The 224,867-nt window shown below is 64.5% G+C and carries 211 protein-coding genes, 6 tRNA genes and 2 pseudogenes (2 of these 219 cut by a window edge); 100 read left to right on the plus strand and 119 right to left on the minus strand.

Annotated features, from left to right (window positions below):
• Both ACJJVR_RS14115 and ACJJVR_RS14120 read left to right on the plus strand, forming a co-directional pair.
• Window positions 1–222 carry the 3' portion of an acyl carrier protein gene (locus tag ACJJVR_RS14115; protein WP_405405504.1) on the plus strand. 45 nt of this gene lie to the left of the window's left edge, so the window shows 222 of its 267 coding nt (coding positions 46–267); the start codon falls outside the window, past its left edge; it ends in the stop codon at window positions 220–222.
• 86 nt (window positions 223–308) lie between these two features.
• The gene (locus ACJJVR_RS14120; RefSeq protein ID WP_405406455.1) at window positions 309–1,517 is read left to right on the plus strand and encodes a beta-ketoacyl-[acyl-carrier-protein] synthase family protein; all 1,209 of its coding nucleotides are present in this window, start codon (window positions 309–311) and stop codon (window positions 1,515–1,517) included.
• A gap of 75 nt (window positions 1,518–1,592) precedes the next feature.
• Here ACJJVR_RS14120 and ACJJVR_RS14125 read toward each other — a convergent pair whose 3' ends face one another.
• Complete coding sequence (locus tag ACJJVR_RS14125; protein ID WP_405405505.1) at window positions 1,593–2,357, minus strand: invasion associated locus B family protein; 765 nt, start codon at window positions 2,355–2,357, stop codon at window positions 1,593–1,595.
• A gap of 495 nt (window positions 2,358–2,852) precedes the next feature.
• Here ACJJVR_RS14125 and ACJJVR_RS14130 point away from each other — a divergent pair, with 495 nt between their 5' ends.
• Window positions 2,853–4,403, plus strand: coding sequence for a helicase HerA-like domain-containing protein (locus ACJJVR_RS14130; protein ID WP_405405506.1), 1,551 nt, complete (start codon window positions 2,853–2,855; stop codon window positions 4,401–4,403).
• Between the two features lie 3 nt (window positions 4,404–4,406).
• Here the strand turns inward: ACJJVR_RS14130 and ACJJVR_RS14135 are convergent, their stop codons facing one another.
• The gene (locus tag ACJJVR_RS14135; RefSeq protein ID WP_405405509.1) at window positions 4,407–4,742 is read right to left on the minus strand and encodes a DUF6477 family protein; all 336 of its coding nucleotides are present in this window, start codon (window positions 4,740–4,742) and stop codon (window positions 4,407–4,409) included.
• Between the two features lie 216 nt (window positions 4,743–4,958).
• On the opposite strand from ACJJVR_RS14135, the gene ACJJVR_RS14140 reads away from it, so the two are divergent.
• The 4 genes from ACJJVR_RS14140 (at window position 4,959) to ACJJVR_RS14155 (ending at window position 8,332) form a co-directional block, all read left to right on the plus strand.
• Window positions 4,959–6,104, plus strand: a complete 1,146-nt coding sequence (locus tag ACJJVR_RS14140) for a DUF6456 domain-containing protein (RefSeq protein WP_405405510.1) — start codon at window positions 4,959–4,961, stop codon at window positions 6,102–6,104.
• A 74-nt stretch (window positions 6,105–6,178) separates the two neighbouring features.
• On the plus strand, window positions 6,179–7,087 hold the full coding sequence (locus tag ACJJVR_RS14145; protein WP_405405511.1) for a LysR substrate-binding domain-containing protein: 909 nt from the start codon (window positions 6,179–6,181) through the stop codon (window positions 7,085–7,087).
• 93 nt (window positions 7,088–7,180) lie between these two features.
• A complete protein-coding gene (gene lipA, locus ACJJVR_RS14150) occupies window positions 7,181–8,137 on the plus strand; it encodes a lipoyl synthase (protein ID WP_405405513.1) in 957 nt (318 codons plus the stop codon).
• 111 nt (window positions 8,138–8,248) lie between these two features.
• Window positions 8,249–8,332, plus strand: a tRNA-Leu gene (locus tag ACJJVR_RS14155).
• 49 nt (window positions 8,333–8,381) lie between these two features.
• Here the strand turns inward: ACJJVR_RS14155 and ACJJVR_RS14160 are convergent.
• Both ACJJVR_RS14160 and ACJJVR_RS14165 read right to left on the minus strand, forming a co-directional pair.
• On the minus strand, window positions 8,382–8,522 hold the full coding sequence (locus ACJJVR_RS14160) for a hypothetical protein (RefSeq protein WP_405405514.1): 141 nt from the start codon (window positions 8,520–8,522) through the stop codon (window positions 8,382–8,384).
• Between the two features lie 361 nt (window positions 8,523–8,883).
• Window positions 8,884–9,057 (minus strand): annotated as a pseudogene (locus ACJJVR_RS14165) (transposase); the annotation flags it as partial.
• A gap of 403 nt (window positions 9,058–9,460) precedes the next feature.
• Here ACJJVR_RS14165 and ACJJVR_RS14170 point away from each other — a divergent pair.
• The gene (locus ACJJVR_RS14170) at window positions 9,461–9,892 is read left to right on the plus strand and encodes a YqjD family protein (protein ID WP_405405516.1); all 432 of its coding nucleotides are present in this window, start codon (window positions 9,461–9,463) and stop codon (window positions 9,890–9,892) included.
• Window positions 9,893–9,902: 10 nt separating this feature from the next.
• Complete coding sequence (locus ACJJVR_RS14175; RefSeq protein ID WP_405405517.1) at window positions 9,903–10,565, plus strand: hypothetical protein; 663 nt, start codon at window positions 9,903–9,905, stop codon at window positions 10,563–10,565.
• Window positions 10,566–10,602: 37 nt separating this feature from the next.
• On the opposite strand, the gene grxD is transcribed toward ACJJVR_RS14175, so the two are convergent.
• From grxD to tnpA, 5 genes and pseudogenes are all read right to left on the minus strand, one after another.
• Complete coding sequence (grxD, locus tag ACJJVR_RS14180) at window positions 10,603–10,965, minus strand: Grx4 family monothiol glutaredoxin (RefSeq protein WP_405405519.1); 363 nt, start codon at window positions 10,963–10,965, stop codon at window positions 10,603–10,605.
• 32 nt (window positions 10,966–10,997) lie between these two features.
• Window positions 10,998–11,240 (minus strand): BolA/IbaG family iron-sulfur metabolism protein, encoded by a 243-nt coding sequence (locus ACJJVR_RS14185; protein WP_405406456.1) that lies wholly within the window; start codon window positions 11,238–11,240, stop codon window positions 10,998–11,000.
• Between the two features lie 1,213 nt (window positions 11,241–12,453).
• Window positions 12,454–13,882, minus strand: a pseudogene (tnpC, locus tag ACJJVR_RS14190) (IS66 family transposase); the annotation flags it as partial.
• Between the two features lie 152 nt (window positions 13,883–14,034).
• A complete protein-coding gene (gene tnpB, locus ACJJVR_RS14195) occupies window positions 14,035–14,382 on the minus strand; it encodes an IS66 family insertion sequence element accessory protein TnpB (protein WP_405406458.1) in 348 nt (115 codons plus the stop codon).
• On the minus strand, window positions 14,382–14,783 hold the full coding sequence (gene tnpA, locus ACJJVR_RS14200; RefSeq protein ID WP_405405521.1) for an IS66-like element accessory protein TnpA: 402 nt from the start codon (window positions 14,781–14,783) through the stop codon (window positions 14,382–14,384). The genes tnpB and tnpA overlap by 1 nt, the downstream gene beginning before the upstream one ends.
• 568 nt (window positions 14,784–15,351) lie before the next feature.
• Here tnpA and ACJJVR_RS14205 point away from each other — a divergent pair.
• On the plus strand, window positions 15,352–16,392 hold the full coding sequence (locus tag ACJJVR_RS14205) for a tyrosine-type recombinase/integrase (protein ID WP_405405524.1): 1,041 nt from the start codon (window positions 15,352–15,354) through the stop codon (window positions 16,390–16,392).
• On the opposite strand, the gene ACJJVR_RS14210 is transcribed toward ACJJVR_RS14205, so the two are convergent.
• A protein-coding gene (locus ACJJVR_RS14210; protein WP_405405526.1) for an IS5 family transposase occupies window positions 16,323–17,080 on the minus strand; the annotation gives its coding sequence in 2 pieces (ribosomal slippage) (window positions 16,323–16,762 and window positions 16,762–17,080; 759 coding nt in all). The two genes, ACJJVR_RS14205 and ACJJVR_RS14210, sit on opposite strands and share 70 nt — an antisense overlap.
• 385 nt (window positions 17,081–17,465) lie before the next feature.
• On the opposite strand from ACJJVR_RS14210, the gene ACJJVR_RS14215 reads away from it, so the two are divergent.
• Window positions 17,466–17,786, plus strand: a complete 321-nt coding sequence (locus tag ACJJVR_RS14215) for a GNAT family N-acetyltransferase (RefSeq protein ID WP_405405528.1) — start codon at window positions 17,466–17,468, stop codon at window positions 17,784–17,786.
• 134 nt (window positions 17,787–17,920) lie between these two features.
• On the opposite strand, the gene ACJJVR_RS14220 is transcribed toward ACJJVR_RS14215, so the two are convergent.
• Window positions 17,921–18,835: a LysR family transcriptional regulator gene (locus ACJJVR_RS14220; RefSeq protein WP_405405529.1), complete on the minus strand. Its 915-nt coding sequence runs from the start codon at window positions 18,833–18,835 to the stop codon at window positions 17,921–17,923.
• On the opposite strand from ACJJVR_RS14220, the gene ACJJVR_RS14225 reads away from it, so the two are divergent.
• The 3 genes from ACJJVR_RS14225 to ACJJVR_RS14235 are packed head-to-tail and all read left to right on the plus strand — an operon-like array spanning window position 18,836 to window position 23,154.
• Window positions 18,836–20,029 (plus strand): 4-oxalomesaconate tautomerase, encoded by a 1,194-nt coding sequence (locus ACJJVR_RS14225; RefSeq protein ID WP_405405531.1) that lies wholly within the window; start codon window positions 18,836–18,838, stop codon window positions 20,027–20,029.
• A 37-nt stretch (window positions 20,030–20,066) separates the two neighbouring features.
• Window positions 20,067–21,152 (plus strand): Bug family tripartite tricarboxylate transporter substrate binding protein, encoded by a 1,086-nt coding sequence (locus tag ACJJVR_RS14230; RefSeq protein WP_405405532.1) that lies wholly within the window; start codon window positions 20,067–20,069, stop codon window positions 21,150–21,152.
• A gap of 55 nt (window positions 21,153–21,207) precedes the next feature.
• On the plus strand, window positions 21,208–23,154 hold the full coding sequence (locus ACJJVR_RS14235; RefSeq protein WP_405405533.1) for a tripartite tricarboxylate transporter permease: 1,947 nt from the start codon (window positions 21,208–21,210) through the stop codon (window positions 23,152–23,154).
• A gap of 261 nt (window positions 23,155–23,415) precedes the next feature.
• Here ACJJVR_RS14235 and ACJJVR_RS14240 read toward each other — a convergent pair whose 3' ends face one another.
• Entirely contained in the window at window positions 23,416–23,781 is a 366-nt protein-coding gene (locus ACJJVR_RS14240; RefSeq protein WP_405405534.1) for a hypothetical protein, read from the minus strand.
• A gap of 793 nt (window positions 23,782–24,574) precedes the next feature.
• Window positions 24,575–24,664 (minus strand) — tRNA-Ser (locus ACJJVR_RS14245).
• 108 nt (window positions 24,665–24,772) lie between these two features.
• Between ACJJVR_RS14245 and ACJJVR_RS14250 the strand changes: the two genes are divergently transcribed.
• The 4 genes from ACJJVR_RS14250 to ACJJVR_RS14265 are packed head-to-tail and all read left to right on the plus strand — an operon-like array spanning window position 24,773 to window position 30,275.
• Window positions 24,773–25,630 (plus strand): hypothetical protein, encoded by an 858-nt coding sequence (locus ACJJVR_RS14250; RefSeq protein WP_405405535.1) that lies wholly within the window; start codon window positions 24,773–24,775, stop codon window positions 25,628–25,630.
• Window positions 25,627–26,733 (plus strand): NUDIX domain-containing protein, encoded by a 1,107-nt coding sequence (locus tag ACJJVR_RS14255; RefSeq protein WP_405405536.1) that lies wholly within the window; start codon window positions 25,627–25,629, stop codon window positions 26,731–26,733. The genes ACJJVR_RS14250 and ACJJVR_RS14255 overlap by 4 nt, the downstream gene beginning before the upstream one ends.
• A 39-nt stretch (window positions 26,734–26,772) precedes the next feature.
• Window positions 26,773–27,804, plus strand: a complete 1,032-nt coding sequence (locus tag ACJJVR_RS14260) for a cysteine synthase A (protein ID WP_405405538.1) — start codon at window positions 26,773–26,775, stop codon at window positions 27,802–27,804.
• Window positions 27,805–27,812: 8 nt separating this feature from the next.
• Window positions 27,813–30,275 carry a DUF3772 domain-containing protein gene (locus ACJJVR_RS14265; protein WP_405405539.1) on the plus strand — a complete coding sequence of 821 codons (2,463 nt, stop codon included), beginning with the start codon at window positions 27,813–27,815 and terminating at the stop codon, window positions 30,273–30,275.
• 42 nt (window positions 30,276–30,317) lie between these two features.
• Here ACJJVR_RS14265 and ACJJVR_RS14270 read toward each other — a convergent pair whose 3' ends face one another.
• The 4 genes from ACJJVR_RS14270 to ACJJVR_RS14285 form a co-directional block, all read right to left on the minus strand.
• Complete coding sequence (locus tag ACJJVR_RS14270; RefSeq protein WP_405405540.1) at window positions 30,318–31,406, minus strand: AI-2E family transporter; 1,089 nt, start codon at window positions 31,404–31,406, stop codon at window positions 30,318–30,320.
• Window positions 31,407–31,465: 59 nt separating this feature from the next.
• Window positions 31,466–34,243, minus strand: coding sequence for a DNA gyrase subunit A (gyrA, locus tag ACJJVR_RS14275; RefSeq protein ID WP_405405541.1), 2,778 nt, complete (start codon window positions 34,241–34,243; stop codon window positions 31,466–31,468).
• Window positions 34,244–34,346: 103 nt separating this feature from the next.
• On the minus strand, window positions 34,347–34,814 hold the full coding sequence (locus ACJJVR_RS14280) for a disulfide bond formation protein B (protein WP_405405542.1): 468 nt from the start codon (window positions 34,812–34,814) through the stop codon (window positions 34,347–34,349).
• The gene (locus ACJJVR_RS14285; RefSeq protein ID WP_405405545.1) at window positions 34,811–35,389 is read right to left on the minus strand and encodes a YqaA family protein; all 579 of its coding nucleotides are present in this window, start codon (window positions 35,387–35,389) and stop codon (window positions 34,811–34,813) included. The genes ACJJVR_RS14280 and ACJJVR_RS14285 overlap by 4 nt, the downstream gene beginning before the upstream one ends.
• A 149-nt stretch (window positions 35,390–35,538) precedes the next feature.
• Between ACJJVR_RS14285 and ACJJVR_RS14290 the strand changes: the two genes are divergently transcribed.
• The gene (locus ACJJVR_RS14290; RefSeq protein WP_405405547.1) at window positions 35,539–36,375 is read left to right on the plus strand and encodes a neutral zinc metallopeptidase; all 837 of its coding nucleotides are present in this window, start codon (window positions 35,539–35,541) and stop codon (window positions 36,373–36,375) included.
• 135 nt (window positions 36,376–36,510) lie between these two features.
• On the opposite strand, the gene ACJJVR_RS14295 is transcribed toward ACJJVR_RS14290, so the two are convergent.
• Window positions 36,511–36,690 (minus strand): hypothetical protein, encoded by a 180-nt coding sequence (locus ACJJVR_RS14295; protein WP_405405549.1) that lies wholly within the window; start codon window positions 36,688–36,690, stop codon window positions 36,511–36,513.
• Window positions 36,691–36,761: 71 nt separating this feature from the next.
• On the opposite strand from ACJJVR_RS14295, the gene ACJJVR_RS14300 reads away from it, so the two are divergent.
• Complete coding sequence (locus tag ACJJVR_RS14300; protein ID WP_405405550.1) at window positions 36,762–37,220, plus strand: type II toxin-antitoxin system RatA family toxin; 459 nt, start codon at window positions 36,762–36,764, stop codon at window positions 37,218–37,220.
• Window positions 37,221–37,257: 37 nt separating this feature from the next.
• Here ACJJVR_RS14300 and metK read toward each other — a convergent pair whose 3' ends face one another.
• The 6 genes from metK to ACJJVR_RS14330 form a co-directional block, all read right to left on the minus strand.
• The gene (metK, locus tag ACJJVR_RS14305; protein ID WP_405405552.1) at window positions 37,258–38,436 is read right to left on the minus strand and encodes a methionine adenosyltransferase; all 1,179 of its coding nucleotides are present in this window, start codon (window positions 38,434–38,436) and stop codon (window positions 37,258–37,260) included.
• Between the two features lie 4 nt (window positions 38,437–38,440).
• Window positions 38,441–39,826 carry an adenosylhomocysteinase gene (gene ahcY / locus ACJJVR_RS14310; protein WP_405405554.1) on the minus strand — a complete coding sequence of 462 codons (1,386 nt, stop codon included), beginning with the start codon at window positions 39,824–39,826 and terminating at the stop codon, window positions 38,441–38,443.
• A 75-nt stretch (window positions 39,827–39,901) separates the two neighbouring features.
• Window positions 39,902–40,546, minus strand: coding sequence for a TetR-like C-terminal domain-containing protein (locus ACJJVR_RS14315; RefSeq protein WP_405406459.1), 645 nt, complete (start codon window positions 40,544–40,546; stop codon window positions 39,902–39,904).
• 254 nt (window positions 40,547–40,800) lie between these two features.
• Window positions 40,801–42,621, minus strand: coding sequence for a translational GTPase TypA (gene typA / locus ACJJVR_RS14320; RefSeq protein ID WP_405405556.1), 1,821 nt, complete (start codon window positions 42,619–42,621; stop codon window positions 40,801–40,803).
• 668 nt (window positions 42,622–43,289) lie between these two features.
• The gene (locus tag ACJJVR_RS14325) at window positions 43,290–44,048 is read right to left on the minus strand and encodes a hydroxypyruvate isomerase family protein (RefSeq protein ID WP_405405557.1); all 759 of its coding nucleotides are present in this window, start codon (window positions 44,046–44,048) and stop codon (window positions 43,290–43,292) included.
• Window positions 44,049–44,594 carry a DUF1285 domain-containing protein gene (locus tag ACJJVR_RS14330; RefSeq protein ID WP_405405558.1) on the minus strand — a complete coding sequence of 182 codons (546 nt, stop codon included), beginning with the start codon at window positions 44,592–44,594 and terminating at the stop codon, window positions 44,049–44,051. It abuts the gene before it with no gap.
• A gap of 63 nt (window positions 44,595–44,657) precedes the next feature.
• On the opposite strand from ACJJVR_RS14330, the gene ACJJVR_RS14335 reads away from it, so the two are divergent.
• From ACJJVR_RS14335 to lpxB, 8 genes are all read left to right on the plus strand, one after another.
• Complete coding sequence (locus ACJJVR_RS14335; protein WP_405405560.1) at window positions 44,658–45,665, plus strand: AAA family ATPase; 1,008 nt, start codon at window positions 44,658–44,660, stop codon at window positions 45,663–45,665.
• Window positions 45,662–46,519 carry a DUF58 domain-containing protein gene (locus ACJJVR_RS14340; protein ID WP_405405562.1) on the plus strand — a complete coding sequence of 286 codons (858 nt, stop codon included), beginning with the start codon at window positions 45,662–45,664 and terminating at the stop codon, window positions 46,517–46,519. Before ACJJVR_RS14335 ends, ACJJVR_RS14340 begins: the two co-directional genes overlap by 4 nt.
• The gene (locus ACJJVR_RS14345) at window positions 46,519–49,266 is read left to right on the plus strand and encodes a DUF4159 domain-containing protein (RefSeq protein ID WP_405405563.1); all 2,748 of its coding nucleotides are present in this window, start codon (window positions 46,519–46,521) and stop codon (window positions 49,264–49,266) included. The genes ACJJVR_RS14340 and ACJJVR_RS14345 overlap by 1 nt, the downstream gene beginning before the upstream one ends.
• Window positions 49,263–51,353 (plus strand): hypothetical protein, encoded by a 2,091-nt coding sequence (locus ACJJVR_RS14350; protein ID WP_405405565.1) that lies wholly within the window; start codon window positions 49,263–49,265, stop codon window positions 51,351–51,353. Before ACJJVR_RS14345 ends, ACJJVR_RS14350 begins: the two co-directional genes overlap by 4 nt.
• Before the next feature lie 60 nt (window positions 51,354–51,413).
• Window positions 51,414–51,890 (plus strand): 3-hydroxyacyl-ACP dehydratase FabZ, encoded by a 477-nt coding sequence (gene fabZ / locus ACJJVR_RS14355; protein ID WP_042244878.1) that lies wholly within the window; start codon window positions 51,414–51,416, stop codon window positions 51,888–51,890.
• On the plus strand, window positions 51,883–52,671 hold the full coding sequence (lpxA, locus tag ACJJVR_RS14360; RefSeq protein ID WP_405405566.1) for an acyl-ACP--UDP-N-acetylglucosamine O-acyltransferase: 789 nt from the start codon (window positions 51,883–51,885) through the stop codon (window positions 52,669–52,671). Before fabZ ends, lpxA begins: the two co-directional genes overlap by 8 nt.
• Complete coding sequence (locus ACJJVR_RS14365; RefSeq protein ID WP_405405568.1) at window positions 52,668–53,477, plus strand: LpxI family protein; 810 nt, start codon at window positions 52,668–52,670, stop codon at window positions 53,475–53,477. The genes lpxA and ACJJVR_RS14365 overlap by 4 nt, the downstream gene beginning before the upstream one ends.
• Window positions 53,478–53,541: 64 nt before the next feature.
• Window positions 53,542–54,696: a lipid-A-disaccharide synthase gene (gene lpxB / locus ACJJVR_RS14370; RefSeq protein ID WP_405405569.1), complete on the plus strand. Its 1,155-nt coding sequence runs from the start codon at window positions 53,542–53,544 to the stop codon at window positions 54,694–54,696.
• Here lpxB and ACJJVR_RS14375 read toward each other — a convergent pair.
• Window positions 54,680–55,027 carry a RidA family protein gene (locus tag ACJJVR_RS14375; protein ID WP_405405571.1) on the minus strand — a complete coding sequence of 116 codons (348 nt, stop codon included), beginning with the start codon at window positions 55,025–55,027 and terminating at the stop codon, window positions 54,680–54,682. The genes lpxB and ACJJVR_RS14375 overlap by 17 nt on opposite strands.
• A gap of 99 nt (window positions 55,028–55,126) precedes the next feature.
• Between ACJJVR_RS14375 and ACJJVR_RS14380 the strand changes: the two genes are divergently transcribed.
• Window positions 55,127–55,588, plus strand: coding sequence for an MmcB family DNA repair protein (locus tag ACJJVR_RS14380; RefSeq protein WP_405405572.1), 462 nt, complete (start codon window positions 55,127–55,129; stop codon window positions 55,586–55,588).
• Here the strand turns inward: ACJJVR_RS14380 and ACJJVR_RS14385 are convergent.
• Window positions 55,569–55,784, minus strand: coding sequence for a DUF6324 family protein (locus ACJJVR_RS14385; protein ID WP_405405573.1), 216 nt, complete (start codon window positions 55,782–55,784; stop codon window positions 55,569–55,571). The genes ACJJVR_RS14380 and ACJJVR_RS14385 overlap by 20 nt on opposite strands.
• Window positions 55,785–55,884: 100 nt before the next feature.
• Between ACJJVR_RS14385 and ACJJVR_RS14390 the strand changes: the two genes are divergently transcribed.
• Both ACJJVR_RS14390 and ACJJVR_RS14395 read left to right on the plus strand, forming a co-directional pair.
• A tRNA-His gene (locus tag ACJJVR_RS14390) sits at window positions 55,885–55,961 on the plus strand.
• Window positions 55,962–56,063: 102 nt separating this feature from the next.
• Window positions 56,064–57,440: a GntP family permease gene (locus ACJJVR_RS14395; RefSeq protein ID WP_405405574.1), complete on the plus strand. Its 1,377-nt coding sequence runs from the start codon at window positions 56,064–56,066 to the stop codon at window positions 57,438–57,440.
• Here ACJJVR_RS14395 and ACJJVR_RS14400 read toward each other — a convergent pair.
• The 6 genes from ACJJVR_RS14400 to ACJJVR_RS14425 all read right to left on the minus strand — a co-directional run bounded on the left by ACJJVR_RS14400 (window position 57,437) and on the right by ACJJVR_RS14425 (window position 64,963).
• A complete protein-coding gene (locus tag ACJJVR_RS14400; protein ID WP_405405575.1) occupies window positions 57,437–59,287 on the minus strand; it encodes an ABC transporter ATP-binding protein in 1,851 nt (616 codons plus the stop codon). The genes ACJJVR_RS14395 and ACJJVR_RS14400 overlap by 4 nt on opposite strands.
• A 1-nt stretch (window position 59,288) precedes the next feature.
• Window positions 59,289–60,311 (minus strand): oligopeptide/dipeptide ABC transporter ATP-binding protein, encoded by a 1,023-nt coding sequence (locus ACJJVR_RS14405; protein ID WP_405405576.1) that lies wholly within the window; start codon window positions 60,309–60,311, stop codon window positions 59,289–59,291.
• Window positions 60,308–61,420 (minus strand): oligopeptide/dipeptide ABC transporter ATP-binding protein, encoded by a 1,113-nt coding sequence (locus tag ACJJVR_RS14410; RefSeq protein ID WP_405405578.1) that lies wholly within the window; start codon window positions 61,418–61,420, stop codon window positions 60,308–60,310. Before ACJJVR_RS14410 ends, ACJJVR_RS14405 begins: the two co-directional genes overlap by 4 nt.
• Before the next feature lie 2 nt (window positions 61,421–61,422).
• The gene (locus tag ACJJVR_RS14415) at window positions 61,423–62,349 is read right to left on the minus strand and encodes an ABC transporter permease subunit (protein ID WP_405405579.1); all 927 of its coding nucleotides are present in this window, start codon (window positions 62,347–62,349) and stop codon (window positions 61,423–61,425) included.
• 3 nt (window positions 62,350–62,352) lie between these two features.
• Window positions 62,353–63,276 carry an oligopeptide ABC transporter permease OppB gene (gene oppB / locus ACJJVR_RS14420; RefSeq protein WP_405405582.1) on the minus strand — a complete coding sequence of 308 codons (924 nt, stop codon included), beginning with the start codon at window positions 63,274–63,276 and terminating at the stop codon, window positions 62,353–62,355.
• Window positions 63,277–63,361: 85 nt separating this feature from the next.
• Entirely contained in the window at window positions 63,362–64,963 is a 1,602-nt protein-coding gene (locus tag ACJJVR_RS14425) for a peptide ABC transporter substrate-binding protein (protein WP_405405583.1), read from the minus strand.
• A 130-nt stretch (window positions 64,964–65,093) separates the two neighbouring features.
• Here ACJJVR_RS14425 and cobU point away from each other — a divergent pair, with 130 nt between their 5' ends.
• From cobU to ACJJVR_RS14450, 5 genes are all read left to right on the plus strand, one after another.
• Window positions 65,094–65,624 (plus strand): bifunctional adenosylcobinamide kinase/adenosylcobinamide-phosphate guanylyltransferase, encoded by a 531-nt coding sequence (gene cobU, locus ACJJVR_RS14430; protein WP_405405585.1) that lies wholly within the window; start codon window positions 65,094–65,096, stop codon window positions 65,622–65,624.
• Entirely contained in the window at window positions 65,611–66,564 is a 954-nt protein-coding gene (gene cobT, locus ACJJVR_RS14435) for a nicotinate-nucleotide--dimethylbenzimidazole phosphoribosyltransferase (protein WP_405405586.1), read from the plus strand. Before cobU ends, cobT begins: the two co-directional genes overlap by 14 nt.
• Window positions 66,557–67,279 carry an adenosylcobinamide-GDP ribazoletransferase gene (cobS, locus tag ACJJVR_RS14440; RefSeq protein WP_405405587.1) on the plus strand — a complete coding sequence of 241 codons (723 nt, stop codon included), beginning with the start codon at window positions 66,557–66,559 and terminating at the stop codon, window positions 67,277–67,279. The genes cobT and cobS overlap by 8 nt, the downstream gene beginning before the upstream one ends.
• Window positions 67,280–67,396: 117 nt before the next feature.
• Window positions 67,397–68,008, plus strand: coding sequence for a TRAP transporter small permease subunit (locus tag ACJJVR_RS14445; RefSeq protein WP_405405589.1), 612 nt, complete (start codon window positions 67,397–67,399; stop codon window positions 68,006–68,008).
• Complete coding sequence (locus ACJJVR_RS14450) at window positions 68,005–69,804, plus strand: TRAP transporter large permease subunit (RefSeq protein WP_405405591.1); 1,800 nt, start codon at window positions 68,005–68,007, stop codon at window positions 69,802–69,804. The genes ACJJVR_RS14445 and ACJJVR_RS14450 overlap by 4 nt, the downstream gene beginning before the upstream one ends.
• Window positions 69,805–69,886: 82 nt before the next feature.
• On the opposite strand, the gene ACJJVR_RS14455 is transcribed toward ACJJVR_RS14450, so the two are convergent.
• Window positions 69,887–71,005: a TRAP transporter substrate-binding protein gene (locus tag ACJJVR_RS14455; RefSeq protein ID WP_405406460.1), complete on the minus strand. Its 1,119-nt coding sequence runs from the start codon at window positions 71,003–71,005 to the stop codon at window positions 69,887–69,889.
• 238 nt (window positions 71,006–71,243) lie between these two features.
• Here ACJJVR_RS14455 and ACJJVR_RS14460 point away from each other — a divergent pair, with 238 nt between their 5' ends.
• Complete coding sequence (locus ACJJVR_RS14460) at window positions 71,244–72,659, plus strand: PLP-dependent aminotransferase family protein (protein ID WP_405405593.1); 1,416 nt, start codon at window positions 71,244–71,246, stop codon at window positions 72,657–72,659.
• Between the two features lie 4 nt (window positions 72,660–72,663).
• On the opposite strand, the gene eno is transcribed toward ACJJVR_RS14460, so the two are convergent.
• From eno to ACJJVR_RS14475, 3 genes are all read right to left on the minus strand, one after another.
• A complete protein-coding gene (gene eno / locus ACJJVR_RS14465) occupies window positions 72,664–73,938 on the minus strand; it encodes a phosphopyruvate hydratase (RefSeq protein WP_405405595.1) in 1,275 nt (424 codons plus the stop codon).
• A 60-nt stretch (window positions 73,939–73,998) separates the two neighbouring features.
• Window positions 73,999–74,679 (minus strand): endonuclease/exonuclease/phosphatase family protein, encoded by a 681-nt coding sequence (locus ACJJVR_RS14470; RefSeq protein ID WP_405405597.1) that lies wholly within the window; start codon window positions 74,677–74,679, stop codon window positions 73,999–74,001.
• Window positions 74,680–74,757: 78 nt separating this feature from the next.
• Window positions 74,758–76,146, minus strand: coding sequence for a protein adenylyltransferase SelO (locus ACJJVR_RS14475; protein ID WP_405405599.1), 1,389 nt, complete (start codon window positions 76,144–76,146; stop codon window positions 74,758–74,760).
• A gap of 110 nt (window positions 76,147–76,256) precedes the next feature.
• On the opposite strand from ACJJVR_RS14475, the gene obgE reads away from it, so the two are divergent.
• Together obgE and proB are read left to right on the plus strand one after the other, a co-directional pair.
• Window positions 76,257–77,291 (plus strand): GTPase ObgE, encoded by a 1,035-nt coding sequence (obgE, locus tag ACJJVR_RS14480; protein WP_405405600.1) that lies wholly within the window; start codon window positions 76,257–76,259, stop codon window positions 77,289–77,291.
• Window positions 77,279–78,394 carry a glutamate 5-kinase gene (gene proB / locus ACJJVR_RS14485; protein ID WP_405405602.1) on the plus strand — a complete coding sequence of 372 codons (1,116 nt, stop codon included), beginning with the start codon at window positions 77,279–77,281 and terminating at the stop codon, window positions 78,392–78,394. The genes obgE and proB overlap by 13 nt, the downstream gene beginning before the upstream one ends.
• A gap of 89 nt (window positions 78,395–78,483) precedes the next feature.
• On the opposite strand, the gene ACJJVR_RS14490 is transcribed toward proB, so the two are convergent.
• Together ACJJVR_RS14490 and pepN are read right to left on the minus strand one after the other, a co-directional pair.
• A complete protein-coding gene (locus ACJJVR_RS14490; protein WP_405405603.1) occupies window positions 78,484–79,395 on the minus strand; it encodes a 1-acyl-sn-glycerol-3-phosphate acyltransferase in 912 nt (303 codons plus the stop codon).
• A 10-nt stretch (window positions 79,396–79,405) separates the two neighbouring features.
• Window positions 79,406–81,979 (minus strand): aminopeptidase N, encoded by a 2,574-nt coding sequence (pepN, locus tag ACJJVR_RS14495; protein ID WP_405405605.1) that lies wholly within the window; start codon window positions 81,977–81,979, stop codon window positions 79,406–79,408.
• Window positions 81,980–82,161: 182 nt separating this feature from the next.
• Between pepN and ACJJVR_RS14500 the strand changes: the two genes are divergently transcribed.
• From ACJJVR_RS14500 to ACJJVR_RS14520, 5 genes are all read left to right on the plus strand, one after another.
• Window positions 82,162–82,818 carry a hypothetical protein gene (locus ACJJVR_RS14500; RefSeq protein ID WP_405405606.1) on the plus strand — a complete coding sequence of 219 codons (657 nt, stop codon included), beginning with the start codon at window positions 82,162–82,164 and terminating at the stop codon, window positions 82,816–82,818.
• A gap of 197 nt (window positions 82,819–83,015) precedes the next feature.
• The gene (locus tag ACJJVR_RS14505; protein WP_405405608.1) at window positions 83,016–84,590 is read left to right on the plus strand and encodes a Re/Si-specific NAD(P)(+) transhydrogenase subunit alpha; all 1,575 of its coding nucleotides are present in this window, start codon (window positions 83,016–83,018) and stop codon (window positions 84,588–84,590) included.
• 12 nt (window positions 84,591–84,602) lie between these two features.
• A complete protein-coding gene (locus tag ACJJVR_RS14510) occupies window positions 84,603–86,045 on the plus strand; it encodes an NAD(P)(+) transhydrogenase (Re/Si-specific) subunit beta (RefSeq protein WP_405405610.1) in 1,443 nt (480 codons plus the stop codon).
• Window positions 86,046–86,167: 122 nt separating this feature from the next.
• Window positions 86,168–87,472: a DUF3422 family protein gene (locus ACJJVR_RS14515; protein ID WP_405405611.1), complete on the plus strand. Its 1,305-nt coding sequence runs from the start codon at window positions 86,168–86,170 to the stop codon at window positions 87,470–87,472.
• A gap of 147 nt (window positions 87,473–87,619) precedes the next feature.
• Window positions 87,620–87,964: an arsenate reductase family protein gene (locus ACJJVR_RS14520; protein ID WP_405405613.1), complete on the plus strand. Its 345-nt coding sequence runs from the start codon at window positions 87,620–87,622 to the stop codon at window positions 87,962–87,964.
• A 37-nt stretch (window positions 87,965–88,001) separates the two neighbouring features.
• Here the strand turns inward: ACJJVR_RS14520 and ACJJVR_RS14525 are convergent, their stop codons facing one another.
• The 7 genes from ACJJVR_RS14525 to tig all read right to left on the minus strand — a co-directional run bounded on the left by ACJJVR_RS14525 (window position 88,002) and on the right by tig (window position 92,398).
• Window positions 88,002–88,433 carry a TIGR01244 family sulfur transferase gene (locus ACJJVR_RS14525; protein WP_405405614.1) on the minus strand — a complete coding sequence of 144 codons (432 nt, stop codon included), beginning with the start codon at window positions 88,431–88,433 and terminating at the stop codon, window positions 88,002–88,004.
• Window positions 88,434–88,498: 65 nt separating this feature from the next.
• Window positions 88,499–89,170 carry a phosphoglycolate phosphatase gene (gph, locus tag ACJJVR_RS14530; protein WP_405405616.1) on the minus strand — a complete coding sequence of 224 codons (672 nt, stop codon included), beginning with the start codon at window positions 89,168–89,170 and terminating at the stop codon, window positions 88,499–88,501.
• Between the two features lie 577 nt (window positions 89,171–89,747).
• Window positions 89,748–89,822 (minus strand) — tRNA-Val (locus ACJJVR_RS14535).
• Window positions 89,823–89,869: 47 nt separating this feature from the next.
• On the minus strand, window positions 89,870–90,412 hold the full coding sequence (locus ACJJVR_RS14540; RefSeq protein WP_405405617.1) for a histidine phosphatase family protein: 543 nt from the start codon (window positions 90,410–90,412) through the stop codon (window positions 89,870–89,872).
• 18 nt (window positions 90,413–90,430) lie between these two features.
• A tRNA-Gly gene (locus tag ACJJVR_RS14545) sits at window positions 90,431–90,504 on the minus strand.
• A 42-nt stretch (window positions 90,505–90,546) separates the two neighbouring features.
• Window positions 90,547–90,966 carry a DUF1489 family protein gene (locus ACJJVR_RS14550; protein WP_405405619.1) on the minus strand — a complete coding sequence of 140 codons (420 nt, stop codon included), beginning with the start codon at window positions 90,964–90,966 and terminating at the stop codon, window positions 90,547–90,549.
• Window positions 90,967–91,063: 97 nt separating this feature from the next.
• Window positions 91,064–92,398 carry a trigger factor gene (gene tig / locus ACJJVR_RS14555; RefSeq protein ID WP_405406462.1) on the minus strand — a complete coding sequence of 445 codons (1,335 nt, stop codon included), beginning with the start codon at window positions 92,396–92,398 and terminating at the stop codon, window positions 91,064–91,066.
• Window positions 92,399–92,554: 156 nt separating this feature from the next.
• Between tig and selD the strand changes: the two genes are divergently transcribed.
• On the plus strand, window positions 92,555–93,616 hold the full coding sequence (gene selD, locus ACJJVR_RS14560; RefSeq protein WP_405405620.1) for a selenide, water dikinase SelD: 1,062 nt from the start codon (window positions 92,555–92,557) through the stop codon (window positions 93,614–93,616).
• Here selD and ACJJVR_RS14565 read toward each other — a convergent pair.
• From ACJJVR_RS14565 to ACJJVR_RS14580, 4 genes are all read right to left on the minus strand, one after another.
• Complete coding sequence (locus ACJJVR_RS14565; RefSeq protein WP_405405621.1) at window positions 93,613–94,110, minus strand: phosphatase PAP2 family protein; 498 nt, start codon at window positions 94,108–94,110, stop codon at window positions 93,613–93,615. The two genes, selD and ACJJVR_RS14565, sit on opposite strands and share 4 nt — an antisense overlap.
• Window positions 94,111–94,113: 3 nt before the next feature.
• Window positions 94,114–94,512, minus strand: coding sequence for a c-type cytochrome (locus ACJJVR_RS14570; protein ID WP_405405622.1), 399 nt, complete (start codon window positions 94,510–94,512; stop codon window positions 94,114–94,116).
• Between the two features lie 73 nt (window positions 94,513–94,585).
• Entirely contained in the window at window positions 94,586–95,251 is a 666-nt protein-coding gene (locus ACJJVR_RS14575; RefSeq protein WP_405405624.1) for an ABC transporter ATP-binding protein, read from the minus strand.
• On the minus strand, window positions 95,244–96,539 hold the full coding sequence (locus tag ACJJVR_RS14580) for a lipoprotein-releasing ABC transporter permease subunit (RefSeq protein ID WP_405405625.1): 1,296 nt from the start codon (window positions 96,537–96,539) through the stop codon (window positions 95,244–95,246). The genes ACJJVR_RS14575 and ACJJVR_RS14580 overlap by 8 nt, the downstream gene beginning before the upstream one ends.
• A 134-nt stretch (window positions 96,540–96,673) precedes the next feature.
• Here ACJJVR_RS14580 and radA point away from each other — a divergent pair, with 134 nt between their 5' ends.
• The 3 genes from radA (at window position 96,674) to purF (ending at window position 100,295) form a co-directional block, all read left to right on the plus strand.
• The gene (gene radA / locus ACJJVR_RS14585) at window positions 96,674–98,038 is read left to right on the plus strand and encodes a DNA repair protein RadA (protein WP_405405626.1); all 1,365 of its coding nucleotides are present in this window, start codon (window positions 96,674–96,676) and stop codon (window positions 98,036–98,038) included.
• Window positions 98,039–98,080: 42 nt separating this feature from the next.
• Window positions 98,081–98,674, plus strand: coding sequence for a CvpA family protein (locus tag ACJJVR_RS14590; protein WP_405405627.1), 594 nt, complete (start codon window positions 98,081–98,083; stop codon window positions 98,672–98,674).
• A gap of 130 nt (window positions 98,675–98,804) precedes the next feature.
• Entirely contained in the window at window positions 98,805–100,295 is a 1,491-nt protein-coding gene (purF, locus tag ACJJVR_RS14595; protein ID WP_405405628.1) for an amidophosphoribosyltransferase, read from the plus strand.
• 57 nt (window positions 100,296–100,352) lie between these two features.
• On the opposite strand, the gene ACJJVR_RS14600 is transcribed toward purF, so the two are convergent.
• The 4 genes from ACJJVR_RS14600 to ACJJVR_RS14615 are packed head-to-tail and all read right to left on the minus strand — an operon-like array spanning window position 100,353 to window position 102,569.
• Window positions 100,353–100,787, minus strand: coding sequence for an NUDIX domain-containing protein (locus tag ACJJVR_RS14600; RefSeq protein WP_405405630.1), 435 nt, complete (start codon window positions 100,785–100,787; stop codon window positions 100,353–100,355).
• A complete protein-coding gene (locus ACJJVR_RS14605; RefSeq protein WP_405405631.1) occupies window positions 100,784–101,818 on the minus strand; it encodes a 5-(carboxyamino)imidazole ribonucleotide synthase in 1,035 nt (344 codons plus the stop codon). Before ACJJVR_RS14605 ends, ACJJVR_RS14600 begins: the two co-directional genes overlap by 4 nt.
• Window positions 101,811–102,296 (minus strand): 5-(carboxyamino)imidazole ribonucleotide mutase, encoded by a 486-nt coding sequence (gene purE / locus ACJJVR_RS14610; protein WP_405405633.1) that lies wholly within the window; start codon window positions 102,294–102,296, stop codon window positions 101,811–101,813. The genes ACJJVR_RS14605 and purE overlap by 8 nt, the downstream gene beginning before the upstream one ends.
• A 57-nt stretch (window positions 102,297–102,353) precedes the next feature.
• Window positions 102,354–102,569, minus strand: coding sequence for a YdcH family protein (locus tag ACJJVR_RS14615; protein ID WP_405405635.1), 216 nt, complete (start codon window positions 102,567–102,569; stop codon window positions 102,354–102,356).
• A gap of 125 nt (window positions 102,570–102,694) precedes the next feature.
• Here ACJJVR_RS14615 and ACJJVR_RS14620 point away from each other — a divergent pair, with 125 nt between their 5' ends.
• The 3 genes from ACJJVR_RS14620 (at window position 102,695) to ACJJVR_RS14630 (ending at window position 103,882) form a co-directional block, all read left to right on the plus strand.
• Window positions 102,695–103,126 carry a hypothetical protein gene (locus ACJJVR_RS14620; RefSeq protein WP_405405636.1) on the plus strand — a complete coding sequence of 144 codons (432 nt, stop codon included), beginning with the start codon at window positions 102,695–102,697 and terminating at the stop codon, window positions 103,124–103,126.
• Between the two features lie 107 nt (window positions 103,127–103,233).
• Entirely contained in the window at window positions 103,234–103,662 is a 429-nt protein-coding gene (locus tag ACJJVR_RS14625; protein WP_405405637.1) for an Hsp20 family protein, read from the plus strand.
• Window positions 103,655–103,882 carry a DUF1150 family protein gene (locus ACJJVR_RS14630; protein ID WP_405405639.1) on the plus strand — a complete coding sequence of 76 codons (228 nt, stop codon included), beginning with the start codon at window positions 103,655–103,657 and terminating at the stop codon, window positions 103,880–103,882. Before ACJJVR_RS14625 ends, ACJJVR_RS14630 begins: the two co-directional genes overlap by 8 nt.
• Here ACJJVR_RS14630 and ACJJVR_RS14635 read toward each other — a convergent pair.
• The 3 genes from ACJJVR_RS14635 to ACJJVR_RS14645 form a co-directional block, all read right to left on the minus strand.
• On the minus strand, window positions 103,879–104,679 hold the full coding sequence (locus ACJJVR_RS14635) for a TolB family protein (RefSeq protein ID WP_405405640.1): 801 nt from the start codon (window positions 104,677–104,679) through the stop codon (window positions 103,879–103,881). The genes ACJJVR_RS14630 and ACJJVR_RS14635 overlap by 4 nt on opposite strands.
• Window positions 104,676–106,103, minus strand: coding sequence for an MFS transporter (locus ACJJVR_RS14640; RefSeq protein ID WP_405405641.1), 1,428 nt, complete (start codon window positions 106,101–106,103; stop codon window positions 104,676–104,678). Before ACJJVR_RS14640 ends, ACJJVR_RS14635 begins: the two co-directional genes overlap by 4 nt.
• 110 nt (window positions 106,104–106,213) lie before the next feature.
• Window positions 106,214–107,923, minus strand: coding sequence for a bifunctional sulfate adenylyltransferase/adenylylsulfate kinase (locus ACJJVR_RS14645; RefSeq protein ID WP_405405642.1), 1,710 nt, complete (start codon window positions 107,921–107,923; stop codon window positions 106,214–106,216).
• Window positions 107,924–108,118: 195 nt separating this feature from the next.
• On the opposite strand from ACJJVR_RS14645, the gene ACJJVR_RS14650 reads away from it, so the two are divergent.
• Complete coding sequence (locus tag ACJJVR_RS14650) at window positions 108,119–108,445, plus strand: hypothetical protein (RefSeq protein WP_405405645.1); 327 nt, start codon at window positions 108,119–108,121, stop codon at window positions 108,443–108,445.
• On the opposite strand, the gene trxB is transcribed toward ACJJVR_RS14650, so the two are convergent.
• Entirely contained in the window at window positions 108,442–109,425 is a 984-nt protein-coding gene (gene trxB / locus ACJJVR_RS14655; RefSeq protein WP_405405646.1) for a thioredoxin-disulfide reductase, read from the minus strand. The genes ACJJVR_RS14650 and trxB overlap by 4 nt on opposite strands.
• A 156-nt stretch (window positions 109,426–109,581) precedes the next feature.
• Here trxB and ACJJVR_RS14660 point away from each other — a divergent pair, with 156 nt between their 5' ends.
• On the plus strand, window positions 109,582–110,082 hold the full coding sequence (locus ACJJVR_RS14660; protein ID WP_405405647.1) for an Lrp/AsnC family transcriptional regulator: 501 nt from the start codon (window positions 109,582–109,584) through the stop codon (window positions 110,080–110,082).
• Between the two features lie 3 nt (window positions 110,083–110,085).
• Entirely contained in the window at window positions 110,086–111,102 is a 1,017-nt protein-coding gene (locus tag ACJJVR_RS14665) for a hypothetical protein (protein ID WP_405405648.1), read from the plus strand.
• A gap of 48 nt (window positions 111,103–111,150) precedes the next feature.
• Here ACJJVR_RS14665 and pgeF read toward each other — a convergent pair whose 3' ends face one another.
• The 3 genes from pgeF to lgt are packed head-to-tail and all read right to left on the minus strand — an operon-like array spanning window position 111,151 to window position 113,826.
• Window positions 111,151–111,906, minus strand: a complete 756-nt coding sequence (gene pgeF, locus ACJJVR_RS14670) for a peptidoglycan editing factor PgeF (RefSeq protein ID WP_405405649.1) — start codon at window positions 111,904–111,906, stop codon at window positions 111,151–111,153.
• A complete protein-coding gene (locus tag ACJJVR_RS14675; RefSeq protein ID WP_405405651.1) occupies window positions 111,890–112,948 on the minus strand; it encodes a class I SAM-dependent methyltransferase in 1,059 nt (352 codons plus the stop codon). The genes pgeF and ACJJVR_RS14675 overlap by 17 nt, the downstream gene beginning before the upstream one ends.
• Window positions 112,945–113,826, minus strand: a complete 882-nt coding sequence (gene lgt / locus ACJJVR_RS14680) for a prolipoprotein diacylglyceryl transferase (RefSeq protein WP_405405652.1) — start codon at window positions 113,824–113,826, stop codon at window positions 112,945–112,947. The genes ACJJVR_RS14675 and lgt overlap by 4 nt, the downstream gene beginning before the upstream one ends.
• A 119-nt stretch (window positions 113,827–113,945) precedes the next feature.
• Between lgt and ACJJVR_RS14685 the strand changes: the two genes are divergently transcribed.
• Window positions 113,946–114,203 carry an accessory factor UbiK family protein gene (locus ACJJVR_RS14685; protein ID WP_405405654.1) on the plus strand — a complete coding sequence of 86 codons (258 nt, stop codon included), beginning with the start codon at window positions 113,946–113,948 and terminating at the stop codon, window positions 114,201–114,203.
• Here the strand turns inward: ACJJVR_RS14685 and ACJJVR_RS14690 are convergent.
• Window positions 114,194–114,505 carry a DUF6476 family protein gene (locus tag ACJJVR_RS14690; protein WP_405405655.1) on the minus strand — a complete coding sequence of 104 codons (312 nt, stop codon included), beginning with the start codon at window positions 114,503–114,505 and terminating at the stop codon, window positions 114,194–114,196. The two genes, ACJJVR_RS14685 and ACJJVR_RS14690, sit on opposite strands and share 10 nt — an antisense overlap.
• Between ACJJVR_RS14690 and ACJJVR_RS14695 the strand changes: the two genes are divergently transcribed.
• From ACJJVR_RS14695 to ACJJVR_RS14705, 3 genes are all read left to right on the plus strand, one after another.
• Entirely contained in the window at window positions 114,504–115,526 is a 1,023-nt protein-coding gene (locus ACJJVR_RS14695; protein ID WP_405405657.1) for an RluA family pseudouridine synthase, read from the plus strand. The genes ACJJVR_RS14690 and ACJJVR_RS14695 overlap by 2 nt on opposite strands.
• A 109-nt stretch (window positions 115,527–115,635) precedes the next feature.
• Window positions 115,636–116,544, plus strand: a complete 909-nt coding sequence (gene rpoH / locus ACJJVR_RS14700) for an RNA polymerase sigma factor RpoH (protein WP_405405658.1) — start codon at window positions 115,636–115,638, stop codon at window positions 116,542–116,544.
• Between the two features lie 188 nt (window positions 116,545–116,732).
• Window positions 116,733–117,647 carry a hypothetical protein gene (locus tag ACJJVR_RS14705; protein WP_405405659.1) on the plus strand — a complete coding sequence of 305 codons (915 nt, stop codon included), beginning with the start codon at window positions 116,733–116,735 and terminating at the stop codon, window positions 117,645–117,647.
• A 5-nt stretch (window positions 117,648–117,652) separates the two neighbouring features.
• Here the strand turns inward: ACJJVR_RS14705 and ACJJVR_RS14710 are convergent, their stop codons facing one another.
• A complete protein-coding gene (locus tag ACJJVR_RS14710) occupies window positions 117,653–118,477 on the minus strand; it encodes an NAD kinase (protein ID WP_405405661.1) in 825 nt (274 codons plus the stop codon).
• Window positions 118,478–118,593: 116 nt separating this feature from the next.
• On the opposite strand from ACJJVR_RS14710, the gene glyA reads away from it, so the two are divergent.
• Both glyA and ACJJVR_RS14720 read left to right on the plus strand, forming a co-directional pair.
• The gene (gene glyA / locus ACJJVR_RS14715) at window positions 118,594–119,889 is read left to right on the plus strand and encodes a serine hydroxymethyltransferase (protein ID WP_405405663.1); all 1,296 of its coding nucleotides are present in this window, start codon (window positions 118,594–118,596) and stop codon (window positions 119,887–119,889) included.
• A 125-nt stretch (window positions 119,890–120,014) separates the two neighbouring features.
• Complete coding sequence (locus ACJJVR_RS14720) at window positions 120,015–121,271, plus strand: Nramp family divalent metal transporter (protein WP_405405665.1); 1,257 nt, start codon at window positions 120,015–120,017, stop codon at window positions 121,269–121,271.
• Here the strand turns inward: ACJJVR_RS14720 and ACJJVR_RS14725 are convergent.
• The 7 genes from ACJJVR_RS14725 to ACJJVR_RS14755 are packed head-to-tail and all read right to left on the minus strand — an operon-like array spanning window position 121,268 to window position 128,859.
• Entirely contained in the window at window positions 121,268–122,050 is a 783-nt protein-coding gene (locus tag ACJJVR_RS14725) for a crotonase/enoyl-CoA hydratase family protein (RefSeq protein ID WP_405405667.1), read from the minus strand. The genes ACJJVR_RS14720 and ACJJVR_RS14725 overlap by 4 nt on opposite strands.
• Complete coding sequence (locus ACJJVR_RS14730; RefSeq protein WP_405405669.1) at window positions 122,043–122,906, minus strand: hydroxymethylglutaryl-CoA lyase; 864 nt, start codon at window positions 122,904–122,906, stop codon at window positions 122,043–122,045. Before ACJJVR_RS14730 ends, ACJJVR_RS14725 begins: the two co-directional genes overlap by 8 nt.
• Window positions 122,899–124,824, minus strand: coding sequence for an acetyl/propionyl/methylcrotonyl-CoA carboxylase subunit alpha (locus tag ACJJVR_RS14735; protein ID WP_405405671.1), 1,926 nt, complete (start codon window positions 124,822–124,824; stop codon window positions 122,899–122,901). Before ACJJVR_RS14735 ends, ACJJVR_RS14730 begins: the two co-directional genes overlap by 8 nt.
• Window positions 124,825–124,834: 10 nt before the next feature.
• On the minus strand, window positions 124,835–126,439 hold the full coding sequence (locus tag ACJJVR_RS14740) for a carboxyl transferase domain-containing protein (RefSeq protein ID WP_405405672.1): 1,605 nt from the start codon (window positions 126,437–126,439) through the stop codon (window positions 124,835–124,837).
• Window positions 126,436–127,218: a hypothetical protein gene (locus tag ACJJVR_RS14745; protein WP_405405673.1), complete on the minus strand. Its 783-nt coding sequence runs from the start codon at window positions 127,216–127,218 to the stop codon at window positions 126,436–126,438. Before ACJJVR_RS14745 ends, ACJJVR_RS14740 begins: the two co-directional genes overlap by 4 nt.
• Window position 127,219: 1 nt before the next feature.
• Complete coding sequence (locus ACJJVR_RS14750; protein ID WP_405405674.1) at window positions 127,220–127,699, minus strand: lysozyme inhibitor LprI family protein; 480 nt, start codon at window positions 127,697–127,699, stop codon at window positions 127,220–127,222.
• Window positions 127,699–128,859, minus strand: a complete 1,161-nt coding sequence (locus tag ACJJVR_RS14755; RefSeq protein ID WP_405405675.1) for an isovaleryl-CoA dehydrogenase — start codon at window positions 128,857–128,859, stop codon at window positions 127,699–127,701. The genes ACJJVR_RS14750 and ACJJVR_RS14755 overlap by 1 nt, the downstream gene beginning before the upstream one ends.
• 144 nt (window positions 128,860–129,003) lie before the next feature.
• Between ACJJVR_RS14755 and ACJJVR_RS14760 the strand changes: the two genes are divergently transcribed.
• Together ACJJVR_RS14760 and cbiB are read left to right on the plus strand one after the other, a co-directional pair.
• A complete protein-coding gene (locus tag ACJJVR_RS14760) occupies window positions 129,004–129,543 on the plus strand; it encodes a histidine phosphatase family protein (RefSeq protein ID WP_405405677.1) in 540 nt (179 codons plus the stop codon).
• Between the two features lie 3 nt (window positions 129,544–129,546).
• Window positions 129,547–130,458, plus strand: coding sequence for an adenosylcobinamide-phosphate synthase CbiB (gene cbiB, locus ACJJVR_RS14765; protein ID WP_405405679.1), 912 nt, complete (start codon window positions 129,547–129,549; stop codon window positions 130,456–130,458).
• A gap of 4 nt (window positions 130,459–130,462) precedes the next feature.
• On the opposite strand, the gene ACJJVR_RS14770 is transcribed toward cbiB, so the two are convergent.
• The 5 genes from ACJJVR_RS14770 to ACJJVR_RS14790 form a co-directional block, all read right to left on the minus strand.
• Window positions 130,463–131,239, minus strand: coding sequence for a transglutaminase family protein (locus ACJJVR_RS14770; RefSeq protein ID WP_405405680.1), 777 nt, complete (start codon window positions 131,237–131,239; stop codon window positions 130,463–130,465).
• Window positions 131,240–131,251: 12 nt separating this feature from the next.
• A complete protein-coding gene (locus ACJJVR_RS14775) occupies window positions 131,252–131,476 on the minus strand; it encodes a hypothetical protein (protein WP_405405682.1) in 225 nt (74 codons plus the stop codon).
• A gap of 1,878 nt (window positions 131,477–133,354) precedes the next feature.
• Window positions 133,355–134,593: an AGE family epimerase/isomerase gene (locus tag ACJJVR_RS14780; protein ID WP_405405683.1), complete on the minus strand. Its 1,239-nt coding sequence runs from the start codon at window positions 134,591–134,593 to the stop codon at window positions 133,355–133,357.
• A 10-nt stretch (window positions 134,594–134,603) separates the two neighbouring features.
• Window positions 134,604–136,895, minus strand: a complete 2,292-nt coding sequence (locus tag ACJJVR_RS14785; RefSeq protein WP_405405685.1) for a Tex family protein — start codon at window positions 136,893–136,895, stop codon at window positions 134,604–134,606.
• A 39-nt stretch (window positions 136,896–136,934) separates the two neighbouring features.
• Window positions 136,935–139,484, minus strand: coding sequence for a cation:proton antiporter (locus tag ACJJVR_RS14790; protein WP_405405686.1), 2,550 nt, complete (start codon window positions 139,482–139,484; stop codon window positions 136,935–136,937).
• Between the two features lie 216 nt (window positions 139,485–139,700).
• On the opposite strand from ACJJVR_RS14790, the gene ACJJVR_RS14795 reads away from it, so the two are divergent.
• Window positions 139,701–140,768 carry an alkene reductase gene (locus ACJJVR_RS14795; protein WP_405405687.1) on the plus strand — a complete coding sequence of 356 codons (1,068 nt, stop codon included), beginning with the start codon at window positions 139,701–139,703 and terminating at the stop codon, window positions 140,766–140,768.
• Between the two features lie 68 nt (window positions 140,769–140,836).
• Here ACJJVR_RS14795 and ACJJVR_RS14800 read toward each other — a convergent pair whose 3' ends face one another.
• From ACJJVR_RS14800 to ACJJVR_RS14810, 3 genes are all read right to left on the minus strand, one after another.
• Window positions 140,837–141,100 carry a hypothetical protein gene (locus ACJJVR_RS14800; RefSeq protein ID WP_405405688.1) on the minus strand — a complete coding sequence of 88 codons (264 nt, stop codon included), beginning with the start codon at window positions 141,098–141,100 and terminating at the stop codon, window positions 140,837–140,839.
• Window positions 141,101–141,274: 174 nt separating this feature from the next.
• Window positions 141,275–142,681 (minus strand): type I glutamate--ammonia ligase, encoded by a 1,407-nt coding sequence (glnA, locus tag ACJJVR_RS14805; protein ID WP_405405690.1) that lies wholly within the window; start codon window positions 142,679–142,681, stop codon window positions 141,275–141,277.
• A 74-nt stretch (window positions 142,682–142,755) separates the two neighbouring features.
• On the minus strand, window positions 142,756–143,094 hold the full coding sequence (locus ACJJVR_RS14810; protein WP_042248864.1) for a P-II family nitrogen regulator: 339 nt from the start codon (window positions 143,092–143,094) through the stop codon (window positions 142,756–142,758).
• A 155-nt stretch (window positions 143,095–143,249) separates the two neighbouring features.
• Between ACJJVR_RS14810 and ACJJVR_RS14815 the strand changes: the two genes are divergently transcribed.
• Both ACJJVR_RS14815 and ACJJVR_RS14820 read left to right on the plus strand, forming a co-directional pair.
• The gene (locus ACJJVR_RS14815) at window positions 143,250–144,788 is read left to right on the plus strand and encodes an NAD(P)H-hydrate dehydratase (RefSeq protein WP_405405691.1); all 1,539 of its coding nucleotides are present in this window, start codon (window positions 143,250–143,252) and stop codon (window positions 144,786–144,788) included.
• Window positions 144,789–147,052: 2,264 nt separating this feature from the next.
• Window positions 147,053–147,137, plus strand: a tRNA-Leu gene (locus ACJJVR_RS14820).
• A gap of 15 nt (window positions 147,138–147,152) precedes the next feature.
• Here the strand turns inward: ACJJVR_RS14820 and ACJJVR_RS14825 are convergent.
• The 6 genes from ACJJVR_RS14825 to ACJJVR_RS14850 all read right to left on the minus strand — a co-directional run bounded on the left by ACJJVR_RS14825 (window position 147,153) and on the right by ACJJVR_RS14850 (window position 152,282).
• A complete protein-coding gene (locus tag ACJJVR_RS14825; RefSeq protein WP_405405692.1) occupies window positions 147,153–147,887 on the minus strand; it encodes a hypothetical protein in 735 nt (244 codons plus the stop codon).
• Window positions 147,888–147,890: 3 nt separating this feature from the next.
• Window positions 147,891–149,171: a hypothetical protein gene (locus ACJJVR_RS14830; protein ID WP_405405694.1), complete on the minus strand. Its 1,281-nt coding sequence runs from the start codon at window positions 149,169–149,171 to the stop codon at window positions 147,891–147,893.
• Window positions 149,172–149,262: 91 nt separating this feature from the next.
• Entirely contained in the window at window positions 149,263–150,069 is an 807-nt protein-coding gene (locus ACJJVR_RS14835; protein WP_405405696.1) for a Crp/Fnr family transcriptional regulator, read from the minus strand.
• 300 nt (window positions 150,070–150,369) lie between these two features.
• A complete protein-coding gene (locus tag ACJJVR_RS14840; RefSeq protein WP_405405698.1) occupies window positions 150,370–151,137 on the minus strand; it encodes a GGDEF domain-containing protein in 768 nt (255 codons plus the stop codon).
• Between the two features lie 215 nt (window positions 151,138–151,352).
• On the minus strand, window positions 151,353–151,922 hold the full coding sequence (locus tag ACJJVR_RS14845; protein WP_405405700.1) for a heme NO-binding domain-containing protein: 570 nt from the start codon (window positions 151,920–151,922) through the stop codon (window positions 151,353–151,355).
• Between the two features lie 69 nt (window positions 151,923–151,991).
• Complete coding sequence (locus ACJJVR_RS14850) at window positions 151,992–152,282, minus strand: DUF3572 family protein (protein ID WP_405405701.1); 291 nt, start codon at window positions 152,280–152,282, stop codon at window positions 151,992–151,994.
• A 106-nt stretch (window positions 152,283–152,388) separates the two neighbouring features.
• Between ACJJVR_RS14850 and ACJJVR_RS14855 the strand changes: the two genes are divergently transcribed.
• The 3 genes from ACJJVR_RS14855 (at window position 152,389) to ACJJVR_RS14865 (ending at window position 154,904) form a co-directional block, all read left to right on the plus strand.
• On the plus strand, window positions 152,389–153,774 hold the full coding sequence (locus ACJJVR_RS14855) for a diguanylate cyclase (RefSeq protein WP_405405703.1): 1,386 nt from the start codon (window positions 152,389–152,391) through the stop codon (window positions 153,772–153,774).
• Between the two features lie 63 nt (window positions 153,775–153,837).
• Window positions 153,838–154,236 (plus strand): DUF983 domain-containing protein, encoded by a 399-nt coding sequence (locus ACJJVR_RS14860; protein WP_405405705.1) that lies wholly within the window; start codon window positions 153,838–153,840, stop codon window positions 154,234–154,236.
• Entirely contained in the window at window positions 154,233–154,904 is a 672-nt protein-coding gene (locus ACJJVR_RS14865; RefSeq protein ID WP_405405706.1) for an NUDIX domain-containing protein, read from the plus strand. The genes ACJJVR_RS14860 and ACJJVR_RS14865 overlap by 4 nt, the downstream gene beginning before the upstream one ends.
• Here ACJJVR_RS14865 and ACJJVR_RS14870 read toward each other — a convergent pair.
• From ACJJVR_RS14870 to ACJJVR_RS14905, 8 genes are all read right to left on the minus strand, one after another.
• Complete coding sequence (locus ACJJVR_RS14870) at window positions 154,901–155,671, minus strand: enoyl-CoA hydratase-related protein (RefSeq protein ID WP_405405708.1); 771 nt, start codon at window positions 155,669–155,671, stop codon at window positions 154,901–154,903. The genes ACJJVR_RS14865 and ACJJVR_RS14870 overlap by 4 nt on opposite strands.
• A 62-nt stretch (window positions 155,672–155,733) precedes the next feature.
• Window positions 155,734–156,192, minus strand: a complete 459-nt coding sequence (locus tag ACJJVR_RS14875; protein ID WP_405405710.1) for a cytochrome c-type biogenesis protein — start codon at window positions 156,190–156,192, stop codon at window positions 155,734–155,736.
• On the minus strand, window positions 156,189–158,153 hold the full coding sequence (locus ACJJVR_RS14880; RefSeq protein ID WP_405405712.1) for a heme lyase CcmF/NrfE family subunit: 1,965 nt from the start codon (window positions 158,151–158,153) through the stop codon (window positions 156,189–156,191). Before ACJJVR_RS14880 ends, ACJJVR_RS14875 begins: the two co-directional genes overlap by 4 nt.
• A 102-nt stretch (window positions 158,154–158,255) precedes the next feature.
• Window positions 158,256–158,783, minus strand: coding sequence for a holin family protein (locus ACJJVR_RS14885; RefSeq protein ID WP_405405713.1), 528 nt, complete (start codon window positions 158,781–158,783; stop codon window positions 158,256–158,258).
• Entirely contained in the window at window positions 158,774–159,385 is a 612-nt protein-coding gene (locus ACJJVR_RS14890) for a holin-associated N-acetylmuramidase (protein WP_405405715.1), read from the minus strand. Before ACJJVR_RS14890 ends, ACJJVR_RS14885 begins: the two co-directional genes overlap by 10 nt.
• A gap of 94 nt (window positions 159,386–159,479) precedes the next feature.
• Complete coding sequence (gene ccmE, locus ACJJVR_RS14895) at window positions 159,480–159,929, minus strand: cytochrome c maturation protein CcmE (protein ID WP_405406464.1); 450 nt, start codon at window positions 159,927–159,929, stop codon at window positions 159,480–159,482.
• Between the two features lie 19 nt (window positions 159,930–159,948).
• Window positions 159,949–160,761, minus strand: coding sequence for a glutamate racemase (locus ACJJVR_RS14900; protein WP_405405716.1), 813 nt, complete (start codon window positions 160,759–160,761; stop codon window positions 159,949–159,951).
• A gap of 67 nt (window positions 160,762–160,828) precedes the next feature.
• A complete protein-coding gene (locus tag ACJJVR_RS14905; protein WP_405405717.1) occupies window positions 160,829–164,218 on the minus strand; it encodes an indolepyruvate ferredoxin oxidoreductase family protein in 3,390 nt (1,129 codons plus the stop codon).
• A 161-nt stretch (window positions 164,219–164,379) separates the two neighbouring features.
• Here ACJJVR_RS14905 and ACJJVR_RS14910 point away from each other — a divergent pair, with 161 nt between their 5' ends.
• The 5 genes from ACJJVR_RS14910 (at window position 164,380) to ACJJVR_RS14930 (ending at window position 169,869) form a co-directional block, all read left to right on the plus strand.
• Window positions 164,380–165,285, plus strand: a complete 906-nt coding sequence (locus ACJJVR_RS14910; protein WP_405405719.1) for a LysR family transcriptional regulator — start codon at window positions 164,380–164,382, stop codon at window positions 165,283–165,285.
• Between the two features lie 303 nt (window positions 165,286–165,588).
• Window positions 165,589–167,769, plus strand: a complete 2,181-nt coding sequence (gene purL / locus ACJJVR_RS14915) for a phosphoribosylformylglycinamidine synthase subunit PurL (protein ID WP_405405720.1) — start codon at window positions 165,589–165,591, stop codon at window positions 167,767–167,769.
• Window positions 167,766–168,908 carry a bifunctional 2-C-methyl-D-erythritol 4-phosphate cytidylyltransferase/2-C-methyl-D-erythritol 2,4-cyclodiphosphate synthase gene (locus ACJJVR_RS14920; RefSeq protein ID WP_405405721.1) on the plus strand — a complete coding sequence of 381 codons (1,143 nt, stop codon included), beginning with the start codon at window positions 167,766–167,768 and terminating at the stop codon, window positions 168,906–168,908. The genes purL and ACJJVR_RS14920 overlap by 4 nt, the downstream gene beginning before the upstream one ends.
• On the plus strand, window positions 168,905–169,402 hold the full coding sequence (locus tag ACJJVR_RS14925; protein WP_405405722.1) for a phosphatidylglycerophosphatase A: 498 nt from the start codon (window positions 168,905–168,907) through the stop codon (window positions 169,400–169,402). The genes ACJJVR_RS14920 and ACJJVR_RS14925 overlap by 4 nt, the downstream gene beginning before the upstream one ends.
• On the plus strand, window positions 169,399–169,869 hold the full coding sequence (locus ACJJVR_RS14930; protein WP_405405724.1) for a CinA family protein: 471 nt from the start codon (window positions 169,399–169,401) through the stop codon (window positions 169,867–169,869). Before ACJJVR_RS14925 ends, ACJJVR_RS14930 begins: the two co-directional genes overlap by 4 nt.
• Here the strand turns inward: ACJJVR_RS14930 and ACJJVR_RS14935 are convergent.
• The 11 genes from ACJJVR_RS14935 to ACJJVR_RS14985 form a co-directional block, all read right to left on the minus strand.
• Window positions 169,866–170,906, minus strand: a complete 1,041-nt coding sequence (locus ACJJVR_RS14935; RefSeq protein WP_405405725.1) for a threonine aldolase family protein — start codon at window positions 170,904–170,906, stop codon at window positions 169,866–169,868. The genes ACJJVR_RS14930 and ACJJVR_RS14935 overlap by 4 nt on opposite strands.
• Entirely contained in the window at window positions 170,903–171,343 is a 441-nt protein-coding gene (locus ACJJVR_RS14940) for a YcgN family cysteine cluster protein (protein WP_405405727.1), read from the minus strand. Before ACJJVR_RS14940 ends, ACJJVR_RS14935 begins: the two co-directional genes overlap by 4 nt.
• Window positions 171,343–172,272, minus strand: coding sequence for a bifunctional riboflavin kinase/FAD synthetase (locus ACJJVR_RS14945; RefSeq protein ID WP_405405728.1), 930 nt, complete (start codon window positions 172,270–172,272; stop codon window positions 171,343–171,345). Before ACJJVR_RS14945 ends, ACJJVR_RS14940 begins: the two co-directional genes overlap by 1 nt.
• A 29-nt stretch (window positions 172,273–172,301) precedes the next feature.
• Entirely contained in the window at window positions 172,302–172,745 is a 444-nt protein-coding gene (locus tag ACJJVR_RS14950; protein WP_405406465.1) for a MaoC family dehydratase, read from the minus strand.
• 139 nt (window positions 172,746–172,884) lie between these two features.
• Complete coding sequence (locus ACJJVR_RS14955) at window positions 172,885–173,754, minus strand: TIGR01459 family HAD-type hydrolase (protein WP_405405729.1); 870 nt, start codon at window positions 173,752–173,754, stop codon at window positions 172,885–172,887.
• Window positions 173,754–174,671 carry a manganese-dependent inorganic pyrophosphatase gene (locus tag ACJJVR_RS14960; RefSeq protein ID WP_405405731.1) on the minus strand — a complete coding sequence of 306 codons (918 nt, stop codon included), beginning with the start codon at window positions 174,669–174,671 and terminating at the stop codon, window positions 173,754–173,756. Before ACJJVR_RS14960 ends, ACJJVR_RS14955 begins: the two co-directional genes overlap by 1 nt.
• A gap of 138 nt (window positions 174,672–174,809) precedes the next feature.
• On the minus strand, window positions 174,810–175,319 hold the full coding sequence (locus ACJJVR_RS14965; RefSeq protein WP_405405733.1) for a CarD family transcriptional regulator: 510 nt from the start codon (window positions 175,317–175,319) through the stop codon (window positions 174,810–174,812).
• A 289-nt stretch (window positions 175,320–175,608) separates the two neighbouring features.
• Window positions 175,609–175,947, minus strand: coding sequence for a ferredoxin FdxA (fdxA, locus tag ACJJVR_RS14970; RefSeq protein ID WP_405405734.1), 339 nt, complete (start codon window positions 175,945–175,947; stop codon window positions 175,609–175,611).
• Between the two features lie 31 nt (window positions 175,948–175,978).
• The gene (locus ACJJVR_RS14975) at window positions 175,979–176,272 is read right to left on the minus strand and encodes an RNA-binding S4 domain-containing protein (protein ID WP_405405736.1); all 294 of its coding nucleotides are present in this window, start codon (window positions 176,270–176,272) and stop codon (window positions 175,979–175,981) included.
• Window position 176,273: 1 nt separating this feature from the next.
• Complete coding sequence (locus ACJJVR_RS14980; protein WP_405406466.1) at window positions 176,274–179,234, minus strand: helicase-related protein; 2,961 nt, start codon at window positions 179,232–179,234, stop codon at window positions 176,274–176,276.
• Window positions 179,235–179,243: 9 nt separating this feature from the next.
• On the minus strand, window positions 179,244–179,738 hold the full coding sequence (locus ACJJVR_RS14985; protein WP_405405738.1) for a tetratricopeptide repeat protein: 495 nt from the start codon (window positions 179,736–179,738) through the stop codon (window positions 179,244–179,246).
• A 148-nt stretch (window positions 179,739–179,886) separates the two neighbouring features.
• Between ACJJVR_RS14985 and ACJJVR_RS14990 the strand changes: the two genes are divergently transcribed.
• Window positions 179,887–180,171: an SCP2 sterol-binding domain-containing protein gene (locus ACJJVR_RS14990; protein ID WP_405405739.1), complete on the plus strand. Its 285-nt coding sequence runs from the start codon at window positions 179,887–179,889 to the stop codon at window positions 180,169–180,171.
• A gap of 8 nt (window positions 180,172–180,179) precedes the next feature.
• Window positions 180,180–181,118 carry an alpha/beta fold hydrolase gene (locus ACJJVR_RS14995; protein ID WP_405405740.1) on the plus strand — a complete coding sequence of 313 codons (939 nt, stop codon included), beginning with the start codon at window positions 180,180–180,182 and terminating at the stop codon, window positions 181,116–181,118.
• A 26-nt stretch (window positions 181,119–181,144) separates the two neighbouring features.
• Here the strand turns inward: ACJJVR_RS14995 and ACJJVR_RS15000 are convergent, their stop codons facing one another.
• The 6 genes from ACJJVR_RS15000 to alr form a co-directional block, all read right to left on the minus strand.
• Window positions 181,145–182,074 carry a hemolysin family protein gene (locus tag ACJJVR_RS15000; RefSeq protein ID WP_405405742.1) on the minus strand — a complete coding sequence of 310 codons (930 nt, stop codon included), beginning with the start codon at window positions 182,072–182,074 and terminating at the stop codon, window positions 181,145–181,147.
• The gene (gene ybeY, locus ACJJVR_RS15005; RefSeq protein WP_405405744.1) at window positions 182,071–182,568 is read right to left on the minus strand and encodes an rRNA maturation RNase YbeY; all 498 of its coding nucleotides are present in this window, start codon (window positions 182,566–182,568) and stop codon (window positions 182,071–182,073) included. The genes ACJJVR_RS15000 and ybeY overlap by 4 nt, the downstream gene beginning before the upstream one ends.
• On the minus strand, window positions 182,561–183,637 hold the full coding sequence (locus ACJJVR_RS15010; RefSeq protein ID WP_405405746.1) for a PhoH family protein: 1,077 nt from the start codon (window positions 183,635–183,637) through the stop codon (window positions 182,561–182,563). The genes ybeY and ACJJVR_RS15010 overlap by 8 nt, the downstream gene beginning before the upstream one ends.
• A 135-nt stretch (window positions 183,638–183,772) precedes the next feature.
• Entirely contained in the window at window positions 183,773–184,495 is a 723-nt protein-coding gene (locus ACJJVR_RS15015) for an ABC transporter ATP-binding protein (RefSeq protein ID WP_405405748.1), read from the minus strand.
• Entirely contained in the window at window positions 184,492–185,250 is a 759-nt protein-coding gene (locus ACJJVR_RS15020; RefSeq protein WP_405405749.1) for an MlaE family ABC transporter permease, read from the minus strand. Before ACJJVR_RS15020 ends, ACJJVR_RS15015 begins: the two co-directional genes overlap by 4 nt.
• The gene (gene alr, locus ACJJVR_RS15025) at window positions 185,247–186,263 is read right to left on the minus strand and encodes an alanine racemase (protein ID WP_405405750.1); all 1,017 of its coding nucleotides are present in this window, start codon (window positions 186,261–186,263) and stop codon (window positions 185,247–185,249) included. Before alr ends, ACJJVR_RS15020 begins: the two co-directional genes overlap by 4 nt.
• 170 nt (window positions 186,264–186,433) lie before the next feature.
• Between alr and ACJJVR_RS15030 the strand changes: the two genes are divergently transcribed.
• The 7 genes from ACJJVR_RS15030 (at window position 186,434) to ACJJVR_RS15060 (ending at window position 191,998) form a co-directional block, all read left to right on the plus strand.
• Window positions 186,434–187,966 (plus strand): acyl-CoA carboxylase subunit beta, encoded by a 1,533-nt coding sequence (locus tag ACJJVR_RS15030; RefSeq protein WP_405405752.1) that lies wholly within the window; start codon window positions 186,434–186,436, stop codon window positions 187,964–187,966.
• A 205-nt stretch (window positions 187,967–188,171) separates the two neighbouring features.
• Complete coding sequence (locus tag ACJJVR_RS15035; protein WP_405405753.1) at window positions 188,172–188,330, plus strand: hypothetical protein; 159 nt, start codon at window positions 188,172–188,174, stop codon at window positions 188,328–188,330.
• An 87-nt stretch (window positions 188,331–188,417) separates the two neighbouring features.
• Window positions 188,418–188,831 carry a hypothetical protein gene (locus ACJJVR_RS15040; RefSeq protein ID WP_405405754.1) on the plus strand — a complete coding sequence of 138 codons (414 nt, stop codon included), beginning with the start codon at window positions 188,418–188,420 and terminating at the stop codon, window positions 188,829–188,831.
• 127 nt (window positions 188,832–188,958) lie between these two features.
• A complete protein-coding gene (locus ACJJVR_RS15045; RefSeq protein WP_405405756.1) occupies window positions 188,959–189,201 on the plus strand; it encodes a hypothetical protein in 243 nt (80 codons plus the stop codon).
• Between the two features lie 75 nt (window positions 189,202–189,276).
• Window positions 189,277–189,489 carry a YMGG-like glycine zipper-containing protein gene (locus ACJJVR_RS15050; protein ID WP_103173704.1) on the plus strand — a complete coding sequence of 71 codons (213 nt, stop codon included), beginning with the start codon at window positions 189,277–189,279 and terminating at the stop codon, window positions 189,487–189,489.
• 98 nt (window positions 189,490–189,587) lie between these two features.
• On the plus strand, window positions 189,588–191,633 hold the full coding sequence (locus ACJJVR_RS15055; protein WP_405405759.1) for a biotin carboxylase N-terminal domain-containing protein: 2,046 nt from the start codon (window positions 189,588–189,590) through the stop codon (window positions 191,631–191,633).
• The gene (locus ACJJVR_RS15060) at window positions 191,630–191,998 is read left to right on the plus strand and encodes a hypothetical protein (RefSeq protein WP_405405760.1); all 369 of its coding nucleotides are present in this window, start codon (window positions 191,630–191,632) and stop codon (window positions 191,996–191,998) included. Before ACJJVR_RS15055 ends, ACJJVR_RS15060 begins: the two co-directional genes overlap by 4 nt.
• Before the next feature lie 10 nt (window positions 191,999–192,008).
• Here the strand turns inward: ACJJVR_RS15060 and ACJJVR_RS15065 are convergent, their stop codons facing one another.
• Complete coding sequence (locus ACJJVR_RS15065; RefSeq protein WP_405405762.1) at window positions 192,009–192,395, minus strand: DUF4174 domain-containing protein; 387 nt, start codon at window positions 192,393–192,395, stop codon at window positions 192,009–192,011.
• 47 nt (window positions 192,396–192,442) lie between these two features.
• Between ACJJVR_RS15065 and ACJJVR_RS15070 the strand changes: the two genes are divergently transcribed.
• Window positions 192,443–193,120, plus strand: coding sequence for a hypothetical protein (locus ACJJVR_RS15070; protein ID WP_405405764.1), 678 nt, complete (start codon window positions 192,443–192,445; stop codon window positions 193,118–193,120).
• On the opposite strand, the gene ACJJVR_RS15075 is transcribed toward ACJJVR_RS15070, so the two are convergent.
• Window positions 193,086–193,283 carry a hypothetical protein gene (locus ACJJVR_RS15075; protein ID WP_405405765.1) on the minus strand — a complete coding sequence of 66 codons (198 nt, stop codon included), beginning with the start codon at window positions 193,281–193,283 and terminating at the stop codon, window positions 193,086–193,088. The two genes, ACJJVR_RS15070 and ACJJVR_RS15075, sit on opposite strands and share 35 nt — an antisense overlap.
• 93 nt (window positions 193,284–193,376) lie before the next feature.
• Window positions 193,377–193,976 (minus strand): DUF4174 domain-containing protein, encoded by a 600-nt coding sequence (locus ACJJVR_RS15080; protein WP_405405766.1) that lies wholly within the window; start codon window positions 193,974–193,976, stop codon window positions 193,377–193,379.
• A 57-nt stretch (window positions 193,977–194,033) separates the two neighbouring features.
• Between ACJJVR_RS15080 and scpA the strand changes: the two genes are divergently transcribed.
• The 4 genes from scpA (at window position 194,034) to ACJJVR_RS15100 (ending at window position 199,045) form a co-directional block, all read left to right on the plus strand.
• Window positions 194,034–196,166, plus strand: coding sequence for a methylmalonyl-CoA mutase (gene scpA / locus ACJJVR_RS15085; protein ID WP_405405768.1), 2,133 nt, complete (start codon window positions 194,034–194,036; stop codon window positions 196,164–196,166).
• A 127-nt stretch (window positions 196,167–196,293) separates the two neighbouring features.
• Window positions 196,294–197,118, plus strand: a complete 825-nt coding sequence (locus ACJJVR_RS15090) for a glycosyl transferase (protein ID WP_405405771.1) — start codon at window positions 196,294–196,296, stop codon at window positions 197,116–197,118.
• The gene (locus tag ACJJVR_RS15095; protein ID WP_405405773.1) at window positions 197,115–197,648 is read left to right on the plus strand and encodes a hypothetical protein; all 534 of its coding nucleotides are present in this window, start codon (window positions 197,115–197,117) and stop codon (window positions 197,646–197,648) included. Before ACJJVR_RS15090 ends, ACJJVR_RS15095 begins: the two co-directional genes overlap by 4 nt.
• Before the next feature lie 107 nt (window positions 197,649–197,755).
• Entirely contained in the window at window positions 197,756–199,045 is a 1,290-nt protein-coding gene (locus tag ACJJVR_RS15100) for a homoserine dehydrogenase (protein ID WP_405405774.1), read from the plus strand.
• Between the two features lie 81 nt (window positions 199,046–199,126).
• On the opposite strand, the gene ACJJVR_RS15105 is transcribed toward ACJJVR_RS15100, so the two are convergent.
• The gene (locus ACJJVR_RS15105; protein ID WP_405405777.1) at window positions 199,127–200,059 is read right to left on the minus strand and encodes a class I fructose-bisphosphate aldolase; all 933 of its coding nucleotides are present in this window, start codon (window positions 200,057–200,059) and stop codon (window positions 199,127–199,129) included.
• A gap of 201 nt (window positions 200,060–200,260) precedes the next feature.
• On the opposite strand from ACJJVR_RS15105, the gene ACJJVR_RS15110 reads away from it, so the two are divergent.
• On the plus strand, window positions 200,261–200,521 hold the full coding sequence (locus ACJJVR_RS15110) for a hypothetical protein (protein WP_405405778.1): 261 nt from the start codon (window positions 200,261–200,263) through the stop codon (window positions 200,519–200,521).
• 28 nt (window positions 200,522–200,549) lie between these two features.
• Here ACJJVR_RS15110 and ACJJVR_RS15115 read toward each other — a convergent pair whose 3' ends face one another.
• Entirely contained in the window at window positions 200,550–201,752 is a 1,203-nt protein-coding gene (locus tag ACJJVR_RS15115; RefSeq protein WP_405405780.1) for a phosphoglycerate kinase, read from the minus strand.
• A gap of 176 nt (window positions 201,753–201,928) precedes the next feature.
• On the opposite strand from ACJJVR_RS15115, the gene ACJJVR_RS15120 reads away from it, so the two are divergent.
• The 7 genes from ACJJVR_RS15120 to glmM all read left to right on the plus strand — a co-directional run bounded on the left by ACJJVR_RS15120 (window position 201,929) and on the right by glmM (window position 209,932).
• A complete protein-coding gene (locus tag ACJJVR_RS15120; protein WP_405405781.1) occupies window positions 201,929–202,435 on the plus strand; it encodes a peptidylprolyl isomerase in 507 nt (168 codons plus the stop codon).
• A complete protein-coding gene (locus ACJJVR_RS15125; RefSeq protein WP_405405782.1) occupies window positions 202,428–203,111 on the plus strand; it encodes a peptidylprolyl isomerase in 684 nt (227 codons plus the stop codon). Before ACJJVR_RS15120 ends, ACJJVR_RS15125 begins: the two co-directional genes overlap by 8 nt.
• Window positions 203,112–203,290: 179 nt before the next feature.
• On the plus strand, window positions 203,291–205,834 hold the full coding sequence (locus ACJJVR_RS15130; RefSeq protein WP_405405784.1) for a putative PEP-binding protein: 2,544 nt from the start codon (window positions 203,291–203,293) through the stop codon (window positions 205,832–205,834).
• A 269-nt stretch (window positions 205,835–206,103) separates the two neighbouring features.
• Window positions 206,104–206,754, plus strand: a complete 651-nt coding sequence (locus ACJJVR_RS15135; RefSeq protein ID WP_405405785.1) for a cell wall hydrolase — start codon at window positions 206,104–206,106, stop codon at window positions 206,752–206,754.
• 41 nt (window positions 206,755–206,795) lie between these two features.
• Window positions 206,796–207,593, plus strand: a complete 798-nt coding sequence (locus tag ACJJVR_RS15140; RefSeq protein ID WP_405405786.1) for a dihydroneopterin aldolase — start codon at window positions 206,796–206,798, stop codon at window positions 207,591–207,593.
• A gap of 6 nt (window positions 207,594–207,599) precedes the next feature.
• Window positions 207,600–208,592 (plus strand): dihydropteroate synthase, encoded by a 993-nt coding sequence (gene folP / locus ACJJVR_RS15145; RefSeq protein WP_405405787.1) that lies wholly within the window; start codon window positions 207,600–207,602, stop codon window positions 208,590–208,592.
• The gene (gene glmM / locus ACJJVR_RS15150; protein WP_405405789.1) at window positions 208,589–209,932 is read left to right on the plus strand and encodes a phosphoglucosamine mutase; all 1,344 of its coding nucleotides are present in this window, start codon (window positions 208,589–208,591) and stop codon (window positions 209,930–209,932) included. The genes folP and glmM overlap by 4 nt, the downstream gene beginning before the upstream one ends.
• Before the next feature lie 59 nt (window positions 209,933–209,991).
• Here glmM and ACJJVR_RS15155 read toward each other — a convergent pair whose 3' ends face one another.
• Complete coding sequence (locus ACJJVR_RS15155) at window positions 209,992–211,113, minus strand: FAD-dependent oxidoreductase (protein ID WP_405405791.1); 1,122 nt, start codon at window positions 211,111–211,113, stop codon at window positions 209,992–209,994.
• A 67-nt stretch (window positions 211,114–211,180) separates the two neighbouring features.
• The gene (gene dksA / locus ACJJVR_RS15160) at window positions 211,181–211,603 is read right to left on the minus strand and encodes an RNA polymerase-binding protein DksA (RefSeq protein ID WP_405405792.1); all 423 of its coding nucleotides are present in this window, start codon (window positions 211,601–211,603) and stop codon (window positions 211,181–211,183) included.
• Window positions 211,604–211,777: 174 nt separating this feature from the next.
• Between dksA and ACJJVR_RS15165 the strand changes: the two genes are divergently transcribed.
• Together ACJJVR_RS15165 and ACJJVR_RS15170 are read left to right on the plus strand one after the other, a co-directional pair.
• The gene (locus ACJJVR_RS15165; protein WP_405405794.1) at window positions 211,778–212,620 is read left to right on the plus strand and encodes an AAA family ATPase; all 843 of its coding nucleotides are present in this window, start codon (window positions 211,778–211,780) and stop codon (window positions 212,618–212,620) included.
• 81 nt (window positions 212,621–212,701) lie between these two features.
• Window positions 212,702–213,988 carry an O-acetylhomoserine aminocarboxypropyltransferase/cysteine synthase family protein gene (locus ACJJVR_RS15170; protein ID WP_405405796.1) on the plus strand — a complete coding sequence of 429 codons (1,287 nt, stop codon included), beginning with the start codon at window positions 212,702–212,704 and terminating at the stop codon, window positions 213,986–213,988.
• A gap of 42 nt (window positions 213,989–214,030) precedes the next feature.
• On the opposite strand, the gene ACJJVR_RS15175 is transcribed toward ACJJVR_RS15170, so the two are convergent.
• The gene (locus tag ACJJVR_RS15175) at window positions 214,031–214,969 is read right to left on the minus strand and encodes an SIMPL domain-containing protein (RefSeq protein ID WP_405405797.1); all 939 of its coding nucleotides are present in this window, start codon (window positions 214,967–214,969) and stop codon (window positions 214,031–214,033) included.
• Between the two features lie 201 nt (window positions 214,970–215,170).
• Here ACJJVR_RS15175 and ACJJVR_RS15180 point away from each other — a divergent pair, with 201 nt between their 5' ends.
• Window positions 215,171–218,053, plus strand: coding sequence for a hypothetical protein (locus ACJJVR_RS15180; protein ID WP_405405799.1), 2,883 nt, complete (start codon window positions 215,171–215,173; stop codon window positions 218,051–218,053).
• 6 nt (window positions 218,054–218,059) lie between these two features.
• On the opposite strand, the gene ACJJVR_RS15185 is transcribed toward ACJJVR_RS15180, so the two are convergent.
• Entirely contained in the window at window positions 218,060–219,067 is a 1,008-nt protein-coding gene (locus ACJJVR_RS15185; protein WP_405405800.1) for a TraB/GumN family protein, read from the minus strand.
• A 182-nt stretch (window positions 219,068–219,249) separates the two neighbouring features.
• On the opposite strand from ACJJVR_RS15185, the gene ACJJVR_RS15190 reads away from it, so the two are divergent.
• Window positions 219,250–219,537, plus strand: a complete 288-nt coding sequence (locus tag ACJJVR_RS15190; RefSeq protein ID WP_405405801.1) for a co-chaperone GroES — start codon at window positions 219,250–219,252, stop codon at window positions 219,535–219,537.
• A gap of 45 nt (window positions 219,538–219,582) precedes the next feature.
• Window positions 219,583–221,229 (plus strand): chaperonin GroEL, encoded by a 1,647-nt coding sequence (groL, locus tag ACJJVR_RS15195; RefSeq protein WP_405405803.1) that lies wholly within the window; start codon window positions 219,583–219,585, stop codon window positions 221,227–221,229.
• Between the two features lie 78 nt (window positions 221,230–221,307).
• Here the strand turns inward: groL and ACJJVR_RS15200 are convergent, their stop codons facing one another.
• Both ACJJVR_RS15200 and ACJJVR_RS15205 read right to left on the minus strand, forming a co-directional pair.
• On the minus strand, window positions 221,308–222,831 hold the full coding sequence (locus ACJJVR_RS15200) for a Ppx/GppA family phosphatase (RefSeq protein ID WP_405405804.1): 1,524 nt from the start codon (window positions 222,829–222,831) through the stop codon (window positions 221,308–221,310).
• 54 nt (window positions 222,832–222,885) lie between these two features.
• On the minus strand, window positions 222,886–224,867 hold the 3' portion of the coding sequence (locus tag ACJJVR_RS15205; RefSeq protein WP_405405806.1) for an RNA degradosome polyphosphate kinase. It continues 184 nt past the right edge of the window; only the last 1,982 of its 2,166 coding nucleotides appear in the window; the start codon falls outside the window, past its right edge; it ends in the stop codon at window positions 222,886–222,888.

Raw genomic sequence — 224,867 nt, forward strand, 5'->3', positions numbered from 1 at the left:
CAGGCGATGCTGGACCCCGACCAGATTACCGATCAGGCCACACCGGCGGACCTGGGCATCGACAGCCTGGGTCTGGTCGAATCGATCTTTGCGATCGAGGAGGAGTTCGACATCTCGATTCCGTTCAACGCGAACGAACCCGAGAAGTCCGAATTCGACATCTCGAACATGGGCACGATCATCGCCGCCGTGCAGCGCCTGGTCGCGGAAAGGGACGCATGAGCGTTCCCGTTGACGAGGCGCTGATCGACGCCGGCCGCGCGGCACCCGCGATCAGGCCCGCGACCGAGATGACCTGCCGCGGCGGGTTGCGTCGCGTGGTGATCACGGGCGCGGGCACGATCAATGCGCTTGGCCATGATGTCGCCACCACCCTGGAGGCGTTCCGCGAAGGGCGTTGCGGGATCACGCAACTGGATTTCCGCGATGTTGACCGCCTGTCGATCCAGATCGGCGGGCAGGTCCACAACTGGACACCCGAAACCTATTTCAACCGCCAGCAGATTTTGCTGTACGACAAGTTCACCCAGTTCACGTTGCTTGCGGCCAAGCAGGCGGTAGAACAGTCGGGGCTGCATTTCCAGGGTGCGCTCGGGTTGCGGTCCGGGGTCATTCTGGGCACGGCGGGCGGCGGCCTGAACACATGGGACGAAAATTATCGCGCCGTCTATGAAGAGGGCAAGAACCGCGTCCATCCCTTTGTCGTACCCAAACTGATGAACAACGCCGCGGCCAGCCATGTCAGCATGGAATTCGGCCTGCGCGGCCCCGCCTTCACGGTCGCCACCGCCTGTGCCAGCAGCAACCATGCGATGGGGCTGGCGTTCCAGATGGTCCGGTCAGGCGCCGCAGACGTGATGCTGTCGGGCGGTTCCGAGGCAATGCTGTGCTTTGGCGGCGTCAAGGCGTGGGAAGGTCTGCGCGTGATGTCCAAGGACGCCTGCCGTCCCTTCAGTGCCAACCGCAACGGCATGGTCCAGGGTGAGGGTGCGGGCGTATTCGTCTTCGAGGATTATGAACATGCCCGCGCCCGCGGCGCCGAGATTCTGGCCGAAGTCGTGGGGTTTGCCATGTCGTCGGATGCCCAGGACATCGTCATGCCGTCGGCCCAGGGGGCGGAACGCGCGATCACCGGGGCAATGGTCGATGCGGGCCTGAACCGCGAGGATATCGGCTATATCAATGCCCACGGAACGGGCACTGCGGCCAATGACAAGACGGAATGCGCGGCTGTGGCCCATGCGTTCGGCCATCATGCGGACCGTTTGATGATGTCGTCGACAAAATCGATGCACGGCCACCTGATTGGCGGCACCGGCGCGGTCGAGTTGTTGGCATGCATCATGGCGCTGCGCGATGGGGTGATCGCGCCCACCATCGGCTATCAGGAACCCGACCCGGAATGCGCGCTGGACGTGGTTCCAAACGAGGCGCGCGAGGCACGGGTTGATGCGGTGCTGTCGAATGCCTTCGCCTTTGGCGGGCTGAACGCCGTGATCGCCCTGCGCCGCGTGTGATCCTCATCTCCGACGCATAAGGAAGGCCGCGATCCCAAAGGACGCGGCCTTTTTTTCAGATGACGCGGTGGTCAATCACTCTGCCGGGGCGTCCTCGGCGGGCTCGTCCTCGGCCGCAGGCGCGTCTGCGGCCGGAGCCGGTGCGGGTTCTGCCGCATAGGCCGCCAACTCGTCAAAGGCTGCAGTAAAGCCGGCCAGCGACATGCTCAGCTGGACCGGCGAGTCCGGGTCCCCACCGAAGGGAAGCAGTTGCACGGTCGCGTTGCTGCCAGCCTTCATGCCCGTCAGTTCCTGGGCGGTAAAGCCAAGGCGCGCGATGCAGCCGACCGGTGCACAAAAGCTGAACGGATAGCCTCGCATCTCTCCGGTGCCGACCTGAAAACCCAGGCCGTCGATCAGGTCGGTTTCCAGTGGCGCAACCAACGTTGCGCCGGCCGCCACATCGCCATTTGAGAGCGGCACCATGGTCAGTTCTGCGACCGGATTCTCATCCTCGTCGGTCAGCAGCTTGTACATCTCGCACGGGTCCTTGCCCTGATCGGCGCGGATGCAGCGGATCGTCCAGTCGCCATGTTCGGACTTGGCGTAATAGCTGCCCGGTCCATTCGGATCGCGCGCGGGCTGACCCGTCGGTGCAGCCTCGGCGGCTGGGGCATCGGCGGGGGCGGCTTGGGCATCTGCGGGGGTTGCAGGCGCATCTGCGGCGGGAGCCTCAGGTGTGGCGGTGGCTTCCGGGGCGGTTGCCTCGGATGTGGTGGGGGCAGGGGTGTCCTGGGCGAACGCAGGGCCGGTGATCAGGGCCAATGCGGCCAGCAGCGCGTGCGAAGGTCTGATGAACATGGATCTTTCTTTCTTTTGCTCAACGCATTGCAGATGATTTAGCATGGCGTCCAGACCTTGTCAGTCCCTCGCTCGGACACCAATCGTCACCAAGCCTTGAGGTCCGTCAAGGTACCCTTGAATTGCCGGGTGCCTGCCACTGCGGTGATGTTGGGGGCAAAAGCCTGGGGGCCGGTCACGTGCAACCTATCCATGCAAAAGGCCGTGGCTTTCACCACGGCCATCGACGCGTTGCGTAATTCTCCCTGCCGGACTGGCCGGTCATCATTGTCAGCCAAGTTAGTCGCGCGGGCGTGATCCGTCAACACGCAATGGGTTTTCTCTGGCCGGCATAAATCCGGCAGACAAAAAAAGGCCGCGCCCTGAGGCGCGGCAGTCCAACAGGGAGGAAGGTCCGGGCCACGGCTGTGCTCCGGATAACTTCACCTTGCCATGAAAGCGTTAAAATTGTCTTTTCAGCGCGTGCGCTGCGCAGAGTTTTTCATGGGGGATGCGATGGTTTCGGTTCTGGATGCGGATAAGGGCACGATCTTTGTCGGCGGTGCGGGCGCTGCCTACGCGACACATGAAACGTTGTTGTTGAGGTTGGCCAACCGCCATGGCCTGGTGGCAGGCGCAACGGGCACCGGCAAGACGGTCACATTGCAGACATTGGCCGAAAGCCTGTCCGCTGCGGGCGTTCCGGTGTTCCTGGCCGATGTAAAGGGTGATCTGGCCGGCTTGGCCAAGGCCGGGTCCGACCAAGGCAAGCTGCATGAGCCGTTTGCGGCGCGCGCCCGCCAGATCGGGATCGACCTGACATACGCATCCTATCCCGTCACGTTCTGGGACGTGTGGGGCCAGCAAGGCCATCCGGTCCGCACCACCCCCGCCGAGATGGGTCCGCTGTTGCTGTCGCGACTGTTGGACCTGACCCCTGCCCAGGAGGGGGTCATGGCCATCGCCTTTCGCGTCGCCGACGAGGAGGGATTGCCGCTGCTGGATCTCAAGGACCTGCAGTCGATGCTGGTCTGGGTCGGTCAGAATGCGACCGAGCTTTCGGCCCGATATGGCAATGTCAGCGCCGCAAGCGTGGGCGCAATTCAACGGGCGCTGCTTGTGCTGGAGACCGAAGGCGGCGCGAACCTGTTCGGGGAACCGGCCCTGGCGCTGAGCGACATCATCCGTCAGGACGCGGATGGCCGTGGGGTCATCAACATTCTGTCGGCAGAACGCCTGATGAATGCGCCACGTCTGTACGGCACGTTCCTGCTGTGGCTGCTGTCGGAATTGTTCGAGCAACTTCCCGAGGTGGGGGACCCGGACAAGCCCTGCGTCGCGTTTTTTTTCGACGAGGCGCATCTGATGTTCGACGATGCGCCCAAGGCGCTGATCGACAAGGTCGAGCGCGTCGCCCGCCTGATCCGGTCCAAGGGCGTCAGCATCTGGTTTGTGACCCAAAGCCCCGCAGACATTCCCGAATCGGTTCTGGGCCAACTGGGCAATCGCGTTCAGCATGCCCTGCGGGCATTTACCGCAAAGGATCAAAAGGCGCTGCGCGACGCGGCGCAGAATTACCGCACCAATCCCGATTTCGATATTGCCGAGACCATTCAGCAGGTTGGCACCGGAGAGGCTGTGACATCGTTTTTGCAGCCCAAGGGCGTGCCGGGGATCGCTCAACGGACGCTGATCCGACCACCTTATAGTCAGGTGGGGCCGATCACGGATCAGGAACGGGCGGCCATCCGGGACGCATCCCCGATGGGGGCAAAGTACGACACGCCGCTGGATCGCGACTCTGCGCATGAAATGCTGGCCCGCAAGACCCAGGCCGCAGCCCGGGAAACCGGCGCGGCGAACCAGGATGACGGGTTGTTCGACATGCCCGCGGGTGCGGGGCGGGGGCGGCCCTATCAGGCACCGGCGCGCGAAAAGGCTGCTCCGCGTGGGCGGTCCGACAGCATCGTCCAGACCTTTGGCAAAAGTCTGGCGCGGCAATTGGGGACCCGGACCGGGCAGGCGCTGGTCCGGGGTGTTCTGGGTTCCCTGATCAAGAATCGCTGAGCGCTAGAGGGCGATGGCCGTGGCGGGCATCGGCGCGGCGTCGATCGCGGCACGCATTTCCGCCAGGATGGCAATGACCAGCAGCACATGTCGGCGCAGGTCGTATTCGGCGGCCTGGGTCACGCGCAGGTCGTTCTGGATCTGCTCCTCCGCCCGAAGGCGGGACAGGACCGCGCCAGGCGCCGGGCAGCGGTCGCTGCGCAGCAGGCGGGGAAGGTCGCGGTCGCGTTTCCAGGTCTTCTGACCTTCGCGGGCGGCCCGGATCAGCGTTCCTGGACGACGCAGGCCCTGATTCGCGGGGCGGGGACGAAAAACGATCACGTTCGAGACTGCGGTCATGGGGCTGATCCTCTGCATTTGCCACGTGATCACCTTCACACAACCTAAAGGTGTGTTGCCAAAACCCCTGTCGCATCGCGCGGTCGGTCAAGATTTCTTTAGGAATTGTTAGGGAATGTTGCCGCTATGTGCAGAAACACCCTGTTAACCACAGGGAAAGAATTCAACCCAGGGTAGTCTGCTGCCGGGCTGCCCGAGGACGACAAGGGACCTGACATGACCATATTGACCGGTGATTTCGCAATCCACTCGGGCATCGCGGAGCACCGTGTGCAGGTGCAGGGGCAGGCCTGCGCGCAAGACGACATGACCGAAGATGCGCGCCTGTATCTGCGCCACGTCGATCACGGTGTGACGATCCGCGCTTTGGCGCGCGAGGCCGGGGTTCATGCCTCGACGATCCTGCGCCGCATCCGCCGGTTCGAGGCGCGCCGTGATGATCCGTTGGTGGACGCCGCCCTGGCACCCCGCCCGGAAGGGGCCGTGGCACCCGAGGAACGTCAGGCGCTGCGCGTGCTGCGCCGGTTGGCGGAACCTGGCGCCTGCATGGCCTCGGCGCCCGGCATGGACAAGGCGATCGTCACCCGCGACGACATTCGCACCGCGGTTCTGGAGCGTGCCCTGGCCGAGATGATGGCGCTGAAGGGATGGGTGGTGCAGACCCGCGGCGGCGGACGCATCCAGCGCTATGTGATCGCGCCTGCCGGGCGCGAGGCCCTGCGTCAGATGTTGCGGTCTCCGCGCCAGCGCGGCGCTGTGCCGGGACCATCGTCCTTTGCCGACGCCAAGCCTGTGCAAGGCGACGCACAGCCCGGCCACGGCATGGCCGAGGCGCAAGCCACCTTTGACCACGGCGACCGCCACCGGGTGTGGGAGGACCGCGTGATTGAAGACCCCGAGGACGGCCGCCGCCGCCAAACCCGCGTGAACATCGCCGAAAGCCCGCTGCTGGTGCTGGCACGCAGGCGCGACCACGATGGTCAGGCGTTCCTGACGCCGGGAATGGTGACTGCCGGCGAACGCCTGCGCGAAGATTTTGAGCTGGCGCAGATGGGTCCACGTGTCACCCAGAACTGGGATGGCTTCATGACGTCGGGGATCGATGTGTCGCATGGTGGCGGCGGCTATCGCGGGGGGTCCGAATCGGCGCGTGACCGGGTTGCCGTCGCGCTGCGCGACCTTGGGCCGGGCATGGGAGACATCGTGCTGAGGGTCTGTTGTTTTCTGGAGGGGATCGAGATGACAGAGCGACGCCTTGGTTGGTCGGCCCGGTCCGGCAAGATTGTTCTGCGGTTGGCCCTGATGCGACTGGAGCGTCACTATGCTGACACGTATGGCAAGGGATCTCGCCTTATCGGTTGAAGCCCATTGCCGCGCGGGGGGCGCAGTCGATAAGATGGCGAATACATCGTATCCATTTTCGATCAGGCCCCCTTATGAACATCACGCTGCGCCAGCTTCGCTATTTCCTGTCGTTGGCGCAGCATACCCATTTCACGCGCGCCGCCGAATCAATCAACGTCACTCAGCCCGCTCTGTCGATGCAGATCCGGGCGTTGGAGGACGAAGTCGGTGCCAAGCTTGTCGAACGCACGCCGCAGGGGGTCGTTCTGACGCCAAAGGGCCGGGCATTGCAGGACCACGCCCGCCGGGTGATGGCTGCGATGACCGACCTTCAGCAGGATCTGCGGCAGCCGGGGCAGGGCGGGCGGCTGATGTTGGGAATGATCCCGACGGTTGCACCCTATTTGCTGCCAGAGGCACTGCCGATCCTGCGCGCCCGTGACATCGGTCGCGACCTGCACCTGCGCGAGGCGCAGACGGATCATCTGCTGGATGAGTTGCAGGCGGGGCGCCTTGACGCGATCGTCGTGGCCAGCCCGCCCGAGGGGATGGGCCTGCGCGCCGTTCCCCTGTTCACCGACCGGTTTCTGCTGGCGGGCAGCGCGGCACGCATCGCCGAATTGCGCACCCGACCACTGTCTCCGGATGCCCTGGACCCGGGCCAGCTGTTGCTGTTGGACGAGGGGCATTGTCTGGGCGACCAGGCGCTTGAGGTGTGCGGATTGAACCGACGCTCGGCCCGCCTTGACTTGGGAGCGGCATCGCTTTCCACGCTGTGCAGGCTGGCCGCGCAGGGCATGGGCCTGACCTTTCTGCCTGAAATCGCCCGTCGGCAGGAACTGGCCGCGGCACCCGGTCTGACAGCCATTCGGTTCCCTGGTACGCAACCGGCCCGGCAGGTCGTGCTGATGCGCCGTGCTTCGACCCCGGCGCAGGGTTGGTTCGATGATCTGGCGCGCCTTTTGACCGCCGCAGCACGCCCGTTGCTGGATGCGGGATGAGCGCAAGACAGTCATGCGTATGCAAGGTCTGTCGGTGCGTTGCCAAATCATTGCAAACCCCCTATTTCTGCACGAACCGCGATTGAAAGGACCATGACCTTGCGCGACCTCAGGATCCCGGATCAGCGTCACCCGGAAAAAGCGCACCGACCCGATCAGGCCCAGCCCAAAAAGCCGGACTGGATACGCGTCAAGGCGCCCACTTCGGCTGGCTACAAGCAGACGCGCGACTTGCTACGCGAGCATCGCCTGTCGACAGTCTGCGAAGAGGCGGGCTGTCCCAATGTCGGCGAATGCTGGAGCCAGGGGCACGCCACGATGATGATCATGGGTGAGATATGCACCCGTGGGTGCACGTTCTGCAACGTCGCAACCGGCAAGCCGCAGGCCCTCGACACGTTTGAACCCGGTCGCGTCGCCCATGCCGTGCAAAAGCTGGGCCTGAACCACGTCGTTGTCACCAGCGTCGACCGCGATGACCTTGACGATGGCGGGGCAGACCACTTTGCACAGACCATCCGCGCGATCCGTCACCGGTCTCCGACGTCGACGATCGAAGTTCTTGTGCCCGATTTCCTGAAATCAAAACCCGGCGCGCTGGAAACCGTTGTCGAGGCGCGTCCCGACGTCTTCAACCACAACCTGGAAACCGTGCCGGGCCTGTACCCGGAGGTCCGTCCCGGCGCGCGTTACTTCCATTCGCTGCGCCTGTTGCAGCGGGTCAAGGAAATGGACCCGACGATGTTCACCAAGTCCGGCATCATGGTCGGCCTTGGAGAGGATCGCCAAAGCGTCCTGCAGGTCATGGACGACATGCGTGCGGCTGATATTGATTTCATCACGATTGGCCAGTATCTGCAGCCCAGCCCAAAGCACCACCGCGTGGATCGCTTTGTCACCCCCGAAGAGTTTGCCGGATACGAAAAGACCGCGTACGGCAAGGGCTTCCTGATGGTGTCGGCGACACCGCTGACGCGGTCATCCTATCATGCAGGCGATGATTTCGCGCAATTGCGTGACGCACGTCTGGCAAAACTGGGGCGCGCCTGAACTCATCGGGCAGGTAGGCGCACGCCGCCTCTTGCAAATCGTCGCGCCTGGAATTACGCCAAGCGCATCGGTCCAACGGGACCGCCGTCGAAGGGGCGCCTGGACCAGTCCGGGGGCGTGGCGGAATGGTAGACGCGACGGATTCAAAATCCGTTTCAGCAATGAGTGCCGGTTCGAGTCCGGCCGCCCCTACCACGCCCTTTCTACTGCTTGCTTTCGACAGGTGACTGTATAGCGACCTGTCTCAATCGCCCTTCTCAACATGCCATGCCATGTTCGTTCCGCGCCGCTCTCGGGCATCAGTAGCCCAAGCGCGCTGGCGGGCGGGATCGGCATATTTCACGATCATCGCCATAGTCTTATGGCCGGTGATCGCGCCGATCATCTCGTCGCTACAACCTACGGCCGCCAGCCCGGCCGCGGCCGCTTATCGCAGGCCGTCGATGTCACGGGACCTTTCGTACCTGAGGCCGGCCGAGGCGGAGGAACAGCTCAGCTGCTTGAAATGCGGCCTATATTGGCAGATCGTTCGGCCAATGTGCGGTTTGCAATTAATGAGCGCACGAAGAGGTGCCGTGACCGAAACGCACTACGCTGCCTTGGTCTTGCCTCGTGGGGGCAAGACCCCGTCGCCGTCAATGTTTGACCAGCGCATGCGCAGCACATACCCGATACGCGGCCCCGTGCCGTGGCGCTGCCGACACCCCCACAGGCTCATGGCCCAACTAATGGCACGACGCCGCGCATCAGGCCTCCGTTCCCAGTATCTGCTCGACCAGCAGCGTCTTCACCTTGGCGTTCTTGGCCCTCAGAGGATTCAGCTTTTCCGCGTCGGATACCTTTATGCCGCCGAACCTGGCGCGCCATTTGGAGAAGGTCGCATCGCTGACACCCTGCTTGCAGCACAGATCCTCCGCTCCAAGTCCGGCCTCTTACGGGGTCAGAATGCCGATGATCTGTGCCCCGGTGAACCCTAATCGCTTCCTTCTCGGTCGCTCTTGCAAGGAACAGACTAACCCCAAATCGTGCACCGTACGGCGGGGCAAGACAGCCGAAGTTCAAATCCGCATCGCATTGATGAACCATTTCAACGCACTCGGCACTGCCAAGATCGACCGGCTGGCCCAACATTAGCGCAGCAGGTGGAAATCACGCCATCACACGAAGTGTTGCAACAATGCCCTGTCGCAGTGTCTGGCGGCGGGCAATCTCATGGCTCTACAGCCTTTCTAAATCAAAGAATTTTTGCCACCTTGGGAACAATCCAGACCTGTGACGGTTTGTCCATCGACGGTGAAAAGACACCGATGAAAGGATTTTATCATGGCACAGAACCCGACCGCAGATGACATCAAGCGTGACGCCCGTTCGGCTGCGAACGAAGCACACGGAGATCTCAAGGACGGTGCGCGTAAGATCGGCGACGATATCCGTGATACCGCGCGCGAGCTTTCAGAGAACTCTGGTGCCGCACGTCTTAAGGATCGTGGCACGGCATTGGCTGATGACGCTGTGGAAACCGGACGATACTACGCAGAGCGTGCCAAGGAAACCGGACAGGACTATGCTGACCGTGCGCGGCTCGAGGCCGAGCGTCTCTATGATGCTGGCCAGCAGAAAGCGACCGAAGTCGCCCATTACGCCGAAGAGCGTTATGACGAAGTTTCAGAAATGGTGCGTCGCAACCCCGCTCAGGCGCTGGGCATCGCGGCAGGCGTCGGCTTTCTGGTCGGTCTTCTGATCTCGCGTCGTTGAGGTCGGGTTGATGTTTGATTTCGCCCGACGTGTCCAAGAAGCGGCCGGCGATACAGTTCGGCGCACGGCCATCAAGGCCGTCGCCGGCGTCACCGGATTGGTTGCCGCTGGATTTCTGACCGCTGCATTGTGGTCGTGGCTTGCCACTGAAATGGAATGGGGATCTGCGCTGGCGTCGCTGACGATCGGCGGAGGCCTGATTGTCCTCATGATCATCCTTTTGGCTGCATCGTCCAAGCGCCGGCATCAGATGCCGACAACGGACGATCTGAAACGAGAGGTCGAAGCCCGTGTCTCGCTTGCCACGGAAGCTGCCATTGTCCGCGCCAAGTCTGAGGCCAACCGTGTAATCGGAATGGCCGAATCCAAGGCGCATTCGCTGATGGATGAAGCCGGGTCGCGGGCCACAAAGCTGGCATCTGGCGCTGAGCAGAAGCTGTTTGGAAGCGTTCGTGAAACCGCTCGTGCTGCTGGCCTGACATCGTCAAATGTCGCTGCGGCACGTGACAGGGTGCGCGATGAAGGACACCAATTGCAGCAAGCGGTTGACAGTAACGCGGGATCTATAACCAAACTGGTTGGCGCATTTGCTGTCGGTGTTACACTTGCCGCAGCACTGCGGGAGCGAGGACGAACAAACCACCCGGACTACGACGTCGATGATCTGCTGTAATTAAAAAGGGCGCCCCGGCGCCCTTTTTCAGTGGTCGTTACGAGTTTGCTTCGCGAATTTTCGCGGCGGCGTCCTTGTCGAACGCGACACTTTTCTTGTCCAGCAACTGATCCAATTCGCCCGACAGCGTCATTTCAGTAATGATATCGCAACCGCCGACAAATTCGCCTTTGACATAAAGCTGCGGGATTGTGGGCCAATCAGAGAAGTCCTTGATGCCCTGACGGATTTCCGCGTCCGAAAGCACATTTACGCCCTGATAAGGCACGCCCATGTAATTCAGAACGCCTGCAACCCTGCTGGAAAATCCGCATTGCGGCATCTCTGGGGTGCCCTTCATGAACAAAACAACATCGTTTCCATCAATCAGTTCTTGTATGCGAGTATTTGCGTCGCTCATTTCAGCAATCCTTGTATAGGGCAGGGCGCGCGTCAGTCAGGCGCTTTGGTGGTAAGGGCCAGCGCATGCAGCTCTCCGGCTGGTCCGTCCATTTTCCCCTGCAATGCAGCATAAACCGACCGTTGTTGTTGCACACGATTCAGTCCGCGAAAACTTTCGTCGACAACCTCTGCGGCGTAGTGATTACCGTCACCCGCCAAATCTGTGATCGTAATTTTTGCGTCGGGGAAAGAGACACGCAAAAGGGCCTCTATGTCGTGCGCTTCCATGGCCATGGGCGGATCCTTGTCTTTGTCACTACAGATGTAGGGGATGCCGACATGCGCCGCAAGGCCAGCACCAAAACGGCCGCTGCCCGGTAGGGCGCGGCCGTCTGTTTCGTTGATGGTGGTGTTATTGCGTGGCGCTGACGGCACCGACGGTACCGCCGACGACTGCGCCTGCCGGACCTGCGACAGCGGCGCCAGACAGACCACCGGTTGCCGCACGCTCACCCACGGTGGTGCCACATGCCGACAGCAGCAGAATTGCACCAAGCAGTCCCATAGTTGCGATTTTCATATCAAATATCCTCTGATGTTCGTTCTGTCAGACAGACGCGAGCCAGCAGCCGGTGGTTCCGGGAATGAGCCTGAATGGGTTAAGAAATGAACGGCAGAGCATGATGTTTTCTCAATATACTATGCGGCAGGTCGCCATACCGGTCGTTTCATCGGTTGAAGGTCGGTGGCCGGTTGCAACCGGCTTTGCGCAGGAACCGCACCCAAACCACCATCCCCCTACCAATGACGCTGCGGCTACGAGCGTGGCAGCGGATGTCGGTTCATGGACGTGGGCGCCAAATTTGAGACATTGGTAATCATAGGCATTGCCGTCGGTGGGGCGCTATGTAGGCACTCTGATGATACGCGACGTCTGGAATGGGTTGGCTTCTTTCGGCATATCAATCCGTTGGACGTGTCTTCTGAGCTGTCATGTTCTTCTGCAGTTTCCACCCCGTAATATCTGGAAGCTGAGGCCAATCGCGCCAAAGCATGAGCCGTACTCGGTCGGTTCAGCTTGCTGGCGTGAGATAGCAAGTCGTCCGCTGGCGTAGATAAAGACACGGTTCGGCCTACCACAATGCGGTCGCGACGTCTGAGGCAGCACCCGTCGTATTTCACGGTCTTATTGCGTTTTCCGAATGGCGGTTCCAACGTTTACCCCTTAGCCGTGCAACGCTTTTCGCGGCCACTCGGCGCTATTTCTTCGGTCCGCCAAAAACTCATTAGCCTATGAAAGGCTGCTCATAGTGCGCCCCTTATAATCGCAGAACTGCCCTGCCGACTTAAATAACCGGATGGATCGGCCTTCCGCGTTGTTGACGGAATGCAGCGCAATATGCGCTCTTCAGACAAAGTTGCCCCCAAGCATTTTCCTTTGGCCTCGAACCATTCGGTGTAAGCGGCGGCGCCGCCTCACCTGCTTTCAGCTTCACGGTTTGAAGTTCTAAGGCAGCAGATCGTCGATCCTTGCTTGTGGATGACCGGCGGCCACGCCTTCCAAGGTTGCCTTCAGGTAGGCAAAGGGTTCGACGCTGTTTATCTTTGCGTTGGCGATCAGAGAGGCGATGCGCGCCCAGGACCGACCGCGCTCGTCATGGCCGGCGAAGAGCGCATTCTTGCGATTCAGGGCAGTCGGTCGGATCAGGTTCTCGACATTATTGGAGTCGATCTCGACACGGCCATCGCGCAGGAAGGTCTGCAGCCCGTCCCAGTGGCGGTGGATATAGGCCAGCTTTTCACCGAGACGCGATTTCATCGATACGCGCCGGCATTGCGCCTGCAGCCATTCGCCGAAGGCCGCGACCAGCGCCGCAGTGCGCGCATGGCCGTCCGAGATTCGTTGGCCGGGGCCAATGCCGCGGATCTCGGCCTCGATCCGGTAAAGCTCGGCGATCCGGCGCAGACCTTCGGCTGCGATCTCGGATCCGTCGCGATCGAAGATCTCCTTCAGCGTGCGCCGGGCATGCGCCCAGCAATGGGCGACGGTGATCGGCGTGCCACCTGTCCGGGACTGGCGCGTCAGGCGATTGTATCCGGTACAGCCATTCAGCTGCAGAATGCCGTCAAAGCCCTGCATGATGCGCTCTGCGTTTTCGCCCAAGCGGTCGGGCGCATAGGTGAAGACCACGCCGGGGGGATCCTTACCGCCCCATGAGCGGTCATCGCGCGCCATGGCCCAGATGTAGCCCGTCTTCGTCCGGCCTCGGCCAGGATCGAGCACGGGTGCAGTGGTCTTGTCCTTGAACAGCTTGCTCGACGTCTTCAGGTGCTCTGTCAGCCGATCAACCACCGGGCGAGGTGGAAGGCGGCGGTGCCGACCCAATCGGCCAGCGTGCGGCGGTGAAGCTCGATGCCTGCGCGGCCGAGGATCTGGCTTTGGCGATACAATGGCAGGTGATCGGCATACTTGGCTCGCCAGCAGATGCGCCAAGGCGCCCTCAGTGGGTAGGCGGCCCTCGCTCAGGTGTGCGGGTGCCGGTGCCTGGGTCACGCCCTCGGCACACCTGCGGCACGCATGTTTGGGGCGCACGGTCACGATGATCCGCAGCTGTGCCGGCACGATATCCAGCCGCACGGTCCGGTCTTCGCCAATGCGGTGCATCTCGCCACAACCACAAGTGTAGAGCAGACTGCTCGGATCGATCACCCGCTCAACGCGGGGCAGGCTCCGGAAGGTGCCCGCGATTGCGGCGAGCAGCTCGGCGTGGGGGCGTGCGGGGCGCGGCCTCCGCATCCTGCCGGGTCTCGGCCTCGGCCGCGGCAGTTTCGAAATCCTCGAAAGCCAGCTGACGCCCGTCGTTGTTCAGCTTCTCGGAGCGTTTGCCATGCAAGACCTGATCCAGCTCGGCGATCAGATGCTCCAGCCGCCGGTTGGTTCTTTCAGCGCATCCCGGTCACGCAGCGCGGCTAGAACAGCGGGGCGCTGGCTTTCGGGGATGGCGGACAGGACGATGGATGGAGACGCGGACATAAAGTCATCATACCATGATCCGACTGTAGTTGAATGTTTTTTATTGCATTCAGGTCATTCTGCAACGGCTGGCTTCGGGGTTTCCAGAGGCCGGACCCGGCGCCTGTCGAGACCGGCAAAAAGCGCCTCGAACTGCGTTCGGCTCAAGGTCATGGCCCCGTCCCGGATAGCCGGCCAGGTGAAGCTGTCGGCCTCGAGGCGCTTGTAAGCCATCACCAACCCGCTGCCGTCCCAGAACAGGATCTTCAGCCTGTCGGCGCGCTGCGCGCGGAACACAAAGGCCGTGCCTGTAAAGGGATCCTCTGCCAACATCGACTGCGCAAGCGCCGCCAATCCATCGTGCCCCTTACTGGAGTCCACCGGCTTGGTCGCCACCAGGACCCGCATGCCCTGCGACGGCATCAGCACGGCACTGCTCCGAGGGCCCGAACGATCTCGGCCAGCCGAACGGCGGGCGTGTTCGCAGCCAGTTCGAGCCTCACCTCGCCAATCACGATCCGGATCTGCTCAGCAACCGGCAGCCTTCCGCAAGAGGATAGCGCTGGCCCCGGGTCGCAGATCACCAGCGGGGCGAAAACTGGCTCGTCGGTCGGTGCAGATGGCAGTACCAGCTTCCATTGCTTCGCCAGCCGCCGCCACGCCGACAACTGGTTCGGCTGCACACCATACCGATCTGCAACAGCATTCACCTTGGCACCGGGCTCAAGTGTATCGGCGACCACCAGAGCCTTCACGTCGTTCGGCCATCGGCGATGCCCCGACGCATAGATCTCGACGCCCAGAAAAGTGAAAAACGAATTCATGGCACCTATTGCGAAACGCACTCCTCATCAGCCGATGAAAGGACTTCGCAGCACCGCGTCAGCCAAGCGATGCGGGGTTCAGACGCCGGTTACCATTCGGTTCGAGCGATCAGCGACCGCTTCGGCTTATTTGCGCAGGCTGCGACCCATGCGTTGCGCATTCAAAGAGGTCGCATCGATCATGATCGTGGTAGGAACGCGAACCTCGGCCCATCGCATCATCGCAAACCGTTGCGCAAAATTCATGAGGATGACATTTGTCACGGCGCACCAAAAAACCCATCACATCCGTTGGACAATTGTGGCCGTGGAAAAAATCGGTCGGTGATGGGGCGTGCGACGGGTCAATGAATTACATTGATTGCGATTGATCACACGTGATTGTGGCGGAGAGGGTGTCCGCAAAGGACACTTCCCGAGGGTTCCCAATCCTTCCTAAATATGCAGCAATTGCAGGGTAATGCGCGGACTTACGTTCTTGCGCGTTCTCAATTCGTCCCTTACCATCGCGAATGTCCTGGGGGGACGTTTGGGGGGTCGATTGCAGGAAACCAGAACCCGGAAATCGGTGAAGCTGACCGCTGTGCAGATCCGTGCGCCACTGGCGCCGGGCAAGTACCACGACGGCGGGGGCTTAGGGCTCTACCTACTGGTGAAGCCCAGCGGCGCGCGATCGTGGATGCAGCGCATCATAGTGCAGGGGCGCAGGCGAGAGCTTGGGCTTGGAAGCCCGCCAGTGGTGACGCTGGCTCGTGCCCGCGAGGTGGCACTGGAGAACAAGCGACTGGTACGGGATGGCGTGGATCCACTGCAGGCCCGAAAAGAGGCCGAGGCTGTCCCGACATTCGAGGAGGCTGCCCGGACAGTGCACAAGCTGCACAAGCCGAGTTGGCGCAACGAGAAGCATGCGGCGCAGTTCATCAGCACCTTGGAAAGCTACGCGTTCCCGCGGATCGGCAAGACGAGGGTCGGGGATGTCTCGACCAGCGACGTGCTGGCTGTGCTGGCCCCGATCTGGAACGAAAAGCGCGAGACAGCGCGGCGGGTCAAGCAGCGTATCGGCATGGTCATGAAGTGGGCTGTGGCGAAGGGCTGGCGGCAGGACGACCCATCTGTGGCGATCGCCCAGGCGCTACCGAAAGACAAGCAGGCGAAGGCCCACCGAAAGGCCTTGGCCTATTCCGACGTGGCCGATTGCTTGGCCGCTGTCGAACGCAGCGGGGCAGGGGTGTCAACCAAGCTGGCCTTCCGGCTGCTTGTGCTGACCGCCAGCAGGTCCGGCGAGGTCAGGCTAGCCCGGTGGGGGCAGATCGACTGGAAGGCCGAGGGTGGGCCTGTCTGGACGCGGCCGGCGTCGGTCATGAAGGCGAAGAAAGCCCACAGCGTGCCCTTGTCAAAGGCAGCGGTGTCGATCCTGCACGCGGCACAGGAGGTATCCGACAGCGAAGACGTGGATGCGCTGATCTTCCCCGGCACGGTTACGGGCAAGCCCGTTTCGGACGCCACGCTGCTGAAGCTAGGTTCAGGACTCGTTCTTGATCACAGCCAGAACAGGACGGTTGCGGCCAAAGCGATAGCAGAGAGGTATGTCTCCGGACACCTGTCGTAGCAGGTGGCGACACGTCTCCAGTCCTTCAGACGACCGAACATGATCTCGATGCGATTGCGCCTTTTGTAGCGGCGCTTGTCGTATTTCACGGTTTTCTTGCGCGACGTCCTGCCGGGGATGCAGGCTTTTATCCCTCTGTCCTGCAACGCTTTTCGCAGCCAGTCAGCGTCATAGCCCCGGTCTGCCAGAAACCAGTCGGCCTGCGGCAGGCTGTCCAGAAGCGCCGCTGCGCCGGTATAGTCACTGACCTGTCCTGCCGACATGAAGAGGCGAATGGGCCGACCTTTCGCATCGGTGACGGCGTGCAGCTTTGTGTTCATGCCGCCTTTCGTTCGACCGATCTGGCGACCGCGCCCCCCTTTTTCGCACGCAGGCTACACGCCGTGCGGTGCGCCTTCAGATACGTCGCGCAGGTCATGATCGTCCTGGGATCGGTGTCCTTTGCGGCCAGGCCGACCATGATCCGAGCAAAGACCCCGTTATCGCTCCAACGCTTCCAGCGATTATAAAGCGTCTTGGCCGGTCCATATTCCCTCGGTGCGTCGCACCACCGTAAGCCATTGCGATTGATGAAGATAATGCCGCTCAGAACCCGCAGATCGTCCACGCGTGGGCGGCCATGGCTCTTGGGAAAGAACGTGCGAAGGCGCGCCATCTGCGCTTCGGTCAGCCAGAACAAGTTGCTCATCGATCAGGTCTCCTTGCGGCGGCCTGAATCACGCAAAGGGCGTAAAATCAATGGGTCTGGAGCCTAGGGGCCGAGTGCGCGGGTGGGGGCCTCCCGCGCCCGTTCCGCCGTCAGGGGCGGTTGATCGACGCGAATGAACCCATAGTGGACGTTGGAGGCCTTGCGTCCTTGGCTGCCATCCTTGAAGTTGTCTCTCACAAGATAGGGGGAAGCCGTGGGTGGCAGGCGAGTAGTGAAATTGGAAGCTGAAGATCTACCAATCTTCAAAGCGATCCGGTTGGAATCGTTGAAGATGGCTCCGTCAGCATTTGCCAACACATTCGCAGATTGGTCGTCCCTCTCAGACGAAGAGTGGCTTGAAAGAATGTAGATCCCTGTCTTCGCGATGCTGAAGGGTCAAGATCCTGTCGGAATCATTGGCCTGATGCTCCAGCGCGGGGAAAAACGGTCTCACCGCGCAACAATTGTCATGGTCTACATGCGCGAAAGCGAACGCGGGTCGGGCTTGGCGGATGAGCTTCTCCAGGCAGTTATGGGCTTTGCGAAGGAAGTGGGAGTGCACCAACTCGAACTGAACGTTAACCACACCAACGACAGGGCCATTCGTTTCTATGAGCTGCACGGCTTTGATAGGGTAGGGAAAATCCCAGCGGCACTGATTGACGATGGCCGCGAAGTGGACGAGCTGATCATGGTTCATCGCTGAGGTAGCCAACGTGCGCTTCGTCCCGCAGAGCGGACCGTGGCTAGTCATTCGCGCCGCGCCATGCACGAACGTCCGGTTTGAAGAAGCGGCACAGAGCATCCGTCGAGCGACCAACGACCGGATAGGGCCGATGGTTACAATTGCCGTCTTGAATCATCCCCCAACCGCCAGCGACTGAGCAGCATGTCATAGAACTGCTCCGCTGCTGGTGAGCGTCGCGATCCCGGCACGCGCACGACGCCGACGGTCCGCGTAACGTCGGGCAGGATCAGGGGGACTGTCGCGATCGTGTGATGCGGGCCTGCGGGCAGCGCCATGCGAGGCAAGGCAGCCACTCCCAATCCGGCCTCGACCAGACCAAGCGAGGTAGACAGGTGCTGCACCTCGAAAAACGGGCGCGGCCTGACATTGGCTTTGGCATGTGCCAGATCCATGATCAGGCGGTTGCCGCTGGACCGCCCTACAGTGACGAACCGGTGATCGGCCAGTTCTTCCCAGCTGACTGAAGACCGGCCGGCCAGGGGATGATCGCGTCGGCAGGCCAGCAGGAACGGTTCTTCGATCAAAGGATCGAACGCGACGTCAGGATCGTCCGCGCCCAGCAGGGTGATCCCGAAATCCACCTCGCGGTTCAGGACGCTTTGCAGCACCTCATTTGCGCCTGCGTCCAAAATGCGAAAACGGATGGCGGGAAACTCAGCGGTGAAGGCGCTGATCACGTCCGGCAGGAAGTAATAGGCTGCCGTGGGGATGCAGGCGATGCTGACCAGCCCCGAGCGCCGCTCCGCTATCTCGCGGACCGACATCAATGAGGTTTCTAGATCGTCCAGCAGCCTGCGCGCACGGGGCAGGAAATCTCGGCCCACGGCAGTCAGGGACACGCGGCGGGTCGTCCGCTCCAGCAGCGGCACACCAAGCGTCGCTTCCAGCTTCTGGATGCGCCGGGTCAGAGCTGGCTGCGACAGGTGGATGCTGTCGGCAGCAGCGCGAAAGCTTTGCATTTCCGCGGTGGCCACAAAAGCGCGCAAGTCTTCCAGATCGATATTCATGTGCCTGACGCAATAAACGTTCCAATCATTGCATTTCACACAATCCTACAACTCTGGCAAGTCTGTGCCAATCCAAAGGGCAGCTGCCCGAGGCAGTTCGAGAAGGCCCAAATCATGCAAAAAATCCCTTGTGTTCTGATGCGAGGCGGCTCCTCGCGCGGTCCGTTCTTCCTGTCCAGCGACTTGCCTTCCGACCTCACCTCGCGTGATGCGGTGCTGATCTCGGCGATGGGGTCGGGGCATCCGCTGCAGATCGACGGGATCGGCGGCGGCAATCCCCTGACCAGCAAGGTCGCCATCGTCGGACGCAGCGCGCGGCCGGATGCAGATGTCGATTACTTGTTCGCGCAGGTCAACGTCGAGCGGGCTTCGGTGGATACGGCGCCTAATTGCGGCAACATGCTGGCGGCTGTCGGCCCCTTCGCCATTGAGCAAGGACTTGTTGCGGCGGCGGATCCCGAAACGCGGCTGACGATCTTCAACGTCAATACGGGCAAGCGGATCGAGGCCATTGTCCAGACCCCCGGCAGCGTGGTCGATTACGAAGGTGATACCGTGATCGCAGGCGTGCCTGGCACTGCAGCCCCGGTGCGCTTGGCGTTTCTGGATGCGGCGGGGTCCAAGACCGGCAAGCTGCTGCCGACGGATGCCGGCAGCGATCTGATCGACGGGACCGAAGTCAGCCTGTTCGACATGGCCGTCGCGGCGATGCTGGTGGATGCAGGCAGTTTTGGAAAGACGGGGCAGGAAATGCCTGCAGATTTGGATGCGGACCGGGCCTTCATGCAGCGGCTTGAGACGCTGCGGGTCGAGGCGGGACGTCTCATGGGCTTGGGGGATGTCTCGCAAATGGTCATTCCCAAGCCGATCCTGCTTGCCCCGCCCTCGGGCGACGCGACGATCACCGCGCGCTATTTCATGCCGCATTCCTGTCACACGGCGGTCGCCATTACCGGTGCGGTCTGTATCGCATCAGCCTGCTGCACGCCCGGCACGATCGCCCATCGTCTGGCCCGATTGCCCGAACCCGAGGCCGATGGCCGCCGGCGGTTGATAATCGAGCATCCTTCCGGGCAGACCCCGGTCGAGATTGAACAGGACCCGGTCACCGGTATCGTCACCCGCGCCATGGTCATCCGCACGGCCCGGCGCCTGTTCGATGGCTTTGTCCATGTGCGCGATCAGGTCGCCTGATCGCCAAGACTTTCATATCATCGAGGAGGAGACCCAGATGAAACTGTTCACCACCCCCCTGCGGCCCGCATTGCTGTGCGCCGCAACGGCACTGACGCTTCCGCACACCGTTCTGGCGCAGGATTTTTCCGGCGAGACCATCGAATGGACTATTCCCTTCGGCGTGGGCGGCGGAACGGATGTGTGGGCGCGCTTCTTTGCCCCGCAGCTGTCGCAGACCCTGCCGGGACAGCCGAATGTCGTGGTGTTGAACGTGCCCGGCGGAGGGTCGATCACCGGCGCGAACCAGTTTGCTAACCGCGCGACCAGCGATGGCCTGTCGATCCTGGGCACGTCCGCCTCGACGCAATATCCGGCCATTCTGGGCGATCCGCGCGTCCGCTATGACTACGCCGACTGGACGGCGATCCTGGCATCGCCCACCGGTGGAGTTGTTTACGCCGATCCAAAATACGGCGTGACCGGCCCTGAGGGACTGGACGCCCTGAAGGCGGAAGAGATCCGGTTCGCCAGCCAGGGTGCGACTGCGCTAGAAATGCCGGTTCTGCTGGCTCTGAAGATGATGGGCCTGAACATCCGCCCGGTCTTCGGGATGGAAAGCCGCGGCGCCGGTCGTCTTGCGTTCGAGCGCGGCGAGGCAGGAATCGATTTCCAGACCAGCTCGGCCTATCTCAACAGTGTGGCGCCGCTGGTCGACAGCGGCAAGGCCGTGCCCCTGTTCGCGATGGGCGTTGTCGATGCCGAAGGCAGTGTCAGCCGCGATCCCTCGTTCCCGGACATGCCGACTTTCGTCGAGTTTTATACTGAGGCCATGGGTTCGGCACCCGAGGGCGAGGCATTCGAGGCGTGGAAGGCTCTGATGATCGCAGGCTATTCGCTGCAGAAGATGGTGGTTCTGCCCAAGGACGCCCCGGCCGAGGTGATCGCAAGCTATACCGAAGCCGCCCGCCAGATCATCGAGGCCCCCGATTTCCGCGAGCGCGCCGGCGAAGAAATTGGTGTCTATGACCAGCTGGTCGGGGACGAGGCCGATGCTGCCCTGCAGGTCGCACTGACCGTTGATCCGGCCATCCGGGAATTTCTGACGACCTGGCTCTCTGAGGATTACGGCGTCCGGTTCTGAGCCATTGGCGGGGCCTGCCGGCCCCGCCGCACCGCATGTGGGGGAGGAAACCACGATGTTCGATATTGCCCTTTCGGCACTGGGTCAGGTCATGTCCGCCGGACACCTGACATTTTTGGTCGTTGGCGTCCTGGTCGGCCTGATCGTGGGCATCCTGCCCGGTCTGGGCGGCATTGCCGGGATGTCGATCCTGCTGCCCTTTCTTTATGGAATGGAACCCACCGCAGCCCTGGGCATGCTGATTGGCATGGTCGCGGTCATCCCCACCGGGGACACATTCACCTCGGTCATGATGGGGATCCCGGGATCCAGCGCCAGTCAGGCGACAGTGCTGGACGGCTTTCCCATGGCCAAGCGCGGCGAGGCAGCGCGTGCGCTGTCGGCGGCTTTCACCAGTTCGCTGATCGGTGGCCTGATCGGCGCGCTGGTTCTGTCAGTGGCCATCGTGATGGCCCGTCCCCTGGTGCTGTCCTTCTCGTCGGCCGAACTGTTCATGCTGACGCTGTTCGGCCTGTCCATGGTGGCCGTCCTGTCGGGGCGCAGTCTGACCAAGGGCGTCGCCGCGGCAGGCCTGGGCCTTGTCATCGGCACGATCGGCACCGCACCCGCGACTGGCGAAGCGCGCATGACTCTTGGGATTGACTACCTTTATGATGGGGTGCCGCTGGTCGTGGTGGCGATGGGCCTATTTGCCATTCCCGAAATCATCGACTTGCTGAAGCGCGGCACCGCCATCTCCAACAGCACACCTTTGGGCGGTGGCTGGATGCGTGGCGTGCGCGATGTCTTGGCTCACCCTTGGCTGGTTGCGCGTTGCGCGAGCTTGGGCTGCGTGATCGGCGCATTGCCGGGACTGGGCGGGGCGGTCGTGGACTGGATTGCCTACAGCCATGTGGTTCAGACCAGCAAGGATCGCAGCCAGTTCGGCAAAGGTGATGTGCGCGGCGTCATCGCACCTGAAAGCGCCAACAATGCTTGTCAGGGCGGAGCCCTGATCCCGACCCTTCTGTTTGGCGTGCCCGGCTCGGGATCCATGGCGGTGTTTCTGGGCGGCATGGTGCTGCTGGGTATCCAGCCCGGTGTGACCATGGTCGAGACGCGTCTGGACCTGACCTACACGATCATCTGGTCGCTGGCTCTCGCCAACGTCGTCGGCGCCGGGCTCTGCGTGCTGATGGCCCGTCAGGTCGCGCGCCTGACGCAGGTGCCGTTCGTCTATCTCGCCCCGTTCATGGTGATGATCGCCATGTTCGCGGCCTTCCAGGCCTCGCGGTCGATGGCCGATCTGGTTGCGCTGATCCTCATGGGCGCGGTCGGCATCTACATGCGTCGCTTTGGTTGGCCCCGTCCCGCGTTGCTGATTGGGTTCGTCCTGGCGCCAGGAGCCGAGGGCTATCTGTATCAGGCCGTGCAGTTCTATGGCATGGAATGGCTGATGCGGCCCGGTGTCATCATCATCGGCATCATCACCGTCGTCTCGGTCTTCCTGGGCCTGCGGTATGGTGCCGAGGTCTCCAGTGAAGGGGCGAGTGACGTCGCGGATCAGAAGACACGGGGTCGGCAGATGGCGTTTGCCGGAGTGCTGGTCGCCGCAGCGGCGTTCTGTCTAGTGGAAAGCATCGGCCTTAGCTTCCTCGGCATGGTGTTCCCGCTAACCATCGGCATCCTCGCGCTGCTTGGGGCCCTGGGCGTGGTGTTCAGCATCCGTCGTGGCCGCGTTGCGGAGATCCACGACGACGACGCAAGCGCCGCCGTGGCAGGTGTCTGGTCGGGGCGCGAAATGTATCTGGCGGTCTTTGCGGCATTGGTCGGGCTGGTCTGGCTGATCGGGTTTGTGCCTGCCATGGCTATTTTCTTTCCGGCCTTCCTTGTCGTCGCCGGAAAGGCGCGTCCCATGCAGGCAGCGCTCCTAACGATCGGCGCCGTAGGGTTCATCAGCGGGATTACCTGGGCGATGACGCTGCGCCTACCCGAGGGTGTGATTCCGCCGCTGCTTTTCTAACTCTACGTCTCAACCCTACGGCTGGCGCCCATCATCTATGGTGGCCGTCATCGCTTTTTGAAGTGTTGGCTGACGATATGCTCGATGAGTAAGCTTAGGCAACGTTTCCTCCGTCCTGCATAGCAGAGGCCGCTCCGGCGATCTCGCTGCAGGAAACACCAACGTCCGGTCTGGGAAGACTGCACGATGGCGTCTGGCGGGGGTCACCGGCCACTAAGGGCCGAGTGTGCAAATCTCTGGATGGATCACACCGGTCCAAACTCAACTGGCGATGCGCCGACCGAGGCGGATCGTGACGCCGCCCTTCGTGTCGATCTCGTGCGATAGGATCTCGTAGATCGCAATTAGCTTGCCAGTGCCGAACATTTTGCCGGCCTCATCCCGGCCGCCTTGGCGGACCAAGACATGCTCTCTCAAGCGCAGCGCCTCAATGAACTGCTCGTATTTCGCCGAGAAGCCGTGGCGGGGTCCCTTAAATGGATCCTTATAGACCTGGTCCTCACCGATCCGCGCGCTGTGCAGTATCGGCGCGTTCGAGATATCGAGCCCTCTGCCCTTCGCAAAGCCGGTCCAAGCAGACCGGTAGGTGAAGCCTGTCCGGAGGTCACGCACCCTGATCATATTCATGGCTGGTCTTCGCACTGTCACCCGCTTCCGGGCTAATCCTACAACCCGTGGCCGGCGAAGGACCAGCCACGCAACGCAAACGGGGGCTCGATGGACATAGGGTGTATTGTGAAAAGATCGACTTCGCGTAGGGCACCGAAAGTCCGGTATGAGGAAACTGCACGATGGCATCTGCGGGGAGTCGACTGGCAGCTAAGGGCCGATAACTCACATTCTAGGTTGACCAGGCGCGACCCGCGCCACCGCCGATTAAGGCTCAGCGCTTCTGGTCAGTCGTTTCAACCAAGGGCCGGGGACAACGGATGACGCCGCAAAATGCGAGTCCGCGCGCCGATGACAGAAACACTGAAAGGCTCTATAAAATGGTTGTATGGCCGGTAAACGGGGACGCTCCTGCTTCTGTGGGCATCTGCATCCCCCAAGGTGTCGTTACCCCGGGAACCTGGCGGCATTGAGAAATCATTAGTCATGTCGACCAAAGCAACCTCTCTCAACGTGAATGACGCGATCGCGTTGGTGGTATTTACATGAGATGGGGAAAGCTACTTGACCTGAGGCCGCCGAGCACTTGAAAGGGCAGCGTGGTGGCAAGATGAGGAACTTAGTTATTCGGTTGAGAAGCTCTCTTCCGCCTCTGGATAGCTAGAAGACTGATTTCACTCCCGTCCCTAATTTGAGCACCTCGAGCATCTACCCAGCGAGGCAAATGTGGAGCAAAATTTCCAACTATTTCCAAATGAAAAATTTTTAGAGATAATTATCAATAACTTAGGATCAAATCTTACTAATCAAATGGCGGAGAGGGTGGGATTCGAACCCACGGAACCCTCGCAGGCTCAACGGTTTTCGAGACCGCCCCGTTCGACCACTCCGGCACCTCTCCGCGCTTTTTGGTGTGGTGACGCGGAATTAGAGGGGTGGGGGTTGAAGCGCAAGAGGGTTTGAACGAAAAATTCCGCAGCGTCGAATATTTTCGCGAAAGGTTCGGGACATGCTGACCATTCTGGGATTGCTTGCTGCTCTGGCACCATCCGTTCCTGCGTCGATGCAGCCATCCGACATCAGGCTGGTGCAGGTGCAGGCGGATGCGTCCGACCGTATATGGCAGATCCTAGATCTGGCTGCACTGATGCCGATCCTGCAGGAGGAGGCCTTGACCGAGGCCGCGCGGATGGAGGGTGAGGGGCTGATCGCCGGGGGAGGCCTGCCTTGGGCCCGCGTCGTCGGGCGCATCCACGATGTCTCTCGGATGGAGGCGCTTTTTCGGTCCGGCGTGCGCGACGCTGCGGCCCGCATGGACCCGCTGTTGGTGGACCGGGCACTGTCCTTTCATGGATCGGGGTTGGGTCGGCGGGTCATCAGACTGGAGGGGTCGGCCCGGCGCGCCCTGCTGGAAGACGGGGTCGAGGATCAGGCCAGGGCGGATTTTGCACGCGCGCTGCGGGACCACGATCCGCGCGCGGAGAAAATTGTGCAATTGATCGATGGCGCCGACCTGATTGCACCCAACGTTGCGGGCGGGCTGAACGCGGCCATCGCGTTTTCGCGCGGCTATGCCGAAGGCGGCGGATTCGACATGGCTCCGGATTCGCAGCAGTTGATGGCCGAGGCATGGGCACAGCGCGATCAGATCGAGGCGGAGGCGACCGCATGGTTGCAGGGGTTTCTGATGCTGGCCTATGGCCCGCTGAGCGATGATGAACTGTCCGATTACTCGCTGCACGCGGCATCGCCAGAGGGGCAGGCGCTGTCTCAGTTGCTATTCGCGGGGTTCGACAGGGTATTCGGCCAGACATCGTATGACATGGGCATGGCAGCGGCGCTGCGCGGTCAGGGCCAGCAGTTATGATCGTCATCGTCGGCGCACTGGCGCAGCCGCAGCTGAGGCAGGCACTGTGTCTGATGGGGACGCCGGTCCGCGTCCCCGGCGCCCTGACCGGCGGCGCCCGCGCGGGGATTGTGCGGGACGGCTGGCCACAGCTTACTGCCGCGCGCGGCTATGTCACGGGCTTGGCGGTGCCGCAGACGCCGCAGTTGGACCGCTATGCTGCGGTGATGGGCCTTGTTGCGCAGACGGTGGGCGGCATGCAGGTGATGGGTATCGCCAGTGGATCTTCCGGCGACCATGCGCCGGTCGACGATCACGATGGCATCGCCGCCGAGATCGCGCTGCAGATCCTGCAGGCGCCGGTCGAAACGGACGCGGCGCTTCTGGCATGGCGGCTGCCGATGATGGGGACCTGGGCGGCCAGCCGGGTGCGGGCACGGGCAATGGCACCGTCGGGGCAGGGGATCGTTCCACTGCGCCCGGCCGACTCGCTGCGGACACTCCAGCGCAGCCAGCCGTTTCTGGGGTTCTTTGGTGTCGAACGACAGGTTCTGACGCATGCCCTGCATCAGGGCGGGCAAACGGCGGACATCACCCGTGAGGCGTTTCTGTCGGGTGATGCGGCGGTGATGCTGCCATGGGACCCGGTCCGCGACCGCGTTCTGGTCATTGAACAGTTTCGCATGGCACCGGCCCTGCGCGGCGATCCGCAGCCCTGGCTGCTGGAGCCGATCGCGGGGCGCATCGACGCCGGAGAGACACCCGAAGCGGCGATCCTGCGTGAGGCGCAGGAGGAGGCGGGCCTGACCGTGAAGCGTCTGTTTGCGGCATTCCATGCCTATCCCAGCCCCGGCGCGTTATGCGAGTTCCTGTATCACTATGTCGGTATCGCGGACCTGCCGGACGGCTGTGCGGGCATCCACGGGCTGGATGCCGAGGCCGAGGATATTCGTGGTCACCTGCTGGACCGCGCCAGGCTGTCCGCGCTGGTCGATGCGGGGCAGGTTGCCAACGGCCCGCTGGCCACGCTGTCGCTGTGGCTGGACGCCCGCGCGGATCGCATGTTGGCGCAATTGCAGGCGGCAGGGCGGGGTTGCCCCTCCAACCCCGGGGCGTATAGGTAAAAGGGACGTCTTGCACATGTGAACAAAGGTTCGATCGCCATGCGTATCCATTCTGACCTGGCCGACGCGATCGGCAATACTCCGTTGATCCGCCTGAACCGTGTCAGCGATGAAACCGGCTGCGAGATCCTGGGCAAGGCCGAGTTCATGAACCCCGGCCAGTCGGTCAAGGACCGCGCAGCGCTGTATATCATCAAGGATGCCGTGGCGCGTGGCACGCTGCGCCCGGGGGGCACCATCGTCGAGGGTACGGCAGGCAATACCGGCATCGGGTTGGCGCTGGTGGGCGCGTCCATGGGGTTCAAGTCGGTGATCGTCATCCCCGAGACGCAAAGCCAGGAGAAAAAGGACATGCTGCGGCTGGCGGGTGCCATCCTGGTCGAGGTTCCTGCAGCCCCATACAAGAATCCGAACAACTATGTGCGCTATTCGGGCCGCCTTGCGGAGGCACTGGCCCTCACCGAGCCTAACGGCGCAATCTGGGCAAACCAGTTCGACAATGTGGCCAACCGTCAGGCGCATGTGGAAACCACTGGACCCGAAATCTGGGATCAGACCGGCGGCAAGGTCGACGGGTTCATCTGCGCGGTCGGTTCTGGTGGCACGCTGGCCGGGGTGGCCGACGCTTTGCAGCACAAAGGCGTCCGGATCGGTCTTGCCGATCCCGAAGGTGCGGCGTTGCATTCGTTCTATACGACCGGCGAATTCGACAGCCCCGGCAGCTCCATCACCGAAGGTATCGGCCAAGGGCGCATCACCGCAAACCTTGAGGGGTTCACCCCGGATTTCAGCTGGCGGATTTCGGATCAGGAGGCGCTGCCCATCGTCTTTGACCTGTTGCGCGACGAAGGGCTGTGCCTTGGTGGATCGTCCGGCATCAACGTCGCGGGTGCTGTCCGGATGGCCCGGGAGATGGGGCCCGGCCATACCATCGTCACCATCCTGTGCGATTATGGAACCCGCTATCAGACAAAGCTGTTCAACCCTGATTTTCTGCGCGCCAAGGGATTGCCGGTTCCGGAATGGCTAAGCCGCCCGACGCCCGATCTGCCGCAGGTATACGAAGACTGAAAGGTTTCATGCGACATCTGATTGCAACATTGTTGGTGGCGTTGCTGGCCCTGACCGCCGCGCCTGCCATCGCCCAATCCGTCAACTATGACACGTGGAACCAGGTCGCCGAAAGCGCCGAGGCGCTGACCGCTGACCCCCAGGCCACGAACGAGGAACTGGTACGTTCGCGCGCCCGCATCGACGACTGGCGCGACCAGTTGCAAGAGGGCCAGACCGCCAACGGCGACCGCATCGCGACCTTGCGCAACCAGATCGAGGCCCTTGGCGCCGCGCCCGCCGAAGGCGAGTCCGAAGATGAAGAGGTCGCCGGCCGCCGGGCAGAGCTGAACCAGCAGCTGTCCACCGCCCAAGCCCCCCGCATCGCTGCGACCGAGGCGACCAGCCGCGCAAACTCCATCATCGGCCAGATTGATGAAATCATCCGCCAGCGCCAGGCGGTCGAACTGGCAAAGCAGACGCAGTCCCCGCTGTTGCCCGCATCCTGGGCCGCAGCCGCCAAGGACGGCCTGGCCCTGCTGGAAGGGGTCGGCGGAGAGGTCTCTGGCCGCGATGCGACGCCCGAAATCTGGGCCGATCTTCGTCCCCGGCTGCCCTATGTCGCAGCATATCTGGTCGCGGCGCTGTTGATCCTGACCTATGGTCGCGCCTGGATCGTGGGCCTGCCCACACGCCTGTCCAGCCGCGCATCGGAATATTCCAGGGCCGTGCTGGCGTTCGTCGTGTCCCTGGGTCAGATCGCCGTACCGATGGCCGGTGTCTATCTGGGCATCAGCGCCGTTCAGGCAACCGGCCTGCCCGGTCCCTGGACGACACCGTTCCTGAATGCCCTGCCCGTGGCGGCGATCATCCTGTTTGGTGGTATCTGGATGGCCCGTGCGCTGTTCCCACGCACCGCCATCGCCTATACGTCGCTGCAGATGAGCGAGAATGCCCGCGTGTCCGCAGGCCGCATGGTAAAGACGCTGGCTCTGTTGATGGCGATCCATCACATCCTGGCCCGCGCCGTCCTGCCGTTATCGGGCCTTTACGAACAGGGAGAGGCGCAGGTCGGCCGTGTCCCGGTCCAGTTCGATGATGCTGCTGCCGGCGTCTGGCATCTGGTTCTGGTCGTTCTGGCCGCGTTGGCAATGTTCCGGTTGGGAAACATCCTTCGTCGGTTGACGCGTGACGCGGTCACCCAGGACCTGTCCTATCGGCACTGGATCGCGGCGTGGGCGGGGCGACTGACGCGTATTCTGGCGCCCATCGCGGTCGTGCTGACTGCGGCTGGCTTTGTCAATTTCGGCAACCTTATCGTCTGGCCGTGGCTTTTCTCGCTTGCTTTGGTCGGGGCGCTGATCCTGCTGCAGGATTTCACCGCGGACCTTTTCGACATGATGCAGCGCGGCGCCGAGGGCGCCCGCGAGGGTCTGGCACCGTTGTTGACCGGGTTTGGCCTGATCCTGGCCTCGGTCCCGCTCTTTCTGATCATCTGGGGGTCTTCGGGGGCAGAGCTGGCGGAATACTGGGTCCGATTCCGGCAGGGTGTCAGCCTTGGCGGTGTGAACCTGTCCCCGGGTGCCATCCTGACGTTCCTGATCATCTTCGCAATCGGCTATGGTTTGACGCGCGGGGTTCAGGGAATGCTGCGCACCTCGATCCTGCCCAAGACGCGGCTGGATGCGGGCGGTCAGAACGCCGTGGTATCCGGGCTGGGATATGTCGGGATCTTTCTGGCGGCATTGCTGGCGATCACCTCTGCCGGAATCGACATGTCGTCCTTTGCCATCGTCGCAGGTGCGCTGTCGGTCGGCATTGGCTTCGGCTTGCAGAACATCGTGTCGAACTTCGTCAGCGGCATCATCCTGCTGATCGAACGGCCTGTCAGCGTCGGCGACTGGATCAGCGCGGGCGGCCAACAGGGCATCGTCAAAAAGATCTCGGTTCGCGCCACGTTGGTCGAGACCTTTGACAAGACCGAGGTGATTGTCCCGAACAGCGACCTGATCAGTCAGCCGGTGACCAACTGGACGCGCCACAACAAGGTCGGCCGGATCATCATTCCGGTAGGCGTCGGTTATGGCAGTGACACGCGGCATGTCGAACGCATTCTGCGGGAGATTGTCGAGGATCATCCACTGGTATCCATCGATCCCGCGCCGGCAGTTCTGTTCCGCGGGCTGGGTGCAGACGCGCTGGATTTCGAAATCAGGGCGATCCTGGCCGATGTCGGCACCGGGCTGGGGGTAACCTCAGATCTGCTGCACGCGATCGTCCAGCGTTTCTCCAAGGAGGGGATCGAGATCCCGTTTGCCCAACGTGACATCTGGCTGCGCAACCCCGAGGCGCTGCCCGGTCAGTCGCGGGGGTCGGACCCGACCAGCAATCCAGTGACGTCTCCGATCGTGCCGAATACCGCCAGCCCGGAACTCGTCAGCGATGACGGCCATGGTTCCGCTGGCTTGCCTGACGATGGCGACGGACGCTGATTGTTTCTTTGGGGCACAGGGCATGGCGCCTTGTGCCCCGGTTCAGGCGGCCATTCGTCCGGACTGAACGTCGCCGTCACCGTCATCCGGCAACCCTTCGCGCGACAACATGACGGCGACGCCGCGCAACCACGGGATATGCGCGCAGATGATCATCAACGCGACCATGATCGGCACGGCCAGGAACATTCCCGGTACGCCCCAGATCGCGCCCCAGAAGGCCAGCGACAGAATGATCCCAAAGCTGGACAGACGCAGCGTCTGACCCAGCAGCATCGGGTCCAGGATGTTGCCGATCAGGAACTGCGTGGTCGCGCACAGCACGCCCACGATCACCGTGGCCGTGGTGTCGCCTGTCAACACAAAGGCCAGGATCACCGCGATCACCGTCGCGATGATTGACCCGACCGATGGGATGAAGTTCAGAACGAACGTCAACAGCGCCACCGCCGTCGCCAGTTCCAGCCCCATCGTCCAGAACACCAGCCAGACGATGGCGGCGGTTACCGCGCTGACGCCGGTCTTGACGACCAGATAGCGGTTTACCCGGTGCATGATCGACGTGATGATCCGACGGATCTGACGCGCCTGATCTGCGTCATTGGCAAGACGTTCGATCTTGAGCGGGAACCACACCTGTTCGGCGAACATGAACCCCACGAACAGGATCACCAGTACGCTGCCCGACAGGATGCCCGATGCCTGGCCCGCCAATGACCGGATCCATCCGGTGATGTTGAAATTGGTCAATGCCGTGATGATGCGTTCCTGTGCCTCGGGGCCAAGGCGTTCGGTCAGGGCGGGCAGGGCGGCCTGCGCACGTTCGGCATAGCTGGTCGCCAGGAACACGACCTCGTTGACCTGTGCCACGATGGTGGTGGACACCCACAACAGCCCAAGCGCGATGCCGATCAGCGCCAGCGTCGTCGCCAGCCAGTTCGGAACCCTCAGGCGGGTCGAAATGGCGTGGATCGCGTCCGACGTCAGTGAAAACAGAATGATTGCGATCGCCAGAGAGATCAGGATGAACTTGGCCTGCACCAGCATGAACATCAGCAGGGAAAACGCGATCAGCCCTAGAAACCCGGTCTGCAGACGTTCTCTCAGCACGGTCTCGTTCGAATGGTCCAAATGACGCCCCTGCGGATCGGAAAAACCCGACCCCGTCGGCCGGGGTCGGGTCGATGATATCAGTCCTGCGCGCGTGCGGGCTGGTCGGGATCGCCCACATCCAGATCGACCGCGTCGCCCTGTTCGGCGATGCGCGCGACAGAGCCGACGACCTCGGCCGCGGCGGTGTTGAAGACCCGCACCCCACCTGCGCTGCGCGAGCGGAAACTGATGCCCTGCACCGGCACGCGGATCGACTGTCCGGTCGATGTGGCCAGCATGATCTGGTCAAAACTCTCGACAGGGAAGCTGGCGACCAGCGGCCCGCCGCGCATGGCACGGTCCATGGCCATCACGCCTTGGCCCCCGCGACCGCGGACCGGATAATCGTGGCTGCTGCTGATCTTGCCCGATCCTTTGGCGGTGATGGTCAGGATCAGATCCTCGGCCGCGGACATCTCGATATAGCGTTCCTGGGTGACGGTGCCCTCGGGGGTATCGTCATCCTCGTCCGCCTCGGCACCGTCGTCCAGTGCACCGGCGACCGCACGGCGCATCTTCAGATAGGCGACGCGTTCGGACGGATCGGCCTCAAAGTGGCGGATGACCGACATGCTGACGACCTTATCGCCATCGGCCAGGCGGATGCCGCGAACGCCGGTCGAATCGCGACCCTTGAAGACCCGCACGGCCGTCGTCGGGAACCGGATCGCGCGGCCCTGCGCAGTCACCAGCATCACGTCGTCCTGTTCGGTCGCCAAACGCACGTTCACCAGCGTGACGCCATCGGGCAGCTTCATCGCGATCTTGCCGTTCGACCGGACGCTGCCGAAATCGGACAGCGCGTTTCGGCGCACGTCGCCGTCATCGGTGGCAAAGACGACCTGATAGTTCTCCCACTCCGTCTCGGGCGCATCCATCGGCAGCAGCGCCGCGATGCTGACACCCGCGCCGATGGGCAGGATGTTGACCATCGCCTTGCCCTTGGACGTGCGGCCCGCCAGTGGCAGACGCCAGGTCTTCATGCGATAGACCATGCCATCGGTGGTAAAGAAAAGCAGTTCTGTGTGCGTATTGGCCACGAACAGCGTCGTGACGATGTCGTCTTCCTTGGTGGCCATGCTGGACAGGCCCTTGCCGCCACGACGCTGCGACCGGAATTCGGCCAGCGCGGTCCGCTTGATGTACCCGCCCGAGGTGATGGTCACCACCATGTCCTCACGCTCGATCAGGTCCTCGTCCATCATGTCGCCGGACCAGTCGACGATTTCCGTACGACGCGGCACAGCGAACAGCGCGCGAACCTCGCGCAGTTCGTCCGCGATGATCGCCATGATCCGTTCGCGCGACGCCAGGATCGCCAGATAATCGCGGATGCTGTCGGCCAGCGATTGCAGCTCGTCGGTGACTTCCTTGACGCCCAGCTGGGTCAGTCGCTGCAGGCGCAGCTCCAGAATGGCGCGGGCCTGGGTTTCCGACAGGTTGTAGGTGCCGTCCTCGTTCACCGGGTGCAGCGGGTCGTCGATCAGGCGCAGATATTCGACGATGTCATGGGCGGGCCAACGGCGTTCCATCAGGCGTTCGCGGGCCTGCGGGGCATCCGCACTGCTGCGGATCGTTGCCACGACCTCGTCGACATTGCTGACCGCCACGGCCAGGCCGCACAGCACGTGGCTGCGTTCGCGGGCCTTGCGCAGCTCGTACGCGGTGCGCCGCGCGACGACCTCCTCGCGGAAGCTGATGAAGTAGGTCAGGAAGTCACGCAGGGCCAGCTGTTCGGGTTTGCCGCCGTTCAGCGCCAGCATGTTGCAGCCGAACGTCGTCTGCAGCTGCGTGAACCGGAACAGCTGGTTCAGCACCACCTCTGGCGTGGCGTCACGCTTCAGCTCGACCACGACGCGGACGCCGTGGCGGTCGGATTCGTCCTGGACGGTGGCGATGCCCTCGACCTTCTTTTCCTTGGCCAGTTCGGCGATCCGCTCGATCAGGGTGGACTTGTTCACCTGATAGGGGATTTCGTCGACGACGATGGCAAAGCGATCCTTGCGCGGTTCCTCGATATGGGTCTTGGCCCGGATCAGAACGCTGCCGCGCCCTTCCAGATACGCCTTACGCGCCCCGGACCGGCCCAGGATCGTGGCACCGGTCGGAAAATCAGGACCGGGAATGATCTCCAGCAGGCGTTCCGTGGGCAGGTCCGGGTCCGCGATCAGTTCCAGCGTGGCGTCGATGACCTCGCCAAGGTTATGGGGCGGAATGTTTGTCGCCATGCCGACGGCGATGCCGCCTGCACCGTTGACCAGCATGTTCGGAAACCGGGCCGGCAGGACGGTCGGTTCGCGGTCCTTGCCGTCATAGTTGTCCTGAAAATCGACAGTATCCTTGTCGATATCCATCAGCAGAAAGTTGGCGGCCTTGTCCATGCGCACTTCAGTATAGCGCATGGCCGCGGCCGGATCGCCGTCCATCGAACCAAAGTTGCCCTGACCATCCAGCAGCGGCAGCGACATCGAAAACGTCTGCGCCATCCGCACCAGCGCGTCATAGATCGCGCTGTCGCCATGCGGGTGGTACTTGCCCATCACGTCGCCGACCGATCGGGCCGATTTGCGATAGGACTTGTCGGCGGTGTTGCCGGACTCGTCCATCGCATACAGGATGCGGCGGTGAACCGGCTTCAGACCGTCGCGCAGATCGGGGATCGCCCGGCTGACGATCACCGACATCGCATAGTCCAGATACGAGGTCCGCATCTCGGCGCTGATGTCGATCACGGGTCCGTCGTGATGCATCACCACGCGTGCCGCGGCACCGTCTACGGGGGTTTCGGGCAGATCGTCTTCTGGGGTGTCGGCCACGGGTATTCCTCAACATCTAGTTGGGGTTCGGTATAGCCGAGCCAGCCGCAGGGGGCAATCGCGCCCCGCCCCCAAGGTCGGGAAAACACGCCGCCTAACACCCTTATACGCTCTTGCGCGCAGCGATTGCCCACAGGCCGGCCAGACCCGCCGACAGGATCGCGTTCCAGCCCGCCATCGACATGCCGATGAACTGCCACGCGACCTCGTCACAGCGCACGACGGGGGCGGATTGCAGGCGGGTCATCAGGTCCTGTGTCGTCATGCGCGACAGATCGCCGATGCCGCCGGAACAATGTGTGGGCCCGGCCCACCATGTCATCTCGACCCCGACATGATAGATCGCCAAACCCATCGCCGCGCCCGCGGCGATCATGCCCAACACAGCCAGCGCCCGCACCCGGCCGGTCAGCCAGATCAGACCCGCGATGCCCGCCGCCGCGACGTGTGGCCAGCGTTGCAGGATGCACAGCTCGCACGGGGCATAGCCTGCCGCCTGAAACCCAAGCGCGGCGATCAGCAGCAATGCGGACCCCGCGCCGGCAATCAGGGACAGACGCAGACCCGTCACAGGAACCTCAACGCGGCAAACCCGCCAATCAGACAGGCCATGAAGATGGTGAACATCAATCCAAGGCGCCGTTCGATAAATTCGCGAATCGGCGGCCCGAACCGCCACAGCAACCCGGCCACGACATAAAACCGGCCCGCGCGCCCCACGATGCTGGTCAGCACGAACAGGGGCAGTGAAAAGCCCACCGCTCCAGAGAAAATGGTGATGACCTTGAACGGGAACGGCGTCAGCGCCGCGACCAGCACCGCCCATCCGCCATATTCGGCGAACCGCGCAGCCAGGTCGTCAAATGCGGCCTCTTTGCCGTACATCGTCAGGACCCACACGCCGACGCTGTCCATCAGCACGGCGCCGATCCAGTAGCCCAGCAAGGCGCCCAGCACCGATCCCGCCGTGGCGATGCCCGCGATGGCCCAGGCCCGTGCCCGCTGCGCCAGCACCATGGGGATCATCAGGACATCGGGTGGAATCGGAAAGACGGAGCTTTCGATAAAGCTGACGCTGAACAGCGATGCGTTCGCGTGGCGATGGGACGCCAGCCCCATGGTCCAGTCGTAGAGCCTGCGCAGCATACCCGCCCCTTTTTCATGTGCCCCCGTGCATCCCCCCTGAAAGCCGCAACGTCAAGCATCTTGCGCGCACGTCGCGCCGCTGTGATGGTGCCGGGGAACCCCCGGCGGGGCGGGGCGTTCGGGGCAACAGCCAGCAGGGGGACTAAGGCATGCAATGGCGCGGACGACGGACTAGCAGCAATGTCGACGATCGGCGCGGCATGGGCCGGGCCGGGGTCGGCGGGCTTGGCGTGGCCGGAACCCTTGTGGTTCTGGCGGTCGGATATTTCTTTGGGATCGACGTGACACCGTTGGTGCAGGGCATGGATCAGGGCGGCGGCCAGTCCACCGAACTGAGCCAGCGCGACGAGGAATGGGGTCAGTTCGTCGGCGTCGTGCTGGCCGACACCGAAGAGGTCTGGCAGCCCGTCCTGCAGGATCAGGCGGGCATTGCCTATCGCGATCCGACCCTGGTGCTGTTCCGGGGGGCCGTGCAATCGGCGTGCGGCGGCGCGTCGTCGGCCATGGGACCGTTCTATTGCCCCGGTGACCAGCGCGTCTATCTGGACACGGATTTCTTTGACATGATGGCGGACCGTATGGGTGCAGAGGGCGATTTCGCCGCCGCTTATGTCATTGCACACGAAATCGGCCACCATGTCCAGAACCTGACCGGCACGCTTGGCGCAGCCCAGCAACCGGGATTGTCTGAAACGCAGGCCAACCAGCTGTCAGTGGCGACGGAATTGCAGGCGGACTGCTATGCCGGCATATGGGCGCGTCAGGCGCAGGAACGTTTCGGCACGTTGGACGTTGGCGATCTGGACGAGGCGATGCGTGCAGCAGAAGCCGTCGGCGACGATGTGATTCAGGCCAGTGCGGGCCGGACACCGATGCCCGACAGCTTTACCCACGGCAGTGCGGCGCAGCGTCAGGAGTGGTTGCAGCGCGGGTTCGACTCGGGCGATATGAGACAGTGTGATACGTTCGGTGCCGGTGGTCTGTGACCTCCATAGCCTGACAGACCGGAGAAGATGATGACCCTGATCCTGACTTTCGCGGGCCTTTTGACCGCATTTGCCATCACTTTGGCATTGGGCGCTCCAAAGCAGCGTCCAGTTCCGATCCGCGAGCGGGATTGATCATAAGCGCGGCATGCGCCGGGCTTGGTCCTGTGTGGCCCATTCCGGCCACCAACCCAGCTTTTCCAACGCCAGCATCGCGCAGCCGATCGCAATGATTGCTATCACCAGTTTCACTGATCGGGAGCTTGGAGGGTTGCGGGCCCATTTTGCCGCACGCAACAGCCAGATCATGTTCATCGCGCGCCCTGCCTGTTAAATCGGTGCCGAATCGAAACAGACGCAGCGACGAAACTCAAGAGCGATACCCCGTGCCGAACCACCGCGACAGCCGTAACCTACCCCATCGTGCTCTTCAGATGTATGATCTGGTGGCCGATGTCGAAAATTATCCGCAATTCCTGCCCTGGAACAGCGCTGCGCGCATCCGCACGCGCACGACCCGTCCCGACGGGGCAGAGGAGATCACCGCGGATCTGGTGATCAGCTTCAAGGTGTTTCGCGAACGTTTTGGCAGCCGCGTCGTGCTGTGGCCCGAACAGGACGGCATCTGGAAGATAGACACGGAATACCTCGACGGCCCGTTCAGGTACATGCGTAGCGGCTGGTCTTTCAAGGATCTGCCCGAAGGCGGATGTCATGTGGAATTCTTCGTCGATTTCGAATTCAAGAACGCGATTCTACAGCGGTTGATCGGCGTCGTGTTCCACGAGGCAATGTCCCGCATCGTCCGGGCATTCGAAGACCGGGCCCGCGAGCTCTATGGCTGACAGACAAAAGGCCGCCCCGTAGGGCGGCCTTTTCAGATCAGAGCAACGCCGCTTTCAGTGCATCTGCCCTATCCGTACGCTCCCAGCTGAACGCGGTCGCACCGTTCAGCGCATAGGGTTCACGGCCAAAATGGCCATAGCTGGCGGTCGGACGATAGATGGGGTGCAGCAGGTCCAGCTCGCGGATGATCGCAAAGGGACGCAGGTCGAACACTTCGCGTACGGCTGCAACGATCTTATCCACCGGCACGGTTTCCGTGCCGAAACAGTTCAGGCTGATCGAGGTGGGTTCGGCCACGCCGATGGCATAGCTGACCTGAATCTCGCAACGCTTGGCCAGGCCTGCTGCCACGATGTTCTTGGCGACCCAACGACCGGCATAGGCCGCAGAGCGGTCGACCTTGGACGGGTCCTTGCCGGAAAACGCGCCGCCGCCGTGGCGGGCCATGCCGCCATAGCTGTCGACGATGATCTTGCGCCCGGTCAGGCCGCAATCGCCGACGGGACCGCCGATGACGAACTTGCCCGTGGGGTTGATAAAGAACTTGGTCGCGTCCGTCAGCCATTCGGCGGGCAGGACCGGGCGGATGATCTCTTCGATCACCGCCTCGCGCAGATCGGCCAGGCTGATTTCCGGGTTGTGCTGGGTGGACAGCACAACCGCATCGATCCCCTCAGGACGGCCATCGACGTCATAGCGCAGGGTCAGCTGCGACTTCGCGTCCGGGCGCAGCCACGGCAGTGTGCCGTCGCGCCGCACCGTCGCCTGTCGTTCGACCAGCCGATGCGCATAGGTGATCGCGGCGGGCATTAGCACGTCGGTCTCGTCGCTGGCATAACCGAACATCAGGCCCTGATCGCCTGCGCCCTGTTCCTCAAGGCTGGCGCGGTCGACGCCCTGATTGATCTCGGGCGACTGCTTGCCGATAATGTTGATGACCGAACAGGTCGCCCCGTCAAAACCAACATCCGATGAATTGTAGCCAATATCGGTGATGACGCCGCGCACGATAGATTCCAGATCCACCCATGCGCTGGTCGTGATCTCTCCGGAAATGATGGCGACGCCGGTCTTGACCATGGTCTCGCACGCCACGCGGGCGCGGGCGTCCTCGGCCAGGATGGCATCCAGAATCGCGTCCGAGATTTGGTCGGCGATCTTGTCGGGATGACCCTCGGAGACGGATTCCGAGGTAAAGGTCGAATATTCTGTCATGACATCAGTACCGGTAATGGTCGGATTTGAAGGGGCCTTCCGGCGTCACGCCGATATAGGCGGCCTGTTCGGACGACAGCACCGAGAGTTTCGCACCGATCTTGTCCAGATGCAGGCGCGCAACCTTCTCGTCCAACGCCTTGGGCAGGATATAGACGCCGGGCTTGTAGTCCTCGCCCTTGGTCCACAGCTCGATCTGCGCCAGCACCTGGTTGGTAAAGCTGGCCGACATCACAAAGGACGGATGGCCCGTGGCGTTGCCCAGGTTCAGCAGACGGCCCTGCGACAGCAGGATGATGCGGCTGCCCGAAGGCATCTCGATCATGTCCACCTGGTCCTTGATGTTGGTCCATTTGTGGTTGCGCAGGCTGGCCACCTGAATCTCGTTGTCGAAATGGCCGATGTTGCCGACGATCGCCATGTCCTTCATGGCACGCATGTGCTCCAGCCGGATCACGTCGCGGTTGCCGGTCGTGGTGATGAAGATGTCGGCGCTGTCGGCCACATCCTCCAGCGTCACGACCTCGAACCCGTCCATGGCCGCCTGCAGCGCGCAGATCGGGTCGACCTCGGTGACCTTGACCCGGGCACCGGCGCCCTGCAGCGATGCCGCCGACCCCTTGCCCACATCGCCATAACCGCAGACGACGGCGACCTTGCCGGCCATCATCACGTCGGTGGCGCGGCGGATGCCGTCGACCAGCGATTCCTTGCAGCCGTACTTATTGTCGAATTTCGACTTGGTGACGCTGTCGTTGACGTTGATCGCCGGGAAGGGCAACTGGCCGTTCTTCTGCAGATCGTACAGGCGATGCACGCCTGTGGTCGTCTCTTCGGACACGCCGACGATCTGGTCACGCATCTTCGTGAACCATCCGGGCGATTGTGCCAGACGCTTGGCGATCTGCGCCTTGATGACGGTTTCCTCGTCCGATTCCGGGACGGGGATCACATCTTCTCCGGCCTCGGCGCGAGCGCCCAGCAGGATGTACAGCGTCGCGTCCCCACCATCGTCCAGAATCAGGTTCGGCCCCTCGGGGAACTGGAACGACCGGTCAAGATAGTCCCAGTGCTCGGCCAGGCTCTGCCCCTTGATGGCAAAGACCGGCACGCCCGCCGCGGCAATGGCGGCGGCGGCATGATCCTGGGTCGAGTAAATATTGCATGACGCCCAACGAACATCGGCGCCCAGATCAGTCAGCGTCTCGATCAGGACGGCGGTCTGGATGGTCATGTGCAGGCTGCCGACAATACGGCCCCCCGCCAAAGGCTTGGCTGCGCCATATTCGGAACGCAGCGCCATCAGACCGGGCATTTCCGTTTCGGCGATGTCCAGTTCCTTGCGGCCATATTCGGCCAGCGCGATGTCCTTGATGATGTAATCGGTCACAGCTGTTCTCTTCGGTCATTCACAGGTTGCAACCGGAATATCCGATGCACCAGTGGTCCGAAAGGGGCTAATCCGTCACATGCTTACGACTGAAGGCTGACTGCTGCGCGCCATGCGAATCACAAAGTCATGCGTCAACAGCTTTGCCGTCGTCAGAGAATCGCCATCCGGCGAATATTCGACCAGACGACCATCCAGAACCAGACGCGCCAATCCGATGACATAGCAACGCGCCGACAGGGCCAGCATCGCAATATCCTCTCGCGGGTGCAGACGACCGCTGTCCCGGGCACGGGCCAGCATCCGCACCGTCAGATCGGTGATGCTGTCGGTGTAGCGCCGCAAGGCCGGCTCGTTTCTGGCGTTCGTCATTTGGCAGTCCTGCAGCAGTCGAAACTGCGCCGGATGTTGATATGCCCAATCCAGATAGGTGTTCCCCAGGCTGAGGAACTGCGCCAGCGGATCGTCAGGATCGACCTGTACAACCGCCCGGGTACAACTGTCGATCAGCACGATCAGTGCCTGTTCGACGCTGGCGACCAACAAAGCCCTGTCATCGTGAAACAGCGCGCGCACTTTTTCAACGGGCTCATCAACGGCTAGCGCGATCGAGGCAAGCGACGGGGGGTACCTTCGTTGGTCTTGGACCAGCGTGATCACGGCGCTTATGGCGCGGTCGTGCAGACCCCTTGGGGCGCGGCGTTCAGCTAGATATTTCATCACGATGCAATCCGATCCGTTGCAGTGTTGGCAAAACGAAAACAGATGACTTGAATGTGCTTCAGGAACCAAAATTCCGTGAAAAGCAGCCGATAAATCTGTGGCGATAACCCGGCTGTACATCTTTAGCGGATGCACGGTCCGGTTGAGACAATCATAGCACGATGTGTCGCCTATGCGACATATCTAAATGGACAGGTCCACGTGCCGGGGCACATGGACCTGTTTTAGCGTGGTTTGGCAGGCTAACGGTTTCAGGCGCCGGAACGGGCGACGCGCTTGCGTTCGTTCGGATCCAGGTGCCGCTTGCGCAGACGGATGTTCTTGGGCGTGACCTCGACAAGTTCGTCGTCGTTGATATAGGCAATGGCCTCTTCCAGCGACTGGCGGACGGGCGGCGTCAGGCGAACGGCCTCGTCGGTGCCCGATGCGCGGACGTTGGTCAGCTGTTTGCCCTTCAGCGGGTTCACCTCAAGGTCGTTGTCACGGCTGTGTTCGCCGATGATCATGCCCTGGTACAGCTGTTCCTGCGCACCGATAAAGAACTTGCCGCGATCTTCCAGCTTCCACAGCGCATAGGAGACGGACACGCCGTTCTCCATGCTGATCAGGACGCCCTGACGGCGACCCTGGATCGCGCCCTTATAAGGTGCCCAGGAATGAAAGATCCGGTTCAGCACGCCGTTGCCGCGCGTGTCGGTCATGAACTCGCCCTGATAGCCGATCAGACCACGCGACGGCACATGGGCCACGATGCGGGTCTTGCCAACGCCTGCAGGGCGCATCTCGACCAGATCGCCCTTGCGATCGCCGGTCAGTTTTTCGATCACGACGCCGGTGTACTCGTCGTCGACGTCGATGATGGCCTCTTCGATCGGCTCCATCCGGACGCCGTCTTCGTCACGATAGATGACGCGCGGACGGCTGATCGACAGTTCGAACCCTTCGCGGCGCATGTTCTCGATCAGGACGCCCATCTGCAATTCGCCACGGCCCGACACGATGAAGGCGTCGCCGCCTGCCGTGTCTTCGACCTTGATGGCGACGTTGACCTCGGCCTCGCGCATCAGGCGCTCGCGGATGACGCGGCTCTGGACCTTCTTGCCATCCTGTCCGGCCAGCGGGCTGTCGTTGATGCCAAAGGTCACGCTGATGGTGGGCGGATCGATCGGCTGCGAGGGCAGGGCGGTTTCCACCTCGGGGGCGCACAGCGTATCGGCCACGGTCGCCTTGGCCATGCCCGCGATGGTGACGATGTCACCTGCCTCGGCCAATTCGATGGGGGTCTGGGTCAGACCACGGAACGCCATGATCTTGCTGATGCGGAACTGCTCGATCCGCTCGCCATCGCGCGACAGCGCCTTCAGCGTGTCACCGGCCTTGGCCGTCCCGGCTTCGACCCGGCCCGTCAGCAGGCGGCCCAGAAACGCGTCGGCGCCAAGCGTGGTCGCCAGCATCTGGAACGGCTCGGTTGCGCGGGTGATCTGTTTGGGCGGCTGCACGTGCTTCAGGATCAGGTCGAACAGCGCGTCCATGTTCTTGCGGTCGCCGTCCAGCGTTTCGTCGGCCCAACCGCCGATGCCCGAGGCATAGACATGCGGAAAGTCCAGCTGTTCGTCGCTGGCGCCCAAGTTGGCGAACAGGTCGAACACATCGTTCAGCGTCTCATCGGGTTCAGCTGCAGGCTTGTCGACCTTGTTCAGCACGACAATTGGGCGCAGGCCCAGCGCCAACGCCTTGGACGTCACGAATTTCGTCTGGGGCATCGGGCCCTCAGCGGCGTCGACCAGCAGGCACACGCCATCGACCATCGACAGGATACGCTCCACCTCGCCACCGAAATCGGCGTGACCGGGCGTGTCAACGATATTGATGCGCGTGCCCTTCCACTCGACCGATGTCGCTTTGGCCAGAATGGTGATGCCGCGTTCGCGTTCGATGTCGTTGCTGTCCATCGCGCGTTCCGCGACGGCCTGGTTGTCGCGGAAGGACCCCGACTGACGCAGCAGCTGGTCCACCAAGGTGGTTTTGCCGTGGTCGACGTGAGCGATGATGGCGATGTTGCGGATATCCATGACGGCCTTAATCTTTAGGTTTCGCGGTTGCCCTAGCCGATAAGGGCCGCGAATGCCAGCCCGCAAATGCGAAACACCCCCAACACGACGATTGGAGGTCCCAGTTGTTACAGTACCGTCGTGTTCGTTGCGATTCTGAGGCCAAGCTATCGATTAAACCGCGCCGAATGCAACAGAAGCATCTCTCGCTCAGCGCATGACATCGTTCTCTGCCGAAGCTAACGGATCAACGCCCATTCTTGGAGGCGCAAACGCAGGAGTGACGTGGCCAGTGCGACCAGTATACAAATATGAATCTGCTCTGGTTATTTGGCTCTTTTCTACCGACCAATTGATCTATCAAGACTGACGCACACGCGGCGCATAACGTCGTACGCGGATGGCCATATCAATCGAGCCACTATTCTTGCAGAGCGGGATAAGTCGAAAATCCGGCGGCCTTCGCCCCGGATTTTCGATCATGGCAGACCGTTTAGCGAAGGCCCAGAAACGACAGGACGAACAGAACGACAACAACCAGGCCAACAATGTAGATAATCGAGTTCATAGCATATTCCTTTTGCTGTGCGCGTCTGCCGCGACAAAGGGCGCGACGCGGCGACGCATCTGTCAGCAAACGGGGCAGCGTACGCGTAAGTTCCCTGCCGGACACGAAAATTGCTATCGCTCTATTGCGCGCGGTGCAGCCACCCCATTCCTGATTGCGTCGTGCGGACAGGGGTGTATTCGGCCGACACCCACCCGCGATACCCCCATTCGTCCAGTTCTGCGAACAGCGCGGGATAGTCCAGAGAGCCCACGTCAGGTTCGTTCCGGCCGGGATGTCCTGCGATCTGGATGTGGCGCACGACCGGTGCGACCTTGCGCCAGCACGCGCCCATGTCACCGGTGATCACCTGGGCGTGATAGGTGTCAAGTTGCAGCCCAAGGTTCGGCGCGGCGATGCGGTCGATGATGTCGATGGCCATTCCATAATCGTTCAGAAAACAGCCAGGCATATCGGTGTCATTCACAGGTTCGATTGTCAGGCTGGCATGGGGCGCGCGGGCCGTGGCCCATGCCAGGTTCGCCACAAAGGTCTCCAGCGCCTGCGGACCCTCGGCGCGTCCGGCCATGATATGGATATGTCGTGCATGCAGGACCTGCGCGACACGCAGGCTTCGTTCGAAATCGCGGCGAAATCGGTCCTCCAGCCCCGGCACGGCGGCAAATCCGCGGGGCCCGCCTGCCCAGTTCGGGGGAGGCGCATTGATCAGCACGATCGGCACCCCTGCCTTGACCGACGCGCGGTACAGGTCCGGCGCGGCGATGTCATAGGGAAACAGGATCTCGACCCCCTCGAAACCGGCCTCTGCCGCGGCGGCAAAGCGGTCGGTCATCTGCAGTTCGGTAAACAGCGTCGTCAGATTGGCTGCGAACTGCGGCATTCAGGTCTCCAGTGCAAATGACTGTCCGCCCGACCGGACCGCCGCCCGACCATCGGGCCCGGGATCGGCGGCAGCGGCCAGACGATAGAATGTCTTGCGGTCGATCAGCGCCTCCAGTCCACCACGAATATGGACATAGGGGCGCGGCACGTCGGTCGTGCCGCGCATGACGATCGCATGATCCGGACCTGCCGTCACCCGGTCACCGACATTCGTGGTGAATGTGATCGCGTCGTCGGCGATGTCTGCATCGATGACCAGAAACGGCGCGTCTTCAACCCGGATACCGATCTTTTCGACCGGAGACACCAGATAGAACCTGTCACCCTCTCGCTTCAGGATGCTGGCGAACAGGCGCACCATCGCGGGGCGTCCGATGGGCGACCCCTCGTGTATCCAGGTGCCGTCGGCGCGGATCAACAGGTCCATCTCTCCGCAATAGGGCGGGTTCCACAGGTGGACGGGCGCAGGTCCGTTCTTGCCCGCTATGGCCGCGGCCTGGACCAACCCATCGGAGTTCACGCTTTTGTCACCGTTTTCCGCCATTCGATCTGGTCGCCTGTGTCTGGACTGCCTATGCTTTCCTTAAACCAGCGCGGGGGCAATGTCATGACGTCGGACGAATTTCTGGTGCAAGAGGTCCAGGCCCTGACCGCCCGCCTCGCGGATGCCCGCGCCAGCGTCGAACGCCGTTTCGTGGGCCAGCACGCGGTGGTCGAACAGGTCCTGGCATCGATTCTGGCCGGGGGGCACGCGCTGTTGATCGGCCAACCGGGTCTGGGCAAGACGATGCTGGTCGACACGCTGTCCACCGTCTTGGGACTGGACGGCGCCCGCATCCAGTTCACGCCCGACCTGATGCCCGCCGATATTCTGGGCTCCGAAGTGCTGGACGCGCTGCCCGACGGCACCCGGGCGTTCCGTTTCATCGAAGGGCCGGTCTTTACCCAGCTGTTGATGGCCGATGAGATCAACCGCGCCAGCCCCCGCACCCAATCCGCCCTGCTGCAGGCCATGCAGGAGCGCGAGGTCACCGTCAGCGGCCAGCACCGCCCGCTTGGCCGTCCGTTCCACGTGCTGGCCACCCAGAACCCGATCGAGCAGGAGGGCACCTATCCGCTGCCAGAGGCGCAGTTGGACCGGTTTCTGTTGCAGATCGACGTCGGCTACCCCGACCGCGACACCGAACGCCAGATCCTGATCGCGACCACGGGCCTTGAGGATGACACACCGCATGCGGCCTTTACCCCCGACCAGCTGATCGCGGCACAGCGCCTGATCCGCCAGATGCCCGTTGGGGAAACCGTGGTCGAGGCTATCCTGGACCTGGTCCGCGCCGCCCGCCCCGGCGCGCCCGAGGCCGCGCCGTTCGTCACCGATGCGCTGACCTGGGGGCCGGGGCCACGCGCCGCGCAGGCGCTGATGCTGGTCAGCCGGGCGCGTGCGGTGCTGAACGGCCGCTATGCGCCGACGCTGGACGACGTGGTGGCGATGGCGGCCCCCGTGCTGCGGCACCGCATGGCGCTGTCCTTCGCTGCCCGCGCGCGGGGCGAGACGGTCGATGCGGTGATCGGCCGCCTGCTGGATGACCGCATCGGCACCCGTCGCGCCGCATGAGCGTCACACCCACCGATCTGCGCGCCCGTGCCGAAGGGGTGGCGGGGCATCTGCCCGGCCTGATCCTGTCGGCCGAACGGCTGGCCGCGATGGTGGCACCCGGCGCACACGGCCTGCGCCGCGCCGGTCCCGGAGAGGACTTTTGGCAATACCGCCCCGCGGGCACCGGTGACGCGGCGCGCAGCATCGACTGGCGCCGATCGGGCCGGTCCGACACCCAGTTCGTGCGCGACCGTGAGGCGCAGACGGCGCAATCCGCCGCCCTGTGGCTGTCGCGCGGGCCGGGGATGGATTTCACCGGCGGTCCCGACCGTCCCACCAAGGCCGACCGTGGTCAGGTTCTGACGCTGGCGCTTGGCATGCTGATGCTGCGCGGCGGCGAAAAGGTCGGCCTGCTGGGCCACCCGGCACGCGCCGGCCGCCTACAGGCCGACCGGCTGGCACAGGAGCTGGTCGCGGGCACGGACCACGATGCGCCGATCCATGCGATGCGACCTAACCTGCGGGTTGTGATCCTGTCCGATTTCCTGACCGATCCGGCCTGGGTCGCTGACCTGCTGGGGCAGGCGGCGGGTTTGGGCGTGTCCGGCCTACTGTTCCAGATTCTGGACCCGGACGAGGCGCATTTTCCCTATGACGGCGCGGTGGAATTCCGGTCCGGCACCCTGCGCCATGACAGCCGCGATGCGGGCGGGCTGCGGGCGGCCTATCTGGCGCGGCTGGCCGAACGGCAGGCATGGCTGGCCGGTCAGGCGCAGCGTGCGGGCTGGCAGTTCGGCACGCACCTGACCGACGCTGACCCCGCGCAGGCGCTGAACTGGCTGTGGCAGGCCCTGGGGCAGGGGGCGCGCTGATGCTGCTGCTGGGACCCCTGGGCTTTGCCGCGCCTTGGCTGCTGGGTGCGCTGATCACGTTGCCGGTGCTGTGGGTCATCTTACGGGCCATGCCTCCGGCGCCGCGGCGGGTGGACTTTCCGGGCGTGGCGCTGTTGGCGGGGCTGGTCGATCGCGCACCCATCGCCAGCCGCACGCCGTGGTGGCTGTTGCTGATCCGGCTGGCGGCGGTGGCCGCCGCAATCCTGGCCTTTGCCGGCCCGGTCTGGCGACCGGTGGTGCAGGCCCCGGCGGACGGGCCGCTGCTGGTGGTCATGGATGCGGGCTTTGCCGCCGCCCCCGATTGGGCGACCCGTCAGATGCGTGCGGAAACCGCACTGACACAGGCCGCCGCTGCGGGACGTCCGACGGCGGTGATCATGGCGGATGGCCGGGGACAGGGCGCGCTGGCGTTCCAGCCCGCCGATGCGTGGCTTTCCGGCCTGCGGGCCGCGCAGCCCCAGCCGTGGTCGACGCGCCTGCCCGACGATCCGGGCGCGGCACTGGCCGATGCGCCGGAGGGTACGCTGTCGACGCTGTGGATCACGGACGGAACCGACCATCCGAACCGCACGGCGTGGCTGGCGGCGCTGGCGGAACGGGGGCCGGTGACGGTCGCGCCGCCCGCGCGCCCGCTGCGCACATTGGCGCTGGCGGCGGGCGACACGCCGTCGCTGACGCTGACGGCTGTTGATGACGCCGCCCCTGCGATTCAGGCCATCGGTCCCGACCCGCAGGGGATCGAACGTGCGCTGGCCAGCCTGACACCCGGCGATGCGTCAGACGTCGATGGCCTGACCGTCCGCCCCGTGGCCATCGACCTGCCTCCCGAATTGCGCAACCGCATCACCCGGTTCCAGATCGAGGCCGAGATCCATGCCGGTGCCGTGGTGTTGGCCGATGATCGCGTCCGCCGTCGCAAGGTGGCACTGGTCGGCGACCCGCTGGCCGAAGGGCAACAGCTGCTGGCCCAGACTCATTACCTGCGTCAGGCGCTGGCCCCCACGACCGACCTGGTCGAGGGCGCGCTTGGCGACGCGCTGGACACCGCCCCCGATGTGATCGTGCTGGCCGATCAGGTGCAGTTGGCCGAAACCCCGGACCTGATGCAATGGGTGGCCGAAGGCGGGCTGCTGATCCGCTTTGCCGGGCCGCGCATGGCGGGATACGACCGCCTGTCGGACGAACCGCTGCTGCCCGTGGCGCTGCGCCAGGGCGGGCGTGACATCGGCGGTGCGCTGTCCTGGGGCGATCCGCGCGGCCTGGCCCCATTTTCGGATGACGGGCCCTTTGCGGGCCTGCCCATCCCCGACGACGTGACCGTGCGCGCACAGCTGATGGCCCAGCCTGCGCCCGATCTGGCGGGGCGCACCATCGCGTCGCTGTCGGACAACACGCCGCTGATCACCCGCGACCGGCTTGGTCAGGGGCAGGTGGTGCTGGTCCATGTGACCGCCAATGCCGAATGGTCGAACCTGCCGCTGTCGGGTCTGTTCCTGCAGATGATGGACCGGCTGGTCGCCACCGCCCGCCTGTCCCCGACCGAGGCCGCGACCGAGGATAGGGGCCAACCCTTCTGGACCCCTGAAACCGTTCTGGACGGGTTCGGGCGCCCGGCTGATGCCCTGGGTCTGTCCCCGGTCCCCGCCGCCGATCTGGCACAGGGGCCTGGTCCCGACCGCCCGGCGGGCATCTATGCGGTGGGCGAGCGGCGTCAGGCCCTGAACGCGGGCGGCCCCTTCGTGCAGGCGACCTGGCCCGGCGCAACGGTCGAGGCTGTCGCCACGACATCGGGTCGCGACCTCAAGGGCGTGCTGTTGGCGGCAGCGGCGCTGTTGCTGGCGCTGGACGCGATCGGGTCGGCCTGGCTTGGGCGCGGACGCCGGCGGGGCGCGTTGGCCGCGGCCGCGTTGGTCATGGCGCTGCTGCCGGGGCCGCGGGCGCAGGCGCAGGAACTGGACCCTGACCTGATGCGGGCCGCGGCGGACGTGGCACTGGCCTGGGTCGTGACGGGCGATGCGCGCATTGACCAGGCGTCCGAACAGGGGCTGGCCGGTCTGTCCCAAGCCATGCGCAGCCGCACCTCGGTCGAGCCGGGTCAGCCCATCGGGATCGACCTGGATCAGGACGACCTGTCCCTGCTGACGTTCCTGTACTGGCCGATCACCGACACCCAGCCCGCGCCGGGACCGCAGGCCTATCTGCGGCTGAACGCGTTCCTGCGGTCGGGCGGGATGATCCTGTTCGACACCCGCGACGGCGACATCGCGGGCGTCGGCGGGCCGGACATGTCGCAGGCGCTGCGCCGTCTGGCCGCGCCGCTGGACATCCCGCCGCTGGCACCGGTCCCTGACGATCACGTCCTGACGCGGACCTTTTATCTGCTGGAGGACTTTCCGGGCCGCTGGCAGGGCAACCCGGTCTGGGTCGAGGCACCGACCACGGCAACCGAGGCCGAGGCCGGTGTTCCCTTTCGCCAGCTGAACGACGGGGTCAGCCCGGTCATCATCGGCGGCAATTCCTGGGCCGAGGCCTGGGCCATCAATGATGACGGCTATGCCGCCTATCCCATCGGCCAAGGCTGGGAGGGTGACCGCCAAAGGGAAATGGTGGCCCGTTTCGGTGTGAACCTGGTGATGTACGTGCTGACCGGAAACTACAAATCCGATCAGGTGCATGTGCCCGCCCTGCTGGACCGCCTGCGGACCGAGGAGATCCTGGCCCCATGACATCGCTGACACAGCTGCGGTTCGACCCGGCCCTGCCGTGGTGGGCCATCGGCACGCTGGCCCTGCTGGCCGTGCTGATCGCGGGCTTTGCGCTGTGGCGCGGGCTGCGGGGCTGGGCATGGCGTGGGCTGGCGGGGCTGGCCGCGGCGCTGGCGCTGGCCGGGCCTGCGCTGGAGTTGGGCACCCGCGCGGGCCTGTCCGACATCGTGATTTTGCTGGACGACCGGTCGGCCAGCCAGGCCCTGCCGGGGCGGGGCGCGCAGGTGAATCAGGCGGTGGACGACCTGTCTGCGGGCATCGCGGCGCTGCCTGGTACCGACCTGCGCCGCGTGACGGTGGGTGACGGCGATGACGGAACGGCGCTGGCCACCGCCCTGTCACGCGCCATCGCTGCCGAGCCCGAGGCGCGGCTGGCAGGTGTCATCGCCGTCACCGACGGCCGTCTGCATGACGCGCAGATGTTGCCCCAGGGACTGGCGGCGCCGCTGCACGTGCTGCTGACCGGGCAACCGCAGGACTGGGACCGCCGTCTGGTCATCGAAGAGGCCCCGGCCTTTGGCCTGATCGGACAGGAGGTCACCATCCGCCTGCGCGTCGAGGATCAGGGCACCGTGCCTGACGCCAGCCGCACCGGCAGCGTGACCCTGCGCCTGTCAGTGGACGGAGAGAACGCACAGACCGTCGCCGTGCCGCTGAACACCAGCCTGTCGCTGCCGGTGACGCCCGGCCATGCGGGTCAGAACGTCGTGCAGATCGCGCTGGACGACGCGCCGGGAGAGCTGACCGACCGCAACAACGCCGCCGCCATCAGCATCAACGGCGTCCGCGACCGGCTGCGCGTGCTGTTGGTGTCGGGCGAACCACATGCGGGCGAACGGACCTGGCGCAACCTGCTGAAATCGGATGCGGCGGTCGATCTGATCCACTTTACCATCCTGCGTCCGCCCGACAAGTTCGACGGTGTGCCGGTGGACGAGCTGTCGTTGATCGCATTCCCGACGCGCGAACTGTTTCTGGACCGGATCGATGATTTCGACCTGATCATCTTTGACCGCTACAGCGTCCGGGGCATCTTGCCGCCCGAATATTACACGAACATTGCGCGCTACGTTAATGACGGCGGCGCGATTCTGGTGTCGGCGGGCCCCGAGATGGCGTCGGTCGAAAGCCTGCACCTGTCGCCCCTGGGGCCCATCCTGCCCGTCCAGCCCACGGGCCGGGTGATCGAACAGCCGTTTCTGCCGCGTCTGACGGATGACGGACGGCGCCATCCGGTGACCGCCGGCCTTGGTGGTCCCGACCCCGACGCGCCCGATTGGGGCCGCTGGCTGCGCATGTCCGAGGTGACGCCCACCGGCGATGCCCAGGTCGCGATGACCGGGGCCGAGGACAAGCCCCTGTTGATTTTGGACAGGGTCGGAGAGGGGCGCGTGGCGTTGCTGACCTCCGATCAGGTCTGGCTGTGGGGACGCGGCTTTGAAGGGGGCGGGCCGCAACTGGAACTGCTGCGCCGCATCGCCCACTGGTCGATGAAAGAACCCGAGTTGGAGGAGGAGGCACTGCTGGCCGATACAAGCGGTGGGCTGGCCGTGCGGTTCACCCGCCGCACGATGCAGGACAGTGCCGGGCCGCTGCAGGTCACTGCCCCCGACGGCAGCGTGACCGCCGTTCCGCTGGCCGCCGACGGGCCAGGTCGCTTTGTCGCCGACTGGACCGCGCCTGAACCGGGGCTGTATCGTCTGGCGGATGGCGATATGCGTCGCGTGCTGGCCCTCGGCCCCGCTGCCCCGCGCGAGTTCGAGGAGACGGTGGCCGACGCGCCCCTGCTGGCACCGTTGGTCGAGGCCAGTGGCGGATCCGTCCAGCGGCTGTCGGACGGCGTGCCGGATCTGCGCCAGACGCGCGCGGGCAGGGCTGCCAGCGGCACTGGTCTGGGCGGTCCGTGGATCGGCGTGACGCCACGCGATGCGGCGACCGTCACGGGTCTGGACCGCCGGCCGCTGTTGCCCGGTTGGGCATGGCTGACGCTGATTGCAGGGCTGATCCTGACGGGCTGGCTGGCCGAGGGGCGGCGTCGTCCCGCCTGATCCGCTTGCCATCCGGCCCCTCGGTTGGTAACCCCGATGAAACCGTCTCAAGGAACGCAAATGGCTGACGATACGCGCAATCCCGCCCCCTATACCGAGGCCGACCTGTCGCTGATCAAGCGGATCATCCCGCACCGCTATCCTTTTCTGTTCATCGACAAGGTGCGCGACATCGTTCCGTTCGAGGGTGCGGTGGGCATCAAGAACGTTACTGCGAACGAACCGCATTTCCAAGGCCATTTCCCCAACCACCCGATCATGCCCGGCGTGACCATCATCGAAGCGATGGCTCAGACCGCGGCCGTCGTCGTCGGCATCAGCATGAACGTCATCGACGAGGAAATGCAGACCTATTTCATGGGCATCGACAACTGCAAGTTCCGCCGCATGGTCGTTCCCGGAGACGTGCTGGAACTGCACTGCCGCGCGATCCGCGGCGGCGGCAAGATCTGGAAGTTCGAAGGCAAGGCCATGGTCGACGGCCAGCTGTGCGCGTCGGCGGAATACACCGCCATGATGGCCCGCAAGGATGGCTGATGCGCTGATCCACCCTTCGGCCGTGATCGAACCCGGCGCCCGGATCGGCGCGGGCGTCCGCATCGGCCCGTTCTGCGTGGTCGGACCCAAGGTCCAGTTGGCGGATGGGGTGGAGTTGAAATCGCATGTCGTCGTCACCGGCGACACGTCGGTGGGCGAGGGGACGGTCATCTTTCCTTTCGCCAGCATCGGCGAGGTGCCCCAGGACCTGAAATTTGACGGAGAGGACGTGCGCCTGAAGATCGGTGCCCGGAACCGCATTCGTGAATACGTGACGATGAATCCCGGCACGGCCGGGGGCGGCAGTGAGACCGTGGTGGGCGACGACGGGCTGTTCATGGCATCCAGCCATGTCGGTCACGACTGCCGCATCGGGAACCGGGTCATTCTGGCAAACAGCGTCGCCATAGCCGGGCACTGCACGCTTGAAGACGATGTGATCGTCGGCGGTCTGTCGGGAGTGCATCAATGGGTGCGCATCGGTCGTGGCGCAATGATCGGCGCGGTGACGATGGTGACCGCGGACGTGATCCCATATGGCCTTGTACAAGGGCCGCGCGGTTACCTGGATGGCCTCAATCTGGTCGGGCTAAAGCGCGGGGGCGCGGCGCGCGCCGATATCGCGGCACTGCGCGCCTTGCTGTCGCAACTGGGCGGTGGAGCGTTTCGCGACACTGCCCGCACCCGGGCAGAGGCACAGGTGAAGGGAATGGAGCGTGACGTTCTGGACTTTATTCTCGGCCCATCGGACCGTGGTTTTCTGGCCCCCAGATCCGAATGAGCAGAATTGCCATCATTGCCGGGCAGGGCACCCTGGCGCCCGCTGTCGCCGCCTGCCTGGACGACCCGCTCATCTTTTCATTGCAGGGCTTTGCCCCTGATGGACTGGCTGCGACGCCGTTCCAGCTGGAACGTCTGGTGCCCTTTCTGGACGACCTGCACGCCCAGCATGTGACCAAGGTGGTGTTTGCCGGTGCCATCCGTCGCCCGCCGCTGGATCCAGAGGCTTTTGATCCGCGCACGGCCCAGCTGGTGCCGCGTATCCTGACCGCCATGCATTCCGGTGATGACGCAGCACTGCGCACTGTCCTCGACATCTTCGAGGAGAATGATCTTTCTATCTGTTCCATAATGGAAATCGCGCCTGATCTTATACCAGCCGAAGGTGTTCTGTCAGGCAATCCTTCAGCGGCCGACCGCAAGGACGCGGCACGCGCGGCGCAGATCATGTCGCAGACCGGCTCGTTGGACCTTGGGCAAGGGACCGTTGTTTCGCAGGGATTGTGTCTGGCGCTGGAAACGCTGCCCGGCACTGCCGCGATGCTGGATTTTGCGGCGCGCCACACCACCCTTCGTCCCAATCCCAACGGTGCGCGTGGGGTGCTGTACAAGGCACCAAAGCCCGGTCAGGACATGCGGATCGACCTGCCCACGCTTGGCCCTGATACGGTCGATCAGGCAGCATCCGCAGGGCTGGCGGGCATTGCATGGGCTGCGGGACAGGTGATCCTGCTGGACCGCCACGAAATGATACGGCGGGCACAGGATGCGGGCCTGTTTCTGTGGGCGGCGGGTCGGCTGGACTGAAAAGGCTGGTCCTTTCGATGTGACCCCAATACCCATGGTCGGGGCAGCAAAAAGGCGGCACGGCATGCGTTATTTCATGATCGCGGGTGAGGCTTCGGGCGACCAGCTGGGTGCGGCGTTGATGGACGGCCTGCGCCAGCTGGACCCGCAGGCGGAGTTTTCGGGCATCGGCGGCCCCGCAATGACGCCCCTTGGACTGACCAGCCTGTTTCCGATGGACGAACTGTCGATCATGGGCATCTGGGAGGTTCTGCCGAAATATCGCCACCTGAAACGCCGCATCGCGCAGACCGCTCGGGCGGTGATCGATGCCGAACCGGACGTGCTGATCACAATCGACAGCCCCGATTTCGGCCTGCGTGTGGCGCGGCTGGTACGCGCACAGCGGCCCGACCTGCGGACGGTGCATTACGTCGCGCCATCGGTCTGGGCATGGCGGCCGGGCCGGGCCCTGAAGATGGCGCAGGTCATCGATCACGTGCTCGCAATCCTGCCGTTCGAACCGCCGCTAATGCGGACTGCGGGGATGACATGCGATTTCGTGGGGCATCCGGTCGCGACCGCCGATGTCGCCGGGCCGGACGACGCCCAGCTGTTCCGCAACGCCCATGGCATCGGCGCCGACGCACCGGTGGTGTTGTGTCTGCCCGGATCGCGGCGCGGAGAGGTCACGCGCCTTGGACCCCGCTTTGACGAGGCGCTGATCCGCCTGCGTGATCGCGTGCCAGAGATCCGCGTTGTTCTGCCGACCGTGCCGGGCGTGTCGGGGATGATCCGCGACATGACCCGCCGCTGGCCCACGGCCCCGATCGTCATCGAAGAGCCGGACGAAAAGCGAGCCGCCTTTGCCGCGGCCGACTTGGCGCTGGCCGCATCTGGGACCGTCAGCCTGGAACTGGCGGCGAATCGCATCCCGATGGTCATCGGCTATGACATGGCGCCTCTGTCGCGGCTGATCGTGGGCGCGTTGCTGCGCACCGACACGGTGACGCTGGTCAATCTGGTCAGCGACACCCGCGCGGTGCCGGAATTTCTGGGCAGCCGCTGCCAGCCCGGACCCCTGGCACAGGCGCTGCAGGACTCACTGGAGAACCGCGTGCAGCGGGGGGGGCAGCTGGACGCCATGGACCTGACCATGGACCGTTTGGGCAAGGGAGGAGAGGCGCCGGGCCTGCGCGCGGCGCGCTCTGTTCTTCAGGCGATCACAGAACCGCGGTGACGATGATCTCGACCGCGTAATCAGGGGTCGCCAGCGCGGATTCGCCAGTGGCACGGGCAGGCGTGTGGCCTTGGGGCACCCACGCATCCCAGACCGCGTTCATTTCCGCGAATTTCGCCATGTCTGCCATCCAGATCTGGGCCGACACGATGCGGGTCTTGTCGGTGCCGGCTTTTGCCAGCAGCGCGTCGATCTGGCCCAGAATCGTGGTGGTCTGATCCGTCACCGAGGTGCCCGGCTCTCCGACCTGGCCTGCCAGAAAGACAAAGCCGTTGGCGATGACGGCGTGGCTCATCCGCGGGCCGGTTTCCAGACGCTTGATATCGGTCATGATGCTCTCCTTTGGTGATATGCGCGCGGACGCTATACGGGGGGCGCGGGGGCGGCAAGGCGGCTTGCGGGCGTTCCGGTTGCGTTCTATCCTGCGCCCATGTCCGACCTGTCCCCCTTGCCCGCCATGCCCGGCCAGCGCCTTGCGCGCGGCACCGGGCGCCTGCTGCGCAGTCTTGACCACGCGGTGCTGACCGAATTCACCCCCGTCCGCGGCCTGCGCGTCGACCTGATCAGCCTCGGCCCCAAGGGAGAGCTGTGGGTGGTCGAATGCAAAAGCTGTCGTGCCGATTTTCAGGCCGATCGCAAATGGCAGGGCTATCTGGATTGGTGCGACCGCTATTTCTGGTCCGTCGACTGTGATTTCCCGACCGACCTGCTGCCGGACGGGACGGGCCTGATCCACGCCGATGCCTATGGCGCGGAGATCACCCGCATGGCGCCCGAACATCGCCTGTCTGGCCCGCGCCGCACCAAGGTGCAGCGCGATTTCGCGCGGGCTGCGGCTCTGCGGCTGCAGGTGCTGTGCGACCCGGGCGCGCTTACCGCCGGGGCTTCATAGGCTTGCCGCCCTGCGCCATGGCGCGGGCGGCCTCGGCGGCGGCCATCAGTTCCTCGGCGATCTCTGTCGCTTCTTCGGGATCGAAATCCATCGGCAGGTCGACGCCCTCTCCCTGCACATAGATCCGCACCATGCCCAGGTCGGTCGGCCCGATCTGGATGTTGGCGGTGATGTCGCTTTCGCTGTTGATACCCATGGCCTGTCCTTTCGCGGTAGAACTTTCTGTATCGCGGACGCAATTTCACGGCAAGCGGGGCTTGCAACCATACGGCCACAGGTCTAAAGAACCGCCCTGTGCCGCCTTAGCTCAGTTGGTTAGAGCGCTAGATTGTGGATCTAGAGGTCACCCGTTCGAGACGGGTAGGCGGTACCATCTCCCCCCCCCCATCATTTGTCTTTCTGCAATGCAGCATCTTGCGGAATGCCCTGCATGCTGAGACCATGTGTTTCAAGACAACTTGGGGAGGGACGCCTGATGGGGCTGCTGGGCATATTCCTGTCGCTGATACTGCTGATGTATCTGGCCTATCGCGGTATCAATGTTGTGATCCTGGCGCCGCTGCTGGCGTTGCTGGCGGTGGTGATGTCGGGAGGGCTGCCAGTGCTGGCAACCTATACCCAGGTTTTCATGGCGTCGCTTGGCGGCTATGTCATCACATATTTCCCCCTGTTCCTGCTGGGCGCGATCTTTGGCAAGGTCATGGCCGACAGCGGCGCGGCCCGGTCCATCGCGGAATGGATCGTCGACAGGCTGGGCGCGCAGCGCGCGGTTCTGGCCGTGGTGCTGTCCTGCGGGGTGCTGACGTTCGGCGGGGTGTCGCTGTTCGTGGTGGCCTTTGCGGTCTATCCCATCGCCAACGCGCTGTTCCGCCGCGCCGATATCCCCAAACGCTTGCTGCCCGCGGCGATCGCGCTTGGGTCGTTCACCTTCACCATGACCGCGTTTCCGGGCACGCCCGCGATCCAGAACGCCATTCCCATGCCGTTCTTCGGCACCAACGTCTTTGCAGCACCCCTGCTGGGCACGCTGGCCGGGGTCATCATGCTGGCGGGCGGCACGACGTGGCTGAACCGCCGCGCCCGCATGGCTGGCGCCGAGGGCTATGGCGATCACCCCACCACCAATGCGGACGCCACTCTGCCCGAAGGCGCGGACCTGCCGCCCTTTGCGCTGGCCATCCTGCCGGTCGTATCGGTGATCGTGCTGAACGCTGTCCTGACCTGGTTCGTCTTTCCCGGCATCACCGCCGATTACCTGGCAGAACCGCAATACGGGGAAACGACCCTGTCGGCCGTGGCGGGCATCTGGGCCATCATCGTGTCGCTGGTGGTCTCGATCCTGCTGGTCGTGGTCCTGAACCTGCGCCGCTTTGCCGACCTGCGCGAAAGCGTCAATGCCGGCACGATGGGGTCGCTGCTGCCGATCTTCAACACTGCATCCGAGGTTGGCTATGGCGCGGTCATCGCGTCGCTGCCGGCCTTCGCGCTGATCCGCGACGCGGTGCTGGGGCTGTTCCCGAACAATCCGGTGGCATCGCTGTCGGTGGCCGTGAATGTGCTGGCCGGTATTACCGGGTCGGCGTCGGGCGGCATGTCCATTGCGCTGAACACGCTTGGCGAACAGTTCGCGACCATGGGCCGCGATCAGGGGATCAGCATGGAGCTGATGCACCGCGTCACGGCCCTGTCGTCGGGCGGGTTCGATGCGTTGCCCCATAACGGGGCCGTCATCACCCTGTTGGCGATCACCGGGCTGACCCACAGGAAAAGCTATCCCGACATCTTTGTTGTGGCGGTGCTGATCCCACTGGTCGCGCTGATCACCGTGGTCGTGCTGGGGACAGTGCTCTAGCGATAGCCCTGGGCCTGCAGTTCGAACAGTTCCTTGTAGCGGCCAGGCCGGGCGACCAGTTCGGCGTGGCTGCCTTGATCCTGCACGCGGCCGCCCTCCAGCACGATGATCCGGTCGGCCATCCGCACCGACGAAAAGCGGTGAGAGATCAGCAGCGCCGTTCGCCCTGCCGTCAGGTCGCGAAAGCGCAGAAAAACCTCGTATTCCGCCCGCGCATCCAGCGCGGCGGTCGGTTCGTCCAGCACCAGCAGCTGCGCGTCGCGCATGTATGCGCGCGCGATGGCCAGTTTCTGCCATTCACCGCCTGACAGGTCTAACCCACGCGCAAACCGCTTGCCCACCATCTGGTCATATCCGTTAGGCAGCTTGGCAATCACCTGATCGGCCAGCGACCGTTCGGCGGCGGTCACGATGCGCGGGCGGTCGTCGCGCGCGTCGATGCGGCCGATGGCGATGTTTTCGGCCGCCGTCACTGCATAACGCACAAAGTCCTGAAAGATCACCCCCACCGTACCGCGCAGCTGGTCCAGATCGTAGTCGCGCAGGTCGCGCCCATCCAGCGTGATGCGGCCTTCGTCCGGGTCGTACAGGCGCGCCAGCAGCTTGACGATGGTGGTCTTGCCCGCGCCGTTTTCGCCCACCAATGCCACAGTTTCTCCCACCTGCAGGTCCAGCGTCATGCCGCGGATCGCCCAATCGTCGCGGCCCGGATAGCGGAAACCCACGTTTTCGAACCGGAACCCCTGCGCGATGGGCACCGGCACCGGCAGCGGGTTCGCGGGGCTGGCAATGGCAGGTACGGCAGTAAAGAAATCGAACAGGTCGTCCAAATACATCGCCTGTCCCGCCATGCTGGAGAACCCTGACAGCAACCCCTCCAGCAGCCCCCGCAGGCGCAGAAAGCTGCCCGACAAAAACGTCAGGTCGCCGATGGACAGCTGTCCCGTCAGGGTGCGCGCGATGATCCACAGGAAGGCCGCGTAATAAGCCAGCGTGCCAAGCGCGGTCAGCACCGCCATGACCGACAGCTGACGCCGCTGAATGACCCGGTTCTCCAGATAAAACCGCCGGGCAAGCGTCAGGTATCTGTCGCGCAGCCAAGGGCTTAGGCTGAATATCTTGACCTCTTTCGCGGTTTCCGCAGTGGCCGCGATCATGCGCAGGTAGTCGCGTTCGCGCCGATCCGCCGCCCGCGCGTGGTTCAGCGCATAGGTGCGGGCGTTGAAATGCATCTCTCCCATCAGGGAGGGGATCAGCGCCAGCGCCAGCAGCACGACCAGCCAGGGGTTGTAGACCACCAGTCCGACGCCAAAGCTGAGGACCGTCACCGTATCCTGCATCTGCTGCATCAGCTGGTTCAGCAGGGGGATGCGACCCATTGTCTGACGCCGCGCGCGATCCAGTCGGTCCTGAAAGCTGGCATCCTCGAACGAGGCCAGGTCAAGGTCCGCCGCGTGGTCCATCAGCCGGATCGAGATGTCGATCACCAGCTTTTCCTGCAGCAGCGCATCGACATAGGCGACCAGCCGCCCCAGCACGTCCTGCGCGACCGCTAGCCCCAGCTCCAGTGCCACCAGTGCAACCAGCCCATCCGCCAGGCCGCTGTCCCACCAGCCTGCCAGCGTGTTGGGACCGCCGGACGACGACAGCGCGACGACCTGATCGATGATCAGCTTGCCGACCCACAGCATCGCGACCGGCACCAGCGCCCGGATCAGGCGCAGCACGACCATCGCCAGCGTCAACGCGGGGCTGGCCCGCCAGACCATGGCCAGGAACGGCGGGATGTTTTTCAGCGCCGCCCAACGCGCCGCATAGTCGGGCGATGCGGGGGCGTCCGGCGGCATCTCAGGCGGCCTCGGTGCGGCGGGCGTGGGCGATTTCCGCGTCCGTCAGGGGACCGGGGAAATGACAGGCGACCTGATGATCGCCCACCGTTAGCTTTGGCACCGATGTCGCGCATTCCGCCTGTGCGCGAGGACAGCGCGTGCGGAACACGCACCCCGAGGGCGGGTTCATGGGCGAGGGCAGGTCGCCCGCCAGTGGCACGATGGTCTTGGCGGTCTCGATCGTCGGGTCGGGGACGGGCACTGCCGACAGCAGCGCCTGCGTATAGGGGTGCTGGGGGTTGGCATACAGCGCCTGCACCGGTCCCATCTCCATCACCTTGCCCAGATACAGGACCATCACGCGGTCGCTGATATGTTTCACCACCGACAGGTCATGCGCGATGAACACCAATGCAAGGCCCAGATCCTTTTGCAGGCGGATCAGCAGGTTGATGACCTGCGCCTGGATCGATACGTCCAGCGCCGATACCGGCTCGTCGCAGATGATCAGCTTGGGCTCCACGATCAGGGCGCGGGCGATGCCGATGCGCTGACACTGGCCGCCGCTGAACTCATGGGGATAGCGGTTGATCTGGTTGGACAGCAGGCCGACCTTGTCCATCATCGCCTTGACGCGCTCGCGCACCTGGGCGCGGGGCAGGTCGGGGCGGTGGGTGGTCAGGGGTTCGGCAATGATCTGGCCAACGGTCATGCGCGGGTTCAGGCTGGCCAGCGGGTCCTGGAACACCATCTGGATGTCCTGACGATAGGCCATCATCTGCCGCGGGGTCAGCGCCAGCAGGTCCTTGCCGTCGATCCATTCCGCCTGACCCGTCGCCGGAACCAGCCCGATCAGCGCGCGGGCCAGCGTCGATTTTCCACAGCCCGATTCACCCACGACGCCCAACGTCTCTCCGGGGGCCAGGCTGAAATCGACGCCGTTCACCGCGCGCAGCGGGTTCGGGCGGGTCCAGGGCATCGCGCCCTCGGGGCGGATCTGAAAGGTCACGCGCAGGTCGCGCACGCTGAGAAGATCGCTCATGGCTTGGCCTCCGATCCGGGGGTCTGGGTGGCACCGGCCGCGCCGGCACCGGCGACGGCGCCTTGGGGCAGGTGGTCGTCCGGCGTGGAATCGTCGCCCGCCGCGATCAGGTCGGGATGCGGATCGTCGATCATGTGCCGGGCCTGAACTTCGGACACGGGGGCGTGACAGGCACGGGCACGACCGGGGGCGAATTCCTCCAGCGGCGGGTCGATGCTGGCACAACCCTCGCGGCGATAGGGGCAGCGCGGCTCGAACGCGCAGCCCGATGGCGGGCGGCTCATGTTCGGGGGCTGGCCGGGGATGGCGCGCAATTCGTCGTCATCCTGATCGACCCGCGGAATCGCGTCCAACAACCCCTGGGTATAGGGATGGGTCGGATCGGCAAAGATCGGGCGGACCGGCCCGGTTTCCCGGATGCGGCCGCCATACATGACCGCAACGCGTTCGCACGACCCCGCGACCACGCCCAGATCGTGGGTGATCAGGATCATCGCCATACCGAAATCGCGCTGCAGGTCGGACAGCAGCGCCATGATCTGCGCCTGTACGGTCACGTCCAGCGCCGTCGTGGGTTCGTCCGCGATCAGCAGTTTTGGCCTGCACAACAGCGCCATGGCGATCATCACCCGCTGGCGCATGCCGCCCGAAAATTCGTGCGGATACAGACGAATACGACCCTTTGCGTCGGGGATCTTGACGGCGTCCAGCATCTGGACGGCCTGCGTGACGGCATCGCGTTTGGACAGGCCCTTGTGCAGGGTCAGCACCTCGGCCATCTGGTCGGCAACCCGCATATAGGGGTTCAGCGAGGTCATCGGGTCCTGAAAGATCATCGCGATCTGTTCGGCGCGGATGCGGTTCAGCACCTTGGGGGCTGCGTTCAGGATCTCCTGCCCGTCGAAACGGACGCTGCCCGAGGCCGCGCCGTTGCGCGCCAGCAGGCCCATGATGGCAAAGGACAGCTGCGACTTGCCGCTGCCGGATTCGCCGACGACGCCCAATGTCTGACCCGCGTCGATGGACAAGTTCACGTCGTTGACGGCACGAACCTCGGCATCGTTGGTCTGGAAGCGGACCGAAAGGTCGCGCAGTTCGAGAAGGGCCATGATTACCGCTCCTTGGGGTCGAGGGCGTCGCGCAGGCCGTCGCCCACAAAGAAGAAGCCGAACAGCGTGATCACGAAGAAGAACAGCGGAAATGCCAGTTGCCACAGTGTGCCATAGTTCATCGTGCCGGCCCCTTCGGAGATCAACGCCCCCCAGCTGGTCAGGGGTTCCTGAACGCCCAGGCCCAGAAAGCTGATGAAGCTTTCCGTCAGGATCATCAGCGGCACCAGCAGCGTCGCATAGACCGCGACCACGCCCAGCAGGTTCGGGACGATGTGGCGGATGATGATGCGGAACGACGACACGCCGGTGGCGCGCGCAGCCTCGATGAATTCTCGGTTCTTGAGGCTAAGGGTCTGGCCCCGAACGATTCTGCTCATATCCAGCCAGCTGATCAGGCCGATGCCCAGAAACAGCATGGACATGGACCGCCCGAACATGACCAACAGCAGGATCAGCACGAACATGTAGGGAATCGACATCAGGATATCGACCGTCCGCATCATGATCTGGTCGGTGCGGCCGCCGACATAGCCCGCCGTTGCGCCATAGAGCGTGCCGACGATGACCGCGATGGCGGCGCCCACGACGCCGACCATAAGGCTGATCCGCGTGCCCTGGACGACACGCGCGTACAGGTCGCGGCCCAGGTTGTCGGTGCCGAAGAAGTGGCCGTTTTCCAGTGAGGGTTGGCCCATCTGGGCAACCTGGCCCATGACGCTGAAGTCCAGCTCTTCGTTGGACCATTGCGCGATATAGCCGCCAAGGATCGCGAACAGCGACACCAGTATAAGGATCGTCAGGCCCAGCATCGCTGCCTTGTTGCGAAAGAAACGCTTGCGCGCGTCGGCCCAAGGGCTGCGTCCGCGGACCTCGGTCTCGACAAGGCGTTCGGACAGGGACTGCATCTTGGATTGATCGATGACCATGACCTAGTACCTGATCTTGGGGTCGATCCATGCGTAAAGCACGTCGACGATGAGGTTGAAGAGGATGGTCAGCGCGCCTACCAGAATGGTGACGCCCATCATCACGGCATAATCGCGGTTCAACGCGCTGTCGACAAAGGCCTTACCGATGCCCCCGGTCGAGAAATAGATGTCGATCACAACCGACCCGGTGATCATCGACACAAAGACCGGCCCCAGATAGCTGATCACCGGCAGCATCGCGGGTTTCAGCGCGTGGCGAATAATGACGCGGTATTCAGGCATCCCCTTGGCGCGGGCGGTGCGGATGTGGTTCGAGCCCAGCACCTCCAGCATCGACGACCGGGTGATGCGCGCGATGGAGGCCATGTAGCTGGTCGACAGCGCGATCACCGGCATGATCCAGAAACTGGGATTGCTGAATGACCAACCGCCGCCCGGCAACAGGCCGTACCACAGCGTAAAGACCAGCACCAACAGCGGCGCCATCACGAAATTGGGCAGCACCTGCGCCCCGATCGACACGCCCACGGCCAGATAGTCGACCCAGCTGTTGTGCCAGATCGCAGCCACCACGCCCAATGCCACGCCCAGGATGACAGCGGTCACAAACGACAGCCCCCCATAGGTCAACGTCACAGGAAATCCGTTTGCGATCAATTGGTTCACAGTCCTGTCAGGATAGACGAAACTGGGGCCGAAATCGAAATGGACAACCACGTTGACCACATAATTCCAGATCTGCAGCCATAACGGGTCGTTCAGCCCGTACTGCGCCTCGAGATTGGCAAGGACGGCCGGGGGCAGGGCGCGTTCGCCCGTGAAGGGTCCGCCCGGTGCCATTTGCATCAGGACGAACGAAAAGACGATCAGCAGCAGCAGCGTGGGTATCGCCACCGCCAAGCGTCGCAGGATGAATGCGAACATCGCGTGGGGCCTTCCCTGCGGGATGGATGAAAAACGACAAGGCCGGGGCGGTTGCGCCGCCCCGGCCACAGGTCAGGATCGCAGATTATTCGGCGACGCGATACAGGTCCTTGGCGTACCAAGTGTTCAGCAGGTTCTCACGCGGGAGGCCCTTGATCGACGGGTTGATCATGTCGACATCGGCATAGTGATAGACGAAGACCGCCGGATGCTCAGCCGCCAGGATTTCCTCGGCGCGGCTGTACAGGGGCGCGGTGTCCTCGGCGGTGCGTGCGTCGACCAGCAGCTTGTCGTATTCCTCGTTCGACCACTTGCCGCTGTTGTAGCCGGTGGTGCGGAACCAGTCCAGGAAGGTCGTCGCCTCGTCATAGTCGGCGCACCATGCGTAACGCGCCATCTCGAAATCCTGGTTCTGCAGGCGGTCGGTGTGCACGGCCCATTCGACGTTGTTCAGCTCGATCTCGATGCCCAGGGGGCGCCAGAACTGCTGGGCGGCGATGGCCAGCAGGCGGTGGCTGTCATCCGTGTTGTACTGCAGCTGGACGCGGACCGGGTTGTCGGGACCGTACCCGGCCTCGGCCAACAATTCGCGCGCGCGTTCCATGCGCGCCTCCATCGGCATGTCCTGCATGCCGCCCTCGGGCGCCGAGAAACCGTCGATTGCCCAGTGCGTCCAACTGTAGGCAGGACGCTGGCCACCCTGCAGGACCTGGTCCACGATGACCTCGCGGTTCAGCGACAGGGCCATCGCCTCGCGGACGCGGGCGTCCTTGAGAACGTCGGGGCCCTTTTCCGACAGGTTGAAGACATAGGCATAGGAACAACCGTTCGGCACCGACACTGCGGCGTCCGGGAACTGTTCCGACAGGCGCGGGAACTGACCGGCGGGGATCTGAACGCGGTCAAGCTCTCCGGCCTGATAGCGGGTCAGGGCGACGTTGTTGTCGTTGACGGTCACGCCGCGGACGGTTTCCATCAGAACGTTCTCGGCGTCCCAGTATTCCGGGTTCTTCTGGAAAACGATCTCGACGCCCAGGTTGTGGCTGGCCAGCGTATAGGCGCCGTTGCCCACGATGTTGTCGGGCTGGACCCAGGCATCGCCCAGTTCCTCGACCACGGCGCGCGGGACCGGATAGGTCGTGGTGTGCGACAGGGTCTTGATGAAATAGGGGGTCGGCGTCGTCAGGTTCACCTGCAGGGTGCGGTCGTCCAGCGCCGTCACGCCCAACTGGTCGGGCTCCATTTCTCCGGCGATGATCTGGGTGGCGTTCTGGATGTTCATCAGTTCCAGGTACCATGCGTATTCCGATGCTGTGTCCGGCGTCGCCACACGCTGCCACGCATAGACGAAATCGTCGGCGGTGACAGGATCGCCGTTGGACCAGTTCGCCTCGCGCAGGTTGAACGTATAGGTCAGACCGTCTTCGGACATCTCATGGCTTTCGGCCATGCCGGGGATCATCTCGCCCTGTGCGTCCTGAATCATCAGGCCCTCGAACAGCGAGCGCAGCGCGTCCGACCCTTCGACGTCGGTGTTCTTGGCCGGGTCAAGCGACTTGATCGCGTCCAGCAGCCAATAGGTATAGGTCTGATTTTCGGCCAGGGTCTCGCCCTCGGCGGGTTGCACGGCCCATGCGGGCATCGCCAATGCGGTCAACAGGGCGGTCGTCGCGAAAAGTTTGGTCATACCAACTCCTCCAAGTTGTGTGTCGGTGTCGTGTCGCACCGGAATGGCGCGAGGTTTAGTGAAAGCGCGGTTATGGGCAAGCGGCGTTTCGCGCTTTCCAAGCCGCCCGCCCTGTGGAAAACAGTGCCGCATGACGCAACGGGGACATATCACGCTGGTAACGGGCGGCGCGCGGTCGGGCAAGTCGGCCATGGCCGAACGGCTGGTCATGCGGCATGCGATGCCGCGTATCTACATTGCCACCGCCCAGCCGCGCGATGCCGAGATGGACGAAAGAATCAAGGCGCATCAATATGATCGCGGCGACGGTTGGCGAACCATCGAAGAGCCGTTGGACCTTGTCGGCACGTTGCGCGCGACTGATGGACAGGGGGTGCGGTTGGTGGACTGCCTGACGCTGTGGATGTCCAACTGCATGGGATCGGCGGATATCAGCGCACTTTCCGTGACGTTACGTCAGCAATCCTGTCCTGTTGTTCTCGTCAGCAATGAACTTGGGCAGGGGATCGTCCCCGACAATGCGCTGGCGCGGCGGTTTCGCGATGATCACGGGCGGATGAACCAGACGGTGGCGGCTTTGGCCGATCAGGTCTGGATGGCCGTCAGCGGCATGCCCCTGCGCCTGAAACCCGTGACCGAGAGCCCCGATGACCCGATTTGACCAGACCGCCGCCAACCGTGCCGCCGACCGTCAGGCGGTTCTGACCAAACCCGCCGGATCGCTTGGTCGGCTGGAGGATCTGGCGGTGTTCATGGCAGGGTGGCAGGGGACCGACCGGCCCAGGCTGGACCGCGCGCAGGCACTGGTCTTTGCGGGCAATCACGGCATCACGGCACAGGGCGTCACGCCCTTTCCACCGTCGGTGACGGCTGCGATGGTCGCGAACTTTCGCGCAGGCGGGGCGGCGATCAATCAGCTGTGCCGCGTTGCGGGCGCAGATCTGGGCATCGTCGCGCTGGACCTGGACCGACCCACGGCCGATTTTACCCAAGGCCCCGCCATGACGCAGGCCGAGGTTGCCGACGCGATGGCGCAGGGTGCCGCCGCCGTGGACCCCACCGCGCAGGTCCTGCTGCTGGGAGAGATGGGGATCGGCAACTCCACCACTGCGGCTGCGCTGGCGGCGGCGACATTCGGCCGGCGGGCCGAGGATTGGGTCGGCCCCGGCACCGGCGCACAGGGCGCGATGCTGGCGGCCAAGGTCCGCGTCGTGACCGAGGGGCTGGCGCGGCACGCTGTCACCGGCACCCACGCGACGCTGGCCGCGTTCGGCGGTCGTGAACAGGCGGCGATCTGCGGCGCGGTGCGGCGCGCGCGCGCATTGCGCATTCCGGTCATTCTGGACGGGTTCATCTGCACCGCCTCCGCCGCCGTGCTGACCCGCGACGACCCCGACGCGCTGGCGCATTGCCTGATCGGCCATGAAAGCGCCGAGCCGGGGCACCGTCGCCTGATCGCCGCGCTGGCGATGCCGCCGGTCCTGTCGCTGGACATGCGTCTGGGCGAGGGGTCGGGCGCGGCCGTGGCCCTGATGGTGGTGCGCGCCGCGCTGGAATGCCATAACGGCATGGCGACATTCGCCGAGGCCAGGATTGTCTAGGCCCCGCCAGATCATCCTGGCGCTGGTCTTTCTGACGCGGCTGCCGCTTGGACGCCTGTTGCCGCCAGAAATCCTGCCCTTGTCGCGCGCGGCCTGGGCCTTTCCGCTGGCGGGGGTGGTGCTGGGCGCGCTGGCGGGGGTGCCCCTGTGGGTCATGGGACCGGGACTGCTGCCCGCAGCCCTGTCGGTCGCATTGGCGGTCTGGTTGACCGGGGCGTTGCACGAGGATGCGCTGGCTGATTTCGCCGATGCAGGCGGCGGGCGTGACCGGGCCGACCGGCTGCGCATCATGCGCGATTCTACCATCGGCAGCTATGGCGCGGCGGCGCTGATGGCCACGGGCCTGGTGCGGGTCGCGGCGCTGGCGGTGCTTGGCCCGCTGGCGTTGATCGCGGCGGTCGCGGCGGGGCGCGTGGCCCCGGTCATGCTGATGCGCACGCTGCCGCCCGCACGCGCCGACGGGCTGGGTCAGGGTGCGGGGCAACCGTCGCGCAGGGCGGTGGTGGCGGCCACGCTGACGGGGGTGCTGGCGCTGTTCCTGGGTGCGCCCGGGCCGGGGGGCGCGTTCCTGGCGATGGCGCTGGTCGGGCTGTCGGTGGTGGCCGTATCGCGCCGGGCCTGCCGATTGCTGGGGGGACAGACGGGCGATGTGCTGGGCGCATCGGCCCTTGTGGCGGAATGTGCGGCGCTGGTCGGGATGGCCGCACTGACATAAGTGCCGCACGGCGGAAAACCTTGACCCGCATGGGCGGTTTGCCGCATATCTGCCAGCCAGAATGACCGGGTCAACCGGACCGCGGCCCCACGCCGCACCTTGAGGGAGGAGCATATCATGAGCGGCCTGTTGGCCCTTTCGCGCGGGATCGACCGCGTCAACACGCTGGTCGGGCGCAGCGTCGCCTGGCTGATCCTGCTGGCCGTCGTCATCAGTGCCGTCAACGCGATCATCCGCAAGGCGTTCAGCATGTCCTCGAACGCGTGGCTGGAGGCGCAGTGGTACCTGTTTGGCGCGGCCTTCATGCTGGCCTCTGCCTGGACGCTGCTGGAGAACGAACACATCCGCATCGACGTGATCTACGGCCGCTGGTCGCGCAAGGTTCAGCACTGGATCGACCTGCTGGGCACGGTTCTGTTCCTGATGCCGTTCACCACCGTCATGCTGTGGCTGACCTGGCCCAAGCTGATAGAAAGTATCGAAGACGGAGAAATCTCGATGAACGCGGGCGGCCTGCCGCTATGGCCTGCGCGCGCCGTCCTGGTCGTGGGTTTCGGCATGCTGTTCGCGCAGGGTCTGTCCGAAATCGTGAAAAAGATCGCCGTCATGCGCGGCATCATTCCCGATCCCCACCGCAACACCGGCCCGAACGAGGCCGCCAACCACGAGGCCAGCCTGATGCTGACAGGCCGCACCGACCTGACCAATGAATCGGAGCGTCGCCCGTGATCGACCTTATCGCCCACAACCTTGCCCCCATCATGTTCTTCTCGATGGTGGTGTTCTTGCTGTTCGGCTATCCCATCGCCTTCGCGCTGGCGGCCAACGGCCTGTTGTTCTTTTTCTTCGGGGTGTTCCTGACGCCGCTGTCAGATCAGGTGAACGTGGGCTGGAACCTGCTGGGTGCGCTTGGCGACCGGGTCTTTGGCGTGATGCGCAACGACACGCTGCTGGCCATCCCATTCTTTACGCTGATGGGGATCGTGCTGGAACGGTCCCGCATGGCCGAGGAACTGCTGGACACCATTGGCCAGCTGTTCGGCCCGGTGCGTGGCGGCCTGGCCTATGCGGTCATCCTGGTGGGTGCGCTGCTGGCGGCGACGACCGGCGTTGTCGCGGCGTCGGTGATCTCGATGGGATTGATCTCATTGCCGATCATGATGCGCTATGGCTATGACAAAAGCCTGTCGACCGGGGTGATCGTGGCGTCGGGCACGCTGGCGCAGATCATTCCGCCGTCGCTGGTGCTGATCGTGCTGGCCGATCAGCTGGGTCGGTCGGTCGGCGACATGTACAGGGCGGCAATGGTCCCTGCGCTGGCGCTGGTCTCGGTGTATATCCTCTATGTTCTGGTCCTGTCGATCGTCCGCCCCAAGGCCATGCCCGCCCTGCCGATAGAGGCGCGCAGCCTGGGCGGCGGCGGCTGGTCGCTGGCCATTGTGATCGCCCTGGCGGTCGCGATCTTTCAGTTGGCCAGCTGGTGGATGGATGCCAACGGCATCACCAATGCACCGATCTGGGCGGCGACACTGGCGGTTGCGGTGCTGGTGGTTCTGGCCATCGGGGACCGCGCAACCGGCGGGCGCTGGCTGTCGCCGATGACGCAGCAGGTCATCATCGTGATGATTCCGCCGCTGGCGCTCGTCTTTCTGGTGCTGGGCACAATCTTTCTGGGCATCGCCACGCCGACCGAGGGCGGCGCGATGGGCGCCATGGGCGCGCTGATCCTGTCCGCAATCAAGCGCCGCCTCAGCTATGACGTGCTGAATCAGGCGCTGTTGTCGACGGTCAAGCTGTCGGCCTTTGTCATGTTCATTTTGATCGGGGCGACGGTGTTCTCGCTGACCTACTATTCGGTGAACGGCCATATCTGGGTGCGTGACCTGCTGACCGCGCTGCCGGGTGGGGTGATCGGGTTCCTGCTGGTGTCGTGCCTGATCATTTTCATCCTGGGCTTTTTTCTGGACTTTTTCGAACTGGCATTCGTCATCGTTCCCCTGCTGATCCCGGCGGCGAACGCGCTTGGCGTCGATCTGGTCTGGTTTGGGGTCATTCTGGCGGTGACGATGCAGACGTCGTTCCTGACGCCGCCGGTCGGCTTTGCCCTGTTCTATCTGCGATCCGTCGCGCCGCGCGAATCCTATCGCGACAAGATCACCGGGCTGGTGATGGACCCGATCACCACCCTGAACATCTATCGCGGGGCGGTGCCGTTTGTGGGTCTTCAGGTGCTGATGATCGCGGCCGTGATCGCGTTTCCGGGCATGGTCATGCACTACAAGGGACCGGTCGTCGACACGTCGAACATGCGGATCGAGATCCCCATGGGTGGCGGACTGGGTGGCGGCCTTGGCGGCGGTCTGGGTGGCACGGACGCCCCTGCGCAGAGCGGCGGTTTCGGGTCGCTTGGCGGGTTGGGCGGATCGCCCTTCGGCCAGCAACAGCCCGCCCCGACGCCTGCACCGGCGGCACCATCGGGTGGCCTGGGCCTTGGCGGACCACCGCCGGGCCTGTCCGGAAACTGATCCCCGATCGGGGCCCCACGCGGACATGAAAAAGCCGCCGCGCAGATCCTGCGCGGCGGCTGTTCGTTTCAACGTTGGTGGATCAGCCGCCGACGGCCAGGGCGCCGTTGCGCTGCTGGATCATCATGAACGTGTCGAACGTGTATTCGGCGGTCTGCTGGTACAGGTACCAGTCGTCGCGGAACTGCAGCATCGCCTCGTACTGGGTCTTGAAGGACTCGTTCTCGGTGGACAGTTCGGCATAGACCTCGTTCGCGGCGGCAAAGGACGCGGCCAGAACATCCTCGCTGAAGGATCGCAGCTGCGCGCCCGAACCCACCAGCTCCTTGAGCGCGGTCGGGTTCTTCATGTCGTATTTCGCCAACATGTTCTGATCGGTGGCCTGCGCGCAGGTGCGGAACAGCGACTTGTAGCTGTCCGGCAGCGATTCCCACTGACCCTTGTTCACGAAAAAGCTGACCGTCGGCCCGCCTTCCCAGAAGCCGGGATAGTAGTAGTACGGCGCGACCTTCTGGAAGCCCAGCTTGCTGTCGTCATAGGGACCGACCCATTCGGCCGCATCAATCGTGCCGCGTTCCAGCGACGGATAGATGTCGCCGCCGGCGATCTGCTGCGGCACGACGCCCAGCTTTTCGACGACCCGGCCCGCAAGACCGGATATGCGCATCTTCAGGCCCTGCATGTCGGCCAGCGTGTTGATTTCCTTGCGATACCAACCGCCAAACTGAACGCCGGTGTTGCCGCCCGGATAGCTGACCAGATCGTATTTTTCCAGGAAAGTATTATAGTTCTCGATGCCGCCGCCCTGATAGTTGTAGGCGTTCTTGGCGCGGGCCGAAAAGGTGAACGGCAGGTCGGCACCGCAGGCAAATGCCGGATCCTTGCCCCAGTTGTAATAGCCCACCGAATGCGAACACTCGACCGTGCCGTCGGTGGTGGCGTTGATCGCGTCCAGACCGGGCACGATCTCTCCGGCCGAGAACACCTGGATCTGAAAGCGACCGTCGGTCGCCTCGGACAGGCGCTGAGCGATTTCCTCGGCTCCGCCATAGATGGTGTCCAGCGACTTCGGAAAGCTGGATGCCAGGCGCCAGTTGATCTGGGGTGCCTCTTGCGCGATGGCGGGCGCGGCCAGCACGCTGCCGGCTGCTGCGGCTGCACCGCCGATGGACGCACGCGCGATAAAGGACCGCCGGTCCAACGCTTTGGAATCTTTCATTCTGTCTCCTCCGCTTGGGTCGGTGGGCCCCCTCGGCCCGCGACTTCCCACCCTGCATGGCGAACAGTTTAGCCCCGGTTTCGGGCCTGTCGAGTGCTCTGCGACCGATCCCCCAAGTTATTTTACGCCCGCAGGCGGGGCGGGGGTGCGCAACCGCATGCGGGCGATTGTGCCTGCAAAAACGGCGCACTATCAGTGACGTTGCGGCAAGGAGGCCCAGATGCGCATCGAGGATTGGCAGCCCGACCTGATCAGCCAGCCCGGACCCAAGTTCCGCGCCCTGGCCAATGCCCTGCGCGAGGCTGCGCGGTCGGGTCAGCTGGCGCCCGGCACGCGCCTGCCACCGATGCGCGACCTGGCCTGGCGGCTGAGGGTCACGACCGGCACCGTCGCCCGCGCCTATCAGGTCGCCGCTGCCGAGGGCGTCGTCGAAAGCCATGTCGGGCGCGGCAGTTTCATCGCCGCGCCGCGTCCCCGCCGCCCGGTGCCGCAGCCGTTGCTGTACGAAAGCCTGGATGATCCCGCGTCGCTGCAGGGTCCGGCGGACCTGCGCATCCCGCAGCTGCCTGATTGCGGTCAGGCGCGTGTTCTGGCCACGCATCTGGGCGCGTTCGCCGCGGATATGGACGTGTCCATGCTGGATTACACGCCGCTCAGCCGCGACCGCGACTGTCGGGCCGCAGCCGTGGAGTGGATGGCGGTGCGGCCCCTGGGGACGGTGGCCGACGACGACATGGTGCTGACCCATGGCGGTCAGCATGCGATCACGCTGGTCATGGCGCTGTGTCTGGCCGATCAGCCTGCACAGGTCATGGTCGAGGCACTGACCTATCCCGGCATCACCCACGCCGCCCGCCTGATGCGCGCGCAGACCCAGCCCGTCGCGATGGATGGCCAGGGCATGATCCCCGAGGAACTGGACCGCGTCGCGCGCGCGACGGGCGCGCGGTTGGTCTGCCTGACGCCTTCGGCGCAGAACCCCACGCTGGCGTCGATGGATGCCATGCGCCGCGCCCGCATCGTCGAGGTCGCGCGGCGCCACGACCTGCAGATCATCGAGGACGAATGCTATGCGCCCAGCCCGCGCAGCGACGCCCCCCCCAGCCTGCGCGCACTGGCGCCGGAACGGGTGTGGCATGTCAGCAGCCTGTCCAAGATCATTGCCGCGGGTCTGCGTTTCGGCGTTCTGATCTGCCCCGAGGGGATGGGTCAGGCGGGGCGCGTCGCCGCCCAGCACAGCCACATGGGCCTGTCACAACCGATCACCGGGCTGGTCACGCGCCTTTTGAGGTCTGGTGATGCCGTCCGGATCGCACTGGAGGTACAAGCCATGGTCGGTGACCGACTGGCGCTGGCAAAGGACGCGCTTGTGGGACTGGACGCACGGGGGCAGGCGGGGGTTCCGATGATCTGGCTGCCTTTGCCCGCGCCATGGACGGCCACCGATTTTGCGGCACGGGCGGCGGCGGCGGGCGTGATCGTGCGGCCATCGTCGGATTTCTGCGGGCCGGGACAGACGCCGGTGGAGGGCGTGCGCATTGCGCTGAACTGCCGGATGCCGCGCGACAGGCTGGCCGCCGCGCTGCAGACCCTGGGCCAGATGGCCAGGTCCGGCCCCGGGGTGGGGCCGGACTGAGGCGTCAGCGCAGGATGCTGCGGCCGGCGTATTCGGCGGTGGCGCCCAGCATTTCCTCGATACGGATCAACTGGTTGTATTTCGCCAACCGGTCCGACCGGGCCAGCGATCCGGTCTTGATCTGACCACAGTTCGTGGCGACTGCCAGATCGGCGATGGTCGCGTCCTCGGTTTCGCCCGAACGGTGCGACATGACGCTGGTGTAACCCGCGCGGTCGGCCATGCGCACGGCGTCCAGCGTTTCCGACAGGGTGCCGATCTGGTTGACCTTGACCAGCAGGCTGTTGGCGCAACCCTGCTGGATGCCCTGAGCCAGACGCACGGGGTTGGTCACGAACAGGTCGTCGCCGACCAGCTGCACCCGGTCGCCAAGGCGGTCGGTCAGCTGCTTCCAGCCGTCCCAGTCATCCTCGGCGCAGCCATCCTCGATCGACAGGATCGGATAGGCGTCGCACAGCGCGGCCAGATAGTCGACGTTCTCGCCGGGGGTCAGGGACTTGCCCTCGCCCTTCATCTCGTACCTGCCGCCCTTGAAGTATTCGGTCGACGCGCAATCCAGCGCTAGCATGATGTCGTCGCCGGGGCGATAGCCCGCCTTTTCGATGGCCTTTAGGATGAAATCCAGCGCGTCGCGGGTGGACGACAGGTTGGGGGCAAAGCCGCCCTCGTCGCCGATGCCGGTGGACAGTCCCGCCGCCGACAGCTCCTTCTTCAGGGTGTGGAAGATTTCCGACCCCATGCGCACGGCCTCGCGGATGTTCTCCGCGGCGACGGGCATGATCATGAATTCCTGAATGTCGATCGGGTTGTCGGCATGTTCGCCGCCGTTGATGATGTTCATCATCGGCACCGGCAGGATGCGCGCGCTGGTGCCGCCGACATAGCGGTACAGCGGCTGGTTCGTGGCGTCCGCCGCGGCCTTGGCGATCGCCATCGACACGCCTAGGATCGCGTTGGCGCCAAGACGGCCCTTGTTCGGCGTCCCGTCCAGGTCGCACATCATCATGTCGATGGCGCGCTGTTCGGTCGAATCCTCGCCCACCAGATTTTCGGCAATCTCGCCGTTGACGGCAGCCACGGCGTCCAGAACGCCCTTGCCCATGTAACGGGACATGTCGCCGTCGCGCTTTTCGACCGCTTCGTGCGCGCCGGTCGACGCCCCCGAGGGAACGGCCGCGCGGCCCATTGTGCCGTCTTCCAGGGTCACGTCGACCTCGACGGTCGGGTTGCCGCGGCTGTCCAGGATTTCACGGGCGAAGATGTCGATGATGGCGGTCATAAGCGCACTCCGGTTGATGCTTTGCGCCTTGTTAGCGCCGCAAGCCCGGTTTCGCAATCTTCACGGAAAGCGGATGCGCGCCCAGATCGGCAGGTGATCGGATGCGTCACGCGCCCCCGCCTGATTGAAGACGCCGGTTTCCACGATGTCCAGGTTCGTGGACATCGCCATGCGGTCCAACCGCAGTCTGGGCAGGGGCGCGGGCCAGGACGGGCCAGGCGCGACGACCCGGAACCCCGCCAGTGATTCAAGGCCCCGGTCATCGCGCCATTCGTTGAAATCGCCCATCATCACGATATGGTCGTCGGCGATCCGCGCAGCCTGCGCGGTGATCCGTGCCAACTGCGCGCGCCGCGACGACCGCACCAGCCCCAGATGCGCGCCGATCAGGGTCAGGCCGGGCAGGCGCAGTGCGACCGCGCCGCGCGGCTCCAGCCCTGGCAGGGGCAAGCGGCGCAGGATGGCCTGTTCGGCCAGATGTGGGCGCATCAGGATGGTCTGACCGTGCCAGCCCAGACTGCTTTCGGTCGTGCCATAGATGTCGGCGGGCACAAGCCCGGTTTCCGCCTGTATCAGGTTGCGAGGCAACGCTTCGGGGCGGGCGCCCAGTCGGAAATCGACCTCCTGCAAGGCGATGATATCAGGGTCGAGCGCCCGGATCACCGCCAGGTTGCGCAGCGGGGCGTGCGGGCCGGTCAGCCCGCGGCATTTGTGGAGGTTATAGCTTGCGATCTTGAGCATCGATGCATCCGGACTGGGGTTGCGCATGATCCTGCCGGGGTTCGCGCCCGGCGCAAGGGGCAGGCGCGCACAACCCTGTCAGGTTCCGCAGAAAGTCTGGCGAACCGCCTGCGCTACGGTCGGTGCATGGGCAAGATCTGCCCAATCGTCACGCATGTCACGCGGATGAGTGATCGCGTCGAACAGCCGTTCGAACGGCACCATGTCCCCCGCCACGGCGGATGCGATGGCCTCTTCGACCCTGTGGTTGCGCGGAATACGCCGCGGATTGGCCTGCGCCATCGCGGCCCTGTCCGGCGACAGGGCCCGCCAGTCATGCGCCCAGACGTCAAAGGCAGCGCGATCTGTGAATTCGTCGCCCGCCGTGCCGTCCGACAAGCCCGCGAACACGCGGGTAAAGTCGGCCTGCTGTTCGGCCATCATCTGCAGCAGGCTCTCGATCAGCGGCTGATGCGCGGCACCGTCAATGCCCAGCTTGGCGCCGAACCGGCGCAGCCAGGCGGCCTGATACAGCGGTGCAAAGCGGTGGACGGCGGTGGTGGCGGCCTCGACCGCGGCCTCCTCGTCGCCCATCAGGGGGATCAGGCAGGTCGCGAACTGTGCCAGGTTCCAGACCGCGATCTGTGGTTGGTTCGCCCAGGCATAGCGGCCCTGACGGTCGATCGACGAAAACACCGTGTTCGGGTGATAGATGTCCATGAACGCGCAGGGGCCGTAATCGATCGTCTCGCCCGAGATCGCCATGTTGTCAGTATTCATCACCCCGTGGATAAAACCCAGCGCCATCCACTGTGCGATCGTTTCCGCCTGTGCGGCCACGACCCGGTCCAACAGCGCCAACGGACCGTCCGCGTCCGGGTAATGGCGCGCGATCACGTGGTCGGTCAGGGCCGCCAACCCGTCCTTTCGGTCGCGTACGGCGAAATACTGGAACGTCCCGACGCGGATATGGCTGGCCGCCACGCGGGTCAGCACCGCGCCGGGCAGGCCGCCCTGTTCGCGCCAGACCTGATCGCCCGTGGCCACCGCGGCCAGCGCGCGGGTCGTGGGCACGCCCATCGCGGCCATGAATTCGCTGACCAGATATTCGCGCAGCACCGGGCCCATCCACGCCCGTCCGTCGCCCCTGCGGGAGAAGGGCGTGGGCCCCGATCCCTTCAGCTGCAGATCAAAGCGCGCACCGTCGGGGGCCACGATCTCTCCCAGCAGGACGGCGCGGCCGTCGCCCAGTTGTGGCACAAAGCCACCGAACTGATGCCCCGCATAGGCCTGTGCCAAGGGCGAGGCACCCTGCGGGATGGCGTTGCCGGCCAGCATGTCGACCGTCAGCGCATCGCGGTCCAGCCCCAGCCGGTCCGCCAGCGGCCCGTTCAGGGCCAGCAGGCTGGGGGCGGTCACCGGGGTCGGGTCCACGCGGGCAAAGAACCCCTGCGGCATCCGGGCATAGCTGTTGTCGAAACGGATCATCGCGGTCTCCTTTGATCATTACATAGGAGTGCATCCCGGCATTGCCAGCCCGGAACCCTTGCGCCACAGGCGTCAAGGGCGTATCGGCATCCGGCAAAAGGAGCTGTCCCATGAAATTTCTCGACCTCGCCAAAGTCTATATCCGCTCGGGCGGGGGTGGCGCGGGCTGCGTGTCGTTCCGCCGCGAGAAGTTCATCGAATACGGTGGTCCCGACGGCGGTGACGGGGGCCGGGGCGGCGATGTCTGGGCCGTCGCGGTCGAGGGGCTGAACACCCTGATCGATTTCCGCTATCAGCAGCATTTTTTTGCCAAGTCGGGCCAGCACGGCATGGGCAGCCAGATGACCGGCAAATCCGCCGACGACGTCGAGCTGCGCGTGCCCGTCGGCACCGAGATCCTGGACGAGGACGAAGAGACCGTGATCGCCGACATGACCGAGGTCGGACAGCGCGTGCTGTTGGCCAAGGGTGGCAACGGGGGCTGGGGCAACCTGCATTTCAAATCCTCGACCAACCGCAGCCCACGCACCGCCAATCCGGGGCTTGAGGGGGTCGAGCGGACCATCTGGTTGCGGCTCAAGCTGATCGCGGATGCGGGTCTGGTGGGCCTGCCCAATGCGGGCAAGTCGACCTTTCTGGCGGCCGTGTCGAATGCGCGTCCCAAGATCGCCGATTACCCCTTTACCACGCTGCATCCGAACCTGGGCGTCGTGGGCGTCGATACGTATGAATTCGTGATGGCCGACATTCCGGGCCTGATCGAGGGCGCGTCAGAGGGGCGTGGGCTGGGCGACCAGTTCCTTGGCCATGTCGAACGCTCGAACGTGCTGCTGCACCTGGTTGACGGCACATCCGAGACCGTGGCCGAGGATGCGCGCACCATTCTGACCGAGCTGGCGGCCTATTCGCCGGTGCTGATGCAAAAGCCCCGCGTGACTGCGCTGAACAAGATCGACGCATTGGACGATGACGAGATTGCCGAACGCCGCGCCGCTCTGGAGGCGGAACTGGGTCACCCGGTCATGCTGATGTCCGGCGTGGCCCGCACCGGCGTGACCGATGTTCTACGCGCGCTGTGGACCCAGATCGAGCCGTCGCGTGCCCCTGTGACACCGGAAACGCCTGATGGGACATGGCAGCCGTGACCGTGCCGCAGCTTGGCGCGGCCCGCAGGCTGGTCGTCAAGATCGGGTCGGCATTGCTGGTCGGCCCCGAGGGCCTGCGCGGGGACTGGCTGCGCGGGCTGTGCGATGACGTGGCCGCATGGCGGGCGCAGGGCTGCGACGTGGTGCTGGTCAGTTCGGGGTCGATCGCGCTTGGGCGGCGGGTGCTGGGCCTGGCTGGTGGCGCGCTGCCGCTGGAACAGGCACAGGCTGCAGCAGCCGTGGGCCAGATCCGCTTGGCCCGCGCCTATGAGGAGGCGCTGGCACCACACGGCGTTGTCACAGCGCAGGTTCTGCTGACGCTGGAGGACAGTGCCGACCGCCGCCGCTATCTGAACAGCCGCGCCACGATGCAGACCCTCTTGGGTCTGGGCGTGGTGCCCATCGTGAACGAGAACGACACCGTCGCCACTGATGAGATTCGGTTCGGTGACAACGACCGGCTTGCCGCCCAGATCGCCGTGACCTGCGGCGCGGACCAACTGCTGCTGCTGTCCGATGTCGACGGGTTGTACACGGCGAACCCCAAGACTGACCCGACCGCCCGCCACCTGCCGGTGATCGACGCGATCACCCCCGAAATCGAGGCGATGGGTGGCGACCCGGTGTCGGGCCTGTCCAAGGGCGGAATGAAGACCAAGCTGATGGCGGCACGGACCGCGGTGGCGGGCGGATGTGCGATGGCGATTGCCGAGGGGTCGGTCCTCCGCCCGCTGTCAGCCGTCGCACAGGGCGCCCGGACCACGTGGTTCCTGCCCGAAGCCGATCCGCAGCAGGCGCGCAAACGCTGGATCGCCGCGATGAAGCCAAAGGGGACCGTCATTGTGGATGATGGCGCGCGCATCGCGCTTGGACGGGGGAAATCGCTGTTGCCCGCAGGTGTGGTGCAGGTGCAGGGCGATTTTGGACGCGGCGATCCGGTTGCGATCACCGACAATGCAGGTCAGCGCCTGGCGACCGGGCTGATCCGCTATACCGCGACCGAGGCCCGCGCCATTGCCGGTCACAAATCGGCGCAGATAGAATCGATCCTCGGGTATCCGGGCCGGGCGGCTCTGGTGCACCGCGATGACATGGTGACGTGAGAACTGCTTTTTGAGATTACCGAACCTCGACACAAGCACCGCACACGGGGGGTCCGGGGGGCTGGCCCCCCGGCCGTCGCGGGACGCAATCAGCCACCCACAGGGCGCCGCGCACCGGTGAGGCGGGCGACGCCCCTGCTGCGGGTCAGGCGGATCGCACCGGTGCCGGGCGACGGCAGCGACAGTACCGCATGACGCAGAGCCAAAATCGCCTCGTCGCTGCTGCGTGGCAAATCTGCGGGCATGATCGGTGCACCGATCGTCACGCGATAAGGCTGGGACGTCTTGTTCAGCACCTCATTGAACAGGGTCACGTCGCGCAATGTCGGGTGTATCTTGTCGAACAGATAGAACAGCGCCGAATTGCGTGCCCTGATACGCAGCGGAATGACCGGCAGGTCGAATTTGCGCGCGATCATTGCCGCACTGGCCATCCATGGCCGTTCGTTCAGGGTCAGCCCGGTCCGTTTGGCCAGACGGCCCGAAGGAAAGATCAGTCCGATGCGCCCCGCTGATATCGCGTCACGGGTGTAATCCATCGTCGCGCGGGTTTTGGCGTGACTGCGTTTCTCGACCCGCCATTCGACCGGCGCGATCATGTCGATCATCTGTGGCAGCACGCGGATCATGTCGTGGTTGGCATAGATGAAGACATCGTCACGCAACTGCGAAATCACCGCGTTCAGAAAGATCCCGTCCGCAATTCCGGTCGGATGATTGGCGACGATCAGTGCAGGGCCCGTCGCCGGAATATGCTCCAACCCATCGACCTGCAGGTCGCGGACGATCAGATCGCTCATCCGGCGAAAGATCTCTGTCGGGGGAAGGTCGCGGAACTCGGCACCTAGATCCACGGTGCGCGGATAGCGCAGCAAGTGCATCATCGCCCACCGCGCCACACGGTCACGCGGACGACCCGAGAACAGCCATGGCGCCCGCTCCGCAATCAGCGGGTCCAGGCGCGCCTGCATCTCGGCACGAGCCTCCTCATGCTTGCCCATCGCGTCCCCCTCAGTGTCCCGCAGCGATCATGCGCGAGACCATCTCGCGTGTATTGCGGCTCAAACCCGCCAGAGATGCGATCCGTTCCAATGCATTGCGCGCGTGGACGCCGCGGGCGGCGTCGTATCGGGGCCATGTCTCGAACGCCGTGGACATGCGCGCGGCGATCTGCGGGTTGGCCGCATCCATGCGGATCAGCCAATCCGCCGTAAATGCGTATCCCGATCCATCGGCCGCATGAAAGCCCGCATGGTTCGCAGCCAGGCCGCCCAGCAGCGCGCGGAAGCGGTTGGGGTTCTTCCAGTCGAAATCGGCGCGCGCGGCCAGACGTTCGGCGATGCCCACCGCATCCGACGGGGGGGCGGCCATGACCTGAATGCCAAACCACTTGTCCATGACCAGCCGGTTTCCGGCGAATTCGTCATGCAGCATCCGCAGCGCGTTTTCCCCGCGGCCGATGCGCAGCAGCACGGCCAGCGCGGCCATGCGTTCCGTCATGTTCCCGGCAATGCCGAACAGCACCTCGGCCCGGTCACCACCGTCGATCCGGCCCAACAGCCCAAGCGCCGCAATGCGCAGCGACCGGCGCGCCGCCGCATTCGCATCGGGCGAATAGGGGCCCTGCACGGTCATCGTGTCGTACAGGTCGGCAAGCAGGCCCTGATGCTCCAGCGCGATGCGGCGGGTCAGTCCGGCGCGCGCCTGATGGATCGCGTCCGGGTCGGGCGTGGTGCCGGTGGCGGCCAGGCGGGTGGCGATCTCTTCCTCGCCGGGCAGGTTCAGACATAGCGCGCGGAACGCCGGATCAGCATCCGCATCGGCTGCCAGTGCGCCGATGGCCACGATATAGTCCTCGCCCGCGTCCTGCCCTTGCGCCAGTTGCGTCAGCGCGGACAGTGCCAGTTCGCGCCCCGCCTCCCATCGGGCAAAGGGGTCAGTGTCATGCGCCAGCAAAAAGGCCCGCGTGGCGTCGTCCATCTGCCGCCGCAGCATCACCGGGGCGGAAAACCCGCGCAGGACCGAGGCGACAGGACGTGCCCCCAGACCCTCGAACGTGAAACTTTGCCGATCCCCGGTCATCTCCAGCACGCGGGTCGGGGCGACCTCGTCGCCGTTGGGGCCGATCAGCCCGACCGCAATCGGAATCACGCGGGCGGGCTTGTCCGGCTGACCCGGTGTGGCCGGGGTCGATTGCGCGAAATTCAGCGTCAGCGTGCCGTCCTGCCATGTTTCCTCCATGGTCAGGACCGGGGTGCCAGCGTCGGTGTACCAGCGCTTGAACTGGGACAGGTCACGGCCCGTGGCATCCTCGAACACCTGCAGCCAATCCTCGATGGTGGCGGCATCGCCGTCGTGGCGGTCGAAATACAGGTCCAGCGCACGGGCATAGCCCTCGTCTCCGACCAGCCGTTTCAGCATGCCGATGACCTCGGCGCCTTTTTCATAGACCGTCGCGGTATAAAAGTTGTTGATCTCTTCGTACCGGTCGGGGCGCGGGGGATGCGCCAACGGGCCTTGATCCTCACGGAACTGACGGGCGCGCAGGGTCTGCACATCCTCGATCCGCTTGACCGCCGCAGATCGCAGGTCGCTGGTGAATTGCTGGTCCCGAAAGACGGTCAGCCCTTCCTTGAGGCACAGCTGGAACCAGTCGCGACAGGTGATGCGGTTACCCGTCCAGTTGTGGAAATATTCATGCGCGATCACCGCCTCGATGCGTTCGTAATCGCCATCGGTCGCCGTGTCCGGCGAGGCCAGTACCAGTTTCGAGTTGAAGATGTTCAACCCCTTGTTCTCCATGGCACCCATGTTGAAATCATCAACCGCGACGATGTTGAACACATCCAGATCGTATTCACGACCGTAAACGTCCTCGTCCCACCGCATCGACTTGATCAGGCTCTCCATCGCAAAGCCTGCGCGGTCCTGATCACCGGGACGGACCCAGACGTTCAGATCAACCGCTCGCCCGGACCGGGTGGTGAAATTGTCGCTGACCGCCACCAGATCGCCCGCGACCAGCGCAAACAGATAGGCCGGCTTGGGCCACGGGTCGTTCCATTCAGCCACGCCGTTCTCGGCATGCACCGGGTTGCCGTTCGACAACAGCACCGGCAGATCGCTGCGCAGGGTTACGCGGAACGTGGTCATCACATCCGGACGGTCGGGATAAAAGGTGATGTGCCGGAACCCTTCGGCCTCGCATTGGGTGCAAAAGATGCCGCCGGAAAGATAGAGCCCCTCAAATGCGGTGTTGTCCTGCGGGTCGATGCGGACATCTGTCGCCAGCGTGAAAGGCACGCGGGGCAGGGCGGCGGCGCGGATGGTCAGCGTTTCATCGTCGCGCAGGATGTGATCGGGACCGACTGCCTGTCCGTCAATGACCAACGATTGCAGCCGCAGGCCAGCGCCTCCGTCAAGGACCAGATCAATGGGATCGTCCGATGGTTCCAGGTCCAGTTCTGTCAGAACGATGGTGTCGCGTGGTGCCAATGTCACGTCCAGACGGGTCTGCGACAGGGTGAACGGCCACGGCAGGTAATCGGCAAGGTGCTGGACTGGCTGCGGTTTATCAGCGGACATTGGCAGCGGCCTTTCGTAAAAATACAGCCGCAAGAGGAACCCCGGCCTTTGCTTTGTGTTAATGGGCTGAACGCCGGCTCGCAAGGCGTGGCATGGGGCGTTGGCGATTGACAGCCGAAGGGCCACACGTCACAGGTTTGCGACGTAAACCGGTCAAAATACAGTCTGAATCGGAGACCTGCATGAGCTATGATCCCAACGATCCGAACCGCGTGAAACCCGGCACCACCCCCAAGGAAACCTATGTCGAGCCCGTGGAGCGCAAGTCCTCCGCGCTGCCGTTGATCATCGGTGTCCTGCTGGCACTGGCGCTGGCGTATTTCGTGCTGCAGCGGTTCATGGCTGATGACACGACTGTTGTCGAAGGCGACACGACCTCGGTCACGACCACCGAAACGGCGCCTGAGACGACCACGGCCCCCGCCGTCGTTGAAGAGCCCGAAGTCAATGACGCCGCATCCGAGGCAGAGGCTGCTGCAGACAACGCTGCTGCCGAGGCCGAAGCTGCCGCCGAAAGCGCGTCCGAGGCTGCTGACGACGCCGCCGCTGGTGCCGCCGATGCGACCGACGAGGCCGTTGATGCTGCTGGCGCCGCAGCCGACAGTGCCGTTGACGCAGCAGGCAATGCTGCAGACGCTGCCGGCACTGCGCTTGATAACGCATCCGATGATGCCGGCGAAGCCGCATCGAACGCTGCCGAAGCTGCTGCCGAAGCTGCGGACAGCGCGGCGGATGCCGTTGACGATGCCATCAGCGTCGAAGAGCCCGCACCAGCGCCGATGACCACCGAGCCGGTTCCGACCGAACCGACGACCACGACGCCGGCACCGGCCAACTGATCGAATTGATGCTGAATGATGAAGACGGCCCGGGTGCACACGCGCCCGGGCCGTTTTCGTATTGAGACGATCAGATTGGAATAACCACCGTACCTGGCCGCATGAACGCCGTCGGTTGAGCACGGACTTGTGAAACAATCTTTCGCGATGCTATGACAGCTGCAACGCAGGATCACCACACCAGGGGGCATCAAGCCATGAAGATTGGCGCGACGAGGGAAAGTTTTGATGGCGAGGCGCGGGTGGCGATTACGCCATCAACCGCCGGACATCTTGGCAAACTGGGACATGACGTGTTCGTGGAAAGCGGCGCAGGCGCACGCGCCGGTTTCTCTGACGACGACTATCGTAAGGCGGGCGTGACCGTTTCCCAGACCAGCGCCGAGCTGGTCGGGGCAGTGGACGTGCTGACAAAGGTTCGCCAGCCGACGACGGCCGAACTTGGCCAGATGCGGGCCGGGCAGACGCTGATCTCTTTCTTTCAACCGGCGCAGAATGCCGAATTGCTGGCGCAGGCCAAGGATCAGGGCATCACCGCCATCGCGATGGACATGGTGCCCCGCATCAGCCGCGCGCAAAAGATGGACGCGCTGTCGTCCATGGCCAACATTGCCGGCTATCGCGCGGTGATCGAGGCCGCGAACAATTTCGGCCGCTTTTTCACCGGACAGGTGACGGCGGCGGGCAAGGTTCCGCCAGCCAAGGTGCTGGTCGTGGGCGCAGGGGTCGCGGGTCTTGCGGCCATCGGCACGGCAACCAGTCTTGGCGCGCAGGTCTATGCGTTTGACGTGCGCCCCGAAGTGGCAGAGCAGATCGAATCGATGGGCGCCGAGTTCGTCTATCTGGAATTCGACGCGCCCGCGCAGGACGGTGCCGCGACGGGCGGCTATGCCGCGCCCTCCAGCCCCGAATTCCGGGAAAAGCAGTTGGCGCGGTTCCGTGAACTGGCGCCGCAGATGGACATCGTCATCACCACGGCGCTGATCCCCGGTCGCGACGCGCCCAAGCTGTGGACCGCCGACATGGTGGCCATGATGAAGCAGGGCAGCGTCATCATCGATCTTGCGGCCGAGAAGGGCGGCAACTGCGACCTGACCGTTCCTGACGAGCGCATCGTGACCGACAACGGCGTGGTCATTGTCGGGTACACCGACTTTCCGTCGCGCATGGGCGCGCAGGCGTCCGAGCTGTACGGCAACAACATTCGCCATTTCGTGGCCGACCTGACGCCCAAGAAAGATGGCGTCATCGTTCACAATATGGACGATGACGTGATCCGGGGCGCGACCGTCGTGCATGATCACGACGTGACCTGGCCGCCCCCGCCGCCCAAGGTCGCGGCCATCGCGGCGCAAAAGCCCAAGGAAAAGAAAAAGACGCTGACCCCCGACGAACGTCGCGCCGCAGAGGCCGCCGGGTTCAAGGCGGACACCACCAGCCAGATCAAGCTGCTGGTCGGCGGCGGTCTGGTTGTGCTGCTGATCGGGCTGATCGCGCCCGCCAGCTTCATGTCGCATTTCATCGTCTTTGTGCTGGCCTGTTTCGTCGGCTTCCGGGTGATCTGGAACGTGGCGCATTCGCTGCACACGCCGCTGATGGCCATCACGAACGCGATCAGTTCGATCATCATTCTGGGCGCGCTGATGCAGATCGGGTCGGGATCGGCCTGGGTCGTGATCCTGGGCGCGCTGGCCGTGCTGATGGCATCGGTCAACATCTTTGGTGGCTTCATGGTCACCCGGCGCATGCTTGCCATGTTCCAGAAGTCGTAAGGGGTCGGGACAATGGAATACGGATTCACCACTGCGGCCTATGTGGTCGCCTCGGTCCTGTTCATCCTGTCGCTAGGCGGGTTGTCGGGACAGGAAAGCGCAAAACGCGCGATCTGGTACGGCATCGTCGGCATGGGCCTTGCGGTCGTGGCGACGCTGTTCGGGCCGGGTTCGGGCAACTGGCTGCTGTCGCTGATCATGATCGCCATCGGCGGGACCGGCGGCTGGCTGGTCGCCAAGCGCGTCCAGATGACCGAAATGCCGCAACTGGTCGCGGCGATGCATTCGCTGGTCGGTCTGGCGGCGGTCTTTGTTGGCTTCAACGCCCAGATCGAGCTGTCGCGCGTCCTGCGCCTGCGTGCGGAGGGGTTCGAGGCTGAACTGACCGGGTTTGCCGCCCTGCTGGCGCACAAGACCGCCCCTGAGATCGCCATGCTGAAGATCGAGGTCTTTCTTGGCATCTTTATCGGCGCGGTGACATTCACCGGGTCGATCGTAGCATTCGGAAAGCTGGCAGGCCGCGTCGACGGCAAGCCAAAGAAACTGCCGGGCGGTCACATGCTGAACGCAGGTGCGCTGGCACTGTCGCTGCTGATCGGCGTGCTGTATTTCACCGGTGTCGGTCCGGCGGTGTTCTGGCTGATCCTGGTGACGCTGCTGGCGTTCTTTATCGGCTATCACCTGATCATGGGGATCGGCGGCGCGGATATGCCGGTCGTCGTGTCGATGCTGAACAGCTATTCCGGTTGGGCGGCGGCGATGATCGGTTTCACCCTGTCGAACGACCTGCTGATCGTGACGGGTGCGCTGGTCGGGTCGTCGGGCGCGATCCTGTCATATATCATGTGCAAGGCGATGAACCGCAATTTCGTCAGTGTGATCCTGGGCGGTTTCGGCGGAGAGACGGGCCCCGCAGCCGCGATCGAAGGCGAACAGATCGCCATCGATGCGGACGGCGTGGCGTCCGCCCTGAACGAGGCCGACAGCGTGGTGATCGTGCCGGGTTACGGCATGGCGGTCGCGCAGGCGCAGGGTGCCGTCAGCGAACTGACGCGCAAGCTGCGCGCGGCGGGCAAGACGGTGCGTTTCGCCATCCACCCCGTGGCGGGACGTCTGCCCGGCCACATGAACGTTTTGCTGGCAGAGGCCAAGGTGCCCTATGACATCGTGCTGGAGATGGACGAGATCAACGATGATTTCCCCGCCACCGACGTCGTCATCATCATCGGGTCGAATGACATCGTGAACCCCGCGGCCCAGGACGATCCGAACAGCCCCATCGCCGGCATGCCAGTGCTGGAGGTGTGGCGCGCCAAGCAGGTGTTTGTGTCCAAACGCGGGCAGGGCACCGGTTATAGCGGCATTGAGAACCCGCTGTTCTTTAAGGAGAACACCCGGATGTTCTATGGCGATGCCAAGGACAGCATCAACAAGCTGCTGCCCATGATCGACTGATCCGGCGCAATCGCGTCACGAACGCCCGCCGGTTCACAGCCGGCGGGCGTTCTGCCTTGTGCCGCAGGTCGCGGTGGTCTTGAAATGGGGCAGGGGCCACGGCCCCCCATGAGGAGCGGCAGATGAACCCGACCACCGAACATCCCCTGCGCTATGCGTTGGTCAATGAGTTGCACGCCCGGCCCTCGCCGCGGATCACGGCGCCTGCGACGGCAGTCTTTGTCGCGTTCAAGGAGCCCAGGGACGCCGCCAACCGCGACAGGGCAAAGGATCTGACCCACCTTGGCCAGTTGGTCGCCCGTCATGGAGGACCGCGTCCCGATCCAGAAGACAGCCACTATCAAGGTCAACTGGGTCGACACGAGCTGAAATGGGAAAGCCATACCGAGTTCGTGACCTATATGGCGATGACGCCGGGCCTGCCGATCCGGCCGTTCGATCCTTCATCGGCGGCGATTTTTTCAGATGCTTGGCAACACGCGGCCCCGGGCAAACGTGTTGCGGCGGTGATGATCCAGATCGACCTGCTGCCGGACGACCCCGCAGAGGCGTTGACGCATCTGGACGGCTGGTTCGCGCGTGACAGCCTTGCCGCAATCTGGGTTCTGGACAAGACTGCGATGGTCGCCGGTGATTTTCGCATCGATGCGGACGGTTGGATGCGTTTCGCCATATTCGTGCGGCCTGGTACGTCCGATGGGCGGGTCGGTCGCCTGGTGCATCGTCTGGTCGAACTGGAGACCTATCGGTCGATGTCCATGCTTGGCCTTGGACGTGCGCGTGGATTGGGCAATCGGCTGAACGAATTGGAACCGCGCCTGACCGCGATCCTGGAGTCGATGACCGACGACGCGCAGCCGGCAGAACAGCTTCTGCACGACTTGTTGGCAGTCTCTACGCAACTGGAGGCGCAGGCCGTTCTTCATTCCTTTCGGTTCGGCGCAACCAGTGCCTATGAGGCGATCGTTCACGACCGCATCGCGGCGCTGCGCGAGACGCGATTTTTGGATCGCCAGATGCTGACCGAATTCATGAGCAGGCGATATGAGCCTGCCATGCGAACAACGAAATCAGCCGAACGACGGTTGGCAACGATGCTGGAACGAACCGCCCGCGCGGCAGAGTTGCTGCGGACGCGCGTCGATGTCGAACGAAGCGCGCAGAACACCAGGATCATGCACCGCATGGATCGTCGCGCAGACATGCAATTGCGCCTGCAGCACACGGTCGAGGGGCTGTCGGTCGTGGCGATCAGCTATTATGCGGTCGGCCTGCTCAGCTATGCACTGGCGCCGGTGGCTGCGCGCGCGGGACTGGACAAGACGCTGCTTGTGGCGGTGCTGACGCCGTTGACGGTTCTGGGCGTATGGTTTGCCATGCGGCGCGTACATGCCCAGTTCCATGATCCCGGCAGCGACGATTTGTGACTTGTAGGAACTGGTGCGGGGCGCGATACATCGGCCCATAGCCCACAAAGGACCACGACACATGCGCCTGACCCTTGCCCTGCTGGCAATTCTGACTCTGACCGCCTGCGGCGTTCCGTTCGTTCCCCTGATCTGAAGAGGTTTCCCATGTCCAAGACGCTGACGATGTACGGCCTTGCCCATTGCTCGACCTGCCAGAAGGCGCAAGCAGACCTTCAGCAACATGGCTGGACGGTCGCATTCCGCGACGTTCAGAAAGAGCCGCTGACGCAGGACGAACGCGCGGCCTTGGTCGCAGAATTCGGCGAAAAGATCATCAACAGAGCCAGCCTGACATGGCGCGGAATGTCCGAGGACGAGCGTGCCGCCAACCCAATCACGATGATGGAAAACAAACCAAGCGTGATGAAGCGTCCGGCGATTCGATCTGATGATCTTTCAGGATTGGGTTGGACGGCAAATGTCAAGCGGTCATTTGGTGTTCCGGCCTGACCAAGCGGGGTAGGGCAGGGGCCAAGCCCTCATCCTCCTACCCCTTGCGACTGGCAAGCGAAGCGATAAGAGGCCGCACGCCGCTGAGGTCATATCCGGCGTTGTCGGCCGCATTCAGGATTTCGTCTTCGGGAATGCGCCCGGCCTGGGTCAACGCCCACAGAACAGTCGAGCGGTTTCCAGAGCGGCAATAGGCGATCACCGGTCCCTGACCCGCCGTCGCAGCGCCGAAATCGGCAATCAACTGCGGCGTGATCTGACCAGGGTGGAACGGCAGATAGTGATAGCGCATTCCGGATTGGGCTGCCGCTTGAGCCATCGCATCGTGGTCGATATCGGCACCGACCTCGTCGTCGGGACGATTGTTGATCAGTACCTTGAAGCCCGCATCAGCCAATGCGGGCACATCCTCGGGCAGGATCTGCGGTGAAACGGCAAGGTCAGGGCTGATTTGGCGCAAATCCATCATAAGGCCTTTCGTACAAGAGTCGCACCGAAGTGGCGTCTTTCGCTGTTGATTGTCAAGGCAGGCGCCTATGCCGCCAGTGATTGTGCCACAAGTCCCGGCAAATTTTCGAAATGATCAAAGGCTGCCCGATGCGGCAGGTCGGCAATTGGGGTCATGCGGTAACCGCCCGAATAGATCAGGAACGGCACCGGGACTGCCGCCGCACAGTGCGCGTCAAATTCACTGTCACCGACATAGAGGGCGCGCGGCGCATCACCCTCGATCCCCAGCAGTTGCAGCGCCAGGCGCAGCGGGGCCGGGTCCGGCTTGCGCTGTGGCAGGCTGTCGCCTCCGACCACGACCGGAAAAAGGCTGGCCAGTCCGAAATGCTCCAACACGACACGTGTCGGGCCCATCGGCTTGTTCGTACAGATGCCAAGCGGATGCCCGGCGTCCGCCAATTTGCCCAATGCCTCCACGACGCCGGGAAACAGCCGTGTCAGCGCTGTCGCATCGTGATAGCGCGCCATGAACGCGGCAATCAGCGCCGGCCTGTGGGCAGGTTCGATTCCACATGCGGCGATGATACGGGTCCACAGCAGTTCGACGCCACCGCCGATGAAGCTCCGTACGCGCGCCAAAGGAAGCGGTGGAACCTGATGCTGTCGCAGGACGGCATTTACGCAGGCATGAATATCAGGCGCGCTGTCGATCAGCGTTCCGTCCAAGTCGAAGATGATTGGGCATGGTGTATCCATGGTCGTGGAGTCTTTCGTGATCGCGCATCCCGACGATGCGGTCTGGTGGCGTCCAGTTTGCACAGTTTAACCGCGCGGCACCACTGCACCGTACAAATTTTCTGAAGGATCGATCAGTCGTGCGACTAGTTCTATCTTACTAACGGCTCAAACACAGGATGCAGAAAAGAAGGAATGTTACATAATTCAGATTATACACGAAAACAGGCATCAATCGGCCCGTGCTCCTTGCAGGTGCTTATCAGCCTCGCGGACCGCAAGGTGCGCGAGCAAGGGTTCATATCAGGGACAGTCCCTTTGGCGATGTAGATCGCGATTGCTCACTGAAACGATCCTGCAGTTCTTGCGCGCAGACACCTGGCCTCGTTTCCACGGCGCGGACTGGGTCTCAATCGCAAGTTAGGACAATACGATCGTTTCTTTGACTGGGCGTGCAATGCAAGACGCCGCGCGCCGGTGGTTGCGCCACCTTGCGAGCCTGGCCATCTGCCTTGCTGGATTAAAATAGCCAAACCGCCACCGTTTCCTATTGAAAACAGCGTAGTAACGCAACGCGCTTGTAATCAGATTTCTGCAATGGTGGCCCGTGAGAGATTCGAACTCCCGACCGGCCCGGTGTAAACGGGACGCTCTACCACTGAGCTAACGGGCCATGCGCGATGTATAAAACCCGACTACGCCGTGCTTTGCAAGTCCGCATCAGGTGTCTTCGGCATGACGCATCACTGATTCAGCACCATGCCGGATCACGTGCACGCCACCTTGACGAACGACCCCGTCGGAAATCGATTCAACACCACGTTGCAACGCCAAACAGCGCAGCATGCGCAGCGTTACGCCATGGGTCACGACCAATGTTGGACCGTCAATGTCGTTCAGGAATGCGCGACATCGGATCTCTAACGCGTGAAACCCCTCCCCTGCCGGACAGCGGTCGTACCAAGCCATCTCGTCGCCATTGAACAGATCAGGATGAGTGCCACGCAGATCTCGTTCCAGCCGACCTGTAAACGCGCCGACGCAGATCTCGGAGAGACGCTGATCATGGCCGAAATCAGAGCCGAAGACGATGCGCGCCGTCTGGTCTGCCCGGCCAAGTGGGCTGGATACACGCACCCCATCAATGGCTTGCGTAAGTTCCGCAAGCCAGCCAGCCTGCCGAATGCCTCGTTGCGTAAGCGGTGAATCATCGCGCCCCTGCAAACGTCCCTGAACGTTCCAGACAGTCTGGCCGTGCCTCATCAAATACAGATCGGGAATTGGAGCGGGTGAAGGGAATCGAACCCTCGTCGTAAGCTTGGGAAGCTTCTGCTCTACCATTGAGCTACACCCGCGTCAAAAGTTCGGATATCCGCTGACCTCAGCCCCGTCAACCCTCAGCGCAGCCCCATATCGGCCAGTGCAGCGGCGATCGCCGGTGGCAGCGCCTCTTCCAGGGCACGGCCAGCAGGCAGGTCTGGTGGCGCGTCAGCCGCTGCCAGATAGCGCCAGCCCTGAAACGGACGGCGCGGGACCGCCGCAACGCGAACCAGAGTGCGGTCAAGGACGATACCACAGCGCTGGATGCCATCGTCGCCCTCGACCCGCTCCAGCGACAGGATGCGCTGACGTGCCATCATGACACCCTTGAAGACCCAGAAAATCGATCCGCCACCCAGCAATTCGGCGTCGCGCTTGGGCCACATCCGGGTGACATGACGCGCGGGACCTGTGCCGAACCGGGTCTGCCACGCGGCCAACTCGTCGGGGCCTTCGGCACCAACGCATAGTTTCATCAGGTTAAGGTTCGTCGTCATGGCGATCACCTAGTCTCGCGCGGCCTGTCCATCAAGCCCAGAACGCAAAAGGGCGGCACCCGAAGATGCGGCCCCCTGCCCGTTCAGTGGACCTAAATCACAGCTCGTCGAGCGCCTCGACAGCAGCTTCCAGTTCTGCCTTGGTCACGGTCTTTTCCGAAACGTTGGCTTTCTCGGCGATCAGATCGACGACCTTGTCCTCGAAGATCGGCGCGCGCAGCTGCTGCTGGGCGGCTTGGTTCGACTGGATGAACTCAAAGAACTGGCGCTCCTGGCCCGGATACTGACGGGCGGCACGCAACACGGCCTGGGTCATCTCCTGGTCGGTGACGGTCACCTCTGCCTTCTGGCCGATCTCGGCCAGCAGCAGGCCAAGACGAACGCGACGCTCGGCCAGGCTCTTGTGCTCTTCGGTCGGCTCGATGGCGTCGTGGTTATGACCCTCGACGTCCGGGTTTTCCTCATGCCACAGCTGGTGCGCGATCTGGTCGGCTTCGGCCTCGACCAGCGACTTGGGCAGCTCGAACTTGACGGCGGCATCCAGCTGATCCAGCAGCGACCGCTTCATGATCGCGCGCGCGGCACCGGCATACTCGGCCTCAAGACGCTCGGTGATCTGCTTCTTCAGACCGTCCAGATCGTCGGCGCCGAACTTTTTGGCCAGCTCATCGTCGATCTCGGCCTCTTTCGGGGCCTTGACCGCCTTGATCGTGCATTCAAAAGTCGCGTCCTTGCCTGCCAGATGGGGCGCGCCGTATTCCTCGGGGAATTTGACCTCGACCTTCATCTCGTCGCCGGCCTTCACGCCGACCAGCTGATCCTCGAACCCGGGGATGAAGCTGTTCGAACCCAGGACCAGCGGATAGTCCTCTGCCGCACCGCCCTCGAACGCCTCGCCATCGACGAAACCCTTGAAGTCGATGGTGACCTGGTCGCCATCCTTGGCTTTGGTGCCCTTCTTGCGGTCCTCAAAGGACTGCGACGACTTGGCCAGGTTCTCCAGCGCCTCGGTGACGGCGGCCTCTTCGGCGGGCACGGTCAGCTTTTCCAGCGACAATGCGGTCATGTCGACCTCGGGGATCGCGGGCAGCGTCTCGTAGGTCACATTGACCACGACGTCGTTACCCTCTTTCCAGGTTTCGCCGTTCTCCATCTCGACCTTGGGCTGGGCTGCGGGGCGGTCGCCCGACTGCTCCAGGTGGTCCTTCAGCGCGCCGTCGATGGCGTCCTGCATCGCCTCACCCAGAATGCGCGGGCCGAACTGCTTCTTGAGCATCGCCATGGGCACCTTGCCCTTGCGAAAGCCCTTCATCTCGACTTCCGGCTGAGCTTCTTTCAGCTTGGCGTCGACGGCTTTGGCCAGGTCTGCTGCGGGCAGCGTGAACTGATACCCGCGCTGAAGACCGTCGTTCTGCGTTTCCTTGACCTGCATCATCGTCCTCATAGAAAGAAGGGCCACCGATCCGGCGGCCTGAAAATTTGAGCCGTTCTAGTCGTCGTGCCGCTGACCTGCAAGCAGATTGCGGTCACCGCGCGCTGGAACATCCCCACGGCCACGCTATGCTGCGCCCAACCGACAGGAGTTCCCATGACCGCTACCGACACTCACGAACCGCGTCTGACATCCTTGGCCCATGGCGGCGGCTGCGGCTGCAAGATCGCGCCGGGGGTCCTGTCGAACCTGTTGCGGGGCAGTGCCGCCCTGCCCGTTCCGCCCGAACTGCTGGTGGGGATCGAAACTTCGGACGATGCTGCGGTCTATCGGCTGAACGACCGTCAGGCGCTGGTCGCGACGACCGACTTTTTCATGCCCGTGGTCGACGACCCCCATGATTTCGGTCGCATCGCCGCGACCAACGCGATCAGCGACGTCTATGCGATGGGTGCGACGCCCATATTGGCGTTGGCGGTGGTGGGCATGCCCATCAATGCCATCTCTCATGCGACGATCGCGGCGATCCTGGACGGCGGCGCCTCCATCTGCCGCGAGGCGGGTATTCCCATCGCCGGCGGCCACACCATCGATTCGGTCGAACCGATCTATGGGCTGGTGGCCCTGGGCCTGATCGACCCGGCTCTGCTGAAACGCAACGCCGACGCACAGCCCGGCGACCTTCTGGTGCTGGGCAAGCCATTGGGCGTTGGCGTCATGTCGGCGGCGTTGAAAAAGGGTGAACTGGACGCCGACGGCTATGCCCGCATGATCGAGGTCACGACCCGCCTGAACCGCCCGGGCCCCGACCTTGCGGCCATCGACGGCGTGCATGCGATGACCGATGTCACCGGCTTTGGCCTTGGCGGCCACGGGTTGGAGATGGCGCGCGGGTCGGGGTGCGATCTGATGATCGACTGGGCGTCGGTCCCGCGTCTGCCGGGCATCGACGCGCTGATCGCCGCAGGGCATGTGACTGGCGCATCGGGCCGGAACTGGACCAGCTATGGCGACGGCGTGGCCCTGCCCCATGGCTTCGGCGATGCCGACCGCGCGCTGCTGACCGACCCGCAGACCAGCGGCGGCCTGATGGTCGCATGCGCGCCGGATGCGCTGAACGCAGTGCATGCGGCCTTTGCGCGCCATGGGTTTGCGGATGCCGCCGTCATCGGCGAGGTCGGCCCCCGCACCGCCGATCCACGCGTGGTGCTGCGCTAGAACCGCAGGCCAAGGCTGAACGCAGCCCCATTGGGGCTCATGCCGAAACTGGCCGCGCCAAAACTGATCCCGATCAGCGCGCCGGCCAGCGCCTGGTCGGTCGTGTGTTCGCCGACCTGAACGCGGCTGTACGCCGTCAGCCCCGCCGCGCCATAGGCGGCGGCACCCAAGACGGGTTCATCCTCCCAGCATTTGCCAGCCAGATCCGCCGCCCCGAAACCGGCGGCGGCGGAATGACCGGACGGAAAGCCTCGCCCCTCACCCGTGGGACGGGCGCCCAGTGCCGATCCGTCGAACACAGCCTTGAGGCCCAGTACCACGGCGGCCTGCAGCACACCGCGTATGGCGAAATCCTCCAGCCGGTCCTGATCGGCGGCGCAGACGGCCGCCGCCAGCGGCAGCGTGTATTTCATCGTGGTGCCGAACCGTTCCAGCCCGTCCGCCCCCGCGGGCATGGCCAGCACGCAGACCAGCCCGGCGACTGCAACGCGCACAGTTTACCGCTGCAGGGTCTGAAGATAGTCGGCCAGCGCCACCAGCCGCGCGGGCGTGGCGACGCGCTGGCCCGATCCGTCGTCATACATGACCACCGGCCCCTCGCGCAGGATATCAAAGACAGGCATGTGCGATTCGCTGCGCCCCATCGTATAGCCGACCAACTGTCCCATCACGCGGGTCTTGGGGAATACGCCATCGTCCTGTGCGGCCAGCATGGTCAGGTCTGCGGGTGCGGGCATCATGCCCACGGCAGCAGGCCCGTTTCCCCGACCGCCAGGCCCGTGGCAGCTTGCGCAGTAATCAACGTAATCGCGTGCCGCGCCCGTGGGTTGCGCCTCGGGTGCGCAGGCCGCAACCAGCCCCGCCAGCGCCAATCCGGTCGCCCCTGCCATCATCATCGCTCGCATCGCCCGTGCCCCCGTCTGTTGTCATTTCGCCCAACATGCACCCACACGCGGGGCTGCGCAACGATCAGACCGCAGTCAGGCGCACCACGCGGTCCATCCGCGCGGCCAGAGCGTGGTTGTGCGTGGCGATCAGCGCCGACAGACCCGTGTCGCGGACCAGCCCCATCAGCACGTCGAACACCCGGTCCGATGTTTCGGGGTCCAGGTTCCCCGTGGGTTCGTCCGCCAACAGCAATGCCGGCTGGTTCGCCAGCGCCCGGCAGAACGCGACCCGCTGTTGTTCGCCGCCCGACATCTGCGCGGGACGGTGATCCGCGCGATGCGCCAGACCCACGCGGTCCAGCAGGTCCGCCGCCCGCGCCTCCGCGTCGCGGGCTGCCACGCCATTGGCCAGTTGTGGCAGGACGATGTTCTCGGCCGCGGTGAATTCGGGCAGCAGGTGGTGGAACTGATAGACAAAGCCCAACTGCTGCCGCCGCGCCTCGGTCCGGGCGCGGTCCGGCAGGCCGGTCATGTCGCGACCCGCCAACCAGACACGTCCTGCATCAGGCGTGTCCAGCAGCCCCGCAATATGCAGCAGCGTCGATTTTCCCGCGCCCGACGGGGCCACAAGCGCCACGACCTCTCCACGCGCAACGCTCAGGTCCAGACCATCCAGCACCGTCACCGGCGCGGGGCCGTCCTTGGCATAGGTCTTGCCCACGCCTTCCAGCCGCAACACGTCACTCATAGCGCAGCGCCTCCACCGGGTTCATCCGCGCGGCGCGGCGCGCGGGGAAAATGGTCACGACAAAGGACAGCGTCAACGACAGCGCAACCGCACGGAAAATGTCCCAGGCCCGCAGGTCGGCGGGCAGACGATAGATGCCGCGCACCTCGGGCTGCCACGCGCCACCCCCGGTCAGCGCGTTCAGGGCCGCCATGATGTTGTCCACGTTCAGCGCCAAGAGGACGCCCAACAAAACCCCGGCGATCGTTCCGATAATCCCGGTGAACGCCCCACACAGAAAAAAGACGCGCAGGATCGACCCCTCGGTCAGGCCCATGGTGCGCAGGATGCCGATATCGCGGCCCTTGTTCTTGACCAGCATGATCAGACCGCTGGTGATGTTCATCGACGCGATCAGGACCAGCACCGACAGGATGACGAACATCACGTCGTCCTCCATGTCCAGCGCGGACAGGAACGACCCTGAACTGTCGCGCCATGACCAGGTCTGCGCACCCTCTCCGGCGGCCCGCATCAGCGGCAGGGTCCATTCGTCCACGCGTTCAGGGTCGTCGACAAAGACCTCGATCTCATCCGCGACACCCTCGCGGTTGAAATAGGACTGCGCCTCGGCCAGTGGCATGTAGACGCGCGTGCGGTCGATGTCGTACCGACCCGCGCTGAAGATATAGGTCACCTCATAGGCGTTCACGCGGGGTGTCGTGCCCATGGCGGTGCGCGCGCCCTCGGGGGCGATCAGGCGGATGCGGTCGCCCACGCCCACACCCAATTCGCGCGCGATGCCGGACCCGATGGCGATGCCCTGGTCGAACCGCGCCAGTTCGCCTTCGGACGTGGCAGGGTCCACGATCCGCGGCATCGCCTCAAGGTCCGCCTGGGTCACGCCGAACACCTCGGCCACATTGGACGAATCGTTGGCGCTGGCCATGACCTGGCCTTTGATGATCGCGGCGGTGCGGGTGACGCCCGGAACCTCGGCCAGTCGCGCGGCCATCGCATCGTAATCGGTGATCCTGCCCGGCACGACATAGATATCGTCGGTGAATTCGTTCGTGATCTGCTGCGGCGACATGTACACCGTCGTGTGCGCATTGGCGCCTAGGATCGTGTCCACGAACTCTGCCCGAAAGCCTGCGCGGACCGCCAGCGTGGCGATCAGCGCCATCACGCCCAAAGCGATGCCGATCAGACTGATCCAAGTCATCACGCTGACGCCACCCTCGGCACGTCGCGCCCGCAGGTATCGCCAGGCAATCATGAATTCGAAACGCGAAAATCCTATCGCCATGGTGCAAGCCCCTGAAATTCCGCCCGGACCGTGCCCCCGCCACCCTTGAAATTCAAGCCGACAAAGGCGTGAGGGCGTCTTCTTTGCCGAAATACCCATCTTGCGACGCCCGCCCCCCGGTGCGACATTGGGGAATGGCAAAATCGACGACAGCGTTCACCTGCACCGCCTGCGGCGCCGCCCACAAGAAATGGGCCGGGCGCTGTGACGCATGTGGCGCATGGAACACCATCATCGAGGAGGCGCCCCTGTCCCAGGGCCCGGGCCGCGGACTGGGTGCGGCCAAGGGGCAGGCGGTGCCCTTGTCTGGCCTGTCGACCAGCGAACCGCCGCCACCCCGGTTCCTGTCTGGCATAGACGAACTGGACCGCGTGCTGGGCGGTGGCCTCGTGCCCGGTTCGGCGCTGCTGGTCGGCGGCGATCCGGGCATCGGCAAATCCACGATCCTGCTGCAGGCCGCCGCCGCCTTTTCGCGCGCCAACTATCAGGCGATCTATTTTTCGGGCGAGGAAGCCAGCGCACAGGTCCGCATGCGCGCCGTGCGTCTGGGGCTGGCCGATGCACCGATGCGGCTTGGGGCGGAAACGAACCTTAGGAATATCCTGACCACACTGGACGCCGAACGCCCCGACGTGGCGGTGATCGATTCGATCCAGACGCTATGGTCCGACACCGTCGAGGCCGCGCCCGGCAGCGTGGCGCAGGTCCGCGCCGCCGCGCACGAGTTGGTGACATTCGCCAAGAAACGCGGCGTCGCTGTGATCCTGGTCGGCCATGTCACCAAGGACGGCCAGATTGCCGGCCCCCGCGTGGTCGAGCACATGGTCGACTGCGTCCTGTATTTCGAAGGCGAGCGCGGCCATCAGTTCCGCATCCTGCGCAGCGTCAAGAACCGTTTCGGCCCGTCAGGGGAGATCGGCGTCTTTGAGATGACAGGCAGCGGCCTTGCCGAGGTCACCAACCCTTCAGCGCTGTTTCTATCCGAACGCGGCCAGCCCATCGCCGGCAGCGCCGTTTTTGCAGGCATCGAGGGCACCCGCCCGGTCCTGACCGAAGTTCAGGCCCTGGTCGCCCCGTCCACCCTGGCCAGCCCCCGCCGCACGGTTGTCGGTCTGGACAGCGGTCGTGTCAGCACCATCCTGGCGGTCCTTGAGGCGCGCTGCGGCATTCCGTTCGCGGGGCTGGACGTGTTTCTGAACGTCGCGGGCGGCATGAAGGTCGCGGAACCTGCCGCCGACCTGGCCATCGCCGGTGCCCTTCTGTCGGCGCGCGAGGACAATCCCCTGCCGCCCGAGGCCGTGCTTTTCGGTGAAATCAGCCTGTCCGGTGCGCTGCGGCCCGTGTCCCAGACCGAAAACAGGTTGAAAGAGGCGCAGAAACTTGGTTTTTCACAGGCTATCCTGCCCGACGCCTCCAAGGTAGAGGGCCAGTCGGGAATGGCGCTGCGGCGCATCACCGATCTGACCGCATTTGTGGGCGAGGTCTTCGGCGCCGGCTGAACCGCCTGATACTGAACGACAACCGGCGCAAGGGGCGGTTTTATGGACGGATTTACGATCATTGATGCGGTGGTGGCGGCTGTCATCATCCTGTCGGCCATTTTGGCCTGGTCGCGCGGCTTTGTGCGCGAATCGCTGGCGATCCTGGGCTGGATCGGAGCGGCCGTGCTGGCCTTTCTGTTCGCACCGGCGGTGCGACCGATGGTGGCGCAGCTGCCCGTGCTGGACCGATTCATGGGCGACAGCTGCGAATTGTCGACGATTGCCGGGTTCGCGGTGGTCTTTGCCTTGGCACTCGTCGTCTTTTCCATCGTCACGCCGCTGTTCTCATCTGTGGTCCAGCGTTCGGCGCTGGGCGGCGTGGATCAGGGGATGGGCTTTCTGTTCGGCGTGGCGCGCGGCATCCTGCTCGTGGCCATCGCATTCATCGTCTATGACCGCGTGATGACAACCCAGAACGTGGCGATGGTCGAGAACTCGCGTTCGGCACAGGTGTTCGAGCGGATGCGCGGTCAGATGGACGACCAGATCCCCGCCGATGCGCCGGGCTGGATCGTGACCCGCTATGAGCAGATGGTCATGGGCTGCACAGCGACCAGCGCTCCGGTCACGACCGAAGTTCCCGCCGCCAACTGATCGACCGTGACAGGCATATGACGAAAAAGCGCCCCTGCGGAACCGCGGGGGCGTGACTTTGCCGGCCACCGGCACTACATGTCCCCCGACAGCACGACGACATCAGCCCACACACATCGAGGCCCGCGCGATGCAACCTTTCATGGCCCATCCGTTCGATTCGGACCGTCTGCACGAAGAGTGCGGCATCTTTGGCGCGATCGGCGTGGTCGATGCCTCGAACTTCGTGGCCCTGGGGCTGCACGCGCTGCAGCACCGCGGACAGGAGGCGGGCGGGATCGTCGCACACCATCCCGACTTCGGTTTCAACAGTGCCCACCGCTTCGGCTATGTCCGTGACAATTTCACGAAGCCGGAACTGATGGCGACGCTGCCGGGACAACTGGCCATCGGCCATGTCCGGTATTCGACCGCCGGGACCAAGGCCAACACCGCGATCCGCGACGTGCAGCCGTTCTTTGGCGAATTCCACATGGGCGGCTGCGCGATTGCCCATAACGGCAACATCACCAACGCTGCCGCCCTGCGCCGTGAACTGATTGAGCGTGGATCGATCTTTCAGTCTTCGTCAGACAGCGAATGCATCATTCACCTGATGGCCCGGTCGATCCAGCGCAACATCCCCGAACGGATGAAGGATGCCTTGCGCCGGGTTGAGGGGGCATTCAGCGTCATCGCGATGACCCGGACCAAGCTTATCGGCGTGCGCGACGCCTTGGGCGTGCGACCCCTGGTGCTGGGTAAGGTCGGAGAGGACGGCTATGTCCTGGCGTCCGAGACCTGCGCGCTGGATATCATCGGCGCCGAGTTCCTGCGCGAGATCGAGCCCGGGGAGATGGTGGTCATTTCAAAGGGTCAGATCGAATCGTCGCGGCCCTTTGGCCCGTCGACCGGGCGGTTCTGCATCTTTGAACATGTGTATTTCTCGCGGCCCGATTCGATCATCGGCGGGCGATCGGTCTATGAGACCCGCCGCCAGATCGGTGTGGAACTGGCCCGCGAGGCGCCGGTCGAGGCCGATCTTGTCTGCCCGGTTCCCGACAGCGGCACGCCAGCGGCCATCGGCTATGCGCAGGAATCGGGTATCCCCTATGGCATGGGGATCATCCGCAACCAGTACATGGGCCGTACCTTCATCGAACCGACCGATCAGATCCGCAACATGGGCGTCCGGCTGAAGCTGAACGTGAACCGTGCCCTGATCCGCGGCAAGCGGGTCGTGCTGGTCGACGACAGTGTTGTGCGCGGCACCACCAGCCGCAAGATCAAGGACATGATCATCGACGCGGGCGCGGCCGAGGTGCATTTCCGGATCGCCTCTCCGCCCACGGCCTGGCCATGCTTTTACGGCGTGGATACCCCTGACCGCGACAAGCTGCTGGCAGCGAACATGTCGCCGGAACAGATGCGTGAGTGGATCGGCGTGGACAGCCTGTCATTCGTGTCGCTGGACGGTCTGTACCGTGCAGCAGGCGAGGCCGCTGGCCGCGACCCCAAGGCACCCCGCTATTGCGACGCCTGTTTTTCGGGCGACTATCCGGTGGCACCCTTTGACCAGCTGGAGCGCGGTTTCCGCATGAAGGTCGGATCTGAGACTGCGGTCAAGCAAGCCGCCGAGTGATTGCGTCCCGCGACGGCCGGGGGGCCAGCCCCCCGGACCCCCCGCGGGCGGTCCCGCTCAGGTGACGATCCGCTCCAGCGGGTCATAGCGCGCGGTGCCCTTGTCCCAGATCGCATCGCCCAGCATGTCCGGCTTGTGTCGCAAGGCGGCCAGTTCGGCTCGCGTGACCCATCGGGCACGGTTCACGATGCCTTCAGGATCGGACAACGCCAGTCGGTCGGGACCAGCCAGCAATGCGTGAAAATGAATCTCGACCTGATGAAATCGGCGGGTCGGGTCGTGGAATTCATTCACCAGGAATGGCGCGCCGATTGTGACGATCAGCCCGGTCTCCTCCAGGACCTCGCGCGCCAGATTGTCCGGCAGCGCGGTGTGCGGATCGGCGCCACCGCCCGGCAGGCACCACAGGTCGGACTGTTGCCCGGGATAGGCATTGACCACCAGCACGCGGTCGCGATGCAAGATCGCGGCGCGCACGGCCAGTCGGATCATCCGGCGATCCGGTTGACATGGCCCATCTTGCGGCCCGGACGCGCCTGACCTTTGCCGTACAGATGCACCTGCGTGCGCGGTTGCGCCAGCAGCGCGGGCACGCGGTCCATGTCGTCGCCGATCAGGTTCTCCATCACCACATCGACGTGACGCTTGCCGTCGCCCAGGGGCAGACCGGCCACGGCGCGGATATGCTGTTCGAATTGATCGACGGCACAGCCAGCCTGCGTCCAATGGCCGGAATTGTGCACACGGGGCGCGAACTCGTTCACGAGCAGCCCGTCGGGGGTGACGAACAACTCGACCCCCAGCACGCCCACGTAATCCAGCGCGTTGGCGATGCGCGCCGCGATCAGAACCGCGTCGGTGGTGACCCCCCCGGGCAGGCCGCAAGGTACCGTGGTGGTGCGCAGGATGCCGCCCTCATGGACGTTCAGGCCCGGATCAAAGGCCGCGACCTGACCATCGGCCGCGCGGGCGATGATGACGCTGATCTCGGCAGTGAAATCAACGAACCCCTCCAGCACGGAGGGCGCGTCGGTCCATTCCGCGGGGCCGTCCCCGATCCGCACCTGACCCTTGCCGTCATAGCCCATGCGGCGGGTTTTCAGGATCGACGGGCGGCCGATCCGTGCGATGGCCCCCTCCAGCGCGTCCCGGTCGGGCACATCGGCGAAGGGGGCGACGGTCAGGCCGATCTGGGTCAGAAAGGTCTTTTCGGTCAGCCGGTCCTGTGACACGGCCAGCGCACGCCTGCCGGGGTGGATCGGTGCCAGGCTTTCCAGCAGGTCCAGCGCGCTGGTCGGGACGTTCTCGAACTCATAGGTGATGACGTCGACGCTGTCGGCAAAGGCGCGCAGGGCCGCCTCGTCCTCATACGGCGCGGTCGTCACGCGCCAGGCGACGTCGCCTGCGGGGGCAGCGCCCGGTTCATAGATGTGGCAGCGCAGGCCAAGACGGCTGGCCGCCGCCGACAGCATCCGGCCCAACTGGCCGCCGCCCAGGATGCCGATGGTGGTGATCTCAGTCATCGACAGGCTCCTCGGGGATGGAGGCAGACAGGGCCACGCGCCAATCGTCCAGCCGCTGCGCCAGCGCGGGATCGTCCAGCGCCAGGATGCCCGCGGCCATCAGCCCGGCATTGGCTGCACCGGCTGCACCGATGGCCATCGTGGCGACCGGATAGCCCTTGGGCATCTGTAGAATGGAATAAAGCGAATCGACACCTGACAGGGCCCGGGTCTGGATCGGCACACCGATCACCGGCACACGGGTCTTTGATGCCATCATGCCGGGCAGATGGGCCGCACCCCCTGCCCCCGCGATGATCACGCGCAACCCGCGACCGACGGCTGATCTGCCATAGTCCCACAGCCGGTCCGGCGTGCGATGCGCACTGACGATGCGGGTGTGATAGGGGACGCCCAGTTCGTCCAGGATCTGTGCCGCCTCGCGCATGGTCGGCCAGTCGGACTGGCTGCCCATGATGATTCCCACCGCCTCGGTCATCTGTCGTCCCCGTATTGTCCCGCGTCCCGTCCTAGCGCGGGTGCGCACGGGTCGCAATCAGGCGATGATGTCCGGGGTCAGCTCATCCTCCAATCGGGCGATGCGATCCTTTAGAGACAGCTTCTGCTTCTTCAGCCGCTGCAGCGCCAGCGATGCCGTCAACTGACCGTGCAGTGCGGCAATAGCCTCGTCCAGATCACGATGCTCGCAGCGCAGGGCCGCCAGACGCGCGCGGCTGATCTCGTCGTGGTTCATCGAATGCTGCATGTTCATCAGGCGGGCTCTTGGTCGGGGATGCCATGGATCCGACTTATAGCGCGTTTCGGATCTCCTGTTAAGCTGGCATGGACAAACAGCGCGGTTCACGCCATCGTGAGATCATGTCCCGGAGGGTTGTCATGGTACGACTTGCCACCATCCTTGCGCTTATGATCGTCGGCCCTTCGGCCGGTTGGTCTGATGGAAAGGCCACCTGGACGACAGGACGCCTGCCCGACGGCCCCGGACACGCGGCAGAGATCACATTTGGCGGGCGCAGGCTCAGCTTTGTCTGTCGTCCCGGCAATGCAGGTCAGGTCGTCATCGATGGCATGGGCCTTTCGCAGGAAGCCGTCGTCGTGCTGGTTGACGGACAACGGATTGTCGTTCAATCCGAGACGAAAAACAGCGTCCATTCGATTGATGCCGCACCCCGGTCGCAGTTGCTGTCAGCCCTGACAGAGGGCCGGCAGGTCACCATTCTGGCCGGACCGTTGACGCTAAGTCTGCCGCTGGAGGGGTCCCGCCGCGCTATCGAGCACGCGCTCGAAGCGTGCGACGACCTGTCCTGAGCGCGAAGATCTTGCAAAATGGTCCCGTCCTTTCCATATCTTGGGCAGGACGGGGGTCGCCGCAAAGGGACCCCGCGCCCACAGTCGCTGCAACGCAAAGGGCTGAGATGACAAAGATTTCCTTAGGGGCGCATCCCTATCTGCTGGGGTTCGACCAGCTGGAGCGTCTGGTCGAACGGGCCTCCAAGGGGGCCGAGGGCTATCCGCCCTACAACATCGAACACCTTCCGCCCGACGCCTTTCGCATCAGTTTGGCCGTTGCCGGCTTTGCCGAAGACGATCTGGCTATCACGACCGAAGATCGCCAACTGGTGATCCGCGGCAGGCAACCTGAACCGGACGACGCACGCGTCTATCTGCATCGTGGCATCGCCGCCCGTGCCTTTCAGCGCAGCTTTGTGCTGGCCGACGGGGTCGAGGTGACGGCCGCCGCGATGGAAAACGGGCTTCTTCATATCGACCTGCGCCGGGTGAACCCGCAGCAGGTCGTCAAAACCATTCCGATCAGCCGCAAGCAAGGGGATCATCATGGATAGCAAATACAATTTCGACGGCGGCACGTCCCCCCAGACCGTCTATATCCGACAGGTCGCAGCCGCGACCCTGCCCCGTGACGTTCAGGAACAACTGCCAGGCGTGCAGGTCCTGTATGCGGTCCACGATACGGACGGCGAACGACTGGCGCTGGTCCAGAACCGTGCCTTGGCGTTTACTCTGGCACGCGAAAACGAACTGCGCCCCGTCAGCGTCCACTAGGCATAGCGGATATAGGCGAACGCCCGTCCGTCGGGTGACCAGCAGGGCACGTTCAGCGTGCCCTGCCCTCCGAACAGATCGCAAAGCTTACGTCGTCCGGTCTCGTCCGGCGCCATGATCCACAGGGACACATCCCGGTCGCGCGGGTGTTCCGTCGTACCCGGCGCATAGGCCAGATACACAACATGATGCCCGCAGGGCGACGGATGCGGGAACCAGTTCACCGCATCGTCACGAAAGACCGGCGCGGCACTGGTCCCGTCCGCGCGCATTCTCCAGATCTGCGCATGGCCCGTTGCGTCGCTGTTGAACCAGATCCAGGTACCGCAGGGGCTGAAGTCGGGGCCATCGTGATGAGCCACGTCGGGGGTCAGAACGCGCTCGTCGCTGCCGTCCTGCGTGCAGGTTGCGATGCGCACGACCCGGTCGCCCCGTGCGCAGGCATAGACCAATCGGTCGCTATGCGCGCCGTGCCACCAGCTTGGGCGCGGTGTACCCACGGGCCGCGTGGTCGTACCGTCCCAGACATGCATCCCCGCGCCGGTCCCGTCATGGGCCGAAAAGATCACCCGACCATCGGGCAGAAACCCGTGATCGTTGTTGCACCGCTCGGCACAGCCGGTGTCCAGCATCTGCAACCCGTCGCTGTCGGCGCGCCACAACCGGCCTTCGCCATTCACCAGAAACCAGCCATCGGGATGCCAGTTCGGCGCCTCGATCAACATCGGGCTGCGCAGCACGACGCGGGCCTGCCCGGTGGCCACATCCCATACCTCCAGCGAGGACCGCCAATTCATGGCGTGACTATCTGACCGTCACCGCGCCATTGACGCAGCGCCAGTACCGTCAGGATCGCGGCAAAGACGCAGACCTGATAGGTCAGCGCATGGCCGATGGCCGCCGCGTGGTCCTGATCAACGCGCAGCCGGACAAAGAACAGGCTGCTGACGATGGCGATGCCGATGGCTGCGCCGATCTGCTGGAACGCCTGCATGCCACCCGTCGCGGCACCCGCGATCCGTCCCGGCACATCCCGCAGCACCAGCTGGAACAGCGGAGAGATCGCAAGCCCCATGCCCAACCCGTTCAGCGCCAGTGGCCCGGCCAAGGTCGCAGTCCCCAGATCGGCCGGCGGATGACCTGCGGCATGGCGCAGCCAGATCATCCCTGCCAGCATCACCGTGGCCCCAAGCGCCACCCGCCCCACCAGCGCCCGCGTCCCGAACCGGCCGGTGACATAGCTGCCCAGCATGATCCCCAACGGGAACGGCGCCGTGGCGATGCCCGATTCCAGCGGGGTCAGCCCGAAACCGGTCTGGAAATAGATCGCCAGCACCAGAAACATTCCTGGAATCGCGGAAAAATGAAGCATCACTACCGTGACCCCCGACAGGAACCCCCGGTCGCGCAACAGCACCATCGGCAGCAATTGTTCACGGCCCGCCACCTCCAACGCGCGCTGGCGTTGCAGGAACAGCGCACCCACCGGAATGGCCGCGACCAGCGTGGCCAGCGTCCACCACGGCCAGCCCAACAGCGGACCTTCGATCATCGGCAGTACGACCATGGTGATCGCCAGCCCGAACAGGCCCACGCCCCGCCAGTCGATCGCCATGTCACGCGACGATTCCAGCCGGGGGATCAGCCGCAGCCCGGCCAGGACCACCAGCAGCCCCACGGGAAGGTTCACCAGAAAGATCGGACGCCACGCCAGTCCATAGAGGTCGGTGGTGATCAGCAAGCCCCCCAACAGCGGCCCGGTGACCGCGCCCATGCTGATGACGACGCCTGCCAGTGCAAAAGCCTTGGCCTTTTGTTCGGGCGGAAAGATCACGTGCATGATCGCCATCACCTGCGGCACCATCATTGCGCCGCCCACGCCCTGCAACGCCCGCGCGCCGATCAGAACGTTGATGTCGGGCGCCAACCCGCACAGCACCGACGCCAGCGTGAACAGCGTCACCCCCGACAGAAACAACCGTTTGCGCCCCAGCTTGTCCCCGAACCGCCCGCAGGGCAGGAGGCCCACCGCGAATGCCAGCACATAGGCAGCCGAAATCCATTCGATCTGCGTCTCGCTGGCGCCCAGATCGGCACGGATCGACGGCAGCGCGACATTGACGATGCTGACATCGATCAGGTTCATGAAATTGCCCATCAGCAACAGCACGGTGGCGGCCCAGGGGTTCACGCCCTTGGGCGGGCTTGCGGGATGGGACATGGGGACACTCCGTTCACGATCTGCGCGGAACTGTCCGCAGCGGCGCAAGGTTCCGAATGGCAAACGGCCCCGGTGTTGCACCGGGGCCGTTCCTATCACTGCATCGACGATCAGGACAGGCCGATCAGGCCCATGCTCTCCAGCTTCAGCAGCACCTGATGAGCGGCGCTGTCCACGTCGATATTCGTGGTATCGACGCGCAATTCGGGCTTGGCCGGTTCTTCATAGGGATCTGAAATCCCGGTGAATTCCTTGATCTTGCCTTCGCGCGCCATCTTGTACAGGCCCTTGCGGTCGCGGCGTTCGCATTCCTCCAGCGGGGTCGAGATGTGGATTTCGACAAATGCACCACCGGCTTCGACCATCTCACGCACGGCGCGGCGGGTCGCGGTATAGGGCGCGATCGGCGCGCAGATCGCGATGCCACCGTTCTTGGTGATTTCCGACGCAACATAGCCGATACGCTTGATGTTGATATCGCGGTGTTCCTTGGAAAAGCCCAGCTCGGACGACAGATGCTTGCGCACGACGTCACCGTCCAGCAGCGACACGGGGCGGCCGCCCATCTCCATCAGCTTGACCATCAGCGCGTTCGCGACGGTCGACTTGCCCGACCCCGACAGGCCGGTGAAGAACACCGTAAAGCCCTGTTGGGCGCGCGGAGGCGACGTGCGACGCAGCTGCTGCACGACCTCGGGGAAGCTGAACCATTCCGGAATGTCCAGACCCTCGCGCAGACGGCGGCGCAACTCGGTGCCGCTGATGTCCAGAACGGTGCTGCCTTCCGGAACCTCGTTCGCGGGATAATACTGCGCCTTTTCCTGCACATAGACCATGTGCTTGAAGTCGACCATTTCGACGCCGATTTCGTCCTTGTACGTCGTGAACAGCTCCTGCGCGTCATAGGGACCATAGAAGTCCTGACCGGCGCTGTTCTTGCCCGGACCGGCATGGTCGCGGCCGACGATGAAATGCGTCACGCCGTGGTTGGCGCGGATCAGGCCGTGCCACACCGCCTCGCGCGGGCCGGCCATGCGCATGGCCAGGTTCAACAGCGACAGGTTGGTGGTGGCAGCCGGATACTTGTCCAGCACCGCCTCATAGCAGCGCACGCGGGTGAAATGGTCCACGTCGCCCGGCTTGGTCATGCCCACGACCGGATGGATCAGCAGGTTGGCCTGTGCCTCGCGTGCGGCGCGAAAGGTCAGTTCCTGATGCGCGCGGTGCAGCGGGTTGCGGGTCTGGAACGCCACGACGCGGCTCCAGCCCAGCTTCTTGAACATGGTGCGCAGTTCGTTGGGCGTGTTGCGGCGGGCACGGAAATCATAATGCGTCGGCGCCTGCAGGCCCTTGACCGGGCCACCCAGATAGACAGGCCCTGCGACATTGTGCAGATAGTTCACCGCCGGATGCGCCAGATCGTCGGCGCCGAACACCTTTTCGGCCTCCAATGCCTTGTTCGGCACCCATTTGTCGGTCAGCGACATGATCGCCAGGATCACGCCCTCTTGGTCGCGCAATGCGATGTCGGTACCCGGCTCCAGCCCTTCGGCGAATTTCTCGGATACGTCCAGAGTGATGGGCATCGGCCACAGCGCACCCGAGGCCAGACGCATGTCGCTGACAACGCCGTCATAATCGGCCTGGGTCAGGAACCCTTTCAGCGGGTTGAAGCCGCCGTTCATCAGCAGTTCCAGATCGCAGATCTGGCGGGGCGTCAGGTCCCAGCTGGGCATCCGCCCGGCATCGTCCTTCAGCGCGGCGGCGGACGCCTCGGAGACGTACAATTCGGGGATGGGGGCGTGCTTGGGCAGGGTCATGATCAGGACTCGTGGTTGCGCGACATTGATTCAACACGCGCATTCCGGGGAGGATAGCGCGACATGACGCGACGAATAGCCGCCACGAAAGCGATATTCAAGTCTGGGAAAACGCTATTGACACGAACCTGCCTGTCGCAATGCACGCCGGACCGTTAAGTTGACGCGATGAACGACCATACAAGCGAGAGATTGATGACCGACAACAGCCAAGCCACCCCCGACGAACAGCGCGCCCTGACGCGCGAGGAGCTGGACCTGGCCAACCGTTCGCGCCAGCCTGCCTTGGGTCAGTTGTCCGACAAGGAGGTGTCCGACCTGGTGGGGCTGCTGCGCATGCGTCGCAACCGCGCGCGTGACATTGCCGCCCGTCAGGGACGCGAAGCCCGCGGCAAGGCCGGGCCCAAAGGTGCCAACCCCGCCGGAGGAAACGAGGGCACGCGTAGCAAGGCCGAATACCTGACCGCCGCGATGGATCGCGCGATCGCAGAGCGCGACCGTCGCGAACCGCCGCAGGCCTAGACCAAGCTTGCGACGAGGCCCTCGGGCGCGATCTCGACCTCGCCCTGCGCCTCAAGGAAATGCGCGGCATCCAGCGCGGCCATGCACCCCATGCCCGCGCTGGTGATCGCCTGTCGATAGATGTGGTCGGTCAGGTCACCTGCGGCGTAAACGCCGGGAATCGACGTCCGTGTGCTGCCCGGTTCGACCTTGACGTAACCGCCGTTGTGCAACTCCAGCTGGTCCTTGACCAGCTCGCTGGCAGGCGCATGACCGATTGCCACGAAGACACCGTCAGCCGCGATGGTCCGGGTGGTTCCGTCACGCAGATCGCGCAGGACGGCACCGCTGACCCCGACCGGAGTGTCGGTGCCAGTGACCTCGGCCAGTTCGCTGTTCCAGATCACCTCGACCTTGGGATGGGCGAACAGACGATTCTGCAGGATTTTTTCGGCGCGCAGGCTGTCTCGGCGATGTACCAGCGTGACTTTGCTGGCGAACTTGGTCAGGAACAGCGCCTCTTCGACGGCGGTGTTGCCGCCGCCGATCACCACGACCTCGCGGTTGCGATAAAAGAACCCGTCGCAGGTCGCGCAGGCACTGACGCCGAAACCCTTGAATTTCTCCTCGGACGGCAGCCCCAACCAACGTGCCTGGGCGCCGGTGGCCAAAATGACCGCATCCGCTGTCACCACCCGGCCGCTGTCGCAGGTCGCGGTAAAGGGGCGGCTTTGCAGGTTCAGCGTCGTGACCATGTCGGTCACGATTTCGGCACCCATTGCGCGGGCATGGGCCTCCATCTTGACCATCAGTTCGGGGCCCTGGATCTCGGTTTCGCCGGGCCAGTTCTCGACCTCGGTCGTGATGGTCAGCTGTCCGCCGGGCTGCATCCCCTGGATCAGCATCGGCTCCAGCATCGCGCGGGCGGCATAGACGGCGGCGGTGTATCCCGCCGGGCCCGATCCCACGATCAAAAGTTTCACATGGCTGCGTTCGGTCATCTTGCGCCCCTTTCACGGTTTGTGCATGAGGTAGTCCCTCATGCGCCGGACTGCAACGCATCCCCGCCACGGACCGACGCAGACAAGATTGTTGCGCGGAATGGGTCGGTATCGTAGTTTCCGGAAACACGACGACTTGACAGAAGAAAGAGCCCCATGGCCGGCGCCAAACTGGATGACATCGACCGTAAGATCCTGGCCGAACTTCAGGCCGATGGGCGCATGACCAACGTCGAACTGGCCCGCCGGGTCGGCATTTCGGCGCCACCCTGCCTGCGCCGCGTCCGCACGCTGGAGGAACTGGGCTATATCCGCGGTTATCATGCCGATATCGACGCCCGGGAACTGGGGTTCGAGGTGCAGGTCTTTGCCATGGTCCGCCTTGCGTCGCAGTCCGAGCGTGACCTGTCCGCGTTCGAGGCGCTGGTTCAGGGCTGGCCGCTGGTCCGCGAATGCCACATGCTGAACGGAGAGATTGATTTCATCCTGAAATGCATTTCGCCGGATCTGTCGACGTTTCAGCGCTTTCTGACCAACAGCCTGACGGCCGCGCCAAACGTGGCCTCGGTCAAGACATCGCTGGTGATCAGGGGTGCCAAGGACCTGCCTGCCGTGCCCTTCGAGATCGTCGAGGAACGCGTCCGCGAAGCGGGCTGACTGTTGCGCAGGCTGGCGCGACTGACGCTGCTGCTCTGGTCGCTGGCGACTGTCGCGCTTACGGGCTGGATGCTGTCACAGAATCCGTTTGCGACATTGATGGTCGATCGTGGATTGGAACAGGACCGGACATCGCTAATGCGTGCGGTGGCCGACCGCGCCACCCCTGATTGGCTGATCCCCCGCCTGACCGCCGCGCTGGATGCGGATGACCGCCAGCGTGTCCAGGTCCTGATGGACCTGGCGCAGGATCAGGACACGCCCCTGCCCCCGGACCTTCGTGCGCGCGCCGATGCCGCGCTGGCGGTTAGCGTGCTGGACACGCTGTCCGATTGCGGGTCCTGCATGCGCGACGTGACCACCTGCCCCAGCCTGTCGCTGGTTGCCGCATGCACACTGCCATTCGAACTGTCGCCCGCGGGTGACGCCGCAGCCCTGATCCGCCAGGGCGGCACATGGGCCACCGGCGGCGACCCCGACGGCATCGAGGCCGCGTTGGCGACGCTTGGCCTTGCCGCCACTGCCGGCACGCTGGTGACCGCCGGCAGCAGCCTGTCGATCAAGGGCGCTGCGACAACGCTGCGTGTCGCGCGGCGCGCCGATGCATTGTCACCCGGCATGACCCGCGCCCTGTCCGCTGCGGCACGCAGCCCCGCACCGGCGCGTGCGCTGTCTGGCATAGCCGGCGACCTGCGGACCATCGGTCGGCACGCTTCGGTGCCGGAAATACTGCCGATCCTGCGGCTGGCCGACGATCCCGACGACCTGGGCCGATTGGCGCGCCTGTCGCAGGCGGCCGGTCCCGACACGACCCGCACGCTGACCGTTCTGGGAAAATCGGACAGCCTGCGCCTGATGCGCCGTCTGGCCGATGCCGCGGTTGCAACGGCAGGCCTGATCGCGCTGGTGGTGGGGCAACTGGCGGCACTGTTGGGCGCCGGGGTTCAGATGGTGGTGCGCCGCTGCCTGCGGCCCGCAACCATCACCCGCCGGATGCCGCCGCCGTTGATCCGCGTCTGACGCGATGGGTGTCTGTCCGGCAGTCGCGGATGGTTCGGACAGCGCGCGTTAAAGCGAGATGGCACTGATCAGGCGACCGTAATCGGCCTGACCCTCATGCGTGGAACGGCGATAGCTGAAAAAGCGGTCAGCGTCGGAATAGGTGCAATGCCGCGACCATTCGGCCTGAACCCCCGCCGCGCGCAGTCGTGAAAGACCGAAAGCAGGCAGGTCGAACATCGGACGCCCCTGTTGTCCCGCCGCAAAGAACCGGTCATTTTCGGGGTCATCGCACAGGAACTCTTCCATGAATTCCGGGCTGACCTCATAGGCGCCCTGGCTGATCGTGGGGCCGATCACCGCACGAATGTCCGTCGCCCCCAGATCGCGCATGGCCGCAACGGTGGCCTCGATCACGCCCGCGATGGCGCCACGCCAACCCGCATGACAAGCCCCCACGACGCCCCCTCCCGCATCTGCCAGCAGGACCGGCTGGCAATCGGCGGTCAGCACCGCCAACGCCACGTCGCGGCGCGCGGTGACAAGCCCGTCCGCCTTGATGTCCTCGACCAGGTCGATATCGTCGGCGTCCCGCAGGGTGACCACATCCGCTGAATGCACCTGCTTGACCGTCGCAAGCGGCAGGCCCATCGCCCCGGCCACGCGGGCCCGGTTGACCAGCACCATTTCGCTTTGGTCCGATGAGCGCCGACCACAGTTCAGCCCGGCGAACAGGCCAGAGGAGGCTCCGCCCTTACGGGTGAAAAAGCCATGCTTTACGCCTGAAAGCATGGGGTGGGTCAGGATTTCAAGCGTCGTCTGCATGGGCCTCCAGCGCGACAAATCCGGGCACGGGCGGCGCGCCCTTGGGCCAGATCGCGATTACCTTGAACAGGTGACCCATTTCCGAGGGGTGGGTCAAGCGCCGAAGCGCCGCCATGGCGCCCGTGTCGCCCGCAGCAGCCAACCGCGCGGCCCGTGCATCGGCCCCAAGGGCGCACAGCCAATCGCCCTGACGCACCGGGCGCGACACGATCGCCCCACCCCGCCAAGCCGCCGCTGCAAGCGCAGCAAAGTCGACATGCGCTGTCAGATCTGCCTGACCCGGATGGGCCAGGGGATCCTCGGGCGCGTGGTCGCGTAATGCCTGGAACGTATCGCCAAAGCCATTCCAGCTGCCATAATCGATCAGGATGGCGGCACCGCCATGGCGGGCGATGTGCCGGGCCGCGGCCTCGGCAAAGGCGGCGCCTTCGGGGCATTCCTCGACGATGTCGCCCTCGCTGCCGGCGCGGGCCAATGGCACGACAGGGCCAAGCCCCATGCGCAGCCCGTCGTCGGACAGCCCGACCATGCGTTCGCGCCAGCCATCGGTGGTGCGCTGATACTGGCGGATCGGCAGAGCGTCGATGAACTCATTTCCGATCATGAACAAAGGCTTTGATCCTGTATCCTCGACGCCTCCGATATGCGTGACCGCCCCGAGACGGTCGCGCTGGACGCCGCGCAGATGGGCCGACGCCTCGATCAGCGCGACTTCGGCCGCCGAAATCATGCCCGGCACCTGCCTGATCGCACGCAGCATGTCGGCCATCAGCGTGCCGCGCCCCGGCCCCGGCTCCACCAGTGCGAATGGCGCGGGCGCCCCCTGGTCGAGCCAGGCCTGAGCCAAGGCCAGGCCGCACAGCTCTCCGAACATCTGATGAACCTCGGGTGCTGTGATGAAATCGCCTGCCACGCCAAAAGGATCGCGCGTCGCGTAGTATCCGTGGCGGCTGTCCATCAGACAGATCTGCATGTAGTCGGCCAGCGTGATCGGCCCCGTCGCGCGGATGCGCGCCGCGATGATCCCGGCCAGCGGCGTCATTCCGACACGGTCGGCCGCCGCCGCGCATGGACCACCAGCGCCAGCCCGATCATCACCATCGGCAACGACAACGTCTGCCCCATCGTCAACCCGATGACGGGGCCGCCCAAAACATGGCCAAACGGATTGTCCGGTGTGATGAACTGGGCATCCGCAACGCGAAACAATTCGACGAATATCCGTGCAAGCCCATATCCCGTCAGGAAAATTCCGAACGCCAATCCGGGGCGACGCAGCCCACCGGCGCGGACCACGACCAGCAGGATCAGCCCCACCAGCAGACCTTCAAGGCCCGCTTCGTACAGCTGGCTGGGGTGGCGGGCGCATGGACCGATGATGCCCGCGCAGGCCTGCGCGGCCTCTCCCGGAAAGATCACACCCCACGGCAGGTCGGTGGGACGACCCCACAGTTCGGCATTGATGAAGTTGGCAATGCGCCCGAAAAAGATGCCGATCGGCGCGACCACGGCCATCGCATCGGCCAGCCGCAGTACGGGCACGTCATGGCGGCGCGACCAGAACCAGGTGGCCACGATCACGCCGGCGAACCCGCCGTGAAAGCTCATTCCGCCCTGCCAGACCTGCAGGATCTGTCCGGGGTTCGACAGATAATAGGCGGGTTCATAGAACAGGACGAACCCCAATCGACCGCCCAGGATGACCCCCAAGATCACCCAGGTCAGCAGGTCGTCGACGCGATCGGGCGCGGTGGGCGGTGTGCCGCCCCACAATGCCGGCCGGCGCATCATCGCGACGATAAGCTGCCAGCCCAGGATCAGCCCGGCCAGATAGGCCAGCGCGTACCAGCGCAACGACAACGAAAATCCGCCCACTGTGAAGGTAAAGATTTCGGGGGCAATTTCAGGAAACGGGATCATGGCGCCTCGGGTCTGCGATTTGCCGCGCACGCTAGTCGTCAAAGCCGCACTGTCAACATTGAACCCAGGGCCGCATCGGACCATATAGGCAGCAATGCAAGTCAAAGGGGTACCGCCAGATGACCACCCAGAACCGTTTTTTCGATGACATGTCCAAGTTGATGACCAATGCGATGGGCGTAGCCCAGGGCGCACGAAGCGAGGCCGAAACAGCGATGAAGGGATGGGTCGACCGGTGGCTGGCCGATCGCGATTTCGTCACCCGCGAAGAGTTCGAGGCCGTCCGCGAAATGGCGATCAAGGCGCGTACCGAAAACGCCGATCTCAAGGCGCGTCTGGATGCGCTTGGCGCGGGACGCGACCAGCCTCAGGGCTGAATCACCGTCTGTCCCACAAGCACCCCCGCGCGGTCATAGACCAGGATACGGTCGTCCATGGTCAGAACGATGATGCGATCGGTCCCAAAGGTCACCGCGCGGGTCTGTGTATTCTGGGGCAAAGTGATCGTATCGGGCAGTTCGGGCAGCGCCGGCTGGTTCAGCCGCACCCATAGCAGCACCACCACCGCGATTATCCCCACCCCCATGACAAGCGTCAGCCCCGTCACAAGCGTCTTTAGAAAACGCAGTTCCGGGACAGCTTTCGCCGCCACCTTCCAATCGGTATCATCCTGCGCCATGTCGATCCTTTCCGTGACCATTCCGGCCAATCCGCCCGACCGACTTGATAAGGCGCTTGCCATGGCGGTGCCAGAGGACGCGGCTCTGTCGCGGTCCCGCCTGGCGCGCCTGATCGCCGATGGAGCGGTTGCAGGCCCGGACGGGCCGGCACGCGACGTCAAGGCACGCGTTGCCGAGGGGCAGAAATACCGCATCACGCTGTCCCCGCCCGAACCCGTCGAAACACAGGCCGAAGCCATTCCGCTGGTCATCGCGTACGAAGACGATGACCTGATCGTGATCGACAAGCCCGCCGGAATGGTCGTCCATCCCGCACCGGGCAGCCCCACGGGCACGCTGGTCAACGCGCTTTTGGCGCATTGCGGCGATTCGCTCTCCGGCATCGGCGGCGAAAAACGCCCCGGCATCGTGCACCGCATCGACAAGGATACATCCGGCCTATTGGTCGTGGCGAAATCGGACCGCGCGCATCATGGTCTTGCTGCCCAGTTCGAGGCGCATACCGCCACGCGACGATATCTGGCACTGGCGCATGGGGCGATCGACGCCGCCGATCCGCGTTTGCGCGGCACGCCGGGCGTGTCGTTCGAGGAGGGGTTGGTGCTGCGCATCGGGACGCAACTTGCCCGCCACCCGACAGACCGTCAGCGTCAGGCCGTCCATGCCGACAAAGGTCGCCATGCCGTGACCCGGGCGCGGCTGTTGGAACGGTTCGGGACGCCGCCCTCGGCAATGCTTGTCGAATGTCGGCTGGAAACGGGACGGACGCACCAGATCCGCGTGCACATGGCCCATTGCGGTCTGGGCCTTATCGGTGACCCGGTCTATGGCGGCTCACGGCGCGCATCGGCCAAGGCGCTTGGCGGGGCGGCTGCAGCTGTTCAGGCTTTCTCGCGTCAGGCGCTGCATGCCGCGCATCTAGGGTTCGTTCATCCGCTCAGCGGGGATCAGATGGGGTTCGACAGCCCCCTGCCCGACGACATGCAGGAATTGCTGGACACGCTTCGCGCCGCCCCTTGACGCGATCGGCATCCGACCACACATGACATTGCCCCGCGGATGCGGCATCCTGTCCCGGAACCGGGCCATTCGACGGCGCGTTACCCGGTCTCTGCGAAAGGCGAATATCATGGCGACTTATGGAAATCTTCCCGCCCCCAGCCCGGAACAGGGTCTAAACCGCTATCTGCAAGAGATCCGGAAGTTCCCGTTGTTGGAACCGGAACAGGAATATATGCTGGCCAAGGCGTGGGCCGATCACGAAGACAGTGATGCGGCGCATCAGATGGTCACCAGCCACCTGCGTCTGGCAGCAAAGATTGCGATGGGATACCGCGGCTATGGCCTGCCCCAGGCAGAAGTCATCAGCGAGGCTAACGTGGGGCTGATGCAGGCGGTCAAGCGTTTCGACCCGGAACGCGGGTTCCGTCTTGCCACATACGCGATGTGGTGGATCCGCGCATCGATCCAGGAATACATTCTGCGGTCATGGTCGCTGGTCAAGATGGGTACCACCAGTGCTCAGAAAAAGCTGTTCTTCAACTTGCGCAAGGCAAAGTCCAAGATCGGCGCACTGGAAGAGGGCGATTTGCGGCCCGAAAATGTCGCCCAGATCGCGACCGAGCTGAACGTCACGGAAAAAGAAGTCGTCGACATGAATCGTCGTTTGTCCGGCGGTGATGCGTCGCTCAACGCGCAGGTCGGCTCCGGTGACGGCGAATCATCTGCGCAATGGCAGGACTGGCTGGAAGATACCAACGCCAACCAAGCCGATGCGTATGCCGAGACCGAGGAACTGGACACCCGCCGACAGATGCTGATCGACGCGATGGACGTTCTGAACGATCGCGAAAAGGACATCCTGATGGAACGGCGGCTGCGTGACGATCCAATGACGCTCGAGGATCTGTCCAGCCGCTACAGCGTGTCGCGTGAGCGGATCCGTCAGATCGAAGTTCGCGCATTCGAAAAACTGCAGGAACGGATGCGCACGTTGGCCCGCGACAAGGGAATGCGGATCGCCGATCCTGTCGATTGAACCGCGCTGCATTGACGCAACGCGGCGTGGCGCTATGGTCTGGCAACCCTGCAGGATTGCCCTAGACCATGCCCGCGCCCCTGACCGCCCTTACTGAATTTCAGCGCCTCGAAGCGCAGGGCTCTTGGCGCGAGACGCCTCAATCGCGCTTGCGCGAGGTCGTCGTTTCAGTGGGCGCTGCCACCCTCATGATGATGGACCCAAAGTCGGATCGTCCACTGGCGCATTGGTCGCTGCCAGCGGTCACTCGCATCAATCCGGGTCAGCTGCCTGCCACCTATACGCCGAATGGCTCTGAACCCGATGAGACGGTCGAGATCGATGATCCGCTGATGATAGAGGGGATAGAGCGCGTGCAGCGCGCTATTGCTGTCCACCGCGCTGTGCCGGGGCGGCTGCGCGGTGTCGTCACGGTTCTGGCGGTGATGGCGATGCTGGGGGCGCTGATTTTGTGGCTGCCCGATGCCATGATCCGGCATGCCGCCCGGATCGCCCCGCCTGCACAATCGCGGACCATCGGCCTGGCTGTTCTGGCCGAGCTGGAGAAAAGCGCCGGCGCTGTATGTCGCCGCAGCTCTGGGCAGCAGGTTCTTGATTGGATCACACCGACGCTGATCGGAGACGATGCGTTGGTCCAGGTGGTGCCCGCCCCTTTGAACGGCGCACGACGCCTGCCGGGTGATGTGTATGTTCTGGGCAACGACCTGCTGACGACCACCCCCGGTCCCGAGGCGTCTGCAGGTCACCTGATTGCGGCCCGCCTGGCGGTCGAGGACAAGCAGACGACCCTTGACGCGCTGCAGTATGCCGGCTTGATGAATGCGCTGCGCCTGATGACGCTGGGCACCCTGTCGCGCAATGCCATGCAGGGCTATGGAGAGGCGCTGTTGGCCGATACGCCCCCGCGGCCCGACTTGGCGACCCTGCCCCCGGCCTTCGCCGAACGTGGCCTGTCGACTGAGCCCTATGCGCGCAGCATCGATCCGACCGGTGCCGCCGTCTTGCCGTTAATCGAGGCCGACCCGATCCGTCAGGGGACCGAACCCGTCAGCCTGCTGACGGATGAACAATGGCTGGCCCTGCAACAGATCTGTGCGGGCTGATCCCCTCAGACGAACTGTTCGCGCAGCAGCCGTTCGTCCAGCCCGTGTCCCGAATCGAACAGCAGCCGGTGGCATATGTCGTCGGCACTGCGAATTTCGACACGCGTGACGTGGCGGACCGACCGGCTGTCGGCATCGGCCATGACGGGGCGGCGATCGGCGTTCAACACCTCTATCACCACAGTTGCGCCCTTTGGCAGCAGCGCCCCCCGCCAACGACGCGGGCGGAATGGGGCGATTGCCGTCAACGCCAGCACCTCTGACCCGATGGGTAGGATCGGGCCATGCGCGGAATAGTTATAGGCCGTCGATCCCGCGGGGGTGGCAACCAGCGCACCGTCACAGACCAGTTCCTCCATCCGCAGACGACCGTCCACGTGGATGCGCAGCTTGGCCGCCTGCGGCCCCTCGCGCAGCAGGCTGACCTCGTTGATGGCCAGTGCCTCGGTACAGGTCCCGTCGGCACAGGTGGCGCGCATCCGCAGCGGGTTGATCGCCGTCTCCTCGGCCAGGGCCAGGCGGTCGGTCAGGTGGTCCTCGGCATAGGCGTTCATCAGGAACCCCACCGTGCCGCGGTTCATGCCATAGACCGGCAATCCCCGACCCTGTGTGGCGTGCAGCGTCTGCAGCATGAAACCGTCACCCCCAAGGGCCACGACAACCTCTGCACGGTCCAGCGGGGCCTGGCCATAACGCGCCGTCAGTGCGGACCATGCCGCACGGGCCAGATCGGCCTGACTGGCGGTAAAATGCACGTTGCGCGTCATCGGCCGTCCCGTTCCCTGATGGACCCGCACCATCACGCGACCCCGGCGCGATGACAAGCGCATTTCGCGGTGCGTCGCAACGGACGGGATGCGGGTCGTTTTGTCACTTTCGGCATGCGCGACGTTGCGTTAAAAGACGCCAACCCAAGCCGCCCCAGCCAAAAAAGGACGAAAGACCGATGAACGCACCGACCCGCGACAACGGCTTCTTTACCGAAACCCTGGCCAGCCGTGACCCCGACATTGCCAAGGCGATCACCCAGGAACTGGGCCGCCAGCGCGACGAGATCGAGCTGATCGCCTCCGAGAACATCGTCAGCCGCGCCGTGATGGAGGCTCAGGGTTCTGTCCTGACCAACAAGTACGCCGAAGGCTATCCGGGCAAGCGTTATTACGGCGGCTGTCAGTATGTCGACATCGCCGAAAACCTGGCGATCGAACGCGCCAAGGAGCTGTTCGGCTGTGCCTATGCCAACGTCCAGCCCAACAGCGGCAGCCAGATGAACCAGGCCGTGTTCCTGGCGCTGCTGCAGCCGGGCGACACGTTCATGGGTCTGGACCTGAATTCGGGCGGTCACCTGACCCACGGATCGCCGGTCAACATGTCGGGCAAGTGGTTCAACGTCGTCAGCTATGGCGTACGCGCGCAGGACCAGATGCTGGACATGGATGCGATCGCCGAAAGCGCGCGCCAGCATAAACCCAAGCTGATCATCGCTGGTGGCACCGCCTATAGCCGCAGCTGGGACTGGGCTGCATTCCGCGCGATCGCGGATGAGGTCGGTGCCTATCTGATGGTCGACATGGCCCATATCGCGGGACTGGTCGCGGGTGGCGTGCACGCCTCGCCCGTGCCGCATGCCCATGTGGTGACCTCGACCACGCACAAATCGCTGCGCGGCCCGCGTGGCGGCCTGATCCTGACCAACGACGCGGACATCGCCAAGAAGGTCAACAGCGCCGTGTTCCCCGGCCTGCAGGGCGGCCCGCTGATGCATGTGATCGCCGCCAAGGCCGTGGCCTTTGGAGAGGCCCTGCGCCCTGAGTTCAAGACCTATGCCGCACAGGTCGTCAAGAACGCCGCCGCCATGGCGGACGAGCTGATGAAGGGCGGCATCGACATCGTGTCGGGCGGCACCGACAACCACCTGTGTCTGGCCGACCTGCGTCCCAAGGGCGTGACCGGCAAGGCGACAGAGGCCGCATTGGGCCGCGCGCACATCACCTGCAACAAGAACGGCGTGCCGTTCGACCCTGAAAAGCCGTTCGTGACCTCGGGCATTCGTCTTGGCGCGCCCGCAGGCACCACCCGGGGCTTTGCCGAGGCCGAGTTCCGCCAGATTGCCCGCTGGATCGTCGAGGTCGTGGACGGCCTGGCCGCCAACGGCGAGGACGGCAACACCGCGGTCGAGGACAAGGTCCGCACCGAGGTGGGTCAGCTGTGCGCCCGCTTCCCGCTGTATCAGGGCATGTGATCCCGTCTGATCGCTGACCGGCTTATCCCGCCGCGCAACCGCGCGGCGGGATCTTTTGTTCGTGCCATTTGCACAGCCTGCAGTTTCGCGCCATGGTTCGTGCGGACACCAAGGGAAGAGAGCAGATGACACCCCCCAATCGCCCCCAGGCCGAGCCACGCTGGAGCCTGGTCGGCCCCGGCCTGGTCGTGGCCGCCACAGGCGTCGGCGCCGCCGACCTGATCGCCACCACCGTCGCCGGCAGCAAATACGGCTATGCCCTGCTGTGGGCCGTCGTCGCGGGCTGCATCATGAAGATCGTGCTGGTCGAGGGTGCGGGCCGTTACACCCTGGCCACCGGCAACACCATCTTCGAAGGTTGGAGCACGCTTGGCAGATGGACCAGCTGGTATTTCGGCCCATACATCGTGATCTGGGGCTTTGTCTATGGCGCGGCGGCGATGGCCGGGACCGGGCTGGCGCTGACATCGCTGATGCCGTTTCTGGGCGTTCCGGCCTGGGGCATCCTGTCGGGGCTGACGGGGTTGGCACTGGTCTGGTCGGGGCGGTACGACCTGTTCGAACGGGTTCTGACCGCGATGGTCATTCTGATGTTCGTGGCCATGGTGCTGGCGGCCGCCGCGACCCTGCCCAATCTGGGTGAAATCGTGACGGGTCTGGCACCGATGATCCCCGAAGGCGCGATGATCAACGTGCTGTCCGTCGCCGGTGGCGTGGGCGGTACGATCACGCTGGCGGCCTATGGCTATTGGCTGCGTGAAAAGGGTTGGGACAGCCCGCGGTTCATGTCGGTCATGCGCATCGATAATGCGGTCGCCTATCTGGTGACCGGACTGTTCGTCGTCGCAACGCTGATCGTGGGGGCGGAACTGCTGTATTCCGCGGGCATCGCGATCGGCAATGGTGATCAGGGCATGGTGGATCTATCGCGCGTCCTGGACGAACGCTATGGCCCGTGGCTCAGCAAGCTGTTTCTGGTCGGGTTCTTTGCGGCGTCGTTCAGTTCGCTGATCGGGGTCTGGAACGGGGTCAGCCTGATGTTCGCCGACTTTCTGGGCCATGTGCAGGGCAAGGCGCATGGCGATCCCGCCCGCCTGTCGGGCGGGCGGTACTATCGCGCCTATGTGCTGTGGCTGACGGTGCCGCCGATGGCGATGCTGTTTCTGGGCCAGCCGATCTTCCTGATCCTGGCTTATGGCGTGCTGGGCGCGCTGTTCATGCCGTTCATGTCGGTCACGTTGCTGTGGATCCTGAACACCAACCGCGTACCGGTCGAATGGCGTAATAACCTGCTGACCAACATCATGCTGGCCATCTGCACGCTGGCCTTTGCCGCGCTGGCTGTGGATCAGTTGCGCAGTTCGATCATGCGGTTGTTTTAGGTTTGCCACGCCGGCTTGCGCCGGTCGAAAAACGCCGCGATCCCTTCGGGGGCCTCGGCACCCTGCCAGACGGCGATTAGACGGTCGATGCTGTCCTCGATGACCGCCTCGTCGATGCGCGGACCAAGCGCGCGGCATTGCGCCTTGGCCGCGGCGACCGCGCCGGGTGCCGCCTGCAGAAAGGGCGCGATTTCGGCCTCGATGGCCGCGTCCAGATCGGCCGGCGCCACGTGGCGCGACACCAGGTTCAGGGTCACCGCCTCCGTGGCGTCGAACAGGCGGGCGGAAAAGAACACCCGCCGCGCGGCAGGCTCGCCCATGCGCGCGACGACATAGGGCCCGATGGTCGCGGGGATCAGGCCAAGACGGACCTCGGTCAGACCAAAGCGTGCGGTATCCGCTGCGATCACGATATCGCTGACCGCCATGATGCCCAAGCCGCCCCCAAAGGCATTTCCATGCACCCGCGTGATCAGCGGTTTTGGTAGCAGGTTCAGCGCCGACAGCATCCCGGCCAGCGCACGCGCCCCCTCGCGCCGCGTTGCATCGTCTGCGGCCATCTGGCCGCGCATCCAACCCAGATCGCCCCCCGCGCAGAAACTGGGCCCATCGCCCGCCAGCACGACCACGCGGACGGTCGGATCGGCCCCCAGATCGGCGGCGGCGTTGGTCAGTTCGTCCATCATGGCGCGCGACAGGGCGTTATGCTTGTTCGGGCGGGACAGCGACAGGGTCGCCACGCCGCGTGCGTCACGGTCGATGCGGATCGTGTCAGGCATCGGGGGTCTCCCTTAATGCGCGTGCCATGGCGGCGGCACGGGTGATGATGTTCATGTCCAGTCCATGCGCGAAACCACGCGCAGTCAGGTGCCGGGCCAGCGCCTCGGTCGCCACGTTGCCCGCAGCCCCCGGCGCATAGGGGCAACCGCCCAGCCCCCCGACCGCGGCGTCAAACACGCGCAGCCCGCGATCCAGGCTGACATCGACATTCTGCAGCGCCCGCCCGGCGGTGTCGTGATAATGCCCCGCCAACCTGTCAGCCGGCAGTTCGTCCAGCACGGCGGACAGCATCGCGTCGATCGTCTCGGGCCGGCCCTGACCGATCGTGTCGCCCAGGCTGATCTGGTCGCAGCCCATCTCACGCAGCGCCGCCGCCACGCGCGCCACAGCCGCAGGCGGTGTCGGCCCGTCGAACGGACAATCGGTCACAACGCTGACATAGCCGCGCAACGCGACCCCGTCCGCCCGCGCTGCCTGTGCGACCGGTACCAACCGGGCCAGTACGTCGTCGATAGATGCGTTCAAATTCGCCCGGCTGAACCCCTCGGACGCGCTGGCAAAGATCGCCACCATGTCGGCCCCGGCCGCCCGTGCCGCCTGATAGCCGCGCAGGTTCGGCGTCAGCGCCGCATAGCGCGTGCCGGGGCGGCGGGTGATGCCCGCCATGACATGTGCCGCGTCCGCCAACTGCGGCACCCAGGTCGGCGGGACAAAGCTGGTCACCTCGATATGCGCAAAGCCCGCCTGGCTCAGCAGATCGACCAGCGCGATTTTGTCAGGGGTGGGGATCAGACGCTTTTCGTTCTGCAGCCCGTCGCGGGGACCCATCTCGAAGATCTCGACAGGCTCAGCCATCGGCGGGCTCCAGTCGGATCAGCGGGGCGCCGGCCTCGACCTGGTCGCCGGGTTGGGCCAACACCTCGGCCACGATGCCGTCGGCGGCGGCGGTCAGGCTGTGCTCCATCTTCATGGCCTCCAGCGCCGCCAGACGGTCACCGGCGACAACCGTCTGGCCCGCCACGACATGCACCGCCTTGACCAACCCCGGCATGGGTGACCGCGTCACGCCATCACCCGCCGCATCTGCCGCCTTGCGCGCCAGCGGGTCCAGCGGCCTCAGGTGCACGACCCGCCCGCCAAAGACGCTGACACCTGCGGAATGCACGACGACGCGGTGGCGGCAGGGCTGTCCGTCGACCCACCAGCGGTCCGATTGCCAGCGGACATCATGCGCATGGTCCAGCGTGACACGGGCAGCACCCGGTCCGGTGACCTCCAGCAGGGCCTGCCCGCGCTGCCATGCGATGGTCCGGCGCAGCGGCTGCCACAGCGTGGCCCCGCCGCGCGTGTCGCGATCGGCCAGCCCGGACAGGCCGATGACCCCCAGCACCAACGCCGCCGGGTCCGCCGCACCGCCGTCCATCAACGCGGGCAGATCGCGCGCGATCAGGCCGGTATCGACATCGCCCCGGCGAAAGCCCGAATGGCGGGCCAGCGCGATCAGGAAATCAAGGTTGGTAACCGATCCCGCCACCTCGGTGTCGACCAGCGCCTGTTCCAACGCGCGCAGCGCAATGGCGCGGGTCGCGCCCCATGTGATCACCTTGGCGATCATCGGGTCATACCACGGGCTGATCGCATCGCCGGGGCGCACGCCGGTCTCGATCCGGGCGCCGCCCGGAAAGCGCAGGTGCGACAGGCGGCCGGTGGCAGGCAGGAACCCCGCCGGCACATCCTCGGCATAAAGGCGCGCCTCGAAGGCATGGCCGGTCAGGGTGATCTGCTCCTGCCGCGCGGGCAGCGGCTCTCCGCTAGCAACGCGCAATTGCCATTCCACCAGATCGATGCCGGTGATCGCCTCGGTCACGGGGTGTTCGACCTGCAGGCGGGTGTTCATCTCCATGAACCAGAACCCGTCGGGTCGCAGGCCGTTCGCGCCGTCCACGATGAACTCGATCGTCCCCGCCCCGGCATAGCCGATCGCCTCGGCCGCGCGGACGGCCGCCCCGCCCATTGCCGCCCGCATTTCGGGGGTCATGCCGGGGGCCGGGGCCTCCTCGATCACCTTCTGATGGCGGCGCTGCAGGCTGCAGTCGCGTTCGTACAGATGCACGGCGCGGGTGCCGTCGCCAAAGACCTGAACCTCGATATGGCGCGGCTGCAGGATGTATTTCTCGATCAGTACGGCGGGGTTGCCGAATGCGCCCTGCGCCTCGGACCGGGCGCTGTCCAGCGCGTCGCGGAACGTGGCAGGGTCGTCCACGCGCCGCATCCCCTTGCCGCCGCCGCCCGCCACGGCCTTGATCAGCACCGGATATCCGATCTGATCCGCCTGCCGCGCCAGGTGATCGGCATCCTGATCCGCGCCGTGATAGCCGGGCACCACCGGCACACCTGCCTGCTCCATCAGCGCCTTGGCGGCATCCTTGAGACCCATCGCCCGGATCGCCGCAGCGGACGGCCCGATGAAAACCAGACCTGCCGCCACGACCGCATCGACGAAATCGGGATTTTCGGACAGGAACCCATAGCCCGGATGGATGGCCTGCGCCCCCGTTGTCTGTGCGGCCGCGATAATGGCGCCCCCCCGCAGATAGCTGTCGGCGGGCGCGGGGCCGCCCAGATGCACGGCCTGATCGGCCATCTGCACGTGGCGCGCGTCGCGGTCGGCATCGGAATAGACCGCCACCGTCGCCACGCCCAGGCGGCGGCAGGTGTCGATGACGCGGCAGGCGATTTCGCCCCGGTTGGCGATCAGGATCTTGTCGAACATGTCGTGCCCCTCACATGCGGAACAGGCCGAACCGCGTCGGCTGGATGGGTGCGTTCAGGCTGGCACGCAGCGACAGGGCCAGAATGTCGCGCGACTGGCGCGGATCGATGATCCCGTCGTCCCACAGCCGCGCGGATGCATACAAGGGATGGGACTGGCGTTCGAACATCTCGACTGTGGGGCGCTTGAACGCGGCCTCGTCCTCGGCAGACCAGGTCCCGCCCTGACGCTCGATCCCGTCGCGGCGCACGGTGGCCAGAACGCCGGCAGCCTGTTCGCCGCCCATCACACCGATGCGGCTGTTGGGCCAAGTCCACAGAAATCGCGGGGAATAGGCCCGTCCTGCCATGCCGTAATTGCCCGCGCCAAAGCTGCCGCCCACCAGCATGGTGATTTTCGGCACGTTGGTGGTGGCCACCGCGGTGACCATCTTGGCACCGTGGCGGGCGATGCCCTCGTTCTCGTATTTGCGACCTACCATAAAGCCGGTGATGTTTTGCAGGAACACCAGCGGAATGTTGCGGGCGCTGCACAACTCGATGAAATGCGCGCCCTTTTGGGCGGCCTCGCTGAACAGCACGCCATTGTTGGCAACGATACCGACGGGGCAGCCCTCGACATGGGCAAACCCGGTGACCAGCGTCTCTCCGAACCGAGCCTTGAATTCGTCGAAACGGCTGCCATCGACGATACGGGCGATCACCTCGCGGATGTCGTAGGGGGTGCGCAGATCGGCGGGCACAACGCCCAGAATCTCCTCGGGGTCGTATGCAGGAAGTTCAGGCGATTGCCAGACGACAGTGTCGGGGCGGCGGCGGTTCAGGTTGGCGATGGCGCGGCGGGCCTGGGCCAGGGCATGGGCGTCATCCTCGGCCAGGTAATCGGCCACACCGGACAGACGCGTGTGCACGTCGCCGCCGCCCAGATCCTCCGATGTGACCACCTCGCCCGTCGCGGCCTTGACCAGCGGCGGACCGGCCAGAAATATCGTGCCCTGCCCGCGCACGATGATCGTCACGTCGGACATGGCAGGCACATAGGCGCCGCCCGCGGTGCACGACCCCATGACCACGGCGATCTGGGGGATGCCCTTGGCGCTCATCCGTGCTTGGTTAAAGAAGATGCGGCCGAAATGGTCGCGGTCGGGAAACACCTCGTCCTGATTGGGCAGGTTCGCGCCGCCACTGTCGACCAGATAGATGCAGGGCAGCCTGCATTCTTCGGCGATCTCCTGCGCGCGCAGGTGTTTCTTGACCGTCATCGGGTAATAGGTGCCGCCCTTGACTGTCGCGTCATTGGCCACCACCATTACGTCCTGACCATGGACCCGCCCCACCCCGGCGATGACGCCCGCACAAGGTGCCGCGCCGTCGTACAGGCCATGAGCGGCCAGCGCACCGATTTCCAGGAACGGGCTGCCGGGGTCCAGCAGGTTCGCCACGCGTTCGCGCGGGGGCATCTTGCCGCGGCTGACATGGCGTTCCTGCGCCTTGGGGCCGCCCCCTGCAATGGCGGTCAGCGCGGCTTCGCGCGCGGTCTGCAGCAGGGCCAGATGCGCGGCGCGGTTGGCGCGAAACCCTTCGGACGACGGCAGCTCGGTCGAGGTCAGTTTCATCCTATTGTCTCCTCGGCCAAGTCCGGATTGCGCGGGGCCAGATGAATGACCATGCCGGTCACAGCCATTGCCAAGGCGCCCGGAATGGCGATCTTTCGACGATCGTAAAGGTTGGTGAACGAGCGGCGCTGTTCGACACTGTTGCGCCCAAGTGTTCGCTGTGCCGTTACATGGTTGGCCGTCGCGGCGTCAGACGCACATCCGTGTCTCCTCCGGTCGCACGGCGTCGTGGCCGACGCGCTGCCGGGATTGCATGGTCCGTCCAACCGATCAGGGCGCGGCCTTGCCGCACCACCGATGTTGAACGGGGGCGCATTGCTCATGCGGCGTCTGCCGTGTCGTCGCGCGCTACCCCCGGCATGGTTGATCCTGGCAGACGTCTTCGGACCGTTCGCGCGACTGGCAGTGGCAAGGCGATCGGGGTCGATCACGCCCATATGGGTGACAAGCGCCGGTTTCCGGTGCCAGTCTGGTGCGATGATGACCAAGACAATGCCCGTGCGACGCAGGCACAGGTCCTGCACCGTGCGGCCGAACTGCCTGGGCAGTGCAGGACTGATTCCGGCAGTCATTCGTGCTGCCCAGCACGCGGCCACCGCCCGCAACAGCCGCCGACGCGCCGTCAGGACGTGGTCTGCACCATCTGTGTCTACGACATTCGGCAGCGTCCTTGCCATTACGATCGACGCGGCGCGCCTGACCGGATGAGGCCCTTTGTCGTTGTCGATGATCGCCACCCGGTCGATGACCTGGTCGCGATGATGAAACATGTACGCCATGTCAGGGGCCTTCGCGTAGATAGCCGTCCAGCCGGTTCGCCTGGCGCGCAGTCAGGATCAACAGGCATTGCGCGGCTGCAGGGCCCGCACCCGTGCCACCGGTCCATCGCGCCGCCTCATAGCCACAGGCCGCGTCGCGGAACGCGATCCAGGCGCGTTGCATGTCGCGCAGGGCAACCGCCTGATGTGGATCAGGAGTGTTCGGCTGTGCATCCTGCGTCTTGGCGCGGGTCAGCACCTCGCCATAGGCGACGTTCAGGCGGTCATCCCACCAATCGCGTTCAGCCCCCAGGCAAAAGCCCATACCGACAGTGCTGAAGCCGCCTTGACCCTCCATGCATGCATTGGCTGCAAGACCCGCACAGCTGTCCGGGGCAGCGTCGCTGGCAAGGCAATTCAGAGCCGGAGCGGGGTCAAACGTCGGCATGTCCCGTGCCATTGCGGGGGCGGACAGCAGCGCCAGGGCGATCAGGATGCGCATCAGACCAGCCCCATCAGTTCGCGGCCGATCAACATGCGCCTGATTTCGCTGGTGCCGGCCCCGATCTCCATCAGCTTGGCGTCGCGGAACAGGCGGCTGGCGACGCTGTCCGACAGGAACCCCGCCCCGCCCAACGCCTGCACCGCCTGATGCGCCTGAACCATCGCCTGTTCGCTGGCATACAGCACCGCACCCGCCGCATCCTGACGCGTGACGCGGCCCGCGTCGCAGGCCCGCGCGACCTCATAGACATAGGCGCGGGCGGTGTTCAACGCAACGTACATATCGGCAACCTTGCCCTGCATCAGCTGGAACGACCCCACCGGCTGGCCGAACTGCTTGCGTTCGGTCACATAGGGCAGGACCTGATCCAGACAGGCCGCCATGATACCGGTGCCGATGCCGGACAGGACCACCCTCTCATAGTCCAGGCCCGACATCAGCACCCGAACGCCCCGGCCCTCCTCGCCCAGGACGTTCTCGAACGGGATCTCGACATTGTCGAAGATCAACTCGCCCGTGTTCGATCCGCGCATCCCCAGCTTGTCGAAATGCGGGCCGGTCGTGAAACCGGCCATGTCGCGTTCGACGATGAAGGCCGTGATGCCCTTCGACCCGGCGTCCGGGTCGGTCTTGGCATAGACCACCAGCGTGTGCGCATCGGGCGCGTTGGTGATCCAGTACTTGTTGCCGTTCAGCACATAGCGATCGTTCTTCTTGTCCGCGCGCAGGCGCATCGCGACAACGTCGCTGCCCGCGCCCTCCTCGGACATGGCCAACGCGCCGACGGCCGCGCCGCTGCACAGGTCTGGCAGGTATTTCGCACGCTGTGCATCGGTGCCATTCAGCTTGATCTGGTTCACGCACAGGTTCGAATGCGCGCCATAGGACAGGCTGATCGAGGCGCTGGCCCGCGCGATCTCCTCGACCGCGATGACATGGGCCAGATAGCCCATGCCGGACCCGCCATACTCCTCGGCCACGGTGATGCCCAACAGGCCCAGATTGCCCATTTCTCTCCACAGCTGGTTGGGAAACGCATTGGTGCGGTCTGTTTCAGCCGCCAGCGGCGCAACGCGATCGGTGGCCCATCCGTGGACCATCTCGCGCAGCGCGTTCACATCCTCGCCCAGATCGAATTCCATGCCCCGTGTGAACATCGCAATCCCCCTCCCCGGTTATTGAACGATTGTTCATTTCCATAGCGCAGGCCGTGCCCGCCCGTCAAGAAGGCTGCGCCGCTGGCAACGATGCGTCAAGCGTGGGGCTTGCTCCGCCCCGCCGGACGCGCCAAAGAAAGGCCCATGCGATTGATGATCCTGCGCCATGCACCCAGCCTTGCCGACGGCCTGATGGCCGGTCGCCGCGACGTGCCCGCCGACTGCCGTGACCACGCGGCACTGGCGCGACAGGCGGCGCGGCTGCACCCTGCGCAGGTGATCGCCAGCCCCGCGCTGCGCTGTCGGCAGACGGCCGCGGCCCTTGGGCTGACGCCCGATCGGCTGGACCCCGCGCTGTGGGAACAGGACCTGGGCGTATGGGAGGGGATGGACCCCGCCCGCCTGCCCGACCTTGGCCCCCTGTCCCCCGATGCCTTGGCCCACCACCGGCCAGATGGCGGTGAGAGTTTTGACGACATGGCCGCGCGGGTGATCCCGGTCCTGCATGCACTGGACCGCGACACGGTGATCGTGGCGCATGCCGGAACGGTGCGCGCGGCGCTGTCGATGGTGGTGGGGCCTGCCGCGCTGTCGTTCGCGGTGGCGCCGCTGTCGTTGACAGTCCTGCAGCGGGCGGGAACGGACTGGGCGGTACAGACCGTCAATCTGTGCGCAGGGGATTGACCGATGGCGATGATCGCGCTGCTGGCGCTGCTGCTGGATACGATGATCGGCTGGCCCGATGCGGTTTTTCGCCGGATCGGGCATCCGGTGACCTGGGCCGGGCGGCTGATCACCGCGCTGGACCGGGCGCTGAACAGGGGTCGCGCGCGGCGGGCCAAAGGGGCGCTGACCGTAGCCGTCGTCCTGCTGGCCGCCGTTCTTCCCGCCGTGCTGATCCAGGCGTGGCTGGGCCCATGGGTCGCGGCGGTGCTGGCATGGCCGCTGGTCGCGGCACGGTCGCTGGACCAGCATCTGCGCGCCGTGGCGGTGCCCTTGGCAGCGGGCGATCTGGCCGCCGCACGCCGGGCGACCGCGATGATCGTGGGGCGCGACGTGGCACGCGCCGATCCGCCCGCCCTGTCGCGCGCCAGTCTGGAGAGCCTGGCCGAAAATTTCAGTGACGGCGTGATTGCCCCGCTATTCTGGGCCGCCATCGGCGGATTGCCCGGCATCGCGGCCTACAAGGCGATCAACACGATGGATTCGATGATCGGCCACCGCACCCCGCGGCATCAGGCGTTCGGCATGGTCGCGGCCCGGCTGGACGATGTGGCGAACCTGATCCCGGCGCGTCTGTCGGCGGGACTGATCGCGGTCGCATCGGGCAGGCAGGCAGCAACCGCGATGCATGTCGCGCTGCGCGACGCACCGGCCCATCGGTCGCCCAATGCAGGCTGGCCCGAGGGCGCGATGGCCGGTGCCCTGGGCTGTCGGCTGTCAGGGCCGCGCGTCTATGCCGACCGGGTCGCGAACGAACCGTGGCTGAACGCCGCCGCTCCGGACCCGGATGCCGCCGACCTTGGCCGCGGCATCGCCCTGATCCGACGCGCGACGCTGGTCGCGGCCGTAGTGCTGGCCGCGGCCGCGCTGATCTGACACGTCAGAGCAGCGTCACCTCGACGCTTTGGGTGCGCAGGTCGGCGACAGATGTCGTGGTCAGGAACGCCACATCCGCGGCATCGCGCCCGACCGCGACCAGTGCCATCTGGTCGGCATGCGCCATTCCCGTCGGATCGATCAGGTGCCATTCCCCGCCCAGATAGACCTCGACCACAGCGTGAAAATCCTGGGGTTGGACATGGGGGGCATAGACGCTGGCGATGCGGGCCGGAATTTGTTGGGCGCGGCACAGCGCGATCAGCAGATGTGCATAGTCGCGGCAGACCCCGCGCCGGTCCAGGAACGTGTCCGCCGCCGTGGTGTTGGCGTCGCTGGCCCCGGCGACATAATCCAGGTTGCGTTCCACCCAATCGCGCATCGCGGCCACCAACGGGCCGCCGGTCATTCCCTCGAACCGCGATCCGGTAAAATGGCCGAACCGCTCTGACGGGCAATAGCGCGACGGCAGAAGATAGCGCAGCGCATCCCCGGGCATGTCTTCGACCTCGACCGCGGGCAGCGTGGCCAGGTCGGGACGCGGGCGGGTCACCTGCACCTCGGCCGAATAGCGGCAGATCAGCCGGTCACGCAGGCGCATCACGATGCGTTCGCCGATGCCCTCCTCGGCCGGGACGCGGGCCAGTTTCAGGGGCTGGCCAAGGTCGATCGTCGTGCGGTTCAAGACCTGTCCGTGAACACCCGCCGCCTCGATCAGCAGCAGCGCGGGGCCGGGCGATTCCAGCGCATAGTCAAGCGTCACGTCGATCATCATCCGCATCGGCGGCTCCTGTCAGGTGGATTGGGTCGGGAAAGGCGCGCAGTCGTGCCTGCAGCCGTCGAAAATGTCAATCGTCCAGCGACCGCGAAGTTCCACCGGATCCATGATGACGCAGGGAAAGGCGGTATCGCCCTGACGCAGGACCATGCGGCAGCGCGATCCGGACCGCTCCACGCCAGCCGAGGTGGTCGTCAGCCGGGCATCGATACGGACGATATGCAGGTCCTTTGACCGCATGGCATTCATGCAGCCTTTGTTGTTCAGGCTCTGCGGGGTGACCCGATCGATAGGCCCTCTGCTCTGGCTGCCTGAGGCGCCTATGGCGCGCTTCGGTCATTTTTTAAGCGTCTTTGCCATCCGTGTGTCGATGATCTGGTAATGATGAGTTGTATCATCGTTTCAATCGCAACGGTTCGACGGTAAAGGCGTGAACGTCTCTGCTTCAAAAGAATGTCCGAACGGTAAGTACGGAGCGGCAGAGACCCTCTATAATCGCCGGAGACGGCGTAGCGACAGGCAGGGTGTTTTACCCGGATCATGATATGGTCGACCATTTTGACTGCGCGTCCCAAGGCCTGCGGCCTGCGTGCGAAAAAGCGGCGCGCGGTCCCCAGATCGGCCGAATGAAAGGGTTCGAGGCACAAGAAAACCGTCTGGGGGACGGTTTTGCCCAAAAACGTCACAAACCTGCGCGCCGTAACTGATGCGAATGGCCGACCCATCCGGTTCGATATGGAGGTGACCGCCAAAAGGTGGCACCCGTGCCCACATCGCCGGCTGCCTCAAGGCCAGGTTCTGCAAGGACGCGACGAAAACGCGCATGTTTCCTCTGCAGATGGACATCGTTGCAGGAACCATGCCTGAGGACTGACTTTTCCGCCTCCCAACTAAGGTCAGACCGCGCGAATGACCTGAGCAATGCTCAGGCTCGACAAGCAGTTCATAAGCCCAATCGGGATGTGGATTTCTGCTGTCTCACAGACAGGGTCCCATGCGGCGATACGCTTGCCGACTGCGTTGTTGCATGGCATCTTTGCCTCCGCGCGGTTTCTGGCCACGTGCTTTTAGTACGCTCCGACTTTGTGTGCGTGGCTTGGGGTGCTTCGTTCTGAGGCGTTTCAGACGGCCAGTCATCGCTCCAGAGCCATCTGTTCCTCCGGATCGGAACGGGCTGGTCGACCTGTCGGCCACTGATAGCCGCATGGCACCGGCGGATGTTGCGGGGGCTCGTGGCGGTGACAGTGCCGAGCTCCTTGCCCCGGTTGATCCGGTCCCGCGACGTCTGCAGGCTCAGGGTGTCGCCGTCGCTGCCACAGGTAAAGTCGACTGCCGTGAATGTTCGAAATCGCTGTATCCATGACAACGGACTTTTTGCGCCACTGGCGGCGACCTTTAGGCTCGCAGGTGGAGATCGGCCATCCGGAAACGCGGAGGAGCTTGATGCCGCTGCAATCACGAGCGGACTAAGCGGTCTATCGATATGGCGAACGGGATCTGCACGGCCAAGCCTTGTGTCCGTGGCGCAGGCCGCCGACGTCAAGGACGCGCCCGGTCGCCCGTAACGGCATATTGATCAAAATGCTGAGCTGAACCGCAGTATTGCAGGCGATGGGAGGCCGGACGGTGCGACGGTCATGTGGCGCCCGCAAGGCCATGTCCAGGTTTGCCCAAATCTGAAGAAAGCCCCCCTTGGGCAACGGGCCATTATCCCTGGGCCACTCGCTGTGCGGTATCGGGTGGGACGTGGCTCGCTCATGCGATCTGCCTGGCCACATGGATTTTCAGCGTGGATTGTTGAGCATCAAAGGTGTGGAACCACGGCACGTGAGATCACAAGACGGACGTTGATATACGAGACGCGTCATCACAAAAGGCGACATCGCATCGTTCTCATGATTGGTCTGCTGAATGACCGAAGATATGTCGGCACGCGTCACGATGTCTGCATTATCGCGGTCGTCCCGCCCGGGTTGGGCCCAGCCAGCTGCGGCCGGCGTGGTAACGCAGCCATCCACGCGATAGCCGCGTCAATTCTGCCTAAGCCTGGTATCAGCAGGTGACTCCGCCCATGGAACTGTCGGCTATTCTGCGCAGCCACCCACGGCGCACGCGCATTCAGGCGTTTGCAAAACTGCCATGGGATCGGACGGCGTCCGGGCGCAATGGACAGTCGCGTGCCAGATCGCGCGCCTGATGCGACACGCCCGCAGCCAGCGGCAGCAGGTCGGCCTGCAGCGCGTGATAGATGTCGGGCTTGCCGGTGAACTGGGCGGCGGCAGGCTGGCCGTCATCGCCCAGTTCAGGATACCACCCGCCACGGCCATGATCGATCAGGTGACCATCCGCAAACGCCCACAACCGGCGGTACCAGTCGATATCACCGGGCCGGGGGTCCAGCTTGATCAGGGCGGCCAGCGCGCCGATCGCCTCGGTCACCGGCCACCAGTAGCGCGCCGCGTTGTCCACGCGTCGGTCGCGCAGCGTATAGGCCAGCCCGCCCCGATCGGACCATGCATCCGTCAGTGCGGCATCGACCAGTGCCCGCGCCTGCGCCACCGCACCTGTGTCCGGGCGACCCGCCAGGTCCCACCATTGCAACAGCAGGCGCGCCATTTCAAAGCTGTGGCCGGGGGTCGTGCCTGCGGGGCGGAACATCGGGTTGCCGGCATAGGCGTGATCAGCCTGCCAGCGGTCGTCGTAATGTTCCGGAATGCGCCAATCGTTCCGGGCCGCCTGCCCCGCGATGAAGAAATTCAGGATCCGGCCGGCGCGGTCCAGATGGATGGGCGCGCCGGTCGCCTCGAACGCGGCCAGCAGCGCCTCGACCCCGTGCATGTTGGCGTTCATGCCGCGATAGGTCGAAAAAGCGTGCCAGTCGCGCGTGAATTCATCGCGGAACAGGCCCGCATCCTCGTCCCAGTAATGGCAATCCAGAACCTGCGTGATGTCGGCCAGCAGGCGGTCGGCATCCGGGTGCCCGATCATCCTGGCACTGCTGGCCGCCAGCAGAACGAAGACATGGCCATACGCCAGCTTGGGACCGTCCACTGGCGTGGTCCCGTCCAGCGCCCACAGATAGCCGCCGTGATCCGTGTCGCGATGGGCACGCCACAGCCAGTCCATGCCGTGATCGACGATCCCCACACGGTCCGGCCGCCCCGCCATCTGCGCCAGCGCATAGGAATGGATCAGCCGCGTGGTCGTGTGTAGTTCCTGAACCGTGCCCGGCAGCGGATTGCCGTCCAGGTCCAGCACGTGGAAACCGCCCGCCGGGCGGATGCTGGCGTCAAAGAACTTCAGCGCGCGGTGGGCGTCGCGCACCAGAAAGGCGCGGTGGTCCGGGTCGTCGATCACGGTGATCTCCTCAACGTTTGCGCAGTGCGTCGGCCAGGGCCGAACCGAATGCGCCAGCCCCCTTGGGTGCCGCCTGTGCGGCGCGCGGAGCGGGTTTTGCGGGTTCGCGGGCGGGGCGTTCGGTCGGGGCGTTGTCCTTGCGCATGGTCAGGCCGATGCGCTTGCGGGGGACGTCGACCTCGGTCACGCGGACCCGGACCACGTCGCCTGCCTTGACCACCTCGTGCGGGTCACGCACGAACCGGTCGGCCAGTTGGCTGACATGGACCAGCCCGTCCTGATGCACGCCGATGTCGACAAAGGCACCGAATGCCGCAACGTTCGTCACTGTCCCCTCCAGCGACATGCCGGGGCGCAGATCCTTGATGTCCTCGACACCGTCGGCGAATGTCGCAGTGACAAAGCCGGGACGCGGGTCGCGGCCGGGCTTTTCCAGTTCCGCCAGAATGTCGCGCACGGTGGGCAGGCCGAAATCGTCGGTCACGAAATCCTGCGCCTGCACCGATTTAAGCGCCGCGCCGTCACCCATCAGCGCGCGCAGATCGCGCCCGCAGGCGGCGACGATCTTGCGCGCGACACCGTACGCTTCGGGGTGGACGGCCGATGCGTCCAGCGGCTCGGCCCCCTGCACACGCAGAAAGCCCGCGCATTGCTGGAACGCCTTGGGGCCCAGCCCCGCGACCTTTTTCAGCGCCGTACGCGACGGGAATGCGCCGGTCGCATCACGATGCGTCACGATGGCCTGCGCCAGCGACGGCCCCAGCCCCGCGACATGCGCCAACAGCGGCGCGGACGCGGTGTTCAGATCGACGCCCACGGCGTTCACCGCATCCTCGACTACGGCCTCCAGCGATTTCGCCAGCTGCCGCTGGTCGACGTCATGCTGGTATTGCCCCACGCCGATGGATTGCGGCGGCACCTTGACCAGCTCGGCCAGCGGATCCTGCAAGCGCCGTGCGATCGACACCGCACCGCGCAGGGACACGTCCAGACCGGGAAACTCCTTTGCCGCCAGTTCTGATGCGGAATAGACCGACGCCCCGGCCTCGGAGACGATGACCTTGGTCGGCGCCTTGACCCCCTTGGGCAGGCGTTTCAGCACATCGGCTACCAGGCGTTCGCTTTCGCGGCTGGCGGTGCCGTTGCCGATGGCGATCAGGTCGACACCATGTTTCGCGATCAGCGCCGACAGCGTGGCCTCGGCCCCGCGCAGGTCGTTCTTAGGCTGGAACGGATAGATTGTCGCGGTGTCCAACAGCTTGCCGGTGCCGTCCACGACCGCGATCTTGCACCCCGTGCGGATGCCGGGGTCCAGCCCCAGGGTCGCGCGCGGCCCGGCGGGCGCCGCCAGCAGCAGGTCGCGCAGATTGCGGGCAAAGACCTGGATCGCCTCGGCATGGGCGCGGGTGCGCAGTTCGGTCATCAGATCGATATACATCGTGTTCGACAGGCGCACCCGCCATGCCCAGCCCGCGACGCCGCGCAGCCAGTCGGCACCCCGCCCCTGCCCGATCGCGCCCAGACCGCGCGCCACGATCCCCTCGGCCCGCGCCGTGCCGGTTTCGGGCTCGGGGGCGATGTCGATGGTCACGACCTCCTCCTTGGCGGCACGCAGGATGGCCAGCGCGCGGTGCCCCGGAATGCCCGACCAGGTTTCCGAATGCGCGAAATAATCGCTGAACTTGGCGCCCGACTCCTCCTTGCCGGCAACCACGCGTGCGGCGATGACCGCGTTGCCGCGCATGAATTCACGCAGCGGGCCCAGCACCTCGGCATTCTCTGACAGCTCCTCGACCAGAATGTCGCGGGCGCCCTCCAGCGCGGCCTTTGGACTGTCCACGGCCTCGGACAGATAGGCGGCGGCCATCGATGCCGGATCACGCGTCGGGTCAGCCTGTATCGCGCGCAGCAGCGGTTCCAGCCCGTTCTCGCGGGCGATCATCGCCTTGGTGCGGCGTTTCGGCTTGAAGGGCAGATAGATGTCCTCCAGCGCGGCCTTGGTCTCGGCGGCACCGATGGCGCGGGACAGATCGTCGGTCAGCTTGCCCTGATCGCGGATCGACCCCAGGATCGCCGCGCGCCGCGCCTCCATCTCTCGCAGATAGGACAGGCGCTCGGCCAGGGTGCGCAGTTGCGTGTCGTCCAGGCCCCCCGTCGCCTCCTTGCGATAGCGCGCGACAAAGGGAATGGTCGCGCCCCCGTCCAGCAGGTCCGCTGCGGCCGTAACCTGCGCGGGGTTGGCCCCGATCTGGGTCGCGATCTGGCGGGCGATGCGGGTGGCGGTCTGGGCAGTGATGTCCATGCGTGGGGGCCTTGTCGTCCGTGGATCCTGCGCGACGGTCTAGCCGCTTGTGGTCGGCTCGCCAAGCCGGGCGTCCTGCGCCAGTTCGGGCATGCGCAGCACCTCTCCGGCAACGGTCTTGCCCACGACGCTGTCGCGCACCGCCTTGCGCAAGGCGGCTGACCGTTTCAGCAGGCGGCGAAAGCCCGCCTCGTCCAACACCAGCAGGGTGCTGGGGGTGATGGCGCGAACCTCGGCCCGGCGGATGCGGCGGGTCAGCACGCCCATCTGGCCGAACATCTCTCCGCGGCCAAGGCGCGCGGTCTGGCCCGCGACCTCCTGCTCGACCGCGCCGGATGCGACAAAAAACACCGACCGCGCGGGCGTGTCCTTGCGCGTGATGACGTGCCCTGCGTTCACGTATCGTGTCCGAACCTCGCGGCTGAGACGCTTCAGTTCGGCGTCGTCCAGATCGGCGAACAGCGGGAACTGGCGCACGACCTGATTCTTGCGCAGCGCCAGGTCCAGCTTGGGGCGGCCTTCGGATTGCTGGCGACGCTGGCGGACATCGTCCATCAGCTGGGTATGCACCTCGGAGCCGATCAGGCCGTCGTCGCGCAGGGCATGATATTCACGCTCTTCCAGCCGCAGTGCGGTGCGGCGGATGAAACGACGCTCCAGCTCCTCGGCATAGCCGGGGAATTGCAGCCGCAGACCCTCCAGCGCGGTTTCCACGGCCTCGATGCGCCGTTGCAATAATTCGTGCAACAATTCCGCCACGCGGCGGCCATGGATGCGGCGGATGCGACGGTCGATGAAACCGTGAAGATCGCGCAGGATCAATCGCTTGCCCAGCAACATCTCGAACCGGTCCGCGGTCATGCGAGACAGCGGTCGGGCCACGCCCACGCGGTTGCGCAGAAAGGCCGCGAACCGGAATGCGGGACCATAGCGCAGATTGCGGCGGGCTGCGCGCTGATACCCGGTACGGCCACCAGACCGCGCACCCTCGATCACGCGGTCGGCGTCGAACAGCGCCTGTTCCGACAAACGCGCCGATATGGCGCGTTCGCGGAACCGCTGGACGATCATCTCCCGTTCGTGGGCGGCCAGGGCGATCAGGCCCAGGGTGATGCGGTCGCGGTCCAGAATCTGCGCGTTGTCGTCGGCTTCGGCGGCCTCGACGGCGCTGTCCAGCCGCGCGGCGAAACGCTTGGCCTCGGAGCGCACGGTCTCACGCGTCAGGTCGTAGTTCTCGGTGACAGAGGCCACGCCCTCGCGCACCGACTGCAGGGCCACGGCGACGACCTGATTGGACAGCGCGCGGTCCAGCGGCGACAACTTGTCCAGACCCAGAAGGGCGATGACAGCGCGCAGCGTGGTGCCCTGCACGATCAGCGTGAACAGGGTAAAGCCCGTGGCCAGAATGCCGACGATGCGCTTGGTTTCCACCGGCACGCGCAGGCTTTCAGTCACGGCCAGCGCCAGCGCCAGCGTTACGGCCCCGCGCAACCCGCCCCACATGATCGCCACGCGATAGGGGCGCTGAATCTTGGGTGACAGGCGCAGCTTGGTCAGCAGCGGCAGCAACAGAAACAGGATCAGCGCGCGCGCGACAAAGGCCGCGACCACGACCACACCGATCAGGAACAGGTCGTTCAGGCGAACCTCTCCCAGCAGGCGCGGGATCAGCAGGGCTGCCAGAATGAAGATCAGCGCGCCAGCCCAATGCGCCAGCAGGCCCCAGATCTCCTTGAGGTTGACCCAGAACGCGGGCGCAAGGCGGCCCGGCCCCATCAGGTTCAGCGTCAGGCCGGACACCACCACGGCGATCACGCCCGACGCGCCCAGCAGCTGTTCCGCACCGATATAGGCCAGGTACGGCACCGCGACCGAGACCGAGATCTGTGCCGTCTCGAACCGAGCGAACAGGCCCATCAGCATCAGGGCGATCCGCGCGACCAGCCATCCCGCCAGCACGCCGCTGAGGATCAGGGCGGGAAACTGGCCCAGGGCCTCGGCCAGGCTGGGGTTCGGGACGCCCAGCATCACATAGGTCATGAACAGCCCGAACAGCGCGATGGCGGCGGCGTCGTTCAACAGCGACTCTCCCTCGACGATGCGGGACAGGCGTTTGGGGGCGGACAGGCTGCGAAAGATGCTGACGACGGCGGAGGGGTCGGTCGTCGACACGATCGACCCGATCAGCAGGCCCACCATCAACGGCAGCCCGCCGATCCAGGACAGGGCAAACCCGATGGTCAGGGTCGCCGCCACCACGGCCACCACCGCCAGCGTCAGGACCGGCACCCAGTCGTCCATCATCCGGCGGACATTCATGTCCAGCGTCGCCTGAAAGATCAGCGTCGGAAGAAACACGTACAGGAACACGCTGGACCGGATCGGCAGGGACAGGATGCCAATGGCGACGGGGTTCAGCGTATCGGTGACGTTGGTGCGCAGCAGGAACAACGCCCCGCCGCCGATCAGGATGCCCACCGCCGCCAGCATCACGCTGAACGGCAGCCGCAGACGCGCGGCCAATGGCTCTGCCGCTGCGATCAGCAGGAACAGCACCGCGGTGAATGCAGTCAGCAACATGATATCCATACATTTCTGGATAGTCGCGGACCGCCCGACATGGAAGGCCAACGCCACTGCACGCACGCGTTTTTCTGCACCGGTGACGGCGATGTGACGGGGCGGCAGGCGGACTTGAAATCGGGGGGCGTCACGCACAGCTGAAAGCGCGTGGGACGCAGGTCGGCCCGCACTGACATTCCGGGCCGCATGGCCCCACAAGCAAGATCAAGAAAGGAGGACCTGATGTCCTCGATGTTCGAACCCGTCACCCTAGGGGCGGTGACACTGCGCAACCGTATCGTGATGGCACCGCTGACCCGGTCGCGTGCGGGCGATGCGCGCGTGCCCAATGACCTGATGGTCGAGTATTATCGCCAGCGCGCCGGCGCCGGCATGATCCTGACCGAGGCGACCAGCATCATGCCGATGGGCGTGGGCTATGAGGCAACGCCCGGCATCTGGAACGACGAACAGATCGCCGGCTGGTCGCAGGTCACCAAAGCCGTTCATGAACAGGATGGCCTGATCTATCTGCAGCTGTGGCATGTCGGCCGCATTTCGGACCCGCAGCTGCTGGGCGGGCAATTGCCGGTCGCGCCGTCGTCGATCCAGCCGGACGGTCATGTCAGCCTGTTGCGCCCCAAGCGCGCCTACGTCACGCCGCGCGCCCTGACCACGCAAGAGATCCCCGGCATCGTCGAGGCCTATCGCCAGGCGGCCCAGAACGCACGTCACGCGGGCTTTGACGGGGTCGAGATCCACGCCGCGAACGGTTACCTGATCGACCAGTTCCTGCAGGACCGCAGCAACACCCGCACGGACCAGTACGGCGGCGACATTACCAACCGCGTCCGCTTTCTCAACGAAATTACGGATGCTGTGGTCGGCGTCTGGGGCGGCGACCGGGTCGGTGTCCACTTGGCACCCCGCGGTGACAGCCATGACATGGGCGACAGCGACGCCCGCGCGCTGTTCATGCAGGTCGCCCGCGACATGCGTGCGCGCGGCGTGGCGTTCCTGTGCCTGCGCGAGCATGTGGCGGACGATAGCCTTCTGGACCCGATCCGGGACGCGTTTGGCGGCCCGGTCATCGCGAACGAAGGCCTGACCCGCGAGTCGGCCACGGCCCTGCTGGCCGAAGGTCGTGCTGATGCCGTGGCCTTCGGGCGCGACTTTATCGCCACGCCTGACCTGCCGGAGCGGTTCCGCCGGGGCCTGCCCCTGAACGATCACGACCCGTCAACGTTCTATGCGGGCGGCGCCGAAGGATATGTGGATTATCCGACTGCCAGCGACATCGCCGCCGAATAGGTTGGTTCCCGAAACGACAAAGGGGGGCGGCCCATCGGACCGCCCCCCTTTGTTCCGTTCGACAACGATCAGCCGTCGTTGCGGCCAGAACGCATCACACCGTCGCCGGCGGACGGCAACAGGGTCACGTTGACCATGTCATTGGCCGCCAGGTTCCGCTGACCCAGTTCGCGCGCGTTGAACAGATCGCCTGCGCGGCGCTCTGCCTTCATCGACGTCGAGATGGCGGGACCCGCGTCGGGTCGCTCGTTCATGCTCATGGCGCCGGCGGCGGCAGGCAGTGCGGCAAGGGTCATCAGCGAGGCGGCGGCAGCAATAACAAAACGGTTCATCGTGTTTCTCCATCATGATCAGGCGGATCGTTGCGATCCATGCCTATAGACACGCTGGAAACGGACATTCGTGACATGTCCTCACAGAACCGTGTCATGACGTGCGTGCGCCGTGATCGTATGCAAAAGGGGCGGCCCATTGGACCGCCCCCTCGTCTTGACCGGAATACCGGATCAGCAGCTGTAATACATCGCGTATTCGATGGGATGGGGGGTATGCTCGTAGGCATAAACCTCTTCCCACTTCAGCGCGATATAACCTTCCAGCTGATCGCGGGTGAACACGTCGCCTGCCAGCAGGAAGTCCATGTCCTTCTCCAGCTCCTCGAGCGCCTCGCGGAGCGAACCGCAGACGGTCGGGATTTCGGCCAGCTCTTCGGGCGGCAGGTCGTACAGATCCTTGTCCGAGGCCGGGCCCGGATCGATCTTGTTCTTGATGCCGTCCAGACCGGCCATCAGCAGCGCCGAGAAGCACAGGTAAGGGTTCGCCGAGGGGTCGGGGAAACGGGCTTCAACGCGCTTGGCCTTGGGGCTTTCCGTCCACGGGATCCGAACGCAGCCAGAGCGGTTGCGCGCCGAGAACGCGCGCAGCACAGGCGCCTCGAAACCGGGGATCAGGCGCTTGTAGCTGTTGGTCGACGGGTTCGTCAGCGCGTTCAGCGCTTTGGCGTGCTTCAGGATGCCGCCGATGAAATACAGCGCCTCCTGGCTGAGATCGGCGTACTTGTCGCCCGAAAACAGCGGCTTGCCGTCTTTCCAGATCGACATGTTCACGTGCATTCCCGACCCGTTGTCGCCCTTCATGGGCTTGGGCATGAACGTCACCGACTTGCCATAGGCGTGGGCGACGTTGTGGATCACGTACTTGTATTTCTGGATGTTGTCGGCCTGCTCGACCAGACCGCCAAAGATCAGGCCCAGTTCGTGCTGGCAGGTCGCGACCTCGTGGTGGTGCTTGTCGACCTTCATGCCCATGCGCTTCATGGTGGACAGCATCTCGCCGCGGATGTCCTGGGCGCTATCGATCGGGTTGACCGGGAAATAACCGCCCTTGTGGCCTGCGCGATGGCCGGTGTTGCCCATCTCGTATTCGGTATCGGTGTTCCACGCAGCGTCAGCCGCGTCGATCTGGAACGACACCTTCTGCGGCGTCACCGAGTAGCGCACATCGTCAAAGATGAAGAATTCGGCCTCGGGACCGAAATAGGCCGTGTCGCCGATGCCCGATGCCTTCAGATAGGCCTCGGCCTTGGCGGCGGTGCCGCGCGGGTCGCGCGAATAGGGCTCGTTCGTATCGGGCTCAACGACATTGCAATGCACGCACAGCGTCTTTTCGGCGTAGAACGGATCGATATAGACCGATGCGGGGTCCAGGATCAGCTTCATGTCCGACTGATCGATCGACTTCCAGCCCGCGATCGAGCTGCCGTCGAACATGAAGCCTTCCTCAAAGAAGTCCTCGTCGACCAGATCGCGGTCCAGCGTCACGTGCTGCAGCTTGCCCTTGGGATCGGTAAAGCGAACGTCGACATAGGCGACATCCTCATCTTCGATCAGCTTCAAGACGTCCTTGATTTCCATCTCTTCCCTTTCTTCGTAGTTGCGGCCCGGCGGCTCTGCCTGCCGGGCGCAAAGGCCAGTGTCAATGCGGTCGATCAGACGGCGTCGTCGCCCGTCTCTCCGGTCCGGATGCGGATCGCCTGTTCGACGGGCAGGACAAAGATCTTGCCGTCGCCGATCTTTTCCGTGCGCGCGGCAGCAACGATCGCCTCGATGGCGGCATCGACCTGATCGTCGGGCAGCACCATCTCGATCTTCACCTTGGGCAGGAAATCGACGACATATTCAGCGCCGCGGTACAATTCGGTATGGCCCTTCTGACGACCGAAACCCTTGACCTCGGTCACGGAAAGACCTTGCACGCCAACTTCCTGCAGCGCTTCTTTGACGTCGTCCAGCTTGAACGGCTTGATGATCGCTTCGATCTTCTTCATCGCAATAGACCCTTCCTCGCGGCTTGCCTGAAGACTGATTGGCGCGTTTGATGAACCGCGTAAATGCAGCAGCATGATCTTGGAAGCCCCCAAGCCGTTTGACCGCCGAACATGCCTATTATTTAACCATACAGCACAAGGATTAATCATCAACCATGCTAGAGGGCAGTGAAATCGTCACCACCGCTCAAATGCGCGCCATCGAATCCGCAGCGATAGGCAGTGGCGCTGTATCGGGGTTGAACCTCATGACGCGGGCGGGGGGCGCGGTCGCGGGCCACATTCGCCTGCGCTGGCCCAAACCGGGGCGCGCGACGGTGCTGTGCGGTCCGGGTGCAAACGGGGGCGACGGCTATGTCGTGGCACGATTGCTGGCGCAGGCGGGCTGGATTGTGCGCGTGCTGGGCATGCCGTCGCCCACGGGCAGCGATGCGGCTGCGGCGCGCGCACGCTGGTCGGGACCGATTCTGCCCCTGCAGGCAGATCACCTGGACAAGCCCGACCTGTTTATCGATGCGATGCTGGGCACCGGCCTGACCCGTCCGCCAGACGCACATATCGCGGACATTCTGCTGAACCTTGCTACAGCCGCTTGCCCTATTGTCGCCGTCGATGCGCCAAGCGGTCTGTGTCTGGACAGTGGGATCATGCTGGGCACGAAACGCGGCAACCTGTCGCCGTCCGTACCACGCGCCACGCTGACGGTGGCGTTCGACAGCCCGAAGCCGGGTCATCTGCTGGAACACGGTCCTCGGGTGTGCGGAACGTTGGTCATCGCCGACATCGGGATTGGCGCATTCCGCGCGACGGGCGCCGCACGGCTGACGGCATTGTGGCCACGGTTCGACATTGCCGACCCGCGTCATGGCGTCACAGAAACGCAAGGCCGTTGGTTGCGCAAGCAGGCGTCGGGCGGTCACAAATACGATCACGGTGCGGCGCTGGTCGTTGCGGGTGGTGTGGGCGCAGGCGGCGCGGCGCGGCTGGCGGCGCGTGCCGCATTGCGCGTCGGTGCGGGGTTGGTGACGCTGGCACCACCCGCGACCGCCATGGCAGAGCATGCCCGCCCGCCCGATGCGCTGATGCGCCGCGCGGTCGATGATGCCGATGCCCTGACGCAGGCGCTGTCGGACCGTCGCGGTATGGTACTGTGCCTTGGGCCGGGGTGTGGAGTGGCGCGTGCGGGGATGCTGTTGGGCGCGGCGCGGGCGGCGGCCCGACCGATGGTGCTGGACGCCGACGCGCTGACCGCCCTGGCGCTGGACGTCGCAGCCCTGCCCCCCGGCTGTGTCCTGACACCGCATGGCGGAGAGTTTGCCCGTCTGTTTCCCGACCTTGCCGCAAAGCTGACCACTGATGCTCCTGCCCGCCCCAAGACCCAGATCCTGCGCGAGGCCGCGCTGCGCATCGGCGCGGTCGTTGTGCTGAAGGGTCCGGACACCGTCATCGCCGACCCGCAAGGCCAGGTGGCGATCCATTCCGACCCCCATATCCCATGGCTTGCAACCGCCGGTTCGGGGGATGTTCTGGCAGGCATTATCACCGGCCTGCTGGCACGCGGCCTTTGTGCGTTCGACGCGGCCTGCCTCGGCGTCCGTCTGCACGGCGCGGTCGCGCGTCACCATGGGCCGGGCCTGATCGCCGACGACCTGACCGAAGGACTGGTCGATGTCATAGCAGGGTGGGATGCATGATATTCATCGCGGCAACGACGCCGCACTGTTCCTGACCGCTAGGTTGGATGCGTTTGACGCCATTCACACTACACAGCGATGGCAGAGCGGTTGTGCCTGTTGAAGCATTGGCTGTCGTCGCCGGCGGGGTTGTTGCACGGCTTACGTCCAGGACCACGGGCGCGGATATCTGCCCTTAAATGCTTTTCCCGGCCAGTCGTCATCGTCTTCCCGGTCCCAGGTCACCATGCTATCTGATGCAGACCGAACCCTGCATCCCAATTATATCGTCAACCAAGCGGAGGGCGATAAAACCATTGATCGCACTGCGGGTTGCTGTCGCATATGGCATGCAGCTTGATGGTGATACCGCGCGGCATGCGACCTGAGAGGCGACAAGGCCTCCGTTCTCACGCCCCTGCCAGGCATGGCCCGATGGGCGTTGCTGTCAGTACCGCCAGCCATGATCGTAGCGACGTCACAGCGACCGTTAATCCACGTCCAGAGCGTCATTTCACTCAATGCTTGCGGTGTACTTTTGACATCAGAACTGCAGGCCGACAGATGCGCATCAAGCCCCCGTCTGCGCCGCATTAATGTCATGTCCATGGCATGACCAAAACACCGCCAAGGATCCAGGTCGGCGGTTAATCTGGTCTGGCTGGCTTGGGCGCAGATGGCAGGCCCCCGTCCGCCTTCTTTCCAACGGCCGTTACCGCCTATGAGCCAATGATTCGGACGCCTATCGGTATCATTGTTATGGACCTCGATGGCACGCCATGGCGCAACGCCACAAGGGAGTATGGGCCAGCCATAAGCATCAACATTTTCTGGAAAAAGCGACGCGATAGCAGTGTTCGCCAGAAATCTTTCTGGCCTCTACGCTAAGCGTAGTCCCATCGCGATCGTGCCACATGTGACATATCTCATGGCGCCCCACACGGCGTTGGTCTGCGTGCAAACAGAGGCTACACGGTCGCCAGTTCGATCGGTCGAGGCGCGATATTAGCCACAGTTTTCAGACCATGAGCGGTGCGATCGGACGACCTAGGCGCTACTGTCCGTCGATAGTACAGATCAGCTAACGGTGAGAACGTATCAGGTTCGTCTTCGGCCGCGTGATAGATTGGAGGCGCCTTCGCCATTGTTGCGACAGGCGGGTGTACTTGTCCGCCGTCGCCCTCGCTGCAACCTTCCTGTTACAGTGGCCATCAAAGCCTATGATTGGTCTTGGGCCTTATTTAGCTGGACAGACACCGAGCCTCGATTGAGATCCCATAAGATGCGGCCGTAAGCGATATCTGCACTTATGTTGCCAGAATGTCTGGGTCGGGCTGGCTCAAACCGCTTGGCCAACAGGAACATGGGCATGCCTATCAGGCGCATTTTGACCACATTTACCAAATCGATCCTTCAGCAGTCCGGCCTTCGATAATCGGCGCAGCAGATGGTCGAATCGAAGGCGTCTTCGGCCCGGCGTGGGGATGTAAACCTACGGCGGCTTGGCCGGAAGATCGGATCGGTTGGTTTACCGAGAAACGTCTGGTGAACCTGACGGTGAGGCTTCGGATGGCTAAATATCCCTTCAGGCGTGCGGGGCGGGCAATGGCGTCTTTCAGCTTTTCCAGACCGCGCGGTCCGAACCGAGCGCCGGCACTTTGATCGGCCCGACCACGCTGTGCATCTTCCCTTTGGTTATGATCAGCGACTGACCAAACTGGGCCAGCCTCCTTGGTAAAAACGCTCTGCTGTCATCCGATTTTGCGGGTATGTGCCCGTCAAACGTAAGGGTTTCCTATCGCGTTGATTGCGCGCCATAGCCTATACGGCATTTCATAAATCGGGATTATGACATCGACCTGACACGATATGCCTGCGGGACGAGGGCGACTATGCTGGGTACAAGCGCCCCAATTCCGACAGTATTCATTGACCCTCAAACGGATGAGTGGGTCATTGGCAACCAGACGCTCCGTAGCAAAAAAGCAACCATGTCCGCTCTCCTTAGCGCGATGCGGCAGTACATCCGGACATCAGACGCGCTGATTTCTCCGGACAACGTGGTCCGTCAGTCGCGGCGGATTGGTCAAAGACCTCACACTTCGGGAATAACCGCGAAGCCTTACCATACAGGCACTCAGTGCCCCCGAAAATCATCGTCGGAGCAGAACACCGATGAAACGTATCTGCACAAACCGTATTGACGAAGACTTTCCCTCTCGTACTCAGCCGGGACCTTTGCTAAGAGCGCCATGCCCAGTGACTGTCAAGAAACCGGGCACGTTGCGGGTATGGCGAAATTGGCAGACGCACCAGATTTAGGTTCTGGCGCCGCAAGGCGTGGGGGTTCAAGTCCCTCTACCCGCACCACCGCCGATCGACACCTCAGCCTTCGGCAGACGTGGTCAGGCCTAGTTCGGCCATGAGGTCAGGTTCCAGTACATTTATTTCTGCCGGCGGGGTGCGCAGGGCATAGGTCATCAGCCGCAGATCAACCCCCATCTGCACCAGATAATCCATGACCCCCGCCTGTGCGCGCTGAAGATCGCTGACCGCCATGAACGCAGGCAGGATGGTATTCTGGCCAAAGTAATGCTGATGGACGCCCACCACGCCACCCGGTGCCACCTGCCGCGTGGTGCCACCCGCAAGGATATAGGGACAGGCGGACAGACATACCGCGCCGTCTCCCACCCCGGTTGCATAGCCCGCGGCGCGGATCGTGCGCCCGATCGCCAGCGCGTCGGACACCGATCCGCCCGAACTGTCCAGCGTCACCCGTGTCACCGTAGGGCGCGTCCGGTCCAGCCAGGCGGCAAAGCGATCGGCATCGCCTGGCGCGATCTGGCCCGCAATGGTGATGGCATCGTCGGCCTGATCGAATTCCAGGGCCTCGGGCATGGCGCGCATGGCCGGGCCACCCGGTTGCGATGGGTCCGACGGCCTCAGGTCCGGGCGATAGGGGCGCACGCTTGGCCCCTGCGCGGGCGGGGCATAAAGGCCCGGGGCGGCCGACCCCGGCGCGCGCATCAGGTCAAGCCCAACGATGGCCGCAGCCAAAAGCACCTGCGAGACCAGCACCGCCCGCACCACCTTGTGCGGAGACGAGAATATCCCCATCGCCTAGACCTCGCGCCGCGCGGGATCCAGGGCGGGCGGCGGGGCGGCTTCGATCTGGCGCAACAGATCGGATGCGGCAAGCGCCGCACGCAGTTCTCCGACCGTCATGCGGTCGTCACTGTGCCCCTCTCCACGGCCGGACCGGATCGCGGCCTGCACCACCATGATGATGAACACCAGCACCGCAGGCAGCAGATCAATGGCAATCGCGCCCGCCCACGCCGGAACAAAGTTGCCGGCATAGGCGATGACCGCATCCGCCGCAGACATCGGCGTGTACAGCGCCTCGTCCACCTGCGGCAGCGACATGACCTCGAACGCGGCCTGCCCCAAGGTGGTGGCACGTTGTTCGACCAATGACAGGACAGAGGTGATGGTGCTGGACTGTCCCGCGCGCGTGGCCTCGGTGCTGCCGTCAAGTTCGGGCAGCACGACCGCGTCGGCCAAGTCCTGCGCGGCACGGCCGACCAGCGGCGCGGGGTTCAGCTGACGCAGTTGGGTGATCAGCCCGGCAAGCTGGACGGCGTCCTCGGAGAAACGAACCGTCCGGTCCTCCAGCGGACCGGGCTCGACCGATGTGCCGCGCATTCGGGACAGGATCGTGTTTCCCTGCGCGAATGTCTCTTCGATGGGGGCCTCTGCTGCCAGAAGCTGATCTTCCAGCGCCTGCAGTTCGGCGCCCTTCTGCGTCAGGACGCGAAAGACCGCGCCGCGCCCGGAAAACCCCGACAGGGTGCCCCCTGCCTCTTGTTCCGACAGATCGGCAAAGCTTTGCCGCACGCGCGCCACGTCGCGCGACAGCGACTGTCCCGCCACGGCATTGGCATGCGCACGCTCCAGCGAGGTCTGATAGGTCTGCACGGTGGCCGCCATATGCGTCTCGACCGCCGCTGTCCCTGCCAGCGCCGCCGCGTTCAGCCAGGACGACATGGCGACGATCGCCACCGACCCAAGCGCCATCGTCAGCAACAAGCCGACCCTGGACGCCGCCGACCGGACCGCCGGCAACAGCCGCAGCATATAGGACCAGAAAACGAAGATACCCACCGATACGGCGATCGAATAGGCCAGCGCCGCAAAGGTCGTCCACAGTCCCGGACTGTCCAGCAGCGTGCGAACGCCCAGATAGGTATAGATGCCCGACGCCGCCGACAGCACGCCAAGCGCGGTCGAGGTAAAGCTGTCCAACCAGTCCAGATGCCGCTCCAGCTCTCGGGCATAGCGGTCGCCGGCGCGATCGGGGCTGCGGTCTGGGATGGGGGCGGCGTTGGGGTCGTGGGCCATGCGGTCTCCGGGTGGCGCTGATATGCTGAGGTGCTGGCCCCAGATAAGCCCAAAACGGCCGGTTTCTCAGCCCCTTACGGTCCTGCGCCGGTCACGCTTTCGGCATGACCGCCAACGGCCTGGCGGCATCAGGGGCGCGGGCGAATCCGCCAAGCCCCTCGTCAGGCAGCATACGGTCGCCGCCCGGACGCGCTGTCTTCAGTCGCGCACGATCAAGGACACGGATTTCTCCGCGACCCATCGCGACGATGCCTTCGGCGCGCAGCTGCGACAACGTCTTGTTGACGGTCTGGCGTGAACAACCGGCAATGGCCGCCAGATCGGCCTGGTTCAGGTGGATCTGAGGGGTTTCGGCGCTTGTCATGGTCAACAGATTGATACGGATCCGATCCTCGGCGGCATAAAACATCGCTACAGAGTGCTGACGGTTGTCCCGTGTCAGCCGATCATGAAAGATCTTGGCAAAGTTGCGCATCAACAGGTCGGCGGGAACATGTCGCAGGACCATCGCGGCGTCCATCAGCATCAACGTCGTGTCGGGTAGCGTGGTGCAACTCGCAGCGCAGGTCCGGCCAGAGAATTGTTCGACCTCGCCCAACACTTCTCCTGGGGTTGCCAGGTGCGCCATGACCCTGTTTCCGTTGATATCGAGATAATTGACCTCAATCCGCCCCTTGATGATCAGGTATATCCAGTCTGCGGCCTGTCCTTGATGCAAGATGTCCTTGGGCCTGCGGATATGAACCAAAGACACTTCGGTCAGCAGGGCTGCAAGGTGATCGGCGTCCAGATCGGCTAACAGCGCGGGCTTCAGCCGGGTCACGACCGCCAACAGATCAGCGCCCTGTGCCGCTGGCCTGGATTTCGTGGAAGCTGTCTCTAGGGTGAAAACCTGCATGTCCCTGCCCGGATACCGATGAAATTCCGAGTATATCGATCTCATCGCGTACGAACAGGGATTTCGTCAGCGCGAACCCTGACGAATGACCCATGGTCGCGGATCAGGCGTGCCATCACCGATCAAAACGCACAAGCCACCATATCCCTGACCTGCAAAGGCAGCTTAACTGCCGAACATGTCAACGAATGTCGTCAATGCGACAAAATCCAGCCCACCAGTGGCTGTTCTGCGGGTCTGCACACACGATGGGCAGTTGCATCGTCCTGCATGGTGCCGCACGGTGAGAACTATGCGCCTCTACAATATTGTCGCGCACCCTCGCCCCGCCCCTTTTGACAAGTAGAGCGCCTTGTCCGCCATTGCCAATATCTGTTCAGGCTGGTCTGACCCGCCTGGATGCCAGACAAGGATACCCAGGCTTGCCGTAACCTGCAGATCGATCAGCTCGGGTGGCGACAGCGCCTTGATTGCCGCGATGATACGCTCTGCCAGATGGAGCAATGCAGGCTTGGACGTCATTCCACGAAGGATCAGCACGAATTCGTCACCGCCGACCCGCGCCGCGGTATCGGCCTTGCGGATATGGGCACGCAGAACGGCGCCGACTGCGCGCAACAGATCGTCCCCGGCCTGATGTCCCAGTTGGTCGTTGACCTGCTTGAAATGGTCAAGGTCAAGATGGGCTATGGCAAAGGGTTGGGCGACTTCATCTGTGGAATCTGCAGTGCGCAATAACATGGACAATGCCACCTCCAGCCCGCGGCGGTTCTGAAGCCCCGTCAACGCATCTGTTTGCGCCTGCAGCACAGCCAACTCGTGCGACTGCGCCAGCTGAGCGTTGAAGCGCGACAGCTCTGTCAGCACGCCGCGGTTCGCCTCGTGCAGGAACAGCAGCTCCATCGCCAATTCCGATGGCGCAAAATCGTCGTCGGTCAGCGATGCGGCCCGGATCGCGCGATGCAGTCCGATGCCAAAGCCAAGGTTGACCAGCAGGGTACCATCGTCCACCTGCACACCATGGCCACGCAAGACCAGGTCACGGGACTGGACCACGCGCAGGAACAAGCGCCGGCGTTGTTCGACGGCCGTGCGTATCGCCTGGACAGGACAGGGTCCCTGCCCCGCGCGGGCGCTGACAAGCCGATCGATCAGGCCGTCCGACAGGTTCGGGATCAGCTTGCACAGCGTCGGCCCGACGGACAGAACCTGACCTGTCGACGACAGCCACAGATGCATCGGCAACAGTTTGGCAAGCGCATCGGCGGAGAGGGCCAGCCCGGTCATGACGACACCACGCCAGCCAGCTGCGCGCCCGCAAGGCTGAACAGCCGACCCTCAAAGAACTGTTCGTCCCAGATGTCGATCCGGATCGACATCCCCTCGACCGATATCAGGCACAAAGCACCGTAGTCGTCGGCCATCCCTCGGATCAGACCAACCAACAGGTGCTGCCAAACCGGGTCACGTTCCAGCATCACCAGCCAGACAGATTGGTCCTCCGCCTCCACTTGCAGGCGTGGAACGGCAAGCTCTGGCAAGACCAGATGCGCGCGTCCCGGCAGTTCCTCAAGGCGCAGCAGGAAATCCTTGAAATCACGTCCCGAAAACCGCAACAGTCTCCGTACGGGCTCGATACGCGTCATCCAGCCGCCGAGATCCTCGAACATCTCTGGCAATGGCTTGCTCAGGCGGCTTGCTGCGCGTTCCAGTGCAGCCGTACCGAAGCCGGCACCAAGCGGTGCCAGACGTCCCACAGCGACCGCTTGTTCATCAGCGACCGACTGAACCAGGTCTTCTCCGTAAGTGGCGCGGAGAAATTCCTCGATCGCGCGATTGATCAGACTTTTCATGCCCACCTCGATTCGAGACGAGATTACCGGCACATCATGAACAAATCGGAAAAATCAGGCGGAAATTCGCTACTCCGCATCCCAGCCATAGCCTCCCGGTCCAGACAGCGCCGTACGCGCCGTCATGATGTCGCCCGGACGGACCCCAAGAATGTCGGCAAAGCCGCACAGGCGGTCGTCATCCTCGACCAGAAAATCCAGCAGGAACAAAGCAATATCGGGCCTGCTGGCAAAGCTTCGAATATCATTCGGCTGCAGACCGGCTGCATCCATGAACTGTGCCAGATCCTGCGGCCGATCTGCCAGAAGGATCAGCGTCTGCGTGGCCAGATCAGCAGCCTGTTGGGCAGAATACGCCATGTCATCCATCCCTATCGCAATTTCGTGAGTTGGCCTGCGCCGGAAACTCTTTGTTAAGCATTTTAGACGAAATTGAAATGAAGATGTCGGATTTCTGGATAGATCGATGACGGCACGTATCATGGTTGCGGACGGCATAGCGACGGCGCGGATCACACTGAAGGTCCGGCTGGCCGCCGTGCGTTATGACGTGGCCGCGGTCGCGTCGGCGGCAGAGCTGATGCAGCAGTTGGACGCCACGTTGCCCGACCTCATAATCCTTGGCAGCCTGCCCGACGGCTCGGCCGTCGATATCTGCACACAGCTGTCGCACGATCCGCGATTGGCCGATATTCCGGTACTGATGCTGGTTCGGTCCGATCAGCGGCTTGCCGCGCTGCAGGCAGGCGCCACCGCGACGTTGGAACCCGATGTCGACGACCAGATGCTGATGGCCCGCATCCGTAATATCCTGCGCCAGACAGACGCCCCGCATAACAGCAGGGTGGGCATGGCAGAGGCGCCGGCAGGGTTCGCCCATGCCGACCGCCCGCTTATCGTGCTGGTGGCGGATAATGCGGCGCGGGCGCGGCGCTGGCGCCAGATGCTGTCGGAACGCATGGCCTGCCGGTTCGAGATTCGCGACCCCGACGAAGCGCTTGGTGCGGCAACAGCGGGACGGACTGCGGACCTGTATCTGATCTCGGCCGATATGCGCGAGCGTGGTGACGGACTGCGGCTGTTGTCGGAACTGAGGTCACGGCAGGGCTCGCGGGATGCGGGTTTCGTGATCGCCATCGGCCCCGACCGGGCCGAGCTGTCGGCGATCGCGTTGGATCTGGGTGCGGGCGATGTCATGCCGGATGCGCTGGATAACGCATCAGTCGCACATGCTGCAGCGATGTCCCTGCAGATCCTGTTGTCCCGCAAGTCGAAAAGCGATGAGCGCCGCGCCGAAGTCCAGCGTCACATGCTGTGGGCGATGACCGATCCGCTGACCGGATTGTACAACCGCAGATATGCGCTTCCAAAGCTGGCCGACATCGCGCGTGACGCGATGCTGGCTCATCAGGGTTTTGCAGTCTTTGCCATTGATCTTGACCATTTCAAGGCGGTGAACGACTGTCATGGCCACAACGCAGGCGATGCGGTTCTGGTCGAGGTTGCACAGCGCCTGCGCGATACCATCGGCGCCGACGGGATGACGGCCCGCATGGGCGGTGAAGAGTTCCTGGCCGTGCAGGGCAACTGTCCCCCCGTCCGCGCCGCCCGCATCGCCGAGGCGTTGCGCCTTGCCGTCCAAGCGCGGCCCATCCGCCTGCCGGGTCTGTCGGGGGGCGGAATGATCCGGGTGACGGCGTCGGTCGGCGTGGCAATGGTCGCACCAGCCGACGATATATGGCCCGATCAGCTGGCACGCGTTGCGTTGGAGCGCGCTGACCGGGCACTGCTGGCGGCCAAGGCGGCCGGGCGCAATCAGGTCGTCTGCTCGCGTGCGGAACGTGCGGCATAGGGGGGACTTTCATTGCGCTACGCCGAGGCCTAAATCTGGTTCAGCGCTGCAGAGGAACCCGTCATGACAGATGCCGCCAAGATCACCCCGTTGCTGGATCCCGAACGCCCGACGGGACAGTCGATGCTGCGCGGTGCGCGGGGCCGTTGCCCGGCCTGCGGAGAGGGCCGGATGTTTTCCAGCTACCTCAAGGTCGCCGATACCTGCCCCGCCTGTCACGAGGACCTGCACCATCAGCGTGCCGATGACGGCCCGGCCTACCTGACCATCCTGATCGTGTCGCATCTGGGGGCGCCGCTGTTGCTGGCATCGTTCATTGCGTGGCGGCCCAGTGCCATGACAATGATCGTATCGTTCGGGCTTGGGGCGATCGTTCTATCGTTGGCGATGCTGCCGGTGATCAAGGGGGCGATGGTCGGCCTGCAATGGGCGCGGCGCATGCATGGTTTCGGCAGGGCATGACCGTCGCCATACGCGATGCCGCATCGGTCATGGTGGTGCGCCGCCATGCGGCCGGGGCGTCGGTTCTGATGGGCATGCGCGGCGCAGGCGCGGCGTTCATGCCGTCGAAATTCGTTTTTCCCGGCGGTGCTGTTGATCCGGAAGACGGGCACGTTGCCCTGGCCCGCCCCCTTGGCACCACATGCCACGCGCGCCTTTTGCAGGAGGACGGCGTGTCCCCCGACGCCATTGCCGCCGCCGCCCTGCGCGAACTGGCCGAAGAGACCGGTCTGTTGATCGGACGTCCGGGCGGGCCGCCCTGCGACTGGCCAGGGCACGCGGGCGCGATTCTGACGCCTGATGCGGCCCCGCTGATCTATATGTTCCGCGCTATCACGCCACCGGGGCGACCGCGTCGCTTTGATGCGCATTTTTTTGTCGCGGATGCGGTTGACATCGCGGGCGATCCCGATGATTTCAGCGCCGCCTGCGACGAGCTGTCCCATCTTCACTGGGTACCGCTGGATCAAGCCGGTGCGCTGGACCTTCCCTTCATCACCGAGGTGGTTCTGGCCGAGTTGTCCGCCCTGATCCGCGATCTGGCGCACGACAAACCGCTGTCGCCGCCAGCCACCGTCCCCTTTTTCGACAATCGCGGACCCGCCCCGGTTTTTCGCCAGCTTCGCTAGCGTCCACAAAAGACCGCTGGCCGCTTTTCCAGGAACGCCGCCACGCCTTCGGCGAAATCGGCGCTGCGCCCGGCCTGTCCCTGCAGCCGCGCCTCTAGTTCCAGCTGTTCCTGGATGTCGTTGCCAACAGACGCCGCCAGTGATTGCCTGATGGCCAGAAACGCACCCGTCGGCCCCTTGGCCAGTGTTTGTGCGCGGGCGGCGACCCCCGCGGCAAAATCGGCGTCGGGCAACGCCTGCCAGATCATCCCCCATTCTGCCGCCTGCCGCGCGGGTACGGGTTCAGCGAACAGCATCATGCCCATTGCGCGTGCCATTCCGACCGCACGCGGAATGATCCAGGTACCGCCGGCATCCGGGATCAGGCCGATCCGCGTGAACGCCTGAATAAAGCTGGCACTTTCCGCCGCGATGACCACGTCAGCGGCCAGTGCCAGGTTCGCCCCGGCCCCGGCGGCAACCCCGTTCACTGCGGCGATCACCGGTACCGGACAGCCGGTGATCGCCGCCAGCATGGGTTCGTATTCGTCGCGCAGCGTGCGTTCTAGGTTAACCGACGCCCCCGCATCGGTCAGGTCCTGCCCCGAACAGAACCCCCGGCCGGACCCGGTCAGCACGACGGCGCGCACCTCGCGCGGCAGCGTGGTCAGCGCCTGCGTGATCTCTGCCCGCATGCGTGCGTTCAGCGCGTTCATCACCGCAGGCCGGTTCAGTGTCAGCGTGGCGACCCCATCGGCGACCGCGAACTGGATTGTCTCAAACCCCATGTCATCCTCCCGTTTTGAAGGATCATGCAGGATTTTGCAGACGGTGAAAGCGCGACCCGGCGTCAGGGATCGCGCATGATCTGGGCCAGCCGTCGACGTTCGTCGGCGTCCAGGGCCGCGACCTCGGGCGTGGGGCGATTGCGGGCGCGCAGGAAACCCGCCGCGGTCAGTAGCGCGGCCAGGGCCATCAGCGGCGCAGCCAGCCAGAGAATCATATTCGCGCCATTGGCCCGCGGATTGAACAGAACGAATTCACCAAAACGGTCGGCGACAGCGTCGATAACCTGATCGTTGCTGTCCCCCTCCAGCAAGCGTTCGCGCACATAAAGGCGCAGATCCCGGCTGATCGGGGCATTCGATTCGTCGATATTCTCTCCCTGACAGACGGGGCAACGCAGTTGTTGCGATATCGTGCGGGCCCGCGCCTCCATTGCGGCATCAGAGAGAACCTCGTCGGGCTGGACCGCCAAGGATGGGCATGCCCCCAGCATCAGGGCAAGAGCAGCGGCCCGGACCCTCATTCGGCAGGCACCGCGTCGGGGCGGGCCGGACGCGCCGCCCCCGCAGCGACGCGATAGCGCCGGTCTGTCAGGCTGATCAAACCGCCAAGCGCCATCATGATGCAGCCGGCCCAGATCCAGTTGGCAAAGGGCTTGATATAGGTCCGCACCGCCCATCCACCGTCCGGTTGCTCATCACCCAGAACCACGTACAGGTCGCGCCAGAAGCCATAATCGATCGCAGCCTCGGTCGTGGGCATGCCTTGAACGGGGTACACACGCTTTTCAGGCGACAGGGTGGCGACGGGGTTGCCGTCGCGGCTGGCCTCGATCAGCGCCCTCTGGGCCAGATAGTTCGGGCCATCCGCCCGTTGCACGTTACGCAGGACCAGATCATAGCTGCCCACGACAAAGGGTTCGTCGATCTTTGCAACGCGGACATCCTCGACCTGCCATGCCTGAATCAGGGACACCGCGACGAATGTGACACCCAACCCGGCATGCGCGACGGCCTTGCCCCAATCGGCACGCGGAAGGCGCAACAGACGTGCGGCACCGGAACTGCCCGTCCGCAGCCACAGGTCCGCCATGGCGCCGAAGATCAGCCAGGACCCCAGCCCTGCGCCGATCATGGCCAGTGCGGAATGACCGGTCGAGACTGCAAAGACCAGCGTCATAATGGCCCCCGACAGGATCAACGGCCCACGCAGCGGACGCAAGCTGCGCGCCAGCGTCGCGCGCTTCCACGGCATCAGCGACCCTATGGGCAGCGCTATCGCCAGTGCGATCATGAACGGGGTGAATGCCTGGTTGAAGAAGGGTGGCCCGACGGACAGCACCCGGCCCCAGACCATTTCGGCCACCAGAGGCCAGATGGTGCCGATGAACACGACGAACGCGGACACTGACAGCAGCACATTGTTCAGCACCAGCGCGCCTTCGCGCGACAAGGGCGCAAAGACACCCTTGGCGGTCATTTCCGATGCGCGGACCGCAAACAGGGTCAGTGCACCGCCGATAAAGACCGCCAGGATCGCAAGAATGAACACCCCACGTTCCGGGTCGTTTGCAAAGCTGTGAACCGACGTGATGACCCCGGAGCGGACAATGAACGTCCCGATCAGGGAAAAGCCGAATGCAAGGATCGCCAGCAGGACAGTCCAGCTTTTCAAAGCCTCGCGTTTTTCGACGACGATGGCGGAATGCAGCAGCGCCGCGGCCAGCAGCCAAGGCATGAAGCTGGCATTCTCGACCGGGTCCCAGAACCAAAAGCCACCCCAGCCCAGTTCGTAATAGGCCCACCAGGACCCAAGCGCGATGCCGATGGTCAGAAAGACCCATGCCGCTAGCGTCCAGGGACGAACCCACCGCGCCCAAGCCGCATCGACACGCCCCTCGATCAGGGCCGCGACGGCAAAGCTGAAGGCCATGGAGAGACCGACATAGCCCAGATACAGGAACGGCGGGTGAAACGCCAAGCCGGGGTCCTGCAGCAACGGGTTGAGATCGCGTCCGTCAAAGGGCGGATTGCCCATCCGCCAGAACGGGTTCGAGGTAAAGATGATGAACGCATAGAATGCCACGCTGACGGATGCCTGGACGCCCAGCACCCGCGCCCGCAGGCTGGGTGGCAGATTGCCCCCGAACAGCGCCGCCGCCGCGCCGAACAGCGTCAGGATCAGCACCCACAGCAGCATAGAGCCCTCGTGGTTGCCCCAGACACCGCTGATCTTGTACAGCATCGGCTTCAGCGTGTGCGAGTTCTCATAGACCAGCAGAACCGAAAAATCGGACGTGATAAAGGCGATCGTCAACGCACCAAAGCTGATGACCATCAGCAACAGCTGGGCCAAGGCTGCAGGGCGGGCGCTGTCCATCCAGCCGTGCCAGCCCTTTGCGGCACCGATCATCGGAACGGTCATCTGATAGATCGCGACCACGAAGGCCAGGATCAGGGCGAAATGGCCAAGTTCAGCGATCATCTGTGTGCATCCTTTGTTGCCGGTCAGCATAGGGATGCGACGAAGGGGGGAAAAGCCCCCCCTTCGTCCTGTCGGGTCAGTTTTGTGTGCTCGCGTTGCGGCCTATTCGCGCAGCGTGGCCAGCCAGTCACGCAGGGCAGCGTTGTCCGCGAAATCATCCGCGGGGACCACGACGGGGGCCGCGATCGTGACGGGGACGATGGTGGTCTCTTCGGTGATCGGGGCGGGCCAGACGCGGTGGCGGAAATGATGCGCCTCGCGCGCGCCGAAATAGAACCCAACAATCGCACCCAGCAGCCACCACAATGGCTCGGGAACACGCTGCAGCCCTTCCATGCGGACGCCGAACCCGATTGGTTCGACCATCGCATAGATGAACAACGCCATGGTCCCCAAGGCCAGCAGCGGTCGCGGCAGACGGTTCAGGCCGTTCACGAAACCGTCGAACCAGCCCTGTCGCGGGACAGCGAATTCCTGGCCGTGCTGGGCGATGGCGCGGGAATAGGCCTCTTCGTCCAGCTCCATCCGGCGGGTCGCGTTCTGGGTGAAGACCTCGGCCATGCCGGTCGCGGCGCTGCCAAGGGCGGTGACGGTCGGGGCGATCCCGATAAAGCGGTCGATCAGGCCCATGCGGAGGTCCTCTGACGATGGTCGGCATCGCTGAAATGATAGCGCGGGGCCACGAATTCCTCGGCACGGGTGATCCAGCCGCCCTTGCCGCCTGCATTGGTGCGCGCGTATTTGCGGCTGGCCGGGCGCTGATCGGCCAGCGCATAGTAATAGTTGCGCCGCGCAATCCCATAGGCGTCGACCAGGTGCCGGGGCGCGGCCTCTGCCGCATCGGCGACGGCCGCAATGGTCATCGGCCCGATGACCCCGTCATCGGCGGCACGAAACCCCATCCGGCTGACCAACCGTTGCAGGATCTTGACCGCGTTGCCACCCGCGTTGACATACATGTCGAACACGCTCGCCTGCAGCGGTTGGGGCAGTTCGGCCAACCGCGGCTTGCGGAAATAATGTTCGACAAAGACCTGTTCCGCCTGCGCCCGGGTCAGCGCGCGCACGTCCGTGGCGTCGATACGGCCATCGCGGTTCAGGTCCATCCCCAGGGTCTGCATCGTGCCGATGGTGACGCCGAAATTTGTGGCACCGCCCGGATCGTCGGGGTCGTTGACGTATCCACCTTCGCGGGACACGATCTGTCTGGCAATCTCTTCGACGCTTGGCATGACACCCCCATGGCTGGCGCGACCGACATCGGGGCCGCGTCGGGGGATGGTGGGACGATGCAGTTAACCTGCCGTTAACCCTGCGCGCGTTGCCTCAGGTTCCGGCGTCCTGATAGACGCCGGTGGCCTTCAACGTGTCCACGACCTCGCGGGGCATGTAGGTCTCGTCATGTTTGGCCAGCAGGTCGCGCGCCTCAAAGCGACCGTCGCGGTAATGGCCCTTGGCGATGGTGCCCTGCCCCTCGCTGAACAGGTCTGGCCGCGGGTCCTTGCCGACATAGGCGACGGGGATCTCGACCGCGCCATCTGTAATGACGAAATCGAACGCCATGCCTGTCCCGTTGACGATGGAACCGTCCTTGACCAGCCCGCCCAGTTGAAAAAACTCGTCTGGTTCGGGCGCGGCCTCGGCCACCTGACTGGGCGAGCGATAGAGGTTGATGCCGTCGCTGAACCCGTATCCGATCAACCCGACCGCCGCGACCATGGCCAGACTGGCCGCGGCAAGAACCTGCACGCGACGTTGTTTCTTCAGGGATTTCATGCCGGCCATGGGGTTCTCCTCAGGCGGGATCAAAGCTGATGGCGCGGCGCAGGAATTGCGTGGCCTTGCCGCCCACCCGCGCCGGATCACCGGTCGTCAGGTACATCGACCGGGTGCCCGGACCGACAAACTCGGGCCTGCGTGTCAGATAGTCGGCCAGGCTCTCGGCGACCAGACCCGCCTGGCTGAAAACCTTGACCTGCGACCCCAAGGCGCGCTGAAAAGCATCCTGCATCAGCGGATAATGCGTGCAGCCCAGCACTGCGGCCTCGGGGAACGGCATGCGGCGCATCAGGGCCTCGACATGGCTGGCGACCAGCGCCTCGGCCAGCTGCTCGTCGCCCATTTCGATGGCATCGACCACGCCGGCACAGGGCTGGGCCTCGACATCGACGCCCACGGCGCGAAACGCCAGTTCGCGCTGGAACGCGCGGCTGGCAACCGTGGCAGGGGTCGCGAACAGCGCGACGTTGTTGACGGCCACCCGGCGGGGCGGCGAATTGTCGCCCCATGCCCGTTCGGTCAGCGCCTCGATCATGGGGACAAATACGCCCAGCACGCGCTTGTCGGCGGGCAACCAGGTCTCCTGCATCCGCTTCAGGGCAGCGGCACTGGCGGTATTGCACGCTAGGATCACCAGATCGCACCCCTCTGCCCAAAGACGTTCGACGCCCCGGCAGGTCAGGTCAAAGATATCGTCTGCGGTGCGCACACCATAAGGCGCGTGGGCGTTGTCGCCCAGATAGACCACAGGCAGGTCCGGCAGGCGCGCGGCGATGGCCTGATGGACCGTCAGTCCGCCCAGACCCGAATCGAACACCCCTATCGCCATTCCTGCACCTCCCGCATCATGCGCCGCCCTTCATAGGGCGACGCGCCGCCTTTGGAAATGACCGTGATCACTCAGCCGCTTCACGGATGGGTGGGTGTCCGGCCTGCAGTTGCGCCAACAGTTCGGCCCGGCGCGTGGCCGCCAGATCGGCAGCCGCCTCCTTGACCGGACCAAACCCCCGCACGCCCAGTGGCAGCTCAGCCAGTTCGATCGCCACCGGCATCATCGGCTCCGTGACCGACGCAAAGACGTGACGCATGTCGGCCTCGTATTCGCGGATCATCGCGCGTTCGTGACGGCGTTCGGCGCTGTACCCGAATGGGTCGAATGGCGTGCCGCGCAGCCCCTTCATCCGTGCCAGAACCCGGAACGCCCCCAGCATCCACGAACCGAACTCGCGCTTTTTCGGGCGGCCGTTCGCGTCCGTGCCGGTCAGCATTGGCGGGGCCAGATGCAGCGACAGGGTTACGTCCCCCTCCCACCGGGCGGCGACCTGTTCGGCGGTGCTCAGATGCAGGCGCGCAACCTCATATTCGTCTTTGTATGCCAATAGCTTGTAATAACTTCTTGCGACACTGTCACGCAGCGGTGCGGGGGCTGCATCGACCAGCTTGCGGTACCGCACGGCCAAGCGCTTGTTCTGATAGGCAACCAGACGATCCGCGCGATAGGCGACAGGGTCGACCGGCAGAGGGCTGATCTCGGCCGGTGATCGGGCCTGTTCGGGAAAGGCCATCGCCCACCGCCCAATCTGGAACGCGCGCTGGTTCGCTTCGATCTGTGCACCATTCAGGCGGATCGCCTCCATGATCGCATCGAACGACAGCGGAATCAGCCCCTGCTGCCAGCAGGCCCCCAAAACCACCATGTTGGAATAGATCGAATCTCCCAGCAGCCGCAGCGCCAGGTCGTTCGCGTCCAGAAACGCCACGCGGTCCCCCAACCGCGCTTGCAGCGACATGCGCAGCCGGTCGGAGGGCACCTGAAAATCACGAAAACGGGTGAAATCGCCGGTGATGATCTCGTGGTCATTCACGACCGCGCCGGTGCGGCCACTGGTCATTAGACCGACGGTCTTGGCGCCCGCGGTCACGACCAGATCGCCACCAATGACGCAGTCGGCCTCGCCCACGGCCACGCGGATGGCGCTGATATCCTGCGGACGTTCGGCCAGACGCAGGTGAATGTGCACCGCGCCACCCTTTTGGGCTAGGCCCGCCATTTCCATCATGCCGGCGCCCTTGCCGTCCATATGGGCCGCCTGCGCCAGCACCGCGCCGATCGTCACGACGCCCGTGCCCCCCACGCCGGTAATGACGATGTTGTGGGTGCCGCTGATCGCAGGCAGCGTGGGCACAGGCAGGTCGGGCAGATCGAAGGCCTCGGCCTTGGGCTTGCGCAGTTTGCCGCCCTTGACGGACACGAAGCTGGGGCAGAACCCGTTGACGCAGCTGAAATCCTTGTTGCAGCTGGATTGGTCGATCTGCCTTTTTCGGCCCAGTTCCGTGTCCAGCGGCACGATCGAGACACAATTCGATTGCACCGAACAGTCGCCACAACCCTCGCAGACGTCGGGGTTGATAAAGATGCGCCGATCGGGGTCCGGGAACTGGCCCTTTTTGCGCCGCCTGCGCTTCTCGGCGGCGCAGGTCTGCACATACAGGATCGCGCTGACGCCCTGAACTTTTTCCAGATCGCGCTGAACGGTCATCATTTCGGAGCGTTCCTCGAACCGCAGACCTTTAGGGAACTGTGCCGCATCGACGTCTTCTTTTTCGTCATGCACAACGGCAACCGAACCAACCCCCATCGCAACCAGCTCTCTGGCAATCTGGGGGGCGGTCAATCCACCCTCGTTCGGCTGACCGCCGGTCATGGCGACGGCGTCGTTGTACAGGATCTTGTAGGTTATGTTTGTGCCTGCAGCCAAGGCCGCCCGGATCGCCAGAGATCCCGAATGATTATAGGTTCCATCGCCAAGGTTTTGAAAGACATGGTTTCTGGTGCTGAACGGTGCCTCACCGATCCAGTTCGCGCCCTCCCCGCCCATATGGGTGAAACCTTCGGTCTCGCGGCCCATCCATTGCACCATATAGTGACACCCGATCCCTGCATAGGCCCGGCTTCCTTCGGGCAGTCTGGTCGAGCTGTTATGCGGACAACCTGAACAGAACCAAGGGGTTCTGGTCGCGATCTCGGGGGCATTGTCATTCCGACTGACCGCGTTCAGACGCTCCATTGCTGCGCGCAGACGTTCGGTGCCGCGACCCTCCTCGATCAGGATGCCGCCGACTTTCCGGGCGATCATAACCGGGTCCAGCGCATAGCGGGTCGGGAACAGCTCTTCCCCCGTGCGGTCATGCTTCCAGCCATGGATGCGGCGACCATGGCGGTTGTCAAAAATCGCCTCCTTCAGCTGAACCTCGATCAGTTTGCGCTTTTCCTCGACGCAGATGATCAGCTCCAGGGTCTCTGACCATTCCTGAATGGACTTTATATCCATGGGCCAGGTCTGTCCCACCTTGTAGGTGGTCAGCCCCAAACGCTCTGCTTCGTTTTCGTCGATGCCCAGCAGGGACAACGCGTGGACCAGATCCAGCCAGTTCTTGCCTGCCGCAACGAACCCGATCCGGGCACCGGACTTGCCCCAGACCTTGCGGTCGATCCGGTTCGCGCGGCTGAAGGCTTCTGCGGCCCACCGCTTATGGTCGATCATCCGCGCCTCCTGTGCGACAGGCGTGTCGCCAAGGCGGATGTTCAGCCCGCCATCGGGCAAAACACGGTCAGGGGTGGCAAAGACCATCCGATGCGGGTCGCCATCGACGACCGATGTCGCCTCGACCGTGTCCTTCATCGTCTTCAGGCCCGTCCACACTCCCGCATACCGCGACAGGGCAAACCCATAGAGACCATAGTCCAGAATTTCCTGTACGCCCGCAGGGGACAGAACCGGGATATAGGCGTCGATCATTGCCCAGTCAGACTGATGCAGCACGGTCGAACTTTCGCCCGTGTGATCGTCACCCATTGCCATGACGACGCCGCCGTGACGGGACGATCCGGCCATATTCGCATGACGCATCACGTCGCCAGACCGATCGACGCCCGGTCCTTTTCCGTACCACAACGAAAAGACGCCATCGTGGCGTCCCTCTCCGCGCAACTCGGCCTGCTGGCTGCCCCAGATGGCGGTGGCTGCCAGATCCTCGTTCAGCCCCGGCTGGAACAGCACCCCGGCCGCACCCAGCCGTTTGGCCTCGCGCGTCATCTGTAAATCGACGCTACCAAGCGGCGATCCACGATATCCGGTGACAAGCCCCGCCGTCTCAAGCCCCGCCGCTTTGTCGCGTGCCGATTGCATCAGCATCAGCCGCACAAGTGCCTGCGTCCCGTTCAACAACACGTGACGTTTTGACAGATCGAACCGATCGGTCAGCGAAAATTCCTGCTTGCTCATCACCCTCTCCTCCCAAGATCAAAGGCCTCCACACGCATTATAGGTCAGAATTACTGACCAACGAAGCGGAAATTCTTTGCTTGACGTGACCTTGCCGGAATCGCAGGGGAAGGTTAGGTCTGCAAAAATCGCATGGCTGTCATGACAGGATTGTAACAGGGATGGACTGGGACAAGCTTAGAATATTTCACGCCGTCGCCGATGCCGGCAGCCTGACGCATGCGGGCGACGTGCTGCATCTGTCGCAATCGGCTGTCAGTCGACAGATCCGTGCGCTGGAGGAGTCGCTTGGCACAACGCTGTTCCACCGCCACGCGCGGGGGTTGATCCTGACGGAGCAGGGAGAGTTGCTGTTCGAGGCGACATCGTCCATGTCGCGCAAGCTGGACAGCGCATCGGCCCGTATCCGCGACAGCGAGGAAAACGTCTTTGGAGAGCTGAAGGTCACAGCCACTGTCGGCTTTGGCACCCTGTGGCTGGCCCCCCGGCTGGTCAAACTGTACGAGAAATTTCCCGATCTGCGCATTGACCTGCTGCTGGAGGAGCGCGTGCTGGATCTGCCGATGCGCGAGGCTGATGTGGCCATCCGCATGAAGGAGCCCAGCCAGTCCGACCTGATCCGCCGTCGCCTGCTGAATATTCGGATGCGGCTTTACGCCAGCCCTGACTATATCGCTGCTCATGGCGCGCCGGAATCGTTGGCGAACCTGGCCAATCACCGCCTGATCTGCCAAAAGCCCGACCAGCCGCAGGTCGCGGCAGGTGCGCGACTGGTACAGGAGCTGATGTCCCAGAACGTCGGATCAACCCTGACGGTGAACAACTATTTCGGTGTGCTGCAGGCGGTTCTGGCCAATCTGGGCATCGGGGTGCTGCCCGACTATCTGACCGCCGACCACCCGAACCTGATCCGCGTGTTCCCCGATACCGAATCCGGTGAGGTGCCTGTTTTTCTCGCTTACCCAGAGGAAATGCGCCAGACGCGCCGCGTTGCGGTATTTCGTGACTTTGTCCTTGAGGAGATTCAGGCGTACCGCCGCCATCAGAGCGAGGCGGGACAGATCTGATGTGCGCAACCGGCAGGCAATTCATGTTTCATGCACGCCATACGTGCAGCCATCGCCAGAGCGCATGGCGGATATGCGGCCATTGCATCCCCATTTGTCTTGAAGACTTCACAGACTGCACATAGATCGGGCTCAGAAGGCGATGATCAGCGTAATCGCTCATCACCTTCTACCTCCCTGTTGGACTTAGGCCGGGCCTTGTGCCCGGCTTTTTTTTGTCCCGCCTCCGGACGCTGCGGCCTTTCCATAAGCGCCGCCAGCGCCTAGAAGACGCGTGATTTCATGCGCAGGAAGGGTCGTGTCATGCAGGAACCACAGCTTACCCCGGAACTGATCGCGGCCCACGGGCTCAAGCCGGACGAGTATGCCAGCATCCTGCAGATCATCGGCCGCGAACCGACATTCACCGAGTTGGGCATCTTCAGTGCCATGTGGAACGAGCACTGTTCCTACAAGTCGTCCAAGAAATGGCTGCGCACCCTGCCCGTCGATGGTCCCCAGGTCATCTGCGGTCCCGGAGAGAACGCGGGCGTGGTCGATATCGGCGACGGCCAGGCGGTGGTCTTCAAGATGGAGAGCCACAACCACCCCAGTTACATCGAGCCGCATCAGGGCGCCGCGACCGGCGTCGGTGGCATCCTGCGCGACGTCTTCACCATGGGTGCACGACCCATCGCCGTGATGGACGCGCTGTCGTTCGGCCGCACCGACCATTTCAAGACCCCGCATCTGGTCAAGGGCGTGGTCGAGGGGATCGGCGCCTATGGCAACGCCTTCGGCGTGCCCAACGTGGGCGGAGAGGTCCGTTTCCACCCCAGCTATGACGGCAACTGCTTGGTCAACGCCTTTGCCGCAGGTCTGGCCGATGCCGACAAGATCTTCTATTCGGCCGCGTCCGGCGTGGGCATGCCGGTCGTCTATCTGGGCGCCAAGACCGGTCGCGACGGCGTCGGTGGCGCGACCATGGCCAGCGCGGAATTCGACGACACGATAGAGGACAAGCGTCCCACCGTTCAGGTCGGCGACCCATTCACGGAAAAATGCCTGCTGGAGGCGTGTCTTGAGTTGATGGCATCGGGGTCGGTGATCTCGATCCAGGACATGGGGGCCGCAGGCCTGACCTGTTCGGCGGTCGAAATGGGCGACAAGGGCGGTCTTGGTATCAAGCTGATCCTGGACGACGTGCCGCAACGCGAAACCAACATGACCGCCTATGAGATGATGCTGTCGGAATCCCAGGAACGGATGCTAATGGTGCTGAAGCCCGAAAAAGAGGCCGAGGCGCGCGCGATCTTTGAGAAATGGGACCTGGATTTCGCCATCGTCGGCGAAACCATCGCCGAGGACCGCTTTCTGATCGTCCATCGCGACGTGGTCATGGCCGACCTTCCGCTGTCCAAACTGTCTTCCAGCGCGCCCGAATACGACCGCCCCTGGGTCGAGACCCCGGCAGCCACGCCCGCGCCCGCCCTGCCGCCGATTGCCCCCATCGCGGGCCTTCGCGCGCTGATCGGTAGCCCGAACCACGCGCATCGTGGATGGGTCTGGGAACAGTACGACACGCAAGTCGGGGCCGACACGATCCGCCGCCCGGGCATGGGCGCCGGCGTAGTGCGCGTGCACGGCACCCGCAAGGCGTTGGCATTCACCAGCGACGTGAACCCGCGCTATGTCAAGGCGAACCCGTTCGAGGGCGGCAAGCAGGCCGTGGCCGAGGCCTATCGCAACCTGACAGCCGTTGGCGCCCTGCCGCTGGCCACGACCGACAACCTGAATTTTGGCAACCCTGAAAAGCCGGAAATCATGGGCCAGCTGGTCGGTGCCATCCGAGGCATCGGAGAGGCCTGCCGGGCGCTGGACTTTCCCATCGTGTCGGGCAACGTGTCGCTGTACAACGAGACCGACGGCAAGGGCATCCTGCCAACCCCGACCATCGGCGGCGTGGGCCTGATTGCGGATCTGGACGACCTGATCGCGGGCCTGCCCGTCGACGGAGATCTGGCGCTGGTCATCGGCACCACGCGCGGCCATCTGGAACAGTCGGCGCTGGCGTGGGAGGTGTTCCGTGTCGAATCCGGCGACGCGCCGCAGGTCGAATTGCATGACGAACGCCGCAATGGTGAGTTCCTGCGCGCCAATCGTGCCCATCTTGCATCCGCGACCGACCTGTCGGACGGCGGTCTCGCCCTTGCGGCATTCGAGATGGCCGAGGCTGCGGGGCTGGGTGTCACGCTGGACAGCGCCGACATCGCCCAGCTGTTCGGAGAGGATCAGGCCCGCTATCTGGTCGCCTGCAACGCCGATGCCGCGCGGGCACTAACCCAGGCCGCAGAGGCCGCAGGCGTGCCCATCGCCACCGTCGGCCGCTTTGGCGGCGACAGCGTCACCCTGGGTGGCGACGGCGCGCCGCTGGCCGAACTGTCGGACCTGTACCGGACTGCGTTCGCCACCGCGATCCGGGGCGACATGCCCGACCACGCATGATCCGCGCGCCTGCTGGCTTTGCTGCACTGATCACGGCGGCAGGACGCGGCACGCGGGCGGGGGACGGCCTGCCCAAACAATGGCGCGACCTTGCCGGGCGACCGGTGCTGGACCGGACCCTGGCGGCCTTTGCGGGTTTCGGGCGGATTTTGCTGGTGGTTCATCCTGACGACATGGGTCAGGCCATCGAACGCTATGCTGGCGGTATGACCATCGTCGCGGGGGCCGAGACACGCGCCGCCAGCGTCCGTGCCGGCCTGATGGCGCTGCAGGGACAGGCCAGCCACGTCCTGATCCATGACGGCGCCCGCCCGCTGGTCCCGCCGCAGGTCATCGCGGGCGTCATCCGGGCGCTGCAGGGCGGCGCTGACGCTGCGGCGCCCGCCCTGCCCGTGTCGGACGCGCTGTGGCGGGGCGATGGGGCAAAGGTGACAGCCATCGCCCCGCGCGACGGGCTGTTCCGGGCGCAGACGCCGCAGGGCTTTGTGCTGGACAAGATCCTGCGCGCGCATCGCAATCATCCGGGGGATGCCGCCGACGACGTGCAGCTGGCGCTGGCTGCGGGGATGGAGGTTGCCATCACCCAAGGTTCCGAAGACAATCTGAAGATCACCTTTCCCGCCGATTTCGCGCGGGCCGAACGCATTCTGGGGACCGACATGGATATCCGCCTTGGCAATGGCTATGACGTGCACGCCTTTGGGCCCGGGGACCACGTGACCCTGTGCGGCATACAGGTACCGCACGACGCGGGGCTGCTGGGCCATTCCGACGCCGATGTCGGCATGCATGCACTGACTGACGCCATTTATGGCGCGTTGGCGCAGGGTGACATCGGCCGGCATTTTCCGCCGTCTGACCTGCAATGGAAGGGCGCGGATAGCGCAATCTTTCTGGCCCATGCGGCAGGCATGGCCCGCGACAAGGGGTTCCGCATCGGCAATGCCGACGTGACCCTGATCTGCGAGGCGCCCAAGATCGGACCGCATGCGCCGGCCATGGCCCACCGCCTGTCCCAGATCATGGGCCTGGACGAGGCGCGCATCAGCGTCAAGGCGACGACGTCGGAACGCCTTGGCTTCACCGGCCGCCGCGAGGGCATCGCTGCCATCGCCACCGCCACCCTGATCAAGGAGTGACCATGGATCGCATGCTGGCCACATGGTTCGGCGCAGGCCTGCTGCGTCCCGCCCCCGGCACCTGGGGGTCGGCGGTCGCGGTGGCCCTGGGGCTGATTTTGCACCGCATCGGGCATTTTCCCCTGCTGGCGCTGGCCACGGGATTGGTGATCGTGCTGGGGTTCTGGGTGGTGCCACGGTACACTGCCGGCATGGACGATCCCGACCGCAGCGAGATCGTTATCGATGAAGTCGCGGGCCAATGGCTGGCCCTGATGGCGCCGTCCTTCGGGTTCTGGCACGCCGGGCTGCCCGCCGACAGCTTTCCCTATCCGGGCTGGGTCGCGGCATTTCTGTTCTTTCGCCTGTTCGACATCTGGAAACCATGGCTGGTCGGTCGCGCCGACCGCCGCCATGACGGCGCGGGGGTGATGCTGGACGATCTGTGGGCCGGGATCTTTGCGGCGCTGGCCACGATGGCCGCGGCGGCCTTTGCCCATACGGTGCTGATGTGAACCAAGCGGCGCAGGTTCTGGACGCCGCCCGCGCGCGCGGCGTCCAGATCGCCACCGCCGAAAGCTGTACCGGCGGCCTGATCGCTGGCGCCCTGACCGAGGTTCCGGGCTCATCCGACGGGTTCGACCGGGGCTTTGTCACCTATTCGAACGCGGCCAAGGTGCAGATGCTGGGGGTCCGCGACGATACGCTGACCACCCATGGCGCGGTCAGCGAACAGGTCGCCGCGGAAATGGCGCAAAGCGCGCTGCGCCAGTCCGACGCAGGCATCGCCGTGTCCGTGACCGGCATCGCCGGTCCCGGCGGATCAGAACACAAACCCGAAGGACGCGTCTGCTTTGGCATCAGCCAGCCCTTCGGCACCGTCACTCAGACCGTCGAATTCGGCGCGATCGGCCGGCACCGCGTGCGCGCGGCGACGGTGGAACACGCGCTGCAACTGCTGCTGGACGCGCTGCGCGCTTAGCCGCGCAGAATCGCCGCCATGGCCGCAATATCTGCATCCGGGGTATCCCATGCGGTGACCAGACGCAGCGACACCGGATCGGTACCCTGGACCGTCTTGTCGGACCACAGATGATACAGCACGCCCGCAGCCTTGGCCCGGTCATGGGTGGCTTTGGGGATCGCGGCAAAGACGCCGTTCGACTGAACCGGCTGCAACAGCCGACCGCCGCCATCGACGACCGCCTGACCCAGAACCTGCGCCTTGGCATTCGCCTGATGGGCCAGATCCAGCCACAGCCCGTCGGTCGCCAAGGCCAGCATCTGTGCCGACAGATAGCGGTTCTTGGACATCACGTGGCCGGCCTGCTTGCGCCGATAGTCGAAACCTTCGGCACGGGCGGGGTCAAAGAACACCATCGCCTCGGCCCCCATGGCGCCATTTTTGGTGCCGCCCAGGCACAGCGCATCGACGCCCGCGCGCCACGTCAGATCGGCGGCCGAACAGCCAAGCGTGGCGACCGCATTGGCGAACCGCGCCCCATCCATGTGCAACGGCAACCCCGCCGCATGCGCGACGGACGCCAGCGCCGCGACCTGATCGGGGTCATAGACGGTGCCCCATTCGGTCGCGTTCGTGATCGATACCAAGGCGCTCAACCCACCGTTCAGCCCCACACCGGCACCCACCTGCAGCGAATGAGCCAAGGTGTCGACCCCAAGGCGACCACCATCGCCCGGCAGCGTGATCAGCTTTGCCCCGTGCGAAAAGAACTCTGGCGCGGCGCATTCGCTGGTTTCGATATGGGCGTCATCGTGGCAATAGATCCGCCCAAAGGACGGTGACAGCTGCGCGCAGACCAGCGCGTTCGCAGCGGTCCCGGTGGCCACGAACCGGACGACGGCGTCAGGGGCCTCCAACAGATCGCGAATTGCGGCCTCGGCCCGTTCGGTGACCGGATCGGCGCCATAGCCCATCACTGCGCCGGAATTGGCATCGGCCAGTGCGGTCAGAACGGCGGGGTGCGCGGCATACGAATTGTCGGAGGCGAAATTCATGACAGATCCTCGATGATGTGGTCCTCCCAATCGTCCTCGGTCACCGACAGTTCGCTGACGGTCCAGCCGCGGACGCTGACGCCTGCGTCGTGGACGGTCTGGGTCGAGCCCGAGATCAGATAGTGCCAGTCGTACAGAGGCCGCCCCTCGTGACGCAGGCGATAGGCGCAGGTGACGGGCAGCCACCATGCGACCTCCTTGATCTTGGCGGGGGTCAGCACGACGCAATCGGGGACATAGTCGTGGCGGTTGGCATAGCTGCTGCACCGGCAGGCGTCCCCGTCCAACAGCTTGCAGGCGACGCGGGTAAAGGCCAGTTCGTTCGTGTCCTCGAACTCGATCTTGTTCAGACAGCACTTGCCGCAGCCGTCGCACAGGGCCTCCCATTCGTCGGGGGCCAGGCGGGGCAAGGGCAGTTCCCAGAAACGCTCGCGCATCAGCGACCCGACAGCAGGGCGCGGGCCTGTGCGCCGTCCTGCTCCATCTGGTCGATCAGGGCTTGCAGGCCGTCGAACCTGGCCTCGTCGCGCAGGAAGTCAACCAGCGCGACAGACAGGTGCTGCCCGTACAGATCGCCCGCGAAATCGAACAGGTTCACCTCCAGGTTGGGGGTGTTGACGCCGAACATCGGCCGCACCCCAAGCGAGGCCACGCCCTTGCACGGGCCCCGGTCCGGCCCGGTCAGGATGTCGACCAGTACCGCATAGACGCCAAGGCGCGGCAGATGCAGCCCGTCCAGAGCGATGTTCGCGGTCGGCCAGCCCAATTCCCGGCCCCGCTTTTCACCGTGGATGACCTCTCCTTCGATGCGGTGCCAATGGCCCAGCATGCGCTCGGCGTCATGGGTCAACCCCTGCGCCAGCGCGGTGCGGATCGCGGTGGAGCTATATTCCGCCGACCCCACGCCGATCAGCGGTACGATGGTCACGCCGAACCCGTACTGCCGCCCCAGATCCCGCAGCGTCTGCGCCGTACCCGCTCGGTTCGTGCCGAAACAGAAATCAGCGCCGACGGTCACGTGCGCAATGCCGAGGCCGTCGGCCAGAACCTCTTGCGCAAAGGCCTGTGGCGTCAGGCCGGCCAGAACGGGGCTGAAGGGCAGCTCGTACAGGTGCTGAACGCCAAGGCGCGACAGCCGGTTGGCCCGTGCCTCGGCGTTCATCAGCCGGAATGGGGGCGCGTCGGGGGCGAAATATTGGCGCGGATGCGGCTCGAATGTCAGGATCCCCAGGGGTGCGTCGCTGGCCGCGCGTGCGGCACCGATGACCGCCCGGTGACCTTTGTGGACGCCGTCGAAATTGCCCATGGCGACCGTCGCGCCGCGCGCATCGGCTTTTAGTCCTGTCCAGTCGCGATGGATCTGCAATGCGCCCCCAACAGGGCGTCCTGCGCCCTTCAGTCGAACTTGCGGCTTGGGGCCAGCACGACCGCCTCGCCTTTCAAGACGACCGTATCGCCGACGAGGCAGCGGGTTGCAAGCGTGACCCTCCGTTTTGCGTGATCGATGGCCTGAACCTCAACCTCGGCACGGACGATGTCGCCGGGGCGTACAGGGGCCATGAATTTCAGCGTCTGGCCCAGATAGACGGTGCCGTGCCCCGGCAGCTGTTCCCCGATCACCGCCGAGATCAGCCCCGCGGTCAGCATACCGTGGGCGATGCGGCCTTCGAACATGGTGTCCTGCGCATAAGCGTCGTCCAAGTGGACCGGGTTCCTGTCCGTCGACACCTCGGCGAACAGTTCGATGTCCCGATCTGTCACCTGCTTGTGCAGGTGACGGGTCATTCCGATCTCCAGATCCTCGATCACGATTGTGCCGCGCAGAATATTGTCCAACATCTTGCTTCTCATCCGGGTATGCCGTGACGCCTTCATGCTGCATAGCAGCATGAAGGCGTCACGGCAATATTGCATCCCAGAGTGGCGCTATATTGGCTGATTGTTGCGACATGGTCGGCGCGGAATGCGCCGCCCTGCCTCAGCGCAAGCGACCGATCGCAAACGTCGGCGCACGCCCCTGCGACCCCAGCCATTCCGGCAACAGGGCCGGATCAGGCTGTTCGACATCCGGGCCAAAGGCATCGGCGGCCAGACCACCGGTCACAAAGATCGAATCGATTCCCTGCGCCTCGGCACCTGCGATGTCCGTGGCGATACCGTCGCCCACCGCCAGATAGCGCGCGTCAGGCCCAAGCCCCATGAGCGCCCGCGCCCGGTCATAGATCGGGGCATGCGGCTTGCCGTAATACAGCGCCGTCCCGCCGAGAGACTGATAGAAATCGGCCAGCGCCCCTGCGCAATAGATGCGCGTCTCGCCCAGGTCGACGACGATGTCGGGGTTCGCACACAGCATCGGCAGCCCGCGATCGATCGCGTCCTGGAACCGGTCGCGATAATCCTCGGGCGTCTCGGTCAACTCGTTGAATGGACCTGACGCAATGATCCCCTCGGCCTCGTCCAACGGGACACGCCGGATAGGATCGGCATTGCGGTGGGCCTGCGGGATGTCGGTAAAGAAACCGTGGTCCTTTTCGATCCCGATATGCCAGACGTTACGACCGACAACGCCCGCGAACATTGCGTCCTGCGCGGCGTCGCCGGAACTGACGACCAGATCCCATGCATCGCGCGGCACGCCCATGCGGTCCAGTTGTGCGATCACGTACTGGTTCGGACGCGGCGCATTGGTCATCAGGCAGACCTGACCACCCTGCGCGCGAAAACCCTGCAGGGCTGCGACCGCAGCCGTGAATGGCTGCTGGCCGTTGTGCAGACAGCCCCACAGGTCGCAGAACAGCGCGTCATAGCTGGCCGAGATTTCGGCCAGCGAAGCGATGATGCGGGTCATCAGACGGCCAGAACCGGGATGATCTGCTTTTTGCGGCTCATGACGCCGGGCAGCACCACGGTGTCGCCAGTGACTGTCACGCCAAAGCTGCGCTCGGCCACGGACCGGATATAATCGTTGGGCACCAGCAACGTCGCCTGTTCGTTCAGGATGTCCACCACGAACAACAGGACCTCATCGGCCCCGTCCTCGGCGGCGACGGCGGGCATCGCGGCGATCAGGGCGTCCTTGCGGTCCAGAATGACCTGCGGCGCGGTCGTCTCTAGCACCGAGATGCGCAGTTGCTTGCCGCCCAGTTCGTATTCCTTGCTGTCCATTTTCAGCAGCGCCGCCTCGCTGAAGGCACTGACGTCGGACTTGGCGGCAAACATCTCGGCGGCAAATTCGGCGATGGTCACACCCAGATCAACGGCCAGCTTTTCGGCGACAGCGCGGTCATGTGGCGTCGTGGTCGGGCTGCGGAACTCCAGGGTGTCGGACAGAATGCACGTCAGCATCGCACCCTTGATCCCCTCGGGCGCGCGGCCCAGATCGTCGCCCATCAGATCGTGCATGATCGTGGCGGTGCAGGCCAGGGGCCGGATGGTGATGTTGATGGGCGCGCGGGTCTTGATGCCGCCTGCCAGCAGGTGGTGGTCGATGATCTCGATCACGTCGGCCTGATCCAGACTGGCGGGCAGTTCTGCCGGGTTGTTGGTGTCCACGATCACGCAGACGTCGTCGGCGGTCACATCGTCGATGAGCCGCGGCTTGGACAGGTTCCAGCGGTCCAGCATCCACAGCGCCTCGGTGTTCGGCTCTCCCTGCAGCACGGCCTCGGCCGGCGTCTTGCGGCATTCGGTCAGATACCAGGCCCAGATGATGGGCGACCCGGTGGAATCCGTATCGGGGGAAGTGTGGCCGAAGACCTTGATCATGATGCGCCTCGAAGGGTGATGGGTAAGGATGGCCGCCTTATAGGCAGGCAGCGTCGCGTTGTCCACGTTCGGCACAACGGCCTACCCATGCAAAAGGGCGCCCGTCGGGGCGCCCTTTGCGTCATTGATAGGGTCGGATCAGGCGGCGCGGGTCAACAGAACCTCGCCCACGCGCTTTTGCGCACCACCCTCGTCCAAACCGCCGACGGCGGCAACTTCGCGGGTCAGGCGGTCCAGCGCAGCCTCGTACAGCTGACGCTCGGAGTAGGACTGTTCGCGCTGATCGTCGCAACGGTGCAGGTCGCGAACCACCTCGGCAATGGACAGCAGGTCGCCGGAATGGATCTTCTGTTCGTATTCCTGCGCCCGACGCGACCACATCGCGCGCTTGACGCGGGCCTTGCCCTTCAGCGTCTCCAGTGCACGGTCGATCAGGTCGGGGGTCGACAGGCTGCGCATGCCGATCTCGCTGGCGCGGGCGGTCGGCACGCGCAATGTCATCTTGTCCTTGTCAAACGAAATCACGAACATCTCCAGCCGCAGGCCAGCGACCTCCTGTTCCTCGATCGACACGATACGACCGACCCCATGGGCCGGATACACGACAAAATCATCGGGGCGGAATTCGTTCTTCTTCGTCTTCGACATTTGGCTTCCTTTGACATGCGCCCGCAGGACGGGCACAAAGGGCCGCAGGGGGGCAAAGCCACCCTCGGTCCAATTTCGATCATCTTTGGCAATCCCTGCCATTTGGAGCGGGGATGCAACGGCATCAGGCGCGAAACCATGCGTTGTCAGCCAACGACACGTCGCGGTACATCTGAAAGTATAACACAAAAATGACGCTAAAAAAAGCGCCGCCTTTCGGGCGGCGCTTGGACACCAAGGCTTGGTTAGTTCGTGACGCATAAGGGTGTCTTTCGCCCTTTCGTCCGGCTCAGTAACCCTCGCCGGGTGCTTGCGAAAAATACTTTTCCAGCTTGTCCGCCTGACCGTCCATCTCGACCGCAGTTGGCAGAGGATCTTTCTTGCGGGTGATCACCGGCCACAGTTCTGAATATTTGCGGTTGAACTCGACCCAAGTTTCCATCGCCGGCTCGGTATCCGGCCGGATAGCGTCCGCGGGACATTCAGGTTCGCAGACGCCACAATCGATGCACTCATCAGGATGGATGACCAGCGTGTTCTCGCCTTCGTAGAAGCAGTCCACGGGGCACACTTCGACACAATCAGTGTATTTGCACATGATGCAGTTGTCAGTCACGACATAGGTCATCGGGGCGCTTTCGTCTGGTCCGTTCGGCCTGTCACCTAGACATTCCCGCAGGATCAATCAAGGCTTCGCGATACAGCAGTCGCGCGTCAGCGGCGGGGCCACGACGGTCAGACAAACTGACGACCGTCAGCACCCGCACCTGCTGATAGGCCGACACGGTCAGCACGTCGCCGGGTCGAACCGCCCGCCCCGGCTTGCGACAGGGTTGGCCGTTCACACGAATGCCGCCCGCCTCGATGCGGGCGGCAGCCAGACCGCGGGTCTTGAAGACCCGCGCATGACACAGCCATTTGTCCAGCCGAAGGCCAGGGGCAGCCTCGGTCAAATCAGGTCTTGTCCTTCAGCTGCGCCAAAATCGCGAACGGGCTGTCGGGATCCGCCTTCTTCTCCGGGCGCGAAGAGAAGGTCTGAGGCCCCTGATGCGACGGCTTGCCGCCCTTTTTCGGGCCGCCAAACTTGCCGCCGGGTTTGCCATTGCGGTCGCGGCGTTCACCCTGCGGGCCGTCGCCGCGCGGGCGATCGCTTGCGGGCGCCGCATCCTTGGCCTGACCTTCGCGCGGGGCGCCGTCCCGGCGTGGGCCGCGACGCTGACCCTGCGGACGGTCACCCTGGGGTCGCTCGGCTTGGCCACGGTCGCCCTGCGAACGGCGGTTGCCGCGCGGCTTGGGTGCCCATTTGAAGGTATAGAACACCTCCATCTCGGGCGGTGCAACCTCGGTGGACGCTTCGGCCTCCGCTTCAGTCGCAGACTCGGCTGCGTCGGGCGAAACCTCGGCGTCCGGCTGGCGTTTCTCGGCTTGCTCCGCTTCCCATTTGGCGCGGGTTTCTGCGGCCAGCACGGACTCTTCCTCCGTCATGGGCGCGTCAGAACCGTCAGCCTCGGGCGCGGACACGACGGCAGGTTCCTCGGTTGCCTTGACCTTGCTGCGTTCCCCCTTGTCGGCGGAATAGCCCAGACCCTGCATCAGCCCAGAAAACTGCTCTAATGTCATGCCGGTGATCGACAGCATATCGGGGTTCGCCTCGAACCCGCCGCGCGTATCCTGGGCGCGCAGCAGGTCGGCCAGACGCTCCAGCATGTCGATGCGAATCGCCCGCTCACCCGCGGGACGATAGCCCGACAGTGCATAGACCTGATCCGGCACAACCGGCAGGTGCGGAATCGTGACAAGACCCGGCGGCGGGCTTTCGGGGAATTCCGACAGACCTTCGTGCAGCGACCACAGCACCAGACGCAGGCGCGTCGGCGCGGGCTTCAGCAGCGCGGGCAGAAAGATCGTGAACTGGCCGAACCGCACACCGTGCTTGCGCAGCATGCCGCGCGATTCCTGGTCCAGTTCCTTGACCTCGGTGGCGATGCCGTCGCGGGACAGGATGCCAAGCGCCTCGACCAGCCGGAAGGCAAAGCCGCGGGCCAGACCGGTCAGCGTCTCGTCCTTCTGCAGGGTCAGCAGCGGCTCGTACAGCGCGGCGATCTTGCGGTCGATGAAATGCTGGGCGCGGCGGCGGACCTTGTCGGCGATCTCGGGGCCGGCTTCCTCGTCGACAAAGACTTCGACCATTGGATGCAGCGGATCGGCACCCTTGACCAGCTTGCCGACCGCCTGGGTGCCCCACATCAGGCCGCCCTGTTCGGTGTAATCCATCTCGGTGTCGGGCGCGTTATAGAAACGGTCCGCACGCAGATGGAATTCAGGCTTGAGCGCGTCATAGCTGGCGCGGCTCAGCATCTTGGCCTCGTCCGCCGAAGCGGTCTGGTCGGGGCGGAAGCGGAAGCCCTCCAGGCGGCCGGCGAATTCGCCCTCGACCGTCACTTCGCCCTTGTCATTCACTTCGGCCACCAGGCTCTCCTTCTGCTTGAGCCGGCGCAAAAGCACGGATGTGCGCCGGTCCACAAATCGTTGGGTCAGGGCCGCGTGCAGCGCGTCCGACAGGCGGTCTTCTACAGCGCGCGTTTCGCCACGCCAATGCTTTTCGTCCGCCACCCAGCCCGTTCTTTGCGCGACATAGGTCCACGTGCGGATATATGCCAACCGTTTCGAGATGGCGTCGATGTCGCCCGCCGTCCGGTCGATGCGTTCGATGGCCCGGCCAAGCCAGTCCGCCGGGATATGCCCATCCTGCAGGAAACCAAAGATCCGCGCTAGCAAAGTCGCGTGTTCCATGCTGGATATGCCCCGGAAATCGGGCACCCGGCACACGTCCCACAGCAGACGGACGTCCTTGCCACCGCGGATGCGGTCCTTGATCTCGGGGAACTCGCGCAGGATCTTCAGCGTCGCGATATCGTCAGCCTCGCGCCCGCGGGTCAGCAGATCGTGGCCCGGACCGGTCTCCAGGCTTTCGACCAGCCGGTCCATGCTGCCGAATTCCAGCTTGCCGTTGCGCCAGATCAGCCGGCTGATCGGGGCAAAGCGGTGGTTCTCCAGCGCGTCGATCAGCCCATCGTCCAACGGCTCGGCCTCTCCGGTGACGCCAAAGGTGCCGGATTCGGTGTGCCGCCCTGCCCTGCCGGCAATCTGGCCCATCTCGTGCGGGAACAGCGGGCGGACGCGCTTGCCGTCGAACTTGTGCGTGGCGCTGAAGGCCACGTGCTTGATGTCCAGGTTCAGGCCCATGCCGATGGCGTCGGTGGCGACCAGGTAATCGACCTCACCGTTCTGATACATCTCGACCTGGGCGTTTCGGGTGCGGGGCGACAGGGCGCCCATGACTACCGCACAGCCGCCCTTCTGACGCCGGATCAGTTCGGCCATCGCATAAACGTCATCGACACTGAACCCCACGATCGCGCTGCGCGGCGGCATCCGTGACAGCTTTTTCGACCCTGCCCAGCTCAGCGTCGAAAACCGCTCCTTGCGCTCGAACTGGGTTTCGGGGACCAGGGCCGCGATGGTCGGGCGCATGGTGCTGCTGCCCAGAAACAGCGTCTCGACGGTGCCGCGCATGTGCAGCAGGCGGTCGGTAAAGACATGCCCGCGCCCCGGATCGGCACACAGCTGAATTTCGTCGATGGCCACGAAATCGGTGGCGATGTCGGGCATCGCCTCGGTCGTGGCGACCCAGTACTGGACGCGGTCGGGGACGATCCGCTCCTCTCCGGTGACCAGAGCCACGACGGACGGGCCGCGGGCGGCCACGATGCGGTCATAGACCTCGCGCGCCAACAGGCGCAGCGGCAGGCCGATGACACCGGATCGATGGTTCAGCATCCGCTGAATGGCGTAGTGGGTCTTGCCCGTGTTGGTCGGGCCCAGAATGGCGGTGATCCGCCCGCGCGTCGTCATGTTCATGCCCTAGATATCGGTGCCCATGTGCCCGCGTTCCAGACGTGCCAGACCATCTATCGCTTCCTGCTGGTGGGGGTGGATGGCCAGGCTGGCCCGATAGGCGGCCAGGGCGCGGTCATTGTCGCCCATTTCCTCCAGCATGGCCCCCAACTGCGTCAGGGCCGCGAAATGCCGCGGCTCCAGTTCCAGCGTGCGGCGCAGATCGGTCAATGCCGGTCCGAACTGACCCGCCGCCGCATAGGCAGCGGCGCGGGCATGAAAGCCCGCCGCGAAATCGGGTGCGTGATCGGTAAGGGCGGTCAGGTGGCCGATGGCCGATGGAATGTCCCCCATGTCCAGTGCAGCCTCTCCGCGTTGCAGCAACAGATCCATTGCCGGAGACCCGGACCGCGACCACGCACGCAGGATGTCGCTTTCGGCGATGCGCCAGCCCTGCCCCTCTGGCCGGGCAAGGCGTGCAAAGGCGTCGTCCAGACCCTGCCCGGCAGCGGCGACCGGCATGGAGCTTGCAATAACCATCAAAATCGTCAGAATTTTGTGACGCAATGCCGTGACGGCAGAGTGGAAATTCAGGCGGACCGCATTCATATGTATGGTGTAGCCCAGGCCGCAGGCCGGGCGCCAGACAAAGCGCACCAGGAGACGTGAAATGAGCGAAGTCGTGACCAAGGCCGTCCAGAAGCTGGGCGAAAAGATCGACAGCTTTGATTCTGTCGCGAAATTCGTCATCGCCGACGAAGGCGCAATCATGATCGACGAAGACGGTGTCCGCGCCGGTGACGAGGAGGCCGAAGTGACACTGACCGCCAGCCGCGAGACGTTCGAAGGCATCATGAACGGTGACGTGAACCCGGCCACAGCCTTCATGATGGGCAAGCTGAAGATCGACGGCTCCATGGGCGTCGCGATGCAGCTGGGCCAAAAGCTGTCCTAAGCACCCCCGTGCAGCAGGCACCCTTTCATCAGCTGCCGGACGACCGGTCGCGGCCTGCCCGCGCCTTCTGGGCGCAGGCAGGTGATGGGGTGCAGTTACGCATGGCGCATTGGGCCGCCGACACAGCCCGCGGCAGCGTCCTGCTGTTTCCCGGCCGGACGGAATACATCGAAAAATACTCTCCCGTCGCCCATCGCCTTATGGCGGCCGGTTACGATGTCCTGTCAATCGACTGGCGTGGGCAGGGCATGTCCGACCGCCTGCAGCCCAATCCGCGCCCCGGCCACATCCGCGATTTCGCAGACTATCAGCATGACGTGGTCGAGATGATGGTCGCGGCGGAACAGCTGGACTTGCCCCGGCCGTGGCATCTGCTGGCGCATTCGATGGGTGGCTGCATCGGATTGGCCGCCTTGGAAGGTGGTATGGCCGTACGAAGCGCGGTTTTCTCTGCGCCGATGTGGGGGATCAACCTGCGGCGGGTGCAGCATGGCGTGGCGCTTGGCATTGCCTATCTGGCAGGGCGCGTGGGTCGCGGCGGCCTGACGGCACCGGGCAGCGGCGGTGCGGCCACGACCTATCCGTTGAACGAAAGCTTTAATGCGAACCTGCTGACCGGAAACGGCGACGAATGGGCGCGGCTGGTTCGCGAAGCAGTTGCCTGGCCGGATCTGACCATCGGTGGTGCCACATTCGATTGGGTTGGCAGAGCGTTGAATGAATGCGCCCGCCTGTCGCGGATTCCGTCGCCCGACCTGCCGATGCTTGTATCGGTCGGCAGCGATGAAAAGGTTGTCTCGCCTCAGGCTATCCGTGACCGGGCCGCGCGCTGGCCACGGTCAGAGTTGCTGACAATTCCCGGTGCCAGACACGAGATTCTGATGGAAACCGCACCGCTGCGCGATGCGTTCCACGAGGCGATGCTGGCCCGGTTCGCGGCCAGCTGATCCGATTTCGCGGCACTGGCGTGCTGTCAATCCTGTCCGCTTTTGCGGTCCGATGGGGTGCTGATGCTGGGCATCCGCAGGCGGATCCGCTTCAGCCGCCGCGGGTCGGCGTCAACGACCTCGAACTCGGCTCCCGACGGGTGGGCGATAACCTCGCCACGCAGCGGCACACGTCCCGCCAGCATGAAGATCAGCCCCCCAAGCGTGTCGATGTCTTCGTCCTCGTCACCGATCAGACGCAACCCGGTTTCCGCCTCGACATCGTCCAGTGCGGCACGCGCCTGGATCAGCCATTGGCCGGTCTTTTCATGAACCCACAGGCCGCCTTCGACCTCGTCATGCTCGTCCTCGATCTCTCCAATGACCTGCTCGATCAGGTCCTCGATCGTGACCAATCCGTCGACGCCGCCATATTCGTCGATGACCAGCGCCATGTGAATGCGCTTGGTCTGCATCTGCTGCAACAGCACCCCGATCGGCATCGAGGGCGGAACGTACAGCAGCGGGCGCAGCATCGGGCGCATGGTGAACTTGCCCCCGGCACCAAACCCGTGCTTCAGCGCAAGGTCCTTGAGGTGGATCAGGCCGAGCGGGCTGTCCAGCGTGCCGCGAAAGACCGGCATTCGCGAAAACCCGTGCTCGCGGAACATCTCGACCAGATCCTCCAGCGACAGGTTCCCGGGCGCGGCCACGATCTCGACCTTGGGGATGGCGACGTCGTCAACCCGCATGCGGCGCAGGTTGACCAGGCCCGGTGTGCCCACCACATGTCTGTCCGCATGATCCTCGTCGGTCGCGGCCTCTGACCCAGTCAGGGCCGACAGCACGCGGCCAAAAAATCCTTTGCCATTTCCGGCCTCCTTCTCCTCGGTGGCGCCACCGTCGACAGCGATTGCCGCGACCTCGTGGATGGCCGGCTGAGGAGCGGGCTCGGATAATCGGCTTTCGGAATTCATCGGTCTTTCTCCTGGTAGGGGTCTGGAATGCCAAGCTGCGTCAGGATCGCGCGCTCTGTCGCCTCCATCAGCTCGGCGTCGGGGTCGTTCAGGTGATCGTACCCAAGCAGATGCAGGGTCGCATGGACCAGCAGATGCTGGACATGATGATCGAATGGCTTGCCCTGAGCCTCCGCCTCGGCGGTGCAGGTTTCGAACGCGATGGCGATGTCGCCCAGCTCATCGTCGTCCGGCATTTCGGGCGCGGTGCCCGGATCGTGCGGCAGATGTTCGACCGAGGGCCAGGACAACACGTTCGTCGCCCGTGGCTTGCCCCGGAAATCGGCGTTCAGTGCGGAAATGCGGGTGTCGTCGCAGCCCATGACAACCACCTCCCCGCCCAAGCGGTGATGGTTCAGTGCGGCGGTGACGGCAACGGCCGCCAGGTCCTCAAGACCGGCGGCCTGCCATCGGTCATCCTCGATGACGCAATCGACGGAAATCTCGTCAGGCATCGTTTCTGAATGCGCGGCGGGGAACGTACTGGCCGCGCGGCTCCTCTGTTTCACCGCGGGCAAGGGCGGCGTTGTCCTCGACCTCATACGCCTTGATGATGCGCGCGACAAGCGGGTGGCGTACGACGTCGTCGGCGGTGAAATAGCTGAAGCTGACGCCCTTGACGTCCTTGAGGATGCGTTCGGCATCCATCAACCCCGACACGGTTCCGCGCGGCAGGTCGATCTGGGTTCGGTCGCCGGTGATGACCATCCGCGACCCCTCGCCAAGGCGGGTCAGGAACATCTTCATCTGCATACTGGTGGCGTTCTGCGCTTCGTCCAACACGACAAAAGCCCGGGACAGGGTCCGACCGCGCATGAAGGCCAGCGGCGCGATCTCGATCCGCTTCTCCTCCATCAGCTTCTGCATCTGCTTGCCGGGCAGGAAATCATTCAGCGCATCATACAACGGCTGCATGTAGGGATCGACCTTTTCCTTCATGTCGCCAGGCAGGAAACCCAACCGTTCCCCGGCCTCGACGGCAGGGCGCGACAGGATGATCTTGTCGACATGGCCGCCTATCAACATGGTCACGCCGACCGCCACCGCCAGATAGGTCTTGCCCGTACCCGCAGGCCCGATGCCAAAAGCCAGCTCGTTCTGGAACAACGACCGGACATAGGCCTTTTGCGCGTCCGTGCGCGGCTCGACCGATTTCTTGCGGGTGCGCAGTTCGTAATTACCCTGCGCGAACATCTCCAGCTGCTCGGCCGGGGTGACGTCTGCAGCAGGCTCGACGCCCATGCGCAGGGCGGCCTCTACCTCGTCGGGGCCGACGGGGCGATGCTGCTCCAGCCGCGCATAAAGGCCGTGCAGCAGATTTGCGGCCTCTGACTGGGCCTCGGGGCCGCCGACGACCGCGATCTGGTTGCCGCGACGCAGAATATGGACGCCAAGAGCCTCCTCTATCCGGGCCAGGTGACGATCGTTGGGACCGCACAGGTCGATCAGCAACCGATTGTCCGGAAATTCCAGCAAGGTTTCGGCAGAAGCCGCAGTGACGGGTGGCGTCGGGGTCAGGCCCAAATGTCTCTCCTGGTCAATCTGGTCGGTTGATGGTCGCAAACCGGTCGGATTCGCACAAGTTGATCTTCGTTGCAGCTTGGACAGAACTGCCCCTCTTTATGGCAGAACCGGCACGCTTGCGCAAAAGTTGCATCGTTAATTTGCATGATTGCCGATCCCGTCGGTCCGTATGCCCAGAAAACCGGCCAGAACGGGGGCGCGATCCATATCTGCTACCGGACCGTCATGCGCGATCCGGCCGTCCGCCAGCAACGCAACCCGGTCGCCAATGATCCGGCAACTGGCCATGTCGTGGGTGATGGTGATGGCGGTGGCCCCGGTTTCGGTCACGATGCCGCGGATCAGCGCGTCGATGGCGCGGGCGCGGATCGGGTCAAGCCCCGTGGTCGGTTCGTCGAAAAAGATCACCGCCGGGTCATCCGCGATGGCGCGCGCCAGGCCCACGCGCTTGGCCATGCCGCCCGACAGTTGCGCAGGCATCAGGTCCGCGATGTCGGATGCCAGCCCGACGCGCGCCAGTTTGTCCAACGCGATGGCGCGGGCGCGGCGATCATCCATGCGCTGGCGCAGCCGGAACGCCACGTTCTGCCAGACCGAAAGACTGTCGAACAGCGCCGCACCCTGAAACAGCATTCCGAACCGCGCCATGAAACGCGCACGGTCCAGCGGCCGACCGTCCCACAGCACGTGGCCCGCGTCGGGGCGTTCCAGCCCCAGGATGCATTTCAGCAGGACCGACTTGCCGGTGCCGGACTGGCCAATCACGCACAGACTCTCTCCTGCAGCGACGGACAGATCGACGCCGTCAAGAACCCGTTTGGACCCAAATGACTTGGTCAGACCCCGCGTTGCGATCATTCGAAGAACAGCCCTGTCAGCGCGAAATTCGCGGCCAGGATGCCGACGGCGGCGGCAACGACCGCATTGGTCGTAGCACGTCCGACGCCCGCCGCGCCGCGTCCCGACCGCATCCCGAACCAGCAGCCCGACAGGGCCACAACCAGCCCGAAGACCGCACCCTTGATCAGCCCCGACGTGACATCCCAGGGCTCCAGATAGGCCCAGCTGTTCGCGATATAGCTGGTTGAATTGAACCCAAGCGAGGTCGTGCCCACCAGCCACCCGCCCATGATGCCGATGACGTCGCCGGTGGCCACCAGCACCGGCATGCACAGGATTGCGGCCCACAGGCGCGGCGTGACCAGCCAGCGCACCGGGTCGGTGGACAGTGTCACCAGCGCGTCGATCTGTTCGGTGACGCGCATGGTCCCGATTTCGGCGGCGATGCTGCTGGCGACGCGGGCCGCGACCATTAGGCCACCCAGAACCGGGCCCAGTTCGCGCACCATGCCGATGGCCACGATGGCGGGAACCACGTCACCCGCCTGAAACCGCTCGCCCCCGGAATGGATCTGCAGCGCCAGCGCGGCGCCGGTGAACAGCGCGGTCAGCCCCACCACCGGCAGGGACAGCCAGCCGATCTGTATCATCTGGCGCAGGATCGCACGGGCCGGGCCGAACCCCGACAGGCCGCGCGCCGTGAACAGCGCCACCGCTCCGATGGCCCGGGTTGCGCGCAGGGCGGGTCGGCCGATCGCCCGGATGGGTGTCACAGATAGGTCCGCTGGTATCGGAGCCCAAGCGAAGTCAGGACTTCGTAGCCGATTGTGCCCGCGATGTCGGCCAGTCGGTCGATGGGCTGATGCGCGCAGATCAGGTCCAGCCGGTCCGGCACCGCATCCAGATCGGTCACGTCCACGGTGATCAGGTCCATCGACACGCGACCCACGACCGGGCAGGCCGCATCGCCCGCAAACAGCTGCGCACCCTTGCCTGACAGCGACCGCAGGATGCCGTCGGCATAGCCCGCATCGACCGTGGCGATGCGGCGATCGCGCGGCGCGTGCCAGCTGGCGCCGTAACCCACCATCTCTCCGCGGCGGACATCGCGGGTCTGGATCACGCGCAGCGACAGGGTGACGACGCCCCGCGCCTGCGCAAAGGGCAGGCCACCGTACAGGCCGACGCCGGGACGCACGATGTCGAAATGATAGTCCGGACCCAGCAGGATGCCCCCTGTCGCGGCCAGCGACCGCGGAACACTGCAGCCATCGGTCATCGCGCGGAACGCGGCCAGCTGTGCGGCATTGGCCGGGTGGTCCGGTTCATCCGCGCAGGCCAGATGCGACATGATGAAGGCCGGACCAGCAGACAACGCCTCGGTCCGGATGGCCGCCCATTCGGCGGCTTCCATGCCAAGGCGGTTCATGCCCGTGTCCAGCTGGATCGCGAAAGACTGGCCCGGCCGCATGGCGCGGTCGCGAAAAAACTGCGCGGGGCTGTTCAGGACCGGGGTCAGGCCTGTCAGGTCCGCACCCTCCATATGTCCGGACAGCACGTTGATGCGCGCGTCCTGCGGCAGCAGGGGGCGGATCGCTCGCCCTTCATGCGCCAGGGCCACGAAAAAGTCGCGCACCCCGGCCGCGTACAGGGCCGGGACGACACGGTCTGCGCCCAGCCCATAGGCGTCGGCCTTGACCACGGCGGCGGCACGCGCACCGGGCGCCATTGCGGCCAGCGCCGCGTGATTGGCCACGATGGCCGCGATGTCGATCTGCAATCCCATAGACGTGGCTTGCCCCCCTGCCCGGCCCGCGTCAAGAGGCTGCCGCGTCGCGTGTTTGCACATATGCAATTCGCACTTCTATGTCCGGTGATATTTTGCAAATTTCCCCGAATTGTCTTTGCCGCATCCGCCTCGCAGTCTAGAATTGGATGCAGGATCAGGAGGGCGCGATGAAGGACATTCTGCAGCAGCTGGAAGAACGTCGGCAGCAGGCGCGGCTTGGCGGCGGACAGCGGCGCATCGATGCCCAGCACGCCCGCGGCAAGCTGACGGCACGTGAACGCATCGACCTGTTGCTGGACGAGGACAGCTTTGAGGAGTTCGACATGTTCGTCGCCCATCGCAGCACCGATTTCGGCATGCAGGACGACCGCCCGGCAGGCGACGGTGTCGTGACCGGATGGGGCACGATCAACGGTCGCATGGTCTATGTCTTTTCACAGGATTTCACGGTGTTTGGCGGATCCCTGTCGGAAACGCACGCGCAAAAAATATGCAAGATTATGGACATGGCGATGCAAAACGGCGCGCCGGTGATCGGGCTGAACGATTCGGGCGGTGCGCGCATTCAGGAAGGTGTGGCCAGCCTTGCGGGATACGCCGACGTGTTTCAGCGCAACGTGCTGGCATCGGGGGTGGTGCCGCAGATCAGCGTGATCATGGGGCCCTGTGCAGGCGGTGCGGTCTATTCGCCTGCGATGACCGACTTCATCTTCATGGTGCGCGACACGTCCTACATGTTCGTGACCGGGCCAGATGTGGTCAAGACGGTGACGAACGAGGTGGTCACCGCCGAACAATTGGGCGGTGCGTCGACGCATACACGGAAATCATCGGTCGCCGACGGTGCGTTTCAGGACGATGTCGAGGCATTGTCGGAGATTCGCCGTCTGTTCGATTTCCTGCCGCTGAACAATCGCGAAAAGGCGCCCACGCGCCCGTTTTTCGACGACCCGGCGCGGATCGAACCCAGCCTGGACACGCTGATCCCCGACAACCCGAACCAGCCCTATGACATGAAGGAGCTGATCGCCAAGGTCGCGGACGAGGGTGATTTCTATGAGATACAAAAGGATTTCGCAGGCAACATCATCATCGGCTTTGTCCGCATAGAGGGGCAGACGGTCGGGGTGGTGGCAAACCAGCCGATGGTGCTGGCCGGGTGCCTGGACATCGACAGCAGCCGCAAGGCCGCCCGGTTCGTCAGGTTCTGTGATGCGTTCGAGATTCCGATCCTGACACTGGTCGACGTCCCCGGATTTCTGCCCGGCACCGGACAAGAGTACGGCGGCGTGATCAAGCATGGCGCAAAGCTGCTGTTCGCCTATGGCGAGGCGACGGTGCCCAAGGTGACGGTGATCACGCGCAAGGCCTATGGCGGGGCCTATGACGTCATGGCGTCCAAGCATCTGCGGGGTGATTTCAACTATGCCTGGCCCACCGCGGAAATCGCGGTCATGGGCGCAAAGGGCGCAGTCGAAATTTTGTATCGCAGCGAGCTGGGCGACGCCGACAAGATCGCGGCGCGCACAAAGGACTATGAGGACCGCTTTGCCAACCCGTTCGTGGCGGCCGAAAAGGGCTTTATCGACGAGGTGATCCAGCCACGCTCGACACGGCGCAGGGTGGCGCGGGCATTCGCCAGCCTGCGCGGCAAGCGGCTGTCGAACCCGTGGAAAAAGCACGACAACATTCCGCTGTGACGAACATGGGGGAACGCATGGTGCACAAGGTCGTGAATGATGCAGCCGGGCCACAGGGGGACGGTGCTTTGGCGTCCACGTCCGCGCGTCACTGTCTGATCGCACCCGCCTTGTCTATCATTCCGCGCAGGCCGGCAGATCAACAAGCCGACCACAACCCGAGCAGCCGGGCGCAACCCCGCCCGCCCTACAGGAGCATGCTTTCATGTCGAAAAAGATCATCCTCGGCCTCGTGCTGGTTTCCGCATTCGCCGCGTGCCAGCGCCAGCAGCCTGCCGCCGACGTCTATGTCCCCACCGCGCCGGCCGCGCCCATGGTCAACCCCGTCACGACCGAGCCTGTCTATAACAGCAAATTCGGCTAAGACGACACGTCCGACAATCGCGCGCGGGCGGCCAGCCTGCCCGTGCGCAGCGATCCGGCCCACGCGCCCCAGCACAGGGGCCCTGCCATGCTGAAGCATCGCGGTTTTCCCGGGCGTCTGCCCGGCACCGATTTCCAATTCGTCATCCGACGCGAGAATCGCAAGAAGGGCGCCACGCCCATCACGCGCCGCGAACGGTTCAAGGACCGCAGGCCCGCCGACAAGCGTGCCGATGCGGGTTTCCTGTCTGCACTGATCGCCAATTTCGGGGACGAGCCGTTTCCCCGCGGCAATCTGGATGCCGGCCGTCTGTCCTGGCTGATCGGCCGGGAGGTCAAGCCGGTCGGCGAATTCGACCCCGCCGATTACGACCAGCTGCTGCAGGTCGACATGGCCGAGGCAGAGGCTTCGTTCCCCGAACTGTTCGTCAAGGATGCCCCGGATGCCTTTGACTGGGACGACGAGGACGGTTGGGATGACGACGAGGCCGACGACGACTGATGCGCGACTTGACGCTGAACCCCTTGAAGTCACACGCATGTCAGTTTGACGCGGGCATCAGCTATGCGATAACCCCTCACCACCTCCAATCGGCCCCCGACGGGCCCATCACGACAGGTTTCCTATCATGCAGAACATCTTCTCGCTCCGCTTTGCCGGTCTGGCCCTGGTTGCAGCTGGCCTCTCGGCATGTGCACCCGGCTATCAGGGCGGCGGCATCTCTCCGGACGCTCAGCGCGCTGCGGGCGGTGCCGTTGCCGGTGCCGTCATCGCGAAAGCCCTGGACGAAGACCTGGCGACCGGTGCCGCGATCGGTGCCGTCGGCGGCGCGCTGTGCGACGACGCCGGTGTCTGCCAGCGTCGCTACTGATCGCTGCGGCGACCCTTCACCCTATCGGCAATCCGCGCACCGCGCGGTTGTCACTCAAACCACGGGATTATCACAATGTCCAAATTCCTTGCCATCGCCGCTCTGGTCGGCACCACCGCCATCGCCGGTTGCACACAGGGTATCAACCCGACCGACACTGACCGCGCGCTCATCGGCGCAGGCGTCGGCGCAACGATCGCCAGCGTCAGCGGCGAAAACGTCGTCAAGGGCGCAGCCATCGGCGGCGCAGCCGGCGCGCTGTGCAACGACGTCCGCCTGTGCGAGTGATTTTCTGATCGGCGCGCCCGTCGCGCCGACTGTCTGCAAAGCCGTCCGAAGCCTCGCGCTTCGGGCGGCTTTTTCATGTTCCGTCCTGGGGGGAGCCCATGTTCAAGAAGATCCTGATCGCCAACCGGGGCGAAATCGCCTGCCGCGTCATCAAGACCGCCCGCAGGATGGGCATCGCAACCGTGGCCGTCTATTCGGATGCCGATCGCAACGCGCTGCACGTGCGTATGGCGGACGAGGCCGTTCATATCGGCCCGGCCCCCGCCAATCAGTCCTATATCGTGATCGACAGGATCATGGACGCAATCCGACAGACTGGCGCCGAGGCCGTCCACCCCGGATACGGTTTCCTGTCCGAGAACAAGAAATTTGCCGAGGCCCTGGAGGCTGAGAGCGTCGTGTTCATCGGCCCGCCGTCGGGCGCCATAGAGCAGATGGGCGACAAGATCACATCGAAAAAGCTGGCGCAGGCGGCGGGTGTCAGCACCGTGCCCGGTCACATGGGCCTGATCGCGGACGCGGACGAGGCCGCGGCCATCAGTGCGCAGATCGGCTATCCGGTGATGATCAAGGCCAGCGCCGGCGGCGGCGGCAAGGGGATGCGCATCGCCTGGACCGATGCCGAGGCGCGCGAGGGGTTCCAGTCGTCCAAAAACGAGGCGGCCAACAGTTTTGGCGACGACCGGATTTTCATCGAAAAGTTCGTGACCCAGCCCCGCCACATCGAGATCCAGGTGCTAGCCGACCAGCACGGCAACGCCGTCTATCTGCACGAACGCGAATGTTCGATTCAGCGTCGCAACCAGAAGGTCATCGAGGAGGCCCCGTCGCCCTTTCTTGACGCGGCCACCCGCGCCGCGATGGGACAGCAGGCCGTGGCGCTGGCCAAGGCCGTGGGCTATACCAGCGCGGGCACGGTCGAGTTCATCGTGGACGGTTCGCGCAACTTTTATTTCCTGGAAATGAACACCCGCCTTCAGGTGGAACATCCGGTGACTGAATTGATCACCGGCGTTGATCTGGTCGAACAGATGATCCGCGTCGCTGCCGGAGAGCAGCTGCCGTTTGCCCAGCCCGACCTGAAGATAACCGGTTGGGCGATGGAAAGCCGGCTGTATGCCGAGGACCCCTATCGCGGGTTCCTGCCCTCCATCGGGCGACTGACCCGCTATCGCCCCCCGGTCGAGGTTGCTGCGGGACCGATGCTGTCGGGGGGGAAATGGCTGGCCCATGGTGCGCCCACCGGTGTGGCGGCGGTGCGCAACGACACCGGTGTCCATGAGGGAGGCGAGATCAGCATGTTCTATGACCCGATGATTGCCAAGCTGTGCACATGGGCACCCACGCGACCCGAGGCGATCGAGGCGATGCGCACCGCGCTGGATGCGTTCGAGGTCGAAGGGATCGGGCACAACCTTCCCTTTTTGTCGGCCGTGATGGACCACCCGAAATTCGTGTCGGGCGACATCACCACGGCCTTCATCGCCGAGGAATATCCCGATGGTTTTCAGGGCGCGACCCTGCCCGACGATGACATGCACCGCATCGCCGCCGCCGCCGCCGCCATGCACCGCGTCGCCGAAATCCGGCGCACCCGCATCAGCGGGCGGCTGAACAACCACGAACGCCATATTGGCGACGATTGGGTTGTGTTCGCGGACAAGCAGGACTGGTCCGTGCGCATCACCGCTGATGCCCATGGCGCCGATGTCGCCATCGCGGGCCGTACCATCCGGGTCGAGGGAGACTGGCGCCCGGGCCAGTCGCTGGCGCGGCTGGAGGTCGATGGTCGCCCGCTGGTCCTCAAGGTCGACAAGATCGCCGCAGGTCTGCGCCTGCGCGCACGCGGTGCCGATTTGCGCGTGCATGTCCGCAGCCCACGTGCGGCTGAACTGGCGCGCCTGATGCCGGAAAAGCTGCCGCCCGACACGTCCAAATTCCTGCTGTGCCCGATGCCCGGCCTGATCGTGACGATCAACGTTGCACAGGGCGACGAAGTGCAGGAGGGTCAGGCCCTTGCCACCGTCGAGGCCATGAAGATGGAGAACATCCTGCGCGCCGAACGCCGGGGCATCGTCAAATCCATCGCCGCCGCACCGGGCGAGAGCCTCAAGGTGGACGATGTGATCATGGAGTTCGAATGATTTCGACCCTGCCCGCGTTTCTGCTGTCCGCCGGCCTTGGGCTTGCGGGCGCTGCGGGCATCATCGGGGCGGTCGCTGCGCGGACGGTGCCGCTCATGGGGACACAGATCCCGCTGGCCTATCTGCTGCCGCCGGTTGTCGGTCTGGCGGTGTTTCAGTTGGTCTTTGGAACAGCGACCGGGCGTTGGCGCGGGTGGCGATTCTGGGCGGCCTCGCTGCCGGTGTCCGCGACCATCTGGGGGGCCGGACTGATCGCGTTGCTGGGTGGGTATGCGTCATGGCAGATCGCCCTTGGAGGGGCAGCCGCAGGGCATGTACTGGCAGGCCTGACGGCTGTCTTCGCTGGACGGAGGTCGGACACATGACGCGATGCGGCTATCGGGTCTCGCCCTGGCGCATCGGCATGCTGTCGATCAGCGACAGAATGTGCTCGGCCGTGACAGGCGTATCAGACCGCATCTTGATGCCGCCATCCTTGCCGATCAGCAGAACCTGGAACCCAGCACCGTCGCGCAACGCATCCGCCCCCGGCCCATCGGTTAGGATCACCACCTCGCGGTCGGTCAGTTGTTGCGCATGCGACTGCAGGTCCGCGACCTGTCGGGCGACCTGCGCATCGGGGCCCAGGACAACGACCGGACGCGCCTGCCAGCGCAGGGCATCCAGCGTATCGGTCTGTACGGGCGTGGGGCCGCGGCCTGAATCGGCGGGCGCCATCGTGGGCCACAGGGCAAGAACGGTGAACAGACAAAGTCGATGCATGGGTGCTCCTTTCAGAACAGGACGCTTGTGGCGCGGAACGGGTTCCCATGGCACCGCTTGATCAATGGATCAGCCCACAACTGCAACAGGCGGTCATCACCGGTCTGTTCGTTGCCATCGGCTGGATCGTTGTTGCCTCGCAGACACGCCGACGCGATGCGATGCTGCGCCGCGCGCGCGAGACCGACCTTCAGCGCGCCTTGCTGGCAGAGATCAGGGCCCATGTCTTCGCCCTGGAACAGCAGGTGCCGTCCCCTCAGGACGCCATCCTGTTGGTCGCCCGCATCGAATCGGGCGACTTTGTGCCGACCCTGCCGCAGCAGGCCAACGACCGCATCTTTGCGGCCGTGATCGCCGACATTCACATTCTGCCCGCGCCGGTCATCGACCCGATCGTGTTATATTATCGGCTGCTGTCGATCATGGGGGCGCTGGCCACCGACCTGCGGCAGATCTCGCGCAGCGACGGCAAGCGGGCGTCACAGATGATGGCCGATTATCTGGAACTGATGGAGGAAACCCGCGACACCGGTCTGCAAGCGATGCGCGTGCTGACAGAGTGTTTGCGCGGCGGTGCCGACGCGGTCGAGGCGATGCTTGACGAAGACGAAGCGCAGGCCGCTGCGCAGAGCATGGCAGGCCTGCCGCAAGAACTGGCTCAGATGCGTGAAAGGCTGTCGTCGACTGACGTCAGTAGCCGATCTTCGGACCCGAGAGGCCAGTGATGGGGCGCAACCCGATGGCACGCACGATCTCGTTGGCACGGCTGACGGCGGTCGGCTTGGGCTTTGGTTTGGCGTCGGTCCGCAGCACGGATGCATCAGGGCGAACTGACGCCTTTGGCGCGCGCGGGTTCGACAGGCTGCGGTCGGAACGCGAATTGGCCATGATCAACCCTCCTGCTGGTCCGGCCATACGACCGGATACCTGCCATGATATAGGGAACGTGCCGCAAATCCACAAGTTTCGTGGCACGGCACCCTATCGCATCAGGCTGCCCCGACCGATTTCCTGGCGGCGCAGCGGGAGGCGGTCGATGGCGCGCCCGATCTCGCGGGCATCCCATGGGGCGGGGCGGCGGATCTTGACCTGCCCATCCTTGTCGATCAGCACCAGCGAAAACCCCTGCGGGCGCAACTGCTGTCGCCAGATGCTGTTCGCCGCCGGATCGCTGTCGACGATGATCACCGCATCGCGGGCCACCAGAGCGCGTCCGTTCCGGCGCAACAGATCCACCTGGTCAACAAAAGCCGGATCATCCGGCGTGTCGGAAAAGACCACCACTGGCCGTGCGGTCCACAGGAACTGGTCCGGTTCGACCGTGTCCGCGTCCAGCACCTGCGGCGCGCCCTCATCCAACGGAGAGGCATCCGGCAACGGGTCCGGTTCGACGCGCTGCGCCACGGGCGGCAGCCGGGCCGGATTGCGCTGCGGCACCATGTCGCGTGCCCGGGCGGTGGATGGACCTGTGTCAACCCCGTCTCCCGGGGCCTCGACTGTGGCACCATCGGGCGGCGGTGCATCGCGTGCAGGCCCCATCGCGGCCAGCGCCATCACGAATATCATAAATTTCAACTTCATCGGCACCTCGTCATGTCTTGAATATAGGGCAGGACCGTCGGCAGGAAAGGATGGATCATGACAAAACCCACGCTGCAGGACTGGCGTACGCTGGCACAGAGCGAACTGAAGGGGCGCGATCCCGACAGTCTGACCTGGAACACGCTGGAGGGGATCGCGGTCAAGCCGGTCTATACCCGCGACGATCTGGACGGCATGGCTCACCTGGACGGCCTGCCGGGCATCGCCCCCTTTACCCGCGGGCCGCGGGCCACGATGTATGCGGGCCGCCCCTGGACCATCCGGCAATATGCGGGATTTTCGACGGCCGAGGAATCGAACGCCTTTTACCGTCGCGCATTGGCTGCGGGGCAGCAGGGCGTTTCGGTGGCCTTCGACCTGGCGACCCATCGCGGCTATGACAGCGACCATCCGCGGGTCGAGGGGGATGTGGGCAAAGCCGGAGTCGCCATCGATTCTGTCGAGGACATGAAGATCCTGTTCGACGGCATCCCGCTGGACAAGGTTTCGGTGTCGATGACCATGAACGGTGCGGTCATCCCGATCCTGGCGAATTTCATCGTCACCGGCGAAGAGCAGGGCCATTCGCGCGCCGTGCTGTCGGGGACCATCCAGAACGACATCCTGAAGGAGTTCATGGTCCGCAACACGTACATCTATCCGCCCGAACCCAGCATGCGCATCATCGCGGACATCATCGAATACACGTCGGCAGAGATGCCGAAGTTCAACTCGATCTCGATCTCGGGCTATCACATGCAGGAGGCCGGGGCGAACCTGGTGCAGGAGCTGGCCTATACGCTGGCTGATGGGCGCGAATATGTGCGTGCGGCGATCGCCGCGGGAATGGACGTGGACGCATTCGCGGGGCGGCTGTCGTTCTTTTTTGCCATCGGCATGAATTTCTTCATGGAGATCGCCAAGCTGCGGGCGGCCCGCCTGCTGTGGCACCGCATCATGTCAGAGTTCGAACCCAAGAAGCAGGGCAGCCTGATGCTGCGCACGCATTGCCAGACATCGGGCGTGTCGTTGCAGGAACAGGATCCCTATAACAACGTCATCCGCACCGCATACGAGGCGATGTCGGCAGCGCTTGGCGGCACCCAGTCACTGCACACCAACGCGCTGGACGAGGCGATCGCCCTGCCCACTGATTTCAGCGCCCGCATTGCGCGCAACACCCAGCTGATCCTGCAGGAGGAGACGGGCATTACCCATGTCGTCGATCCGCTCGCAGGGTCGTACTATATCGAAAGCCTGACGGCGGAACTGGCCGACAAGGCCTGGGCGCTGATCCAGGAGGTCGAGGAGATGGGCGGCATGACCAAGGCCGTCGCCAGCGGCATGCCCAAGCTGCGCATCGAGGAGACGGCGGCCCGTCGGCAGGCCCTGATCGACCGCGGGCAGGACGTGATCGTCGGCGTCAACAAGTACCGCAAGGAGACCGAGGATCCGATCGACATCCTGGACATCGACAACGTCGCCGTCCGGCTGAGCCAGATCGACCGGCTGACCCGCATCCGCGCCACCCGCGACGAGGCCGCCTGCACCGCCGCCCTGACCGAGGTCACCCGCCGCGCACGCGAGGGCGGCAATCTGCTGGAGGCTGCTGTCGAGGCCGCCCGCGCCCGCGCCACCGTCGGAGAGATCAGCATGGCAATGGAGCAGGAATTCGGACGTCACCGGGCCGAGGTCCGCACCCTGGCCGGCGTCTATGGCGCGGCCTATGAGGGCGATGAGGGGTTTGCGCAGATCCAGCGCGACGTCGAGGCGTTCGCCGAGGAGGAAGGCCGCAGACCACGCATGCTGGTCGTCAAGATGGGTCAGGACGGGCACGACCGCGGCGCCAAGGTGATCGCCACTGCCTTTGCCGATATCGGTTTCGACGTGGATGTGGGGCCGCTGTTCCAGACGCCCGAAGAGGCCGCCCAGGACGCCATCGACAACGACGTCCACGTGATCGGCATCAGCAGCCAGGCGGCGGGCCACAAAACCTTGGCACCCAAGCTGATCGCGGCCTTGCAGGACGCGGGCGCGGGCGACATCCTGGTGATCTGCGGCGGGGTAATTCCGCAGCAGGACTATAAATTTCTGCGCCGCGCGGGCGTCAAGGCGATCTTTGGTCCCGGCACGAACATCCCGTCCGCGGCCGCAGATATCCTGAAGCTGATCCGCGAGGCGCGCGCCTGAAATTTGCGTCCCGCGACGGCGGGGGGCCAGCCCCCCGCACCCCCCGGTGGCCTGTGTGGCGCCACGAGGCCTGCTTGCCACATCGCGCGTGCTGTGAAACGCTGCACGCAAAGCAATTGGGTGAGACATGGACGACGGGCGCAACGGATCGGTGAAGCAGATCATCTGCATCAAATGGGGCGCCAAGTTCGGCCCCGAATACGTCAACCGCCTGCATGCGATGGTCGCCCGCAACATCACGCCGCCCTTTCGGCTGTTCTGCTTTACCGACGATGGGACCGGCCTGCATCCCGACATCGCGGTGCGGCCCCTGCCCGATTTCACCTACGCCGCCCCTGTGAACACGCGCGGCAAATGGCCCAAGTCACGACTGTGGGGCGATCTGGGCGATGTCACAGGGGTAGTGCTGTTTCTGGATTTGGACGTGATCGTCACCGGTAACCTGGATGCGTTCTTTGAGCACGGCGACCCCGACGACACGATTCTGGGCCTGAACCCGAACACGCCGTTCGAGAAGATGGGCCAGACTTCGGTCTATCGGATGCGCGTCGGCAACCTTGCTCCGCTCCAAAAGATCTTTGCCGCCGATCCGCAGGCTGCGGCGGACACGTATAAATACGAACAACGTTTTGTCACCCGGAACGCACCCGGCGGGGTCAAGTTCTGGCCGCGCGGATGGCTGGCGCATTTCCGGTTCCACTGTGTGCCGACCTTTCCGCTGAACTATCTGCGCGACCCGAAGATACCGCGGGGGACACGGATCGTGATGTTCCCCGGCAGCCTGAACCCACCCGATGCGATTTTGGGCCGGTGGGACGAGGCTGACCAGGCCCGCGCCCCCCTGGATCACCTGCGAACCGCCTTTACCGGTCCGCGGCGCGAGGGGTTTCTCAAGCACCTGCGCCATTATGTCCGGCCGACCCCGTGGGTGGCGCGGCTGTGGCGTGAATGATGCCCCTGCCCCGCGCACCCGACCGGCTGCCCGATGAGATGGCGACAGCCCTTGGCCATGCCGTCGCGGCCTTCGGCTTTCTGGAAGAGGCGCTGAAACGCGCGATATTTTCGCTGACGCGCAAGGGGCTGGGGCACGATGCCCAGGACGATGCCCTGCACGCCTGGCTGCGCCGGATGGAGGAGATCGCCGACGACAGTCTGGGTACGCTGATCGACAGCTTTCTGGCAGCCGCCCGTCGTGGTGATGCGGTTGGGGGCGACGGGGCCGATGTCGGACCCCTGCCCAAGACGCTTCCCGACCTGCGGCGATTGCGCAACCTGCTTTGCCACGCATCGTGGCGACCGGGGGCACAGCCGGGGTTGTGGCACCCGACATTCATCAACACACGCGGCCAACGCCACCCTCACGACATGTCGGCCGATGACGTATTGCAGATCCGCGACCGCACGTTGGCTGCGGCGCGACAGGTGGTGGGCGTGATGCGACAGACCGGGATTGACGGCGAATGGGCGGGCACCGACGCCTGACCCGCCCATCGGCATGCATGCCACAGGACCATGCGACGACCGCATCGCGCGTTGCAACATGCGCCATGGCAGGCTAACACCCGCGAAATCAAGGATGAGAGGCACCCATGTCGTCCCCCCTTCGCCTCGGCATCGCCGGGCTCGGCACCGTCGGGATCGGTGTCGTCAAGATCGTACAGAAACACGCCGACCTGCTGGCAATGCGGTCTGGCCGTTCGGTGGCCATCACCGCCGTCAGCGCGCGTGATCGCATGAAGAACCGTGACGCCGACCTGTCCGCCTATCGGTGGGAAGCCGACCCGATGGCGGTTGCCACCGCCGATGACGTCGACGTGTTCATCGAGCTGGTCGGCGGCGACACGGGTATCGCCCGCGACAGCATCGAGGCCGCATTGCGGTCCGGCAAGGACGTGGTGACCGCGAACAAGGCGCTGTTGGCCATGCACGGCCAGCACCTTGCACAACTGGCCGAAAGCCTGGGCCGCGTGATCCGGTTCGAGGCCGCCGTCGCAGGCGGCATCCCGGTGATCAAGTCAATGACGGAATCGCTGGCCGGAAACCGCATCACCCGCGTGATGGGCGTCATGAATGGCACCTGCAACTATATCCTGACACGCATGGAAAGCGCGGGCCTGCCCTATGACGCCGTCTTCGAAGAGGCACGCCAACTGGGCTATCTTGAGGCCGACCCCGTTTTGGACGTTGGCGGGATTGATGCGGGACACAAGCTAGCGATCCTGTCATCGATCGCCTTCGGCACGCAGGTCAACTTCGACGCGGTCGAAATCGAAGGGATCGAACGCGTCAGCATCGACGACATCCACCGCGCCCGCGACATGGGCTATCGCATCAAGCTGCTGGGGGTCGCCCAGATGACCGCCCGTGGGCTGGAGCAACGGATGTCGCCCTGCCTGGTCCCCGCCGATAGCCCTCTGGGGCAACTGGTCGGGGGCACGAACATGGTGGTGATCGAAGGCGACAGCGTCGGCCAGATCGTCCTGCGCGGCGCGGGCGCGGGCGAAGGCCCGACCGCCAGCGCAGTCATGTCCGACATCGTGGAAATCGCCCGTGGCGTCCGCATGCCGGTCTTTGGGCAACCCGCCCAGACGCTGACCGTGGCCCAACCCGCACGCACGGCCGTTCCCGCCGCCTATTACATAAGGCTGGAGCTGCAGGACAAACCCGGCGCCCTGGCCAAGGTCGCGACCGTGCTGGGTGATGCCGGCATCTCGATCGACCGCATGCGCCAGTATGGCCAGCACAGCCCCGCCAGCGTGCCTGTTCTCGTGGTGACGCACAAAACGACCCCCGAGGCGATCGACTACGCGATCGAGGCTCTGCCCCGCACCGGCGTGCTGGTCAGCGACCCGGTCGAACTGCGCATCGAAGAAGTCTGAAAAAGGGGGCCACCGGCCCCCGTCCTGCGCCGCAAGGCGCTGATCGTGCCGCGCCCCCATTTCGGGGGCGCCTCCGTTTGGTCAGGCATCCTTGCCCAGATAGATGTCGACCAGCTTGCCCAGCATCGCCAGCGCGTCCTCGCGCGACCGCTGAAAGCTGTTGCGACCGATGATCGACCCGTTGCCACCGCCATCGCGGATCGCGCGCGCGTCGTCATAGACCGCATCGGTCCCCTTGGCCGCCCCGCCCGAGAACACCACGATGCGGCGACCGCCAAAGCTGGCCTGCATGCAATGCTCGACACGCTTTGCCCGTGTGGACACGTCGATGGCCTTGTCCTCATAGACTTTCTTGGCCTCAGGCAGCATCAGGTGATCGGTGGACAGCTTGATCTTGATGATATGCGCACCGATCAGCGCCGCGATCTGAGCGGCATAGGCGGCCACGTCGATCGCCGTCTCTCCGTCTTTGGTGATCGCCTCGCCGCGCGGATAGGACCAGATGACGGTCGCGACGCCCTTGGCCGCGGCCTCCTTGCGCATGGCCACGATCTCCTCGAACATGTCCAGCGCCATGTCCGACCCCGGATAGATCGTGAACCCGATCGCCGCGCAGCCAAGCCGCAGCGCATCGTCGACCGATGCGGTGATCGCCTGGTTCTTGCCCGCCGTGTCCGACATCAGGCTGTTGGCGCTGTTCACCTTCAGGATTGTCGGTATCTGGCCCGCAAACGTGTCCGCTCCGGCCTCGATCATGCCCAGGGGTGCGGCATAGGCGTTCAGGCCCGCATCGATGGCCAACTGATAATGGTAATGCGGGTCATAGCCGCCGGGGTTCGGCGCAAAGGACCGCGCAGGCCCATGTTCGAAGCCCTGATCGACGGGCAGGATGATCATCTTGCCCGTCCCGGCCAGCTTGCCGGTCATCATCATTCGGGCCAGCTGAGCCTTGACGCCCGGCGTCTCGCCTTCGTAATTGGCTAGAATGCGGCGCACCGTATCGGTCATCTGCATCGGTCTCTCCTATCGATTTGGCGCTGGATAGCATGCACAAGACCTGCGGCAATGCTGGTTACGCTAACAAATTCAGGTGGATGCGGTTTTCCGCCGGACTGCCGCAGGGCGGTCCGTAAAACCTTAATCATAGATGAATCGATTTTCAGACGAATTGTCAGCATCATGCCTGAAGGGACCCCATCCCGACAGGAGGATGACATGTTCATGACCACGACCCTGGCGCATTATCAGCTGCCGATTTTCGGTATCGGCTCCAGCGCCTTGGAAACCCGGATCGGCGCCGATGAGCGGACCGTCTGGATGCAACCCATCACGGCGGGCGCCAGCCAGACGGAACTACTGCCCACGTCCACCGTGCAATCGGCAGAGCGTGTCACCCCGCCGATGGCGTATTCGCTGTGGCTGAAAATGCTGTCCGACTATGAATCGGGCGCCAAGGCCGGTCAGGCCGGCGAGTGAGGCGCGCCGCAACCGGCGCGCCATCCAATCAACGCTTGGCAGCCTCCAGTGCGGCGACGCCAGGCAACGTCTTGCCCTCCATCCACTCCAGGAACGCCCCACCGGCGGTCGAGATAAAGGTGAAATCATCCGCCGCGCCGGCCTTGTTCAGCGCAGCAACGGTATCACCACCGCCCGCGACCGAGACCAGTTGGCCCTGCACCGTCAGTTCAGCCGCGGCGCGCGCGGCGGCGTTGGTTGCGGCATCGAAAGGCTCTATCTCAAAGGCTCCCAACGGTCCGTTCCAGATCAGTGTCTTGCAGGCGGTCATCGCCTGGCGCAGCGCCTCGACCGTGTCGGGGCCGGCATCCAGGATCATTGCGTCCGCCGGGCACTGATCGACGGGCAGCGTCTCGGACGCCGCACCGGCCTTGAATTCGCGCGCGACGACGATATCCACTGGCAGGTGAATCTTGCAACCGGTCGCCTCGGCCTTTTCAAGGATGGCGCGGGCTGTCTCTGCCATGTCGCGTTCGGCCAGCGATTTGCCAACCTCGACGCCCTGCGCCACCAGGAATGTGTTGGCCATGCCGCCGCCGATCACCAGATGGTCGACCTTTTCGACCAGGTTCGTCAGCAGGTCCAGCTTGGTCGACACCTTGGCCCCGCCGACGACTGCCATCACCGGCCGCTGCGGATCGCCAAGTGCGGCTTCCAGCGCCTTCAGCTCGGCCTCCATCAGGCGTCCCGCACCGGCATGCATCAACCGCGCCAACCCTTCGGTCGAGGCGTGCGCACGGTGGGCCGCAGAGAACGCATCGTTCACATAGGCGCCGCCCAAGGCTGCCAGCGATGCGGCAAAGGTGCTGTCGTTCTGCTCCTCTCCCTCGTGAAACCGCGTGTTCTCCATCAGGGCCACCTGCCCCGGCTCCAGACCCGCGACGACACGCTTGGCAGCTCCGCCGATGCAGTCGTCGGCAAACACGACGGGTTGACCAAGCGCCGCTTCCAGCGCGGGGACAATCTGGCGCAGGCTCATGGTGTCGACGCGTTTCCCCTTGGGACGGTCGAAATGGGCCAAGAGGACCGGAATGCCGCCCTTTGCCTGGATGTCCTTGATCGTCGGCACGATCTTGTCGATGCGGGTCGTGTCGGTGACCTGGCCGTTTTCCACGGGAACGTTCACGTCGACGCGAGTCAGCACGACCTTTCCGTCAAGTTCCATGTCATCGATGGTGTTGAACTTTGCCATGTCGCATCCTTCAGGGTCCAAAAGTTGGCGAACTTGTCCCGCATGGCTGGCGCGGCGTCAACCGCGGCCGATGGATGCGCGCCGCCCTGCCGGTCGGACCCCATAACGGTTTCGCGCGTTGCGCCGGGCAGCGACAGTCCCTAGATCAGGGGTCGCACCTGACAAAGGAGGGCCTCATGGCCGATATCAAGGACCCGGAAAACACCATCGTCATCCAGCTCAAGGACGGCCCCGTCGTCATCGAGCTGCTGTCTGACGTGGCCCCCAAACATGCCGAGCGCATGAAGGAACTGGCCCGCGCCGGCGCCTATGACAACGTGGCCTTCCACCGCGTGATCGAGGGTTTCATGGCGCAGACGGGCGACGTGGCCAATGCGAACATGGAAAAGGACTATAACCCCGGTCGCGCCGGTACCGGCGGATCGGACAAACCGGACCTGCCGGCCGAATTCTCCAAGTTGCCGCATGACCGTGGCACCATCGGCGCCGCCCGGTCGCAGAACCCGAACAGCGCCAACAGCCAGTTCTTCATCAACTTCAAGGACAACCATTTCCTGAACGGCCAATACACCGTCTATGGCCGCGTCATTGAGGGAATGGACCATGTGGACAAGATCGCCCGGGGCGAACCGCCGGTGAACCCGGACCGCATGATCAGCGTCAAGGTGGCTTCCGATGCGTAAGATCGCGATCATCCCCGCACTGCTGATGCTGGGCACCGCCGCGACCGCGCAGGGCACCAACCCGCAGGTCGAGGACACCGACGGACCGAACATGGTCATCGAGGTCGCAGATGCCGAGGGCACGTCCAAGGGAACGATTGTTCTGGACCTGCGCGAGGATCTGGCCCCCAATCACGTCGCCCGCCTTGTCGAGCTGACCCAGTCGGGCGCCTATGACGGCGTGGTGTTCCACCGCGTCATCGACGGCTTCATGGCCCAGACCGGCGACGTCGAGAACGGCCGTCAGGATGGCGATACGGCCATGGCCGGAATGGGCGGTTCCGATATGCTCGATCTGGAGGCAGAGTTTACAGAGCAGACCTTTGACCGCGGCACCGTGGGCATGGCCCGCGCGATGGATCCCAACAGCGCCAACAGCCAGTTCTTCATCGACCTGGCCCCGGCACCGTTTTTGGACGGCGAATATACCGTCGTGGGCCAGCTGATCGAAGGCTGGGACGTACTGGACGCCATCAAGAAGGGCGATGCCGCCACAAACGGATCGGTGACCGAGCCCGACTATATGATGACGGTGACCATCGCGGGCGCTGCCGACGCCGATGAGGCCCCGGCCGCAGACACCCCTGCAGAAGATGCACCTGCAGAGGACGCCGCCGCAGAAGAAACGCAAGGCTGAACACGCCAAACCCGATCAGGGGGCCGCGGCCCCCTGATCACCGCCATGCGCACCGGCGGGCCAAAGATCACGACTGTTGGACGTCATCCGAATGTGCCCACGGGTCGCATGACCCGGCGTCCAGATGCCCCATTATGATCTTGCGGGACGCCCGTCGCCACCCCTAGGGTGCGAGTGACATGACCAGCGCGCCCCATTCCCCCACTGCCCTGCAGATCACGCCTTCGGCGCCGATCAGCCGCGACCTGCACGGGTGGCGTGCAAAATGCCTGCAACGATTGGTACGGATGCAGCTGCCTGTCCCGCGCAGCTTTGCAATACCAGCCGATACGGTGCGCATGATTGCTCAGGGACGGCGTATTCCGCCCGACGTCCTGCTGGATATCTTTGCCGGAAGCGGTCTGGTCAGCGTGCGGCCGTCTGCGGCGATGCCCGAATGGGGCGGACCGGGGACGGTTCTGAATGTCGGCATCAATGACGCCCTGCACGCACGGTTGGCCACGGCCATCGGACAGGATAATGCGGACGCCGTCTATCTGTCCTTTGTCCAGAGTTATGCGATCCATATCGCGCGGCTGGACCCCGACCTGTTCACGCATGACGGCCCCGGTGCCTTGGCCGCCAGCCTGCGTTGCTATCAGGAGGAGATGGACCAGCCGTTTCCCCAGGACCCAACGGAACAACTGTCCGAAGTGTTGCGCAGCATGGCGCGCGCCTGGGACGGGCCGACAGCGCGGCTTTTGCGGCAGGCCAAGGGCGCGCCCGCAGATGCGCCACTGGGTCTGGTCGTACAGGAAATGGCGCTGGCGCTTGGCCCAGGCGTCTGCGGGTCGGGCACGATCCAGTTCATCGACCCTGTCACCGGCAACCCCCGCGTGACCGGACGCTTTCGCGGGCAATGGCACGGTGGCACAGTCGGCACGGGCGCAGAAACGCTGTACCTGACCAGCGACGACCGCGGCCCGGCGTTGGAGGACACCGCGCCCGAGATCTTTGCCGATCTGGTTCGCTTTGGCATCGCCGCCCGCGAACGCCTGCGCGAGGAGATGCAGATCGAGTTCGTTGTCGCAGAGGGTCGGATCAGCGTCATCGACGCCACCCGCGTGGCCCGTGGCAGCCGCGCCAGCGTGCGCATCGCGGTCAGCCTTGCCCGCGATGGCATCATTCCGCCGGAAGAGGCCCTGATGCGGGTCGAACCGCGCGCCCTGGCCGACCTGTTGCACCATCAGATCGACCCGCGCGCGCCCCGTGACGTGATCGCGCGCGGTATCGACGCCAGCCCCGGCGCCGCCACCGGCCGCATCGTCTTTTCCGCCGCCAGCGCCCAGTCCGCCCATGCGCGGGGCGAGCCGTGTGTTCTTGTCCGGCGCGAGACCGTGCCCGAGGACATCCGCGGCATGCACGCGTCCGTCGCGGTGCTGACCGAACGGGGCGGCACGACCAGCCACGCGGCGGTGATCGCGCGCGGCCTGGGCCTGCCCTGCATCGTGGGTGCCAGCGGCCTGACGATCGACGCCCGCGCCCGGACCGTCCGCGCCGGCACCCGCACCCTGCACGAAGGCGACGAAATCACCATCGACGGCAGTTCCGGCGAGGTTCTGTCGGGCGCTGCTGTCCTGTTGCCGCCGGCGTTGGACGACGCGTTCACCCAGCTGATGGACTGGGCCGCCGAAACGGGTGGCATGGGCGTACGCGCCAACGCCGACACACCCGAGGACGCCCGCGCCGCCCGTCGTTTTCAGGCGCAGGGCATCGGTCTGTGCCGCACGGAACACATGTTCTTTGATGCCGAACGCCTGCCCGCCATGCGCGAGATGATCTTTGCCGACACCCCCGAAGATCGGCGCCTGTCGCTGGAACGCATTCTGCCTATGCAGCGCCAGGATTTCGCCAGCCTGTTCGAGATCATGGCCGGCCTGCCCGTCACCATTCGCCTGTTCGACCCGCCGCTGCACGAATTTCTGCCCCACGACCGTGAGGGATTGCGCGAACTGGCCGAATCGCTGGATCTGCCACTGTCTGATGTGACCCGGCGCGTTGACGCGCTGACCGAATTCAACCCGATGCTGGGCATGCGGGGGGTACGGCTCGGGATCACCGTCCCAGAGATCTACGACATGCAGGCCCGCGCGATCTTTGAGGCCACGGTCGAGGCCAGCCGCAAGGGCGATCCCGTCGTCCCCGAAATCATGATCCCTCTGGTCAGCGCGATGCGCGAGGTCGAACTGGTCAAGACCCGCATCGACGCGGTCGCCGCCGCCGTCCGCAACGAGATGCGGACCGATTTCACCTATCGCCTGGGCGTGATGGTGGAAACGCCCCGCGCCGCCCTGCGCGCGGGCGACATCGCGGCTCACAGCGCGTTCCTGTCATTCGGCACGAATGACCTGACACAGATGACCTATGGTCTGTCACGTGACGACGCGGGACGCTTTATGGGGGCCTATGTCGGTCAAGGCGTTTATGCCGAGGATCCGTTTCACGTTCTGGACCAGGACGGTGTCGGAGAGTTGCTGTTGATCGGCGTCCAGCGCGCCCGCGCCCAGTCGCCGGGCATCACCCTCAGCGTCTGCGGAGAGCATGGAGGCAACCCTGAATCGATCGCGTTCTGTCATCAGGCCGATCTGGATTATGTGTCCTGTTCGCCGTTCCGCGTGCCTGTCGCGCGGCTTGCAGTTGCCCAATCCGTGATCCGAAATCGTCCATCCGCGGCACGGCCCTGATTCTGCAACCGCAGGGCGTTAATTTGGCTGGACATAACATCGGGCCACGTGTGGATGCGCCGTAAGCCGCCGGAATCCCCAAAACGCCCCGGCGGAATGCTGCCTAAAAATGGCCTTTAGCCCACAGTTCCGCGCCTCACGTCAATGTTGGCTCGTACAGCATATGCTGAAAATTCTATGCACATCGTCAGCCCGCCCGGCGTGACAGCATGCTTCTGTCGACCGGGCTTTAATGCCCCGTCAACACGGGACCCTGTATAGGACTGTACATGCCCAAGCTGTCAATCCGGCTGGCGCACGCTCTGTTATGTGCGGCAACAGCCATGCCCCTTTTGTCCACCACTGCCCTTGCCGGGGGGAACGGATCTCTTTTTTCCGCCGATACCGGCATGTTCACCGCTTTGCAAGCCGCTGCGAACGCGCCGCGGCCCACGCCGTTGCTTTATACCGACGCGATGCCCGTCTCGGTCGAGATCACTCCCGATGAGCCCGTCGAAAACCTGCATCTGGCGAACACCCGTACCGTCATCACCCGTGCTGATCTGGATTGCATGGCAGAGGCGTTGTACCACGAGGCCCGCGGCGAGGGTCGCCAAGGCCAGATGGCCGTCGCAGAGGTCATTCTGAACCGCGTGGACAGCGGCGCGTTTCCGCGAACCGTCTGTGGCGTGATCAATCAGCCCAGCCAGTTCAGCTATACCATCGGCGGCGCCAAACCGATCCGCAACAAGGCGGCCTATCTGCGCGCCCAGGATATTGCCGCCGACGCCCTGTCAGGCGCGCCGCGCCAACTGACCGGCGGTGCCACTTATTTCCACACTCCCGCGGTCAGCCCGTCCTGGTCGCGCCGCTTTCAACGCACGGTCCAGATCGGTAGCCATATCTTTTATCGCACCAATCAGCGCGTTGCGTCGAACTGAGGCCTGCGGTGGGGCTTGTCCGCACCGCGGATTTGCTGTGAATGGCGGATATGGAACATCCTGACCGCATCTTTCTGCGCGACCACGTCATCTCGGCCGAAATCGGTGCGTTTCAATCGGAACGCGGCCTTGAACAGCGTCTGCGCTTCAACCTGACCGTGGACCTGCGCGACGGCGTCGCGGACAGCGGCGACCATGTCGATCATGTCCTGTCCTATGACGTGCTGACGCAGGCTGTGGACACGGCCTTGGCCGACCAGCGTTATAACCTGGTCGAGACGTTGGCCGAACGCATCGCCGCCGAGGTTCTGGCCCACCCCCGCGCGGCCCGCATCGACGTCAGCGTGGAAAAACTGGACCGCGGTCCGGGCGCGCTTGGCGTGGCGATCGTGCGCCATCGCGGTCGCGTGCCCGCCACGGGCGTTCCCGCGCATGTGTCGATCCTGGTGCATGCGCCGGGCGCACCACTGCCAGAAGGCGCCGTGGTGATCGTGCCCGGGACGGATGCCGTGGCCACTGACGGGCCGCATGCCCGTCGTCTGGCGCTGTTGGCGCTGGATCAGGCTGCCTGGCGTCTTGGCGGCGCACTGGGCATCGAGGTCGCAGAGACGCGGACTGAACTGGACGCCGCAATTCAGCGGCGCCAACCGGTGATCTGGGCGCCCACGCGCCTTGCCGCCGATGCGGCGGATGCGGGGAATGTGCCGGACAGCCTGGCGCTGTGGCTGGCCGATCGCCTTGGTGCGCATCACATCGATTTTGCCGGTGCCGATGACAGGTCATTGCCTGCCGTGCCGGACGGGATGTCGATCAGCGTCGCACGCCTGCGCACCGACTGAGATCGGATGATGCGGGACGGTCTCTATTATCGCCCAATCCCACAGGATCAGGGCGGGCGCTGGACCCTCGCGGGGGGCTGGATGACGTTCACGCATCTGGAAATCCTGGAGCGTGGGGCACCGCCTCGGATCACGGACAGCGCCCCGGACCATGTGATGGCCGCGTTGACGATTACGCGCCCGCCCCTTTTGGGCCTGACACTGGATCAGCCGCGTCTGATGGGCATCGTCAACGCCACCCCCGACAGCTTTTCCGACGGCGGCCAGTACGATCCGTCGGTACAGGCCAGCGCGCTAGTGGCGGACGGTGCGGACCTTTTGGACGTCGGCGGTGAATCGACCCGCCCCGGCGCCGATGAGATCGCAGCGCCAGAAGAGATCAGCCGTATCATCCCCGTCATCGCCGCTGCGCACCGGTTGGTCCCGGTCTCGGTCGACACGCGCAAGGCGGCGGTGGCACAGGCTGCACTGGCGGCCGGGGCCGCGATGGTCAACGACGTGTCGGGATTTGATTTCGACGCCGGACTGGCGCCATTGGTGGCGCGGTCCGGGGTGCCGGTATGCCTGATGCATGCGCAGGGGCTGCCTGCCACGATGCAGGACGATCCACGTTATGATGACGTGCTGTTGGATGTCTATGACGCGTTGGCTGCGCGCATCGACAGGGCGGTCCGGGCGGGAATTCCCCCCAACCGTATCGTGATCGATCCGGGCATCGGCTTTGGCAAGACAGAGGCGCATAATCTGGCGATTCTGCGGCGGATCTCGCTGTATCATGGGCTGGGCTGTCCGATCCTGCTGGGCGTGTCGCGCAAGCGGTTCGTCGGACGGATTGGCGGCGCACAGACGGCGGCGGACCGCATGCCCGGCACGCTGGCCCTGACGGTTGCCGCGATTGCGCAGGGGGTCCAGATCCACCGCGTCCACGATGTCGCGGAACACGCACAGGGGCTGCGCCTGATCGCGGCCCTCAACAAGAACGGGAAGGCAGGGACATGAGCAGAAAGCTTTTCGGGACAGACGGGGTCCGCGGGCGCGCCAACACCTATCCGATGACCGCCGAGATGGCGCTGCGCCTTGGCGCCGCCGCCGGTCGATATTTCCGCCGCGACGGACGCAACCGGCACCGGGTGGTGATCGGCAAGGACACGCGCCTGTCGGGCTACATGCTGGAAAACGCGCTGACGGCGGGACTGACCAGCACAGGCATGAACGTCCTGCTGCTGGGACCGGTGCCGACGCCGGCGGTGGGGTTTCTGACGCGGTCGATGCGGGCCGATCTGGGGATCATGATCTCGGCCAGTCACAACCCGGCCGAGGATAACGGCATCAAGTTCTTTGGCCCCGACGGCTTCAAGCTGTCAGACGATGCCGAGGCAGAGATCGAGGCGCTGGTTGCCGGTGCGCTGGACCCGGTCGCGCCCGACAGCATCGGTCGCGCCAAGCGCATCGACGACGGGCGCGGTCGTTACATGGAATATGCCAAGACGACCTTTCCGCCCAAGCTGCGGCTGGACGGGCTGAAGGTGGTGCTGGATTGCGCGAACGGTGCGGCCTATCGGGCGGCACCTGATGTACTGTGGGAACTTGGTGCGGACGTGATCCCCCTGGGCGTCAAACCTGATGGGTTCAACATCAACGACGGCGTTGGCAGCACCCATCCGCAGGCCTGCGTCGACGCGGTGCGCGCGCATGGGGCGCATCTGGGGATCAGCCTGGACGGCGATGCGGATCGGGTGGTGATCGTCGACCAGACTGGCCGCGTGGCGGACGGCGACCAGATCATGGCGTTGCTGGCGGGCCGGTGGGCCGAACAGGGTCGGCTGTCGGGCGGGGCGCTGGTTGCCACGGTCATGTCGAACCTGGGGCTGGATCATTACCTGACCGCGCGTGGATTGCGGCTGGAGCGGACGCAAGTGGGCGATCGCTATGTCGTGGAACGCATGCGCGAAGGTGGCTTCAATCTGGGCGGAGAGCAGTCGGGCCATATCGTGATGACCGATTATGCCACCACCGGCGACGGGTTGGTGGCGGCGATGCAGGTATTGGGCGCGATGGCCGAGACCGGCCGTGCTGCCAGCGAGCTGGTCACCCAGTTCCAGCCGGTGCCACAACTGCTGAAGAACGTGCGCTATGCCGCCGGTGCCGACCCGCTGGCGGCCGAGCCGGTCAAGCGGATGATCGCGGATGCCGAGGCACGGCTGGCAGGATCAGGGCGCGTGCTGATCCGCAGGTCCGGGACAGAGCCGCTGATCCGGGTGATGGCCGAAGCCGAGGACGAAGGTGTTCTGCGCGAGGTTGTCGACGGGATCGTCGCGGCGGTTGAACGCGCGGCCTGATTGCGTCCCGCGATGGCCGGGGGGCTATGCGCCCGCCGGTCATCACGCCCGATCGTGAGTCATGGTCTTTGTGCCATAGGGTCGAAGTCGTACAGCCAATCAAAGCGGCCGGGCATCAGCGATGGCGCAAAACGGTCAGCCAAGCGCAGCACGGAATGCGCCCCGAACCGCATCACACCCCCGAAATGGTAATTGCGGGCGTTGGCATTCGCGGCCTCGACGATGCGGGTGACGCGGGGGTGGCGCAGGGCCTGATAGCGGGCAAGGGCGCGGGGCTGATCCGCGATCGCGTCGAGACAGGCGGCCAGGGTCCAGGCATCCTCGATCGCCATGCCCGCGCCCTGGGCCAGAAACGGCAGGGTTGGGTGTGCCGCATCGCCCAGCAGAGCCAGCCGGTCGTCATGCCAGCGCGACGCGACCGGATGCCGAAACAGTCCCCACAGATGCGTGCGGTCCACCTGCGCCAGCCAGCCCGGCACAGGGCCACCCATGCCCGCGAAATTCGCGCGCAGGCGGTCAGGATCGCCGGGATGGCTCCAGCCTTCGTCCTGCCAGTCGGGGCGCTCCTCTACGGCGACGATGTTGCGCAGACCGCCGGGCAACGGATAGCTGACCAGATGTCGGCGCGGCGCCATGAATACCTGGGCCTCCGGCGCGCTGCCGGGATCGGGGATCAGGGCGCGCCATGCAGTCTGGCCGGTAAAGAACGGCACCTGCTGACCGTTCAGGGCGGCACGATGGCTGCTGCGCAACCCGTCGGCGGCGATCGTGAGAGTACCCACAGGGTCCAAGACAGTGCGGCCCAGTTCAACGATCACGCCTGCCTGCCGTGCGGCGTTGGCCAGCAGTGCGATCAGGCGCGGACGATGGATCAGCAGAAATGGCGCATCGGGCCGGTGCGCCCGCAGGTCCATGCGCAGGACGCGCCGCCCATGCGCATCGTTCAGCTGCACGGCATCGGTGCGTCGCGCGGCGGCATGAAGCGCGGACCCGGCACCAAGCGCGTCCAGAACTCGGACCGCATTCGCCGAAAGCTGGATACCCGCCCCGACATCGCCCAGTTCGGGCGCACGTTCCATCACGGTGACCCGCGCGCCGCGCGAGGCCAGCGCCAAAGCCGCCGTCAGCCCACCGATGCCAGCGCCGATGACGGTCACAGTGCGGTTCAAAAGCGCGGACATGGATCTGACCCCGGGATGTGACAAGACCCCGCACCGGGCGGTGCCTGACGCGGGGCAGACCGACGGATCAGTCGTCGCGGTGGACGCGCTCCTTGCGCTCGTGGCGTTCCTGCGCCTCCAGCGTCATGGTGGCGATGGGGCGGGCATCCAGACGGCGCAGGCTGATGGGCTCGCCGGTCATTTCGCAATAGCCGAAATCGCTGGTCTCGATCCGGCGCAGGGCGGAATCGATCTTGCTGACCAGCTTGCGCTGACGGTCGCGGGTGCGCAGTTCAAGGGCGCGGTCGGTTTCCTCGCTGGCGCGGTCGGCCAGGTCCGGCACGCTGCGGGCGCTGTCCTGCAATCCTTCCAGGGTCTCGGCCGACTGGCTGAGCAGTTCCTGTTTCCAGGCCTCGAGCTTCCGCCGGAAATATTCGAGCTGACGCTCGTTCATGAAGGGCTCGTCCTCGGCGGGGCGATAATCCTGGGGAAGGAAGGTCTGGGCTTTCATTACGTCCTCCGGCGGCGCCGGGCGGAGCAAATTTACCGGCACCTTGCGCGGTCCCATAAAGTATGACGTGCGGCTTGTCACTAGGGTTCAGGGCGCTAATGATGCGCGACGTGCAATTCGCTGTGGCCGCGCGGGCAGTTGCGGCCAAGTATCCTGCACAGAAAGAGAGTTTTGATGCAGTTCACGGGAACCGACCGTTATGTAGCCCCGCCTGATCTGGCCATGGCGGTGAACGCCGCCGTCACGCTGGAACGGCCGCTGCTGGTCAAGGGCGAGCCCGGCACAGGCAAGACCGAACTGGCCCGCCAGGTGGCCGCCAGCCTGGGCATGCCGATCATCGAATGGCACGTCAAATCCACGACCAAGGCGCAGCAGGGCCTGTACGAATACGATGCCGTCAGCCGGTTGCGCGACAGCCAGCTGGGCGACGCGCGGGTGAACGATGTGTCGAACTATATCCGCCAAGGCAAGCTGTGGCAGGCGTTCGCGGCGCCGTCGCGGGTCGTGCTGCTGATCGACGAGGTCGACAAGGCCGATATCGAGTTTCCCAACGACCTGCTGCAGGAACTGGACCGGATGGAGTTCCACGTCTACGAGACGGGGCAGACGGTCCGCGCCACGCATCGCCCGGTCGTGATCATCACGTCGAACAACGAAAAGGAATTGCCGGACGCGTTCCTGCGCCGGTGTTTCTTCCACTATATCCGCTTTCCCGATGCCGCGACCCTGCGTGCCATCGTCGAGGTCCACCACCCGGGGCTGAAGCCGCGCCTGCTGGACAGCGCCCTGACCCAGTTCATGGACCTGCGCGACGTGCCCGGCCTGAAGAAGAAACCCTCGACCAGCGAATTTCTGGACTGGCTCAAGCTGATCCTGGCCGAGGATCTGTCGCCCGAGGATCTGGCCCGCGATCCCGCCACCATGCTGCCCCGGCTGCACGGCGCGCTGCTGAAGAACGAACAGGACGTGGCGCTGTTCGAAAAGCTGGCCTTCATGGCGCGCCGCCAAGGGCGCTGACGAGATCCGATGCATGCGTTTCCCGATTGCCGCCCGCCCTGCCCCACGATTAGGCTTGCGCCACATCGGAGGGAGAACATCATGAGCGATCAACAGGGTTTCGACACGCGGGCGATCCACGCGGGCGCCGCCGCCGATCCGGCGACCGGGGCGCGGCAGGTGCCGATCTATCAGACCACGGCCTATGCGTTCCGCGACGCCGATCACGCCGCGCGCCTGTTCAACCTGCAGGAGGTCGGATACATCTATTCGCGCCTGACCAACCCCACCGTCGCGGCCCTGCAATCGCGCGTCGCGGCACTGGAGGGGGGCGCAGGCGCGGTCTGCTGTTCGTCGGGCCACGCCGCCCAGATCCTGGCGCTGTTTCCGCTGATGGCGCCGGGGCGCAACATCGTGGCCTCCACCCGGCTGTATGGCGGGACCGTGACCCAGTTCAGCCACACGATCCGCCGGTTCGGCTGGTCCGCCAAGTTCGTCGATTTCGACGACCCCGATGCCCTGCGCGCGGCGATCGACGACGACACGCGGGCGATCTTTTGCGAATCGATCAGCAACCCCGGCGGCTCGGTCACCGACATTCCGGCGGTCGCGGCCATCGCAGATGCGGCTGGCATTCCGCTGATCGTCGACAACACGCTGGCCACCCCTTATCTGTGTCGCCCGATAGAGATGGGCGCGACGCTGGTCGTGCACAGCCTGACGAAATACATGACCGGCAACGGCACGGTCACCGGCGGCGTGGTCGTGGACAGCGGCAAATTCGACTGGTCGGCCAGCGATAAATTTCCCAGCCTGTCGGCCCCGGAACCGGCCTATCACGGGCTGAAATTCCATGAGACCTTTGGCAACATGGCCTTCACCTTTCACGGCATCGCCATCGGGCTGCGCGATCTGGGCATGACCATGAACCCGCAGGGCGCGCATTACACCCTGATGGGCATCGAGACGCTTGGCCTGCGCATGGAACGCCATGTCGCCAACGCGCAAAAGGTCGCCGCGTGGCTGGAGGCCGATGACCGCGTGGAACGGGTGACCTATGCGGGTCTGGAAAGCTCTGCGTGGAATGGTACGGTGCGCAGGCTGTACCCCAAGGGCGCGGGGGCGTTGTTCACGTTCGCGATCAAGGGCGGCTATGCGGCAGCGGTCAGGCTGGTCGATGCGCTGGACCTGTTCAGCCATGTGGCGAACCTGGGCGATGCACGGTCGCTGGTGATCCATTCGGCATCCACCACGCACCGCCAGCTGACCGAGGATCAGCAGCGCGCCGCCGGTGCCGCCCCCGAGGTCGTGCGCCTGTCGGTGGGAATTGAGGATGTGGACGACCTGATCGCCGACCTGGATCAGGCGCTGGCCAAGGCCACCGCCTGAGGGAAACGGGCCGGGGATCACCCCCGGCCCGTCCATGCGGGGTCAGTTCGCCGGGGTCTCGGGCAGCGGCTCGACGATGCCCGGAACGATCGGCTCATCCGGCGCGGGCGCACCGTCACCGGGCATCGGCGGGTTCACGGGACCGCCATCAGAACCACCTTCAGGGCCACCATGTTCCGCCATGCCGTGTCCATGATCGCCATGCTGCATCCCGTTGTCGCGCGGCCCTATGGGAGCACAGGCCCCCTCTCCGGCCAGCGCGTATTCGACCTCGACCTGGGCGGACATCTCGACCTCTCCGGCCTGGATCGGAACGGCATCGGCCATCGCGGCCTCCATGCGCATCATTGGGCGCGGGCCGCCCCCGCCGGTCTGAATATCGCGCAGGGTCAGCACCGGACCCAGATCGACGCCCGCGGCCTCTGCCAACAGATCGGCCTTGCGGCGCGCATCGGCGACCGCGTCGCGGCGGGCCTGATCCTGTGCATCGCCGCCATCCTCGCGGCTGAAGGTGATGCCGTTGATCTCATTGGCACCGGCGGTGACGATGGCATCCAGAACCTCGCCCAACCGGGCCAGGTCAGAGACACGCACCGCCACGGTGTTCGTCGCCTGATAGCCGGTGACGGTCGGCGCCCGGTTTTCACCGTATTGCATCAACGGGTTCAGGTTCAGCCCCGAGGTCTGAATTTGTGCCTGATCGATCCCGGCGCCGGTCAGCGCCTCGATCACGGCGCCCTGTTGGGTGCTGTTCTGCTCCATCGCGGCGGCGGCGCTGTCGGCTTGCGTGGTCACGCCCAGCTGGACGGTCGCCATGTCGGGGGCGACGCGGGTCTGTCCCGTTCCGCTGACCGTCAGTCGCGACGGGCCGGCAGGACCGCAGGCCATGGGCGCGGCAAGGGCGGGGGCCGCCATCAGGGCGGTCAGGGCCACGGACAGGGCCAGCCGCCCCGCAGGGAGGGCACGGAAGATCGGTCGCATCAGGGGATCCTTTCTGATCGCGTGTTCGCACGGACGTTGATGCCCTGCCCGATGCCCGCATCCTAGTCTTTTCGCGCGCAAATCCGATCACAGATATGGCAGTTCTTCTTTCAACGTTCCACAATTTGCGGTAGACATAAGAGGTGAACAATGACGTTGCGGGCAAGCCCACGTGACGCACCCCGAGCAGTGAAGACAGCCATGAACCAGCACGCCGCGCCACCCGAATTCGCCATGAGCTTTACCCAGGAGGCGGTTCGGCTGGAATGCCGCAACGGCCCTGACTGGCGGCCGTTGGGCGATGCACGCTTCGCCGGCGGCGATATGGCCGCCGTGCTGAACGGGCTGCGCGAACAGGCGGGCGGTCAGGCAGGTGAACTGGACACGATGCTGGTCATTCCGGACGACCAGATCCTGTATACGGTCTTGACGGTTCCCTTCGGGTCCGACACCGCCGCAACCATCGCGCGCGCGCTGGAGGCGGCAACCCCCTATCGGGCTGATGACCTGGCCTTTGACTGGTGTCCCGCCGCGAATGGCGACATAGAGACCCTGCGCGTTGCCGCCGTGGCCCGCCGCACCCTGCACGAGGCAGAGGATTTTGCCCGCGCCCAGGGGTTCCGCCCGTCGGGATTCCAGGCGCGTCCGGGTGATGACCGGTTCGAGGGCCATCCTGACTTTGGCCCCTCGCGGTTGGTTGAGGAACAGTTCAACCGCCGCCCGTTCAGCGAACCCGTCCTGAGTCAGGCACGCGTCACCGCCCCGCAAATCGAGGTGGAACAGCCCGGCGCACCGGTCGTCCCCGTCATCTCGCGGATCATCCCGCATTTTGTCATCGCACCCGCCGCGGCTCCCGCGCCGACGGTGGTCGACGTCACCGTCGACCAGCCGACGCCCACGACCGCAGAAACCCCGGCTGCCGTGATCCGTCACGGCACCGGGCCGCTGACCGCACAGCGCCTGTCCCCGCGCGCCGAGGCCGTACACAGCCGGGCCGCCGCCGCGCGGACGCAACGCGACAGTGCCGCGCCTGCCCAGCCCGCAGCGCCACAACTGGTCGATCGCTTGCGCGGACTGGACCCGGCCCGCCTGCCGGTGCTGGTTGGCGGGCTGGCGCTGATGCTTGTCATGGCGCTGCTGTTCCTTGGCCGCCCAGCACCCCAGACGGAACTGGCCGCGGCCCCAGAGGCACAGACCCCGGTCGAGGCACAGCCGCCGCAGGAGGCACCCGCCCCCGAAACGCAACCTGTCGTCGCACCGGTCGCGGTCGAACCGGAACCTGTCATTCAGGAACCTCTGACTGCCGATACCGCGGCAGCGATGTCCGACGAACCCGACGCGCTGGACGAGGCCTTGGCCGAGGCTCTTGCGCAGGCGCGTTCCACCATCGCGGAACGCGCCGCGACAGCACCGGTTGCCATTCCGCCTGCGGCATCGATGATCGCCGACTTGGCCCGGGCACCCGCCGGGGCCCCTGCAGCCGCGCCTGCACCCCCTGCTGAAACCGCCAGTGCTGCGGTGCCATTGCCCACCGCACCTTCACCTGCGGCACCAAACGCCACGCCTGCGGCAGTCCCGCCCACGTCGCAATCCCAAGCTGCCGCCGCGCAGGCCGAACGGCTGGCGCGGTCGGCCCGCCCGCCACGAGCGACGCCTGCCGCGGCAGCCGCGCCGGCCGCGCCGGATCGCCAGCCGACTGTCCCGGCGGACCCACTGCCCTTTGCCGTTCAGAACCAGACCACCGCCCCGGTCGCGGCCGCGCGTCCGCCGTCCCGTCCGGCCGCAGCCGTTGCGCCGCGGCCTGCGCCCGCATCGGCTCCGGCAAATCCGCCCGCCACAACCACGACCCCTGCCCCGGCAGCCCCCGCACAGGCCAGCCCTGCGCCGGCCCGTCCGCCAAGCCCCGCCCCGACACGTCCCGCCGCCGCGTCCGCAGCCGCCCCGGCACAACCAACCACGCGACCGCCGTCGCGGCCTGATCAGCTGTCCCTGCTGGACGAGGGCAGCGGCCCGGACAAACAGGTCCCGCTGACGCAGGCGGAACGCGTGCTGATCACCCTGCAATTGCGTGATCTGCGGACCGCACAGGCCGGTGCGGCACCGATGACCCATGCAGAACGCGGGCTGGTGTTCCAGCTGGCCGATGCCCGGCCCACACGCCGCCCGGTCGCCGTCCGGGCACCGTCTCAGCAGGCCGTTGAGGACGCTGTCGACGAGGCCCGCCCTGCTGCGCGGGCCAGTGCCGCCGCCAGTCTGGCCGCGCCGCGGCCCGCGGCTGTCGATCCCGGCCCGACCGCCGCCCCCTCTGGTGCGATCTCGCGGTCAGCACGTCCCAACAGTCGACCCGGCACGCGTGCCGTCGCAAACCCCGCGGCGTCTGACCGTGCTGTGGAGGCCGCCATCGCATCGGCCATCGGCGACAGCCCTGCGGCCCCCGGGGCGGTGGCACTGACTGCGTTGACATCGTCGGCTGTTCCTCCGCGCCGTGCGGGCCGTGCCGCGGTCAACGCGATGGTCGCGACGGCGGCGCCTGTTGCCGCTGCCCTGTCTCCGTCATCACCGGACCTGCGCGCCGCCGCGCAAGCACAGTCGGCCGAGGCCGCCATCGCCGATCAGCGCCGCCAGGACGCAGAACTCCAGGCGCAGGCCGAAGCCCGGGCCCGGTCACAGGCCGCAGCCGACGCCCAAGCCGAAGCCCAGGCACGCGCCCAAGCCGAGGCCCGCGCCCGCGCGCAAGCCCAGGCCGAGGCACAGTCGGCCGCGTCCCGCAACCAGCGCTATCAGCCGCCCGAGGTCGACAGCGAACCTGATGTGGTCGCCGCTGTTCCGCAAAACGCCATCGGGAACGCCGCGGCCAGCGCAACGGTCACGGACGGGATCCAGCTGAACAGCACCCAGATCATCGGCACGATCGGCGCAGGCCGCGCCAGCCGCGCGCTGGTGCGCCTGTCGAACGGGCGGGTTCTGACATTGCGCATCGGAGACCGCATCAACGGCGGCACCATCAGCGAGATCGGCGATAGCCGCATCACGTATCAGAAACAGGGCCGCGCCCATGCGCTTGGCGTGCTGAACGGCCAATAGATCCGATCACCCGTCCAGACGGGTGATCGTGAATCCCTCTTTCTGCAGCAGCGACAGGACGCCCGCATCTCCGGGCAGGTGCAGCGCACCGAACGCCGCGACGATGCCATCGTCACCCGCCGCAGCGGCCCCCGCCAGCAAGGTCGCGATCCAGGCGCGGTTGCGGTCGTCCATCAGACGGGTCTGGGCCAGAGCCATCTGGCCGTCAACCTCCTCTCTCGACAATCCAGAATTGGCATAGGCGTCGAACCGCCCGAACTCCCAGATTGCCCAGACATTCCCGTCGAAATAGGCATCCGTCAGCGTCACGGCGTAATCGTCGGCATAGCTGGCAGCAGGCAGGCTGGCCCGGATCATGTCCAATTCCTGTTCGGGGGTCAGGCCATCGAACAGGCCAAAGATCGTGTCCCACGGCTCCAGCGACCGGACAGGCGTGTCAGCCTCCTGTGCCTCTGCCACCAACAGGTGGTCCAGGCCCTCGGCTTTCTCGCCTTGCTCGGCCATGGTCCGGATCATGCAGGGCGACACGCCCAACATCAGCGCAACATACCACGGCCGCATCCTTGCGGTGATCACGCCGGGCGTGCCCCTGTCCGACATCGCCTGCGACAGCGTCGTCCATTCGGGAGCGGACAGGCGTTCCGGCAAGGTGGGACCGTCGGGATCGACCATCAGGGTCGGATCCTCGGTCAGCGCGCGGGTCAGTCGGGCCTCCTCCTCGGGGGCGGCTTCGACGTACAGGGCATGGGCACGCTCTATCAGCGGTCGGACCCGTTCGATCATGGGTTGGTGGCGCGCATCGCCGAAATGATAGGTGCCAACCAGTGTTATATGCTGGTCTCCGCGGACCGCCTGGAACAGCAACCCCTTGCGGAAGGGAACATCGCGGCTGGCGAATTCGATCGCCTGGGCCTGTTCGGGGGGCATGGTGTCGAACAGGTTCTGGCCAGTGCAGGCCGCCAATGCGCCCTGTCCTGACAGGGCGAACATCAGCGCAGCAATCATCAGTCGCATGGGCATTCCTGCTGTTTTTCCACAGCCTCAAATTGGCATGTTTGACCCCGCGCCGCCAGACGTCGACGCACGACGACCCGTTGACAGAGAATGGTGGTTCGCCTATTTAGCCGTCATTGGCACTCGCAGTGTGTGAGTGCCAACAAAGAAACACTGAAACCTGAATCAAGGAGTGTTCGACAATGGCATTCAAACCGCTGCACGACCGCGTGCTGGTCCGTCGCGTCCAGGGTGAAGAAAAGACCAAGGGCGGTCTGATCATCCCCGACAACGCCAAAGAAAAGCCCGCAGAGGGCGAGATCATTTCCGTGGGCGAAGGCGCACGCAAGGATTCGGGCGAGCTGATCGCACCGGCAGTCCATGCAGGCGACCGCGTCCTGTTCGGCAAATGGTCGGGCACCGAGGTCACAGTCGATGGCGAAGAGCTGTTGATCATGAAGGAAAGCGACATCCTGGGCGTGCTGAGCTGATCAGCCCCAAGACGCGCACTTTCCCCATAATTCAGGAGATTTCCAATGGCTGCTAAAGAAGTCAAATTCGGCACCGACGCACGCGACCGCATGCTGCGCGGCGTCAACATTCTGGCCGATGCCGTCAAGGTCACGCTGGGTCCCAAGGGCCGCAACGTGGTCATCGACAAGTCGTTCGGTGCGCCCCGCATCACCAAGGACGGTGTGTCGGTCGCCAAAGAGATCGAACTGTCCGACAAGTTCGAGAACATGGGCGCCCAGATGGTTCGCGAAGTCGCGTCCCGCACCAATGACGAAGCAGGCGACGGCACCACGACCGCAACCGTGCTGGCACAAGCCATCGTCAAAGAGGGCATGAAGGCCGTTGCGGCCGGCATGAACCCGATGGACCTCAAGCGCGGCATCGATCTGGCCACGCTGAAAGTCGTCGAGGCCATCAAGGCCGCATCGCGCCCTGTGAACGACAGCGACGAAGTCGCTCAGGTCGGCACGATCTCGGCGAACGGCGAAGCCAATATCGGCCGCTTCATCGCTGACGCGATGCAGAAGGTCGGCAACGAGGGTGTCATCACCGTCGAAGAGAACAAGGGGATGGAGACCGAGGTCGAAGTCGTCGAAGGCATGCAGTTCGACCGCGGCTACCTGTCGCCCTATTTCGTCACCAATCCCGACAAGATGGTCGCGGATATGGAAGACGCCTATATCCTGCTGCACGAGAAGAAGCTTTCCTCGCTGCAGCCGATGGTGCCGCTGCTGGAAGCTGTCATCCAGTCGGGCAAGCCGCTGGTCATCATCTCGGAAGACGTCGAAGGCGAAGCCCTGGCGACCTTGGTCGTCAACAAGCTGCGCGGCGGTCTGAAGATCGCAGCCGTCAAGGCACCGGGCTTTGGCGATCGCCGCAAGTCGATGCTGCAGGATCTGGCGATCCTGACCGGCGGTCAGGTCATCAGCGAAGATCTGGGCATGAAGCTGGAAAATGTCGGCATCGACATGCTGGGCCGTGCGAAAAAGATCACGATCAACAAAGACACCACGACCATCGTTGATGGCGCCGGTGACAAGGCCGAGATCGAGGCACGCGTCAGCCAGATCCGTCAGCAGATCGAGGAAACCACCTCGGACTATGACAAGGAAAAGCTGCAGGAGCGTGTGGCCAAGCTGGCTGGCGGCGTCGCAGTCATCCGCGTTGGCGGCATGAGCGAAATCGAAGTCAAAGAGCGTAAGGACCGCGTCGATGACGCACTGAACGCAACCCGTGCAGCTGTCCAGGAAGGCGTTGTCGTCGGCGGCGGCGTGGCTCTGGTTCAGGGTGGCAAGGTGCTGGAAGGTCTCACCGGCGAGAACAGCGACCAGAACGCGGGCATCGCCATCGTTCGTCGCGCGCTGGAGGCACCGATGCGCCAGATCGCTGAAAACGCAGGCGTCGACGGCGCAGTCGTTGCAGGCAAAGTGCGCGAGTCGACCGACAAGGCATTCGGCTTCAACGCTCAGACCGAAGAATATGGCGACATGTTCAAGTTCGGCGTGATCGACCCCGCAAAGGTCGTCCGCACCGCACTGGAAGACGCCTCTTCGGTGGCCGGCCTGCTGATCACGACCGAAGCCATGATCGCCGAAAAGCCCGAGCCCAAGGGCCAGGGTGGTGCCGGCGGCGGCATGCCCGACATGGGCGGCATGGGCGGAATGATGTAATCATTCCCCTGCCACTTGGCAGAACAGGAAAGGGCGCCCCTCGGGGCGCCCTTTTCGCATCCGGCGATGATGGCGGCGTTATTTGATGGCGCCCTCGACGCCGACGGATTTGCACAGCGACTGAAAGCGCGATTGCGCGACCTCTCCCATCAGGTGCCGCCCGGTCGCGGTCAGGCGCAGTTCCAGCGTTCCCGCGTTCGTCATACGCAGGCTGGCGGCATCGGACGGATCGTCGATCGCGAACATCGCGCCAAAGCGCATGGCCTTGCCCAGAACCTCCGCATCGCGGATCTGGTCGTCATTAAGCAGCGCAAACAGCGGGGCCATCTGTGATTCAGCGCGGCTGTTCTTATATCGGTGCAGCAACGCCAGTCCCAGAAAGATCCGCTCCGGGTGGCTGAGCGCGGCCATGTTCGCGCGGGTGACATTGTCGAAACAGGCCTCGGCCCGGTAATCAGGGTGGGCGCGCCATGCGGTGTCGTGCAACAGGCAGGCCGCGCGCATCAGCCGGTCGCGTTCAGGCGTCAGGTTCGGAAACAGCGGCAGCAGGAACTGGTACAGTTTCTTGCCGAAACCCGGCAGGCGGGCCATCTGCTTTTCGGTGAACCGCGCCGCTTCGATCAGCGGGTCGCGCTTGCGCAGCGTCGTGGACATATGTTCGTACAGCAGTCCTTCGCGGATGCCATAGCTGGAGATCGCCAACTCCTTGGGGCCGAACACCTCGATCAGCTGGGACAGCACCTGAGATGCCAGCGGCACCAGCTCGATCCGCGACGCGGAGATGCCGACCTTGGCACGCAGCGTGCCCAGATCATGCTTGCCGATCCAGGCGACCGTGTCCGCCACGGCGTCTGGGGTCATGCGGTATTCATGCAGGACGGTCATGGGATACTTTGACCGCTCCATGTCCAGCCGTGCGATGGCACGCCACGATCCGCCGACCAGATAGATCCGGTCGTGATTGGTGCCCAGCTTTTCTGCCAGCCCCTGCAGGATCGTTGTGATATGCGCGCGCAACTGATCGGGTGCCACCTGCTGCAGGCGGAACGGACCCAGCTGGGACGTTACCCGCCGTCCGACCTTGCCGTCCGCGACCTCGGCCAGTTCCATCGAATTGCCGCCGATGTCACAAACCAGCCCGCGCGCATCGGGCCAGCCCAGCAGCACTCCCTGTGCGGACAGGCGCGCCTCTTCCTCGCCGTCGATCACGTGCAGCTGAAGGCCGGTCTCCTTCTCGACGCGGCGCTGGAATGCGGGGCCGTCCTCGGCCTCGCGCACGGCAGCGGTCGCCACGCAGGTCAGCGGCGCGATGTCCATGCTGCGCGCCAAGGCCGCGAACCGGGCCAGGGCCGAGAAACCGCGTTTGATCCCCTCGGGGTTCAGCCGGCCGGTGCGGGCCATGTCCTGCCCCAGCCCCGCCATGATTTTCTCATTGTAAAAATAGGCCGGCGACCGGGCCGCCCCGTCAAACACGACCAAACGGATCGAGTTCGACCCGACATCGACCACGCCGATCCGTTTCAAGGCCCGTTTGGGCAGCTTGCGGAACTTGCCGCCGAATGGCTCGATCGTCTTGCCACTTGTCGTGCGCACGCCGTTCATCTTGCAGCCCCTTGTCGTTTATCGCCTGTTACGTGGCCCGGCGGTGACTGAGCGTCAATCCGCGGAATGGGTCAGGGCAGGCACATCGCGCGCGCCCGCCGTTCCCCGACCCGACAGGGACGGGTTTTCCATAAAGAAAAGGTGACAGTTGAACAGATCGTCACGCCCTTCGGGCAAGTAACGCAGAAAACGACCATCCGGCTGCAACAACCAGCTTTGCGCCTCGTCGGCCATGTTGGCGGCCATGACCTGATTGACAATCTGCGCCTTGACCGTGTCGTTGACGCATTCGACCAGCGTTTCGACGCGACGGTTCAGATTGCGGTCCATCCAGTCGGCAGAACTGATGAACACCCGCGCCTTGGCGGATGGCAGGCCGTGGCCGGACCCGAAACAGACAATGCGGCTGTGTTCAAGATAGCGGCCGACAATCGATTTTACACGAATATTTTCAGACAAGCCTTTGATGCCCGGTCGAATTCCGCAGATTCCGCGAATGATCAGGCTGATCCGGACGCCTGCTGCGCTGGCCGCATACAACGCCTCGATCACATCCTTTTCGATCAACGAATTCATCTTGGCCCAGATCGCGCCGGGGCGGCCCTGCCGGGCGTATTCAGCCTCGCGGCCGATCAGGTCGATCAACCGGGATTTGAGGTCGATCGGAGAGATCGACAGGTTCTCCAACCCCGCCGGCTGCACATAGCCGGACAGATAGTTGAAGACCTTGGTCGCGTCCCGGCCAAGCGCCGGGTTGCAGGTGAACAGCGACAGGTCGGTATAGATGCGCGCGGTGATTGGGTGATAGTTGCCGGTCCCGTAATGGGTATAGGTCACCAGCCCCTCGCCCTCGCGCCGCACGATGGTGCTGATCTTGGCATGGGTCTTGTAGTTCACGAATCCATACACGACATGCGCGCCGGATCGTTCCAGCCTGCGCGACTGGCGGATGTTTGCCGCCTCGTCGAACCGCGCCTTGAGTTCCACCAGCGCGGTCACGGACTTGCCGGCCTCGGCCGCCTCGCACAGTGCGTCGACGATCGGGCTGTCGCGGCTGGTTCGGTACAGCGTCTGCTTGATCGCCAGCACATCGGGGTCGCGCGCGGCCTGCGCCAGATAGCGGACGACCATGTCGAACGTCTCGTAGGGATGATGCAGCAGCATGTCCTTTTGGCGGATCGCCGCGAACATGTCGCCGTCATGGTCCTGGATACGTTCCGGTACCCGCGGCGTAAAGGCGGGCCACATTAGGTCGCGACGGCTGTCCAGGACCAGTTCGCTGAGGTCGGCCATACCCAAAAGACCCTCGACCTCGATCACCTCGTCGGGGCTGACCTCCAGTTTTTCCATGATCAGGCGGCGCAGGCGGTCGGGCGCGCCGGCGGTGATCTTCAGCCGGATGACGCTGCCGCGACGGCGGCGTTTCAGCGCCGTCTCGAATTCGCGGACCAGATCCTCTGCCTCTTCCTCGACCTCCAGATCGCTGTCGCGCAGAACGCGAAAGCTGCAATGGCCAACATCGCGATAGCCGGGGAACAGACTGGAAAGATGCATCAGCAGCAGATCCTCCAGCCGAAGAAAGCGTTGCCCGCCCGGCAGCGGAACGAACCGCGGCAGCTGCGCCGGGATCGGCAACAGGGCCTGCATCTTGCGACCGTCTGTTTCACGCGCCAGCTCCAGCGCCAGCGAAAATCCGGCGTTCGGAATGAACGGGAACGGATGCGCGGGGTCGATCGCCAGGGGCGACAGGACCGGAAACACCAGGTTCTGGAAATGGCCGTTCAGGAACTCCTCTTCGGCGCGGGTCAGGCGCTGACGGGACAGGATGACGATACCCACCTGTTCCATTTCCTTGCGCAGGCTGTTCCACACCCCCTGTTGCGCGCCCATCAGGCGGCGGGCATCGGCGTTGATCAGCGCCAACTGTTCCGCCGACGACAGCCCGTCATCAGAGGGGGTGGCGCTGCCTTCGCGCACCAGTTCGCGCAGTCCCGCGACGCGGACGGTATAAAATTCGTCCAGGTTCGTCGCGCTGA

It is taken from the genome of Paracoccus sp. Ld10, from assembly GCF_045064235.1.
Taxonomy (GTDB): Bacteria; Pseudomonadota; Alphaproteobacteria; order Rhodobacterales; family Rhodobacteraceae; genus Paracoccus.

What these genes read in the sequence shown, in the direction of transcription:
- cbiB (WP_405405679.1), top strand. Translation starts at nt 129,547, where the DNA reads ATGGCGATGATCGCGCTGCTGGCGCTGCTGCTGGATACGATGATCGGC.
- ACJJVR_RS14520 (WP_405405613.1), top strand. Translation starts at nt 87,620, where the DNA reads ATGTCCAAGACGCTGACGATGTACGGCCTTGCCCATTGCTCGACCTGC.
- ACJJVR_RS14265 (WP_405405539.1), top strand. Translation starts at nt 27,813, where the DNA reads ATGCGACATCTGATTGCAACATTGTTGGTGGCGTTGCTGGCCCTGACC.
- ACJJVR_RS14505 (WP_405405608.1), top strand. Translation starts at nt 83,016, where the DNA reads ATGAAGATTGGCGCGACGAGGGAAAGTTTTGATGGCGAGGCGCGGGTG.
- ACJJVR_RS14775 (WP_405405682.1), bottom strand. Translation starts at nt 131,476, where the DNA reads ATGCGGTCAAAGGACCTGCATATCGTCCGTATCGATGCCCGGCTGACG.
- ccmE (WP_405406464.1), bottom strand. Translation starts at nt 159,929, where the DNA reads ATGAAATCCCTGAAGAAACAACGTCGCGTGCAGGTTCTTGCCGCGGCC.
- ACJJVR_RS14755 (WP_405405675.1), bottom strand. Translation starts at nt 128,859, where the DNA reads ATGTTCACACGGGGCATGGAATTCGATCTGGGCGAGGATGTGAACGCG.
- ACJJVR_RS14815 (WP_405405691.1), top strand. Translation starts at nt 143,250, where the DNA reads ATGCTAGAGGGCAGTGAAATCGTCACCACCGCTCAAATGCGCGCCATC.
- ACJJVR_RS14950 (WP_405406465.1), bottom strand. Translation starts at nt 172,745, where the DNA reads ATGTTGGACAATATTCTGCGCGGCACAATCGTGATCGAGGATCTGGAG.
- purF (WP_405405628.1), top strand. Translation starts at nt 98,805, where the DNA reads ATGCAACCTTTCATGGCCCATCCGTTCGATTCGGACCGTCTGCACGAA.
- ACJJVR_RS15180 (WP_405405799.1), top strand. Translation starts at nt 215,171, where the DNA reads ATGAACCAGCACGCCGCGCCACCCGAATTCGCCATGAGCTTTACCCAG.
- ACJJVR_RS14685 (WP_405405654.1), top strand. Translation starts at nt 113,946, where the DNA reads ATGACCACCCAGAACCGTTTTTTCGATGACATGTCCAAGTTGATGACC.
- grxD (WP_405405519.1), bottom strand. Translation starts at nt 10,965, where the DNA reads ATGAGCGACGCAAATACTCGCATACAAGAACTGATTGATGGAAACGAT.
- ACJJVR_RS15095 (WP_405405773.1), top strand. Translation starts at nt 197,115, where the DNA reads ATGATGCCCCTGCCCCGCGCACCCGACCGGCTGCCCGATGAGATGGCG.
- ACJJVR_RS14135 (WP_405405509.1), bottom strand. Translation starts at nt 4,742, where the DNA reads ATGACCGCAGTCTCGAACGTGATCGTTTTTCGTCCCCGCCCCGCGAAT.
- ACJJVR_RS14855 (WP_405405703.1), top strand. Translation starts at nt 152,389, where the DNA reads ATGACGGCACGTATCATGGTTGCGGACGGCATAGCGACGGCGCGGATC.
- ACJJVR_RS14705 (WP_405405659.1), top strand. Translation starts at nt 116,733, where the DNA reads ATGATGATGGACCCAAAGTCGGATCGTCCACTGGCGCATTGGTCGCTG.
- ACJJVR_RS14900 (WP_405405716.1), bottom strand. Translation starts at nt 160,761, where the DNA reads ATGGCGATAGGGGTGTTCGATTCGGGTCTGGGCGGACTGACGGTCCAT.
- ACJJVR_RS14250 (WP_405405535.1), top strand. Translation starts at nt 24,773, where the DNA reads ATGCTGACCATTCTGGGATTGCTTGCTGCTCTGGCACCATCCGTTCCT.
- ACJJVR_RS14865 (WP_405405706.1), top strand. Translation starts at nt 154,233, where the DNA reads ATGACCGTCGCCATACGCGATGCCGCATCGGTCATGGTGGTGCGCCGC.
- ACJJVR_RS15035 (WP_405405753.1), top strand. Translation starts at nt 188,172, where the DNA reads ATGTCGAAAAAGATCATCCTCGGCCTCGTGCTGGTTTCCGCATTCGCC.
- ACJJVR_RS15045 (WP_405405756.1), top strand. Translation starts at nt 188,959, where the DNA reads ATGCAGAACATCTTCTCGCTCCGCTTTGCCGGTCTGGCCCTGGTTGCA.
- dksA (WP_405405792.1), bottom strand. Translation starts at nt 211,603, where the DNA reads ATGAAAGCCCAGACCTTCCTTCCCCAGGATTATCGCCCCGCCGAGGAC.
- glnA (WP_405405690.1), bottom strand. Translation starts at nt 142,681, where the DNA reads ATGGAAATCAAGGACGTCTTGAAGCTGATCGAAGATGAGGATGTCGCC.
- lpxA (WP_405405566.1), top strand. Translation starts at nt 51,883, where the DNA reads ATGGCTGATGCGCTGATCCACCCTTCGGCCGTGATCGAACCCGGCGCC.
- ACJJVR_RS14735 (WP_405405671.1), bottom strand. Translation starts at nt 124,824, where the DNA reads ATGTTCGACAAGATCCTGATCGCCAACCGGGGCGAAATCGCCTGCCGC.
- ACJJVR_RS14235 (WP_405405533.1), top strand. Translation starts at nt 21,208, where the DNA reads ATGTTCGATATTGCCCTTTCGGCACTGGGTCAGGTCATGTCCGCCGGA.
- ACJJVR_RS14635 (WP_405405640.1), bottom strand. Translation starts at nt 104,679, where the DNA reads ATGAATTGGCGGTCCTCGCTGGAGGTATGGGATGTGGCCACCGGGCAG.
- ACJJVR_RS14990 (WP_405405739.1), top strand. Translation starts at nt 179,887, where the DNA reads ATGAGCGAAGTCGTGACCAAGGCCGTCCAGAAGCTGGGCGAAAAGATC.
- ACJJVR_RS14125 (WP_405405505.1), bottom strand. Translation starts at nt 2,357, where the DNA reads ATGTTCATCAGACCTTCGCACGCGCTGCTGGCCGCATTGGCCCTGATC.
- ACJJVR_RS14835 (WP_405405696.1), bottom strand. Translation starts at nt 150,069, where the DNA reads ATGCAGGTTTTCACCCTAGAGACAGCTTCCACGAAATCCAGGCCAGCG.
- ACJJVR_RS14315 (WP_405406459.1), bottom strand. Translation starts at nt 40,546, where the DNA reads ATGAAATATCTAGCTGAACGCCGCGCCCCAAGGGGTCTGCACGACCGC.
- ACJJVR_RS14955 (WP_405405729.1), bottom strand. Translation starts at nt 173,754, where the DNA reads ATGACCCGCATCATCGCTTCGCTGGCCGAAATCTCGGCCAGCTATGAC.
- ACJJVR_RS14340 (WP_405405562.1), top strand. Translation starts at nt 45,662, where the DNA reads ATGAGCGTCACACCCACCGATCTGCGCGCCCGTGCCGAAGGGGTGGCG.
- ACJJVR_RS14770 (WP_405405680.1), bottom strand. Translation starts at nt 131,239, where the DNA reads ATGCGGATGATGATCGACGTGACGCTTGACTATGCGCTGGAATCGCCC.
- ACJJVR_RS15170 (WP_405405796.1), top strand. Translation starts at nt 212,702, where the DNA reads ATGAGCGATCAACAGGGTTTCGACACGCGGGCGATCCACGCGGGCGCC.
- ACJJVR_RS15120 (WP_405405781.1), top strand. Translation starts at nt 201,929, where the DNA reads ATGGCCGATATCAAGGACCCGGAAAACACCATCGTCATCCAGCTCAAG.
- tnpA (WP_405405521.1), bottom strand. Translation starts at nt 14,783, where the DNA reads ATGAATTCGTTTTTCACTTTTCTGGGCGTCGAGATCTATGCGTCGGGG.
- tig (WP_405406462.1), bottom strand. Translation starts at nt 92,398, where the DNA reads ATGCAGGTCAAGGAAACGCAGAACGACGGTCTTCAGCGCGGGTATCAG.
- ACJJVR_RS14845 (WP_405405700.1), bottom strand. Translation starts at nt 151,922, where the DNA reads ATGAAAAGTCTGATCAATCGCGCGATCGAGGAATTTCTCCGCGCCACT.
- ACJJVR_RS15110 (WP_405405778.1), top strand. Translation starts at nt 200,261, where the DNA reads ATGTTCATGACCACGACCCTGGCGCATTATCAGCTGCCGATTTTCGGT.
- ACJJVR_RS14720 (WP_405405665.1), top strand. Translation starts at nt 120,015, where the DNA reads ATGACACCCCCCAATCGCCCCCAGGCCGAGCCACGCTGGAGCCTGGTC.
- ybeY (WP_405405744.1), bottom strand. Translation starts at nt 182,568, where the DNA reads ATGCCTGACGAGATTTCCGTCGATTGCGTCATCGAGGATGACCGATGG.
- ACJJVR_RS15070 (WP_405405764.1), top strand. Translation starts at nt 192,443, where the DNA reads ATGGCACCGCTTGATCAATGGATCAGCCCACAACTGCAACAGGCGGTC.
- ACJJVR_RS15050 (WP_103173704.1), top strand. Translation starts at nt 189,277, where the DNA reads ATGTCCAAATTCCTTGCCATCGCCGCTCTGGTCGGCACCACCGCCATC.
- ACJJVR_RS14625 (WP_405405637.1), top strand. Translation starts at nt 103,234, where the DNA reads ATGACAAAGATTTCCTTAGGGGCGCATCCCTATCTGCTGGGGTTCGAC.
- cobT (WP_405405586.1), top strand. Translation starts at nt 65,611, where the DNA reads ATGACCCGATTTGACCAGACCGCCGCCAACCGTGCCGCCGACCGTCAG.
- ACJJVR_RS14325 (WP_405405557.1), bottom strand. Translation starts at nt 44,048, where the DNA reads ATGCCGCAGTTCGCAGCCAATCTGACGACGCTGTTTACCGAACTGCAG.
- ACJJVR_RS14785 (WP_405405685.1), bottom strand. Translation starts at nt 136,895, where the DNA reads ATGGACATCACTGCCCAGACCGCCACCCGCATCGCCCGCCAGATCGCG.
- ACJJVR_RS14880 (WP_405405712.1), bottom strand. Translation starts at nt 158,153, where the DNA reads ATGATCGCTGAACTTGGCCATTTCGCCCTGATCCTGGCCTTCGTGGTC.
- cobU (WP_405405585.1), top strand. Translation starts at nt 65,094, where the DNA reads ATGACGCAACGGGGACATATCACGCTGGTAACGGGCGGCGCGCGGTCG.
- ACJJVR_RS14380 (WP_405405572.1), top strand. Translation starts at nt 55,127, where the DNA reads ATGTCCGACCTGTCCCCCTTGCCCGCCATGCCCGGCCAGCGCCTTGCG.
- scpA (WP_405405768.1), top strand. Translation starts at nt 194,034, where the DNA reads ATGACAAAACCCACGCTGCAGGACTGGCGTACGCTGGCACAGAGCGAA.
- ACJJVR_RS14570 (WP_405405622.1), bottom strand. Translation starts at nt 94,512, where the DNA reads ATGATGATGGCAGGGGCGACCGGATTGGCGCTGGCGGGGCTGGTTGCG.
- ACJJVR_RS14335 (WP_405405560.1), top strand. Translation starts at nt 44,658, where the DNA reads ATGACGTCGGACGAATTTCTGGTGCAAGAGGTCCAGGCCCTGACCGCC.
- ACJJVR_RS14240 (WP_405405534.1), bottom strand. Translation starts at nt 23,781, where the DNA reads ATGAATATGATCAGGGTGCGTGACCTCCGGACAGGCTTCACCTACCGG.
- ACJJVR_RS14920 (WP_405405721.1), top strand. Translation starts at nt 167,766, where the DNA reads ATGATCCGCGCGCCTGCTGGCTTTGCTGCACTGATCACGGCGGCAGGA.
- ACJJVR_RS14500 (WP_405405606.1), top strand. Translation starts at nt 82,162, where the DNA reads ATGAGCTATGATCCCAACGATCCGAACCGCGTGAAACCCGGCACCACC.
- ACJJVR_RS15075 (WP_405405765.1), bottom strand. Translation starts at nt 193,283, where the DNA reads ATGGCCAATTCGCGTTCCGACCGCAGCCTGTCGAACCCGCGCGCGCCA.
- ACJJVR_RS14175 (WP_405405517.1), top strand. Translation starts at nt 9,903, where the DNA reads ATGTTTGATTTCGCCCGACGTGTCCAAGAAGCGGCCGGCGATACAGTT.
- ACJJVR_RS14375 (WP_405405571.1), bottom strand. Translation starts at nt 55,027, where the DNA reads ATGACCGATATCAAGCGTCTGGAAACCGGCCCGCGGATGAGCCACGCC.
- ACJJVR_RS15135 (WP_405405785.1), top strand. Translation starts at nt 206,104, where the DNA reads ATGCCCAAGCTGTCAATCCGGCTGGCGCACGCTCTGTTATGTGCGGCA.
- ACJJVR_RS14215 (WP_405405528.1), top strand. Translation starts at nt 17,466, where the DNA reads ATGCTGAAGGGTCAAGATCCTGTCGGAATCATTGGCCTGATGCTCCAG.
- ACJJVR_RS15060 (WP_405405760.1), top strand. Translation starts at nt 191,630, where the DNA reads ATGATTTCGACCCTGCCCGCGTTTCTGCTGTCCGCCGGCCTTGGGCTT.
- ACJJVR_RS14630 (WP_405405639.1), top strand. Translation starts at nt 103,655, where the DNA reads ATGGATAGCAAATACAATTTCGACGGCGGCACGTCCCCCCAGACCGTC.
- ACJJVR_RS14620 (WP_405405636.1), top strand. Translation starts at nt 102,695, where the DNA reads ATGGTACGACTTGCCACCATCCTTGCGCTTATGATCGTCGGCCCTTCG.
- ACJJVR_RS14445 (WP_405405589.1), top strand. Translation starts at nt 67,397, where the DNA reads ATGAGCGGCCTGTTGGCCCTTTCGCGCGGGATCGACCGCGTCAACACG.
- ACJJVR_RS14600 (WP_405405630.1), bottom strand. Translation starts at nt 100,787, where the DNA reads ATGATCCGACTGGCCGTGCGCGCCGCGATCTTGCATCGCGACCGCGTG.
- ACJJVR_RS14295 (WP_405405549.1), bottom strand. Translation starts at nt 36,690, where the DNA reads ATGAACATGATCTGGCTGTTGCGTGCGGCAAAATGGGCCCGCAACCCT.
- glmM (WP_405405789.1), top strand. Translation starts at nt 208,589, where the DNA reads ATGAGCAGAAAGCTTTTCGGGACAGACGGGGTCCGCGGGCGCGCCAAC.
- selD (WP_405405620.1), top strand. Translation starts at nt 92,555, where the DNA reads ATGACCGCTACCGACACTCACGAACCGCGTCTGACATCCTTGGCCCAT.
- purE (WP_405405633.1), bottom strand. Translation starts at nt 102,296, where the DNA reads ATGACCGAGGCGGTGGGAATCATCATGGGCAGCCAGTCCGACTGGCCG.
- ACJJVR_RS14365 (WP_405405568.1), top strand. Translation starts at nt 52,668, where the DNA reads ATGAGCAGAATTGCCATCATTGCCGGGCAGGGCACCCTGGCGCCCGCT.
- tnpB (WP_405406458.1), bottom strand. Translation starts at nt 14,382, where the DNA reads ATGCCGTCGCAGGGCATGCGGGTCCTGGTGGCGACCAAGCCGGTGGAC.
- ACJJVR_RS15200 (WP_405405804.1), bottom strand. Translation starts at nt 222,831, where the DNA reads ATGAACGGCGTGCGCACGACAAGTGGCAAGACGATCGAGCCATTCGGC.
- ACJJVR_RS14415 (WP_405405579.1), bottom strand. Translation starts at nt 62,349, where the DNA reads ATGGTCATCGATCAATCCAAGATGCAGTCCCTGTCCGAACGCCTTGTC.
- ACJJVR_RS15125 (WP_405405782.1), top strand. Translation starts at nt 202,428, where the DNA reads ATGCGTAAGATCGCGATCATCCCCGCACTGCTGATGCTGGGCACCGCC.
- ACJJVR_RS14800 (WP_405405688.1), bottom strand. Translation starts at nt 141,100, where the DNA reads ATGAACCGTTTTGTTATTGCTGCCGCCGCCTCGCTGATGACCCTTGCC.
- ACJJVR_RS15105 (WP_405405777.1), bottom strand. Translation starts at nt 200,059, where the DNA reads ATGCAGATGACCGATACGGTGCGCCGCATTCTAGCCAATTACGAAGGC.
- eno (WP_405405595.1), bottom strand. Translation starts at nt 73,938, where the DNA reads ATGACCGCCATCATCGACATCTTCGCCCGTGAAATCCTGGACAGCCGC.
- ACJJVR_RS14580 (WP_405405625.1), bottom strand. Translation starts at nt 96,539, where the DNA reads ATGGCGATAGGATTTTCGCGTTTCGAATTCATGATTGCCTGGCGATAC.
- ACJJVR_RS14750 (WP_405405674.1), bottom strand. Translation starts at nt 127,699, where the DNA reads ATGCGCATCCTGATCGCCCTGGCGCTGCTGTCCGCCCCCGCAATGGCA.
- ACJJVR_RS14285 (WP_405405545.1), bottom strand. Translation starts at nt 35,389, where the DNA reads ATGCTGCGCAGGCTCTACGACTGGACCATGGGGCTGGCGTCCCATCGC.
- ACJJVR_RS14395 (WP_405405574.1), top strand. Translation starts at nt 56,064, where the DNA reads ATGGGGCTGCTGGGCATATTCCTGTCGCTGATACTGCTGATGTATCTG.
- ACJJVR_RS14905 (WP_405405717.1), bottom strand. Translation starts at nt 164,218, where the DNA reads ATGAGCAAGCAGGAATTTTCGCTGACCGATCGGTTCGATCTGTCAAAA.
- ACJJVR_RS15115 (WP_405405780.1), bottom strand. Translation starts at nt 201,752, where the DNA reads ATGGCAAAGTTCAACACCATCGATGACATGGAACTTGACGGAAAGGTC.
- ACJJVR_RS14475 (WP_405405599.1), bottom strand. Translation starts at nt 76,146, where the DNA reads ATGATCCGTTTCGACAACAGCTATGCCCGGATGCCGCAGGGGTTCTTT.
- ACJJVR_RS14960 (WP_405405731.1), bottom strand. Translation starts at nt 174,671, where the DNA reads ATGATCAAGGTCTTCGGCCACACTTCCCCCGATACGGATTCCACCGGG.
- ACJJVR_RS14410 (WP_405405578.1), bottom strand. Translation starts at nt 61,420, where the DNA reads ATGGCCCTTCTCGAACTGCGCGACCTTTCGGTCCGCTTCCAGACCAAC.
- typA (WP_405405556.1), bottom strand. Translation starts at nt 42,621, where the DNA reads ATGGATATCCGCAACATCGCCATCATCGCTCACGTCGACCACGGCAAA.
- folP (WP_405405787.1), top strand. Translation starts at nt 207,600, where the DNA reads ATGATGCGGGACGGTCTCTATTATCGCCCAATCCCACAGGATCAGGGC.
- ACJJVR_RS15190 (WP_405405801.1), top strand. Translation starts at nt 219,250, where the DNA reads ATGGCATTCAAACCGCTGCACGACCGCGTGCTGGTCCGTCGCGTCCAG.
- ACJJVR_RS14255 (WP_405405536.1), top strand. Translation starts at nt 25,627, where the DNA reads ATGATCGTCATCGTCGGCGCACTGGCGCAGCCGCAGCTGAGGCAGGCA.
- ACJJVR_RS15100 (WP_405405774.1), top strand. Translation starts at nt 197,756, where the DNA reads ATGTCGTCCCCCCTTCGCCTCGGCATCGCCGGGCTCGGCACCGTCGGG.
- ACJJVR_RS14965 (WP_405405733.1), bottom strand. Translation starts at nt 175,319, where the DNA reads ATGTCGAAGACGAAGAAGAACGAATTCCGCCCCGATGATTTTGTCGTG.
- glyA (WP_405405663.1), top strand. Translation starts at nt 118,594, where the DNA reads ATGAACGCACCGACCCGCGACAACGGCTTCTTTACCGAAACCCTGGCC.
- lipA (WP_405405513.1), top strand. Translation starts at nt 7,181, where the DNA reads ATGACCTTGCGCGACCTCAGGATCCCGGATCAGCGTCACCCGGAAAAA.
- ACJJVR_RS14830 (WP_405405694.1), bottom strand. Translation starts at nt 149,171, where the DNA reads ATGGCCCACGACCCCAACGCCGCCCCCATCCCAGACCGCAGCCCCGAT.
- ACJJVR_RS14590 (WP_405405627.1), top strand. Translation starts at nt 98,081, where the DNA reads ATGGACGGATTTACGATCATTGATGCGGTGGTGGCGGCTGTCATCATC.
- ACJJVR_RS14575 (WP_405405624.1), bottom strand. Translation starts at nt 95,251, where the DNA reads ATGAGTGACGTGTTGCGGCTGGAAGGCGTGGGCAAGACCTATGCCAAG.
- ACJJVR_RS14405 (WP_405405576.1), bottom strand. Translation starts at nt 60,311, where the DNA reads ATGAGCGATCTTCTCAGCGTGCGCGACCTGCGCGTGACCTTTCAGATC.
- trxB (WP_405405646.1), bottom strand. Translation starts at nt 109,425, where the DNA reads ATGACCGAACGCAGCCATGTGAAACTTTTGATCGTGGGATCGGGCCCG.
- ACJJVR_RS14890 (WP_405405715.1), bottom strand. Translation starts at nt 159,385, where the DNA reads ATGCCAAGCGTCGAAGAGATTGCCAGACAGATCGTGTCCCGCGAAGGT.
- obgE (WP_405405600.1), top strand. Translation starts at nt 76,257, where the DNA reads ATGAAATTTCTCGACCTCGCCAAAGTCTATATCCGCTCGGGCGGGGGT.
- radA (WP_405405626.1), top strand. Translation starts at nt 96,674, where the DNA reads ATGGCAAAATCGACGACAGCGTTCACCTGCACCGCCTGCGGCGCCGCC.
- groL (WP_405405803.1), top strand. Translation starts at nt 219,583, where the DNA reads ATGGCTGCTAAAGAAGTCAAATTCGGCACCGACGCACGCGACCGCATG.
- pepN (WP_405405605.1), bottom strand. Translation starts at nt 81,979, where the DNA reads ATGTCCGCTGATAAACCGCAGCCAGTCCAGCACCTTGCCGATTACCTG.
- ACJJVR_RS14425 (WP_405405583.1), bottom strand. Translation starts at nt 64,963, where the DNA reads ATGACCAAACTTTTCGCGACGACCGCCCTGTTGACCGCATTGGCGATG.
- ACJJVR_RS14540 (WP_405405617.1), bottom strand. Translation starts at nt 90,412, where the DNA reads ATGAGGCACGGCCAGACTGTCTGGAACGTTCAGGGACGTTTGCAGGGG.
- ACJJVR_RS15080 (WP_405405766.1), bottom strand. Translation starts at nt 193,976, where the DNA reads ATGAAGTTGAAATTTATGATATTCGTGATGGCGCTGGCCGCGATGGGG.
- ACJJVR_RS15055 (WP_405405759.1), top strand. Translation starts at nt 189,588, where the DNA reads ATGTTCAAGAAGATCCTGATCGCCAACCGGGGCGAAATCGCCTGCCGC.
- ACJJVR_RS14185 (WP_405406456.1), bottom strand. Translation starts at nt 11,240, where the DNA reads ATGGCCATGGAAGCGCACGACATAGAGGCCCTTTTGCGTGTCTCTTTC.
- ACJJVR_RS14260 (WP_405405538.1), top strand. Translation starts at nt 26,773, where the DNA reads ATGCGTATCCATTCTGACCTGGCCGACGCGATCGGCAATACTCCGTTG.
- ACJJVR_RS15040 (WP_405405754.1), top strand. Translation starts at nt 188,418, where the DNA reads ATGCTGAAGCATCGCGGTTTTCCCGGGCGTCTGCCCGGCACCGATTTC.
- ACJJVR_RS15155 (WP_405405791.1), bottom strand. Translation starts at nt 211,113, where the DNA reads ATGTCCGCGCTTTTGAACCGCACTGTGACCGTCATCGGCGCTGGCATC.
- ACJJVR_RS14605 (WP_405405631.1), bottom strand. Translation starts at nt 101,818, where the DNA reads ATGACTGAGATCACCACCATCGGCATCCTGGGCGGCGGCCAGTTGGGC.
- ACJJVR_RS14650 (WP_405405645.1), top strand. Translation starts at nt 108,119, where the DNA reads ATGACCGACAACAGCCAAGCCACCCCCGACGAACAGCGCGCCCTGACG.
- ACJJVR_RS15140 (WP_405405786.1), top strand. Translation starts at nt 206,796, where the DNA reads ATGGCGGATATGGAACATCCTGACCGCATCTTTCTGCGCGACCACGTC.
- ACJJVR_RS14640 (WP_405405641.1), bottom strand. Translation starts at nt 106,103, where the DNA reads ATGTCCCATCCCGCAAGCCCGCCCAAGGGCGTGAACCCCTGGGCCGCC.
- ACJJVR_RS15130 (WP_405405784.1), top strand. Translation starts at nt 203,291, where the DNA reads ATGACCAGCGCGCCCCATTCCCCCACTGCCCTGCAGATCACGCCTTCG.
- ACJJVR_RS14935 (WP_405405725.1), bottom strand. Translation starts at nt 170,906, where the DNA reads ATGAATTTCGCCTCCGACAATTCGTATGCCGCGCACCCCGCCGTTCTG.
- ACJJVR_RS14615 (WP_405405635.1), bottom strand. Translation starts at nt 102,569, where the DNA reads ATGAACATGCAGCATTCGATGAACCACGACGAGATCAGCCGCGCGCGT.
- ACJJVR_RS14550 (WP_405405619.1), bottom strand. Translation starts at nt 90,966, where the DNA reads ATGACGACGAACCTTAACCTGATGAAACTATGCGTTGGTGCCGAAGGC.
- fdxA (WP_405405734.1), bottom strand. Translation starts at nt 175,947, where the DNA reads ATGACCTATGTCGTGACTGACAACTGCATCATGTGCAAATACACTGAT.
- ACJJVR_RS14290 (WP_405405547.1), top strand. Translation starts at nt 35,539, where the DNA reads ATGCAATGGCGCGGACGACGGACTAGCAGCAATGTCGACGATCGGCGC.
- ACJJVR_RS14160 (WP_405405514.1), bottom strand. Translation starts at nt 8,522, where the DNA reads ATGATCGGCGCGATCACCGGCCATAAGACTATGGCGATGATCGTGAAA.
- ACJJVR_RS14350 (WP_405405565.1), top strand. Translation starts at nt 49,263, where the DNA reads ATGACATCGCTGACACAGCTGCGGTTCGACCCGGCCCTGCCGTGGTGG.
- ACJJVR_RS14790 (WP_405405686.1), bottom strand. Translation starts at nt 139,484, where the DNA reads ATGGATATCATGTTGCTGACTGCATTCACCGCGGTGCTGTTCCTGCTG.
- lpxB (WP_405405569.1), top strand. Translation starts at nt 53,542, where the DNA reads ATGCGTTATTTCATGATCGCGGGTGAGGCTTCGGGCGACCAGCTGGGT.
- ACJJVR_RS14980 (WP_405406466.1), bottom strand. Translation starts at nt 179,234, where the DNA reads ATGACGACGCGCGGGCGGATCACCGCCATTCTGGGCCCGACCAACACG.
- ACJJVR_RS15015 (WP_405405748.1), bottom strand. Translation starts at nt 184,495, where the DNA reads ATGATCGCAACGCGGGGTCTGACCAAGTCATTTGGGTCCAAACGGGTT.
- oppB (WP_405405582.1), bottom strand. Translation starts at nt 63,276, where the DNA reads ATGTTCGCATTCATCCTGCGACGCTTGGCGGTGGCGATACCCACGCTG.
- ACJJVR_RS14810 (WP_042248864.1), bottom strand. Translation starts at nt 143,094, where the DNA reads ATGAAGAAGATCGAAGCGATCATCAAGCCGTTCAAGCTGGACGACGTC.
- ACJJVR_RS15030 (WP_405405752.1), top strand. Translation starts at nt 186,434, where the DNA reads ATGAAGGACATTCTGCAGCAGCTGGAAGAACGTCGGCAGCAGGCGCGG.
- ACJJVR_RS14660 (WP_405405647.1), top strand. Translation starts at nt 109,582, where the DNA reads ATGGCCGGCGCCAAACTGGATGACATCGACCGTAAGATCCTGGCCGAA.
- ACJJVR_RS14870 (WP_405405708.1), bottom strand. Translation starts at nt 155,671, where the DNA reads ATGGGGTTTGAGACAATCCAGTTCGCGGTCGCCGATGGGGTCGCCACG.
- ACJJVR_RS14490 (WP_405405603.1), bottom strand. Translation starts at nt 79,395, where the DNA reads ATGGGCAAGCATGAGGAGGCTCGTGCCGAGATGCAGGCGCGCCTGGAC.
- ACJJVR_RS15185 (WP_405405800.1), bottom strand. Translation starts at nt 219,067, where the DNA reads ATGCGACTGATGATTGCTGCGCTGATGTTCGCCCTGTCAGGACAGGGC.
- ACJJVR_RS14170 (WP_405405516.1), top strand. Translation starts at nt 9,461, where the DNA reads ATGGCACAGAACCCGACCGCAGATGACATCAAGCGTGACGCCCGTTCG.
- ACJJVR_RS14730 (WP_405405669.1), bottom strand. Translation starts at nt 122,906, where the DNA reads ATGGCTGAGCCTGTCGAGATCTTCGAGATGGGTCCCCGCGACGGGCTG.
- ACJJVR_RS14740 (WP_405405672.1), bottom strand. Translation starts at nt 126,439, where the DNA reads ATGAAACTGACCTCGACCGAGCTGCCGTCGTCCGAAGGGTTTCGCGCC.
- ACJJVR_RS14525 (WP_405405614.1), bottom strand. Translation starts at nt 88,433, where the DNA reads ATGATGGATTTGCGCCAAATCAGCCCTGACCTTGCCGTTTCACCGCAG.
- ACJJVR_RS14760 (WP_405405677.1), top strand. Translation starts at nt 129,004, where the DNA reads ATGCGATTGATGATCCTGCGCCATGCACCCAGCCTTGCCGACGGCCTG.
- ACJJVR_RS14940 (WP_405405727.1), bottom strand. Translation starts at nt 171,343, where the DNA reads ATGCGCGAGCGTTTCTGGGAACTGCCCTTGCCCCGCCTGGCCCCCGAC.
- ACJJVR_RS14330 (WP_405405558.1), bottom strand. Translation starts at nt 44,594, where the DNA reads ATGGCGGAAAACGGTGACAAAAGCGTGAACTCCGATGGGTTGGTCCAG.
- ACJJVR_RS14725 (WP_405405667.1), bottom strand. Translation starts at nt 122,050, where the DNA reads ATGCCTGACACGATCCGCATCGACCGTGACGCACGCGGCGTGGCGACC.
- ACJJVR_RS14470 (WP_405405597.1), bottom strand. Translation starts at nt 74,679, where the DNA reads ATGCTCAAGATCGCAAGCTATAACCTCCACAAATGCCGCGGGCTGACC.
- ACJJVR_RS14690 (WP_405405655.1), bottom strand. Translation starts at nt 114,505, where the DNA reads ATGGCGCAGGATGATACCGATTGGAAGGTGGCGGCGAAAGCTGTCCCG.
- ACJJVR_RS14230 (WP_405405532.1), top strand. Translation starts at nt 20,067, where the DNA reads ATGAAACTGTTCACCACCCCCCTGCGGCCCGCATTGCTGTGCGCCGCA.
- ACJJVR_RS14510 (WP_405405610.1), top strand. Translation starts at nt 84,603, where the DNA reads ATGGAATACGGATTCACCACTGCGGCCTATGTGGTCGCCTCGGTCCTG.
- lgt (WP_405405652.1), bottom strand. Translation starts at nt 113,826, where the DNA reads ATGATCCCGTTTCCTGAAATTGCCCCCGAAATCTTTACCTTCACAGTG.
- ACJJVR_RS14460 (WP_405405593.1), top strand. Translation starts at nt 71,244, where the DNA reads ATGCGCATCGAGGATTGGCAGCCCGACCTGATCAGCCAGCCCGGACCC.
- rpoH (WP_405405658.1), top strand. Translation starts at nt 115,636, where the DNA reads ATGGCGACTTATGGAAATCTTCCCGCCCCCAGCCCGGAACAGGGTCTA.
- fabZ (WP_042244878.1), top strand. Translation starts at nt 51,414, where the DNA reads ATGGCTGACGATACGCGCAATCCCGCCCCCTATACCGAGGCCGACCTG.
- ACJJVR_RS14860 (WP_405405705.1), top strand. Translation starts at nt 153,838, where the DNA reads ATGACAGATGCCGCCAAGATCACCCCGTTGCTGGATCCCGAACGCCCG.
- ACJJVR_RS15065 (WP_405405762.1), bottom strand. Translation starts at nt 192,395, where the DNA reads ATGCATCGACTTTGTCTGTTCACCGTTCTTGCCCTGTGGCCCACGATG.
- pgeF (WP_405405649.1), bottom strand. Translation starts at nt 111,906, where the DNA reads ATGCAGACGACGCTTGAAATCCTGACCCACCCCATGCTTTCAGGCGTA.
- ACJJVR_RS14850 (WP_405405701.1), bottom strand. Translation starts at nt 152,282, where the DNA reads ATGGCGTATTCTGCCCAACAGGCTGCTGATCTGGCCACGCAGACGCTG.
- ACJJVR_RS14145 (WP_405405511.1), top strand. Translation starts at nt 6,179, where the DNA reads ATGAACATCACGCTGCGCCAGCTTCGCTATTTCCTGTCGTTGGCGCAG.
- ACJJVR_RS14220 (WP_405405529.1), bottom strand. Translation starts at nt 18,835, where the DNA reads ATGAATATCGATCTGGAAGACTTGCGCGCTTTTGTGGCCACCGCGGAA.
- ACJJVR_RS14745 (WP_405405673.1), bottom strand. Translation starts at nt 127,218, where the DNA reads ATGGCGTACATGTTTCATCATCGCGACCAGGTCATCGACCGGGTGGCG.
- ACJJVR_RS14710 (WP_405405661.1), bottom strand. Translation starts at nt 118,477, where the DNA reads ATGCGCTTGTCATCGCGCCGGGGTCGCGTGATGGTGCGGGTCCATCAG.
- ACJJVR_RS14795 (WP_405405687.1), top strand. Translation starts at nt 139,701, where the DNA reads ATGTCCTCGATGTTCGAACCCGTCACCCTAGGGGCGGTGACACTGCGC.
- ACJJVR_RS14910 (WP_405405719.1), top strand. Translation starts at nt 164,380, where the DNA reads ATGGACTGGGACAAGCTTAGAATATTTCACGCCGTCGCCGATGCCGGC.
- ACJJVR_RS14345 (WP_405405563.1), top strand. Translation starts at nt 46,519, where the DNA reads ATGCTGCTGCTGGGACCCCTGGGCTTTGCCGCGCCTTGGCTGCTGGGT.
- ACJJVR_RS14385 (WP_405405573.1), bottom strand. Translation starts at nt 55,784, where the DNA reads ATGGGTATCAACAGCGAAAGCGACATCACCGCCAACATCCAGATCGGG.
- ACJJVR_RS14985 (WP_405405738.1), bottom strand. Translation starts at nt 179,738, where the DNA reads ATGCCGGTCGCCGCTGCCGGGCAGGGTCTGGACGACGCCTTTGCACGC.
- ACJJVR_RS14875 (WP_405405710.1), bottom strand. Translation starts at nt 156,192, where the DNA reads ATGAGGGTCCGGGCCGCTGCTCTTGCCCTGATGCTGGGGGCATGCCCA.
- ACJJVR_RS14825 (WP_405405692.1), bottom strand. Translation starts at nt 147,887, where the DNA reads ATGGGGATATTCTCGTCTCCGCACAAGGTGGTGCGGGCGGTGCTGGTC.
- ACJJVR_RS14645 (WP_405405642.1), bottom strand. Translation starts at nt 107,923, where the DNA reads ATGACCCTGCCCAAGCACGCCCCCATCCCCGAATTGTACGTCTCCGAG.
- ACJJVR_RS15175 (WP_405405797.1), bottom strand. Translation starts at nt 214,969, where the DNA reads ATGCGACCGATCTTCCGTGCCCTCCCTGCGGGGCGGCTGGCCCTGTCC.
- ACJJVR_RS14675 (WP_405405651.1), bottom strand. Translation starts at nt 112,948, where the DNA reads ATGACGCCGCTGGCCGGGATCATCGCGGCGCGCATCCGCGCGACGGGG.
- ACJJVR_RS14400 (WP_405405575.1), bottom strand. Translation starts at nt 59,287, where the DNA reads ATGCCGCCGGACGCCCCCGCATCGCCCGACTATGCGGCGCGTTGGGCG.
- gph (WP_405405616.1), bottom strand. Translation starts at nt 89,170, where the DNA reads ATGGATACACCATGCCCAATCATCTTCGACTTGGACGGAACGCTGATC.
- ACJJVR_RS15165 (WP_405405794.1), top strand. Translation starts at nt 211,778, where the DNA reads ATGCAGTTCACGGGAACCGACCGTTATGTAGCCCCGCCTGATCTGGCC.
- proB (WP_405405602.1), top strand. Translation starts at nt 77,279, where the DNA reads ATGGCAGCCGTGACCGTGCCGCAGCTTGGCGCGGCCCGCAGGCTGGTC.
- purL (WP_405405720.1), top strand. Translation starts at nt 165,589, where the DNA reads ATGCAGGAACCACAGCTTACCCCGGAACTGATCGCGGCCCACGGGCTC.
- ACJJVR_RS15090 (WP_405405771.1), top strand. Translation starts at nt 196,294, where the DNA reads ATGGACGACGGGCGCAACGGATCGGTGAAGCAGATCATCTGCATCAAA.
- ACJJVR_RS14140 (WP_405405510.1), top strand. Translation starts at nt 4,959, where the DNA reads ATGACCATATTGACCGGTGATTTCGCAATCCACTCGGGCATCGCGGAG.
- metK (WP_405405552.1), bottom strand. Translation starts at nt 38,436, where the DNA reads ATGACAGAATATTCGACCTTTACCTCGGAATCCGTCTCCGAGGGTCAT.
- alr (WP_405405750.1), bottom strand. Translation starts at nt 186,263, where the DNA reads ATGGGATTGCAGATCGACATCGCGGCCATCGTGGCCAATCACGCGGCG.
- ACJJVR_RS14885 (WP_405405713.1), bottom strand. Translation starts at nt 158,783, where the DNA reads ATGGGCCTGATCGACCGCTTTATCGGGATCGCCCCGACCGTCACCGCC.
- ACJJVR_RS15000 (WP_405405742.1), bottom strand. Translation starts at nt 182,074, where the DNA reads ATGAATTCCGAAAGCCGATTATCCGAGCCCGCTCCTCAGCCGGCCATC.
- ACJJVR_RS14515 (WP_405405611.1), top strand. Translation starts at nt 86,168, where the DNA reads ATGAACCCGACCACCGAACATCCCCTGCGCTATGCGTTGGTCAATGAG.
- ACJJVR_RS14695 (WP_405405657.1), top strand. Translation starts at nt 114,504, where the DNA reads ATGTCGATCCTTTCCGTGACCATTCCGGCCAATCCGCCCGACCGACTT.
- ACJJVR_RS14130 (WP_405405506.1), top strand. Translation starts at nt 2,853, where the DNA reads ATGGTTTCGGTTCTGGATGCGGATAAGGGCACGATCTTTGTCGGCGGT.